The organism is Pseudomonas frederiksbergensis, assembly GCF_001874645.1.
Taxonomy (GTDB): domain Bacteria; phylum Pseudomonadota; class Gammaproteobacteria; order Pseudomonadales; family Pseudomonadaceae; genus Aquipseudomonas; species Aquipseudomonas frederiksbergensis_B.
The window spans coordinates 5,478,378-5,709,063 of record NZ_CP017886.1 but is presented as its reverse complement, the minus strand read 5'-3'; the positions used below and the strand labels follow the sequence as shown (position 1 = coordinate 5,709,063).

Annotated in this window: 187 protein-coding genes, 1 tRNA gene, 8 pseudogenes and 2 riboswitches (2 of these 198 only partly in view); of the genes and pseudogenes, 88 read left to right on the top strand and 108 right to left on the bottom strand. The window is 59.2% G+C overall.

All coding sequences use genetic code 11. The features are described from left to right. Positions 1 to 273, top strand: the 3' portion of a protein-coding gene (locus BLL42_RS27175; RefSeq protein WP_236721944.1) for an oxidoreductase. Its footprint begins 243 nt before the window's first position; only the last 273 of its 516 coding nucleotides appear in the window; its start codon lies off the left edge, out of view; the stop codon is at positions 271 to 273. Between the two features lie 212 nt (positions 274 to 485). Here BLL42_RS27175 and BLL42_RS27170 read toward each other — a convergent pair whose 3' ends face one another. The 7 genes from BLL42_RS27170 to mhpA all read right to left on the bottom strand — a co-directional run bounded on the left by BLL42_RS27170 (position 486) and on the right by mhpA (position 9,456). Continuing rightward, on the bottom strand, positions 486 to 1,805 hold the full coding sequence (locus tag BLL42_RS27170) for an outer membrane protein transport protein (RefSeq protein WP_071555637.1): 1,320 nt from the start codon (positions 1,803 to 1,805) through the stop codon (positions 486 to 488). Positions 1,806 to 1,966: 161 nt separating this feature from the next. Then, positions 1,967 to 3,868 carry an acyl-CoA synthetase gene (locus BLL42_RS27165; RefSeq protein ID WP_071555636.1) on the bottom strand — a complete coding sequence of 634 codons (1,902 nt, stop codon included), beginning with the start codon at positions 3,866 to 3,868 and terminating at the stop codon, positions 1,967 to 1,969. After that, positions 3,868 to 4,824 carry a fumarylacetoacetate hydrolase family protein gene (locus tag BLL42_RS27160; protein WP_071555635.1) on the bottom strand — a complete coding sequence of 319 codons (957 nt, stop codon included), beginning with the start codon at positions 4,822 to 4,824 and terminating at the stop codon, positions 3,868 to 3,870. Before BLL42_RS27160 ends, BLL42_RS27165 begins: the two co-directional genes overlap by 1 nt. 173 nt (positions 4,825 to 4,997) lie before the next feature. After that, on the bottom strand, positions 4,998 to 6,089 hold the full coding sequence (locus tag BLL42_RS27155) for a VOC family protein (RefSeq protein ID WP_071555634.1): 1,092 nt from the start codon (positions 6,087 to 6,089) through the stop codon (positions 4,998 to 5,000). A gap of 87 nt (positions 6,090 to 6,176) precedes the next feature. Beyond that, positions 6,177 to 6,791, bottom strand: a complete 615-nt coding sequence (locus tag BLL42_RS27150) for a TetR/AcrR family transcriptional regulator (protein WP_071555633.1) — start codon at positions 6,789 to 6,791, stop codon at positions 6,177 to 6,179. Between the two features lie 356 nt (positions 6,792 to 7,147). After that, entirely contained in the window at positions 7,148 to 7,795 is a 648-nt protein-coding gene (locus BLL42_RS27145) for a TetR/AcrR family transcriptional regulator (RefSeq protein WP_071555632.1), read from the bottom strand. Between the two features lie 2 nt (positions 7,796 to 7,797). Beyond that, entirely contained in the window at positions 7,798 to 9,456 is a 1,659-nt protein-coding gene (gene mhpA, locus BLL42_RS27140) for a bifunctional 3-(3-hydroxy-phenyl)propionate/3-hydroxycinnamic acid hydroxylase MhpA (RefSeq protein ID WP_071555631.1), read from the bottom strand. Between the two features lie 340 nt (positions 9,457 to 9,796). Here mhpA and BLL42_RS27135 point away from each other — a divergent pair, with 340 nt between their 5' ends. From BLL42_RS27135 to BLL42_RS27115, 5 genes are all read left to right on the top strand, one after another. After that, a complete protein-coding gene (locus tag BLL42_RS27135) occupies positions 9,797 to 12,694 on the top strand; it encodes an ATP-binding protein (RefSeq protein ID WP_071555630.1) in 2,898 nt (965 codons plus the stop codon). Positions 12,695 to 12,817: 123 nt separating this feature from the next. Continuing rightward, positions 12,818 to 13,033: a hypothetical protein gene (locus BLL42_RS27130; protein WP_071555629.1), complete on the top strand. Its 216-nt coding sequence runs from the start codon at positions 12,818 to 12,820 to the stop codon at positions 13,031 to 13,033. A 117-nt stretch (positions 13,034 to 13,150) separates the two neighbouring features. Beyond that, on the top strand, positions 13,151 to 14,677 hold the full coding sequence (locus BLL42_RS27125) for an efflux transporter outer membrane subunit (RefSeq protein ID WP_071555870.1): 1,527 nt from the start codon (positions 13,151 to 13,153) through the stop codon (positions 14,675 to 14,677). Positions 14,678 to 14,707: 30 nt separating this feature from the next. Further along, on the top strand, positions 14,708 to 15,820 hold the full coding sequence (locus BLL42_RS27120) for an efflux RND transporter periplasmic adaptor subunit (protein WP_071555628.1): 1,113 nt from the start codon (positions 14,708 to 14,710) through the stop codon (positions 15,818 to 15,820). Further along, complete coding sequence (locus BLL42_RS27115) at positions 15,817 to 18,915, top strand: efflux RND transporter permease subunit (protein ID WP_071555627.1); 3,099 nt, start codon at positions 15,817 to 15,819, stop codon at positions 18,913 to 18,915. The genes BLL42_RS27120 and BLL42_RS27115 overlap by 4 nt, the downstream gene beginning before the upstream one ends. A gap of 175 nt (positions 18,916 to 19,090) precedes the next feature. Here the strand turns inward: BLL42_RS27115 and BLL42_RS27110 are convergent, their stop codons facing one another. Then, a complete protein-coding gene (locus BLL42_RS27110) occupies positions 19,091 to 20,083 on the bottom strand; it encodes a sodium:calcium antiporter (RefSeq protein WP_236721943.1) in 993 nt (330 codons plus the stop codon). Between the two features lie 97 nt (positions 20,084 to 20,180). Here BLL42_RS27110 and BLL42_RS27105 point away from each other — a divergent pair, with 97 nt between their 5' ends. After that, positions 20,181 to 21,158, top strand: coding sequence for an IS5 family transposase (locus BLL42_RS27105; RefSeq protein ID WP_071550144.1), 978 nt, complete (start codon positions 20,181 to 20,183; stop codon positions 21,156 to 21,158). 145 nt (positions 21,159 to 21,303) lie between these two features. Beyond that, positions 21,304 to 21,473: riboswitch (yybP-ykoY riboswitch) on the bottom strand. Between the two features lie 406 nt (positions 21,474 to 21,879). Next, a riboswitch (M-box (ykoK) riboswitch) is annotated at positions 21,880 to 22,054 on the top strand. A 145-nt stretch (positions 22,055 to 22,199) separates the two neighbouring features. Continuing rightward, positions 22,200 to 23,150 carry a magnesium transporter gene (locus BLL42_RS27100; RefSeq protein WP_201788741.1) on the top strand — a complete coding sequence of 317 codons (951 nt, stop codon included), beginning with the start codon at positions 22,200 to 22,202 and terminating at the stop codon, positions 23,148 to 23,150. Between the two features lie 90 nt (positions 23,151 to 23,240). Here the strand turns inward: BLL42_RS27100 and BLL42_RS27095 are convergent. The 15 genes from BLL42_RS27095 to BLL42_RS27020 all read right to left on the bottom strand — a co-directional run bounded on the left by BLL42_RS27095 (position 23,241) and on the right by BLL42_RS27020 (position 39,019). Beyond that, positions 23,241 to 23,336, bottom strand: a tRNA-Sec gene (locus BLL42_RS27095). A 6-nt stretch (positions 23,337 to 23,342) separates the two neighbouring features. Then, positions 23,343 to 25,262: a selenocysteine-specific translation elongation factor gene (gene selB / locus BLL42_RS27090; RefSeq protein WP_071555624.1), complete on the bottom strand. Its 1,920-nt coding sequence runs from the start codon at positions 25,260 to 25,262 to the stop codon at positions 23,343 to 23,345. Continuing rightward, positions 25,259 to 26,689 (bottom strand): L-seryl-tRNA(Sec) selenium transferase, encoded by a 1,431-nt coding sequence (gene selA / locus BLL42_RS27085; protein ID WP_071555623.1) that lies wholly within the window; start codon positions 26,687 to 26,689, stop codon positions 25,259 to 25,261. Before selA ends, selB begins: the two co-directional genes overlap by 4 nt. 86 nt (positions 26,690 to 26,775) lie before the next feature. Next, entirely contained in the window at positions 26,776 to 27,702 is a 927-nt protein-coding gene (gene fdhE / locus BLL42_RS27080) for a formate dehydrogenase accessory protein FdhE (protein ID WP_071555622.1), read from the bottom strand. A gap of 4 nt (positions 27,703 to 27,706) precedes the next feature. After that, complete coding sequence (locus tag BLL42_RS27075) at positions 27,707 to 28,360, bottom strand: formate dehydrogenase subunit gamma (RefSeq protein ID WP_071555621.1); 654 nt, start codon at positions 28,358 to 28,360, stop codon at positions 27,707 to 27,709. After that, the gene (fdxH, locus tag BLL42_RS27070) at positions 28,357 to 29,307 is read right to left on the bottom strand and encodes a formate dehydrogenase subunit beta (protein WP_071555869.1); all 951 of its coding nucleotides are present in this window, start codon (positions 29,305 to 29,307) and stop codon (positions 28,357 to 28,359) included. Before fdxH ends, BLL42_RS27075 begins: the two co-directional genes overlap by 4 nt. Continuing rightward, complete coding sequence (gene fdnG, locus BLL42_RS27065; RefSeq protein ID WP_150128048.1) at positions 29,307 to 32,372, bottom strand: formate dehydrogenase-N subunit alpha; 3,066 nt, start codon at positions 32,370 to 32,372, stop codon at positions 29,307 to 29,309. Before fdnG ends, fdxH begins: the two co-directional genes overlap by 1 nt. 198 nt (positions 32,373 to 32,570) lie before the next feature. Beyond that, positions 32,571 to 32,918, bottom strand: coding sequence for a carboxymuconolactone decarboxylase family protein (locus BLL42_RS27055; RefSeq protein ID WP_071555618.1), 348 nt, complete (start codon positions 32,916 to 32,918; stop codon positions 32,571 to 32,573). A gap of 24 nt (positions 32,919 to 32,942) precedes the next feature. Then, on the bottom strand, positions 32,943 to 33,356 hold the full coding sequence (locus BLL42_RS27050; protein ID WP_236721942.1) for an iron-sulfur cluster assembly protein: 414 nt from the start codon (positions 33,354 to 33,356) through the stop codon (positions 32,943 to 32,945). A 6-nt stretch (positions 33,357 to 33,362) separates the two neighbouring features. Next, on the bottom strand, positions 33,363 to 33,821 hold the full coding sequence (sufU, locus tag BLL42_RS27045; RefSeq protein ID WP_071555617.1) for a Fe-S cluster assembly sulfur transfer protein SufU: 459 nt from the start codon (positions 33,819 to 33,821) through the stop codon (positions 33,363 to 33,365). Then, a complete protein-coding gene (locus BLL42_RS27040; RefSeq protein WP_071555616.1) occupies positions 33,818 to 35,092 on the bottom strand; it encodes a cysteine desulfurase in 1,275 nt (424 codons plus the stop codon). Before BLL42_RS27040 ends, sufU begins: the two co-directional genes overlap by 4 nt. Next, positions 35,089 to 36,399 (bottom strand): Fe-S cluster assembly protein SufD, encoded by a 1,311-nt coding sequence (gene sufD / locus BLL42_RS27035; RefSeq protein ID WP_071555615.1) that lies wholly within the window; start codon positions 36,397 to 36,399, stop codon positions 35,089 to 35,091. Before sufD ends, BLL42_RS27040 begins: the two co-directional genes overlap by 4 nt. Beyond that, on the bottom strand, positions 36,396 to 37,160 hold the full coding sequence (sufC, locus tag BLL42_RS27030; RefSeq protein ID WP_071555614.1) for a Fe-S cluster assembly ATPase SufC: 765 nt from the start codon (positions 37,158 to 37,160) through the stop codon (positions 36,396 to 36,398). Before sufC ends, sufD begins: the two co-directional genes overlap by 4 nt. A gap of 15 nt (positions 37,161 to 37,175) precedes the next feature. Beyond that, the gene (gene sufB, locus BLL42_RS27025; RefSeq protein ID WP_071555613.1) at positions 37,176 to 38,624 is read right to left on the bottom strand and encodes a Fe-S cluster assembly protein SufB; all 1,449 of its coding nucleotides are present in this window, start codon (positions 38,622 to 38,624) and stop codon (positions 37,176 to 37,178) included. A 77-nt stretch (positions 38,625 to 38,701) separates the two neighbouring features. Further along, the gene (locus BLL42_RS27020) at positions 38,702 to 39,019 is read right to left on the bottom strand and encodes a Rieske (2Fe-2S) protein (protein ID WP_071555612.1); all 318 of its coding nucleotides are present in this window, start codon (positions 39,017 to 39,019) and stop codon (positions 38,702 to 38,704) included. 274 nt (positions 39,020 to 39,293) lie between these two features. On the opposite strand from BLL42_RS27020, the gene BLL42_RS27015 reads away from it, so the two are divergent. The 5 genes from BLL42_RS27015 to BLL42_RS26995 all read left to right on the top strand — a co-directional run bounded on the left by BLL42_RS27015 (position 39,294) and on the right by BLL42_RS26995 (position 44,943). Beyond that, on the top strand, positions 39,294 to 40,667 hold the full coding sequence (locus BLL42_RS27015; protein ID WP_071555611.1) for a glutamine synthetase family protein: 1,374 nt from the start codon (positions 39,294 to 39,296) through the stop codon (positions 40,665 to 40,667). Positions 40,668 to 40,689: 22 nt separating this feature from the next. Beyond that, positions 40,690 to 42,081 carry an aldehyde dehydrogenase family protein gene (locus BLL42_RS27010; protein ID WP_071555610.1) on the top strand — a complete coding sequence of 464 codons (1,392 nt, stop codon included), beginning with the start codon at positions 40,690 to 40,692 and terminating at the stop codon, positions 42,079 to 42,081. Between the two features lie 3 nt (positions 42,082 to 42,084). Beyond that, positions 42,085 to 43,245 carry an iron-containing alcohol dehydrogenase gene (locus BLL42_RS27005; RefSeq protein WP_071555609.1) on the top strand — a complete coding sequence of 387 codons (1,161 nt, stop codon included), beginning with the start codon at positions 42,085 to 42,087 and terminating at the stop codon, positions 43,243 to 43,245. A gap of 144 nt (positions 43,246 to 43,389) precedes the next feature. Beyond that, on the top strand, positions 43,390 to 44,118 hold the full coding sequence (locus BLL42_RS27000; protein WP_071555608.1) for a Crp/Fnr family transcriptional regulator: 729 nt from the start codon (positions 43,390 to 43,392) through the stop codon (positions 44,116 to 44,118). Positions 44,119 to 44,247: 129 nt separating this feature from the next. Next, positions 44,248 to 44,943, top strand: coding sequence for a Crp/Fnr family transcriptional regulator (locus BLL42_RS26995; RefSeq protein WP_071555607.1), 696 nt, complete (start codon positions 44,248 to 44,250; stop codon positions 44,941 to 44,943). A 5-nt stretch (positions 44,944 to 44,948) separates the two neighbouring features. On the opposite strand, the gene BLL42_RS26990 is transcribed toward BLL42_RS26995, so the two are convergent. From BLL42_RS26990 to BLL42_RS26980, 3 genes are all read right to left on the bottom strand, one after another. After that, positions 44,949 to 45,800, bottom strand: a complete 852-nt coding sequence (locus BLL42_RS26990) for a sensor histidine kinase (RefSeq protein WP_236721941.1) — start codon at positions 45,798 to 45,800, stop codon at positions 44,949 to 44,951. A 1-nt stretch (position 45,801) separates the two neighbouring features. After that, on the bottom strand, positions 45,802 to 46,263 hold the full coding sequence (locus tag BLL42_RS26985; RefSeq protein ID WP_081427343.1) for a hypothetical protein: 462 nt from the start codon (positions 46,261 to 46,263) through the stop codon (positions 45,802 to 45,804). Positions 46,264 to 46,502: 239 nt separating this feature from the next. Next, positions 46,503 to 46,661, bottom strand: coding sequence for a DUF3309 family protein (locus BLL42_RS26980; protein WP_071555606.1), 159 nt, complete (start codon positions 46,659 to 46,661; stop codon positions 46,503 to 46,505). 276 nt (positions 46,662 to 46,937) lie between these two features. On the opposite strand from BLL42_RS26980, the gene BLL42_RS26975 reads away from it, so the two are divergent. Beyond that, entirely contained in the window at positions 46,938 to 47,147 is a 210-nt protein-coding gene (locus tag BLL42_RS26975; RefSeq protein ID WP_236721940.1) for a hypothetical protein, read from the top strand. Positions 47,148 to 47,156: 9 nt separating this feature from the next. Here BLL42_RS26975 and BLL42_RS26970 read toward each other — a convergent pair whose 3' ends face one another. From BLL42_RS26970 to BLL42_RS26890, 16 genes are all read right to left on the bottom strand, one after another. Next, a complete protein-coding gene (locus BLL42_RS26970) occupies positions 47,157 to 47,501 on the bottom strand; it encodes a hypothetical protein (RefSeq protein ID WP_071555604.1) in 345 nt (114 codons plus the stop codon). A gap of 59 nt (positions 47,502 to 47,560) precedes the next feature. Continuing rightward, on the bottom strand, positions 47,561 to 48,121 hold the full coding sequence (locus tag BLL42_RS26965; RefSeq protein ID WP_071555603.1) for a lipid-binding SYLF domain-containing protein: 561 nt from the start codon (positions 48,119 to 48,121) through the stop codon (positions 47,561 to 47,563). 562 nt (positions 48,122 to 48,683) lie between these two features. Further along, on the bottom strand, positions 48,684 to 49,406 hold the full coding sequence (locus BLL42_RS26955) for an NAD(P)H-dependent oxidoreductase (protein WP_071555601.1): 723 nt from the start codon (positions 49,404 to 49,406) through the stop codon (positions 48,684 to 48,686). Between the two features lie 69 nt (positions 49,407 to 49,475). Continuing rightward, positions 49,476 to 50,891 carry an aldehyde dehydrogenase family protein gene (locus BLL42_RS26950; protein WP_071555600.1) on the bottom strand — a complete coding sequence of 472 codons (1,416 nt, stop codon included), beginning with the start codon at positions 50,889 to 50,891 and terminating at the stop codon, positions 49,476 to 49,478. Then, positions 50,884 to 52,074 carry a pyridoxal phosphate-dependent aminotransferase gene (locus BLL42_RS26945; RefSeq protein WP_071555599.1) on the bottom strand — a complete coding sequence of 397 codons (1,191 nt, stop codon included), beginning with the start codon at positions 52,072 to 52,074 and terminating at the stop codon, positions 50,884 to 50,886. Before BLL42_RS26945 ends, BLL42_RS26950 begins: the two co-directional genes overlap by 8 nt. 54 nt (positions 52,075 to 52,128) lie before the next feature. Beyond that, positions 52,129 to 53,736 carry a 5-guanidino-2-oxopentanoate decarboxylase gene (locus BLL42_RS26940; protein WP_071555598.1) on the bottom strand — a complete coding sequence of 536 codons (1,608 nt, stop codon included), beginning with the start codon at positions 53,734 to 53,736 and terminating at the stop codon, positions 52,129 to 52,131. A 10-nt stretch (positions 53,737 to 53,746) separates the two neighbouring features. Beyond that, on the bottom strand, positions 53,747 to 55,846 hold the full coding sequence (locus BLL42_RS26935; protein WP_071555597.1) for an acetate--CoA ligase family protein: 2,100 nt from the start codon (positions 55,844 to 55,846) through the stop codon (positions 53,747 to 53,749). 18 nt (positions 55,847 to 55,864) lie between these two features. Further along, the gene (locus BLL42_RS26930; protein WP_071555596.1) at positions 55,865 to 57,028 is read right to left on the bottom strand and encodes an acyl-CoA dehydrogenase family protein; all 1,164 of its coding nucleotides are present in this window, start codon (positions 57,026 to 57,028) and stop codon (positions 55,865 to 55,867) included. A gap of 45 nt (positions 57,029 to 57,073) precedes the next feature. Beyond that, the gene (locus BLL42_RS26925; RefSeq protein ID WP_071555595.1) at positions 57,074 to 57,865 is read right to left on the bottom strand and encodes an enoyl-CoA hydratase/isomerase family protein; all 792 of its coding nucleotides are present in this window, start codon (positions 57,863 to 57,865) and stop codon (positions 57,074 to 57,076) included. A gap of 346 nt (positions 57,866 to 58,211) precedes the next feature. Continuing rightward, entirely contained in the window at positions 58,212 to 59,624 is a 1,413-nt protein-coding gene (locus BLL42_RS26920) for an amino acid permease (protein WP_071555594.1), read from the bottom strand. 209 nt (positions 59,625 to 59,833) lie between these two features. Next, positions 59,834 to 62,098 (bottom strand): ATP-binding protein, encoded by a 2,265-nt coding sequence (locus tag BLL42_RS26915; protein WP_071555593.1) that lies wholly within the window; start codon positions 62,096 to 62,098, stop codon positions 59,834 to 59,836. Further along, positions 62,095 to 62,868 carry a substrate-binding periplasmic protein gene (locus BLL42_RS26910; RefSeq protein ID WP_071555592.1) on the bottom strand — a complete coding sequence of 258 codons (774 nt, stop codon included), beginning with the start codon at positions 62,866 to 62,868 and terminating at the stop codon, positions 62,095 to 62,097. The genes BLL42_RS26915 and BLL42_RS26910 overlap by 4 nt, the downstream gene beginning before the upstream one ends. Before the next feature lie 5 nt (positions 62,869 to 62,873). Next, positions 62,874 to 63,590 (bottom strand): response regulator, encoded by a 717-nt coding sequence (locus BLL42_RS26905; protein WP_071555591.1) that lies wholly within the window; start codon positions 63,588 to 63,590, stop codon positions 62,874 to 62,876. A 92-nt stretch (positions 63,591 to 63,682) separates the two neighbouring features. Next, entirely contained in the window at positions 63,683 to 64,330 is a 648-nt protein-coding gene (locus tag BLL42_RS26900) for a TetR family transcriptional regulator C-terminal domain-containing protein (protein WP_071555590.1), read from the bottom strand. A gap of 125 nt (positions 64,331 to 64,455) precedes the next feature. Beyond that, entirely contained in the window at positions 64,456 to 65,256 is an 801-nt protein-coding gene (locus tag BLL42_RS26895; RefSeq protein ID WP_071555589.1) for a class II aldolase/adducin family protein, read from the bottom strand. Between the two features lie 74 nt (positions 65,257 to 65,330). Then, positions 65,331 to 66,380: an ABC transporter substrate-binding protein gene (locus tag BLL42_RS26890; RefSeq protein WP_071555588.1), complete on the bottom strand. Its 1,050-nt coding sequence runs from the start codon at positions 66,378 to 66,380 to the stop codon at positions 65,331 to 65,333. A 453-nt stretch (positions 66,381 to 66,833) separates the two neighbouring features. On the opposite strand from BLL42_RS26890, the gene BLL42_RS26885 reads away from it, so the two are divergent. Both BLL42_RS26885 and BLL42_RS26880 read left to right on the top strand, forming a co-directional pair. Beyond that, on the top strand, positions 66,834 to 68,795 hold the full coding sequence (locus tag BLL42_RS26885) for an oxidoreductase (RefSeq protein ID WP_071555587.1): 1,962 nt from the start codon (positions 66,834 to 66,836) through the stop codon (positions 68,793 to 68,795). A 157-nt stretch (positions 68,796 to 68,952) separates the two neighbouring features. Next, complete coding sequence (locus BLL42_RS26880) at positions 68,953 to 69,549, top strand: cupin domain-containing protein (RefSeq protein WP_071555586.1); 597 nt, start codon at positions 68,953 to 68,955, stop codon at positions 69,547 to 69,549. Positions 69,550 to 69,688: 139 nt separating this feature from the next. Here the strand turns inward: BLL42_RS26880 and BLL42_RS26875 are convergent, their stop codons facing one another. After that, entirely contained in the window at positions 69,689 to 70,621 is a 933-nt protein-coding gene (locus BLL42_RS26875; protein ID WP_071555585.1) for a helix-turn-helix domain-containing protein, read from the bottom strand. Positions 70,622 to 70,794: 173 nt separating this feature from the next. On the opposite strand from BLL42_RS26875, the gene BLL42_RS26870 reads away from it, so the two are divergent. The 5 genes from BLL42_RS26870 to BLL42_RS26850 all read left to right on the top strand — a co-directional run bounded on the left by BLL42_RS26870 (position 70,795) and on the right by BLL42_RS26850 (position 76,079). After that, positions 70,795 to 72,153, top strand: coding sequence for a glutamine synthetase family protein (locus BLL42_RS26870; protein WP_071555584.1), 1,359 nt, complete (start codon positions 70,795 to 70,797; stop codon positions 72,151 to 72,153). An 87-nt stretch (positions 72,154 to 72,240) separates the two neighbouring features. After that, entirely contained in the window at positions 72,241 to 73,329 is a 1,089-nt protein-coding gene (locus tag BLL42_RS26865) for a polyamine ABC transporter substrate-binding protein (RefSeq protein WP_071555583.1), read from the top strand. After that, the gene (locus BLL42_RS26860; protein ID WP_071555582.1) at positions 73,326 to 74,639 is read left to right on the top strand and encodes an NAD(P)/FAD-dependent oxidoreductase; all 1,314 of its coding nucleotides are present in this window, start codon (positions 73,326 to 73,328) and stop codon (positions 74,637 to 74,639) included. The genes BLL42_RS26865 and BLL42_RS26860 overlap by 4 nt, the downstream gene beginning before the upstream one ends. Positions 74,640 to 74,675: 36 nt before the next feature. Then, a complete protein-coding gene (locus BLL42_RS26855; RefSeq protein ID WP_071555581.1) occupies positions 74,676 to 75,173 on the top strand; it encodes a GNAT family N-acetyltransferase in 498 nt (165 codons plus the stop codon). Positions 75,174 to 75,281: 108 nt separating this feature from the next. Then, on the top strand, positions 75,282 to 76,079 hold the full coding sequence (locus tag BLL42_RS26850; RefSeq protein WP_071555580.1) for a DJ-1/PfpI family protein: 798 nt from the start codon (positions 75,282 to 75,284) through the stop codon (positions 76,077 to 76,079). A 15-nt stretch (positions 76,080 to 76,094) separates the two neighbouring features. Here BLL42_RS26850 and BLL42_RS26845 read toward each other — a convergent pair whose 3' ends face one another. Further along, positions 76,095 to 78,359 carry an ATP-dependent DNA helicase gene (locus BLL42_RS26845; RefSeq protein ID WP_071555867.1) on the bottom strand — a complete coding sequence of 755 codons (2,265 nt, stop codon included), beginning with the start codon at positions 78,357 to 78,359 and terminating at the stop codon, positions 76,095 to 76,097. Continuing rightward, positions 78,356 to 80,008, bottom strand: a complete 1,653-nt coding sequence (locus BLL42_RS26840) for a VRR-NUC domain-containing protein (protein WP_071555579.1) — start codon at positions 80,006 to 80,008, stop codon at positions 78,356 to 78,358. The genes BLL42_RS26845 and BLL42_RS26840 overlap by 4 nt, the downstream gene beginning before the upstream one ends. 319 nt (positions 80,009 to 80,327) lie before the next feature. Here BLL42_RS26840 and BLL42_RS26835 point away from each other — a divergent pair, with 319 nt between their 5' ends. Then, complete coding sequence (locus BLL42_RS26835; protein WP_071555578.1) at positions 80,328 to 80,552, top strand: YgdI/YgdR family lipoprotein; 225 nt, start codon at positions 80,328 to 80,330, stop codon at positions 80,550 to 80,552. 3 nt (positions 80,553 to 80,555) lie between these two features. On the opposite strand, the gene BLL42_RS26830 is transcribed toward BLL42_RS26835, so the two are convergent. The 15 genes and pseudogenes from BLL42_RS26830 to BLL42_RS26760 form a co-directional block, all read right to left on the bottom strand. Continuing rightward, a complete protein-coding gene (locus BLL42_RS26830; RefSeq protein WP_071555577.1) occupies positions 80,556 to 80,942 on the bottom strand; it encodes a hypothetical protein in 387 nt (128 codons plus the stop codon). A gap of 183 nt (positions 80,943 to 81,125) precedes the next feature. After that, positions 81,126 to 82,979 carry a polyurethane esterase gene (locus BLL42_RS26825; protein WP_071555576.1) on the bottom strand — a complete coding sequence of 618 codons (1,854 nt, stop codon included), beginning with the start codon at positions 82,977 to 82,979 and terminating at the stop codon, positions 81,126 to 81,128. A 106-nt stretch (positions 82,980 to 83,085) separates the two neighbouring features. Next, positions 83,086 to 84,780, bottom strand: a complete 1,695-nt coding sequence (locus BLL42_RS26820; RefSeq protein WP_071555575.1) for a polyurethane esterase — start codon at positions 84,778 to 84,780, stop codon at positions 83,086 to 83,088. A 46-nt stretch (positions 84,781 to 84,826) separates the two neighbouring features. Then, a complete protein-coding gene (locus BLL42_RS26815) occupies positions 84,827 to 87,922 on the bottom strand; it encodes an autotransporter serine protease (protein WP_081427342.1) in 3,096 nt (1,031 codons plus the stop codon). 208 nt (positions 87,923 to 88,130) lie between these two features. Continuing rightward, on the bottom strand, positions 88,131 to 91,097 hold the full coding sequence (gene eprS, locus BLL42_RS26810) for an autotransporter serine peptidase EprS (protein WP_071555574.1): 2,967 nt from the start codon (positions 91,095 to 91,097) through the stop codon (positions 88,131 to 88,133). Between the two features lie 68 nt (positions 91,098 to 91,165). Continuing rightward, positions 91,166 to 92,530 (bottom strand): TolC family outer membrane protein, encoded by a 1,365-nt coding sequence (locus tag BLL42_RS26805; RefSeq protein WP_071555573.1) that lies wholly within the window; start codon positions 92,528 to 92,530, stop codon positions 91,166 to 91,168. Between the two features lie 2 nt (positions 92,531 to 92,532). Then, positions 92,533 to 93,849: an HlyD family type I secretion periplasmic adaptor subunit gene (locus BLL42_RS26800; RefSeq protein WP_129586986.1), complete on the bottom strand. Its 1,317-nt coding sequence runs from the start codon at positions 93,847 to 93,849 to the stop codon at positions 92,533 to 92,535. 14 nt (positions 93,850 to 93,863) lie between these two features. Further along, positions 93,864 to 95,639, bottom strand: a complete 1,776-nt coding sequence (locus BLL42_RS26795) for a type I secretion system permease/ATPase (protein ID WP_071555571.1) — start codon at positions 95,637 to 95,639, stop codon at positions 93,864 to 93,866. A 217-nt stretch (positions 95,640 to 95,856) separates the two neighbouring features. Beyond that, positions 95,857 to 96,243, bottom strand: a complete 387-nt coding sequence (locus tag BLL42_RS26790; RefSeq protein WP_071555570.1) for an AprI/Inh family metalloprotease inhibitor — start codon at positions 96,241 to 96,243, stop codon at positions 95,857 to 95,859. Between the two features lie 103 nt (positions 96,244 to 96,346). Beyond that, positions 96,347 to 97,774: a serralysin family metalloprotease gene (locus BLL42_RS26785; RefSeq protein ID WP_071555569.1), complete on the bottom strand. Its 1,428-nt coding sequence runs from the start codon at positions 97,772 to 97,774 to the stop codon at positions 96,347 to 96,349. 335 nt (positions 97,775 to 98,109) lie between these two features. Beyond that, positions 98,110 to 98,283, bottom strand: a pseudogene (locus BLL42_RS26780) (P1 family peptidase); the annotation flags it as partial. Positions 98,284 to 99,451: 1,168 nt separating this feature from the next. Then, the gene (locus BLL42_RS26775; RefSeq protein WP_071555568.1) at positions 99,452 to 99,910 is read right to left on the bottom strand and encodes an REP-associated tyrosine transposase; all 459 of its coding nucleotides are present in this window, start codon (positions 99,908 to 99,910) and stop codon (positions 99,452 to 99,454) included. A 195-nt stretch (positions 99,911 to 100,105) separates the two neighbouring features. Continuing rightward, on the bottom strand, positions 100,106 to 101,512 hold the full coding sequence (locus BLL42_RS26770; protein WP_071555567.1) for an NAD(P)/FAD-dependent oxidoreductase: 1,407 nt from the start codon (positions 101,510 to 101,512) through the stop codon (positions 100,106 to 100,108). A 50-nt stretch (positions 101,513 to 101,562) separates the two neighbouring features. Then, positions 101,563 to 102,378 (bottom strand): helix-turn-helix domain-containing protein, encoded by an 816-nt coding sequence (locus BLL42_RS26765; protein WP_071555566.1) that lies wholly within the window; start codon positions 102,376 to 102,378, stop codon positions 101,563 to 101,565. Between the two features lie 29 nt (positions 102,379 to 102,407). Then, positions 102,408 to 104,882 (bottom strand): UvrD-helicase domain-containing protein, encoded by a 2,475-nt coding sequence (locus BLL42_RS26760; protein ID WP_071555565.1) that lies wholly within the window; start codon positions 104,880 to 104,882, stop codon positions 102,408 to 102,410. 276 nt (positions 104,883 to 105,158) lie between these two features. Between BLL42_RS26760 and BLL42_RS26755 the strand changes: the two genes are divergently transcribed. Then, complete coding sequence (locus BLL42_RS26755; protein ID WP_071555564.1) at positions 105,159 to 105,854, top strand: pirin family protein; 696 nt, start codon at positions 105,159 to 105,161, stop codon at positions 105,852 to 105,854. 184 nt (positions 105,855 to 106,038) lie between these two features. Here BLL42_RS26755 and pgm read toward each other — a convergent pair whose 3' ends face one another. The 4 genes from pgm to BLL42_RS26735 all read right to left on the bottom strand — a co-directional run bounded on the left by pgm (position 106,039) and on the right by BLL42_RS26735 (position 112,363). Next, entirely contained in the window at positions 106,039 to 107,685 is a 1,647-nt protein-coding gene (gene pgm / locus BLL42_RS26750; RefSeq protein WP_071555563.1) for a phosphoglucomutase (alpha-D-glucose-1,6-bisphosphate-dependent), read from the bottom strand. Between the two features lie 125 nt (positions 107,686 to 107,810). Next, complete coding sequence (locus BLL42_RS26745; protein WP_071555865.1) at positions 107,811 to 109,211, bottom strand: aminotransferase-like domain-containing protein; 1,401 nt, start codon at positions 109,209 to 109,211, stop codon at positions 107,811 to 107,813. 55 nt (positions 109,212 to 109,266) lie between these two features. Further along, entirely contained in the window at positions 109,267 to 110,742 is a 1,476-nt protein-coding gene (locus tag BLL42_RS26740; protein ID WP_071555562.1) for a hypothetical protein, read from the bottom strand. A gap of 598 nt (positions 110,743 to 111,340) precedes the next feature. Next, on the bottom strand, positions 111,341 to 112,363 hold the full coding sequence (locus tag BLL42_RS26735; protein ID WP_071555561.1) for a zinc-dependent alcohol dehydrogenase family protein: 1,023 nt from the start codon (positions 112,361 to 112,363) through the stop codon (positions 111,341 to 111,343). Between the two features lie 267 nt (positions 112,364 to 112,630). Here BLL42_RS26735 and BLL42_RS26730 point away from each other — a divergent pair, with 267 nt between their 5' ends. Continuing rightward, positions 112,631 to 113,545, top strand: coding sequence for a LysR family transcriptional regulator (locus BLL42_RS26730; RefSeq protein ID WP_071555560.1), 915 nt, complete (start codon positions 112,631 to 112,633; stop codon positions 113,543 to 113,545). A 172-nt stretch (positions 113,546 to 113,717) separates the two neighbouring features. Here the strand turns inward: BLL42_RS26730 and BLL42_RS26725 are convergent, their stop codons facing one another. The 8 genes from BLL42_RS26725 to BLL42_RS26690 all read right to left on the bottom strand — a co-directional run bounded on the left by BLL42_RS26725 (position 113,718) and on the right by BLL42_RS26690 (position 124,166). Then, on the bottom strand, positions 113,718 to 115,757 hold the full coding sequence (locus tag BLL42_RS26725; protein ID WP_330220779.1) for a TonB-dependent receptor: 2,040 nt from the start codon (positions 115,755 to 115,757) through the stop codon (positions 113,718 to 113,720). A 529-nt stretch (positions 115,758 to 116,286) separates the two neighbouring features. Then, positions 116,287 to 117,270: a siderophore ABC transporter substrate-binding protein gene (locus tag BLL42_RS26720; protein WP_071555558.1), complete on the bottom strand. Its 984-nt coding sequence runs from the start codon at positions 117,268 to 117,270 to the stop codon at positions 116,287 to 116,289. After that, positions 117,267 to 118,049, bottom strand: a complete 783-nt coding sequence (locus BLL42_RS26715) for an iron ABC transporter ATP-binding protein (RefSeq protein ID WP_071555557.1) — start codon at positions 118,047 to 118,049, stop codon at positions 117,267 to 117,269. Before BLL42_RS26715 ends, BLL42_RS26720 begins: the two co-directional genes overlap by 4 nt. Then, complete coding sequence (locus tag BLL42_RS26710) at positions 118,046 to 118,996, bottom strand: iron chelate uptake ABC transporter family permease subunit (RefSeq protein ID WP_071555556.1); 951 nt, start codon at positions 118,994 to 118,996, stop codon at positions 118,046 to 118,048. Before BLL42_RS26710 ends, BLL42_RS26715 begins: the two co-directional genes overlap by 4 nt. After that, positions 118,993 to 119,937: an ABC transporter permease gene (locus BLL42_RS26705; protein ID WP_071555555.1), complete on the bottom strand. Its 945-nt coding sequence runs from the start codon at positions 119,935 to 119,937 to the stop codon at positions 118,993 to 118,995. Before BLL42_RS26705 ends, BLL42_RS26710 begins: the two co-directional genes overlap by 4 nt. After that, positions 119,934 to 121,703 (bottom strand): ABC transporter ATP-binding protein, encoded by a 1,770-nt coding sequence (locus BLL42_RS26700; protein WP_071555554.1) that lies wholly within the window; start codon positions 121,701 to 121,703, stop codon positions 119,934 to 119,936. Before BLL42_RS26700 ends, BLL42_RS26705 begins: the two co-directional genes overlap by 4 nt. Further along, on the bottom strand, positions 121,697 to 123,487 hold the full coding sequence (locus tag BLL42_RS26695) for an ABC transporter ATP-binding protein (protein ID WP_071555553.1): 1,791 nt from the start codon (positions 123,485 to 123,487) through the stop codon (positions 121,697 to 121,699). Before BLL42_RS26695 ends, BLL42_RS26700 begins: the two co-directional genes overlap by 7 nt. Before the next feature lie 160 nt (positions 123,488 to 123,647). Next, positions 123,648 to 124,166 carry a sigma-70 family RNA polymerase sigma factor gene (locus BLL42_RS26690; protein ID WP_071555552.1) on the bottom strand — a complete coding sequence of 173 codons (519 nt, stop codon included), beginning with the start codon at positions 124,164 to 124,166 and terminating at the stop codon, positions 123,648 to 123,650. Positions 124,167 to 124,396: 230 nt separating this feature from the next. Here BLL42_RS26690 and BLL42_RS26685 point away from each other — a divergent pair, with 230 nt between their 5' ends. Continuing rightward, on the top strand, positions 124,397 to 126,565 hold the full coding sequence (locus BLL42_RS26685) for a condensation domain-containing protein (protein ID WP_081427339.1): 2,169 nt from the start codon (positions 124,397 to 124,399) through the stop codon (positions 126,563 to 126,565). A 58-nt stretch (positions 126,566 to 126,623) separates the two neighbouring features. On the opposite strand, the gene basC is transcribed toward BLL42_RS26685, so the two are convergent. Further along, positions 126,624 to 127,943, bottom strand: coding sequence for a putative histamine N-monooxygenase (basC, locus tag BLL42_RS26680; protein ID WP_071555551.1), 1,320 nt, complete (start codon positions 127,941 to 127,943; stop codon positions 126,624 to 126,626). A 92-nt stretch (positions 127,944 to 128,035) separates the two neighbouring features. Continuing rightward, the gene (locus BLL42_RS26675) at positions 128,036 to 132,370 is read right to left on the bottom strand and encodes an amino acid adenylation domain-containing protein (protein ID WP_236721939.1); all 4,335 of its coding nucleotides are present in this window, start codon (positions 132,368 to 132,370) and stop codon (positions 128,036 to 128,038) included. Positions 132,371 to 132,501: 131 nt separating this feature from the next. Here BLL42_RS26675 and BLL42_RS26670 point away from each other — a divergent pair, with 131 nt between their 5' ends. The 8 genes from BLL42_RS26670 (at position 132,502) to BLL42_RS26635 (ending at position 144,746) form a co-directional block, all read left to right on the top strand. Next, the gene (locus tag BLL42_RS26670; RefSeq protein ID WP_071555549.1) at positions 132,502 to 133,677 is read left to right on the top strand and encodes an isochorismate synthase; all 1,176 of its coding nucleotides are present in this window, start codon (positions 132,502 to 132,504) and stop codon (positions 133,675 to 133,677) included. 26 nt (positions 133,678 to 133,703) lie between these two features. Then, positions 133,704 to 135,539, top strand: a complete 1,836-nt coding sequence (locus tag BLL42_RS26665; RefSeq protein ID WP_071555548.1) for a (2,3-dihydroxybenzoyl)adenylate synthase — start codon at positions 133,704 to 133,706, stop codon at positions 135,537 to 135,539. 27 nt (positions 135,540 to 135,566) lie between these two features. Then, positions 135,567 to 136,793, top strand: coding sequence for a histidine decarboxylase (locus BLL42_RS26660; RefSeq protein ID WP_071555547.1), 1,227 nt, complete (start codon positions 135,567 to 135,569; stop codon positions 136,791 to 136,793). A 36-nt stretch (positions 136,794 to 136,829) separates the two neighbouring features. Then, positions 136,830 to 137,153, top strand: coding sequence for an isochorismate lyase (locus BLL42_RS26655; protein WP_071555546.1), 324 nt, complete (start codon positions 136,830 to 136,832; stop codon positions 137,151 to 137,153). 421 nt (positions 137,154 to 137,574) lie between these two features. Continuing rightward, a complete protein-coding gene (mexE, locus tag BLL42_RS26650) occupies positions 137,575 to 138,828 on the top strand; it encodes a multidrug efflux RND transporter periplasmic adaptor subunit MexE (protein ID WP_071555545.1) in 1,254 nt (417 codons plus the stop codon). A 15-nt stretch (positions 138,829 to 138,843) separates the two neighbouring features. Next, positions 138,844 to 142,023 (top strand): efflux RND transporter permease subunit, encoded by a 3,180-nt coding sequence (locus BLL42_RS26645; RefSeq protein ID WP_071555544.1) that lies wholly within the window; start codon positions 138,844 to 138,846, stop codon positions 142,021 to 142,023. Continuing rightward, complete coding sequence (locus BLL42_RS26640; RefSeq protein ID WP_071555543.1) at positions 142,020 to 143,441, top strand: efflux transporter outer membrane subunit; 1,422 nt, start codon at positions 142,020 to 142,022, stop codon at positions 143,439 to 143,441. Before BLL42_RS26645 ends, BLL42_RS26640 begins: the two co-directional genes overlap by 4 nt. Positions 143,442 to 143,690: 249 nt before the next feature. Next, positions 143,691 to 144,746, top strand: a complete 1,056-nt coding sequence (locus BLL42_RS26635) for a tetratricopeptide repeat protein (RefSeq protein ID WP_071555542.1) — start codon at positions 143,691 to 143,693, stop codon at positions 144,744 to 144,746. A gap of 29 nt (positions 144,747 to 144,775) precedes the next feature. Here BLL42_RS26635 and BLL42_RS26630 read toward each other — a convergent pair whose 3' ends face one another. The 4 genes and pseudogenes from BLL42_RS26630 to BLL42_RS26615 all read right to left on the bottom strand — a co-directional run bounded on the left by BLL42_RS26630 (position 144,776) and on the right by BLL42_RS26615 (position 150,702). After that, positions 144,776 to 145,153, bottom strand: a complete 378-nt coding sequence (locus tag BLL42_RS26630) for a response regulator (protein WP_071555863.1) — start codon at positions 145,151 to 145,153, stop codon at positions 144,776 to 144,778. A 77-nt stretch (positions 145,154 to 145,230) separates the two neighbouring features. After that, a pseudogene (locus BLL42_RS26625) lies at positions 145,231 to 146,402 on the bottom strand (hybrid sensor histidine kinase/response regulator). After that, on the bottom strand, positions 146,392 to 147,213 hold the full coding sequence (locus BLL42_RS26620) for a CheR family methyltransferase (protein ID WP_071555541.1): 822 nt from the start codon (positions 147,211 to 147,213) through the stop codon (positions 146,392 to 146,394). The pseudogene BLL42_RS26625 and the gene BLL42_RS26620 overlap by 11 nt, the downstream one beginning before the upstream one ends. Further along, positions 147,214 to 150,702 carry a response regulator gene (locus tag BLL42_RS26615; protein ID WP_071555540.1) on the bottom strand — a complete coding sequence of 1,163 codons (3,489 nt, stop codon included), beginning with the start codon at positions 150,700 to 150,702 and terminating at the stop codon, positions 147,214 to 147,216. It lies immediately after the preceding gene. A gap of 194 nt (positions 150,703 to 150,896) precedes the next feature. Here BLL42_RS26615 and BLL42_RS26610 point away from each other — a divergent pair, with 194 nt between their 5' ends. Further along, positions 150,897 to 151,259 (top strand): response regulator, encoded by a 363-nt coding sequence (locus tag BLL42_RS26610; protein WP_071555539.1) that lies wholly within the window; start codon positions 150,897 to 150,899, stop codon positions 151,257 to 151,259. Between the two features lie 2 nt (positions 151,260 to 151,261). Here BLL42_RS26610 and BLL42_RS26605 read toward each other — a convergent pair whose 3' ends face one another. Further along, positions 151,262 to 152,140 carry a GntR family transcriptional regulator gene (locus BLL42_RS26605; RefSeq protein WP_071555538.1) on the bottom strand — a complete coding sequence of 293 codons (879 nt, stop codon included), beginning with the start codon at positions 152,138 to 152,140 and terminating at the stop codon, positions 151,262 to 151,264. 17 nt (positions 152,141 to 152,157) lie between these two features. Further along, positions 152,158 to 152,322 carry a hypothetical protein gene (locus tag BLL42_RS30100; protein WP_161492360.1) on the bottom strand — a complete coding sequence of 55 codons (165 nt, stop codon included), beginning with the start codon at positions 152,320 to 152,322 and terminating at the stop codon, positions 152,158 to 152,160. Between BLL42_RS30100 and BLL42_RS26600 the strand changes: the two genes are divergently transcribed. The 10 genes and pseudogenes from BLL42_RS26600 to BLL42_RS26560 all read left to right on the top strand — a co-directional run bounded on the left by BLL42_RS26600 (position 152,321) and on the right by BLL42_RS26560 (position 161,563). Continuing rightward, positions 152,321 to 153,616: a glycosyltransferase gene (locus BLL42_RS26600; RefSeq protein ID WP_071555537.1), complete on the top strand. Its 1,296-nt coding sequence runs from the start codon at positions 152,321 to 152,323 to the stop codon at positions 153,614 to 153,616. The two genes, BLL42_RS30100 and BLL42_RS26600, sit on opposite strands and share 2 nt — an antisense overlap. Positions 153,617 to 153,848: 232 nt before the next feature. Then, positions 153,849 to 154,709 (top strand): phosphatidylinositol-specific phospholipase C domain-containing protein, encoded by an 861-nt coding sequence (locus BLL42_RS26595; RefSeq protein WP_071555536.1) that lies wholly within the window; start codon positions 153,849 to 153,851, stop codon positions 154,707 to 154,709. Between the two features lie 257 nt (positions 154,710 to 154,966). Then, positions 154,967 to 155,301 (top strand): annotated as a pseudogene (locus BLL42_RS31175) (cupin domain-containing protein); the annotation flags it as partial. Then, positions 155,300 to 155,446: pseudogene (locus tag BLL42_RS29880) on the top strand (sugar ABC transporter substrate-binding protein); the annotation flags it as partial. The pseudogenes BLL42_RS31175 and BLL42_RS29880, both read left to right, overlap by 2 nt. A 71-nt stretch (positions 155,447 to 155,517) precedes the next feature. Beyond that, positions 155,518 to 155,745 (top strand): annotated as a pseudogene (locus BLL42_RS26585) (xylulokinase); the annotation flags it as partial. Positions 155,746 to 155,758: 13 nt separating this feature from the next. Next, positions 155,759 to 156,697 carry a carbohydrate kinase family protein gene (locus BLL42_RS26580; RefSeq protein ID WP_071555533.1) on the top strand — a complete coding sequence of 313 codons (939 nt, stop codon included), beginning with the start codon at positions 155,759 to 155,761 and terminating at the stop codon, positions 156,695 to 156,697. Positions 156,698 to 156,806: 109 nt separating this feature from the next. Next, a complete protein-coding gene (locus BLL42_RS26575; protein WP_071555532.1) occupies positions 156,807 to 159,020 on the top strand; it encodes a type VI secretion system Vgr family protein in 2,214 nt (737 codons plus the stop codon). After that, positions 159,017 to 160,024 carry a DUF2515 family protein gene (locus BLL42_RS26570; protein ID WP_071555531.1) on the top strand — a complete coding sequence of 336 codons (1,008 nt, stop codon included), beginning with the start codon at positions 159,017 to 159,019 and terminating at the stop codon, positions 160,022 to 160,024. The genes BLL42_RS26575 and BLL42_RS26570 overlap by 4 nt, the downstream gene beginning before the upstream one ends. A gap of 70 nt (positions 160,025 to 160,094) precedes the next feature. Continuing rightward, complete coding sequence (locus tag BLL42_RS26565) at positions 160,095 to 160,898, top strand: hypothetical protein (RefSeq protein WP_236721938.1); 804 nt, start codon at positions 160,095 to 160,097, stop codon at positions 160,896 to 160,898. A 71-nt stretch (positions 160,899 to 160,969) separates the two neighbouring features. Next, positions 160,970 to 161,563 (top strand): hypothetical protein, encoded by a 594-nt coding sequence (locus BLL42_RS26560; protein WP_071555529.1) that lies wholly within the window; start codon positions 160,970 to 160,972, stop codon positions 161,561 to 161,563. A 121-nt stretch (positions 161,564 to 161,684) separates the two neighbouring features. Here the strand turns inward: BLL42_RS26560 and BLL42_RS26555 are convergent, their stop codons facing one another. Continuing rightward, complete coding sequence (locus BLL42_RS26555; RefSeq protein WP_071555528.1) at positions 161,685 to 161,981, bottom strand: hypothetical protein; 297 nt, start codon at positions 161,979 to 161,981, stop codon at positions 161,685 to 161,687. Positions 161,982 to 162,636: 655 nt separating this feature from the next. On the opposite strand from BLL42_RS26555, the gene BLL42_RS26550 reads away from it, so the two are divergent. Both BLL42_RS26550 and BLL42_RS26545 read left to right on the top strand, forming a co-directional pair. Continuing rightward, positions 162,637 to 162,900 (top strand): DUF2790 domain-containing protein, encoded by a 264-nt coding sequence (locus tag BLL42_RS26550; RefSeq protein ID WP_071555527.1) that lies wholly within the window; start codon positions 162,637 to 162,639, stop codon positions 162,898 to 162,900. A 91-nt stretch (positions 162,901 to 162,991) separates the two neighbouring features. Next, on the top strand, positions 162,992 to 163,390 hold the full coding sequence (locus tag BLL42_RS26545) for a hypothetical protein (protein ID WP_071555526.1): 399 nt from the start codon (positions 162,992 to 162,994) through the stop codon (positions 163,388 to 163,390). On the opposite strand, the gene BLL42_RS26540 is transcribed toward BLL42_RS26545, so the two are convergent. Next, positions 163,387 to 163,659, bottom strand: coding sequence for a DUF1652 domain-containing protein (locus BLL42_RS26540; RefSeq protein WP_071555525.1), 273 nt, complete (start codon positions 163,657 to 163,659; stop codon positions 163,387 to 163,389). The two genes, BLL42_RS26545 and BLL42_RS26540, sit on opposite strands and share 4 nt — an antisense overlap. 320 nt (positions 163,660 to 163,979) lie before the next feature. Here BLL42_RS26540 and eco point away from each other — a divergent pair, with 320 nt between their 5' ends. Further along, positions 163,980 to 164,459 carry a serine protease inhibitor ecotin gene (gene eco, locus BLL42_RS26535; protein WP_071555524.1) on the top strand — a complete coding sequence of 160 codons (480 nt, stop codon included), beginning with the start codon at positions 163,980 to 163,982 and terminating at the stop codon, positions 164,457 to 164,459. A gap of 14 nt (positions 164,460 to 164,473) precedes the next feature. Further along, positions 164,474 to 164,779 (top strand): NIPSNAP family protein, encoded by a 306-nt coding sequence (locus tag BLL42_RS26530; RefSeq protein WP_071555523.1) that lies wholly within the window; start codon positions 164,474 to 164,476, stop codon positions 164,777 to 164,779. 15 nt (positions 164,780 to 164,794) lie between these two features. On the opposite strand, the pseudogene ilvA reads toward BLL42_RS26530, so the two are convergent. Next, a pseudogene (gene ilvA, locus BLL42_RS26525) lies at positions 164,795 to 165,813 on the bottom strand (threonine ammonia-lyase, biosynthetic). A gap of 271 nt (positions 165,814 to 166,084) precedes the next feature. Beyond that, a complete protein-coding gene (locus tag BLL42_RS26520; RefSeq protein ID WP_071555522.1) occupies positions 166,085 to 167,671 on the bottom strand; it encodes a RimK family ATP-grasp domain-containing protein in 1,587 nt (528 codons plus the stop codon). A 92-nt stretch (positions 167,672 to 167,763) separates the two neighbouring features. On the opposite strand from BLL42_RS26520, the gene BLL42_RS26515 reads away from it, so the two are divergent. Beyond that, on the top strand, positions 167,764 to 168,861 hold the full coding sequence (locus BLL42_RS26515) for a GNAT family N-acetyltransferase/peptidase C39 family protein (protein ID WP_071555521.1): 1,098 nt from the start codon (positions 167,764 to 167,766) through the stop codon (positions 168,859 to 168,861). A gap of 88 nt (positions 168,862 to 168,949) precedes the next feature. On the opposite strand, the gene BLL42_RS26510 is transcribed toward BLL42_RS26515, so the two are convergent. Both BLL42_RS26510 and lpxO read right to left on the bottom strand, forming a co-directional pair. Beyond that, positions 168,950 to 169,327, bottom strand: a complete 378-nt coding sequence (locus tag BLL42_RS26510; protein WP_071555520.1) for a hypothetical protein — start codon at positions 169,325 to 169,327, stop codon at positions 168,950 to 168,952. A gap of 177 nt (positions 169,328 to 169,504) precedes the next feature. Then, positions 169,505 to 170,404 (bottom strand): lipid A hydroxylase LpxO, encoded by a 900-nt coding sequence (gene lpxO / locus BLL42_RS26505; RefSeq protein ID WP_071555519.1) that lies wholly within the window; start codon positions 170,402 to 170,404, stop codon positions 169,505 to 169,507. A gap of 439 nt (positions 170,405 to 170,843) precedes the next feature. Here lpxO and BLL42_RS26495 point away from each other — a divergent pair. The 3 genes and pseudogenes from BLL42_RS26495 to BLL42_RS26490 all read left to right on the top strand — a co-directional run. Continuing rightward, positions 170,844 to 171,491, top strand: a pseudogene (locus tag BLL42_RS26495) (serine hydrolase domain-containing protein); the annotation flags it as partial. A gap of 91 nt (positions 171,492 to 171,582) precedes the next feature. Next, positions 171,583 to 171,759: a single stranded DNA-binding domain-containing protein gene (locus BLL42_RS30095; protein WP_161492359.1), complete on the top strand. Its 177-nt coding sequence runs from the start codon at positions 171,583 to 171,585 to the stop codon at positions 171,757 to 171,759. Positions 171,760 to 171,801: 42 nt separating this feature from the next. Next, positions 171,802 to 173,637, top strand: coding sequence for a hypothetical protein (locus tag BLL42_RS26490; protein WP_071555517.1), 1,836 nt, complete (start codon positions 171,802 to 171,804; stop codon positions 173,635 to 173,637). Positions 173,638 to 173,688: 51 nt separating this feature from the next. On the opposite strand, the gene BLL42_RS26485 is transcribed toward BLL42_RS26490, so the two are convergent. Next, complete coding sequence (locus BLL42_RS26485; protein WP_071555516.1) at positions 173,689 to 173,904, bottom strand: hypothetical protein; 216 nt, start codon at positions 173,902 to 173,904, stop codon at positions 173,689 to 173,691. A gap of 445 nt (positions 173,905 to 174,349) precedes the next feature. Here BLL42_RS26485 and BLL42_RS26480 point away from each other — a divergent pair, with 445 nt between their 5' ends. From BLL42_RS26480 to dsdC, 4 genes are all read left to right on the top strand, one after another. Continuing rightward, on the top strand, positions 174,350 to 175,780 hold the full coding sequence (locus BLL42_RS26480) for a GGDEF domain-containing protein (protein WP_071555515.1): 1,431 nt from the start codon (positions 174,350 to 174,352) through the stop codon (positions 175,778 to 175,780). A 269-nt stretch (positions 175,781 to 176,049) separates the two neighbouring features. Beyond that, complete coding sequence (locus BLL42_RS26475; protein ID WP_071555514.1) at positions 176,050 to 177,390, top strand: GntT/GntP/DsdX family permease; 1,341 nt, start codon at positions 176,050 to 176,052, stop codon at positions 177,388 to 177,390. A 40-nt stretch (positions 177,391 to 177,430) separates the two neighbouring features. Continuing rightward, positions 177,431 to 178,780 carry a D-serine ammonia-lyase gene (gene dsdA, locus BLL42_RS26470; RefSeq protein ID WP_071555513.1) on the top strand — a complete coding sequence of 450 codons (1,350 nt, stop codon included), beginning with the start codon at positions 177,431 to 177,433 and terminating at the stop codon, positions 178,778 to 178,780. An 81-nt stretch (positions 178,781 to 178,861) separates the two neighbouring features. Continuing rightward, positions 178,862 to 179,809 carry a DNA-binding transcriptional regulator DsdC gene (gene dsdC / locus BLL42_RS26465; protein WP_071555512.1) on the top strand — a complete coding sequence of 316 codons (948 nt, stop codon included), beginning with the start codon at positions 178,862 to 178,864 and terminating at the stop codon, positions 179,807 to 179,809. Between the two features lie 278 nt (positions 179,810 to 180,087). On the opposite strand, the gene BLL42_RS26460 is transcribed toward dsdC, so the two are convergent. Then, positions 180,088 to 180,321, bottom strand: coding sequence for a hypothetical protein (locus BLL42_RS26460; RefSeq protein WP_071555862.1), 234 nt, complete (start codon positions 180,319 to 180,321; stop codon positions 180,088 to 180,090). Positions 180,322 to 180,451: 130 nt separating this feature from the next. On the opposite strand from BLL42_RS26460, the gene BLL42_RS26455 reads away from it, so the two are divergent. The 7 genes from BLL42_RS26455 to BLL42_RS26420 all read left to right on the top strand — a co-directional run bounded on the left by BLL42_RS26455 (position 180,452) and on the right by BLL42_RS26420 (position 184,937). Continuing rightward, positions 180,452 to 180,715 carry a hypothetical protein gene (locus BLL42_RS26455; protein ID WP_071555511.1) on the top strand — a complete coding sequence of 88 codons (264 nt, stop codon included), beginning with the start codon at positions 180,452 to 180,454 and terminating at the stop codon, positions 180,713 to 180,715. 28 nt (positions 180,716 to 180,743) lie between these two features. After that, on the top strand, positions 180,744 to 181,421 hold the full coding sequence (locus BLL42_RS26450) for an SOS response-associated peptidase family protein (RefSeq protein WP_071555510.1): 678 nt from the start codon (positions 180,744 to 180,746) through the stop codon (positions 181,419 to 181,421). A 500-nt stretch (positions 181,422 to 181,921) separates the two neighbouring features. Beyond that, positions 181,922 to 182,098: a DUF3606 domain-containing protein gene (locus tag BLL42_RS26440; RefSeq protein ID WP_071555508.1), complete on the top strand. Its 177-nt coding sequence runs from the start codon at positions 181,922 to 181,924 to the stop codon at positions 182,096 to 182,098. Positions 182,099 to 182,475: 377 nt separating this feature from the next. After that, complete coding sequence (locus tag BLL42_RS26435) at positions 182,476 to 183,162, top strand: hypothetical protein (protein WP_129586984.1); 687 nt, start codon at positions 182,476 to 182,478, stop codon at positions 183,160 to 183,162. Positions 183,163 to 183,183: 21 nt separating this feature from the next. Continuing rightward, positions 183,184 to 183,681, top strand: a complete 498-nt coding sequence (locus BLL42_RS26430; protein WP_071555506.1) for a PAAR domain-containing protein — start codon at positions 183,184 to 183,186, stop codon at positions 183,679 to 183,681. 3 nt (positions 183,682 to 183,684) lie between these two features. Next, complete coding sequence (locus BLL42_RS26425) at positions 183,685 to 184,425, top strand: alpha/beta hydrolase (RefSeq protein WP_071555505.1); 741 nt, start codon at positions 183,685 to 183,687, stop codon at positions 184,423 to 184,425. Further along, positions 184,422 to 184,937, top strand: coding sequence for a hypothetical protein (locus tag BLL42_RS26420; protein WP_071555504.1), 516 nt, complete (start codon positions 184,422 to 184,424; stop codon positions 184,935 to 184,937). The genes BLL42_RS26425 and BLL42_RS26420 overlap by 4 nt, the downstream gene beginning before the upstream one ends. Positions 184,938 to 185,454: 517 nt before the next feature. Here the strand turns inward: BLL42_RS26420 and tnpB are convergent. Beyond that, positions 185,455 to 185,649: an IS66 family insertion sequence element accessory protein TnpB gene (gene tnpB, locus BLL42_RS30600; RefSeq protein ID WP_071555503.1), complete on the bottom strand. Its 195-nt coding sequence runs from the start codon at positions 185,647 to 185,649 to the stop codon at positions 185,455 to 185,457. On the opposite strand from tnpB, the gene BLL42_RS30280 reads away from it, so the two are divergent. The 4 genes and pseudogenes from BLL42_RS30280 (at position 185,648) to BLL42_RS26390 (ending at position 189,292) form a co-directional block, all read left to right on the top strand. Continuing rightward, the gene (locus BLL42_RS30280) at positions 185,648 to 185,971 is read left to right on the top strand and encodes a hypothetical protein (RefSeq protein WP_201788740.1); all 324 of its coding nucleotides are present in this window, start codon (positions 185,648 to 185,650) and stop codon (positions 185,969 to 185,971) included. The two genes, tnpB and BLL42_RS30280, sit on opposite strands and share 2 nt — an antisense overlap. An 87-nt stretch (positions 185,972 to 186,058) precedes the next feature. Next, on the top strand, positions 186,059 to 186,397 hold the full coding sequence (locus tag BLL42_RS26405) for a hypothetical protein (RefSeq protein ID WP_071555502.1): 339 nt from the start codon (positions 186,059 to 186,061) through the stop codon (positions 186,395 to 186,397). A gap of 407 nt (positions 186,398 to 186,804) precedes the next feature. Beyond that, positions 186,805 to 187,682: pseudogene (locus tag BLL42_RS26395) on the top strand (tyrosine-type recombinase/integrase); the annotation flags it as partial. A gap of 20 nt (positions 187,683 to 187,702) precedes the next feature. Then, a complete protein-coding gene (locus BLL42_RS26390) occupies positions 187,703 to 189,292 on the top strand; it encodes an ABC-F family ATPase (RefSeq protein ID WP_071555500.1) in 1,590 nt (529 codons plus the stop codon). A 73-nt stretch (positions 189,293 to 189,365) separates the two neighbouring features. Here the strand turns inward: BLL42_RS26390 and pssA are convergent, their stop codons facing one another. After that, a complete protein-coding gene (pssA, locus tag BLL42_RS26385; protein ID WP_071555499.1) occupies positions 189,366 to 190,709 on the bottom strand; it encodes a CDP-diacylglycerol--serine O-phosphatidyltransferase in 1,344 nt (447 codons plus the stop codon). 169 nt (positions 190,710 to 190,878) lie between these two features. Between pssA and BLL42_RS26380 the strand changes: the two genes are divergently transcribed. The 3 genes from BLL42_RS26380 to BLL42_RS26370 all read left to right on the top strand — a co-directional run bounded on the left by BLL42_RS26380 (position 190,879) and on the right by BLL42_RS26370 (position 192,973). After that, entirely contained in the window at positions 190,879 to 191,472 is a 594-nt protein-coding gene (locus BLL42_RS26380; RefSeq protein ID WP_071555498.1) for a TetR/AcrR family transcriptional regulator, read from the top strand. 26 nt (positions 191,473 to 191,498) lie between these two features. Next, complete coding sequence (locus BLL42_RS26375) at positions 191,499 to 191,978, top strand: nuclear transport factor 2 family protein (RefSeq protein ID WP_071555497.1); 480 nt, start codon at positions 191,499 to 191,501, stop codon at positions 191,976 to 191,978. 215 nt (positions 191,979 to 192,193) lie between these two features. Continuing rightward, positions 192,194 to 192,973: a TSUP family transporter gene (locus BLL42_RS26370; protein ID WP_071555496.1), complete on the top strand. Its 780-nt coding sequence runs from the start codon at positions 192,194 to 192,196 to the stop codon at positions 192,971 to 192,973. On the opposite strand, the gene nudC is transcribed toward BLL42_RS26370, so the two are convergent. The 4 genes from nudC to BLL42_RS26350 all read right to left on the bottom strand — a co-directional run bounded on the left by nudC (position 192,941) and on the right by BLL42_RS26350 (position 197,754). Then, on the bottom strand, positions 192,941 to 193,771 hold the full coding sequence (gene nudC, locus BLL42_RS26365) for an NAD(+) diphosphatase (protein ID WP_071555495.1): 831 nt from the start codon (positions 193,769 to 193,771) through the stop codon (positions 192,941 to 192,943). The two genes, BLL42_RS26370 and nudC, sit on opposite strands and share 33 nt — an antisense overlap. Before the next feature lie 6 nt (positions 193,772 to 193,777). Then, positions 193,778 to 194,590, bottom strand: a complete 813-nt coding sequence (locus BLL42_RS26360; RefSeq protein WP_071555494.1) for a crotonase/enoyl-CoA hydratase family protein — start codon at positions 194,588 to 194,590, stop codon at positions 193,778 to 193,780. A 328-nt stretch (positions 194,591 to 194,918) separates the two neighbouring features. Further along, positions 194,919 to 196,202, bottom strand: a complete 1,284-nt coding sequence (locus tag BLL42_RS26355) for a Zn-dependent hydrolase (protein ID WP_071555493.1) — start codon at positions 196,200 to 196,202, stop codon at positions 194,919 to 194,921. Between the two features lie 67 nt (positions 196,203 to 196,269). After that, a complete protein-coding gene (locus BLL42_RS26350) occupies positions 196,270 to 197,754 on the bottom strand; it encodes an NCS1 family nucleobase:cation symporter-1 (RefSeq protein ID WP_071555492.1) in 1,485 nt (494 codons plus the stop codon). 623 nt (positions 197,755 to 198,377) lie between these two features. Between BLL42_RS26350 and hydA the strand changes: the two genes are divergently transcribed. From hydA to preA, 3 genes are all read left to right on the top strand, one after another. Next, positions 198,378 to 199,817, top strand: coding sequence for a dihydropyrimidinase (hydA, locus tag BLL42_RS26345; RefSeq protein ID WP_071555491.1), 1,440 nt, complete (start codon positions 198,378 to 198,380; stop codon positions 199,815 to 199,817). Between the two features lie 170 nt (positions 199,818 to 199,987). After that, positions 199,988 to 201,355, top strand: coding sequence for an NAD(P)-dependent oxidoreductase (locus BLL42_RS26340; RefSeq protein ID WP_071555490.1), 1,368 nt, complete (start codon positions 199,988 to 199,990; stop codon positions 201,353 to 201,355). Beyond that, on the top strand, positions 201,356 to 202,630 hold the full coding sequence (gene preA, locus BLL42_RS26335) for an NAD-dependent dihydropyrimidine dehydrogenase subunit PreA (protein WP_071555489.1): 1,275 nt from the start codon (positions 201,356 to 201,358) through the stop codon (positions 202,628 to 202,630). It abuts the gene before it with no gap. Between the two features lie 86 nt (positions 202,631 to 202,716). Here preA and BLL42_RS26330 read toward each other — a convergent pair whose 3' ends face one another. Next, complete coding sequence (locus tag BLL42_RS26330; protein WP_019690107.1) at positions 202,717 to 203,337, bottom strand: TetR/AcrR family transcriptional regulator; 621 nt, start codon at positions 203,335 to 203,337, stop codon at positions 202,717 to 202,719. 126 nt (positions 203,338 to 203,463) lie between these two features. On the opposite strand from BLL42_RS26330, the gene copC reads away from it, so the two are divergent. After that, the gene (gene copC / locus BLL42_RS26325; RefSeq protein WP_071555488.1) at positions 203,464 to 203,829 is read left to right on the top strand and encodes a copper homeostasis periplasmic binding protein CopC; all 366 of its coding nucleotides are present in this window, start codon (positions 203,464 to 203,466) and stop codon (positions 203,827 to 203,829) included. Between the two features lie 3 nt (positions 203,830 to 203,832). Beyond that, positions 203,833 to 204,711: a copper homeostasis membrane protein CopD gene (gene copD / locus BLL42_RS26320; RefSeq protein ID WP_071555487.1), complete on the top strand. Its 879-nt coding sequence runs from the start codon at positions 203,833 to 203,835 to the stop codon at positions 204,709 to 204,711. Positions 204,712 to 204,723: 12 nt separating this feature from the next. On the opposite strand, the gene BLL42_RS26315 is transcribed toward copD, so the two are convergent. The 4 genes from BLL42_RS26315 to BLL42_RS26300 form a co-directional block, all read right to left on the bottom strand. Continuing rightward, positions 204,724 to 205,875, bottom strand: coding sequence for an HlyD family secretion protein (locus BLL42_RS26315; RefSeq protein WP_071555486.1), 1,152 nt, complete (start codon positions 205,873 to 205,875; stop codon positions 204,724 to 204,726). Continuing rightward, positions 205,872 to 207,539 carry an MFS transporter gene (locus BLL42_RS26310; protein WP_071555485.1) on the bottom strand — a complete coding sequence of 556 codons (1,668 nt, stop codon included), beginning with the start codon at positions 207,537 to 207,539 and terminating at the stop codon, positions 205,872 to 205,874. The genes BLL42_RS26315 and BLL42_RS26310 overlap by 4 nt, the downstream gene beginning before the upstream one ends. An 83-nt stretch (positions 207,540 to 207,622) precedes the next feature. Next, the gene (locus BLL42_RS26305; protein WP_071555484.1) at positions 207,623 to 208,423 is read right to left on the bottom strand and encodes a sulfite exporter TauE/SafE family protein; all 801 of its coding nucleotides are present in this window, start codon (positions 208,421 to 208,423) and stop codon (positions 207,623 to 207,625) included. Between the two features lie 122 nt (positions 208,424 to 208,545). Next, entirely contained in the window at positions 208,546 to 208,881 is a 336-nt protein-coding gene (locus BLL42_RS26300) for an ArsR/SmtB family transcription factor (protein WP_071555483.1), read from the bottom strand. Between the two features lie 103 nt (positions 208,882 to 208,984). Between BLL42_RS26300 and BLL42_RS26295 the strand changes: the two genes are divergently transcribed. Continuing rightward, complete coding sequence (locus tag BLL42_RS26295) at positions 208,985 to 209,848, top strand: MBL fold metallo-hydrolase (RefSeq protein ID WP_071555482.1); 864 nt, start codon at positions 208,985 to 208,987, stop codon at positions 209,846 to 209,848. Between the two features lie 113 nt (positions 209,849 to 209,961). On the opposite strand, the gene bkdR is transcribed toward BLL42_RS26295, so the two are convergent. Further along, positions 209,962 to 210,450: a Bkd operon transcriptional regulator BkdR gene (gene bkdR, locus BLL42_RS26290; RefSeq protein WP_071555481.1), complete on the bottom strand. Its 489-nt coding sequence runs from the start codon at positions 210,448 to 210,450 to the stop codon at positions 209,962 to 209,964. A gap of 185 nt (positions 210,451 to 210,635) precedes the next feature. On the opposite strand from bkdR, the gene BLL42_RS26285 reads away from it, so the two are divergent. The 5 genes from BLL42_RS26285 to BLL42_RS26265 all read left to right on the top strand — a co-directional run bounded on the left by BLL42_RS26285 (position 210,636) and on the right by BLL42_RS26265 (position 216,836). Beyond that, positions 210,636 to 211,871, top strand: a complete 1,236-nt coding sequence (locus tag BLL42_RS26285) for a 3-methyl-2-oxobutanoate dehydrogenase (2-methylpropanoyl-transferring) subunit alpha (RefSeq protein WP_071555480.1) — start codon at positions 210,636 to 210,638, stop codon at positions 211,869 to 211,871. Between the two features lies 1 nt (position 211,872). Beyond that, positions 211,873 to 212,931, top strand: coding sequence for an alpha-ketoacid dehydrogenase subunit beta (locus BLL42_RS26280; RefSeq protein WP_071555479.1), 1,059 nt, complete (start codon positions 211,873 to 211,875; stop codon positions 212,929 to 212,931). Further along, positions 212,932 to 214,209: a dihydrolipoamide acetyltransferase family protein gene (locus BLL42_RS26275; RefSeq protein WP_071555478.1), complete on the top strand. Its 1,278-nt coding sequence runs from the start codon at positions 212,932 to 212,934 to the stop codon at positions 214,207 to 214,209. Between the two features lie 17 nt (positions 214,210 to 214,226). After that, positions 214,227 to 215,612, top strand: coding sequence for a dihydrolipoyl dehydrogenase (lpdA, locus tag BLL42_RS26270; protein ID WP_071555477.1), 1,386 nt, complete (start codon positions 214,227 to 214,229; stop codon positions 215,610 to 215,612). 204 nt (positions 215,613 to 215,816) lie between these two features. Further along, a complete protein-coding gene (locus BLL42_RS26265; protein ID WP_071555476.1) occupies positions 215,817 to 216,836 on the top strand; it encodes a branched-chain amino acid aminotransferase in 1,020 nt (339 codons plus the stop codon). Positions 216,837 to 216,992: 156 nt separating this feature from the next. On the opposite strand, the gene BLL42_RS26260 is transcribed toward BLL42_RS26265, so the two are convergent. After that, positions 216,993 to 217,907, bottom strand: a complete 915-nt coding sequence (locus BLL42_RS26260) for a LysR substrate-binding domain-containing protein (protein ID WP_071555475.1) — start codon at positions 217,905 to 217,907, stop codon at positions 216,993 to 216,995. Positions 217,908 to 218,000: 93 nt separating this feature from the next. Between BLL42_RS26260 and BLL42_RS26255 the strand changes: the two genes are divergently transcribed. Next, complete coding sequence (locus tag BLL42_RS26255) at positions 218,001 to 218,609, top strand: LysE family translocator (protein ID WP_071555474.1); 609 nt, start codon at positions 218,001 to 218,003, stop codon at positions 218,607 to 218,609. Here the strand turns inward: BLL42_RS26255 and BLL42_RS26250 are convergent. After that, positions 218,606 to 219,376, bottom strand: coding sequence for an ArsR/SmtB family transcription factor (locus tag BLL42_RS26250; protein WP_071555473.1), 771 nt, complete (start codon positions 219,374 to 219,376; stop codon positions 218,606 to 218,608). The two genes, BLL42_RS26255 and BLL42_RS26250, sit on opposite strands and share 4 nt — an antisense overlap. A gap of 81 nt (positions 219,377 to 219,457) precedes the next feature. On the opposite strand from BLL42_RS26250, the gene BLL42_RS26245 reads away from it, so the two are divergent. After that, positions 219,458 to 220,591 carry a cytochrome P450 gene (locus BLL42_RS26245; protein WP_071555472.1) on the top strand — a complete coding sequence of 378 codons (1,134 nt, stop codon included), beginning with the start codon at positions 219,458 to 219,460 and terminating at the stop codon, positions 220,589 to 220,591. A gap of 14 nt (positions 220,592 to 220,605) precedes the next feature. Here the strand turns inward: BLL42_RS26245 and dmeF are convergent, their stop codons facing one another. From dmeF to BLL42_RS29865, 3 genes are read right to left on the bottom strand one after another with little or no spacing between them, the layout of a single operon-like run. Next, on the bottom strand, positions 220,606 to 221,544 hold the full coding sequence (dmeF, locus tag BLL42_RS26240; protein ID WP_071555861.1) for a CDF family Co(II)/Ni(II) efflux transporter DmeF: 939 nt from the start codon (positions 221,542 to 221,544) through the stop codon (positions 220,606 to 220,608). A 14-nt stretch (positions 221,545 to 221,558) separates the two neighbouring features. Further along, a complete protein-coding gene (locus tag BLL42_RS26235; protein WP_054598351.1) occupies positions 221,559 to 221,834 on the bottom strand; it encodes a metal/formaldehyde-sensitive transcriptional repressor in 276 nt (91 codons plus the stop codon). A gap of 43 nt (positions 221,835 to 221,877) precedes the next feature. Then, on the bottom strand, positions 221,878 to 222,090 hold the full coding sequence (locus BLL42_RS29865; RefSeq protein ID WP_129586983.1) for a hypothetical protein: 213 nt from the start codon (positions 222,088 to 222,090) through the stop codon (positions 221,878 to 221,880). 35 nt (positions 222,091 to 222,125) lie between these two features. On the opposite strand from BLL42_RS29865, the gene BLL42_RS26230 reads away from it, so the two are divergent. Continuing rightward, the gene (locus BLL42_RS26230) at positions 222,126 to 223,430 is read left to right on the top strand and encodes an MFS transporter (RefSeq protein ID WP_071555471.1); all 1,305 of its coding nucleotides are present in this window, start codon (positions 222,126 to 222,128) and stop codon (positions 223,428 to 223,430) included. Positions 223,431 to 223,480: 50 nt separating this feature from the next. Here BLL42_RS26230 and BLL42_RS26225 read toward each other — a convergent pair whose 3' ends face one another. Together BLL42_RS26225 and BLL42_RS26220 are read right to left on the bottom strand one after the other, a co-directional pair. Further along, positions 223,481 to 223,819: an FKBP-type peptidyl-prolyl cis-trans isomerase gene (locus BLL42_RS26225; RefSeq protein ID WP_071555470.1), complete on the bottom strand. Its 339-nt coding sequence runs from the start codon at positions 223,817 to 223,819 to the stop codon at positions 223,481 to 223,483. Between the two features lie 100 nt (positions 223,820 to 223,919). Further along, on the bottom strand, positions 223,920 to 224,228 hold the full coding sequence (locus tag BLL42_RS26220; protein WP_071555469.1) for an RcnB family protein: 309 nt from the start codon (positions 224,226 to 224,228) through the stop codon (positions 223,920 to 223,922). A gap of 242 nt (positions 224,229 to 224,470) precedes the next feature. On the opposite strand from BLL42_RS26220, the gene BLL42_RS26215 reads away from it, so the two are divergent. Both BLL42_RS26215 and BLL42_RS26210 read left to right on the top strand, forming a co-directional pair. Beyond that, on the top strand, positions 224,471 to 225,775 hold the full coding sequence (locus BLL42_RS26215; RefSeq protein ID WP_071555468.1) for an MFS transporter: 1,305 nt from the start codon (positions 224,471 to 224,473) through the stop codon (positions 225,773 to 225,775). A 25-nt stretch (positions 225,776 to 225,800) separates the two neighbouring features. Then, entirely contained in the window at positions 225,801 to 226,577 is a 777-nt protein-coding gene (locus tag BLL42_RS26210; RefSeq protein WP_071555467.1) for a substrate-binding domain-containing protein, read from the top strand. Positions 226,578 to 226,600: 23 nt separating this feature from the next. Here the strand turns inward: BLL42_RS26210 and BLL42_RS26205 are convergent, their stop codons facing one another. Continuing rightward, positions 226,601 to 227,521 carry a LysR family transcriptional regulator gene (locus BLL42_RS26205; protein ID WP_071555466.1) on the bottom strand — a complete coding sequence of 307 codons (921 nt, stop codon included), beginning with the start codon at positions 227,519 to 227,521 and terminating at the stop codon, positions 226,601 to 226,603. Positions 227,522 to 227,716: 195 nt separating this feature from the next. Here BLL42_RS26205 and BLL42_RS26200 point away from each other — a divergent pair, with 195 nt between their 5' ends. Both BLL42_RS26200 and BLL42_RS26195 read left to right on the top strand, forming a co-directional pair. Then, a complete protein-coding gene (locus BLL42_RS26200) occupies positions 227,717 to 229,525 on the top strand; it encodes a monovalent cation:proton antiporter-2 (CPA2) family protein (protein WP_071555465.1) in 1,809 nt (602 codons plus the stop codon). 79 nt (positions 229,526 to 229,604) lie between these two features. Beyond that, positions 229,605 to 230,686, top strand: the 5' portion of a protein-coding gene (locus BLL42_RS26195) for a DNA alkylation repair protein (protein ID WP_071555464.1). 22 nt of this gene lie beyond the right edge of the window; only the first 1,082 of its 1,104 coding nucleotides appear in the window; the start codon lies at positions 229,605 to 229,607; its stop codon lies off the right edge, out of view.

Here is a 230,686-nt window from a genome sequence, read left to right as displayed (position 1 = left end):
TTCGGTGCAGGGCCATTCGATTTCAGAGAACTAAAGCGTCGTTTCGGTGGCACCTACATTGCCAATGGTGGCTATGACGCAGAGCGAGCTGGAACAGCGCTCAGCTTAGGTGATGCTGATCTGGTGTCGTTTGGCACCGCGTTCCTGGCCAACCCGGATTTGGTAGAGCGATTCAAACACGGCGAAGCCCTGAACGACGCAGACCCAACGACGTTCTACCAAGGTGAAGAGCGCGGTTACACGGACTATCCGACCATGGCAGAATCCCGATAGACACTATGAGCAAAATATTGGATTAGAAGTTTGCCTTGTCTTACCTTCGCTCGCTACGTTTCCACACAGCCTGTCGCAGGGCCCTTTTGCACTCAAGACTAAATCACTTTGACTGCATCACGACCCTGTTGGGATAGTTGCCTTTCGATCAAAGGTGAACCTTCAGGAAGGCTTGCGAATATAGGCTCCCTTAAAAAGGGGGAGCGTGTCGATTAATAGCGATAGGTTGCCTGCACTGAAAAGCCATTCGCGCTGTTTTCGTAATTGGCACTGTATTCAGGTTGAAGGCCGGAGTTGTTCGACTGCTTTACGGAGACTTTGGAATCCCAGAGATAACCATAAGCAAAGTCTATTGTCAGATCGGGAGTCGGCAAATAAGCGCCACCCAAGGTCACGGCTTGGCGGTTACCCACGGGAATGCGCACGCTGCGATCGGCATTTCCTACTGGCGACGGATCATAGGCGTAGCCTGCGCGCATCAGCCATTGCGGGGTCAATTGATAGGATGCGCCAACCGCGGTGGACCACGTGTCGTGCCAGTTCAAGGGTTCGCCCACACTCCCCAGGCCGACACTCTGGCCAGCGGCGGAAACATCACTGTTGATTGCCTCGAACTTGTCGAGCCTGCTCCAACGTTTCCAGGTGGTCCCCAGGTATCCGGTCCAGCGACTATCGAAATGATGGGTGATGGACGTATCCACTGATTCGGGCATATCAATAGCTATCTTGGCGGGATAACTTCCGTCCACCGGGAGAACCGCCGGGGAGCCGGAAACCGTAGTATGCCCTTTGAGTTGATAGCTCACCTTCGAGTGATAGTTAATCCCCCAACTCGTTGCCTCACTCAAGTCAATCAAGAGGCCGAGGTTGTAGCCCACTGCCGTGTCATCGCCCTTGATGGTGACCCGTGTGTCCTGGCCGTTGTTCAGGGCGCCGGTGGCCAAGTAATTCTGAAGCTTTGCATCGAAACGGTTTAGGGTCGGTCCGCCGCCAATGGACACGTAATCATTGATCCGATAGGCAATGGTGGGCTGCAGGGTTATCTCCTTGGTCGTGCTATAGGAACCATGGTAGCGGCCTTGAAAAGTGCTCTCGTAGTCATTGATCAGACCACTCGGAGCATAGAGGCCCAGCCCCATCGAAAGACGATCATCAAGCGGCGTCGACATATAGACGAAGGGCACGACCCCCAAAGGTACCGAGTTCCCCTTATTCGTTCCTGCGACACTGCTCTGCGCATCACTAATGTCGTCGCTCACCGAGACGACCGCGGCCCCGCCGGAAATTTCACTGCGCTTCAACTTGGTCAAGCCTGCAGGGTTTCCATAAATGGTGCTGGCGTCCAGCGCGGATGATGACCTTCCCGCATAAGCCGTTCCCGCACTGCTGGCACTTTGTTCGTTAAGGGCAATGCCGTTGGCGCCCGCGGTTGTTGAAGCACCGAGTATTACCACGGCGCCGATGAACGTAATCCAGGTAGCACACTTTCGCTGAGCAAAGAGACACGGGGTCGCATGGCTATTGCGTTTCATTTTCCACCTCTTATTTATTATTTTTGTTGATTGCACGCAGGCAAGGCTTCGCCTTCCTGTGCACCTGTCAGTGCCGGTTGGTGTTGATCGAAGTTGTGTAAAAGGCCCTGGCTGATGAGTGCCAGGGCATGTTTGCTGGATTTACGGAAGCGAATTCGGGCTCATTTAAGCCACTCGACCTGAAAGCTATAGTGTCCCAGGACGGGAGCGAGGACTTCTTGGCCAGTTCCGGCCCTGATGCAGGCGACATGCCCACGGCGATTATCCTGCACGACCTCCACCGCAATATCCGAAAGCCCCAGACGCTCCACTGCCTGATGGACCACTCTGGCAATCTCCCGCTGCTGCAAGGCAGGCTTGAATATCTTGCCCACGGCAGTCAGCGGTAGTGCTTCGAGGATTTCAATGCGCTTGGGAACGGCTGCCCGCTCGCTGATGTTGAGATGAGCGAACGCCTCAAGCTCTTTGGCGTTGCAGGCTTGCCCGGGGCGCAGTTGAACGTAGGCGACCGGCACCTCGCCCGAGTAGACGTCGGGGCTGCCGATTGCAGCGGCTAAGGCGACGGCGGGATGTGCCTGCAGAGCCTCTTCAATTTGCTTGGGATCGATGTTGTGGCCGCCGCGGATGATCAACTCCTTTTTGCGTCCGGTCAGCCAGAAGTAACCCTGCGCATCCTGGCGGCCCAAATCGCCCGTATTCAGCCAGCGCTGACCGTCGATATCGATCCAGAGGCCCCGGTTATGACGCGCCTCCAGATAGCCATCGAAGACGTTCGGACCACTGATCGTAATGAGGCCGATCTCATCCACATTGGCATCGCGCAGGTACTCTCCAGAATCATTGAGCAAGACCGCGCGCATATCCTGGTAGGCGATCCGTATCCCAATGGAGCCGATACGGCGCTCGCCATGAGGCGGATTGATTGAGGAAACGCAGGCGCCCTCAGTAAGGCCATAACCTTCAAGGATCTTTAGCCCGGTCCGGCGCTCGAACTCTCGGAAAAGCTCAGCCGGCATTGGGGCGGCGCCACACATTGCATAGCGAAGACTGGATAGGTCGCGGCCCTGCCATTCATTTTGCAAAAGTGCAGCATAGACAGTGGGTACGCCGGAAAAGAAGTTGATACCGAAGTGCTCGACCATCTCCCAGAATCGTGGGATTACCCCTTCGCCACGATACCCATGAGGCGTTCCAAGGATCACATGGTCGCCTTGAGTCCAAGGCATCAACCCAGTCACCAGTTGTCCATTGACATGAAATAGCGGCAGACCACAAAAGATTACCTGGCCACTGCTGCGTGGCTGCAAGTGAGCAGCCATGGCCCATGCATTGAATACTTCCGAGCCATGGGTACGCGCGGCGATCTTGGGGAGCCCGGTGGTGCCGCCAGTACAGATGTAGGAAGAGCACTCATCCTGGCGGATTTGCCGACCGCTCTTCAGGTGTGTGTGCGGCTGAGTATTCATCAGCGATAGCCAATCGTGGATCGCGATACCCCTGTGTAAGTCTCGTTCCTTCAGTGCTGCGGCCTTCAGGGCATCACGCACAGGTTCGGCGACATAGGGCTCCATGCTGACCCAAATGACAGACCTGATCGCGGGTAACTGATCCAGCTGCGAAGCCAGTTTGGGCCACAGATCGCTGCCCGCAGTCGGCGCGAGCGTCACCACCACGGATGCCTTCGCGGCATTCAGCAAGCCAGCCATCTGCTTGGCCTCGAGCAGAGGATTGATCGCCATGACGATGCCCGCCGCCTCCCCGCCCCATACAGTGAAATGGGTTTCCGGCAGGTTGGGCAGGATGAAGGCCAGCACCTCGCCCGGTTTTATGCCCAGGTCATGGAAGGCATTCGCCGCGCGGGTGATGTCCGCGAAGAGCTCGCAATAGCTCCAGTCGTGGGTGCTCTGAAAGTCTGTGGCGTCGGCGAAGAAACTCAACGCAGGCGCGTCGGGAATGCGCCCGGCCGTACGTCTCAGCGCTTCATAAGTGCTGGAAGCCAGGCCACGCTCCGACAAGGGGACTCGTTCAAGATTTTCGATGTCGCTCAGGGTCTGTACCGTCATCAGGCTTCCCCCACGACTCGGTTGCGTTGCACGCCGAGGTCGATCACGCCATCGGCGCTGCGAATGCGCGCCTCGACCACGTCACCTGGCTTCAGATACTGCGACCGGCTCTCCTGCGCCTTGAGGAAAAGCTTCCACTTGGTGGCTTCGGGCATCAGGGCCGCAATGCGCTGTTTGGCTGGCGAAGGTACCGTTAGCGCACAGCCGGCTGGAGTGCCGGTGGCGATCAGGTCTCCAGCGGCGAGATCTTGCACGGAGGAGAGTTCGGTAAGGGTTTCAGCGGGGCCGTAAACCAGGTTGGCCGTGCTGTCGCTCTGTCGCACCTGGTTGTTGACCGTCAGGCGCAGCTGCAGTGCTTTCAGGTAATGCATGTCCTTGGCATCCAGAAGGCAGAGGTAGGGGCCGACCGGGCCAAAAGTGCGGAAGCTCTTGCCCTTGTAGAACTGCATCTGGGGAATCTGAATGTCACGAGCCGAGTAGTCATTGACGATGACGACGCCTGCGATGAACTCATGCAGATTGGCGTCAGTGACAGCAACAGCGCCGGTAATCGCGCGTTTCATCACCAGCCCCAGTTCGATCTCGTAGTCAAGGAAGCGCACGGTGCGCGGCTTGATCAGGTCGCTGTCAGCCGCCACCAGGCAACTCGTCGCCTTGGTGAAGATCATGTTGAATTTCTTCACGTCCGGGTCCATTCCCGACTCGATCATGTGCTGACGGTAGTTGGCGCCCTGACAGACGAACTGCTGGTTACGAGTCACCGGCGACAGCAGCTTTACTTCGGGCTCATCCAGCTCCGAACCTTTCAGATGCGCGAGGTCATCGATACTGTTCTGGCGAATGAAGTCACCCGTGGTTTCAAAAACACCGGGCACAACCGTGATACGGCCCTGGCGAAGCACGCCCCAGTGGATACCGTTCTGAAATTCAAAGCGGACTACGTGTACAGCAGACATTGAAGGTACTCCTGGAGCGGCGTTTGTCCCGCGCTCGGTGGCGCGAGAGCTGTGGTGTTGTTCTGAGGGGGCTGGCAACGCTGTAGACCAAAAAGCCGCCGGCGATCAACGCGTCGGCTTCGAGCACATCCTGACGGCCATGCCTGGTTGAATGGCCCGACATGGTGGCCGCTCTACCCGAACATCCGCATGAGCGTTATCAACTTGCGAATTGTCAGGTCCGGGCTGCGTCGCAGGTTACGGATCAGCGCACGCAGATTGGTCAAGCTCATCTTGGGTTTTGTAAAACTCTTGGGCATGCGCTGCCCCCACTGCGCCATTGCCTCGGGGCTGACCGGATGAATGCCCGTAGTCTGTGCGGCCGTGAAAATATCCCCGTCGCAGTAATGCTCGTGTTTATCGCCCCAAGGGTCTTGCCAGTAATCGAAGATCTGACTGCCCAGAATGTGCCGGCCGATGCCCCATGAGTGCTCCCAACCCCGTTCCCGCAGGACGCGCTGGCCCATTCCCACGGCGTCTGCATCGACGACCTCATAGGCGCTATGGCTGTAGGTAGCCATGAACCCTTGCGCTATCGCGAGCGTATGGTGAGCCGCGGGAATGTCTCCGAGGTCAAGGCGCATGAAGGCGACGATAGGTGTGCCGTCGGGGAGTACCTGCACATCGCTGGGAATAAACCCGAAATGCTGCGTGTACCAGGCACAGGTCGCCTGGTAGTCGGCCACTTCAATGACGATGTGGCCAAGCTTGAGTACTTCAGGCGGAGCAATCGGCGGGCGCTGCGTGGCGTTGATTCGCGGTTGGTCCTGCGCCAGATTCCAGTGAAGTGGCGCCCGGTGTGCCAGCGTCTTGCCTGGCGTCTGGTCGCAAACGGCTTCCACAATGAAACCGGAAGGATCGGTCAGTCTGACGTAATGCCCGCTGCCAGGATGTTCCGATTTCTCTACCGATGACGCGCCTGGGATTCGAGCCAGCTTTTCCAGGTCCTCAAGAGACTGCACTGCCAGTCCGAACCCGATAAAACGTGCATGTTCTGCACGATGGACACGGTAACAGTATGACGTGGCTTCGGTGGCGCGTAGATAGAGCGTATCGGCGTCCTGCCGACTGACCGTCAGGCCGAAGTCGGTCAGGAAACGCGCCGCGTCGTTCAAGTCCGGCCGTTGAAAGATCAGGTGAGTCAGTTCCTGGGCCTTCACCGTCGGTTGCGGATGCCGGGCAGGTTGTGGTGTCGCCAGCCGGTACAATTCATTTCTGCTGTTCATTGTTGTTGTTTTCCGGGTTTTTAGGGCAAAGCTGTCCCGAACCCCTGAAAAATCCAGAGGTTTTGTTTAGTTGAATCAGTTACGGGTTCAGTCGAGAGACGGAAGCGCCGGCAACTCCGTGGTCGCCAGCGCACGCGCCTCCTCTGGCGGCACACCCAATGCCCGCAGTACCAGCTCGGCGGTGTCAGAGCCCGATTCACGCCACGTTTTGTGCCCTTCCAGTACCAGGAAAATCGAGCCGAGGACGCTGCTCGATATCAGCGTCAGTACTGAGAGCAACTGCGCCTGCGCAAACCTGTAGCGCCCACTGGAAAGCCCGCTCAGAAGATCCACAGTCGCCTGGCTGCTGAACATTTCGCGTAGCGAAGAATTGCTCATGGCGAATTTATGTATGAATGCCCCCCACTGGGAGTCCTCATGCGCTCGACGAATGAAGAATCGAATGCCATTGGCCAGGCGCTGAGCCGGATCGGAGAGGGAATTGAAGCTTTTGTTGACGCGCTCATGCATCTCCCTCGCGAGATGGCCGGCGACCGCCTCGAACAGGCTTTCCATGCTGTCGATGTTGCTATAGACCGTTCCGCGCGCCACGCCTGCCTCTTGCGCGAGGTCGAGGATGTTCACTTGTGAGGTGCCTCTTTCAGCGAACAGGCGAAAAGCGGCTTGATGAATGCGGCGCTGTGTTGGGTTTAGGGATTCCACGGGTTCTCTCTCCAGGATTACCTTGCAATCGCATTGAACACTCGTGTTCATTTTTCGTCAAGAAGGTTTTTTGAGTTGAGTGCGCATTTTGTAATTGATATTGTCATGCACCCCAAAGAACCTTATGTTCAAGGTGCTACGCCAGAATCGGTAAGGGGGTGTTTCGAATTATGCGTGCCGACTTAAATGAACATGCGTGTTCATTTAGTCGTGCTTCCGGCCCTTCCTCTCGGTAGGGCCATCAAAAACGTCGCCACTCATGGCATTGATCGGCATTCAGCTGACGTTTCGTCGCCAGACGAAGAGCTATCGGCAATGGAATGGCCGCGCCTAGCGGGTCGAGGATGACATCAGGACTAAACCGGGAGCGGCTTGCTGGCGATTCTCTTGGCTTTGGCAGGTGTTACGCCCAGAGCCTTGAGAATTATTTCGGCGACCCGCAAATCGTGCTCCGCCACCGCACGCCCCTCGACAACCGAGCGCATGGCTCCGGTTGTGCACGATACGACCATGTCCAGGGCGATCCCTTCGTCCTCGTAAGCGAAAGTGCCCGTGCGCAGACCTTCACGCAGGTCGCCAAGCACATGGGCAGCTAATCGCGAGCGCATGGCCTGATCGAAATGGATGATGCGCAGCAGTGCGCAGGCCCACTGGTGGTCGGCGGCGGCCCGGCATACGAACATGCGCACGCCAATCGAAAGCCGCTGTGCGCCGCAGTGCACGTCCGAGCTCAGGACGGAAATGGCATCGGAGAACTCAGCCGCCATGGCGATGCCAACCGCCTCGAGTACTTCGTCGCGCGTTCGAAAGTAGTTGTAGATGGTGCCGTTGGATACCGCGGCCTCTGCGGCTACCTCGAGCAGTGCAATCTCCCCCACCTCCTTGCGTGCGACAAGACGCAATGCCGCGTCCACCAGGCCGCGACGGGTGCGTTCACGCTTCTTGTGCCCTCGAGTGAGAGGCTCATGCGCAGTTGCTTCTGAAGGAACAGTGGGGGAAGGCATCTTCAGGCTCTTAGTCGAGGGGGCTCGTTAATGGTAATGGAATCGCTGTCGGCAGGGGCGTCGGCGCTAGCCAGCAGTCCCATGCAGTCTCGAACGATACTGCCTGCCTCTGCGCCGGGGGCGTGGTGCATGATGATACGGTCAGGGCGAACCACGACCAGCGTGCCTTTAGCAGCCAGCGGCAGGATGTCATGGTTCAGGTCTTCGATGAAGTCGCAACTGCCGTCGGAGCGCTGGCCACGTGTTCTGATTTCCAAGAAGTGGCCCCCCATTTTTTCCCAGGAAACGACCTGAGCAGTAGTCAGCAGTGACAATGGGTCTACGCCGAATCCAACCAGGGTCAGGTTGTCTCCAAGAGCATCGTCGCTGAGTTTGACCTGCTTTTGCATGTTACGAACCCACGCTTGGGGAAACAGACTGCCACGAACCAGCTTATCGCCACGCCGATGCTGCAGGAACAGACCGTGTTTGAAAATGTTCTTCGGTTTGATATCCAACTGCTCGAAATACCTTCTGGTAGCGGGAGTCAACGCCAGCGTGCGCATCAGGCCGTGGATGAAAAAAGCCGCGATTTTGTTTCTGGGCATCACCAAACGGCCCATGAGTTTCGCTAGATTGATCATCGCCTGGGCATGGGGGCGGCGCTCTACGTCATAGGTATCGAGTACTGAAGGCGCGGCATGGCCACGAACGACCCATGCCAGCTTCCAGGCAAGGTTGGCGCCATCTCGAAGACCCGCTACGAGACCTTGCCCGACAAAGGGCGGGGTAATGTGTGCTGCATCCCCGGCGAGGAAAATTCGTCCCCTGCTGAATTTGTTGCAGCAGCGCGCGTGGAATCGATACACCGCTTTGCGCTCGATTTCCAGCTCCTGCGGGTTGATCCAAGGAGCGATCAGCCGGGCTATGCTTTCCGGGCTTTCCAGCTCTTCCCGAGATTCACCTGGCTGTAGCATGAACTCCCAACGCTCCCTTCCGCCGGGAGCGGGCATGTGCGGCGTTGGACGCCGTGGATCACAGATAAACTCAATGTGATCGATTGCTGACTTATGCCGGTTCTTGGCATCGACAATCAGCCAATCCTCTGCGTAGGTTTGTCCTTCGAACTCCTGGTCAATCAGTGCCCTGACCCTGGAGCTTGCGCCATCCGCACCTACCACGTACTGGGCGCGAACGGAATGCGTGTGGTCATTCTGATCCCGTACAGTGGCGATCACACAATCCGCCTCCTCGACCAGATTCTTGAGCTCGAAGCCACCCAGGCTGGTCACTGACTTCAGCCGGGAGACCTGGCTGCGCATCGCGTGTTCGAGGTCGGGTTGATAGAAAGTCACAAGCTTGGGATGGCCATCGATGCACCCCGCGGTATTGGCCCGACCGAACTGCCCGAGGACCGGGGAGTGCATCCTCACTTCAGGGATAGCGATCTTCTCGAAAGCGTCTTCCGACAATCCGGCGAGTTGCAGGATGCGAAGCGCCTCGTTGTCCAGGGCAATGGCGCGGGGCATTAGTGCGACCTCATGGGTCTTGTCCAATACCAGTGTCTTTACTCCATAGCGGCCGAGCAGCGCCGCGATTGTCGCCCCTACCGGACCGTTACCGACGACCAGCACATCGACGACGGTGGGAGGCAGTTCGGATACTTTTTTGTTGTTGTTCATATCGAGCCCTTGTTGTGATTGAAGTCGTGAGACGCGCAGGTCTCATCGTCAGGCAATGTGAAGGTATGCAAAAATGAGGAATATTTCAATATTGATGTTTTTGTCATTAATTTTTGGGATCATTACCGCACCACGATGAGGCCACGTGGGCTGTGCTGAGGGTGTCAGGGGGCTTGCGAATCGAGTCCGGTCCAAAGAGATGAATCCCGGATGCCTGAGGAGTGACGTCACGCTTGCGTCAGTTTCCGACCGGTGAGACTTGGCTTCTGAGCCGATCAGCGCTGTTATTGAAGCCATGCTTCACAGCGCACAACTATTTTTTAGTCTTTAGGAATCAAACGTGGCGCGTCCGCAGCCTCATCCGAACCCAGTCCAGCTCTGCTTTGTCGAGTTTGAGCTCGACGAAGCCAACGCCTGCTTGTTACGTAACGGAGAAGCCGTCGCGTTGGCGCCAACGCCCTTCACACTGCTGTGCGTACTTGCACGCCAGCCGGGATCGCTGGTGACCAAGGATGCCTTGCTTGATGCCGTGTGGGGGCATCGGTTTGTCAGCGATTCGGTGCTGAAGACGGCCATCAGCGATCTCCGCAAGGTGCTGGGCGACGACCCTAGGCGTCCCCGCTTCATCGAGACTGTGTCGCGGCGCGGCTATCGCTTCATCGCCGCGCCGTCCCCTGCCCCTTCGATGCCGCCTGCATCCGTGACGGTCCCGGCGGCCGGCACGCATCCGTCGCCGTCATTCATCGGTCGCACCGACGAGGTCTCAAAGCTGCAACGGGCGTGGGAGCGAGCTGACGGCGGCCAACGTGCAGTGGTCTGGCTCGCCGGAGAACCGGGGATTGGCAAGACCACGTTGATCGAGTATTTCCTCGCCAGCCTTGGCGGCATCGCCTGCGCACGCGGCCATTGCGTGGAACACTACGGTGCCGGTGAGCCGTACTTGCCGGTGCTGGAGGCGTTGGCCGATCTGTGCCGCAGCGACCCCACCCTGCCGGCGCTGCTGCGCGCCGTGGCGCCGACCTGGCTGCTGCAACTGCCGTGGCTGAGCACTACCGAGGAGCGAGATGCATTGCGGCGCGAGCTTGCTGGCATCGGCCCGGATCGCATGTTGCGGGAAATGGGCGAACTGCTGGACCGCTACACGGAGCAGCGCCCGCTGTTGCTGGTGACCGAAGACCTGCACTGGAGCGATCGGGCGACGGTCCAGCTCATCGACTATGTGGCGCGGCGACGTGGCCGCACACGGCTTATGTGGCTGTCGAGCTTTCGCCTCGCCGAGGTGGTAGCGCTCGATCATCCGCTCAGCTCGTTGCGCCACGAACTGCGCCTGCAACGTCTGTGCGAGGAAGTGGTGCTCGATCCGTTCTCGGAAACCGAGGTCGCTGACTATGTTGCGCTGCATTCCATCTCGTTGGCGCGAGATGAAACCTTCGTGCGTGCCCTGCACGAGCGCACTGACGGTGTGCCGTTGTTCGTATCGTCAGTCATCAGTGAAGTGATGGGCCCAACAGACGACGACGCCACCATCGAGGCTCGGCTGGCGGGATTGACGGTCCCCGAGAACCTCGCGGCCATCATTGAACACTACATCACCAAGCTCGGACAGGAGCAGCGTGCGCTGCTCTCGGCGGCAGCGGTGTGCGGGGTCGAATTCCGGGTCGAGACGGTTTCACTGGCCCTCGAGCGCGACCTCGCTTCTGTGGCCGACACCTGCGAGGAACTGGTGCGCGAGCAGGTATGGCTCACACGGTCGCGGGCCACCGAAGTTGAAGAGACGGTAGAGCTGCCCTACTCGTTCCGGCATGCGCTCTTCCGCCAGGTGCTGTACGACCGCACGCCGCGCTCATTGCGCACCCACCTCCATCGCCAGGTTGGCGCTGCCCTCGAACGCGAGCGCACGGCCGGCGTGCCGGTTGCGGCCTCGGAGCTGGCAATGCACTTCGACCGGGCTCGGCAGCCGATGATCGCGCTGCGCTACTACGCCGAGGCCGCAGAAGCCGCGCTGCTGCACTTCAGCCCGGCCTTGTGCATCGGCCTCACTGAGCGCGCGTTGGTCCTGCTGACGCAAGCACCAGAAGGGACGGAGCGCGACGCGCTCGAAATTACCTTGGCCACGCTGCAGGGGGTGTCGGCTTTCCATACGTTCGGTGTCGGCAGCGAAGCCAGGAACGCGTTCGAACGCGCATACACGCTGCTCGCGGATGTACCCGAGCATCCAATGCGCGGTCGCCTGCTGCACGGATTCGGCTATCTGCTCGGTCTGCGCGGCGACTATGCGCTGGCGTTGGAGGTGGCGGAACGCGCCGAAACCCTCTCGTCCGAGGCGAACGATCCAGCGCTCATGCTGGCGGCGTGCATCGTGCAGGGCGAGGTGCATCACCTCCAGGGTCGCACGCAGACGACCCGCTGTTGGCTAGAGCGCGCCCTCGCGATCGCCGAGCCGCTGGGCATCGGGGCGAACGAGATCTTTGCGGCCGATCCCCAGGTCATGCTGCACGGTATGCTGGCCATAGAACTCGTGCGTTCTGGCCTGGTTGAGCAAGGCCGAGCCCACATGCAACGGGCGCGGACCCGTGCGCAGGCGCTTCGCCAACCTATGACCTGGCTGGTCGCCACCTGGCAGGAGGTGTTGATCGAGGTGCGGATGGGGGACCCTGTGCGTGTGGCAGCGCTGGCTGACGACATGCAGACGCTGGTCGATGAGTATTCGCTCGCACTGGGGCGTACGGCTTGCCGCTGGTGGCGCGGCTGGGCCGACGCGCGCAACGGCGCGCCGCGCGACGGCTACCGTCGCATCCGCGAGGCCTACGAAGAACACACCAGACTCGGCATGCGCTCCGGTGCCAGCGAGGTGCTCGGCTACGCCGCCGAGGCGTTGCTGCTGGCGGGTGATTGCGACGCCGCGCAAGTAGAACTACAGGAAGCACTACGGGTGGGGGAGGAACTGGGCGAGCGCGTATACCTGCCGCAACTGTTGCTGCTGGAGGCATCGATTGCGCGGATGCAGGGCCGGCTCGACGCCAGCAGCACTGCGGTGCGGCGTGCGGTTGAGGAGGCTCGCGCCCAGGAAGCACCGTGGCTGGAGCTGCTCGCGCTGGTCGAGCTGTGCGAGCACCACAACGCCGCAGCCGAGGACCACCAGGCATTGGCGACGCTGGTTGACCAGTCACCCGAAACTGACGGAACCGAGCTGGTGAAACGTGCGCGCTTGCTGCTTCAGGCTGCCAAGTCGGCTTGAAGCGACAAGGGCGCGCCGTTCATTGACGGGCGCTGTCCCGACCGAAGTCTGACCTTTCGCTTACGACTCGACCCAGGGGGCGGCCTACGCTGTCGTCGAACTTTCTTGATCCCCTGGTCTGCGATGAACCTGAACCCTGAATCCAAGTACCCGAGCCGCCGCTCGTACGTAGTGAAGCTGCGTGGCGATGCCGCGCCGGGGGCCCTAGTGGGCCGCCTCGAAAACCTGGTCACCGGACGTCAGCGCGAGTTCTCGTCCGCCGAAGAGCTGCTGGAGTCGATTGCCTCGGACCTCGTGTCGGCGGCCGACGAGCACACGGCAGATGCCGACGGCGAGTGACGTCTCCAACCTGAATGAGCGCTCGATATGGCGACCGAACGGCGACGCTTCGCTGACGACTTCGCGCACACCGGGCCCTACGCTGATGCCATCTCGAATCCACACGAGTCCAATGCGATGCCGCGACTTCCAGTTTCCTTTCCACTGCCCCTCCACACCGGCCGGACCGCCTTGCAACGGGCCGAGCGCCCGGCCGGGCTCGCCGTTGCGGCCGCCCTTGCCACCTCAATCGCCCTCACCCTGGCCGGTTGCTCCACGCCAGTGGTCAAGCCGTCGGTCGACCTGCCGAGCAACTTCGCCGCGAGCACAGCCTCCGAGATGGAACCCGAGGCGGCGTGGTGGGAGGTCTACCACGACCCGGTGCTGACGGATCTGGTGCGCCGAGCAGCGCGCGAGAACCGCGACGTCAAGATCGCCGCCGAGCGCCTGCGCGCCGCGCGTGCCGGCGAAACGGTCAGCCGTTCCTGGCTGCTCCCGAGCGTCGGCGCATCCGCCTCCGGCAGCGATCGCAGCAGCGGCTACAACTCGGCCACGAAACAGGGTTATCCGGATACCAAGACCGCCGGCGTGGGCCTGGACGTCTCGTGGGAGCTCGACCTGAGCGGCCGCCTGCGCGCCGGCGCAGCGGCGGCCAACGCCGATGCGCTGGCCGCGAAGGACAGCATGCGCGGCGTACGCCTGCTGGTGATGAGCGACGTCGTCAGCAACTACTTCACCCTGGTCGGCGCGCAGCGCCAGGTCGCGACGCTGCGCGCCATCTCGGCGATGCAGGACGAGACGCTGCGTCTGGTCACCGCGCGCCAGCAGGTGGGGCTGGCATCCGCCTTCGACGTCGAGCGCGCGCAGACCGACGCCTTGTCGGCGCGGGCGCAGATTCCACCGCTGGAAACGCAGGCGGCTGTGTCGCGTCATCGTATCGCGGTGCTGATCGCCGACCCGTCCTTCAATACCGCGAACATCCAGCCCTCGGGTGGCGATGTGGCGGCGGTGCCCGAGGCCAAGCCGGGCCAGCCCGCCGCGCTGCTGCAACGCCGACCAGACGTGCTGGCGCTGATGGCGCAGGTCGACGCAGCCAATGCGCGCCGCCAACAGGCCGCAGCCGAGTGGTTTCCGCGGCTTTTCCTCGGCGCGTCCTTCGGCCGCCAAGACCTGAACCTGAACGGTGCCGATCTCGGCGCTGCGCGCTTTACCAACGTGGCGGGCCTGCTGGCGATGCCGATCTTCAACGCCGGGCGCACGCAAGCGATCAACGAGGCTGCAGAAAGTGCTCAACAGGAGGCACTGCTGCGCGCCGAAGACGGCATCGTCCGGGCGCTTGAGGATGTGGAGAACGCCCTCGTCACGCTGGCGCAGGAACGCCGCCGCGCCGGGTCGCTGCAATTGGCCGCCGCGTCCGCGGAGTCTGCGCAAAACCGCGCCCAGTCGCTCTATAACCGCGGGCAGATCGACCTGTTGCCGCTGCTGGATTCGCAGCGGGCGCGCCTGGCGGCACGCCTGAATGCCAACGAAAGCAACACTCGCCTGCTGCTCGATAGCGTGCAGCTCTACAAAGCACTGGGCGGGGGCTGGCAGGTATTCGAACAACCCGCCACCCCCACCGCAGCCACCGAAGCCACCGAAGCCGACCGGCCACCACTTTCCTAAGAACCTGTCGTTTTTCAAAGAGGAACCGCCTTGAAGAATTCCCTTACTGCGGCCGGCGCGTTGGCCGTAGCCGTCATGCTGTCCGCGTGTAGCCCGGACCAGCCCACTGTGCAGGCACCACGGCCGGTACGCACCGTTGAAATTAACTACGACAATGCCCGCGACGTCAGTCGCTACGTGGGCACCGTACAGTCGCGGCATGAAGTCGACCAGGCTTTCCGCGTGGGCGGCAAGGTTGCCCAGCGCAAGGTCGATGTAGGCCAGTTTGTGCGCGAAGGCGACATATTGGCTGTGCTGGATGACAGCGACTACCGCCTCGCTGAGCAAGCGTCGCAACAGCAGTGGACGGTTGCCGTCGAGCAGACGCACCAGGCCGACTCGGACCGCCAGCGCCTGACCGCGCTGAAGGCTGACGGTTCGGTCAGTGCGGCCGATGAAGAGCGTGCCCATACAAATGCCCAGACCGCGCATGCGACCGCCGAGGCCGAGGCGCGAAAGCTTGAACTCGCGCGCAACCGGATCAAGTACACCGTGCTGCGCGCCTCGCGTAGCGGTGTCGTCACGGCTGTGCGCTTTGAAGCGGGACAGGTCGTGGCGGAGGGCCAACCGGTTGTCGCGGTGGCGAATCCGGATGAATCCGAGATCGTCGTCGATGTGCCCGAGGATCAGCTGTCCGTTTTCAAAGAGGCGCGTTTCAAGGCCTTGCTGGCCAGTGCGCCGAACGAGACCTTCGATGTCACGCTGCGCGAACTGTCGCCGCAGGCTGCGGCGCAGACGCGCACCTATCGCGCGCGGCTTAAGCCGTTGAAGGCGCTGCCGCTGGGCGCCACCGCCACGGTAATGGCCGAGCGCAGGCTGACAACTATCTCGGTGGCGGCGGTGCCGGCCACGGCACTGACGCAAAGCGGCGGCCAGCCGGCGCTGTGGGTGGTCACGCCCGCGGGCAAGGACCCGGTAGGCATCGTCGAGCTGGAGCGTGTGGCGGTGTGGGGCTACCGCAACGACGAGGTGCTCGTCTCCGGGCCGCAGGCCGGCGTATTGGTCGTCACCGCCGGGGTGCAGAAGATGGCGTCCGGACTGAAGGTCGCCCTCCCCGGCGCGGCGATTGTTGACGCGAATACCACGCAGCAGGCCACCCGATGAACACCTTCAACCTCACAGACTGGGCGCTGCGCCATCGCGCCATCGTCCTGTTCATGCTCCTCATTGTCGCGGCGGCCGGCGCCTTCAGCTTCACCCGGCTCGGTCAGCTCGAGGATCCGAACTTTTCCGTGCCCTCCATGACCGCGATTGTCATCTGGCCGGGCGCAACCGCCCAGCAGATGCAAGACCAGGTCCTCAATCGCATGGAGAAGAAATTCGAGCAGATCGACAACTTCGAGAAGGTGGTCACCTACGCGCGACAAGGCTATGCCGGCATGACGCTTACTGTGCGCGGCGGCACCTCCAAGGCCGACCAGCGCGAGGCCTGGTACCAGGCGCGCAAGAAACTCAACGACCTGAAGCTTGAGCTGCCTGACGGCGTGATCGGCCCGATCGTAAACGACGAGTACGGCGACGTGTATGGCCTGATGTACGCGGTCAAGGGCGACGGCGTCGGCCACGCCGAGCTGTCGGACGCGGCCGAGGACATTAAGCGGCGCATGCTGAAGGTACCGATGGTCAAAAAGATCGATGTCATCGGCAAGCAGGCCAAGCGTGTCTACGTCGAGTTCTCGCATGAGCGCCTGGCAGCACTGGGCATTACACCATTGGCCATCGCCGAAAGCCTCAAGAGCCAGAACGCCATGTTGCCCGCAGGCCAGATCGACACCCATGGCGACCGCGTCATGGTGCGCGTAAGCGGCCAGTTCACCAGCGAAGACGCTATCCGCAACGTGCCCATCACGGCGGGCGGCCGGCTGATCAAGCTCGGCGACATTGCGACCGTCACGCGTGGCTTTGAGGATCCGCCAACCTACACGGTCCGTCACAATGGCCAGCCGGTGCTGATGCTTGGCATCACGATGACCAACGACGGCAATATCGTAGACCTCGGCAAGGCGATGGAGACGGCGGTCGACAAGATCCAGTCCGAGCTGCCGCACGGCGTGGAACTGGAGCGCGTAGCCGACCAGCCCTCCACTGTGAAAGACGCGATCTGGGACTTCGAGCGGTCGCTGATGGAAGCGCTGATCATTGTGATCGCGGTGAGCCTGGCCAGTCTGGGCTGGCGCACAGGCCTTGTGGTCGCGACCTCGGTGCCGCTGGTGTTGGGGGGCGTGGCGCTGGTGATGCTGGCGATGGGCTGGAATCTCGAGCGCATCTCGCTCGGCTCGCTGATCATTGCGCTCGGCCTGCTGGTCGATGACGCGATCATCGCTATCGAAATGATGGTGGTGAAGATGGAGGCCGGCATGGACCGCGTGAAGGCCGCCGCCTTCTCCTATCAGTCCACCGCCATGCCGCGCCTGACCGGCGCACTCATCACCGTCGTGGGCTTCTTGCCCATCGGCCTCTCGAAGTCCACCACGGGCGAGTACGCGGGTGGCATTTTCTGGATCGTCGGCGCCGCGGTGCTGTTCTCGTGGATCTGCTCGGGTGTCTTCACACCCTACCTGGCAGTCAAGATGCTGCCCAAGGACTTTGGCAAGCACCAGCATGCCGGTGATCCGTATGGCACGAAGTTCTACCGCAGGCTGCGCGGCCTGATCGACACTGCCATCGAGCGCCGCTGGGTTGTCATCGGAGCAACCTTTGGCGCCCTGGCGCTTGCTCTGGCCGGCATGAAGTGTGTGCCGCAGCAGTTCTTCCCCAACAGTTCGCGCCCTGAGCTGGTCGTTGACCTGCGCATGAAAGAGGGTTCGTCCATCATGGCGACCACCGAACAGGTGAAGCGGATGGAGGCGGAGCTGTCGAAGGACGAAGAGGTCAAGTACTTCACTGCCTACACCGGCGCCGGCGCACCGCGCTTCTATCTCTCGCTCAACCCCGAACTGCCGAATCCGGGCTTTGCCCAGTTTGTCGTAATGACCAAGGATCTGAACGCGCGCGAGCGAGTGCGTGCGCGGCTGATGGCCGCGGCCGACCCGCAATTCCCCCAGGCGTGGATACGCGTAACCCGGCTTGAACTGGGGCCGCCCGTCGGCTACCCGGTGCAGTTCCGCGTCGTCGGCCCCGATACCCAGGTGGTGCGCAAAATCGCCCGCGAGGTAGAGAAGGTGGTCGGGGCCAGCCCGAAGGTACGCGACCTCCAGCTCGACTGGAACGACCCGGTTCGCACGCTGAAAGTGGAGCTTGATCAGGACAAGGCGAGCGCGCTGGGCCTCACGCCGGCCGACGTGTCGCTGGCGACCCAGACCGTGATGAACGGCGCAACCTTGTCGCAGCTGCGTGAGCACGAGGACCTGATCGACATCGTGGCCCGTGCCGTGCCTGAGGAACGCTTGAACCTCGATACACTGAAAGACATCAACCTATACACCCGCCAGGGCACGGTGGTGCCGCTGTCGCAAGTTGCACAGGTGCACTCTGAACTGGATGAACCGGTGCTGTGGCGCCGCAACCGTGACATGGCGATCACGGTGCGTGCCGACGTGAAAGATGGCGAGCAGGGTGTATCGGTAACGCAGGAGATCCAGCCGTTGCTTAAGGACATCGAAGCCAAGCTGCCGACGGGCTACCGCATAGACGTGGGCGGCGCGGTGGAGGAAAGTGACAAGGCCAACAAGGCGCTGCTCGCGGTGGCCCCGCTGATGCTGGTCACCATCCTGCTGCTGCTTATGCTGCAACTGCAGAACTTTTCCCGCATGTGGATGGTGATACTGACTGCACCGCTGGGCCTGATCGGCGTGGTGCCGGCGTTGTTGGTGTTTCAGTCGCCGCTGGGCTTCGTCGCGATCCTGGGCATCATCGCACTGGGTGGCATGATCATGCGCAACTCGGTGATCCTGATCGACCAGGTGCAAACCGAGATCGCTGAAGGGCGCGACCCGTGGAATGCCGTGCTGGATGCCGCCATTCACCGGGCCCGTCCGGTGATGCTGACGGCGCTGGCCACCGTGCTCGCAATGATCCCGCTAACGCGCAGTGTGTTCTGGGGGCCGATGGCAATTGCGATCATGGGCGGCCTTACCGTGGCGACGCTACTGACGATCTTCTTCGTCCCGGCGTTGTACGCCGCATGGTTCAAGGTGGGTCGCCAGGCGGCCGCTGGCACCCAACAGGTAAGAGGGGACGCCGCGCTCGCTTCTGAGTGATCAGTGCTGAATACACTGGCAAGGATTATCAGGGGAACTACAGCTTCTGGCAAAACGGCAACGTGGTCCTTTTCCAGAAGCCAGGCTCAGGGGAAATGAGTTGCACAGTCGAGCCGGCCGGCTGAGCAGTTCCCCTGCCCCGTCACCGATCATTGTGGTCCTGCTCCAGATTCAGCTAGGCCAGATCAAGAACCTTCAGCAGGACTGCAAAGAGGATGTACAGCAAAACCATCGATGCCAATAGCCAGCGCGAGATGATGCCCTTTCGGAAAGCGAAGAACATGATGCCCACACCTGTCAATGTGATGATTGCCGCCAGAACCAGCGACTGGTCCAGCGCCCAAGGCGTAAAGAACAGTCCGAATGCAGTGGGCACTGTGGCTTGAATCATCATGGCACCACTGATGTTGGCCAAGGCCAGTCGGTGTTTACCCTGCCGAACCCAAATGATGGCATTCAGCGTTTCGGGTAGTTCGGTCGCAATTGGGCTGAGCAACAGGGCCAGCAGTTGAGGGTGAATACCCAGCATTGGACCCAGGGCATCGAGTTGTCCAACAAAGAAGTGCGAGGCAGCAAAGATAACCGCCAATGCAACAAGCGTTTGAGTCACGGCAGCCGACGTCGATGGAGTCGGCTGGCTTGGCGAAAGTTTCAGGGGCTCAAGTTCATGCTCTTCTTCATCCGGCTCACCCCGCATTTCCTTCCAGAAATACGCAGCATAGGCAGCGAGGAAAAGAATACCCAGCCAAGGTTTGTAGGCGAACACGACAAGACCGAGTGCAATCTTTGCCACAAAGATCGCGAGGAACCATCCTTGATCACGGCTGAGTCGTTTGAAGTCCTGACGGATGGCCTCGGTATTGGCCAAGCGCTGACGACACGCCAGGAGCGTCACACCCACCACCGCATAGGCGATTGTAGCCAGGACCAGAGGGCCGCCGAGTGCAGCACCGACACCGAGGGACTTCTGCTCTGGCGTGTCGCCAAACACAACGGCAATGAACGTGATGACGCTTTCAGGTAACGCCGTACCAAAGGCCGCCAGAATCGAGCCCGTGGCCTGCTGCCCGACCGCAAGCTTGCGGCCGACCCACTCGACGCCATTGACGAAATATTCACAAGCCAGGTAGATGACAATCGCGGAGCCCAACAGCAACGCAAACGTCATGGGCATTGAATGCATGAGGAAACCTAAGGAAACTCTGAAAAAGACTTTCAGATTTGGTGAAATAGCCGCCTGATCCGAACACGACGGTTGAGCCCCGATGAAACAGATGTCCTTCGCCGATGCCGAGTACGCCGGCAAACGTAAGCAGACCCGCCGCGAGCGTTTCCTGATCGAGATGGATCAGGTCGTGCCCTGGAAGGGTCTGATTGCCTTGATCGAGCCGAATTATCCGAAAGGCGAAGGTGGTCGTCCGGCGTATCCATTGATGGCGATGTTGCGGGTTCATCTGATGCAGAACTGGTTCGGCTACAGCGATCCGGCGATGGAAGAAGCGCTGTACGAGACCACTATCCTGCGCCAGTTTTCGGGGCTGCATCTGGATCGGATTCCCGATGAAACCACGATCCTCAACTTCCGACGTCTGTTGGAAAAACATGAGTTGGCCGGCGGGATTTTGCAGGTCATCAACGGTTATCTGGGCGACCGTGGCCTGATGTTGCGCCAAGGTACGGTGGTCGATGCGACGATCATTCATGCGCCGAGTTCGACCAAGAATAAAGAGGGTAAACGCGACCCCGAAATGCATCAGACGAAGAAGGGGAACATGTATTTCTTCGGGATGAAAGCGCATATCGGCGTCGATGCCGAGTCGGGTTTGGTGCATAGCCTGGTGGGCACGGCGGCCAATGTGGCGGACGTGACGCAGGTCGATCAGTTGCTGCATGGCGAGGAATCATACGTGTCTGGCGATGCCGGTTACACCGGTGTGGACAAGCGTCCTGAGCATCAGAATCGCAAGATGATCTGGTCGATTGCCGCACGGCCCAGCAGCTATAAAAAACACGCGAAAAAGAGTTTGATCGGGCGCCTGCGGCGCAAAATCGAATATGCGAAAGCACAAGTCCGGGCGAAGGTTGAGCATCCATTCCGAGTGATCAAGCGTCAGTTTGGCTATACGAAAGTGCGCTTTCGCGGCCTGATGAAAAACACCGCGCAACAGGCCACGCTATTTGCCCTGTCGAACCTGTGGATGATGCGAAAACGGCTGCTGGTCGCGGGAGAGATGCGCCTGTAATGCGGGAAAAGCGCCTTGAAAAGGCGTCGCTCAAGGGTGAAACGATGAGTTAAGAATAGGAAAGGTCTGATTTCTGACCAGCCAGCGTTTTTTGAACCTCTACCAACGAGGGCATCAAAAATCGCTGACTACTTCAGACCTTCCCTAAGGGGTCGGACACAAGAGCCAATGGTTCAGACACCCGCGTCCGACCCACAGACAGGTATCTTCACCAATGGTCTTGCCAAGTCATACGACCGGTCACGCCATGGCTTGCGAGCCAAGTATGTTGACGTGACCCCTTCCGGAAACGAAGGCGGCTACTCCCCAAGGGAGCGGCGATCCTAAAGAGGCAGCACACATGCGTCAACGGCTTAGTTGCAGGCACAGCCATTTAAAATGACCACAAGTAGATTCAACGTTTCAAACTTTTGACCCCATTACTGTGTCGCAGGCTATATATAACTAGCGTGGCGGCAGTTTAAACTACCGACACAAACATTTGTAACATCCTGTGTCGCGAAAAACCTTCAGCATCAATTTCTGAATGAATGCTGAACATTATCCATCGAGAGGGTTACAGCAATAGCAATCCCTCTTACTCTTGTTCCGGACATAACCCCTAAGGGGGTGTCGAACATTCTTGAGTGACCATTATTATTTAGGAGGTGATGAGACAGCCGTGTACTCACACCGGCGCTTCCCGATTCCAGATCGGTACCGCCCTGGTGTATTTAATGTTGCAGTATCTCGTTCGGCGAGGCTCCTATACAAACACAGGTCACTGATCTGACGACGTCGAGAGACGCCCAAGGTTAAGACAGGCTCTATCGGATTAAGGTTTAGCCCAAGTGACTTCCGGCCGGATTGGCCCGGATACGTTGTACAGTGCCAAAACTTAGACGTGGAGATCGCTTTCTGCACTCTCTTCTCTGGTTTACGCCCCTATGTGAGAACTGTTTGTGGTCAAAACAGCTACGGGGACTACCTCAAATGTCAATTGCAAGCGCTACCCCTTCCACCTTCAAGGATATCCGCCTCAAAGACACAGTGGTGTCTTACATGAGCCCTCTGCTCATCACCGTGACCGGCAACATGACGGTCAACCAGGCCAGGGAACATCTGCTCAAGCAGCTGCCGGATGATGATATCCCGGCGCACATCTTTGTCACCGACCCGCGCAGCGCTTTGCATGGCCAACTGTCGGTCAAAACACTGCTCACCGAGAAAAACACGGACCTATGCGTCCGCGATCTGATGATCCCCATCCGCTTTTCGGTTTCGCCGAATCAATTCCGGCACGATGTCGCCCCGGAGCTGATAGAGAAAGCCGTGGACATTGTTCCCGTGGTCAGCGAAGGCCGACTGCTGGGCGTGCTGTATGAAAAAGAAATCGCGGCGCTGATTCAGGACGAAGGCACCGACGACGCCCAACGCCAGGGTGCCAGTCTGCCGCTGGAAACGCCCTACCTCAGCACCAGCCCATGGAGCTTGTGGAAAAAGCGCTTGCCTTGGCTATTGCTGTTGTTTCTCGCCGAAGCCTACACCAGCACCATCTTGAAAGTATTTGAAGAGCAGCTCGAAGCCGCCATCGCCCTGGCTTTCTTCATTCCCTTGCTGATTGGCACTGGCGGCAACAGCGGCACTCAGATCACCTCCACCCTGGTGCGGGCCATGGCCCTGGGCGAAGTCAGCCTGCGAAATGTCGGCACGGTGCTGCGCAAGGAAGTGACCACCTCCTTCATGATCGCGCTGGCCATCGGTATCGTGGCCTGGATCCGCGCGTGGATGCTGGGAGTGGGATCGGATATCGCCATGGTGGTCTGTCTGACGCTGGTCGCCATCACCATCTGGAGCGCTGTCGTCTCATCCATCATCCCGATGCTGTTAAGAAAAATGCGCATTGATCCGGCAGTGGTCTCTGCCCCCTTCATTGCCACCTTCATCGACGGTACCGGCCTGGTCATCTATTTCAACATCGCCATGCTGGTGATGACCGACCTGCCGGCTTAAGCCACCCGCCAGGCAGCCCCGAATCGCCAGATGCCGGGGCCGCCTTGATGCGACGGCCGCACCTGCACGGCATTCGGCGCGCCTGAAAAATGGCGGAAGGCAGCAGGAGTCGAACCTGCCCGGGAACGGCTGCCGTCCCCAACCGGGTTTGAAGCCCGGCCGCGCCACCGGACGCGATTGCCTTCCTTGAAGTCAACTCTCGGGGCGCTGTGCCAGGGCATTGTCCGCACGGATGCGACGCTGGTCGCCAAGCCGCCGGGTCAAACCAATCCGGTCGAAGAACTCGAGTATCTGAATGCTGCGCTTGCGGCCGATCCCTACCTTGTCGCGAAACGCCGCCGCCTGAATCAGCGGATTGTCGGCGACCAGTTGCAACAGCATAGCCGCCAGTTGGCGCACCGTAGCGTCGGCGTAAAACAGGTCACGGACGACTTGGTGAACCCGTCCTGATCTCGCCAGCTTGCGCAGCAGCAAGCGCACGGCAGCCTCATCACATCCAACGGCGCTGGCCAGGTTGCGCACCCAGGGTGGATCGTAGCCAGCCTGTTCGAACAGTGGCTGCAAACGTTGCCACAGGGCCTCGTCTTCTTCACTCAGTCGCACCTGGTGTTCGGGTAAGTGCAGCCACGGCCCACTGGCGACAATGGCGCCGCTGGACAGCAGTTCGTCGAGCTGACTGATGAAAGTCGGTCGGTCCAGCGACGTAGCCGAAAACCGGCGCAAGCGATCTCGGTCTGGCCCCAGTTCATCCGGTTCAAGTTGATGAAAGTGCGTCAGGTGCTCCAGCAACGAAACTTTCAGCGCCTCCCAACGTACAGCGTTGAACAATAACGGACCTTGGCGCGTGGCAATGACACGGACATCCGCCGGCAAATTCCAGGTGCTGCGCAGACGATTGAACTGGCGCTCCAGACGCAGCGGGTCGAGCCCGCTGTCACTATTGGCAAGCATCACCGGCAGTATGTGCTCGAGACTTTCGCTGGTGGCCAAGGCTTGCAACTGCATCAGCCGGGTCGGGCTACGGCGCTGGCGGGCCGGTGCAAACGGATCAAGCACCCGGCCGCCGCCGAGGGTGCGCCGCGCGCTCTGGTCGCGCAGGACCAGGCGGTCGCCATGCACCGCCTGCAACGGCGTGTTAAGCAACAGTTGCGCGAACATCCGCTCACCCGGTGGCAGGCATGTGTTCTCCAGCAATGCGACCCGGGCGGTGACGTCCTGAGTGCCCAGGTGCACATGCACCGGGCTGAAATGTTCGAAGGCGCGTGGCTCACTGGCCAGCAACTGCATCTCGATGTCCAGGCGCTGCGTGGGCGCGAACAGCCACTCGGCCAGCAACCAGTCACCGCGGTGGATCTGTTCCAGCGCCAGGCGCTCTGCACTCAGGTTCAACGCCACCCGCTGCCCGGCCCACGCCTCGACGACGACGTGGTTCTGCGCATGCAGACTCCGCACTCGCACAGGCTTGCCTGTCTGACCCAATAGTAGCGTGTCGCCCACCCTCACCTGCCCGGCCAGTGCTGTTCCGGTGACCACAATACCGGCGCCGGCGACGCTGAAAGCGCGGTCGATTGCCAGACGAAATCCTCCACTGGCGCTGCGCTGCCGGACCTCACACTGGGCGGCCAGCAATGCCTGGCGCAGGGCGTCAATGCCCTCCCCGGTCAGGCTCGACACGGCGAACTGTGGCGCGCCGTTATAGGCCCCCGGCGCCAGCAATGCGGTGACCTGAGCATGCACCGACTGCACTCGGGCGGGCTCGACCCGGTCACATTTGCTGATCACGACCAGCGCCTGTGGGATGCCCAGTAGTTCGACGATTGCCAAATGCTCGCGGGTCTGGGGCATGACCCCGTCATCGGCAGCCACCACCAGCAGCACCAGATCAATGCCCTGGGCGCCAGCGAGCATGTTGTGGATGAAGCGCTCGTGACCGGGCACGTCGATAAAGCCGGTCATCTCCGCCCCAGGTTCCAATGGCGCATAAAGGAAACCCAGGTCGATGGTGATGCCACGTTCGCGTTCTTCCCGACGACGGTCGCCGACTTGCCCCGTCAGGGCCTTGAGCAAGGCTGTTTTTCCGTGGTCGATGTGTCCCGCAGTGCCGACAATCACCTTGCCGCCCCCACTCCTTGCAGCAGGTCCAGTTGCGCGAGCCAGGCCGCCTCGTCGTCCAGTTGGCGCAGGTCCAGCCACAGGGCATCGTCGTCGATACGACCGAGCACCGGAATGGGCAAAGCTCGCAAAGCGGCTTCCAGGCCATGCAATTGCCGTCCGCGCAACCGTTTGGACACATGCGGACGCAGGCACAGGGCGGCGCTTGGCAAGCGGGCCACCGGTTGGCTGCCGCTGCCGATCATGCTCAGCGCCGGCAGCGCGGCCACCCCCCAGCCATCGCCCAGTACGCGCGCCAACAGCGGACGCAGGCGTTCGGCCTGAGCGAGGATATCGGCTTGCGGGCGGGTGAGCAGGCGCAAGCTGGGCAAGCGTTCGGCCAATCGGTCGGGGTCGCGGTACAACCCCAGCACTGCCTCAAGGGCGGCCAGGGTCAGCTTGTCCACCCGCAAGGCCCGTTTGAGCGGGTTCTTCTTGATCCGGGCGATCAGGTCCTTGCGCCCGACGATCAACCCTGCCTGAGGACCACCGAGCAACTTGTCACCGCTAAAGGTGACGATATCGGCCCCGTCGGCCAGCGCCTGGCGCACCGTCGGTTCGGCGGGCAGGCCCCAGCGGGTCAGGTCCAGCAGACTGCCGCTACCCAAATCTTCAAGCAATGGCAGTCCGTACCGATGGGCCAATTGCGCCAGTTCGGCGGTTGGTACGTGGGCAGTAAAGCCTTGAATGCTGTAATTGCTGGTGTGTACACGCATCAACAAGCCACTGCGCGGGCCGATGGCGGCTTCGTAGTCGCGGGGATGGGTGCGGTTGGTGGTGCCGACTTCATGCAGTCTGACCCCGGCCCGAGCCATGATGTCGGGGATGCGGAATGCACCGCCGATTTCGATCAGTTCGCCACGGGAGATGATGCCCTCTTTGCGCGCCCCCAGGCTGTTGAGTGCGAGCAACACGGCGGCTGCGTTGTTGTTGACCACCGTCACCGCCTCGGCACCGGTCAGTTCGCGTATCAGATCTTCAATCAGGTCGTCGCGGTCACCGCGCTTGCCACTTGCCAGGTCGAATTCCAGATTCAGCGGATAACGGGCAGCCTGTTGCACCGCCTCGATCGCTTCCTCCGGCAACAGTGCCCGACCGAGGTTGGTATGCAGTACCGTGCCGGTGAGGTTGAACACTCGCCGTACCCGACTGCGGTGCTGGTTCGCCAGACGTTCGCCTGCCCTCCCCGCCAATACCTGAGCCGTGAGTTCAACGGCGTCAAGCTGGCCCAGTTGAACCGGCTCACGTACATCGTCGAGCAACTGCCGCAGGGTGGCGAGCAAGGCATCGCGACCATAACGTTCAGCCAGCGGCTGGCAGGCGACGCTGCGCAGCAGGCTATCGATGGACGGTAAACGCGCGGGGACGGTGGCGAGTCTTGCGGGCATCAAGGGGGCTCCCTGAAACGGTTGACCGTCGCGCGAATGCAATTGAACAGGCGCAGGTCCCGGAAACCTGAGTGTAGCCGCTGTGATCAATCGCCCCCAGGCGTCAGCATCAGGTTCGGTGCCAGACGCTGGTAGCCTTCCAGGTCCAGGCGCATGTCCAGCGTCAAGCTCGCGAGGTCCGCTGAGAGAGCTTCGGCGTCAGCGTCATTTTCCAGGTAGAGCAGCTTCAGGTAGCGGTTGCAGCCGGGGCAGATTTCAGCCCGCAGTGGCGCCTGGCTGGCCGTATGGCGATCATCCTCGAAACTGACGTAATTGAGCCCCTTGCTCTGCTCGCAGTAGACACATTTGACCCGCACCACATGCCATTCGCAGGCACACAGCGAACACACCAGGTAACGCAACCCGTTGTACTTTCCCCGCTGGTGAATCACCCCGGCCATGGCCGGCGAACCGCAGGCCGGGCATTGACCAAGGCTGGCGCAAGGCTTCAGTTCGCACGCCGGCAGGCCGAGCAACCAGTGGCTCCAGGCAGCCTGCAGGGCCGCGCCGAGAAACGGCACCAGCGCCGCCGGCAGCCCCACATACTGGCCGCTGAGCAAAGCAATTGCCCAGACCTTGCGCTGCCCGCCGCTGGCGCTGTGCAAGGCTGCCACGGCATTTTTTACTGCAGATCGTGGCGGTGCCTGGTAACGCCGCAACAAGGTTTCCAGGTACGGCAGCCAGCCGTCCTCGCGCACCAGGCTGTCGGCCGCCAGCGGTGGCAAGCCATGTTCCTGGCACAACAACAGGCGTTCGGGGGCTGGGGCCGGAGCCAGCGGCGGTTCGTCCAACAGGCTTTGCTGGACGTAACACAGTTCGGCGACCAGCCGCAGGAAGTCGGCCAGTGGATGCCCATTGGCCAATCGCTCCAGGCGCACAGCACGCAAGGTGAACAGGTTGTGCGGCGGCAGGCGCAGGAACGGTGGTGTGCTCGCCGCCGCCTCGATTTGTCCGGGCTCGAGTATTGTGCTCAAGGCATCATCCTTTCTTGCTTATCTGGTTGTCCGGGCGCTCGTCGCGTGTCACCTCGCGGTACCAGAGCGCATGATGTTTCTTCGCCCAGGCACGGCTGACCCAGCCATGCAGCATCGCGCTGACCGAGCCCTTGATCCAGATACCGGCGTAGATGTGCACGATGATGCTCATCACCAGTACGAAAGCCGCCAAGGCATGCAACAGCATCGCCAGGCGAATCGCAGTGATACCGAAGTATTGGCTGAAATAGACCCGCCAGATCACCACCCCGCTCAGCAGTAGCACCAGCATGCAGGCCAGCAGGGTCCAGAACAGCAACTTCTGCCCGGGGTTGTATTTGCCAATAGGCGGTACGCCCTCCTCTTCGTTGCGCATCACCCGGTTGATCCGTTTGAGCCACAGACGGTCGTTGGCGATGAAAAAATTGGCCCGCCAGAAGCGGATCACCAGCCCCAGGAAAAACACGAACATCAGTACGCCCATGAAAGGGTGCAGGATGCGCGTCCAGGGCCCGCCGCCGAACAACTGGCTGAGCCAGAACAGCGACGGGTGGAACAGCGCCAGACCCGACAGGGCCGCCATGAAGAACAGAATCGCCACCAGCCAGTGGTTGGTGCGTTCGTTGGCGTTATAGCGCAGGATCGCTTTGTCTTTCATGGTCGTTTTCCCTCCTGCGATCCAGGCGTGTTCGGGTCATAGACATGCACGGTCGGGTCGACCTCGTGCACGCTGAGGTCCTTGCCCGGCAGGTGTTCGTCTTCCTCGACGCGCTGCGGGCCGATGCGTACGTAATGAAAGAATCCCGCCAGCACCGCGGCCCCCATGGCCAACAACGCCAGGGGTTTGCTCACGCCTTTCCACAGCCCTACCAATGGACTGATGACCGGCTGGTTCGGCAAGCCGGCGTACAACGATGGCTGGTCGGCGTGGTGCAGGACGTACATCACATGCGTACCGCCGACTCCGGCTGGATCGTACAGACCGGCGTTGTCGAAGCCCCGTGACTTGAGGTCAACGATGCGTTCGGCGGCATGCTCTTTCATGTCCTCTTTGCTGCCAAACACAATGGCGCCGGTCGGGCAGGTCTTGACGCACGCCGGTTCCAGCCCGACCGCCACCCGGTCCGAGCACAGCGTGCACTTGTAGGCCTTGTGGTCCTTGCGCGAAATACGCGGAATGTTGAAGGGGCAGCCGGTGATGCAATAGCCGCAGCCGATGCAATGGTCCTGGTCGAAATCGACAATGCCGTTGGCGTGCTTGATGATCGCCCCGGGACTTGGGCACGCCGCGAGGCAGCCAGGTTCGGCGCAATGCATGCAGCCATCCTTGCGGATCAGCCATTCGAGGTTGCCGGCGTCGGTTTCGTGCTCGGTGAAGCGCATCAACGTCCAGGTCTCGGCGCTGAGGTCCTGAGGGTTGTCGTAGGTTCCATGGATATGACCGACCTCGTCGCGCAATTCATTCCATTCCGAACAGGCCACCTGGCACGCCTTGCAACCGATGCATTTGGTGGTGTCGATCAGCTTGGCGACTTCCTCCTGTTGACGTACCGAGGGCGGCAAGGTGGTAGTGGCCGAACGGGCAATGATGTCTTGGTTGGCCATCATATTTTCTCCACGTTGACCAGGAATGACTTGGATTCCGGGGTCTGTGTATTACCGTCACCGAGGAATGGCACCAGGGTGTTTGTCAGGTAGCCATGCCGGGTAGCTCCGGTGAAACCCCAGTGCAGGGGGATGCCAATCTGGTGCACCGTCTGGTTATTGACCTGCAGCGGACGGATCCGCTTGGTGACCACTGCCACTGCCTCGATATGCCCGCGCTTGGAGCTGACCCGCACCCGGTCGCCAGCGGCAATCCCCTTCTCCTTGGCGAGGACTTCGCCAATTTCGACGAACTGCTCAGGCTGGGTGATGGCATTGATGGGGCAATGCTTGGTCCAGAAGTGGAAGTGCTCGGTCAGCCGGTAGCTCGTGGCGGCATAGGGAAAGTCCTTCGCCGTCCCGAGCGACTCCCAGACCGAATCGAAGATGCGCCCGGCCGGGTTGCTGGTCGCCTTCTTGTTGTTGGGGTGCAGCGGGTTGATGCCGATAGGCGTTTCGAACGGTTCGTAATGCTCCGGGAATGGCCCTTCGTTCATCTTGTCGAGGGCGAAGAAACGCGCCACCCCTTCAGGGTTCATGATGAACGGGTTCATGCCCGCTTCCGGCGCCACGTCGGCCTTGTAGTCAGGCACGTCGGTGCCGCCCCAGACTTTGCCGTTCCACCACACCAGGCGCTTTTTCGGATCCCAGGGTTGTCCCTTCGTATCGGCCGAGGCGCGGTTGTAGAGAATGCGCCGGTTCATCGGCCAGGCCCAGGCCCACCCGAGGTTCTGCTTCATCCCGAAAGGGTCGCTGTTGTCACGGCGGGCCATCTGGTTGCCCTGCTCGGTCCAGCTGCCGCAGAAGATCCAGCAGCCCGACGCCGTGCTGCCGTCGTCCTTGAGCTGGGCGAAACCGGACAATTGTTGCCCGGCCTTGAGCGTCGCGCCCGTGGCGTCGGTGACGTCGGCAATCGCGTAGCCGTTGAACTCCTTGGCAATCTCTTCCGGTGTCGGATCGTCAGGCACCTTGTAGGGCCAACTGAGCTTGAGAATCGGCTCGGCGAAGGCACCGCCGTTGGCCTGGTAGCGCTGACGCAAGCGGATGAACAGCTCGCTCATGATCTTGATGTCGGTGCGCGCTTGCCCCGGGCCATCGGCGCCCTTCCAGTGCCATTGCAGCCAGCGGCCGCTATTGACCAGTGAGCCGTCCTCTTCGGCGAAGCAGGTGGTGGGCAGGCGGATGACTTCGGTCTGGATGCCAGCCGTTTCGACATCGTTGTAAGGCCCGACATTGCGCCAGAATTCCGAGGTCTCGGTGGCTAGCGGGTCCATCACCACCAGCCACTTGAGTTTGGCCAGCGCGGCCATCACACGGTTCTTGTCGGGCAAGGCGGCGATGGGATTGAAGCCCTGGCAGACATAACCGTTGACCTGCCCGCTGGACATCATGTCGAACACTTTCAAAATGTCGTAGCCGGGGATGTCGAGCTTCGGCAACCAGTCGTAACCCCAGTGATTGTCGGCGGTGGCGTTGGCGCCGTACCAGGCCTTCATCAGGCTGACGTGGAACTTGCCGTAGTTCTGCCAGTAAGACAGCTGCCCGGGCCGAAGTGGCTTGAGCGCACGCTTGGCAATGTAGGTGTCGTAGTCCTGTTCGGCATCGCCCGGCAAGGTGAGATAGCCGGGCAGCAGGTTCGACAGCAGCCCGAGGTCGGTCAGCCCCTGGATGTTGGAGTGCCCGCGCAGGGCATTGACGCCCCCGCCCGGCATGCCGACGTTGCCCAGCAGCAGCTGCACCATGGCCGCGCTGCGAATCATCTGCGAGCCGGTCGAATGCTGGGTCCAGCCCAGGGCATAGAGGATCGTCATGGTCTTGCCCGGTTGCGAGCAGGTGGCGATCTCTTCCCAGATCTTCTGCATGGCGTCTTGCGGCATGCCACAGATCTGGCTGGTCAGCTCCAGAGTGTAGCGGCTGTAGTGCTGCTTCATCAGCTGGTAGACGCAACGCGGGTGTAGCAGGGACGGGTCGACTTTGGCGAAACCGTCCTCGCCGATTTCATAGCCCCAACTGGACTTGTCGCTGTAGGTGCGCTTGGTCGCGTCGTAGCCGGTAAACAGCCCGTCCTCGAAGCCAAAGTCGGCCTTGACGATGAACGACACGTCCGTATAGGCGTGCACGTACTCATGCTGGATTTTGTTTTCAGTGAGCAAATAGTTGATCAAACCGCCCATGAAGGCGATGTCGGTGCCCGTGCGAATCGGTGCGTAATAGTCGGCCACCGAGGCGGTACGGGTGAAGCGTGGGTCGATCACAATCAGTCGCGCCTGATTGTGCGCTTTGGCTTCGGTCACCCATTTAAAGCCACAAGGGTGGGCTTCGGCGGCATTACCGCCCATGACCAGGACCAGATTCGCGTTGGCGATATCGGTCCAGTGGTTGGTCATCGCGCCACGGCCATACGTTGGGGCAAGACTTGCCACCGTCGGGCCATGTCAGACACGTGCCTGGTTATCGAACCCCAGCATGCCCAGACTGCGAACGACCTTGTGGGTCATGTAACCGGCCTCGTTGGAGGACGCCGAGGCCGCAAGAAAACCGACCGAAAGCCAGCGGTTGACCGTCTGGCCCTGGGCGTTCTTCTCGATGAAGTGGGCATCGCGATCGGCCTTCATCAGGTCGGCGATGCGATCCAGCGCTTCATCCCAGGACACCCGCGTCCACTCCGTGCTGCCCGGCTTGCGCACCTGCGGGTATTGCAACCGGCTGGGGCTATGGACGAAGTCCAGCAAGCCTGCACCTTTGGGGCACAGCGTGCCGCGATTGACCGGGTGGTCGGCGTCACCTTCGATGTGGATGATGCTCTGGGTGACGTTCTTGGCCGCATCGCCCTGGCTGTACATGATCAAGCCGCAACCCACCGAACAGTAGGGGCAGGTATTACGGGTTTCATGGGTATGGGCCAGCTTGAAGTGGCGGACTTGTTCGGCGAAGGCTGGCGCTGGTGCCATGCCCAGCGCGGCCAGGCTGGAGCCTCCAAGGCCGATAGCGGCGACCTTGAAGAACTGACGACGGTTGAGGTCCATCGTGCACTCCTGATCAGGTGAAGTTACCCGGAACGTGGCCGGGAAATCCTGGACGATCACGGCGGCGGCGATACAGCCGCCGACAGGTGAAATTTTAGTCAAGATTGCACGGAATGTAACGAAACCCGATCGTCGGCGGTGTACTCGCAGTGGTGGATATCCGCTTGAGGCTGTCAGCGCTAATCCGGGACTCAGGACTCAGGACTCAGGCACAGCATTGCCTCCTTTCCCGATCACATCGTCCGCCCAACTCATGGCCGCAATGACCGTCGGAAAACCGATCGTGCTCGTCAGTGATATCAGTGCGTGATGGATCTGTTCCATCGTCGCACCGGCTGCCAGTGCCCGCCTGGTATGACTGTGCACTGCGCCTTCCGAGCGGATGGCCGCCGCGGCACCGAGTTGAATCAGCTGGATGATTTTCTCGTCCAGCGGGCCGGCATGACGCACCGCTGCACCCAAGGCATCCATCGCCTCAAAATAATCAGGGTATTGATGTTTCAGGCGTTGGTACGTGTACGGGTTGTGATCGCTCTTGCTGTCCATCTTTGTCTCCTCTCACCGGGCTCCTCAGAGCAGCCCTAATTGCAAACGCGCCGCCTCGGACATACGACTTTGATCCCAGGGCGGTTCCCAGACGATCTCGATCTCGACCTGGCTGACCCCCGGAAGGGTCTGGACCTTGGCACGTGCCTCTTCTTTGAGCACGTCGCCCATTCCGCACCCGGGTGCGGTCATGGACATTTTGATCGCGACTCGCTGACCGCCATCGGCAATCGGCCGGGCTTCGCATTGGTAGATTAGCCCGAGATCGACCACGTTGACCGGAATCTCCGGGTCGTAGACGGTGCGCAACAGGTCGAGCACCTGCTGGATGTCGAAGGCGCCGCTGATCGCCGGTTGGCCGCCCGCCGGGGCATCGAGCAAGCCTTTTCGCGCCGAGTCGCTGAGGTGAATACCGGGGATGGGGAATTGGGCTGCCATGGCTGATTACTCCGTCGAGACCTGTGAGCGATCGCCTTCGAGGGCACTGCGCAATGTGTACCAGGCCAGGGTGGCGCACTTGATCCGTACCGGAAACTCCCAGACACCCGAAAGCACCGCGAGTTTACCGAGCTCAACGGGCGTCACCTGGGCGTTTGGCCCTTCGGTGAGCAACGTATGCACACGGACAAAGAGTGCCTGCGCTTCCTCCGGCTTTTTCCCCTTCACCGCCAGGGTCATCAGGGAAGCCGAGGCTTGGGAGATGGCGCAGCCGGCCCCCTGAAAGCTGATGTCCTCGATCACGCCGTCCGCAAGCTTGAGGTAAATCCTGAGCTGATCGCCGCACAGCGGATTGAAGCCTTCCGCCATACAGGTAGCGTCCTCGATCTGGCGGAAGTTACGCGGCCGCTTGCCGTGGTCGATGACGACGTCCTGGTAAAGATCGCGCAGCTCATCGTGGCTCATCGGAACACCTCCTGAACCTTGGCCAGACCTGCCACCAGCGCATCGATATCGCGCTCGGTGCTGTAGCAGCCGAGCGAGGCGCGCGCCGTGGCGGCCACACCAAAACGGTTCATCAAGGGCTGTGCGCAGTGGTGCCCGGTGCGAATCGCGATCCCTTCGCGGTCGAGAATGGTACCGATATCATGCGGGTGGATGCCCTCGAGGACAAACGAGAGGACGCCGACTTTCTCCGCTGCCGTACCGATCAGCCTGAGGTCGGGCACCGTCATCAGCGCCTTCGTTGCGTAGGTCAGCACGCCCTGCTCGTGGGCAGCAACGGCCTCTGGCCCCAGTTCAGCGAGAAAGTCGATCGCCGCGCCGAGGCCGATAGCGCCGGCCATGTTCGGCGTCCCCGCTTCAAACTTGTACGGTGGCTTGTTGTAGACGGTCTTCTCGAAGCTGACCGAGAGGATCATGTCGCCGCCGCCCTGATAGGGCGGCATGCTTTCGAGCAGTTCGTGCCGACCGTAGAGCACGCCGATGCCGGTGGGGCCGTACATCTTGTGGCCCGACAGCGCATAAAAGTCACAGCCTAGTGCTCGCACGTCGACCTTGAGGTGAGGCGCCGCCTGGGCACCGTCGACCAACACGCGTACGCCTTGGGCGTGGGCCAGTTCGACAATGCGCCGGATCGGATTGAGGGTGCCCAGCACATTTGAGACATGAGTGACCGCCACCAGCCGGGTCCTGGGTCCGATCAGCCGTTTCAGCTCATCGAGCAGCAGTTCGCCAGCGTCGTTGATAGGCGCCACCCGCAGCCGGGCACCGGTCTGCTCGCAGAGCATCTGCCAAGGCACGATATTCGAATGGTGCTCCATCGCAGTGATCAGCACCTCGTCACCGGCATGAACCTGAGTCTTGCCGTAGGTTTGCGCCACGAGATTGACCGCTTCGGTCGTGCCGCGGACGAAGACGATCTCTTCGACATGCTCGGCATTGAGGAAGCCCTGGACCTTGGCCCGAGCCTTCTCATACTCCTCGGTGGCGCGCACCGAGAGGTAGTGCACGCCACGATGCACGTTGGCGTTCTCCTTCAAAAAGAAGTGCGACATGGCATCGATGACCGCCTGCGGCTTCTGGCTGGTCGCGGCACTGTCGAGGTAAATCAGCGGCTTGCCGTAGATCATCTCCGCGAGGATCGGAAACGCCTGACGCACACGTTCGACATCGTAGCCTGGCGCAAGGTCGAGCGGTTTTGACAGCCCTTGAAGGCGGTTTTCGAGGTCACTCATGCCGACACCTCCCGCCCCCGCAATTGCGCGGCGACCCGTCGCTCCACCTGCTCACGCAGCGGCTCCAGCCGGATGAGCTCAAGCATTTCGCTGACAAACGCAAAGATCAGCACCGATCGCGCCGCCGCCAGCGCAATTCCCCGTGAGCGCAGATAGAAAATAGCCTGCTCATCCAGTTGGCCAACGGCGGCACCGTGAGCGCACTTGACGTCATCGGCGAAGATCTCCAGCCGTGGCTGGGTGTTGACCTGGGCCGACGTCGCCAACAACAGATTCTTGTTGGTCTGGCTGGCATCGGTCTTCATCGCACCCGGTCGCACGATGATCCGCCCGTCAAAGACCGCATGCCCACGATCATCGATCACGCCCTTATAGAGTTCGCGGCTGGTGCAACGCGGTGCCAGATGCTCGATGGTCGTCTGGTTGTCCAGGTGCTGCTGGCCTTGTGGCAGGTACAGACCGTTCAGCGCGACCTCCGCGCCGGGGCCTTCGAGTACAACGCGCACCTCCTGCCGCGCCAGCGTCGCGCCCAGTGCAAAAGAGTGCGAAGCGAAGTGACTGCCCTGAGCCTGGCGCACGCTGAGCAGCGCGACATGGAACGCCGCCGTGCTCTCGTTCTGCACCGTGTAATATTCAAGTACAGCGTCCGCGTCGAGCACCACCTCGCTGACAGCGTTACTCAGGTAGACCTCATCCCCACTGCCGACGTGGCTTTCCACCACGATCGCCCGGCTCCCTGCCCCCACCCGCACCAGGACGCGCGGATGTGCCACCTGCGGCGTGACGCCCGGCGCCGAGAGGAACACCAGATGGATCGGTGCTTCGACCGTCGTGTGGGCAGGTATCTGCACCCACGCCCCGTCCTCGGCGAGCGCCGCATTCAGCGCCGGAAAGGCTTGCGGCTGTGAGCGAAACGCATGTGCGAACAGGCTTTCGAGCACCCCGTTGTCGGCGCTCAGCAGTGTCGCAAAAGGGCACACCTGGGTGCCTGGAGGCAGCCCTTCAAGAACCGACAGTTCAGCGGCGAAATAACCGTTGACGAAGACCAGTCGCACGCTGCCGTAGTCGCCGGCAAGTCGTTCGACGCTGGTCGCGGACAGGTCCCGACTCGCGCCCGGCCTGGCTGGCTGGAAAGGGACTTCCAGGATCGGCGCGACTCGCGTGTGCTTCCAGGCTTCGTCCTTGGCCGTGGGAAAGCCTTGGTCGGTCACCCACTGCAACGCTGCGCGACGCAACGCGTGCAGCCAGGCAGGATGCCGAACGTCAGCGCTGGGGGTGAGCTGCGCGAGGAACGCCGCGGTGTTCATGGCCTGGCTCCGGGCGCGGCAGAGTCCTGCTCATAGCTCGCATAGCCGTGTTTTTCCAGCTCGACAGCCAGCGCCTTGCCGCCGGACTGGACGATCCGGCCGTTGGCCATGACGTGCACGCGATCCGGGACGATGTAATCGAGCAATCGTTGATAGTGGGTGATCACCAGCAGTGCGCGGTCCTTGCTCCGCAGCGCGTTGACGCCGGCCGCAACGATTCGCAGCGCGTCGATGTCGAGGCCCGAGTCGGTCTCATCGAGGATCGCCAGCCTGGGTTCGAGAATCGCCATCTGGAAAATTTCGTTGCGCTTCTTCTCGCCACCCGAGAAGTCCACGTTCACCGAGCGGTTCATGAAGCGCTGATCCATCTCGACCAGCGCCATGCGCTCCTTGGCGAGCGCCAGGAAATCCAGCGCATCGAGCTCCTCCAGCCCGCGCTGCTTGCGCACGGCGTTGAGGGCCGTGCGCAGAAAGTAGAGGTTGCCGACGCCGGGGATTTCAACCGGGTACTGAAACGCCAGGAAAATCCCCGCGACCGCCCGCGCTTCCGGCGTCATGGCGAGCAGGTTCTGGCCGTCATAGAGCACCTCGCCGCTGACCTCGTAAGTCTCAAGGCCCGCGAGGACCTGGGCCAGCGTGCTTTTGCCGGAGCCATTCGGCCCCATGATCGCGTGCACCTCGCCCGCTTCAACCCGCAGCGTGATGCCCCGCAGGATTTCACGGCCTTCGACACTGGCGTGCAGATTGTTGATCTCAAGCATGCTCCACCCCGGGCCTCAGCCCACGCAGCCCTCCAGGCTCACACCCAGCAGTTTCTGGGCTTCTACCGCGAACTCCATCGGCAGTTCTTTCAGCACCTCGCGACAGAAGCCGTTGACGATCATCGGCACCGCGTCCTCCGCGCTGATGCCGCGCTGTCGGCAGTAAAAGAGCTGCTCGTCGCTGATCTTCGAGGTCGAGGCCTCATGCTCGACCTGGGCGCTGGGGTTCTTCACGTCGATATAAGGAAACGTGTGCGCGCCACACTGGCTGCCCAGCAGCAGCGAGTCACACTGCGTATGGTTGCGCGCACCGGTCGCGGCTTTCTGGATTTTCACCAGGCCGCGGTAGGTGTTCTGGCCATGACCGGTAGAAATTCCCTTGGAGAGGATGGTGCTGCGCGTGTGCCGGCCGATGTGGATCATCTTGGTGCCGGTGTCCGCCTGCTGGTAATTGGCCGTCATCGCGACCGAATAGAACTCGCCGACCGAATAATCACCCTGGAGAATCACCCCCGGATACTTCCAGGTGATCGCGGAGCCGGTTTCGACCTGAGTCCAGGAAATCTTTGAGTGCGCACCTGCGCACTTGCCGCGTTTGGTGACGAAATTGAAGATACCGCCGCGTCCTTGCGCATCGCCCGGGTACCAGTTCTGCACCGTGGCGTACTTGATCTGGGCGTTATCCAGCGCGACCAGCTCGACCACCGCCGCATGCAGCTGATTATTGTCGCGCATCGGTGCGGTGCAGCCTTCGAGGTAGCTCACGTAGGCGCCCTCCTCAGCGACGATCAGCGTGCGCTCGAACTGGCCGGTGTCCGCGGCATTGATGCGAAAATACGTCGACAGTTCCATCGGGCAGCGCACGCCCTTGGGCACGTAGCAGAAAGAGCCATCGGAAAACACCGCCGAGTTCAGTGTGGCGAAGAAGTTGTCGCTGTAGGGCACGACCGAACCAAGGTATTTGCGCACCAGTTCCGGATGGTTCTGCACGGCCTCGGAGAAGGAGCAGAAAATCACGCCAACCTCAGCGAGTTTGTGCTTGAAGGTGGTCGCCACCGAGACCGAATCGACCACCGCATCCACCGCCACACCAGTCAGGCGCTCCTGCTCGGCGAGCGAGATGCCGAGTTTGCCAAACATCTCGCGCAGCTCGGGATCGACCTCGTCAAGACTATTGGGCCCCGGCGTTTTCGGCTTGGGCGCCGAGTAATAGATGATGTCCTGGTAGTCGATGGGATCGAAGTGGACGTTCTGCCAGGTGGGCTCGCGCATCAATAGCCAGTGGCGATACGCCTTCAGGCGCCAGTCCAGCAGCCATTGCGGCTCGTTCTTTTTCGCCGAGATCAGGCGGATGACATCTTCGTTGAGCCCGCGCGGGGCCGCGTCGCTCTCAAAATCAGAGACAAAGCCATACTTGTAGGCCCGGTTGCTGAGTTCGCGGATCCTGGCATTGTCGGTGCTCATCGCTGATGCCTCCTGCTTTGGGCAGGACGATGTGATCGTTTAACTATACTCCTTCCCTATTCCTTGCGACCCGACGTTCAAACATCCGACGATTGCCGTAACAGGATGTCGTTGCCGTCCACCCGGACCTCAAATTGCTCGACTCGATAAGCCGGTTCTGTGAGGCACTCGCCGCTGGTCACGTCGAACTCGTAGGCGTGAACCGGGCAGATCACCACGTTGTCGCACAGTATTCCCTCCCCCAGCGAGCCGTCTTCGTGTGGGCAGGTGTTGTGGATGGCGAAATACCGGCCATCGACATTGAACAGTGCGACAGGCGTGCCCTCAAGGTTAACGGTTATGCCGTTACCCGGTTCGATATCACCCACGCAGGCGACCTTGACGAACTCACTCATGGCGCGATCCCTCTTGAGTGTCATTTTAGGTGCTGGATCTGCTGCCGATTCGTCAGGATCCGATCGAGCAGCAGTAGGCTAAGCTTTCACGGGTGTATGCGTTCGCCGTAGGAGCTGCCGCAGGCTGCGATCTTTTGATTTTCTGTCTGGACGGACGCCAAGATCAACAGATCGCAGCCTGCGGCAGCTCCTACGGGTATTTACAGGTATTTACAGGTATTGCGTACAGCCGCTATTTCAGACAGGCCCAACCCTTTCACGCAGGACTGACGTGATGACCGAGCCCCTCCTCAGTTTCGAAGCACTCAAGCGCGCCGCCGCCTCCGGTGAGATCGATACCGTATTGGTCTGCATGGTCGATATGCAGGGACGACTGGTGGGCAAGCGATTCCAGGTCGAGTTTTTCATCGACAGCGGCCATGAAGAAACCCACTGCTGCAATTACCTGCTGGCCGACGATATCGACATGGAGCCGGTGCCGGGTTACGCGGCGGCCAGCTGGAGCAAAGGCTATGGCGACTTTGTGCTAAAGCCCGACATGGCCACGTTGCGTCGTGTGCCGTGGCTGGAATGCACAGCGCTGGTACTCTGCGATGTGCTCGACCATCACCATCGGCGGGACCTGCCGCACAGTCCGCGAGCCATCCTGAAAAAGCAGATCGAGCGGCTGCGCGAGCGCGGCTACAGCGGCATGTTCGCCTCTGAGCTGGAGTTCTATCTGTTCGACGAGAGTTATGAGGCCATCCACGCGCGCAACTACCACAAGCCGAAAACCGCTGGCCACTACATCGAGGATTACAACATCCTGCAAACCACTCGCGAGGAGCCGGTGCTGCGGGCGATTCGCAAGTATTTGCAGGCATCCGGCATTCCCGTGGAAAACTCCAAGGGTGAATGGGGCCCGGGCCAGGAAGAAATCAACATCCGTTATGCCGATGCCCTGACCATGGCCGACCACCACGTCATCATCAAGCATGCCTGCAAAGAGATCGCGCAATTGCAGGGCAAGGCGATCACGTTCATGGCCAAGTGGCGCTATGACGCCGCCGGGTCCAGCAGCCATATCCACAACTCGTTGTGGGACAAGAATGCCAAAAAGCCGCTGTTCTTTGATCCCAAGGCCGAGTTTGGCATGTCGAAGCTGATGCGTTCCTGGGTGGCCGGGCAGCTCAAATACGCCAATGACATCACCTGTTTTCTCGCGCCTTACATCAACTCGTACAAGCGCTTCCAGGCCGGCACCTTCGCGCCGACCCGGGCGGTCTGGAGTCGGGACAATCGCACCGCAGGCTTTCGTCTGTGCGCCGAAGGCAGCAAAGCCATCCGTATCGAATGTCGCATCGGCGGCGCCGACCTCAACCCTTATCTGGCCTTCGCCGCCTTGATCGCCGCGGGTCTGGCCGGTATCGACGAGACGCTCAGCCTGGCGCCGCCCTTCGAGGGCGATGCCTACCTCGACGAGCACTTGCCGCAAGTGTCGAAGACCCTGCGCGATGCCTGCGCCGCGCTCAAGACTTCGAGCATGTTGCGCGAGGCGTTCGGTGATGAAGTGGTCGACCACTACGTGCACACCGCCGAATGGGAGCAGAAAGAGTACGACCGGCGGATCACCGACTGGGAACTGCAACGCGGTTTTGAGCGCTATTGAGCAATCCATTATTGAGGCAGCCATGACTTCAATGATTCAACTCATCTCCCCGATCGATGGCCGGGTCTACGCCGAACGCCGCTGCGCCGATACAACGCAGATCGAGCAGGCTCTGACGGCTGCCGCAGCCGCCCAGGCGTTATGGACGCGCCGGCCACTGAGCGAACGCGCCGCCTTATGCAGCGCCGCCGTGGACGCGATGCTGGCCATGCAGGCCGACATCGTGCCGGAACTGGCCTGGCAGATGGGCCGCCCGGTGCGTTTTGGCGCCGGTGAGCTGCGCGGTTTCGAAGAGCGTGCCCGCCATATGATCGCCATTGCACCAGAAGCGTTGGCAGCGGTAGAACCCATGCCTGTCGCAGGTTTTCGACGGTATATCAAACGTGAACCGCTGGGCACGGTGCTGGTAGTCGCTCCCTGGAATTACCCCTACCTGACGGCGGTCAATACGATTATTCCGGCGCTGATGGCCGGTAACAGCGTCATCCTCAAGCACGCTTCGCAATCACTGCTGGTCGGCGAACGGTTTGCCGAGGCCTTTCGCCACGCCAACCTGCCCGAAGGACTGTTCTATAACCTGCTGCTCGATCATCAGCAGACCGCCGGGATCATTGCCTCTGGACGGGTGCAGCAGGTGAACTTCACCGGCTCGGTCGGCGCCGGTAAAGCCATGGAACGCGCCGCCATGGGACATTTTCTCGGCTTGGGCCTGGAACTCGGCGGCAAAGACCCGGCCTACGTCCGCGCAGACGCCAACCTTGAGCATGCGGTGGAAAACCTGGTGGACGGCAGCTTCTTCAATTCCGGGCAAAGCTGTTGCGCCGTTGAACGTATCTATGTCGATCAAAAAATTTACCCGACGTTTGTCGAGCGCTTCGTCGCCCTGACCCGCCAATACGTGCTGGGCAACCCGCTGGACGAAACCACCACCCTCGGCCCGCTGGTCACACCGAGCGCCGCTGAATTCGTTCGCGGGCAGATCGCCGATGCACTGTCGAAGGGCGCCACAGCACTGATCGATCCACAGACCTTCCCCGCGGACGCGCCGGGTAGCGCCTACCTCGCGCCGCAGGTGTTAGTCGATGTCACCCATCACATGTCGGTGATGCGTGAGGAAAGCTTCGGTCCGGTGGTCGGCATCATGCCGGTTGCCAGCGACGAAGAGGCCATCGCCTTGATGAACGACAGCGAGTTCGGGCTCAGCGCGTCCATTTGGACCGAGGATCTCGCCGCCGCCGAACGCATAGGCAACGAGATCGCCACCGGTACCGTATTCATGAACCGTTGCGATTACCTGGACCCGGCCTTGGCCTGGACCGGGGTGAAGAACAGCGGGCGCGGCGTATCGCTGTCTCGCATCGGTTACGAACACCTGACCCGAGCAAAATCCTTCCATCTGCGCCATGAGATCTGAGCCATGAGCCTGACCGCGAACTGGAACTACCCCACGAGCATCCACTTCGGTGTGGGCCGCATCGCCGAACTGGCCGACACCTGCCGCAGTCAAGGCATCCAGCGACCGTTGCTGGTCACCGACAGTGGCCTGGCGCGTGCCCCGATCACCACGGCGGCGCTCGAATCCTTACGTGCCGCCGGTCTCGGCGTAGCGCTGTTTTGCGACCTCAAGCCCAATCCGGTCGAGGCCAACCTGGCGGGTGGGCTCGACGCCTGGCGTGACGGAAAACACGATGGCGTGGTCGCCTTCGGCGGTGGCAGCGGGCTGGATATGGGCAAACTCATCGCCTTCATGAGTGGCCAGACCCGACCGGTTTGGGATTTCGAAGACATCGGCGACTACTGGACACGCGCCGACGAAGGCAGCATCGCCCCGATCATTGCGGTACCCACCACTGCCGGTACCGGGTCCGAGGTGGGGCGTGCGGCGGTGATCATCGACGAGCGTACGCACACCAAACGCATCATCTTCCATCCGAAGATGATGCCGCGTGTGGTCATCAGCGACCCGGCCCTCACCGTCGGCATGCCGGCAAAGGTCACCGCCGGCACGGGCATGGATGCGTTTGCGCACTGCCTGGAGTCGTACTGCGCCCCCGGTTTTCACCCCATGGCCGAAGGCATCGCGGTAGAAGGCATGCGCCTGGTGGCCAATGCCCTGGTGCGGGCAGTCCGCACACCCTCGGACCTTGAGGCGCGCGCGGAAATGCTCGCAGCGGCTGCGATGGGCGCCACCGCCTTCCAGAAAGGTCTGGGCGGGATGCATGCACTCTCACATCCGGTGGGCGCCCTGTACGACACCCATCACGGCATGACCAACGCCACCTTCATGCCCTATGTCCTGAAGTTCAATCGCCCGGCCATCGAGGAACGCATCACCCGCCTGGCGGCTTATCTGCGCCTGCCCTCCCCTGGCTTCGACAGCTTCCTGGCCTTCGTCCTCAAGTTGCGCAAGGACATCGGTGTGCCGCATACGCTGTTTGAGCTGGGGGTGGATGATCGACAGGCCGACCTGATCGCGGACATGGCGATTGTCGACCCCTGTGCTTGCGGCAACCCATTGCCATTGACACGAAGTGGCGCGGCTGAGATTTTCGACGCGGCTTACCACGGCCGGCTCTAGAGCCGTCGTCTGTTCAGGCCCAGGTTTGAGCGCGTAGCATGGATGCACAGCAAAACCGACGGACGGTTTCGAGCAGCGATGTACACAGCGCCCCATGGATTAATCTGTAGGTATTGGGTCTCTCACCTTCGGACGGTGACGGATATGCGTGATGCTCCAAAACCACAACAGAACCATCTGCTGGCGGCCCTTCCCACGCAATCGCGGGAGCGCTTGCTGCCCTACCTCGAACTGATCACCCTGCCGCTCGGCAAGGTGCTTTACGAGTCTGGCGATGCTCTGCGGTATGTCTACTTCCCTACCGACGCCATCGTATCCCTGCTGTACGTAATGGAAAACGGCGCATCGGCGGAAATTTCAGTCGTCGGCAATGAAGGCTTGATCGGCATCGCTGTCTTCATGGGCGGTGAAAGCACGCCCAGCCGGGCGATTGTCCAGAGCGCCGGGCATGCCTTCCGGTTGCCCGGCCAGCGACTCAAGGACGAGTTCAACCGCCACGGGGAGATGCTCCTGTTGATGTTGCGCTACACCCAGGCGTTGATCACGCAGATGGCCCAGACCGCCGTGTGCAACCGCCACCACTCGATTGATCAGCAATTGTGCCGCTGGTTGCTGCTGTCCCTCGATCGCCTGCAAGACAATCAACTGATCATGACCCAGGAACTGATCGCCAACATGCTCGGTGTCCGCCGCGAAGGCGTGACCGATGCCGCCGGCAAGCTGCAACGCCTGGGCGTTATCGAGTACAGCCGTGGCCACATCAAGGTGCTGGACAGGGACTCGCTCGAGAAACTCAGCTGCGAGTGCTACGCCGTGGTCAGAAAGGAAACCGAGCGCCTGCTGCCCTACGTTCCGTTAAAGCCCGCTTGCTGACTGTCACCGACCGGCGCTTGCGTGTTCTAGCGAACAGACCGCCCTGTCGGCGTCGCCCACACTTAAAGCATGAGACGGCTCGGCACCTGTCCCGCCCAATCCGGGCCCACTGTGCTGCAGGACGTTCGTGTGCCACATACACCAGGGCAGCCAGTAGAAAACCGACTACTTCAGGGGCTGTCGAAAATTGACTACGGCCGGCTGGAGGCGCAGTGCGATAACGTTGAACTGACCTTTGGCACCGTCCTGTGTGAGCCGGGTCATCCGATCCTGCATGTGTACTTCCCGCAAACAGCGTTCATTTCTCAAGTGGTGACGCTGTACAGCCACCCGCCTCTTCAACTGAGCCTGATCGGTAACGAAGGGATGCTCGGGGCGACGCTTGCTCTGGGGGTTAATACCGCACCCATGCGCGCCGTGGTGCAAGGTGCCGGCACCTGTCTGAGGATGAATGGCTTACAGCTGCAGGTCGCACTGCGCGAGAGCCCTTTGTTGTTGCGCCGGCTCAATCAGTACCTGTATGTGCAGATGATGCAGCTCGCTCAAACCGCCGCCTGTACCCATTTTCATGAGATCGGGCCACGCCTGGCGCGCTGGTTGCTGATGACCCACGATCGTGCGCACGCCAACCACTTTCATCTGACCCATGTGTCCCTGGCGAACATGCTCGGTGTTCAGCGCAGTGGCGTGACGCTGGCCGCCGGCGCGCTGCAACAGCGTGGATTGATCCGCTACGCCCGTGGTGAAATCACGATTCTTGACCGCAAGGGATTGGAGGCAGCGTCATGCGAGTGCTATAGCGACACCCACTCGAGCCCTCTATGACGCGGCTATCGAGGCAAGGGGAACGTCGCGGTGAACGTGGTACCGCCTTCTATCGAGGAGGTCACCCCGACATCGCCGTGATGCGCCCTGACGATCTCTCTCACAATAAACAAACCGAGCCCGACACTGCGCAGCTGCGCGTTATTGTGACTGCCGCGAATCATCGGTTCGAACAGGTCGTCGAGCAACTCTGAGGGGATCGGCGTACCACTGTTGTGTACGGCAATGATCACCTGGTCCTCAAACCGCGAAGACACTGTAATCCCACCCTCGGCAGTGCCATAGGCCATCGCATTGGCAACCAGATTGCCAATCAGCTGGTAGAGCCGATCACTGTCGGCGCTGAAACGACCTTGGCCGACACAGAGATGGGTCAGCGTGTGTCCAGGGGACACCAGACTCAGCTCGTCCAGGCATTCGCCCACCAGTGTGTGCAAATCAACCGGTTTGAGGGAAACCGCGATGCCTCGCCCGACTTGCCTCAGAGTGAAGTCCAACAGGTCCGCCACCAGACGCTGCGCGCGCTCTGCAGCGTGCGTGATGTGGCCGAGTATTTGTGCTTGTTTAGGAGGCAAGTCACGGCGTCCGAGCAATTGCGAAGCCATTGTTATCGCCGCCAACGGATTGCGCAGATCGTGACTGACAATCCCGATCAATTGCTCGGCGAACAGCGCCCGGCCTTCTGCCGCAGCGTACTGGCTACGCAACGTGTCCTGCGCAACGTCCAGCGTGTATTGGGCCTTGAGGTTCATCGCCAGAGGCTGTCCGACAAGCATGCGTGCAGCGAGAGGCCGCTCGTCTGTCTTGAACAGCCTCATGGCATGAAACGTGCCGTTATACGCAATGCCGGGTTGCACGCTATTCACTCCAATGTAAGTTCAACGTTCCGATGGATTTACCATCGAGTGCAATGGTGTGGCGCTCTTCATGGCCATTAAAACTGGCAATGACCAGGTATTTGTTTGCCGGTAACTGAACGTAGACGATGGGGCCGACCTGACTCAGCGACAACAGAGGGCTACCTTTTTCGCTCTGGATCACCACGTCGACATTGCTTTGGTACTGATTACCCTTACCCGTTGAAAAGGTCATGTGAAGGTTGTAGCCCTGGGTCTGGAGCAAGGCCTTCGACTCGTCCAGGCCAATACCGCCTGATACATAGTGGATTCCATTCTGCTCCTGCGGATCCAGCCGTACGACCGACAGGTCGGCCGATTCTTCGGTGGCGGCATACAGCACCACGGGAGACAAGCCCAACAACATGGCCAATGCGAGTCTTGGAAGCGTCAGTGAAGGACTGAACATCTTGATGGTTTTCATATGTTCTCCAGTAAATGACCAGCAACAATCTGCGTGTCATTCAGATTGCGCGTAGTGGCCGGATCGGGTCTGTGCGCTAGTACACGGAGAGCGGATTGTTTTATTGACAGGTCGAGGACGGAAAATAGCGGTAGGCGAAGTTGATGCTGTCGGGCTCTCCCACGGTGAATCTCTCCCCCCCTATTCACCGCAACCACTTGAGCGCTGGGCCCCCGGTGTCAGGACATTGTCGATCGGCGTCATATTCTCCCTAATAACAGCAACACAATCAGGACGATAACGACTACGCCTAATAATCCGCTCGGCGCATAGCCCCAGCTTCGACTGTGCGGCCATGTCGGAATGGCGCCAAATAGCAGCACAATCAGCAAGATCAACAGTATGGTTCCCAAGCTCATGGCGTTTCTCCTTGAGTCTGCAAGTCAATGATTAAGTGCAGGCAGTGAGACCCTGATCTGCGCGCTGCATGCCACCAAATTGGCGCAAGTACCCGATACGGTCTGTACGGCAACACACATATCGTCATTGATTAGTTGATCAGAGGCGCAGGCGTTGTTATTTCGCTTTTAGCTCTATTTAAGCTGCACAGTGTGTGATGGCGTACAGAACGTTGTGACGATCAGGAACAGAATATAAATAACAACGGAGCAGCCTTCGCTGCAGCAGGCAAAACCATGAACACAATGACCGATTCCGCCCTGGTAATGCGCATCAACGCACAATGCCATCCATTGTTACGCTACCTTCACAAGCTGAGTGGCGTACGCTACTTGGCCGCCTATGAAGCCGCTGGCAGTTATGAGCTGAGCCCTATAAACGGCCACGCAAAACACGCGACCGACAGCGAGTTAGCCAATACGGAAGTCTGGGAGAGACTGCCTTAGGCAGCCTCTCTAACCCAGTTGATCGATCATCACCGCATTGCTGTAGACCAGGCTGCCATCACTCTCCCGATGCCCGACCAAATGAAATTGCCCGCGCTGATCACCACGTTTACTCAAATAAACACGGAACTGACAGTCGGATAAGGGGCCGCACTCCGGCGGCATTTCCAACGTCATCAGGCTCATGTCGACATCCACCAGGACTTCAGTTTCCTGGGTCGTGTTCAGACGCTCCTCCGCCGCCTCCAGACGCACATGATCGGCTACGCTGACGTGGAAATGGATGTCCCCCAACGCCAAGGGTTTACTGTCGTCGCCGGTTTTGCACCAGCCTTCGATGGTAAAGGTATTCATGACAACTCCTGCTGAAGCGCACGCCTGGGCTCTGGCTCTGAATCGGTAGTTTTGGGGACTTACCGTTTGATCAGCGAAATCTTGGTGCCTTCAATGCTGACGCCCGCCATCAGGCCTTGCTGGTCAAAGACAAACGCGTAAGCATCGTCCTTCAAGGTAGAACTCGACAGGTTTTTCGCCAGCCCTTGGTCAACCAGCACGACGGTCGGGCCCACGCCAACTTCCCAGCCCTTGGTCTCACGTACATACTTAACCGCCTTGTCAGTCATCAGGAACACGGCATATGCATAGGACTGGGCACCCGCCTGCAAGCCCCATGAACCGGTCACTGTGTTGTAGTAACTGTCTACTTTTGAGCCGCTGAACATGACCCCTTCACCATAACTGCCACCAAACACCAGGCCCGCCTTGATAACTTTAGGGAACACCAGCACAGCCTTGGCAGTGCGCGACATGGTCTCGGCCACCGGATTGGCTTTGTAGAGGATTTGCAAGGCATGCCGGGAATCCTGGTCCAGGTCTGCGGCCGTCGCGGCGCTTGCAGTATTGAGCAAACCTGTTGAAGCCAGCGACAGGGTTGTGAGAGCGATAAACAGAAGCGAACGTAGTGAGGTTGTCATGGTTGTACTCCGATATCAGCGATGTACATGATGCGGCGAGCCGATAATCCGCAGGATTGGCAGCCGCCGACTTTTCACTAGAGTGGAGTAGCCACCGGCCCATGTCTGTTCGGTGGCGCACACTGCCAGCGTCTGAAACGGCGCCATACCCCGAATGGGGGTGAACGGCTGAGGAAGGATCAACGCAGTCCGTAGCAGCTGCCGAGCAGCGCGAGGCTGCGTTCGGCGGCGCAGCCGTCGCAAAACCAGGCAGCGCGATCTTCCAGGCATACCGCGTCGGTTGGCTTTGCGAGGACTACGTCCTCGAACGCAGCCTCGCAGGCTCGGTAGCTGCTACAACGGTTTCCGCCAGCCGTCATCTGTGTTCGTCAGGGGCTACGCGTCCTTGCGTTGTGACCTACACCTGCATAGAAAGGAATTGCGTCGAGCCCATCAGTGAGATCCACGCATAACCTAATGTGGGAGCGAGCTTGCTCGCGATAGCGGACTGTCGGTCAGCATTGATGTTGAATGAAACACCGTATCGCGAGCAGGCTCGCTCCCACAAGGTGTGGGTTCCTGATCAGGCGTCAGCGGCTGCCGGTTGGCGCAACGGATACAGCTGCTCGTCGAACTGCGACAACCGCGGGAACTCAAGCGGTTGCTCGTCGCCAAGGTGCTCCAGGCGCAGGCGGTAATCTTCCAGGAACGCCTGACGCGCCTCATCGCTGATGTAAGGCACATGCCAGGCCACGAACGGTTCCAGAACGTCGAACCCGACGTAGGACAAGGTGCCGCGCAAGATCGGCCGCAGCATATCCTGCAACGGGCCGTGAATCGCGCCGTCACCGAACATGTGCTCGCGTCCGCCCAGGGTTACGCTTACCAGGGCTTTCTTGCCGCTTAACCCGCCCTGATCGTAAAAGCGCTTGCCGCCATAACAAACGCCGGACACCAGCACCCGGTCGATCCAGCCCTTGAGCATGGCCGGGGCGGAGAACCAAAAAATCGGGAAGTTGAGGATCAACAAATCCGCCCACAACAGCTTGTCGAGTTCAGACTGGATATCCGCCGCCAGCGACTGGTTCTTCACGCCCAGGCGTTGCTCCAGCGCGTAGACCAGATACTCCGGATTTTCCCGCGAAGAAAAGTCATTGCTACTGGCCACCGGGTTCCAGTTCATGGCGTACAGGTCGCTGACCTGGACCTCATGCCCCTGGGCTTCAAGGGTGGCAACCGCCTGGTCACGCAGTGCGGCGGTAAAGGATTTTGGCTCTGGATGGGCGTGGACGATCAGTACTTTCATGGCAATTCCTTAGACGTTTGCAAACGTTGTGATTGAAGACGGTATTGCGTACGTGGACTCATCTCGCCCTCACACCTGGATCGCCTTCACTTCGACAAACTCGTTGAGCCCTTCTTCCCCCCATTCGCGGCCGTTGCCCGACTGTTTGTAACCACCAAACGGCGCCTGGTAATTGAATGCCGCGCCATTCAGGAAACACTGGCCCGCACGCAATTGACGACCGAGTTGCAAGGCCCGGTCAGCGCTGCCGGCCCAGACACCGCTGGACAGGCCAAACGGTGAATCGTTGGCGATCTGAATCGCCTGTGCTTCATCGGCGTAAGGAATCAGGCACAGCACCGGACCGAAGATTTCTTCCTGAGCGATGCGCATCCGGTTGTCGACATCAGCAAACACGGTCGGGCTGACGTAGTAACCACGCTCGAACGCCTGCGCCGTGTCGCCGCCACACACCAGCCGTGCACCTTCTTGCTGACCGACCTGAATGTAGTCACGCACAGTGCGGCGCTGGGCCGCCGAGCACATCGGCCCGAGGAAGCTTTGCGGGTCGAGCGGATCGCCCATCCGTAAATTCAAGGTTTCTGCCAGCGCCAGCTCCACCGCCTCGGCGTAACGACTGGCCGGTAGCAACATGCGGGTCAACGCGGTGCAGGTCTGCCCGGAGTTGATCATCACGTCCTGCACGCCGTAGCGCACCGCGGCGGCCAGATCCGCGTCCTCGGCAATCAGCAGCGGCGACTTGCCGCCCAGTTCCAGGCAGACGCGCTTCACCGAAGGCGCCGCCGCTTGCGCCACCCGCACACCGGCGCCGGTGGAGCCGGTGAACGACACCATGTCCACGTCCGGGTGTTTGGCCAGCGCTTCGCCGACCTTCGAACCCGGCCCACTGACCAGGTTGAACACGCCCGCCGGCAAGCCGATGGCGTCGATCATCTGCGCCAGCAAAAAAGCGTGCAGCGGGGTCTCCTGACTTGGCTTGACCACCACGGTGCAACCGGCGGCCAGTGCCGGTGCGAGCTTGCCGATCAGTTGATGCAGCGGGTAGTTCCACGGATTGATAAAGGCGCAGACGCCCACCGCCTCGCGAATAACCAGCGAATTGCCGACCTCGCGCACTTCATCCATCAAGCCGGCGAGTTCGACGTACTGCTCCAGTCCGATAATCGGCCCATCCACCTGAACCGAACGGCACCATTGCACCGGCATCCCCAGTTCGGCGGTGATCACCGCGGCCATCTCATCGGCCCGCATACGCAACTGCTCGGCAAGGGCCCGGATGTAACCAGCGCGTACGCTGGACGGCGTCCGTGACCAGGGTCCGAAGGCTCGACGTGCTGCGGCCACCGCGTGCTCGACATCGCGCTCGTCACCCAGCGGCACCGAACCTGCCACTTCTTCAGTCGCCGGGTTGATCACCTCGGCGATGCCTTGCCCTGAGGGCGTTTGCCAGCGTCCATCAATAAACAGCGCCGTGTGCTTACGCATGGAGCTGGGCCTCCATCAGTTCACTGGCACAACGGGCGATCCGCTGGCAGGCATCGCGCAACGGTTGCGCCCCCACCACCAGCCCCAAACGAATATGCCCGGCGGCACTCGGGCCAAACGCTTCACCGGCCAGCACCGACACGCCATGCCGGTCGAGCAAGCGATCGGCAAACGCCTGGGCGCTGAGCCCGGCTTCACGGATGTCGACCATCACGAACATTCCACCGTCCGGCTTCAACGGGCGTACACCGGGGCAATCAGCGAGGCTTTCGCAGACCAGATCGCGGCGCTGGCGATAGGCCTCGCGCATGGCTGCCAGCTCCGGCAAGTTGCTTTCCAGCGCCACGACAGCGGCGTCCTGAACAAAGTCTGGCGAGCCGTAAAGCATGCACAGCGCGAGGTTTTCCAGATGCGCCGCCAATGATTGCGGCGCCACCACCCAGCCGACTCGCCAGCCAGTCATGGCGTGGGATTTCGACAGGCTATTCAGCGTCGCGGTGCGCTCGGCCATGCCCGGCAAACTGGCCGGGCTGACGTGTTCGCCCTCGAATAACAATTCGCTGTAGACCTCATCGGAAATCAGCCACAGGTCATGGGCGATGCACAGTTCGGCCAGCGCCTGCCAGGTGGTTCGCGGCAGACTGGCGCCCGACGGGTTGTGCGGGCTGTTCAGCGCCAGCGCCCGAGTGCGCGGCGTGATACGGGCGGCGATGTCTTCGGGCCGTACCCGAAAGCCGTTTTCGGAACGCACCGGCACCGGAATCACCACCGCACCGCAAGCACCGAACACCGCTTCATACGTGACATACATCGGCTCGGCGACGATCACTTCATCGCCCGGGTTGAGCACACACTGAGCGACGCTGAACAGCGCACATTGCGCCCCGGCGAGCACGGTGACCTGATCGGCCGAAACCTGCTGGCCGCTGCGCAGTTGATGACGCTTGGCGATGCTTTCACGCAGAGCGCGCTTGCCACGCACTTCGGCGTAGTGGGTGTTGCCGGACAACAGGCTGTCGATGGCAGCCTGCACAATCGGCACCGGCGTATCGAAATCCGGGTCGCCCACCGACAGCAGCAGAATGTCTTCGCCCTGTTCTTGCAACGCCAGTGCACGGTAATGAATGTCCCAGGCGGCGGCGCCGTCACCGGCGATACGTTGAGTCAGATCGGAAAAGCGCATGGCCCCATCCCCTTAAAAAAGTCCTGCAACAATGGTTGGAAGTCAGGTTGAAAGTCAGTGCGCGCACGCATGCTTGAGTTCGATCAGGGTCACGCCGTTGCGTTTGAAGCCGTGGCGCAAATCGGTTTGCAGCTCAGCCAGACTTTGCGGCTGGCTCACGCTGCAACCGAATGCACGACCAAGGGCGGCGAAATCCGGGTTGCGCGGCAGTACGCCAATCGGCTCGATATCCAGCCCCAACATGTCGTCGCGAATCTGCCCCAGTGCGTCGTTGTTCCACAGCAACACCACCAGCGGGCTGTCCAGTTCCTCTACGGCAGTCGCCAGTTCCTGCGCGGTGTAGAGAAAACCGCCGTCGCCGACCAGCACCAGCCCCGGTCGCTGCGGTGCACCGAACTTGGCGCCGATGCCCGCCGGCAAACCGTAACCCAACGTGCCGTAGCCGGTCGGATGCAGCCAACTGCGCGGCGCCAGACTGTTGAAGGCGTAGTTGCCGGTGTAGGCCAGCTGGGTCATGTCGGTGCTGATAAACGCGTTGTCCGGCAGCTCGGCGGCGATGCGCTCAAGAATCGCCTGATGAATCGACTGCAACGGGCCGTGACCGGCCTTCACCGCTTCTCGCAATGCAGCGACAGCCGCAATCGCCGCGCTGGCATCCCGGGTGGCAGGCGACAGGCGTTCCAGCAACGCGGCGAGGGTTTGTTGTGCATCGCCGTGCAACGCCACTGCACACGGATAAAAGTCGTTGAACTTGCGCGGGTCGATGTCCACGCGCAGCAGTTCGGCGTTCAGGGGCAGGCGCTCGCGCCAGAAATCGGTGTCGGCCATTTCGGTGCCGACCGCCAGCACCACGTCGGCCTCGGCGATCAGTTGCCAGCCAGGTGTCACGCACAAGGTCGAGCCGGCATTCAGTGGTGCTCCCGGCGGCAACAAGCCTTTACCGGCGACGCTGGTGAAAACCGGCGCTGCCAATCGGGTGCTGAGGCTCTGAAGTTCCTGCGCCGCGTTCAAGGCTCCGCCACCGGCAATAATCATCGGCCGCTTGGCCGACTGCAGCCTGGCCACGGCATGGTCCAGCGCAGTGGCTGCCGGTACGCCGCGGCCAGGGCGACGCACCACTTCATGGCTCCAGTCGCGGGTCACTTGCGCCGATAACACGTCCAGCGGCACCGAGATGTGCACCGGGCGTGGCCGTTCGCTATCAAATACCGCGTAAGCACGGGCGATCAGCTCGGGCAGGTCCTCGGTGCTCAACGCCACCGCCGAGAACGCGGTGATCGGCGCGGTCATGGCGCGCTGGTCCTGGGTTTCGTGCAGGCAACCCCAACCCTTGCCGAGGCTGGCGGTGTGGTTGACGCTGGAAATCACCAGCATCGGAATCGAGTCGGCATAGGCCTGACCGATACCGGTCGCGGCATTGGTCACGCCAGGTCCGGTGATGATGAAACACACGCCCGGTTTGCCGCTGACCCGCGCATAGCCGTCGGCCATGAAACTGGCGCCTTGCTCGTGGCGGGTCAACACGTGGCGAATGCCGCTGCCGGGCAGACCGCGATACAGCTCCAGGGTGTGCACCCCGGGAATACCGAACACGGTGTCGACGCCGTAGTTGGCCAGCAGGCGTACCAGAGCCTGGCCGCCGGTCAATGTCGTGGTTTGCATGTTTATATCCTCACTTGTGGCCAAGGCGAATCAACGCATCGACCGCCGTCGTGCCGTGGGCACCGACCAACAATGGGTTCACATCGAGTTCCAGCAATTGCCCGGCGTTCTCGCAGGCGTAATCGGCAACTGCGCGGATCGCCGCCACCAGCGCGTCCAGATCCGCCGCTTGACGACCGCGAAAACCTTGCAACAAAGCGGCACTGCGCAGGCCCAACAACGCCCCGCGAATCGCGCCATCGGTGGTCGGCAGCAGCAGACTGCGACTGTCCTTGAGCAACTCCACCAGAATCCCGCCAGCACCGATCACCAAGGCCAGGCCAAAGTCGTTTTCGCGTTTGATGCCAACAATCAGTTCGGCCAATGGCGGTGTGGCCATGGGCTCCAGCAGCAGTTGATCGAACGGTACATCCGGCGCGTAATCGGCAATGCTCGCGCGCATGGTTTCCAATGCGGCGCTCAGGGCGGCGCCATCCTTCAGGTTCAGCGCCACGGCGCCGGCTTCGGTTTTGTGCGGCAGTTGCGCGCTGACGGCCTTCAGCACCAAGGGATAACCCAGCGCATTGGCATCATTCAGCGCCTTATTCGGGGTGCTCAACACACCGTTCGGCGTTGGCAGACCAAACGCACGCAATGCCTGTTTGGAGTCCCACTCATTGAGCAACTGGCCAACGCCTGCCAACGCTTGCGGACACAGCGGCACCAGTGCCGATTCGCCTAGGGCCAGCAACGCCCGGCGATTGCGCTGATAACCGGCGATGCGGCCCCACGCGGCCAGTCCATCTTCCACACCTTGCAACGCGGCCACGCCCTGAGCATGCAGACGCTCACGCGCACTGGCCGGCAGCAGTTCGGGAAAAGCCGAGGTGACGAAACCGGTCTTGCCGTGCCGAACCAGCGCTGCGCAGTACAACTCCAGCAGCAGGTCGCATTCCTTGCGTTCGCCGGTGAACTCTGCCGGATAGTCCAGCACCAGCATCGCCGCATCGGCGTCGGTGCGCAGGGCACTGTCGAGCATGCGATTCAAGGCGTCGCCATCACCCCATATCGCGGTGGTGAAATCCAGTGGATTGACCAGGTTGGCGTAGCTCGGCAGGACCTGTGCCAGCTCATCAGTTTGACGCTCATCAAGCGTGGGCAAGCTCAGGTCGTTGCGTTCGGCATAGTCGGCAATCAACCCGGCATCACCGCCAGAACAGGCCAGTGCGATCAGGCTGTTGCCGGCCGGCAGCTTGCCGCACGCCGCAGCCTTGAGGGTTTCGACGAAGCTTACCGGCCCACTGACGCGGATCACCCCAAGGCGCGCGAACAGGCTGTCGTACAGCGCATCGGAGCCCGACAGCGAGCTGGTGTGACTGAGAGCCAGTTCCGCGCCGATCTGCGACACGCCGGTTTTCAAGGCGATGATCGGAATGCCCTTCTCCAGCGCCTTGTGCGCCGCCCGGGCAAACCCTGGAACGTTTTTCAAACCTTCCAGATGCAAGCCGATGGCGGTGACCCGAGGCTCGTCGAGCAACACGTCCATCAATTCGGCAATGCCGAGTTGCGCCTGATTGCCGACCGAGGCCATGTAGGCCACCGGCAGCGAGCGGTCGCTCATCGACAGGTTGTAGGCAAAGTTGCCGCTCTGGGTCAGCACCGCAACGCCCTTCTCCACCGGTTTACCGCCGTGGGCCACCGGCCACAGCGCCGAGCTGTGCAGGTAATCCAGCAGGCCGTAGCAGTTGGGGCCAAGCAAGGCCATGTTGCCGGCGACCTTGAGCAACTGTTGTTGCAGTGCCTGACCTTCGGCGCCGGTCTCGGCAAAACCGGAGGCATAACAGATCACCCCGCCCGCCCCCCTGGCGGCCAACTCGGCCACGCAGGTCAGGGTCAACTCACGGTTGGTCGCGACGAACACCGCGTCCGGGGCGCACGGCAGCTCGGCGATGCTGCGCACACAGGGCACGCCTTCAAGGCTTTCGTGCTGCGGGTTAACCAGCCACATCTGCCCAAGGTAGCCACCATCAACGCAGCGCTTGAGGGCCCGGGCCATGCTGCGACCACCAACGAACGCCAGATGGCGCGGCGCGAGCAGGCGTTTGAGGTTGTCACGAATCGTCTGGGACATGGGTATTCTCCGGGGCGATCAGCGCAGCAGCAGCGGCCGCAGCAGCTCGCGGGAAATGATGTGGCGCTGGATTTCCGAAGTGCCCTCCCAGATCCGCTCGATCCGCGCGTTACGCCAGATACGCTCCACCGGCCCTTCATCCATCAGGCCCATGCCGCCAAAGATTTGCACCGCCTCATCAGCGGCCCGACCGAGCACTTCACTGGCGAACAGCTTGGCCATCCCGGCCTCGCCATCGGTCATCGTGCCCTGGTCCATTTTCCAGGCGGTGTGCAAGGTCAGCAGTTCGGCAGCACGGATCTGCGTCGCCATGTCCGCCAACTTGAACGACACACCCTGATAGGTGCCGATCGGCTGGCCAAATTGTTTACGATCCGCCGCCCATTGCAGCGACACGTCGAGTGCGCGCTGGGCCTGGCCGACGCAATTGGCCGCGACCATCACTCGCCCGGCAGTCAGCCAGGCGTTGGCGACGTCCCAGCCCTTGCCGACTTCGCCCAACACTTTCGAGGCCGGTACGCGGCAATCGTCGAAGAACATTTCGAAGGTGTGATAACCACGGTTGCTCACGCACTTCGATCCACGGCGAATGGTCATGCCCGGGGTATTGCGATCCACCAGGAATGAGGTCACGGCGTTGCGCTTGCGGCCGTTGTGTTCGTAGGTGTCGGTGACCGCGAAAACGATGGCGAAATCGGCGTGCCCGGCGTGGCTGATGAAGTGCTTGCTGCCGTTCAGGACGAAGTCATCACCGTCACGCACGGCGCGGGTCTTGATCGCGTTGGCATCGGAGCCGGCACCTGGCTCGGTCAACGCGAAGCAGTCGATCTTCTCGCCCTGAATGCACGGCAGCAGGTAATCGTTGATCTGTTGGCCGGTGCAAGCCATGAGGATTTTCGATGGCCGCGCGACAAACACATGCAGCGCCCAGGAAACCTTGGACAGCTCACGCTCGATCAGCGCCTGGGACAAGTAATCTAGACCGCCACCGCCGACTTCTTCAGGCATGTTGAAGGCATAAAAGCCCGCCGCAATCGCCTTGCCGCGAATCTGTGCCGCCAGCTCCGGGGAGACTTCGTCGGCGCGATCGACCGCTTCCTCGTGGGGCAGCAATTCCTTGGCGACAAAACTGCGTACCGCGTCCACCAACATTTCTTGTTCTTGGGTCAGTTGGAAATTCATGGTGTTACCTGTTGTTCGTTTACTGAATAGATGAACGGCGTGGGCCTATTGGCCGACAAACTGTGCCGGGCGCTTTTCCATGGCGGCGCGCAACGCTTCGGCGCCGTCTTCGCTGCGACCGCAGAGCAAACCGGCTGCCAGTTCAGCTTGCAGCTGTTCTGGCAGGCTGCGCTGGGCGCCTTCGCGCATGAGTTTTTTTGTCTGGGCAAACGCAAAGGTCGGACCGTTGGCCAAGCGTGCAGCCAATTCACTCGCCGCATCCAGCAACTGTTCGTCGGCGCACACTTCGCTGACCAGCCCGGCCGCCAAGGCGCGATCGGCGCCCCACAACTCGTCGAGAAACAGCAGGCGTTTGGCTTGTTCGGTGCCGATCAGCCGTGGCAGATGCCAACTGGCACCGGCGTCTGGCGAGTAAGCCATGCTGGTGTAGCCGGCCTTGAAGCGTGCCGATTGCCCGGCGATGCGCAGGTCGCAGCACAGCGTCAGGTCCATCCCGGCGCCGACGGCAGTGCCGTTGATGGCGGCGATGGTTGGTTTGTCCAGGCTGTACAACCGGCTCATCAGCGCGTGAGCAGTTTCGGTCCAGCCGTAACTTTCCAGCGCGCCACGGGCTTCGGCTTCGGCCCACTCGGCAAGGTCGGCGCCGGCGCAGAAACTGCGGCCGCTGCCGGTCAGCACGACAACCCGAACCGCAGGATCGGCGTTGAAGCCATCGAGCAAGGCGTGAAGGTTTTTCAGGGTTGGAATGTCCAGCGCATTGCGCTGAGCGGTGCGATTGAGGGTGATCCAGGCAACGCCTGCTTCGACCTGACTGAGCAGAGAAGATTGAATAGTCATGCGAGTCCTCGAATTATTGTGTTTGGCATGAGGTGATGCGACTTGCGGTCATACTAAACGAGTGTTCAGCAAGACAGCAATCTGCGAGGGAATTGGCTGTAACAGCATCAAAAACTTAATAACCAATTGATTTCAATTGATTATTTTTTTAGCCAGATGCTGCCACGATGGATTTGTTACAACTTTGAACAACTGGGAACATGACTCCGCCAAGATCGCAGCCTTCGGCAGCTTCTACAGGGAGTACGCCTTCCAAATGTAGGAGCTGCCGAAGGCTGCGATCTTTTGATCTCCAGAAATAAAAAACGCGACGGTCGCCCGTCGCGTTTTTTCTTGCTGCCTGCGGTTACACAGTCGGCAAGCTCGGCGCCAAAACCGTTTGGCGTTTGCGATGAATCAGGAAATACGCGCCGTAACACAACGCCATGAACCCAAAGCCCCAATACAGCGAAGGACGCTGGGTTTCATCCATGGCCAGGAACACGAACAGCGAGCAGCACAAGGCGATGCACATCAGCGGCAGTACCGGGAACCACGGCGCACGGTATTTCAGGTCGCTGAGCTTGCCGCCATCGCGCAGGTAAGCGCGGCGGAAGTTGTACTGCGCCAGTGCGATGACGATCCAGGTCACGGTGCCGGCCATGCCACTCACCGCCATCAGCACCATGAACAGCGTGTCAGCGGCGATGAAACTGGTCATCAGCGACACCAGCGCGAAACACAAGGTGATGCTCAGCGCCCGCAATGGCACGCCGCGCTTGCTCAACGGAGACAGACTCTTCGGCGCCATGCCGGTTTTCGACATGGCCCACAGAATGCGGGTCGAAGCGTACAGACCGGAGTTACCGACTGACAAAATCGCCGTAAGGATCACAAAGTTCATCAAGTCGGCGGCGTACGGAATGCCGACCATGTCGAACACCTGCACGAACGGGCTTTCCATCAACCCGGCCTGCTGCCATGGCACGATGGCCGACAGCACCACAATCGCCAGCACGTAGAAGATCAGCACACGGAACACCACGTTGCGCACGGCACGCGGGATGCTTTTTTCCGGTTGATCGGTTTCGCCGGCGGCCACGCCCATGATTTCGCAACCCTGGAAGGCGTAGACCACGGTCATCATCACCGCGAACACTGCCGACAGACCATTGGGGAACAGCGAGTCGCCGATCAGGTTGGTCATCATCGGTGCCGGTGCTCCGCTGGTCAGCGGGATCGCGCCGAAGATCACCAGGATGCCGACAATGATGAAACCGAGAATCGCCGCGACCTTGATCCCGGAGAACCAGTATTCCGCTTCACCGAAAGCGCGGGTCGCCAGGGCATTCAGGCCGAACAGCACCACCACGAACAGTGCCGACCAATACCAGATCGGCACGCTGGGAAACCAGCGCACCATCAACATCCCTGCCGCAGTGAATTCCAGGCCGACGGTAGAGGCCCAGCTCATCCAGTACACCCAGCCGATCATGAAGCCGGTGGCCGGCCCGATGAACTGGGTGGCGTGGGTCTGGAACGAACCGGATACCGGCATCTGTACCGACAGCTCGCCGAGGCAAACCATCACCAGGTACATCAGGAAACCGGCAACCAGATAGGCCAGAATCGCCCCCACCGGGCCGCCCTGGTTGATGGTCACGCCGGAACCCATGAACAGCCCGGTGCCGATCACGCCGCCCAGCGAGAGCATGAAAATGTGCCGGCTTTTCAGGGCACGGGTCAGGTGTATGCCTTTGCGTTCGATAGTTTCGTTCATGTCGGCACCTCAATAGTCGGCGAGGTGCGCGGCGGATGACAGGAGGTCATTGCGCTGGGAAGGATCAGCTTTACGGCAGTTCATTATTATTATCTCCAATAAGCTTCGAAGACCGCGCAGACGGCGGTTGAGTCGATTATTGGAAACCCGTGTAAGTTCGCGTTGAACGTAAAGATCAAAGATGTAAAAAGTCGTAACGATCTTGTACGTCAGGCGTGCAACAGCTCCGCCAGCGTCTGTTGCGAACGCTGCAATTGTTCATGAACGTGCGGTGCCAGCGCTCGCAGCGCCAACTCATCGCTGACCAGCGCCGCCTCTTCCAGTGCTCGCAGCACGTTGGCCAATGCGCGAAAGCCCAGTGAGTCGCTGCTGCCGGCCAAGCGGTGGGCCAGATGGGCGACCTCGGTGCAATCATCGGCCTCGATGGCCTCGGTCAGCGCCTCCCGATGCTGGGTGATCGAACTGCGCAACACTGCGAGCAAGCCCTGAACCTTCTGTTCGCCAAGCAAGGTGCGGTGAGTGTGTAACAACGGCCAATCCATCGCCTCGTCATCGGGTTGCGGCTCAGGGCTCGGCGATTGCCCGGCCAGCGCCTGTCGCAGGTTCTCAAGCTTCAAGGGTTTGGTGAGAATGCCGTCCATGCCGGCATCCAGATAACCGCGCACCAGCGACGGCTGCACACTGGCGGTCAGGGCGAAAATCCGGCTGTGACCGTTCGGGCCGTTGCTACTGCGGATCAGTTTGCACAACTCGACACCACTGATACCCGGCAGGTGCACATCGAGCAGGATCAAATCGAAGGTCTGACCGGCGCACTGCGTCCACGCCTGTTCGGCCTCTTCGGCGAGCCAGACCTGATGCCCGTCGCGTTGCAGCAAACCGCTGACCACTTCACGGTTCAGCGGCACGTCCTCGACCACCAGAATGTTCAACGCGTGACCCGCTGCGCGGCTCATCATCACCTCATCGGCCATGCCGGTGGCCGGCTGCAACGTCAGCTCAAACCAGAAACAACTGCCCCGCCCCACTTCACTTTCAACGCCGATCCGTCCGCCGAGTTGCTCCACCAGATGTTTGCTGATGGCAAGTCCCAGCCCGGTGCCGCCAAAGCGTTGCGCGACCTCTTCGCTGGCCTGGGTGAAGCGTTCGAAAATCTTTCCCTGCATCGCCGGCGCAATGCCGATGCCGTTATCGGTCACGTTCAGGCGCAGCCGTTGACCGACTTGCCGCACATCGTGCGCCAGCAACGTGACCTCGACGCTGACCTGCCCGCCTTCGGTGAACTTGATCGCGTTGGCCAGCAGGTTGCTTAACACCTGACGCAAGAACTGCTCGGCACCGTGATGCCTGTCCGCGACCTGCGGATCGATCCGGCAGTGCAGTGTCGTATCGTTGCTCTGCGCGCGCGGCTCCAGCAACGTCAGCACCTCGTCGAGCAAGTGCCGAACCGAGAAGTTGACCGGTTCCGGGTGGCTTTCGCCCTCTTCCAGCCGGGCGAAATACAGCACTTCGTTGAGAATCGTCAGCAGCCCTTCGCCGGCCTTGTACAGCGCATCCAGACGTTTACCGTCGCGTTCGTCGAGACGGGCGCCACGCAGTAACTCAGCCATGCCGAGGATGCCATTGAGCGGTGTCCGCAGTTCGTGGCTCATGGTCGCCAGAAACCGCGACTTGGCGAGGTTGGCCGCTTCAGCTTCATCCTTGGCACGCATCAGGCTGGCGGTGCGGCGCTCGACCCTTCTCAGCAGTTCATCGCGGTTATTCTGCAACGCCAGGCGGTCGGTTTCCCGTCGGTCAATGTCACTGAGGATCGTCCGGCGTAAATCGTCCAGCGCATGGGCCACCGTGTCGATTTCGTCTTCGTTGGCGCTGCGGCGCTTGTCCAGGTGCAAGGGCTCGTGCCAGTCACCGGCGGCAATGCGCCGGGCAAACCCGGCCATGACTTGCAGGTGCCGCGTGACCAGGCGGTAAAACAACCCCGACAGCGCCACCGCCAACCCGCAGAGAAACACGCTCATCCACAACAGACTGGTCAAACCGGTGGCGAACAGCCGGTGATGGACCGCCCCCAGATCGGTGCTGACTTCCAATTGCCCTAGATGCCGCACGGGACCTGCCGGCGGTTGATAGTCCAGCTCAAAACGCTCGACACGTAATGGCCCGATCGGGTCCGGGCTGCCTTGCAGCAGATCGAAGTCCGGGCTGCTCAGATGAACCCGAGTCACGTCGGAGAAATCCACCAGGCCGCGCAGCTGCACATTCAACTGTTCCTGGTTCAGGTCCCAGAGGCTGCGTTCCAGACTGGCCAGATAACCGGCGCGTATCAGCTCCATGCGCGAGTCGATGTCACGCATCTCGCGGCGGTATTCGAAATACAGTTGCACGGTGCTCGCCAGAACGGTGAAACACAGGCTGAACAACAGGATAAACAGCAGCAGACGCCGTAGCAGACCACCGGGCCGTGCACGAATCATTGCGCATCCGTCGGCAGGTTGATCATGTCGCGATAGGTGACTTCACTTTCGTTCAGCCAACGGTCGATTTCCCCGGCATCGACCATGCGCTTCAACTGCGCATCGATCTCCGGCATGCGGCTGGCCAGCGGAGAACGGCGTGACACCGCCACCCGCAGATAATCCACACTCAAGGCGTTAGGCAAGGCCACGATGTCTTGCGCCCCGGGCAGGTTTTCGACGTAAAGCTGCCCGGTGCGCCGCTCCGACGTGATGAAATCGATGCGCCCGCGAATCAGTTTGCCGAAGTTCTGGCTGCTGTCGGACACCCATTCGATGTTCTGGTATTGGGCGACCAAGCGGTCGAAATCCACGCCGTAACTTTCACCGAACAACAGCCCGCCACGGTAATTGGCCAGGTCCTCCAGGCGTTCGAACTTCACCGGATGCTGGCGATTGGTGAACAGCGCGACCTCTTCGCGCAACACCGGTACGGTTGAAAAAACCATGCTCTGCTCACGTTGCGCGGTGCTGTAGGCCAGCACCACATCGACGCGGCCTTCGGCGGCGTCCAGCAGGCAGCGTTTCCAGTTGCCCAGCACGACAATCTCGACCTCGTAACCCAGTTGCCCGAAGAGGTTTTTCACCACGCTGGGGGCCAGGCCGCGCACCTGTTTGCCGTCGCTCCAGGAGATCGGCGGGTACACCGGATAGTCGCAGTAGCGAAGCTTCTGCGCCGCCATCACGTTGTTGGCCGCCAGCGCCAACATTAGCCAAAACAGCCGCAACATACGGCTCAGGCCGCCACACTGGCGGTGAACAGATAACCCGCGCCGTGGATGGTGATGATCAATTGCGGCTCGGCCGGATCGTCGTGCAACTTACGCCGCAAGCGCCCGACCAGCACGTCGATGGAGCGATCGTTGGGCACCCACTCGCGGTTGCGGATCTGGTCCATCAACTGGTCGCGACTCAAGGTGTGACCGCTGTTGCGCAGGAACACGCTGAGCAACTGGTACTCGCCGTGGGTCAACAAGGTTTCGCTGCCGGCGTGGTCGATCAGCCGTCGGCGGTCGGTGTCCAGCGCCCACGCAGCGAACTGCTTGACCGGCCGAGGGATCGCCGCCACCGGTTGCGGCGTCTGCGCATGACGCACCCGACGCACCAGGTTTTTCGCCCGGGACACCAGCTCTCGTGGATTGAGGGGTTTGATCACGTAGTCATCGGCGCCGCATTCAAGGCCGACGATGCGGTCGATTTCATCATTGCGGCCGGTGATCAGAATGATCCCGACTTCCGAACGGACCCGCAGCTCCCGGGTCAGGGTCAAGCCGTCCTTGCCCGGCAGGCGAATATCGAGCATTACCAGATCGACCGTCTGGCTCGCCAGAAAGGTTTCGGCCAGTTCCGCCGTGGCGGCGCAATATACGTCGTAACCTTCCTGGGACAGGTAGGCGTGCAGCAGTTCGCGAATCAGCGGATCGTCATCGACGATCAGTACCCGAGGAGACATCGCTTGGAGTCCTGCGTATGCCCGAAGGCGTGTTTCTTATTAGAGTTTTTTCCTGCACCGGCGCCTGAGAGTATCCATTGCTGAACGGGCGATCAACAGCCCGTCGTCTGCAAACAAAAACGCTGGCGTCCACCGGCCTGTAAACCGTCGACCCAGGCTTCGCAAATCTGCATGCCCTGCGCCGGGGTAAACGTGCCGGGGTTGAGGCCCGACTCTAGCCACAAGCCGTCGAGCAGGGCGCTGAGGCTGATGGCCGCGAGATCGGCGTCGAACTGTTCCCAGCCCTCCTCCTCGGCTAACTCGGTCAGGACCTTGCGCAAAATGTTGCGGTACTCGCCATAGGAATGCTCGTGCGCCTGGTTGATCGCTTCCGCCGTCTTGACCGCGCCCCAGAACGCCAGCCAGGCGTCCAGCAGTTGTGGGTCCAACAGTTCGGCGGAAAACGACCCCCGGAAGAACGCCGACAAACGCTCACGCGCATTCGGTGCAGCCTGTTCCATGGCCTCACGTAGCAGGCTCATGACCCGGCCGGTAATCGACATGTAGGCCTCGGCCACCAGTTCGTCCTTGCCCGAATAGTGATGGCTGATCAGCCCGACCGACACCCCCGCCTCGGCGGAAATCTTGCGGATCGATGCACCCTGAAAGCCGTGGCGCTTGAGGCACACCAGCGTTGCCTCGATCAGGTTGGCCTTGCGCAACTCCGGCTCCATGCGGGAAAAACGGGCTTCCTGACTCATGCGCGACACTCTCCGTGGATCAATCGTTAGGGGCCGCGGCCGGGAAGACCGCGAGCTAAACGACTGTACAGCAAGAGCGACAACAGTCTCCAGAGTCAGAGGTGAGGATTTCCCGCACAGCACGGTCAGTCGCGATAACCCGGTGCGACACGCTCAAGCAATCGCAGCAATGCGGGCCAGACCAATTGCATCCCATCCGGGTCGCTGAGCTCACCCTCATCCAGTGGTCGACCGGGGTCGTTGAACTGGCGTTCGGTGTATTCGCAAACGTCGGCCGGCGGCAATACCAGTTCGCCGCAGGCTTGCGCGGCCAGCTGAATTTCGCAGGCTTTATCCAGGTAATACATACGCAAAAAGGCCTGACTCACGGTTTCACCGACGGTCAACAAACCATGGTTACGCAGTATCAATACGGGCTTGTCGCCGAGGTCATGCACCAGGCGCTGCTGCTCGCTCAGATCCAGCGCCACGCCTTCATAGTCGTGATAGGCGACCCGGCCATAGAACTCCATGGAAATCTGGTTCACCGGCAACAGTCCGCATTTCAGTGCAGCCACCGCGCAGCCGGATCGGGTGTGGGTATGCAACACACACTGTGCGTCTGCCCGGGCACCGTGAATGGCGCTGTGAATCACGAAACCCGCTGGATTGACCGGATACGGCGACGGCTCCACGGCCCGACCATCGAGACCGATCTTCACCAGATTGGAGGCGGTGATTTCATCGAACATCAACCCATAAGGATTGATCAGGAAATGATGCTCAGGCCCCGGCAGACGCACCGAGATGTGGGTGAAGATCAGATCGGTCATGCGAAAGTGCGCGATCAATCGATAACACGCCGCCAGCTCCTCACGCAGGCGCTGTTCGGTGGCGCTGCGTTGAGGGATGGCGACTGTCGTCAGGGGCGATGCGATCTCGTTCATTGTTGTCGTTCTCCAGGCTGATCGGCTGCGCAAACAGTAAGGCTGGACGCTTTGACGCGTCCAGCCCATTGCAATTACTTACTGGCCCAGGCGTTGAAGCGCTCTTCGAGTTCTTCGCCGTGATCGACCCAGAACGCGACGTTCATCGACAGCGCACCCGCAAGATTCTGCGGTGAGGTGGGTACCCATTGCGCCAGTTTACTGTCCAGTCGCGCTGCGGCCTGGGTATTGGTCGGACCGTAAGGAATCTGCTCGACATACTTGACCTGGGCGTCCGGCTGATTGGCAAAGGCAATAAAGCGCTTGGCCTGATCGACGTGTTTGGAGCCCTTGATGATCGCCCAATAGTCCATGCCGTACAGGCTGCCCGGCCAGACCTGCCCGAGGTGACTACCGCTTTGCGCGGCAGCGGCCACCCGCCCGCTGTAGGTCGAGGTCATCACCACATCGCCTGCGGTCAGCCATTGCGCCGGTTGCGCACCGGCTTCCCACCACTGGATATGCGGTTTGAGTTCGGTGAGCTTGGCGAACGCCCGGTCCACGCCCTGCGGGGTGCTCAGCACTTTATACACGTCCTCGACTTTCACCCCGTCGGCCAGCAAGGCGAACTCCAGGTTGTACACCGCACGTTTGCGCAGCCCGCGCTTGCCGGGAATTTTTTGCACATCCCAGAAGTCGGCCCATGAGGTCGGCGCCTGCGCAAGCTTCTGGGTGTCGTAGGCAATCGCCACGCTCCACACCAGCGCAGCCGAACCGCATTCCAGCGCGGCCTCGGGGATCAACTGCTCGGCGCGGCCCAGAGTCTTCCAGTCCAGTCGTTCGTACATGCCTTCGTCGCAGCCGCGCATCAGGTCCGGGCCTTCGATCTGCACCACGTCCCAATCGACGTTGCCGGTGTCGACCATCACTTTGATCCGGGCCATTTCGCCGTTGTATTCGCTTTGGATCAGTTTGCTCTGATCCGCCTGACTGAAAGGTTGGAAAAACGCCACATCCTGGGCTTTTTGTCCGGCTCCGCCGTAACCTACCACCACCATCTCCGGTGCTGCCTGAGCGTTGCCAAGGCCGATGGCCAAGGTCAACAACAAGGGATAAAAACCGTGCTTGAGCGTGTTCGATTTCATCAGTGGTTCCTCGTGCAGGTGTCACTCAGGCAAACGCCGGCGTGACCCTTTTTTTATTGTGGTGAGGTTCGCCCCAGGAGTGCATCAGTATCTACACATCGTTCTACTCCAACTCCCGTAGCAGCTGCCGAGCCTGCGAGGCTGCGTTCGAGGACGAAGCCCTCGCAAATCCTGCATACGCGGTTTACCTGGAAGAACGCGCTGCCTGATTCAACGACTGCTTCGCAGCCGAACGCAGCCTCGCAGGCTCGGCAGCTGCTACGGGAGCCGTCCGGCACCGCATTTCAATGCTGTGTAGATACCTATGCTCAGGAGTGGGCGCCAAAACAAGCTACTGCAAGCCATAGTAAAAAAACAAGTTGATTTTTTACTTAGGGTAAATTTCTATAGGCACATAATAACAACGCCGAAACCCCGGCCTTTCGGCTTCAGCCCGCCTGGAGTACCCGTACCATGCCGACCTCGACCCCAGCCTTTGCCCATCTGTTCGAACCGTTGCAGATCCGTGGCAAACGCCTGAAAAACCGCATCATGTCCAGCGGTCACGACACCTCGATGCCCACCGACAACCTGGTCAACGAGCCACTGATCGCCTACCACAAGGCGCGCGCCGAAGGGGGTGTCGGGCTGATCGTGCTGCAAGTGGCCGGCGTGCATGACAGCGCGCGCTACACCTCGCATGTGCTGATGGCGACCGACGACGCTTGTATCGAGGGTTATCGGAAACTGGCGCAAAGCTGCCACGCCCACGGCACCGTGGTGCTCTCGCAGATCTTCCACCCGGGGCGCGAGATCATGGAGTCCAGCGATGGTCTGCTGGCGGTCGCCTATTCGCCTTCGGCAGTGCCCAACGAGCGTTTTCGGGTGATGCCGCGTGCCCTTGATCAGGCGATGATCGACGAGATCGTCGAAGGTTATGGTGCCGCTGCAAGGCGCCTGTATCAGGCCGGGATTGACGGCGTCGAAGTGGTCGCCAGCCATGGTTACCTGCCGGCGCAATTCATCAACCCACGGGTCAACCGCCGCACCGATGACTACAACGGCGACCTGCAACAGCGTCTGCGCTTTTTGCGCGAAGTGATCGCCGCCGTGCGAGCCAATACCGATGAACAGTTCATCATCGGCTTGCGTATTTCCGCCGATGAGCGCGACCCCGAAGGGCTCACCGAAGACGAGTCATTGGAGGCGGTCAAGTCACTGCAAGCACAGCTGGATTACGTGCACATCGTCGCCGGGACCTCGGCGTCATTGGGCGGCGCGGTGCATATCGTGCCGCCGATGGCGATCGAAGCGGCTTACCTGGCCAAGGAAGCCGGAACCTTCAAGGCCAGCCTGAGCATTCCGCTGTTCGTCACCGGACGCATCAACCAGCCGCAGGAAGCCGAACTGATTCTGGCGCGTGGTCAGGCCGATGTGTGCGGCATGACCCGCGCACTGATTTGCGACCCGCAAATGCCCAACAAGACCGACGCCGGGCGCGCCGAAGATGTGCGGGCCTGCATCGCCTGCAATCAGGCGTGCATCGGGCATTTCCACAAAGGTCTGCCGATTTCCTGCATCCAGCACCCGGAAACCGGTCGCGAGCTGCTGTTCGGCCAGCGGCAACCGACCACCCAGCGCAAACGCATCATGATTGCCGGCGGTGGCCCGGCCGGGATGAAAGCCGCGGCAGTGGCCGCGCAACGCGGGCATGAGGTGACCCTCTACGAGGCCAGCTCGCAACTCGGCGGGCAAGTGCTGCTGGCGCAACTGTTGCCACGGCGCAGTGAGTTCGGCGGTGCCAGCACCAACCTGCAACGCGAGATGGAACTGGCCGGCGTGCGCGTGGTGCGCAACACCCGGGTCGATCGTGCGCTGGTCGAACGCGAACGGCCTGACATGGTGATCGTTGCTACTGGTGCCGAGCCCTACTGGCCGGCGTTCGAACGCGGCGGTGAGTTGCAGGTGGTGGACGCTTGGCAGGTGCTGCGCGAGGAGGTACAGATTGGCCGTTCGGTGGTGGTGGTCGACTGGCGCTGCGACTGGATCGGCCCCGGCATTGCCGAACGTCTGGTGCGCGCCGGGCATCAGGTGCAACTGGCGGTCAACGGCACCCATTGCGGTGAAAACCTGCCGCTGTACGTGCGCGATCAACTGGCCGGCGAGTTGCATAAGCTGGGCATCCCGATCACGCCCTACGCCCGGCTTTACGGTTGCGACGACAACACCGTTTACTTGCAACACACCGCCAGCGGCGAACCGATGCTCTTCGAAAACGTCGATACGCTGGTGCTCTGTCAGGGCCATCAGCCGGTAGACACCTTGGGCTTCGAGCTGCAAGGTCTGGTGGAATTTCGGCGGATCGGCGACTGTCTGGCGCCGCGCACCGCCGAAGAAGCGATTTATGAGGGTTTGAAAGTCGCCTGGGAGCTTTGAGGCTGTTTATACTCCGGGGCTTTACACGCTAATTAACACCCCCTGTAGGAGCTGCCGCAGGCTGCGATCTTTTGATTTTCAAAAACAAGATCAAAAGATCGCAGCCTGCGGCAGCTCCTACAGGGTTCGTAGCGCAGCCCTCGGTTCGGAACTCACCATGAGCAACAACAGCACGACACAGCCCGCAACCGGCAGCGCCGAACCGCACTTTCTCGGCACACGGATTCGCGGGCTGCGCAAACGTCGGGGCATGACCCTGGCGGAACTGGCGCAAATGAGTGAGCTGACGGCAGGCTACATCAGCCAGCTCGAACGCAACCTCGCCTATCCATCAATCCCCGCGCTGTTCAACATCGCCCGCAGTCTGGGTGTGACCATCCAGTGGTTCTTCGCCAGCGAAGCCAACACCGCGCCCGAAGATCACGGTTACGTGGTACGCAAAAACAGCCGCATGAGCGTGCATTACGAAGACGGTATCGTCGACCAACTGCTGACCCCGCAACCCAACCGTCAGCTGGAAATGCTCCATTCACGCTTCCCGCCAGGCACCTATAGCCAGCACAGCTACAGCCACGAAGGCGAGGAAGCCGGCTTTCTGCTGTCGGGCAGTTTCGAGTTGTGGGTTGGGGAGCGTTATTTCCAGCTCAACGAAGGCGACAGCTTCAGTTTTTCCAGCCAGGAGCCCCACCGTTATGGCAACCCCGGCGACGTCGATGCGGTGGTGGTATGGGTGATTACCCCACCGACGTTCTAGGCTCTGTACGAAAACTCGCCGAGCGGCGATCAGGCAAGGCAAAAACAGGCGAGGAAGCGGAGTTTAGGCCCCTAAATGAGCATTCCGAGCCTGTTTTTAACGCAGCATGGTCGACGCGCAGGCAGTTTCCGTACAGAGCCTAACGATGCACGCGCCCGTTCGGCTGAGTGACGCATGCGCGCTTGAGCGTGTCACTCGGCAATTCCTTGAACAGCGCCCGGTAGCTGCTGGAAAAGCGCCCAAGGTGCCAGAACGACCAGTTCATCGCCACTTCGGCCACCGTGGTGTCCGTCACTGTGCGGCTGAGCAATTCACGGCGGGCGCTGTTGAGCCGGCGCAAGCGCAGCCACTGGGTCGGCGCCATGCCGGTGTAAGTCTTGAACGCGTGTTGCAGCTGACGCAGTGACACTTCGGCGACGTGGGAAAGCTCCAGCAAATTCAAGTTCTCTTCCGGGGTATCCGCCGCCCATTCACCGACCCGCTTCATGATCGTTCGCTCCCCTGCCCGGCGCTGCAACGCGCCTCGGTCCAGGCAAACGCAGGCGTTGTCGAGAATAAACAGACAGTCGTCCAGCAGCTGTTGGGTCAGCGCGTCCTTGCTCGGTGGGTCGAGGGTGTGCGACAGCCGGGTCAGGGTGCCGCTCAGCCAGCGACTGAACAGCGCGTTCTGCTGCGAATTGAGCGGCGCCATGAACAGACCTTCGAGCCGTTCGACGCTCAGGCCATGACGCTGAACGAACTCCGGACCGAACACCACGGCCACTTCCTGGTAGTTCTCCGGCGTAATCCAGATGTTGTGGCTTTCGCCATTCAGCACATAAAGCGCGTTGTCACTGCGATCGAAACAGAACGCCAGCGAGCCCGGTGGCGCGCTGAAATTCTGCTCGACGCGGGTGTTCATGCACTCCTCGTAAATCTCCACGCCTTGCAGGTCCAGATAGCGCACTTGGCCTGCGAAATGCCCGGGCGACATCTGCTGATAGTGCTGCACCCACCCTGGGGTCGCCCGGATCTGTTCGGCGACATCCAAGGTGTTGAAAGCCTGCACGTGCAAGGGGTTTGACGCTGTCATGGAATGACCTGTGCGCACTTTTTTGGTGCGTTCTGGTTCTGCTTAAAGTGGATAGATGGAACGAAACGCGTCGCCCAAGATAGTCGTCAACGCGCTACAGGGGAAGTCTCTTGCCGCTTGTACGAGATGCACAGACCCGCCCTGACGCTGATAAAACCAACTACGAGGTCTTTATGAATGCCCCTTTCGATCAGCTGTCCTCATGGCTGAAAGAACACAAGATTACCGAAGTCGAATGCGTGGTCAGTGACCTGACCGGTATCGCTCGTGGCAAGATAGCGCCCACCAATAAGTTCCTGCATGAGCGAGGCATGCGCCTGCCGGAAAGTGTGCTGTTGCAAACGGTAACCGGGGACTTTGTCGACGACGACATTTACTACGACCTGCTCGACCCTGCCGATATCGACATGGTTTGCCGGCCGGATTCTTCGGCGATTTACGTGGTGCCATGGGCGATCGAACCGACCGCCATCGTGATTCACGACACCTTCGACAAGCTCGGCAACCCGATCGAGCTGTCGCCGCGCAACGTCTTGAAGAAAGTTCTGAAGCTCTACGCCGACAAGGGCTGGCAGCCCATCGTTGCACCGGAAATGGAGTTCTACCTGACCCAGCGCTGTGAAGACCCGGACCTGCCGCTCAAGGCACCGCTGGGCCGTTCGGGCCGTGCCGAAAGCGGTCGTCAGTCGTTTTCCATTGATGCGGCCAACGAATTCGATCCGCTGTTCGAAGACGTCTACGACTGGTGCGAACTGCAAGGTCTGGACCTCGACACGCTGATCCACGAAGACGGCCCGGCACAGATGGAAATCAACTTCCGTCACGGCGATGCACTGGACCTGGCCGACCAGATCACCGTGTTCAAGCGCACCCTGCGCGAAGCGGCGCTCAAGCACAACGTCACCGCGACCTTCATGGCCAAGCCGATCGGTGACGAACCGGGCAGCGCCATGCACTTGCACCAGAGCGTGGTCGACATCGCCACCGGCAAGCCGATCTTCGCTGATAGCGACGGGCAGATGAGCGAACTGTTCCTGCACCACATCGGCGGTCTGCAGAAGTACATTCCGAAACTGCTGCCGATGTTTGCACCCAACGTCAACTCGTTCCGCCGCTTCCTGCCGGACACCTCGGCACCGGTCAACGTCGAATGGGGCGAAGAAAACCGCACCGTCGGGCTGCGTGTACCGACCTCTGGTCCCGAGGCCATGCGCGTGGAAAACCGCCTGCCGGGCGCCGATGCCAACCCGTACCTGGCCATCGCCGCGAGCCTGTTGTGCGGTTACCTCGGCATGATCGAACGCATCGAACCGAGCGCCCCGGTACAGGGCCGTGCCTACGAGCGACGCAACCTGCGCCTGCCGATCACCATCGAAGATGCACTGGCGCACATGGAAAACTGCCCGACCATCGAGCGCTATCTGGGGACCAAATTCGTGCGCGGCTACGTCGCGGTCAAGCGCGCCGAGCACGAAAACTTCAAACGGGTGATCAGCTCCTGGGAGCGCGAGTTCCTGTTGCTGAGTGTTTAATCTGCAACGCTGATGATCGTTCCCACGCTCTGCGCGGGGACGATCAGTACCAACACATCGAAAACAATCATTCAAAGGGGTGTCGAAATGCGTCTATTGAAATCAGTCGTTCCCGCAGCGCTTGCGCTGTTCTGCAGCCTTGGCGCGCAAGCGCAGCCAAGCGTCAGTGTGTACAACTGGACCGACTATATCGGTACGACCACCCTCGCCGACTTCCAGGCGAAAACCGGTATCAAGGTCATCTACGACGTGTTCGACTCCAATGAAACCCTGGAAGGCAAACTGCTTGCCGGGCGTACCGGGTACGACGTGGTGGTGCCTTCCAACCATTTCCTGGCCCGTCAGGTCAAAGCCGGCGCGTTCCTCAAACTGGACCGTTCGCAGCTGCCGAACTGGAAAAACCTCGACCCTAAATTGCTGACGCTGCTGGAGAAGAACGACCCGGGTAACGCGCACTCGGTGCCGTACCTGTGGGGCACCAACGGCATCGGCTACAACGTCGACAAGATCAAGCAAGTGCTGGGTGTCGATCACATCGACTCATGGGCAGTGATGTTCGAACCGGAAAACCTGAAAAAGCTCAGCCAGTGCGGCGTGTCGATGATGGACTCGGCGGATGAAGTGTTCCCGGCAATCCTCAACTACATGGGCATGGATCCACGCAGTTCGAATGTCGAAGACTACAAAAAAGCCGAAGCCAAGTTGCTGACCATCCGCCCGTACATCACCTACTTCCACTCCTCCAAGTACGTGTCGGACCTGGCCAACGGCGACATCTGCATCGCCTTCGGTTACTCGGGGGACGTGTTCCAGGCGGCGAACCGCGCCAAGGAAGCGAAGAACGGCGTGAACATCGCCTATGCGATTCCCAAGGAAGGCAGCAACCTGTGGTTCGACTTGCTGGCCGTGCCCGCAGACGCCAGCAACGCCAAACAAGCCCACGAATTCATCAACTACCTGCTGGAGCCAGAGGTCATCGCCAAGGTCAGCGCCACCGTCGGTTACGCCAACCCCAACCCTGCGGCCAAGCAGTTCATGGACACAGAGCTGGTGAACAACCCAGAGGTTTATCCCTCCCAGGCGGTGCTGGACAAGCTGTACATCTCGACCACACCGACACCGGAAATCATGCGTCTGATGACCCGTTCCTGGAGCAAAGTGAAGTCCAACAAATGAATCAGGCAACCGCTATAAACCCGTCGGCGGAACACGCCCGCTCCTATTACAACGCCTCTGCCAACGCGATGGTGCAACACCCGACGCTGACCTCTGATCTGGAAGCTGACGTCTGCGTGATCGGCGGCGGTTTTACCGGCGTCAACACCGCCATTGAACTGGCCCAACGCGGGCTCTCGGTGATTCTGCTGGAAGGCCGAAGGATCGGCTGGGGCGCCAGCGGCCGTAACGGCGGGCAGTTGATCCGTGGCATCGGGCACGACGTTTCGGGCTTTGCCCGTTACGTCGGTGATGAAGGCGTGCGCTATCTGGAGCGCGCCGGCATCGAATCGGTCGAGGTGGTGGGCAATCGCATCCGCGAGCACGGCATTGAGTGCGACCTGCGTTGGGGCTTCTGCGAACTGGCCAATACCCCCGCGCAATTTGCGGCATTTCAGACGGAGCAAGAAACCCTGAACGCCCAGGGTTATGCCCATGCAACCCGCCTCGTCAGGCCCGAAGACATGCGGCAAGTGGTGAACTCCGGTGTTTACGCAGGCGGACTGGTGGACATGGGCTCCGGCCATCTGCACCCGCTCAATCTGGTCCTCGGCGAGGCTCGGGTAGCCGAGTCGCTGGGGGTGCGGATTTTCGAGCAAAGCCCGGTGCTGGAGATCATCCATGGCAACACCGTGCAGGTTCGCTGCGCGGGCGGATCGGTGCGCGCCGGGAGTCTGGTGCTGGCCTGCAACGCGCACCTGGAGGATCTGGAACCACGGCTAAGCGGCAAGGTACTGCCGGCAGGCAGTTACATCATCGCGACCGAGCCGTTGTCAGCGCAGGCTGCCGCCGAGTTGATCCCGCAGAATCTGGCGCTGTGCGACCAGAAAGTCGGACTCGACTACTACCGGCTTTCCGCGGATCGGCGCCTGTTGTTCGGCGGCGCCTGCCACTATTCCGGGCGCGATCCGGCGGACATCGCCGCCTACATGTGCCCGAAAATGCTCAAGGTGTTCCCGCAACTGGCCAACCTGCGGATCGACTATCAATGGGGCGGCAGGATCGGTATCACCGCCAATCGCTTCCCCCAGGTCGGGCGGTTGTCGCAGTACCCGAACGTGTTTTACGCCCAAGGCTATTCCGGTCATGGTCTTAACGTCACGCACTGGACCGCCCGCCTGCTGGCCGAGGCGATTCATGCCGGACACAGCCAGGGCCTGGACGTCTTCAGCGCGGTGCCGCACATGACCTTTCCAGGCGGGCGCGCATTGCGCACACCACTCCTGGCGCTGGGCATGTTGTGGCATCGTTTGCGTGAGGTGCTAGGTTAATGGCGATAGCCATCGAATCGTCTGGAGCTGTAGGCAATGGCCACGATCGAACTGCACCGCGCACAACGGGACGAACTGGACTGCATCGAGAACCTGATGCAGTTCTATATGTACGACTTCAGCGAATGGCTGCCGCTGAAATTTGGCGCCCATGGTTTTTTCGATATTCAGCCAACACTCGACTACTGGAGAAAGCCTGCAACGCAGCCGTTCCTGATCAAGGTTGATGGGGACGTTGCCGGGTTCGTCACGGTTGACGACGATGTTCGTTTTGACGACGTGCAGTACAACATCGGTTATCTCTTCGTCAGTCGCCACTATCGTGGTCGTGGCGTCGGGAAGTGCGCGGTGTCTGCCCTGCTCAAACAGCTTCCCGGCCAGTGGCAGATTTTTCATATCGACGCCAATCAGCCGGCGCAGGCGTTCTGGGCCCACATCATCCCTGAGCTGACCCATGGCAAGTTCACTCGCCATCAGCTCCCCGTCGACGGCTACCCGTGCACACTGTTCAAGTTTCAGTTCCTTGAAGCTTAAGCCCTTGCCTGCATCGAATGAACAGGCAATGGCTGGCGAAGTCCAGCCGCTGCGTCCAGACTCAGTGCAATAGCCAATCCCCAGCGCTGACGATTCGAGGCTTTGTGCATGCTGCTTTTCCTGTTACCTCAGGCTGACTACGACCCCACTGAAAGCAGTGTGCCCTGGCAGGCGTTGCACGACGCCGGGATCGAGGTGCGCTTTGCAACGCCAAAAGGTTTGCCGGCTTATGCCGACGCGCGCCTCGTGGAGATCGGTTTCGGGCCTTTGAATTCGCTGCTGATGACCCGCAAAGAGGATCTTCAACATTACGCGGCCATGACCGCCGACGAGCGTTTCAAGTCGCCCATGGCCTACGCCGAGGTCGATCCCAAGCAGTTCGAGGGGCTGGTGATCCCGGGCGGCCATGCCAAGGGCATGCGCAGTTTGCTGGAGTCCGAACACGCCCGGCGGATCGTCCGGCACTTCTTTGATGCGCAAAAACCGGTGGCGGCGGTCTGTCACGGCGTATTGCTACTGGCCCGCACGCTGGATGCCGACAACGTTCTTTCGGTATTGCACGGACGCAAGGTGACCGCGTTGCTGGCCAACACCATGGAGCTGCCAGCCTGGTGGGTCACCGCGCCGTGGCTCGGCCGCTACTACCGCACGTACCCGCAAACCGTGCAGGCCGAAGTCACCGCGGCGTTGGCCAGCGCCCATGACTTCTTGTCGGGGCCGCGATTCGCGCAACGTGATTCAACAGAAAACCCGCAACGCGGGTTTATCGTCCGCGACGGAAACTTGCTGACCGCACGCTGGCCGGGCGACTGCCACCGTTTTGCGGCAGAGCTGGTCAGCATGGTGCGTCAGGCACACGGTGTTCAGCCCCCGCGCCGGGCCGACTGGACAGTCGGCATGCATTGACGGCTGCGGGGCGTCTCAAACGCGCCCGCTGACCGACCACCAACGCGGCAGCAACTGCTGGACCTTGGTTTCGCCAAAGCGGTCATCGATCAGCATCACGACGCCTTGATCCTGCTGGGTACGAATCACCCGTCCGGCGGCTTGCACCACCTTCTGTACGCCGGGAAACAGGTAGGTGTAGTCATAACCTGCGCCGAAGATCGCTGCCATGCGCTGTTTCAGTTGCTCGTTGACCGGGTTCAGTTGCGCCAGCCCTAACGTCGCGATGAACGCTCCGATCAACCGTGAGCCCGGCAAGTCGATGCCTTCACCAAACGCTCCGCCCAGTACCGCAAAGCCGATGCCCTGACTGGTGGCCGTGAACTGCTCAAGAAAGGCCTGACGCCGGGCTTCGTCCATGCCGCGTGACTGTGACCACAGATTGATCTGCGGCCAGCGCTCGGCGAACAACTGCGCCACTTGTTGCAGATAATCAAAGCTGCTGAAAAACGCCAGGTAATTGCCGGGACGCTCCATGAACTGACGGGCCATCAGCTCGACAATCGGCGCAAGCGAAGCCTGCCGGTGCACGAACCGGGTGGATATCTGGCTGACGATGTGCACCTTGAGCTGTTCGGCGTTGAACGGCGACTCGACGTCGATCCACACCGTGCTCGCCGGCAGCCCGAGCAAGTCGGTGTAGTAACGCTGCGGGCTCAAGGTCGCGGAAAACATCACGCTGCTGCGCGCCGCCGTCAGACGCGGGCGGATGAAACCGGCCGGCACTACGTTGCGCAGGCATAGCTGCGAAAGGCTGCGCGTGTTGCCGAGATCGCGCTTGCTGATGTCGAACAGGAAATGTTCATCGAACAGTTCGGCGACCCGAGCAAATTGCAGCGCATCGAAATAGAAACTCTGCAACGCAGCCTCCAACCCTTGCGGATGATCGTTGAGGTAATCGCCGATCGCCGTCGTGCAGAGCGACAGCGCCTGCAACAATTTGTCCGGAGCCTTGGGGTAGGCCTGATAAGGGCTGACCTGTGCCTTGTGCAGCGCGTTCCATTCACGGCTGACCCGCTGCAAACTCTTTTTCAGCACCTCGGGAGCGCTTTTGCGCAGCGTATTCAGCATGAATTGATCGAGGCTCGCGCTGTACATCTGCCGACCGCGCTCCACCAGGTTGTGGGCCTCATCCACCAGCACGGCGACCTTCCACTGGTTGGCCTGGGCCAAACCGAATAGCAACGCGCTGAAGTCAAAATAGTAGTTGTAGTCGGCAACCACCACGTCAGCCCAGCGAGCCATTTCCTGGCTCAGGTAATACGGACAGACCTGATGCTCCAGGGCAATCTGCCGCAGCGTTGCCTGATTAAGCAGCGTCATCTGGCTCGCCGCCTCACGGGCCGCCGGCAAACGATCGTAAAAGCCTTTGGCCAACGGACAGGATTCGCCATGGCAGGCTTTGTCCGGGTGCTCGCAGGCTTTGTCGCGAGCAATCATCTCAAGCACTCGCAACGGTAAACCGTTGCTGCTGTCGACGATCACCCGGGCCGCATCCAGCGCCAATTGGCGTCCGGGCGTCTTGGCGGTGAGAAAGAACACCTTGTCCAGTTGCTGCGGCGCCAATGCCTTGAGCATCGGGAACAGCGTACCGACCGTCTTGCCGATGCCGGTCGGTGCCTGGGCCATCAGGCAACGGCCAGTGCTGACGGCTTTGAACACCGATTCGGCGAGGTGACGTTGCCCCGGACGGAAGTCCAGATGCGGGAAGCGCAATACCTGAGCAGCCTGATTGCGCGCTTCACGGTGGGCCATTTCCTGCTCGGCCCAGTGCAGAAACAGCCCGCACTGCTGGGTGAAGAAACGCTCCAGCTCAAGCGCGCTCCAGGTTTCGACCAGGCTGATTTCCTTTTCGCTGACGATATCGAAATACACCAGCGCCAGACTGATCTCGGCCAACTGCAATTTCTGGCACATCAACCCGCCGTAGATTTTCGCCTGCGCCCAATGCAACTGTCGGTGGTTGGCCGGCATCCGCTCCAGCTCGCCACGGTAGGTTTTGATTTCCTCAAGACGATTCTGGCCGGGGTCATAACCATCCGCCCTGCCCCTGACCTTCAACTGCCGATACTCACCTTCGAGGACCACTTCGTTTTGATAAGTCTCGCTGCGCCGCGAAGCGACGGTGCGATGACCCATGATGCCTTCCAGGGCTGTCGGCGACGGGGTGAAGCGCAGGTCGAGATCCCCGACCTTGGCAGTAAACTCACACAACGCGCGCACCGCAACGCTGTAGCTCACGCCGCAGGCTCCGCCCATTGCACGTAGCAGACCGCGACGGGCATCTGGTGTTCGTGGCAGAACTCCAGCCACCGCAGTTGGTTGTCTTGGAGGCGATCGCCCGGGCCTTTGACCTCGATCATCCGATAGGTCTTGTGTTGCGGCCAGAACTGGATCAAGTCCGGCATCCCGGCGCGATTGGCCTTGATGTCCAGCAACAGGCGATTGAACCAGCGCTTGAGGTGTTCGGCCGGCAGACAGTCCAGCGCCTGCTCAAGCAGCGCCTCGGTCAGCACGCCCCAAAACACAAAAGGCGACTGCACACCCGACTTGGCGCGAAAGCGCTGGCGGATGGTCTGCGCATAACGCCCATCGTCCAGCTCTGCCAGGCACGCTTGGAACAGATCGGCACGCCGGGAATGAAAGTCTTCGCTGAGCAGGTCCACCGGCCCGCGCTGGAACGGGTGAAAAAATGCTCCCGGCAGCGGTGCAAAGATTGCCGGCCAGCAGAGCAAACCGAACAACGAGTTGACCAGGCTGTTCTCGACGTAGTGCACCGGCGCCGAAGGCTCATCCAGATGCGCCTGAACGTAGAATTCGACCGACAGCGCCGGGTCGATTCGCGACAGGCTCAGGTCCAGACGTTCAACTTCGCGCGCCTTGACCCGTGGCGTCGGCGGCCCGCCGAGTTTGCGCCGCAAACGGGGCAGCACCCGCAACAGTTGTTGCTGCTCGGCGGCGCTCTCCGGTGCGTGTTCGGCGTGGGTCGCCAACTCCAGCGCCAATTGAAACTCGGCGCAACGTTCCAGCACCCGGATCAAGCGCAACCTGGCGCCGGGGTACGCACATTCGCGATAGATCGTCAGTGCTGCCGACCAGTCGGCAACCCGCTCGCAATGCTGCCCGATCTGAAACAGCAGCTTGGCGCGCCGCCGCTCCAGCCAGGGGTTGACGGTTTGCAGTGCCTGGATCTGTTCGACGACTTGCGCCAGCGCCTCCCCGGCTTCAAAACGCAGCTGACAATCGTGCAAATAGAGAAACGCCTCGACGTCTTCACGGCTGCGCAAGCCTCGGGACTCGGCGCAAAACTCGACTTTCTCGTAGGTAAAAATCCCGAGATCCGCCAGGACGAACTCCGACCAGTCCTGATACAGGTTGCCGAAGAACATCAGCCGCAGCCGATCGCACAGGCCCATGATGGTCAGGCTCAACAACCGGTCATCCAGCGTCGGGCACCAGCTCTTGAAGGCCTGCGGTTGGCTGAACTGTTCGCTCAGTGCGGCCAGCCACTCGGACTTTTTCGCTTTGGGTTGTTCGATAGCCGCGCTGAAGCACTGCAGGATTTCCGGTTTGAGCAGTACTTCAAACAGTTGCTCGATCGACAGTGGCGCCTGTTCGTTTACCCAGCCAAGGTTCAGCAAGGGTTCTGCCGCGCGGGCGGTTTCGCCTATTTCGGCGTAATGCAACTTGCCGAGGCGAAAATGCTCGCCCTTGCGCATGACCATTCTGACCAGCAGTGCCTGAGACGCGCGCGGCAACTGGCCAAAATCAACGATGAATTGCTGCTCCTCCACGCTAAGCACATCGGCATAGCGCTGCTCAAGCCAGGCGAGCACGTGTTGAAAGTTGTTCAGGTAATAGAACGGATCTTCGAGCGGATTGACTGTCACAAATAGAAAGCGCCATGGCGAGCGGATACTGGTTATGCGTACAGATATCAGCTGAGACGGGGGCTGGCAAACGGAAAATGATCAGCGGCGGTTCTGCCAGGATCGCAGCCTTCGGCAGCTCCTACGCCGAATCCACCCGCAACTCCGTAGGAGCTGCCGCAGGCTGCGATCTTTTGGGGACAACCAACGCTTAACTAACCGGTTTTTCCCGCCATGAACCGAACTTTCCCGGGATGAGTGACACCAAGAACGGTCAGTATCGAAATGACGCACCTGTGTGTCGAAACGATCCAGAGCGTTCTGAAAGAGAGGTTTGTCTATGAATATCCGCACTCTGAGCGTGCCCCTGGCCATCGTGGGCTTGCTGGCATTAGGCGGTTGCGCGTCTCCAACGGTGGTGACGTTGCAGAACGGCACCCAATATTTGACCAAGGACATGCCGAAAACCAAGGGCACGGAAGGTTTCGTTGAGTTCGAGGACATTTCCGGAGCCAAAATCAAGGTCAAGGCGGACGACGTCGCCACCATCCGCCAAGAAAAATGATCCTTAAGGCATCTGCAATCCAGGGTCTTGCCCCGGAATACTGTTATCGCAGGAAATGACCTGCCCGCCACGTCGCAACATTTGCCCTCTGATGGTTTGGCAGCGCTCGTATTCCCGGGCATTCGCGTTGTCGATGCTGATGTTTCCGGTCACTGGCGGCTGCTTGCCGTCACCCAGGCTTAACTTCACCCAGGGTTGTTCCGGCTGAATCTGAAAATGGCTTTTCTCGGGTTCAGGCTCGGTCTGTTCGACCTGTGCGGGTGTGGGCAGTTGATCGGCAGTTACGCCATATCGGTTCAAAATCGAGCCATGAGGCAACTCCTCGGCCATCGCGCGCGCCGATAAAATCATCAGCGCTACTGCGACGGCCTGCCTCTTGCTGTTACTCACTGTGTTCACTCTCCTGTTTCGGTTCACCGCGCCTGACGTCTGTGTCGCGCGAAGGTCGTGCCATCTGGAAACGTATGGCGTGGCCGATGGTTTAATGCCGTTGCAGAAAAAACTCTGCTTTACGCCTGGCTCGCCGGAACAAAGCCCGGCACGAACCAACGTTCGCGCCGGGCTTTTTTAACCTCAGGCGATCACCACGCCTGAACTGGCCAGATGATCGAGCCCAACCCCGACCAGCGTCACCGAGTCATGACCGAAGCTCAGCACGGTATCGGCGCCTACGGCTTTGGCGTGATCGCGTACGTCGTAGCTTTGCCCCACGCCTTCGACCCCGAGGAAGACCAGCTTGTCGCTGGTCTGGTAACCGAGGATCCGGTCGTTGCCGAAGTGGCCGCTGAACAGGAAGGTATTGCTCCCCCCGCCCGACTCCATCAGATCATCACCGGCACCGCCCACCAGCACGTTATTGCCTTTACCGCCGATCAAATGGTCGTTGCCGTCCAGGCCAAACAACCACTCGCCACTCGCATCGGCCTTGAGGACATTGTCGCCCGCACCACCTTTGAGCGATGCCGCATATTGAGTCAGGTGGTTCCCTGCGAGCAGGCCTTTATCGGTGACGCTGTGGGTCACGTCATCCTTGAGTAAACCCCAGAGGAATCCCGGTTCTTTACTGATGATGCTGCCAATGTCACGGGTGATACTGATCCCGCCGTTGGCATCGCGAACATACAGGGTGCCAGCGCCGTCGTTGGCAAAATCGAAGTTCTTCACCGACTGCTGCACGTCCAGCGTGTTGCTGCCCTTGCCGCCCAGGATGATGTTGTAACCGCCCGCATCCCTGAAGGTGTCGTTGCCATCTCCACCCTCCAGGTAGTCGTTGCCTTTGCCGCCCTGGATCAGATCGTCACCGTTACTGCCAATGATAAAGGTGCTGCCCTTGTGGGCTTCGGCGTTGCGATTGAGGTCCTGAACCCAGGTGTTACTGCGCGCCGGGTCCGACAGATTGGCGACGATGATCGTCGAATCCTTGCTGGTCAGGTCGTAGAACTTCGACTCCAGCACCCGGGTCATGCCATCGCCGTAACCGGTGGGCAGGTGGGAAATCCAGGTCGGGACGTTGAGGATCGAAAACGGCAGCAGGTTCCAGGCAGCCGAGGCGTAATGGTCGTTGAAGCTGACGATGTTGTTGGTTGCCGAGTCCTGAGGGGCATCGTGTACGCCCACCGATGCCAGGTTGAACGTTGAGCCGTCCAGCGCGCGGAATACCGGATCGTTTTCGTAACCGATGTTGAGCACTTTGTCGGTGCTGCTTTGGGTCGGTGACGCGTAGGCGATGTAGTTGGCATCCTTGTAGAAACCGTTCCAGTGATCGCCGCTCAGATCCGCCAGGCTATTGACCGCCAGCCCGCCAAGGCTGTGGCCGCTGACCAGTACGTCCTTGCCGCTCAGGCCATTGGCTGTGGCAAACGCGGCGACATTTTTGAGCAATGAACCAAAGGCTTCACCGGTGTAATGCTTGGCGTAGTCCTTGGGGCCTAACGCCGCCATCAGGTCGTTGATCACATCGCCGATGGAATCCGAAATCTGAATTTCACGCGGGCCGCTGGTGCCGCGAAAGGCAACGCCGATTTCCGTGAGATGCCCCTGAGCGTCGTACTTGCCGAGGATCTCGACTTGGGCCGTGGTGTAACCGGCTTTTTCGCCGAAGTAGGTTCCCCGCGCATCGACCTTGCCACCATAGCCTAACTGGCTGGCAGTGATCGGTGTCCAGCCGGCCTTTTGCACCGCGTCCAGCGCGGCTTTTTCCGAGTCGGGGTTCCAGGGAACACCGGGAATCACCCCTTGCGAATCAGTGCCACCGATCAGCGCAGTGACCAGCGTCGCCGGCAGTCCAAGGCCGAAACCATTGTGCTGATAGCCCGTGGCAAAGCCATTGTCGAGGTTGTGATAGGAGTACAGCGTGATCGCCAGCGCATCGGAAAACAGCGCTTTTGATTCGGCTGAGTTGTGGTTTTTGTAGTCATAAACACCCATGGTATTGCCTCTCTCTTTGATGAAATTGTCAGAGATAGCTCACGCAGCTGGAACGCCCCGAAGCGCGGGGCGTTCCAGTTAGTGCAATGCCTTCTTGTACTGCGGTTTAAACAAATACGATCCCCGCGCCAGACAGGTTGTCCAGGCCGACACCGACCAGCGTCACCGCGTAGTCGCCGACCTTGAGCAGCGTGTCGTTACCCGATTGCGAAACATGCTGGCTGTAGTCATAGCCCAGCCCCGCGCCTTGAACGCCCATGAACACCAGCTTGTCGCTGCCCTGATAACCGTTGATGGCGTCGAAGCCGAACGCGCCGCTGAACAGGAAGGTGTTGTGGCCGCCGGAGGCATACAGGACGTCATTGCCCTCGCCGCCGACGAACGTCACCTGGCTCTTGTCGCTGCGCAGCACGTCGTTGCCCGACAACCCGAACAGCCAGTCACCGTCAGCGGTGGCCACCAGCGAATTGCCGTAGGCATCGCCATTAAGCGAGTGGTTGTAGTGAGTCAGCTCGGTGCCGGCCAACAAGCCTTTGGCGGTGACGTTATAGGTAACGTCCTTGTTGAGCAGACCCCACATCGCCCCCGACTCCTTGCTGACCAGCGCGCCGATGTCGCGGGTCATGCTGATGCCGCCGTAGCTGTCGCGCACATACAGCGTGCCGTCACCGTCGTTGGCAAAGGTGAAGTTCTTCAACGGCTGTTGCAGGTCGAACACATTCTGCCCTTTGCCGCCGAGCAGGATGTTGTAGCCGCCGGCATCCCTGAAGGTGTCATTGCCGTCGCGACCTTCCAGGAAGTCGTTGCCCTTGCCACCCCGCAGCAAATCGTTGCTGTCGGTGCCGATGATGAAGGTGCTGCCAGTGTGCGTTTCACCGCTGCGATCCAGGTCTTCGATCCAGGTGCTGGCACGCAACGACTCCGACAAGGTCGAGACGAGGATCGTCGAGTCCTTGCTGGTGAGGTCGTAGAAGCTTGAACCGATCACCCGGTTCAGGCCGTCGGCATAACCGAGGGAGCTGTGGGCCGCCCAGTGTTGCGGGTTAGCAATGCTGAACGGGGTCATCTGGGTGGATACGTAGTGGTCGTTGACGTTGACGATGTTGTTGGTCGCCGACTCTTGGGGTTTATCGTGCTTGTACAGCGATGAACGGGTGAAGGTCGTGCCGTCGAGCACACGAAACACCGGGTCGTTTTCGTAACCGATGTTCAGCACGTGAGTGCTCGCCGAACTTTGCGTCGGCGAGGCGAAGGTCATGTAGTTGGCGTCCTTGAAGTAACCGCCCCAGTGGTCGGCACTCAATTCGGCCACGCTGTTGGCGCCCAGACCGCCCAGACTGTGGCCCGTGATCAGCACGTCCTTGGCGTACAGGCCCTGGCTGCTGGCGAACGCCGCAACGTCCTTGAGCAAGGTGTCGAAGGCGTTTTTGGCGTAGTTCTTCGCATAATCCTTCGGGCCGATAGCGGCCAGCAGATTGTTCTTCATGTCGCCGTAGGTATCGCTGTAACCCAGGCCACCGGTCCCGCGAAAAGCGATACCGAGGGAGATCAGCTTGCCCGCAGCATCGTACTTGGCCAGCACCTCGGCTTCGGCGCTGGTAAAGCCGTCCTGCTCGCCGAAGAACGTGCCTTGGGCACCGACCTTGCCCTGATAACCCAATTGTCCGGCGGTGATCGGCGTCCAGCCGGTGGCCAATGGCTTGCCGGTCGGCGTGTAGGCGTACAGCGTCAGTGCAATCGCATCGCTGTACAACGCCTTGCTGGCCTCGCTGCCGAACGTCCTGTAATCAAAAACACCCATTTTCTTGCCTCTTGGTTATTGCTGTTGCGTGTTGCGGTTTTTCAAATCAGAACTGCCAGTCGAGGGTCAGCCCGACGCCGTGGGTCTTGTCCTTCGAGCCCAGCAGTCCGTTGTAATCCAGGTTCAGCGTGATATCGCGCGCCAGCGCCAGGCCTGCGCGAACGCCGACCACCGCCGCGTTGCGGTCCATGGAAACGCTCTGCACGGCAAACGGCGTACTGCCGGATGCAAACGCGAGGTTTTCCTCGGCGTGGATGTTGCTCAGGTTGTGCTGCCAGCCCAGGGTCCCGGACAGGTCGAGTTGCTGATGCTCGGTCAGCGCCAGGCGCTTGTTCGCCCGCAGGCCCAGCGTGGAGAGCACGGCGTCACGGTTGTCGTCACCGCCCTTGAGCGCCGCCGCACCACCTTTCTCGGTGAAACTGTCACTGCCCAGGTGCACGTAGGCCAGATTCGCGAAAGGTTCCAGTGCCAACGGTTGCAGGTCCAGGCGATAAGCCGCCTCAGTGAACACTTGTGTGGTGTGCGCATCGCGCTTGGATTTCTGCTTGGCGCTGACATCGCCGAACTGCAGATCGCGTTGAGTGTCGATGCGGTGCCAGCTGTAAGCACCACCGACGCTCAGACGCAGCGCATCCATTTCATGCCCGGCGTACAGGCCCAGGTGGTAGCTGTCGACCGAGGCAGAAGAATGAGTGCCATCGCCCATGTTCAACGAGCTGTTGCTGTAGCCGGTGACGAAACCCAGTCGAGTGTGGTCGGCAATCAATCCGTCGCCCCCGGCCAACAGACCGCTGATGGAGCGGGTGTAGTTGGCGTTGTCGTGACCACTGTCGGTCTTGCCCCAGGCGCCCAGCACTTTGACCCAGGCGTTGTTCTCGTTGCTGTTCGGCGTTGCGGCGTCATAGAGGCCGCCATCACGCAGGCGCTCACCGACGGCATCACGCACATAGCGCGAGTCGTTGACCAACAAGGTGCCGATCGCCGGATGAATCTCCCCGGACAGTTGCTGGAAGGCTTGTTGGGCAGACGTCACGCTCGGAGACAGCAGCAGGCTTTCATACACGGCGTTGCCCACGCCCAGTTGCTCGGCGGCGGCAGCGACGGAGCGCTGATTCGGGGTTTGCCCGACGCTGGCGAAGGAGTTGCCATTGCGTTCGACCGCCAATTGCACGCCGGTCGCCGAGTAATCGAGGTTGCCACCGATAAACGCGTAGTTCGGCAACACCGCACCGAACTGGCCCTGGATACCGCCGGCCGCTTGCAGGATGTTGTACTGATGGCCGATCAGGCTGCGGACGTCGCCGGGGCTCAACAGCGTCGGGCTGTTTTCCAGCGAAAGGCTCACGGTCGCGCCCTGGATCGTCGCCGTGCCGCCGGCAACGATGCTGTCGCTGCTGGTGGGAGACAGCTCGACGGCATAGGTCGAACCGGGCTCGAAGGTCACGTCGCCGGCAACGTGCAAGGTGCCGATCGAGTTACCCGGCGCGACGGTGCCGCCGCTTTTCGCGGTCAATGCGCCGACCTGCCCGGAGCCACCGAGGATGCCGCTGTCGTTGACCGTGACCGCTGACAGCAGCGAACCGTTGACTGCCAGTCGCCCCTGATTCACCAGGGTTGGCCCGGCATACGTGTTGCTTCCGGTCATCACCAGCGTACCGATACCCTGCTTGGTCAAACCGCCGTGGCCGGAAATATCGTTGCGCCAGACGTCGAGCCCGCAACCGATATCGTTACAGATCCGCTGCGTGGGCTTGCCGGCATCGATGACCGCCCCCATGCCTGGCAGGTCGGCGACAAACTGGCCTGAGCCATACGATCCGGCCACGCGGAATTCCTGCGGAATGTCGGCGTCGGCGACAAACATGCCGGGACCGTCGAGGCCCTTGCGCAGGTTGATCATGCCCCAGCCGTACAGCGAATCGATGCCCGGCGCACCCATGTCGGTGGCGGTGGTTTTCAGCACCGTGGCGACCTGCGCGCCGGTCATGTACGGGAAGCGTTCCATCAACACTGCCGTGGCACCGGCAACGTGTGGCGCAGCCATTGAGGTGCCGTTCTTGTTGGCATAGCCCACGGTCAGGTTGTCGAGGTTAGTACCGCCGATCACTGCGCTGTAGATCTTGGTACCCGGTGCCGACACACAAAAGCCTGCGGTATAACCGCAACGCGACGAGAAGGTGCTGATGAGGTAGGGATTGGGACTGTTGGTGTCCGGGTTCATTTGCAGAGCCGCGACGGTGACCCAGTTCGTGGCAATGTCCGGCACGAAGTAACCCAGGCCGGCAATCGCGTCCGGGTTATTGAGGTTGTAGTCGTTACCGGCGGCAAAGATGGTCACGATGCCGCTGCGTGCCGCGTCGATGGCGCCTCGGTATGCGCCGCCCTGCTTGGTATTGAGCAGCGGCTGGATCTGATCGAACTGTGCCTGGCCGTCCTGCACGGTGAAGTGTGGGAACGCCGGGTCCTTGCCACCCTTTTTGAAGCGATCGGTGATGCCGATGCCCCAGCTGTTGTTGATAATCCGTGCACCGCTCTCTCGCAGCGCGTCCCAGCCAGCTTTGTAGACCGCGCCGTCGTTGCCGAGAATGATCCCGTCTTCAGGTCCCGGGTCGCCGTTGTCGGCACTGATGATTTGCGCGTTGAACGCCACGCCGTGCATCGGACTGCCATCGCGGCTGCCGGCGGCAATCCCGCCAACGTGGGTGCCATGAGACCCCAGTTTGCCGTCGTAACCCACCGACGGTGTGCCGTCATACCGAAAGGCGTCTCCGGCCTTGACCGGAATGTAGGGGTCGGTGTATTCGCGGATACCGCTGGTGACCAGGGTCAGCACTTTGTTCGCTCCGGAAAACTCCGGGTGCGGGGCGTAGACCGGTTGATCGAAGATGCCCAGTTTGATGCCTTTACCGGTGTACCCGGCCGCATAGGCATCCTGGGCGTTGATCGCCCCCAGCCCCCACTCGGCGTTGAATTCAGGACTGCGCCAGCTGTTGGGATCGCCGTGCACGCCGGTTTCTACATAGGGCGTGGCCTGGGCGACACCGATCGCCGCCAGATAAGCGATAAAGGCCCCATTGAGGGCTGTTGCCTTGCGGCTGATGCCGATTTGCACAGGCGTGTTGTTGCGAGACTTGCCTTCCATCCAGCTACCTTCCTTAGTGGTCTTTCTTCTTTTATTACTCACGCACTTTCGGCGTATTCAAAATGGCCGAAAGGATCGCAGGCTTCGCCAACGCCTACGCCAACCGGGCTCCACCTGTAGGAGCTGCCGAAGGCTGCGATCTTTTGAACTTGCGGACGGAGTCATCCATGGAAAAGATCGCAGGCTCCTACGTCGTAATACGTTGTGATCAGAACTGCCAATTCAGGCTCAGCCCTACTCCATGGCTGTTTTCGCCGCTGGCCAGACGGCCGTTGTAATCGAGGTTCAAGCGAACGTCCTTGGCCAACGCCAGCCCTGCCTGAACACCGATCAGCGCCGCGTTGCGGGCCAGTGGTGCGCTTTCGACGGCGAACCCAGGGCCGCCGCCGGCAAACGCCAGATGATCTTCCGAGGGGGTGGCACTCAGGTTGTGCTGCCAGCCGAGGGTGCCGGCCAGATCAAGCTGTTGCTGACGGGAAAGGTTGATGGTTTTCAGCACACGTACGCCCAACGTGCCGAGCACCGCATCACGCGTGTCGCGGCCACTTTTCAGCGCTGCGGCATCGCCTTTTTCGGTGAAACCGTCAGTGTCCAGGTGCACATAGGCGAGGTGGGCGAACGGCTCCAGCGCCACGGGTTGCCGGTCTATCCGGTAGGCGGCTTCGGTGAATACTTGCGTGGTGTTGGCGTCGACCTTGGCGGTCAGTTTGGCGCTGACATCGCCGTACTGCAGGTCGCGCTTGATGTCTGCCCGGTGCCAGCTGTAAGACCCGCCGAGACTCAGACGCAGTGCGCCCAGTTCGCGTCCGGCGTAAGCGCCCAGGTGGTAGCTGTCGACCTGCGCCCGCGAATGGGTGCCACTGCCCATGTTCAGCGAGCTGTTGCTGTAGCCAGTGACAAATCCCAGACGCGTGTCTTCGTCGAGCGAACCGTCGACCCCGGCCAGCAAGCCGTCAATCGAGGTGGTCGAGCCCGCCGTGTCATTGCGCTCATCGGTCTTGCCCCAGGCGCCCAGCGCCTTGACCCAACCGCTACCGCCAGTGGCAGGATCTGCCTGCAAACGTTCCGTCACCGCCTCACGCAGGTAGCGGCTGTCGTTGACCAGCAGGGAGCCAAGCGCCGGATAGATTTCCCCGGACAACTGCTGGAACGCCTGTTGGGCAGACGCTGCCGACGGCGACAGCAAGAGGCTTTCGTAAACCGGATTGCCCGTACCCAATTGCTCGGCGGCAACGGCCACGGAACGTTGATTCGGGGTTTGCCCGGCACTGGCAAACGACGTGTCGTTGCGTTGAATCGCCAGCTGCACGCCGGTCGCCGAGTAATCGAGACTGCCGCCGATGAACAGGTAATTCGGCAGCACCGCACCGAATTGCCCCTGAATGCCGCCCGCCGCTTGCAGGATGTTGTACTGGCGACCCAGCAGACTGTCGACCTGACGGGCACTTAACAATGTCGGACTGTTTTCCAGCGCGAGGCTGACAGTGGCGCCCGCGACGGTCGCCGTACCGCTGGCGACAATGCGGTCGCTGCGGGTCGACGACAGCTCCACCGCATAGGTCGAACCGGGCGCCAGCGTCACATCGCCGTTGACCTGCAAGGTGCCGATCGAATTACCCGGCGCAACGGTTGCGCCGCTGTTGGCGATAACTCCACCGACTCGCCCGGAACCGCCCAGGGTGCCGCTGTCATTGACCGTCACCGCCGAGTCCAGCGAACCATTGACCGTCAACAGGCCGCCATTGACTGTGGTCGCACCGCGATAGCTGTTGTTCCCGGCCAGAATCAACTGGCCCGCACCGGATTTGATCAGGCTGCCGTCATAATGTCGTGTGGCGGCGGCCGCATCGCGCGCCGTGCCCACCGCGTAATCGGTCTTGTCCTGCTGACTGGCGTTGGTCGCGATGCCGTTTTCCCAGCCTTTGTCTTTCAAGGTCTGTTGCCAGGCGTTGTGCTCGGCGGCGTCTTCGCGCTGACGCTGAATCAGCGCCTTGTCCGAGATGTCGTTGCTCCACACATCACGTTGACCGGCTGCAAGACTGGCGTCGAATGGACCGAGCAATTGCCCCGGCCCTCTCATCGCCCGCGCCAGGTCGGGCACACCCCAACCGACCCGAGTGGTCGGCGCGTCGGTGATCGAACCGTCAAGCTGGGTCGCGGTCGTCAGCAACACCTGCAAGGCTTGCTGGTTGTTCATGTACGGGTAGCGTTCCATCACCAGCGCCAAGGCACCGGTTGCATGTGGCGCCGCCATCGACGTGCCGTTGTAACTGGCATAACCGCCACCGACGATGGTGCTGTAGATCTGCGCGCCCGGCGTGCTGATGCACCAGTACTTGGCGATCCCGCACTGGTTGTATTTTTGCTGGTTGTTTTTATCCAGCCCCGACACCGCCATCCAGTGGCCTTCCAGGTCTGGCTCGAAATACGGCAGGGCCGCACGCACGCTGGCGTTGGCGTACCCACTGTTGCCGGCGCTGAATACGTTGATCACGCCCCGGCGCGAGACATCGGCAGCCGCATCAATCCAGGTGTTCTGGTTCCAGTGCTGGGCATAGGCCGCGTGCAGGCTGTCGAGCGTCTTGTAGTCGACATCCTTGGGCTGGCTGCCCCAACTGTTGTTGATCACCCGCACGCCGGCATCGGCCAAGGCGTTATAAGCCGCTTTGAAATAGCGCGGATCGGGGCCCGGGCCAAAAAGGAAACTGTCGTTCTGATTGGTGTTGGCGACGTACACATCCGCGTTGAACGCCACGCCGTGCATGCCGACACCGTCACGCGCGGCGCCCATGGTGCCGGTGACGTGGGTGCCGTGGGAGTCGTTGTTGGCGTTGAGGTTACCGCTGACACTGAACGGCGTGCCGTTGAGGTAGTTGCCACTGGCTGTGACCGCATGAAAGCGCGCAGCTTCGGGATGATTCGGATCAAAACCTGAGTCCAGCGCGCCGATTTTCACCCCGTTGCCGGTGAATCCTGCGGCATAGGCTTCATTCGCCTTCAGGCGATCCAGCCCCCAGTCGCGCTGGTACTCAGCGGTGCGCCAACTGGCGGGATCACCCACTTGCCCCGGATCAAGGTAGGCCGCGTGAACGGCAGCGGGCAGCGCGGCGACGAGCAACAGCAATGGGCCGGTGGTGATCGGCCGGGAACGATAACGACGTACGTCCGTGTTCATAAATACTCGCTTTCCTGGCGTTATTAGACGGGTAGCCCCCATCCAGGGGCGGTCCAGCGGTGAGGCGTTTATCGGGTTGTCTTACGCCGGCCGAAGGCTTCATCGACCTTGGCCAGGTCCTCTTCACGCAAGTTGCCGGCGTAGTAATGCAACTTGGTCCAGGCCATCAAATAGTCATAACGGGTCTGGGCCAGGTCACGGCGTGTGGTGTAGAGCTGCTGTTCGGCGTTCAGCGCATCAAGGTTGACCCGCTCGCCGCCGAGGATGCTTTGCTTGGTCGAGACCACCAGCGCTTCGGCCGACGTCAGGGCCTTTTGATAGGCGCGCAGCTTGCTGACACCCGACAGGCAGGCGCTGAACTGGCGACGCAGTTCGATCAGGGTTTCGCGGGTTTTCGAGTCCAGATCGTATTCGGCTTGCTCCATCGAGCGACTGGCCTGACGAGTCGATGCCGACACCCCACCACCGGCATACAGCGGCACGCTGACCTGAATGCCTATGGTGTTGGTGTCGTAGCGCTGGTTGTAGGTGTTGCCGCTTTCCGACTCGTTCTGCCGCGCTGTCGCGTAGGCGCTGACCCTGGGCAGGTGCCCGGCGCGATTGCGCTCTACTTCGAACCGCGCCACTTCAACCGCCTGACGCTGGGACGCCAGGTTCGGGTTGTTGCTCAGTGCGAGTTCATGCCAAGTGTCGAAATTGGCCGGTTGCAAGGTGAATGACTCAAAGGACTCGCCCAAGGGCTCGAGGTCCTTGATATCAATATCCCGCGTGCCGATCAGCGCTCCCAGCTCGCGCAAGGCAGCATCTTGCTCGTCGCGGGCCTCGATCTCTTCAGCGGTGGCCAGTTCGTAACGCGATTCCGCTTCGAGAATATCGGTGCGGGTGCCCTCGCCCTGACGGAACATCTGCTCGTTCTGCTGGAACTGTTCTTCGAAGGCTTTTTTCTTCGCTTGCGCGATGTCGATCTGATCCTGGGCAAACAGCGCCTGGGTGTAATAGGTCAGCACCCGCACCAGCAGTTCCTGGCTCTTGCCGCGAAAATTTTCATCGGCGAACAGCGATTGCGCGACGCCCTTGCGATAGGCCGCGTACGCCTCATAGTCGAACAGCGGCTGTTGCAGGGTGAAGGTCGAGCCGTAGCTGTTGTAGTTGCGGTCTTCGGTCTGATTGCGACGGTGTTCGTCCAGGGAAGTGGCCTTGGAGTTGTTGCGGCCCTTGTTGTAGTCGTACGACAGTTTCGGCAGCAAACCGGCACGGCCAATCGCGCGGTTTTCCAGGCCAGCGTCACGCTCCTTGATGGCACCCAGGAATACCGGATCGTTGCGCAGTGCCTGTTCGTAAACCTCAAATGGCCCCATGGCGTGAACGTGGGTGCAGACCAGCCATGCAATAGCGGTCCCGAGAATGGAAAGCTTGCTCATACGACGGGACATCCTTATTCCTCGGTCAATGCGGAGCCTGCCCGGTCGAGCAGAGGTTTGAACAGATAGTTGAGGAGTGAGCGTTCACCGGTGCGTACGAACATTTCCGCCGGCATGCCCGGCTTGATCACCAGCCCGTTGAGTTTCCCCATGGCCACATCGCTGACGCTGCTGCGCAGCACGTAGTACGGCACGCCGGTTTTTTCATCGACCATCTGGTCGGCTGAAATCAGACTGACTTCGCCCGGCACCCGCGGGGTTTTGCTCTGGTTGAACGCGGTGAACAGGATGTCTACCGGCAAGTGACTGCCGACCTTGTCGATCAGGTTCACCGGCAGGTGACCTTCGACCTCAAGGCGTGTGCCTTGGGGCACGATCTCCAGCAAGGTTTCACCCGGACGAACCACCGCGCCTTCGGTGTGCACGCCGAGGTTGACCGCGATGCCATCGGCCGGCGCAGTGATTTCGCTGTGTTGCAGATTAAAATCGGCCGAGGTCAGCTGCTGCTCCAGGGTCAGGCTCTTGAGCTGTGCGTCTGCCAACTGGCTGCGCACCTCTTTCTGGTACTCCTCGCTGTGCTGTTGCAGCTTCAAGCGCGTTTCAAGAATGCCCTGCTCCACTCGCCCGCTTTCGCCGGTGTTCTGCGCCAGCTGCTGTTGCACCTGCGAGAGCTGACGCTGGTAGTCCATCAGCCGGTTGCGCGGGATGTAACCGTTGTCGGCCAAGGGTTGCAGGTTGGTCAGTTGCTGGCGCAGCGATTCAGCCTGCGCGGTCAAGTCGGTGCGCGCCCGACGCATCCCGGCCAATTGCGCGGTGGCACCTTCGATGTTGGCGCGCAACCCGGCCTGCTCACGATCGAACGCTTCGCGACGGCTGCTGAACAGTTGCCGCTGGCCCTCCAGCACCAACGCCAGACGCGGGTCGGGGTCGTTGCTCAGTTCGGCCGGGAAACTCACCTGTTTGAGGTTGTCACGCTCACTCTGCCAACGCGCCAGACTGGCCCAGGCCATACGGTATTGGGCTTGCAAGGATTGCACGTCCGCTTCGACCTGAGTCTGGTCGAGGCGAAACAACGGCTGACCTTGTTTCACGGCCTCACCTTCACGCACCAGAATCCGGCTGACCACCCCGCCACTCATCGACTGCACAGCCTTGCGCTTGCCGGACACCACCACCGTGCCCTGCACCGCCATCCCCTGATCGAGAGGCGCCAGACTGGCCCAGAGAAAAAAGCTGCCGGCGCCGACCACGGCGAGGATCCAGCCCATGCGGGCAAAAAAGCCGGCGTCGCGCTCAGGGCGCTCCGGTGCGTAACCTTGTTCGATTGTCATGCCGCTGTCCTTGCTCATACACCGCTGCTCTTGGTCGGGGCCTGATACTGGCGGCTCATGCTGAGCCCGGCCGGTGCGGCGGGTTTTTCCCGTGGTTGTTCCTGTTGCGCACCCGACAGCGCCTTGAGCACTTCCTGGCTCGGCCCGAAGGCTTGCAAACAGCCTTCGTTGAGCACCAGCAACTTGTCGGCCTGGGCCAACGCAGAGGAACGGTGGGTCACCAGAATCACGCTGGTGCCCTGGGCTTTCATCTGTGCAATGGCGCTGGCCAATGCGGCCTCGCCAACGGTATCGAGGTTCGAGTTCGGTTCATCGAGCACCACCAGGCTAGGCCCGCCATACAGTGCTCGGGCCAGGGCCACGCGCTGTTTCTGGCCGCCGGATAAACCGCTGCCGTCCTCGCCGAGCAACGTGTCGTAGCCTTGCGGCAAGCGCAGAATCATCTCGTGCACGCCGGCTTGTTGAGCCGCTTCGACCACCTTCTGCGCGTCTGCCTCGCGAAAGCGTGCAATGTTCTCGGCGACGCTGCCGCTGAACAGTTCGATGTCTTGTGGCAGATAGCCGATGTAGGGGCCAAGGTCGTCGCGGTTCCAGCGGTGGATGTCCGCACCGTCCAGCCGCACAGTGCCGGCCAGGGTCGGCCAGACACCCACCAGCACCCGCGCCAGAGTCGATTTGCCGGAGCCGGACGCACCAAGCACCCCCAGCACTTCGCCAGCCCCGAGGTTGAAATTGACCCTGTGCAAGGTCGCCGTACGTTGGCCCGGTGGACCAGCGCTGACCTGTTCGAAGGTCATCTGGCCCTTGGGCGCAGGCAACTCCATGGCGTCGTCACTCGACGGGAACTCTTGCAGCAAGGCGTCCAGGCGCCGATACGCCAGCTTTGCCCCGCTCCATTGTTTCCAGACAGCAATCAACTGATCGATCGGGCTCAGTACCCGGCCCATCAGGATCGAGCCTGCGATCATCATCCCGGCGGTCATCTCGCCCTTGATCACCAGCAACGCGCCCAGCCCCAGCACCAGCGATTGCAGGCACAGACGCAGGGTTTTACTCAGGGAACTGATGACCGCGCCGGTATCGCTGGCCTGATTCTGCAAGCCCAGAAAACGCGAATGCACCTGGAACCAGCGTTTGCGCAACGCCCCGAGCATGCCCATCGCCTGGATGGTCTCGGCGTTGTGCAGGTGACTGGTGGCCAGTTGCGAGGATCGTTGCGAGTAACCGCCGGCCTCACCCAAGGGCTTTTTGGTCATCGCCTCGTTGAGGAACGCCAGACCGATCAGCAGCACCGCACCGACGGTCGCGAACACCCCAAGCCAGACGTTGAACAGATAGATCACGAACAGGTAAACCGGAAACCACGGTGCATCGAAGAACGCAAACAGCGCAGGCCCGGTGACGAACTGACGAATGTGGGTCAGGTCGCCCAACGACTGGCCGGCATTGCCTTCGCCCTTGAACAGGTTGCGCTCGAACGCGGCCTGATAGACCCGCAGATTGAAGCGTCGCTCAAGCTGGCTGCCGATGCGAATCACGATGAAGCTGCGCACAGTCTCCAGCAAACCGATAAACACGAAAAAGCCCACCACCATCAGCGACAACATGGCCAGGGTGGTTTCATTCTGCGACGAGAGTACCCGGTCATAGACCTGGAGCATGTAAATCGACGGCACTAACATCAGTACGTTAATCAATGCGGTGAAACAACCGACGCTGATCAGAATACGTTTATAGTCGCCCAGCGCCTTCAATAGCGGTGCAGTGGGAGTGGTCTTCGCCATTCTCATTGATCTTCCCTGAGCTGATAGCCCGCGCGGTAGTTCGACACGGTTCCAATAAACTGCCCCCTTCTCGTTGGGGGCATACTTTTTAATAGTGCAACTGACAGGCGAACGAACTCTATTCCATGACGACATAGAGTTCAGGTTATTTACCCGTCAGCAAAAAACTGTGGATGAGTCGTTAGTTCCACTACTGGAAAAGACTCGGCTTACCGTTGTGTTCTTAGTCTGGAACGCGTTGCAGAACAATCTGCGGGTCAGATGGTTTGGTACTTTGGTAACGCCCTTCTTGCTGTCGGCCAAGATGAATAATTCTTGAACCTTCTTTACCGGTCAGCGATAGACCGTCGGGTTCCGGGAACCAACCGATGGGTGTTTCGCTGAGCCAGCCAGCGAGGCATTCAATATCGCCAGCCACTATTTGATTCTGTTCAAGTTTCAGTGCACAGATGTTTTGTGGGGCAGACTTCAGGTAAACCTGCCACTCCCCGGCCAGTTCCGACGGGTCCGCTAATCTCAGGCTGCTTGCCATGACTACCTCTCCAGAAAACATTATCAGCGTGGCGATCAGCCAAGCCATTGCCCTATAGGTAAAGGCGTTATGGGTCATAAGGTGTTTCGTCCCAGGTTGTAGCCTGTGCAGCCTCGCCTACCGCAGCGGTACTGGCAAGGGCAAAGGGCAGCGCAGATGCGCTGCCCCCATAGTCATCGACTCAGGCCACGATGTCCGTGGTCGCTGCCTGGCCAACGGTGCTGACCAGGAAGTCAGCCACGCCATGCCCGGAGAAGTCGATGGCAAGGCTGCTGCCACCGGAAATCGTGCTCAATACCGCGTCGCCTGCCGCACCGGTGAACGCGTTCACGAAGTGCAGGCCCGCGCCTTGGGTGATGGCACTCAGGTCGATTTTGTCCAGACCACTGGTGAAGTCCATGATCTGATCGGCCGCACCTGGCTTGGAGTCCGAGCTTGCGGCATACACGAAGGTATCCGAGCCCGATCCACCCCAGAGTTTGTCCGCGCCACCCGCGCCGTAGATGATGTCGTTACCGGCACCGCCTTTGAGCACGTTGTTCGCGCTGTTACCAATCAGCAAGTCATTCCCCGAACCGCCGATGGCATTCTCGACGGTCACACCCTTGGCAATGGAAACGTTGCCTACCAAGCCGCCAACGTCGGAGAACGAGGCCTCATTGAGGTTGATTTTCTGATTCTGGGTGAAACCAGAGAAGTCCAGGGTATCGTTGCCGCCGCCGTCCCACACCGAGAACACCAGCTTGTCCGACGAAGACGTCGCGCTGAGGTAATCACGACCGGTATTGGAGTTGAAACCGTAGGTGGTGTCATCGGCACGGGTGCTCATGTTGGCACCGTAGAGCTTCTGCACCGCCGCAATATCGTCCATCAACGGGCCGGAGGAATACGCCTCGACACCACCCTTGCTGAAGTTCTGGTTGGTGTTGCTCTCACTCCAGTAACTCATGAGGCTGTAGCCACGAGTGTCCTGGCCATAGGACGCGTCGTTGTAGGTCGGATTGCCTTCGCCGGCGTTGTAGTCGCCAGGGTGAGACAGACCGAGGGTATGCCCGATTTCGTGAGTCAGGGTCTGGCGACCATAGTTGTTCACGCCCGGGGTCTTGTTGACGTTGTAGCCACTGCCGGTCAGGTACCAGGACTCGCCGTCATGGCCAGGTTCAGTACCGGGCAGGAAAGCGAATGCTGCTGCACCTTCCTGGCCGCCACTGTAGTTGCCGAAACTCATGTGACCATCGCCCCCCTTTGCCGCTTGGGTAAAGCTGACATTGGCTACGTCCGCCCAGGATTGCATGGCGAGCACGGCCTGGGCCTTCTGCACAGAACTGAACTGGCTAAAGCCAGTAACACCCAGGTCGCTGAAGTTCGACGTTGGAGCGGTCAGAAACGAATAGGTGAGATCGATCTTGCCGTTGCCGTTGAGATCGTGCCAGGAGGCACCGTCACGCAGCAGTTGCGTCGCGGCTTGATCTACCGAGAAGGAGGGTTTGCCATTGACCGTCAGATTGCCGCCACGGTCATACTGATGGCTGAAACTATCGATTTGCGACCACGCGGAACTTGGTGCTGCGTCGGCCGATTCAATAGCTTTAACTTTTACTTTCGACATAAACACACTTCCTTGTTTAGCAATGGAACAGTTTTTTGTCAGACAGCGACAATCTCTGGCGAGATCGTCCTATCACTCGCCCAATGAAGGCGAAGGAAAACTGACACAATTTGAAATCAAACGTCCACTACTTTTTTGGCGTCAAATTGAACAACTCCACAAAATGGCCGAAAACAATGACCGGCGAGTCGAAATAATCTTTGTCGTTCAATCTCCACTGCGGATTGTCGGACAGTGGTCTATTTAAATATTAAATAACAGTACAGGTGTATTTGATGAATACGTCGCAGTTTTTACCTGGCCTTACGCCATCCAGTTGCACTCCAAGCGTGCCGTCAATGTTCGGGTTTAAGTGCATCCACCTGACGACCATCGTCGTTGCGCATATCCTCACCCGCCGACAGCACATTGATGATTGCCTCTTCCACCGTTTCAGCCGCGGTACTGTACAACGGCGAGATGTGATCGTTATTGAGCATTTCCAGTGACGTGCTCAAAGGCAGGCTGCGCCAGCTGCTACAAAAACCACGCCCCCCCATAGCAGCGGTCGCAGGCCGCGTTCGGCCGCGCAGCGGTCGTAAAACCATGCGCTGCGGTGCGTCAGATTCATCAAGCCGTCAGCATTGACGAGCGCTGCGCACTCGAACGCAGGCTGCGCCAGCTGCTACAAAAACCACTGCGCCCCCCCCATAGCAGCGGTCGCAGGCCGCGTTCGGCCGCGCTGCGGTCGTAAAACCAGGCGCTGCGGTGCGTCAGATTCACCAAGCCGTCAGCATTGACGAGCGCTGCGCACTCGAACGCAGGCTGCGCCAGCTGCTACAAAAACCACGGCGCACACCCCCCGTAGCAGCGGTCGCAGGCCGCGTTCGGCCGCGCTGCGGTCGTAAAACCAGGCGCTGCGGTGCGTCAGATTCACCAAGCCGTCAGCATTGACGAGCGCTGCGCACTCGAACGCAGGCTGCGCCAGCTGCTACAAAAACCACGGCGCACACCCCCCGTAGCAGCGGTCGCAGGCCGCGTTCGGCCGCGCAGCGGTCGTAAAACCAGGCGCTGCGGTGCGTCAGATTCACCAAGCCGTCAGCATTGACGAGCGCTGCGCACTCGAACGCAGGCTACGCCAGCTGCTACAAAAAACCACGGCGCACACAACCTCCGTAGCAGCGGTCGCAGGCCGCGTTCGGCCGCGCAGCGGTCGTAAAACCATGCGCTGCGGTGCATCAGATTCACCGAGTCGTCAGCATTGACGAGCGCTGCGCACTCGAACGCAGGCTGCGCCAGCTGCTACAAAAACCACGGCGCACACCCCCCGTAGCAGCGGTCGCAGGCCGCGTTCGGCCGCGCAGCGGTCGTAAAACCAGGCGCTGCGGTGCGTCAGATTCACCAAGCCGTCAGCATTGACGAGCGCTGCGCACTCGAACGCAGGCTGCGCCAGCTGCTACAAAAACCACGGCGCACACCCCCCGTAGCAGCGGTCGCAGGCCGCGTTCGGCCGCGCAGCGGTCGTAAAACCAGGCGCTGCGGTGCGTCAGATTCACCAAGCCGTCAGCATTGACGAGCGCTGCGCACTCGAACGCAGGCTGCGCCAGCTGCTACAAAAACCACGGCGCACACCCCCCGTAGCAGCGGTCGCAGGCCGCGTTCGGCCGCGCTGCGGTCGTAAAACCGGACGCCTCGGTATCAGAGCCAGCACGCATCCCATAACGGATAATCATGAACCCGCTGAACCAACCCGGCACGAATCGGGTTTTGAATGACGTATCGCGCAAGGGTTTTCACGTCTTCTTCCCCGCGAACAGCGCGATCGTGATACCCCTTCTGCCACAAACGCCCTTTACGCCCTAATGCCTGATTCACTGCCAAACTACTGCGAGACTTGATACGACACATCACTTGCGCCAACGTCTTTTCTCGCAGTTCAAGCAAGCAATGAAAATGATCTGGCATCACGATCCAGGTCAAGAAGTCTGCCCAGCCATCTTCCTGAACAAGCCTAAGCTGCTCCACCACCAACCGCCCCAATCGCCAATCCAAAAAAACCGACTGGCGCTGATGAACGACCGCAGTCAGTAAGTAAATTCGCCCAGCCTCCGACACCCGTCCTTTGCGCAATCGTCCAGCATTCGTTGAAACAGGCATTCCTTGCCCCCATATCCATTCAAAGGAGGCTCAGAACTTACAGTGTTGACGGCATTCAGGCCGGTGCAATGCTCAACCAGATGTAACCACTCAACTCTCGGTCCGAATCGTGTTCCACAGCCGTGCGCGGACCGGGTCGATATTCAGTGGGTCGGGTGATCAGAGGATCAAAAAATCAAGACGCAGGTAACACGTTTACCGCATGAAACCTTCCATGAAACCCGCTACCTGACTGGCCAGTTTGCGGCGCCATGGCGCGCTGGTCGGGTCGGCCAGGGCCTGGTCCTCATGGATGAAACTTCGAATGATCGCGTTGTAGCCCAACCAGCGCAGTGGCTCGGGCTCCCAGGCTTTGAGCGCGTCGAGACCACCCTGCGCAATGACCCACGGCTGACGGACCCGCTCGGTGTCGCGTCCAAGAATCAGGTCCGCCAGGGTCCTGCCGCCGAGATGGCTCGCGCCGACACCCTCGCCACCATAACCGCCAGACAAGGCGATGCCACTACGCTGATCGCAGAGCATGTGCGGCTTGAAGCGTCGGGACATGCCGAGGTTGCCGCCCCAGGAATGGGTGATGTTGACGCTCTTCAGCTGCGGGAAAAGCTCGCCAAACAGGTAGCGACGCAACTCGACTTCATTCCGGGTCAGGTCAAAGTCGTGGCGCAGCTTGCCGGCAAACTGGTAGCCGCCACGGGCACCGAACACCAGTCGATTGTCAGCGGTGCGTTGGCCGTAAGTGACCTGGCGACTGCTTTCACTGAACGCCTGGCCACGGCTGAGACCGATCTCGTCCCAGGTCGAGGCGGACAAAGGTTCGGTCGCCACCAACAAGCTCTGCACCGGTAACTGATAACGCCCCAACGGCGCCAGCGTCACGGCGTAGCCTTCCACAGCCGGCACGATCCAGCGGCTGCGCACTGAAGCCTTGGCGGTGCGCAAGCGGCCGGATTGCCAGTGACTGACCGGACTGTTTTCATAGATGCTGACGCCCATGCGCTCCACCGCACGCGCCAGGCCACTCACCAGCTTCGCCGGCTGGATCGTCGCGCAGTGCGGCGCAAAAATTGCGCCATAGGGTTTGGCGACACGGATCTGTTGAGCGAGTTGCTCGGGGCTGAGCCAGCAGTAATCGGCTTCGTTCAGGCCCTGGCGGTAGAGCGAGTCCAGATAACGACGCAGGCTGCTTTCCTGCTCGGGATAACGGGCCGCGCAGTAAAGCACCCCGCCCTTGCGAAAGTCGCAGTCGATGCCTTCACGTTCGAGGACGACTTCCACTTCATCAGGAATACGATGCAGCAAATCAAAAGACGCGCGGCGCTGTTCCGCCGGCAAATCGGCAAGCAAACGATCCTCACCCAGCAGATTGCCCATCAACCAGCCGCCGTTGCGACCAGATGCACCGAAGCCCGCAGTCTGGGCTTCAATGATGGCGATCTTCAGGTCGGGTGCCAGACGCTTGAGGTAGTAAGCGGTCCAGAGGCCGGTGTAGCCGGCACCGATGATTGCGACATCGACATCCAGATCCTTCTCAAGCGACGGCCGTGCCCGTAACGGCTCCTCAAGCTGGTCCATCCACAAACTGATAGTGCGCCACGCCGGCATGCAAGACTCCGCCACTCAAACTTCGATGGCGCCGATCCTAGTGCCTCGGTTCAGTGGCTGTCTTGCGCGCGTGCACGCAAAGAAATTTGTTTGGCGTAGGCCTTGGGTGACAGGCCGGTGTGCTGGCGAAAGCAGTTGTAGAACGCCGAGAGCGAATTGAAACCGGCGGCGAACGCCAGCTCATCGATGCGCAGCGGCGGCGCTGTCGTGTCCAGCGCCGCCAGCAAGTGCCGCAGGCGTGCCTGGTTCACGTAACGGTAAAAGCTCTGGCCGAGCACCTGATTCAACAGATAGGAAATCTGATTACGGCTATAACCGCACTCCTTCGCCACCCGTTGCAAATCGAGCTCCGGGTCGAGATAGGGTTGCTGACGCTCGAAGTATTGCTGCAAATCCTCGGCCATGAAGCTCAGCTGGCGCGGCGAAAGCCCCAGCCGACTGACTGCCGGGCGCGAACTGGCGGCCGATTTGCTGGGCGCCTGTTCGTGGACCAGGGATGCGTACTCATTGACGCGCCAGATCAGCCCGTCGCGCACGGTGATCGCCTCACTGGAGCGAAACGACACCAGCCCTTCGCCGCCGCGCAAGGTCACGCAGTACTGAATGAACGCGGTGTTGCCGTCCAGGCGAATCCGGTCCGAATGCTCCAGCGCCTCATCCGGATCGCGCGGCATGCTGCTGCGCACGTACTCGCGTAACTCACTCAAGCCGAGAACGCGGTTCTGAAAAAAGTCGTTGTACTGGATGTCCGGGTGATACAGCGCCATGACGCCGTCCAGGTCCCGGTGCTTCCAGCACACGTGATAACGCAGCACGGTCTCGCCGGTGGCCTGGGTTTGCAACGGGCCATCATCATGGGCTGACATAAGTTTTCCTGACTCCTGCAGCATCCTGTTCAGACTGACAGCTTGCCAGCGCGACGATCGGCGAAGAAGGGCTTGCCCTGCGCGATCCTGTCGGATGCCTTGGGCATATTGACCGATTGATTGTCCTGGCCATCGACGTACCAATAGCAATGCTTCACTGCCCGGGTGATACCAACGTAAGCCAACCGCAGAATCTCGTCTTTCTGCGCACTGTCATAAGGCTCCGCGTCGCCGTCCTTGCCCAATCCGGCCATGCGATAGACCTGATTCTTGTACGGTGAACGGGTCAGGTGCTGGCAATCGCCGAGCAGGAATACCGCGTCAGCCTGAAGCCCCTTGGCACTGTGATAGGTCAGCTGTTTGAGCCGTCTGGCCTCGAAAGGCAAACTCGAATCAGCATTAACTACAGAAGATATATGCTCTTCAATCAATGACTTATCGCTACCTTTTCGATACAGCATCAAGATTGAATCACCGTTTCGGTAGTGCTCCGCCAGGCGCTTGGCCATGGCCGCATCATCCCGATCATGGACGTTGACCGGCAACAACTCTCCGGGCTCGCCACTGGCCTTGGCTTTTTTGCCGGGAATCGCCGGTGCTGCGCGCACGATATGCTCGGCAGCGTCGATGATGTGCTGATGGCTGCGGTAGTTTTCGCTGAGCATTACCCGCGTGGTACTGGGCGACGCAAATTCCTTGTTGAATTCCATGAAGTACTTCGGCGAACTGCCGCGCCAGCCATAGATCGACTGCCAGTCATCGCCGACGCACAGCAGCGACGAGCGTTGCGCACCGCGACCGACGTGCATGGCCGGACCACGGCTGCGGATTTCCATCAGGGTCGCACGAATCCAGGAGACAATTTGCGGGGAAACGTCTTGAAATTCGTCGATCATCAAGTGCGACATCGGCCGCAGCAACTCATCACTCAGGAGTTTAAGGTTTTCCGGAGAATGTTCGCTGAACAAGGCGAACATCCGGTTGTAGGTCATCACCGGCGGCGACTGATCCAGCAGGTGATCCTCCAGGGCTCGCCAGTACAGACTCAGGGCCTGAAAGAAGAAGCGATCCGGATCGTCCTTGGCGAAACTCATCTGACCCACGGCGGCAGGAACATCCAGCCCGAGGTTTTCGATAAAGCTCGCCGCCGCGACAAAACAATCAAGCAACGGCGCGGAAGCCAGTTCGCCCTTAACCTTGTAATCGAACCCCGGCCCGGCGCTGGCATCCCCTGCCAGCGTGGCCAAAACGCGCTTTGCAGACTCATAACTGTCTAGCCAAATCAAAGGCTTACGGCAGAAAGCTTGAAACAGGGTGCGTTTGACTGCCCATTCGGCGCGAACCGTCAGCTTGGCGTTCGGACGGCTGACTTGCGGGTTTTCACGAGGGTCGAAGCCTAGAACCACCCAGGCGTCGAGCGTCGGGATGTAACCGTGACAGTGGAAGGTCGAACCGTTGATCTCGAATGCCTGGCGGCTGGGCTCAATGCCCTTGATCGGCCAGGCGCCCGCGCGAATCCACAGATCCTCGACGGCATCGCAGAGTTCTTCATCGCGCTTGGCCGCCAACTCGGTCACCGCCATGCGCTTTTGCACATCCGGGTGATCGCGCTCCAGCTCCTTGAGCTGCAAGGCATGACGGGACAACGGCGTGATCAGTTCACGAAAGCGCTCGCTTTGAGTAAACAGCCGGTGAAAACAGGCATTGAGTTGCTGGCGCTGGGTGTCGTTGATCCGCAGATCGAACGGGTTGCTGTCGACCTCTGCATCATCGAGCAGCGAACGTGCATTGAGGTTTTCGAAGGCTTGCAGCCGTTCGAATCCCGGCAGGCTGCGGACCATCGGCAGAATGCGTGAGTGGAAGGTTCGCACCAGGTCGCGGGCGTCTTTCTGAGAAAGCGTGTGCCCCCACACGGCAAACAGTCCTGTCAGCTTGTTGATGAAGTCCTTGCGCGATTCTCGAGTGAACGTCACCACAGTCAACGAATCGAGCTCAAACCCCAGATAATGGGTCAGCAGCAAAATGCGCAGCACCAGGGTTGTCGACTTTCCGGCACCCGCCCCGGCGATCACCGAAGTCGAGGGTGTGTCACTGAAGATCATCTTCCACTGTGCGGCACCAGGCTGCGCCGACTCCGGCAACAAACGGGCGACATCGGTCTTCATGCGTTTCTTGATGTCGGCACTCAGGGGCAGCCGCCAGTCGTCGAACAGGTTTTCATCAATACGCGGCGCCGGATGCTCGGTGGATCGGCTGTCGCGAATCAGCAGCACCTGGCGGCCTTCTTCTATTCCTTCAAGCCTGCCTTCCTGGTAGCCGTAGTCCACGCCCGCGCTATGACCGCTGCGAAAACCGTCGGCCTGGCCGTGCAGCCAGGACGCCCGGTGTTGAGCGCGCAAGCGATTGAGGCCGTGACCAAAAAAACGCGCGGCCAGGCGCTTGAGCAGCGGCATTTCGGCCAGGGGCAAAAGCTCGGAAGGAAGATCGGGAATGTGACGCGGCACGCTGACTCCAGGGTGTGAGGCTGTTGCAGGCTATGGTGTCTTCATTTGCCGGCGAGTTCTAGTCAAATGCTTATCCATCATTGGTTTAAGCGATGAAGTGAATGCTGAAACGCAGAATATAGACTTCAATTAACATCTAATAAACTGATCATTTTTACGCAGTTTTTACGCTTTTTATCGATTATTAACTGATAGATGATGCTCGCCATCAACCACCGGTTCTCGTTTTGCGGCTCAAGCGTTCCGCCCCATGACGAACCTTTTCAGGAGACGATCATGCTTGAACTCAGACCCTTCAACTCCCTGGGCGGCGCCCATCATGGCTGGCTGGATGCCCATCATCACTTTTCGTTCGCCGAGTACCATGACCCAAAACGCATGAACTGGGGCAACCTGCGAGTGTGGAACGACGATGTGATTGCGCCGGGTACCGGATTCCCGAAACACCCGCATCGGGACATGGAAATCATCACCTACGTTCGCGAAGGTGCCATCAGCCATGAAGACAACCTGGGTAACAAGGGCCGCACCGAGGCCGGTGATGTACAGGTCATGAGCGCCGGCACCGGGATTGCTCACAGCGAGTACAACCTGGAGTCGACGGCGACGAAGATTTTCCAGATATGGATCATCCCGAATGAAACCGGGCTGGCACCGTCCTGGGGCGCCAAACCGTTTCCCAAAGGTCAGCGCGAAGGTTTCGTGACCTTGGCCAGCGGCAAGGCCGGCGACGACCAAAGCCTGCGGATCCGCGCCGATGCGCGGTTGGTCGCGGCAAACCTGAAGGCCGGCGAAACCGCCGAGTATCGACTCGATAACGGTCGCCGAGCGTACCTGGTGCCTGCCACTGGAGTCATTGAAGTCAATGGCTTGCGTGCACAAGCTCGAGACGGTGTAGCAGTTGCCGAGGAGCAAGTGCTGCGGGTGACCGCCATCGAGGACAGCGAAATCGTCCTGGTGGACCTGGCTTGATGTGCTGAAAGCCAGATGCAAAAAAGGGGTGACCGTTTTGGTCACCCCTTTTTGTTTGCCACCGGCTACTGGCGCACGCCACACCCCGTAGGAGCTGCCGCAGGCTGCGATCATGACGATCAAGATCAACAGATCGCAGCCTGCGGCAGCTCCTACAAGGTCCAGGCAGGTTGGCGTTACGCCCTTATTTCGCGCTGATTGCGCCATCCACCAGCGTTTGCGCCTCTTGCACCAACTGCTTGAGGTGATCGTTGCCAATGAAGCTTTCGGCGTAGATCTTGTAGATATCCTCGGTGCCCGAAGGACGGGCTGCGAACCAGCCATTTTCGGTCATGACTTTCAGGCCGCCGATCGCCTGGTCGTTACCCGGCGCCTTACTGAGAATGCTCTGGATCGCTTCGCCAGCCAGTTGTGTCGACTTGACCTGGTCCGGTGACAACTTGCCGAGCAAGGCTTTTTGTTCAGGGTTGGCCTTGGCGTCGACGCGTACCGAGAACGGCTCACCCAGCTCATCGGTCAGTGCGCGATAAGCCTGGCTTGGATCACGCCCTGTGCGAGCGGTCATTTCAGCCGCCAGCAAGGCTGGAATCAGGCCGTCCTTGTCGGTGCTCCAGACGCCGCCATCCTTACGCAGGAATGACGCACCCGCACTTTCTTCGCCGCCAAAACCCAGCGAGCCGTCGAACAGGCCATCGGCAAACCATTTGAAACCGACTGGCACCTCAAACAGACGACGATTCAAACGCTTGGCAACGCGGTCAATCAAGCCACTGCTGACCACGGTTTTACCCACCGCCGCATCGGCGCGCCATTGCGGGCGGTTCTGGAACAGATAGTCGATGGACACGGCCAGATAGTTGTTCGGTGCCAGCAAGCCACCGGACGGGGTAACGATGCCGTGACGGTCGTGGTCCGGGTCGCAGGCAAACGCCACGTCGAAACGCTCTTTCAGACCGATCAGGCCTTGCATGGCATAGCTCGACGATGGATCCATGCGAATCTGCCCGTCCCAGTCGACGGACATGAATCGGAACGTTGGATCGACCTGGGTGTTCACCACGTCAAGGTTCAGACGGTAATGCTCGGCAATGGCCGACCAGTAGCGCACCCCTGCTCCGCCCAGCGGATCCACGCCCAGGCGCAGGTTGGCGCCGCGGATGGCGTCGAAGTCGATCACGTTGACCAGATCGGCGACGTAGGTATTGAGGTAATCATGGCGATGGGTGGTGCTGGCCTTGAGTGCCTGCTCATAGCTGATGCGTTTGACGCCGGCGAGCTTGTTGGCCAGCAACTCGTTGGCCTTGGCCTCGATCCACTTGGTGATGTGGGTATCGGCCGGGCCACCGTTGGTAGGGTTGTACTTGTAACCGCCGCTTTGCGGTGGGTTATGGGACGGCGTGATGACGATGCCGTCCGCCAGCCCCGACGTGCGGCCGCGGTTGTAGCAAAGAATCGCATGGGAAATAGCCGGCGTCGGCGTGTACTCGTCGCCTTCAGCAATCATCACGGTCACGCCATTGGCGGCCAGGACTTCCAGCGCACTGGCGCCGGCCGGCGTCGATAGCGCGTGGGTGTCGATACCGACAAACAACGGACCGTCGATGCCCTGGGCTTCGCGATACAGGCAGATGGCCTGGCTGATGGCCAGAACGTGCCATTCGTTGAAACTCAGCTCGAACGAGCTGCCACGGTGGCCCGAAGTACCGAACGCAACGCGCTGGGTCGAAACGGAAGCATCGGGCTGGCCGGTGTAATAGGCCGTTACCAGTCGCGGGATGTCGACCAACAACTCTGTTGGTGCCGGTTTGCCCGCAAAAGGACTGAGTGTCATGCAAAACCTCTGAAAAAGAGTGGTTCAGGAATTGGAGCGCAGTTTACTGGCAGTTTGACCAGAGAGCGACGATATCTATCCAGACAAAATCTATCCAGACATCAGCAGGCTATATTGACGCCCGATCAATCGATGAGTTCAAGCCTCAACGCATCCGCCAGCATCATCAACGCAGCCTCCAGGTCATGCTGCCCACTGAATGTGTGGCTGAGCCTGACGTTCTGCGAGTGCAGCCCCTGCAGGCTGAACAGTTCGCCCGGCGCAATCACCACCTGTTGCTTGAGCATACGCTGGAAGACCCGCCGCATATCGACCGGCCGTAAGGAGCGCGCCCAAATGGTTGCCCCGCCCGCCGGCTCGACAAACTCCAGCGAGTCGCTCAGACGCTCCAGAAGCACTTGGGTCATTCGGGTTTTGCGCTCTTTCAACAGTCTGCGCAGTACCAGCAAGTGCTGATCGACACGACCACTGCTGTACAACCGTGCGATGGCTTTCTGACGAATCGGCGACAGGCGAAACGAGCGCAGCAAAAAATGTCGTTGCAACTCCACGCTCAAATGCCGTGAAAGCAGATACCCGTAAGGCGCCTCAGGCCCCATGAGCTTTTCGAAGGTGGAGAACACGATCAGGCGATCAGGATCGAGCACATCGCGAAAACGACTTTCATTCGGCTCATGAGCGAGTTCGCCGTACACATCGTTCTCCAGCACCCAACTGCCGTGTTGCTCCAACAACTCGGCGGTGGACTGCCGGTTGTCTGACGGCATCAGGCTACCACGCGGCATGCTCACGCCTGACGACAGCACTACCAGACGAACCGCCTCGGTCTTGAGCAAATGCCCAAGCAACTCAAGGTCAAGGCAGCCGTCGCTGTCGATCGGTAGCTCGATCACCCGTACACCGGCGGTCTGGAACAGACGCAGAATGGCCCAGTCACAGGGCGATTCGACCAGCACGGTCGCGTCCTTGAGTTCGAGTACCGCGATCAGTATTTCCAGCACACCCCGCCAGTCGGCACCGATGTAAACATCATCGGCGTGCCAGCAGCGGGCCGGTGACGTGGTGTAGCGTGCGGCCAGCGCAGTGCGTAATTCCAGCTCGCCACACGGCTGCGAGTGAAGCTGTGGTTGGCGCGGATACTGGCGCACCAATTCCCGCTCCAGCAGTAATAACGGACTGTCCAGCGATTGCAGCAACGCGGGCTCGTCGATGCTCAAGACCAGCATCCCCGGGCGCCTCGCGCTGACATAGACCGTTTCAAGCAGGTCGTTGCCGCTGGTGAACGAAGTGTTCAAGGAAACCGGCAACGCGTAGTAGCCGGACTTTGCCACCGAATACACCCGCCCTTCTTTCTCCAGCAGCGAATAGGCGTACTGGATGGTTGAAATCGACACGTTCAACCGGTCTGCCAACTGCCTTAGCGAAGGCAGTTTGATCGGTGTTTCAGCTGCCATTTCATTGATCAGGCTGGTCAAGTATCGGTACACGGCCTGGTAGGCAAAATCGGTCTCTCTTTGCCCTTTCATGGACGGCAGCCAATCGCTGTACAGCTGATGTTTGAATCGGTCAAACCAGGCTCCTTCAACGTCTCGCTGACCGTTCACCCAGCGCATCACCCTCCACGAACGCTCCCTCGTCTTCAGCACTCAAACCTGGATCACCCGCTTCAAGTCCGATTACGGGCACCGAGCGCATGCCGTAGAGCTTGCAGATCAGGCTGACAGACAAACCGCTGACGTCGATCATCCATTGCATGACTTGCTCGGGGGCGGCATTGCCCTGCATCGCTTTGTGCAGTTCGGGCATCGCCACCAACATGCCGGGATGGCAGCGGCGCAAAAAACGCTCAAGCCCGGCACCTGCATCGACAAAGGGGGTGAAAAGCAGGCACAGCTGCTGTGCTTCATTGAGCCCCAGTGCTTGCTGAGCCTCGGCCGACGCCAGGGTCCGAAGCTCAGCCATTGCGTGCGGATTACCGTAAACCTCCAGCACCTGATCACACAACCGCTCGGGCAGACGTCGTTTGCGCATCATCAACAACGCCCGTTGTATGTACTCGCTGAATCCGCTTTCGTAGGCCTGGCCTTTCACGAAGCAGGCCTGCAAGCCCCGCAAATGGGCCGAGAGCAAAGGACTGGCGTAGTCGTTTTCGCGCAGGTGCGCGTCAATTTCATCCGGTTGCAGCCCGAGAAAGTCGGTCAGCAATGGCCAGCGCTCTTCCATGTTGCCGGTCACCAGGTCCTGGATATCGATGTAGTCTGCGCCGCGTCGCGTCTCAAAACTCTCGCGCGGCCGCCACTCGACCGTTTCATGGCCCGCATAAAGTTCGCGATAACAATCGCCGCCCAACGGATCGAGCATTGAAAACAATCCTTCGAAACTGAAGGCCGGATGAGTGATCGTCGACAGGCAGGCCTTTTGCGCCTCGCGCATCAGGCCAGCCAGAAACTGCTTCTGCTGACGCACTGTTTTACCGCTGATCAACGCATCGACACCCCCCTCCCATCGAGCTATCTGCGAGTAGAACTCGCCTGTCGCCAGGTAGCAGTCGTCACACGCTTCAAATACCCCGTCAGTCCCTCGCAGGTGGCCGAGCATCAGCATGTTGGTGCGATTCAAATCGCGGCCAGCCTCAGACATGGGTGTCAAATGACTGAAGGGCAACACCTCGCGGTTATCGACCATCACCACCTCGACCCGAGGATCGTCGTAGACAAACAGGGCACCGTAGCTTCTATGAATGTTCTCCATGATCGTCGGCGTCGTCCCGCCCAGACGTAGCGTGGCAACACGCAGCTGGAAGGTCGCTGGCGCTCTGCCCGCGATACTCAACTGCGCAGCACGCAGGAATGCCAGTGTGTAGCAACTGTTGCGCGTTCCCGAGTGCGTCATCAGCACCTTGTAAGTACCGACTCTCTCCACGCCCCCGGCCGCCACCACCAGTCGCTGGATCAAAAGCTGCAATGCAGTACGTTCCGCACGAGAAAAGAAACTCAGCAACCGCTGCAAAACTTGCTGATAGACATAGTTCATTGCTTGATCATGAGTGGTGCTCATCGTCATTTACCTGATATTCAAAAAGTCGGCATCGAACAAACAAACATTTGCGTGTACGACCTGCGATCGGTGATGGCTGATTACGGCTTATCGTGAGTATCTGCTGTCAAATGCTAACACTTTGATTGTGGTAACCATTTGAAACGATTGTTATAGAAATAACATTCACGAGTGGGTCAATCGCCTACAACCCCCGAGACAAAGAGCTCCGACGGCCCGAGCGGACGGCCTAGGACTATTCCGACAACGTCCCACAGACAATGAGCACGGAAAATAAAGAAACCAGAACAGGGCAATACTTCTGTGATTAACAAGCGAACCGCTTACTTGCCGTGTTTTAACATGAGGTGCAGGTGAGCAATGGTCCGTATGCATAGCACCCAAACCCGTGCCCGTTAAAAAAATAGGCCCAGCCATGACTCATTCCTTGAGATGAAATTAATCATTCAATTATCAGGGCTTACATGCTGATTAGAAGATACAGATCAGGAGCAAAAACCAGTTCAGTTGCTGAACCAGCAGATGACGAAGAGGGATAAGAGGTTTGCACGTCCAACAAAAACGCAAGAGCCCGTAATCACGGACTCTTGCGCAAGCGTCATGCCGGTTCGACTTGAAGCGCCACACGTTCGCGACACGGGCACTCATCCATGTAACGGTGCGCCTGGACAAACTCGGTAAACGGGAAGACCCGGGTCTTGAGTGGCAGCAGAACGCGGTCAGCCGTCAACTGGTTGATATCGCGCAAGGCCCGTTGCAGCGCGACCTGATCCTGAACGATGCCAAGTTCCGGTTTGCCCGTGAAGTTGCCGATGCAGTGCACGAAGAACTGAATGTTTTTCTGGAACGCTGCACACGCCGGGAACGGAGTCTGGTTGCCGCCTTGCAGGCCATACAGCACCAGGCTGCCACGAGGCGCCAGCACGTCACCGAGCATCGACATCTGTGGGCCGCCGAGGCCATCGAAGACCACATCGACCCCGCGGTTGTCGGTGAGCTTGTTGATCTGCATGAGCAGATCCTGCTCTTCAGTGACGATCACCTTCTCGGCACCGAGGGATAACAGGTACTCGCGCTCTTCAGCCGATTTGGTCGCGGCAATGACCCGCACACCCAAGGCCTTGCCCAGTTGCACGAAGGACGGGCCGGCACAGTGGCTCGCATCGGTTACCAATGCAAACTGGCCGGGCTTGACCCGTGCCAGATCGGCGTAAGCAAAGTAGGCAACCAACAGCGGCGTGTAATGCACGGCGGCTTCGATCGGGCTGAGCACATCCGGATAGCGCGTCAGCGCCGAACGCGGCAGAACGATTTGCTCGCCGTAGACGGGATAGTCATTGGGGCTTTCTGCCGGGAAGCTGGCGACCTTGTCACCTACGGCCAGATCATCGACACCTTCGCCGATGGCCGTGACCACGCCGGCCATTTCATGACCAAGGCCCGACGGTAACCGGGCATGGGAAGACGCCAGGTTCTGACGCCAGAGGATGTCATACCAACTGATGCCGATTGCTTCGACACGCACCTGCACTTCGCCCGGCGCTGGCAGAGCGGGCGCATGCTCTTCGCATTTGAGCACCTCGGCAGGACCAAACTTGTGAAAACGGATCGTGCGGGACATCGCAAACCTCGTCAAAGTAACCTCTAATGCCCTGAACTCTATCTGGGCTTTCTGGCCAAGACCATCAGTGGCTATTAATAGTCGACATGCCTGTCATTGATTCCGCAGCTCCGGCAATACGCCAATCAACGTAGAAAACCGAACCAGCATTGTGGGAAAAATGAATTACTCGGTGCAGAGTAACAGCCTTTCCCCGTAAGATTCATGCCGGCCATTGTTCTCAAATGGCCGCTCTCGTCAAGTTTGCTGACTCTGCCAGGACTCCAGATGAATCGTAATGACCTGCGTCGTGTCGACCTGAACCTGTTGATCGTGTTCGAAACCCTCATGCATGAACGCAGCGTGACCCGCGCGGCAGAGAAGCTGTTTCTCGGCCAGCCGGCCATCAGTGCAGCGTTATCTCGCCTGCGCAGCCTGTTCGACGACCCGCTGTTTGTGCGTACCGGCCGCAGCATGGAACCTTCGGCCCGGGCGGTGGAAATCTTCGCCCTGCTCTCTCCGGCTCTGGATTCGATTTCTACCGCAGTCAGTCGCGCCGCTGAATTCGACCCGGCCACCAGCACCGCGGTGTTTCGCATCGGCCTCTCGGACGATGTCGAGTTTGCGCTGCTGCCGCTGCTGTTGAAGCGCCTGCGTGCCGAGGCCCCAGGCATTGTGCTGGTGGTGCGACGCGTCAATTACCTGTTAATGCCGGGACTGTTGGCTTCGGGTGAAATCTCGATTGGCGTCAGCTACACCACGGATCTGCCGGCCAACGCCAAACGTAAAGTCCTACGACGCAGCATGCCGAAACTGCTACGCGCCGATTCGGTACCCGGCGCCTTGAGCCTGGACGATTTCTGCGCTCGCCCCCATGCTCTGGTGTCCTTCGCCGGCGACCTCAGCGGCTTCATCGATGAAGAACTGGAGAAACTCGGGCGCAAGCGTCACGTGGTGCTCGCGGTTCCGCAGTTCAATGGTTTGGGTACGCTGTTGGCCGGCACCGATATTCTCGCCACCGTGCCAGACTACACCGCCGATGCACTGACCGCCGCCGGTGGCGTACGCGCCGAAGACCCGCCGCTGCCGATGCGTACCTTCGAGTTGCACATGGCCTGGCGCGGCTCGCAGGACAACGATCCGGGTGAGCGCTGGCTGCGTTCGCGGATTCAGATGTTTTTCGGCGACCCTGAGAGTCTTTGACGGCACAGAGATCAGCGATTACGCCGTCTGATTTCTCACCCACAGACACGATAAAGCCCCGATGAATCGAGGCTTTATCGTTAAATCCAGCGAGAGTTCCAGCGTGCCGTGTCGTACCGCCAAGACCGGAGAAAGTCGTAGAACTCTCCCCTGCCTCTTGGCTGGCCGACGGTCAGAAATCAACCGATGCTGACAGCTGAAGGGTACGTGGAGTGCCCAGGCCGCCGGACAGGCCACTGCCGTCGCCGCCGCTGTAGGAACCGATCCAGTATGCCCGGTTGGCGATGTTCTCCACGTTAGCCCGTAAGGTCACAGGTTTGGACATGACCTTGGTGGTGTACCGACCGCCCACATCGAAAACGGTGTAAGACGGCAACTCCATCCGATGGTCGTCCGTAACATAGCGGCTGCCTACGTGGTTCGTGCCCGCGGTCAGGGTCAGCCCAGGGACCCTCTCCAGATCGTACTCGACCCCAAGCTTGGCGATGATTTTCGGAACGCCAGTCACCTGATTGCCTTCGTTGGCCTTCACCAGCGCCTTGCTCAACACTGCCTGTGTATAGGAAACACCACCCATCAAACGCAGATCTGGTTGGGCCTCACCGAAGAAGCTCCATTCCACGCCACGGTTGCGCTGCTCGCCGTTTAGGCCAAAAGTGTTGGTGATTGGGTCGGTAAAGGCGCTGGGCTTTTCAATCTGAAACACAGCCAACGTAGTGGCGAACGAACCCAGGTCAAGCTTGGCACCGACCTCATATTGCTTTGTCTGGTACGGGCTCAAGATCTGGCCCGAGTTGGCTGCCGTCATCGGAGCCGTATCCCCCTTAGACAGACCTTCGATGTAGTTCGCGTAGACCGATACATCGTCGGTCACCTTGACCAGCAACGCGGTAGCCGGCGAAACACGGCTCTCGTTGTAGTGAGAAGTCTTGACCCGAGCAGGAGTCAGGGATGAGCTTTCCACAGTTTGCCGCCGCAACCCCACAGTCCATTGGATACGATCGTCAAGGAACGAAAGGGTATCGAGAAAAGCAACACTGCCCAGCTTGGCTTCGGTCCGAGAGGTGACAGCACCGAATGTGTCCAAGGGCGGCGTTGGGCCGAAGTCAAGGTTGTCGTAGTTGGTGGTCACGTAGTTGGCTTTCTGAAGATCCTTGTAGCTCATCTCCGACTTGTACTGAGTGGCCGCCAGCGACCATTGGTGGCCTACGGGACCGGTGTTGAAGTTGCCCTTCAGGCCGGCCTCGCCCGATTTCTGGGTGCCCTGCCCATCCGAGCGATAAGCCAGGACGTTGATATCACCGGCGTTGTTGACCAGCGTGTCACGCGTCATCAGGGCATTACGGCCACCGTCCCTCTGACCATAGGCCGCAAAGGCCGTGAGCGAGTCATTCAAATCAGCCTCGCCCCTGAGCAGGAAGGTTTCAGTGTCGTTGATGGTGTACGCCCAGTCAGGTGCCAGGGCGTAATCGCCTTTCTTCGGGCTGGGTACTTTGTTGACATTAGGGTTGATCGAGGCAATACCGAAATAATTGGAGCCATCCAGGCGCTCACGCTGCTTATAGGCGTCCAGCGACAGGCGCACGCGCTCGGTACGCCAGTCCAGGCCCAGCGCATTGAGCTGCATGTTTTGTTTCTGATCGTCCACGGCGGTGTCGCCGTCGCGGTAGACCCCGTTGTAGCGGATACCAAACTGATTCTGCTCGCCAAAGCGCCGACCCACGTCGGCATGCGCACCGTATAAACCATTGGATTCAAAAGATGTCGTCAGGCGCGTCAGGGGTTCGTCGCTTGCGCGCTTGGGCACCATATTGATGCTGCCTGCGACGCTGCCATCTGGCGGCATGCCGTTCAGCAGAGCAGACGGGCCCTTGAGCACTTCGATGCGCTCGGCCAGCTCGGTCGAGCCGCGCAGGTTCGGCGCCATACCGATCAGGCCGTTGTAGGTGATGTCGTTGGCGCTGGTATTGAAGCCACGAATGAAGAAGGTTTCGATGATGGCCCGTTTGGAGGGGACGTTCACCGATGGATCGGTTGCACCGATGACCGAACCGATGTCCTTCGCCTGGTGGTTGCGCACGAAGTCATCGGTGTAGCTGATGGCGCTGAAGGGCGTCTCCATAAAGTCCTTGGTGCCCAGCAGCCCGACTCGACTGCCAGTGGCAACCTGGCCGCCCGCATACGCGGGCGGCAGGTCGGCAGGTGCGCCCATTGTGCCCTCCACCGTCGTTTCAGACAGGACAAGGCTGCCTTCGCCAGTGCCCGTCGGAGACTGCGTTGACGGCTCAGGAGCAGGCGCAGCGGCTACAGCCATCGACCCCCCGGTCAGCCCTAGCAACAGGGCCATCTGTACGGCAGAGAAAGTGCGATTCAAGGTAAACGAAACAGCGCGTAGCGTAGCCTGTAATGAATCAGGGTTGGCGCTATGTGGGCAGCCGTGTTCCGACATGCTGGATTCCTTTCGATGCGAAGAATTGAAGTGCATTCATTAGGTTTCCGTACCAGAACGCCAAATCCTCAATCTAAATGATAAATATTTACATCCACTGCGCTGAGGACATTCCAAGGGGCTGGATCCGTGGGGAGTGGGGGCGTCCGCATCGGCCGCAGGCCAGCACCAAAGGCAGGTGGCAAGCCGCCTGAAGAAATGTTCGCCGCGCACTATTCGCACTGCACCCTCCACAAAAAGGGCCGGCGCCTGAACAGGACCAGCCCTTTGTGCTGCAGATACACGTCGCGAATCAGCCCTTGTAGCCCTGAACCACCTCGTCAGCCATTCGATTGAGACAGGTCACGCTAGCGGTACACAGATACCAGGTCTGAGCATCGACAAAGATTACACGGCCGTTGTTCCAGGCCTTGGTCTTGCGCAGCAGCGGGTTATCCAGGCTCTTGATGTCCAGTGCCGGACGATGCTCCATCACCGCGGTACGGTCGATTACATAGAGAATGTCGGGATCGGCCTGCTGGATAAACTCATTGGAAATCGGCTGCCCATGCAAACCGGCTTCGATGTCAGTGCTGGCCGGTTTCACGCCCAAGGTGTCGAAGATAAAGCCGTAGCGCGACTTCACGCCGTAGGAGGTGAAGGCGCCGTTGTTATGCAGCACGATCAACGCTTTCTCTGGACGTCCTTCGGTGACACGGCGGGTCTGTTCCACCTTGGCTTCCATTTCCGCGACTTTCTGGCGGGCCAGTTCCTCTTTGCCGAGGATGCGTCCCATGAGGGTCAAATGCTCCTTGGCTGTGCCGATGAGATTGCCTTGCTTGTTGGTCAGGTCCACGTCGTCGTAGACGGTCGGGGCGATCTGGCTGAGTTCCTTATAGCTTTGTGCCTGGAGCGGAGAGATCAGAATCAGGTCGGGCTTGAGCGCATGCAACCGTTCGAGATTGGGCTGAACAGTCGACCCTACATCCATCACATTCGAGTCGTCACGGTATTGGGTGAGAAAGCTGGTGACGTAGTCCTTGGCGATACCCACCACCGGTGCCCCCAACTGATCGAGTGTATCGAGCTCGCTCATATCGAAAGCCACTACGCGCTCGGGTAGTTTGGTCACCACGGTTGTGCCCAGAGGATGCTCGATCTTGACCGGCTCGTAGTGCGCCTGCGCACTCACTGGCGGCGTGGCCTCTGCCGCCGGCTTGTCACATCCCTGCAGCCCGGCCGCTACGGCCATTGCCAGTAGCACTCCACAGAATTTTTTCGCGTGATCAGTGCTCATATCAGTTCCCTTGAAGGTGATGGGTTGAAGTAGTTGCAGACAAACCCTTGTTCGCTCTGCAGGATTTCGAAATCCAGATCAAAAAGTTCGCGCAGGTGCGCCTCGGTAACCACCTCCGCGACCGGGCCGTGGCAGTGAATTCCCCCGCCTTTCATGGCAACGATATGATCGGAATAGTTGGCCGCGAAGTTGATGTCATGGACCACCAGGATCACTGTGCGGCCTTGCTCATCACACAAGCGACGCAGGGCACGCATGATGTGTACGCCATGCTTCATGTCGAGGTTGTTGAGCGGCTCGTCCAGCAACAGGTAATCCGTTTGCTGGGCAATGGTCATCGCCAGGAACACCATCTGCCGTTGTCCGCCGCTGAGCTCGTCAATGTAGGAGAGGCGCAGGGACTGCAAAGACAAGAACTCGATGGCCTCATCGATAGCCTCGCGATCCTGGGCGGTAAGCGCTCCACGACTGTAGGGGAAGCGCCCGAAGGCGACCAGTTCCTCGACGGTCAGGCGCAGGTTGAAATCCGGGGACTGGCGCAAGGTGGCCACGCGCTTGGCATAGTCGCGAACGGGCACATCCAAAATGCTGCGCCCGCCAATCAGAACGTCGCCCCGGGTCGGCGCCAGCAGGCGTGCGATCAACATCAGCAACGTGGTCTTGCCCGCCCCGTTTGGGCCGATCAGCGACGTGACCTGCCCCGGTGGAAACTGGACGCTGACGTCACTAAGGACATGCTTGGTGCCGTAGGCCTTGTAAACGTGATTGAGGGAGATCATGGGGTGCCTCGGGTTCGAATCATCAGCGCGAGGAAATACACACCACACACCAGGTTGATGAGAATGCTGACGGAGGTGTTGTAGTTGAATAGCTGCTCGACCAGGTATTGGGCGACAATGAAAATGCCAATGGCGATGGCGCAACTCATGGGCAACGTGACCCGGTGCCGAGCGGTTCGGGCAAGCGCATAGGAGATGTTCGCAACGAACACGCCCATGAATGCCGTCGGCCCGACGAGGCTCGTCGAGATCGCCACCAGAATTGCAATAAGTGCCAGTTGAAGTCGCACGCTGCGCGGGTAATCGACCCCCAGGGAAATGGCTTGGTCACGTCCCAGGGAAAGCACATCAAGCACCGGCAGGGTTCGTTGGGCGATGCAGCACACCGCCGCGACCAGCACGCCCGAATAGATCACTTGCCCAGGTTGCGCCTTGTTGAAGGAGGCGTAGTTGAACCCTTGGAAAATCGAGAATTCTCCGGGGCTGATCTTCAACTGGATAAATTGGGTAAACGTCCCCATCACCATGCTCAGTACCAGTCCCAACAGGAGCAGCAGGTACACGTTGTTGCTCCCGTCACGGAACAGCCAACGGTGAATAAGCCATGAATAGCCGAGCATCAGCAGGACCGACAACAGGACGTTACCGTCACGCCCCAGCAACACCAGGCTCTGGGTGCCCAGCACCAGAATCAGCAGTGCCTGGAACAGCAGATAGATCGCCTCATACCCCATGATCGCCGGCGTCAGTATTCGGTTGCCGGCGATGGTCTGGAAAATCACCGACGAATAGGCAATGCACACCCCGGCAATGCACATCGCCGCCAAACGGGTGAGTCGCTTGGGAATGACGTAGTCGAAGTCGAAGCCAGACCCCAACAACAGGAACGCAATCGCCAGCGCCAGAACCAGCAGCCAGAGACCATAACGGTTAGCCACGCGCCTCATGTGTACTTCCTGATCAGCAGCACGAGAAATAATAGGCCGCCCACACTGCCGGCGGTGAGGCCGATAGGCACTTCGAAGGGGTAGATCAGCAGGCGGCCGAGGATATCGCAGGCCAATAACAACGACGCGCCACACAAGGCGACGATGGGCAATGTTCGCTCCAGGTTTTCGCCGTAGTGCAGCGCCACCAGGTTGGGAATCACCAGCCCGACAAAGGGGATCGCCCCCACGGTGATGACCGTGGCGGAAACGGTGACCGCCACGAGCATCAGACCTAGCGCCGCATTGGCGGCGTAGTTCAAGCCCAGGCTGCTGGCCATGCCCTCACCCATTCCCAGTACGGTAAACCGGTGCGCATAAAGGTAGGTGAGCACGACGATCGGCAGGATCAGATAGATGATCTCGTAATTGCCCTGCACGATTTTGGAGAAGTCACCGAGCATCCAACCCTGCATGCTCTGCAAGATGTTGTGGCGGTAGGCGTAGAACTCGGCGACGGCACTCAATACGCTGCCATACATCAGACCTATGACCGGAACCATCACCGTGTTCTTGAACTTGATACGACGGATGATCGCGACATAGATCAGGCCCGCAGCAAAACAGAACGCCAGGGCAAACAGCATCCTGCCGGCAGCACCCGCGGCGGGGGCTACCGTCAGTGAAATCAGAATGCCCAGCTTTGCAGCATCCAGTCCACCGGACGTGGCGGGCTCGACGAACCGGTTACGCACAATCTGCTGCAGGATCACGCCGCAGACGGCCAGCCCTACCCCGGTGAGTATCAGGGCCGCGAGACGCGGAAGGCGGCTGGCGGTCAGTGTCAGCCAGGCATCATCGGAAAATGTGAAAAGTGCTGTCCAGGAGACCTGTTTGACTCCCACCATCAGCGAAAGGCAACAGAGCACAACAAACAGGATCAGTAAGGCTGCACGACTCAAGAATCGTCCTCACTGCCAAACGCCCCGGCAATGCGCCAGCCCTTTGCAGCCCGGCGCTGGGCGAGAAAGTGCGCGTAGAGCCCTGGCTTGGCACTTAATTGCGCGTGGGAACCTTGCTCACTGATCTGGCCATTATCGAGCACCAGAATCTGGTCGGCCATGGCCACCGTCGAGAGCTGGTGCGCGATGACGATCAGCGTACGCGTACCACGCAAGCGTGCCAGTGCCTCAGCAATAGCGGCCTGGTTCTCGGCATCGAGCGCAGCAGTGGCCTCATCGACCAACAGAATCGGTGCATCCTTGATCAGCGCACGGGCGATGGAAATCCGCTGACGCTCGCCGCCGGACAGTCGGGCGCCGCCCTCGCCCACGGGTGTATCCAGGCCTTGAGGCAGTCGTTCGATGATCTCCACGACGCCGGCTTGTCTTGCCGCTTCCATCACCTGGGTATCACTGGCATCGGGTTTGCCGATGCGGATGTTATCGGCGATGCTGCCCTGGAACAGGTAAGCATCCTGGAAGATCTGACTGATCTGGCCGGCCAGTTGCTCGCCGGACATCTGGCGCACATCCACACCGCCCACGATCACACAGCCTTGAGTCACGTCGAAGAAACGCGCGATCAGCCTCACCAGCGTGGTCTTGCCCGAGCCGGAAGCACCGACCAGAGCGGTCATGCTGCCCGGCTCGATACGCAGGCTGACATCCTGTAATACATCAGCCTGGTCCTCGGCATAACGAAAGCTCACGTTGCGCAGTTCGACGGCCCCATCGACGGGTGCCTGTGGCGTCTGCGGTTCAGGCAGCGGCTTGACCGCAAAGATCTCACGCACGGCTCCCAACTGGCCACGCGCGCCACGCAGCACCTCGCTATAGCCAGCCACTTCCAGCAACGGATCGATAAAGCGGCTGACCAGTAGCAGTGAAACTATGACCGCGATGACCGTTCCCGCCTCCAGGCTTGCGCCCAACAACTCACCCAGCCATAGCGTGGCGGCCACCAGCAAGGCTGCGAAGCTCGCCTGTACAGCCCAGGCATTGAACACCACCGACATCGCCGAGACGTGAATCAACCGTCTCGCGGAGTGCTGCTGGCGCCCGATGGCCTGTTCGAGAAACTGAGTACCACCGTCCTCGCCATTAAACGCCCGCAGCACCGATTGCGCCTGGGCGAACTCGACCATGCGCTGGCTGGTGTGGGCAGCGTTGTGCTGGAAGTCTTGGTCTGCACGCTGCCCCAAGCGAGCGGTGAACACAAAGACACCCAACAGGATCGGCAGCGTCACCAGCGCGATCAGACCCATCTGCCAGTGCAAGGCGAACAGTGCAATCAGGATCACTACGGGTGTGACCACGCCTGTCATCAGCGGCGTGAAAACGTGGGCGGGAAGCTGAGCCATTTCCATCATGCCCTGGGACGCGACATGGCTTAGCCGTGCGGTGTTTTGTGCGGTGAACCAACCCACCGGCAAACGCGCCACATGGTCGCCGAGCCGATGGCGGCCCCGCTGGAGAACGGCGATGCCTACACGGATACCGGCTTTCTCCACTGTGCGTCGTAGCGCCCAGCAAATCACCACGCCGATCACCAGCGCGATCAACCATTGCCCCGCTGCGCGCGTTTCATTGCCCAGCAGGCTGGTGAGTATCGGCACCAAGGTGACAATCGTCAGCCCGCAGAGCAGGCCGTAGACCAGAGTCATGTAGAGATAGCGCCGCAGCACCGGGGCATCTTCACCCAACAGTTGAATAAAGGTTCTCAGCATGACGACACCGCCTGTTCCTTGGCCTGTTCGTAGCCGCCCAGTGCCCACAGTCGGGCGTAGCGGCCTTTGCGGGCGAGCAGCTCGTGGTGACGTCCCTGCTCACAAATCGTACCGTTGTCGATCAGAATGATCTGGTCGGCGTGCATCACCGTATCGAGCCGGTGAGCGATCACCATCAAGGTGCGGCCTTGGGCGAATCGCGATAGCGCTTGCTGGAGCTTCACCTCGTTCTCGGCATCGGCTGCCGCCGTGGCTTCATCAAGCACCAGCACCGGCGGGTCCAGCAACACGGCGCGGGCGATACTCACGCGCTGTAACTCGCCGCCGGAGAGCTGCACATCCTCACCGATCACCGAGTCATAACCCCGCGGCAAGGCGAGGATGCGCTGGTGAATATTCGCGGTGCGCGCCGCGTCTTCGATTTCCTGCTGGCTGGCCGATGGCCTGCCCAAGGCAATGTTGTCGCGCAGGCTGGCATGGATAAGACGCACTTCCTGCAACACAAAACCGATGCGCCGGTACAACTGCGCGCTCTCGATCTGCCTGATGTCGACGCCGCCCAGAGTAATGCGTCCTTCAGTCGGATCGAAGAAGCGCAGCAACAGGCGCGCCAATGTCGACTTGCCGGAGCCGGAAGCACCGACAATCGCCGTCACGGTGCCGGGCTTGAGGGTGAAGCCAATGTTCTTGAGCACCGGGTTCTGGCCGTCGTAGCTATAGCCGAGTTGTTCGACGCGAATTTCGGCATTTTCGGGCAACTGCTGTGATTCGCCCGCCAGGGTTTCCAGTACCGGCGTTTCCAGCAGTGTATGCACACGCTGGGCAGCGGCGGTCGCATTGTTCAGGTCGTGGGTGATATAGCTCAACAGCAGCAGTGGCGCACAGATGCCCGGCGCCACCAAGGCGAAGGGCAAGACCTCTACCGGCGTGATCCAGCCCAGGCTCACCAACAACGTGCCAAAGGCCAGCACCACCCCGAGTACCGCAACCGGGGTAATCATTGCATGGGCGTTGGCCATCGCACTGACCAGCGGCCGTGTGAAGTCGGTGAACGCCTCGGCGAAAGCATCCACCGCCCCACGGTAGCTGCCATGGGCCTTGCCCTCGACACCGAAGGCCTTGACCACGGGAATGCCGTTGACGAACTCAACCACTGCGTTGTTGATACGCGCCATACCGGCGCCGAACGATTGCATGTTCGCCCCACTGGCCTTGGTCGCCCTGGAGAAAAACAGGAAAAACAGCGGGAATGGCAGCAGGGAGACAATCGCCATGCGCCAGTCCATGGCAAACAGGTACAGGATGGCGATGAGGATCGCTCCCATGGTACGGCCCAGCGTGGTAAAGAAATGCGCAGTCAGGCTGTGCAGCGTACCGATGTCATCCTGCATTGCCTGTTTGACTTCACCCGAAGCCCGACTGGTAAACCAACCCAGCGGCACCTTGGCCAGTCGACGAGTAATCGCCAAACGCAAATGGCCGGTGATGTGATTGTCGGCCAGGTGCGCGACCATCTCGCCCACCGAAATCAACGTCATGCCGAGGAACAGGCACACCAGGCTGACGCTGACAACCCGCCAGACCTGATTCTGCATCTGGACCCACCCGGTAGCGACCTCGGCCTGCCCCATCGAGAACTGTGCGATATGGGCGATGCCAGCCAGTGGCACCATCGTCAGCATGGTCCCGATGGCGGCCAGTACCGCGGCGACAATCAACCGGCCGCGTACGGGTCTCAGTATCCGGGATACCGGGCCGGCGGCGGGTTTGTCTTTAACACTCATGAGCTCTCCTGAATAACCACTGCTGGCAGCCTGAAGGCATGCCTGACTTCCTTTTTGCTGGAGCGTTTTGCGCGTTGCGTACCTTGTATTCCGAACGGCGACGCAAAATCCTCAATCGAATACCGATTAATCCGTTCGCCGCCGTGAACCGAACGACCAATCACGGGCCCACCCCCGATGCGAATGGGTGACAGGCCCGAAGGCCCGCAGCGATGTATTTCTCGACGGAGGACACCGACACCTTCAACTCGGCCGCGATATCCCGGTGACCCATGCCATGCAACTTGCACAGCAGCAACGCTTCGCGGGCCTTGAGTGGCTTGTTATGCAAGGCAACATCAATCTGAGACAGGGTCTCAGAGGCCAGCGCGCGAACCTCTTCTGATGGCACCAGAGGCTCGGCTTGCTGCATCAGCCCTTCCAGATGGCTGGCTTCAAGATGCCGGCGGCGATACAGATCTATCAGCATTCCTTTGGCGATTTGAGTCAGATGACTGCGTGAGTTCTCGGTCGAGGGAACCCGGCCCTTCCTGATGAGGTTGAGATAGACATCATGGGCAAGATCCGCGGCATCCACCGAATTGCCCAGCTTGCGACGCAACAAACTGCACAACCAGCGGTGATGGTCGACATACAGCTTTTCAAATTGCTCCTTGGACGCGAACGCTCCGTTGTCCACAACACCTCTCCTGAGACGATGACTTCCGCGATCAGATTTTGACTAATGCGAATAGGTATGATTATTATTTAACATCATACGGCGTTCATAGAGCCTCTGCAATGCGACCTCAATTGCAACGCCTTTGACGCCCGGGATCCTGGGCGTTACACCAGACCGAGGATCGGTTTGTCGGCACTCGGTGACACCTCTACTTCTTACTGTTCAGTTTGATAAGGCGGGAAATTTCCATGATGGAACTCAGTCCAGCTTCGTTACCGAAGCTATCTGTTAACGGTTACGAGGAGCACATCTGGCTCTTGCAGCAGCAATACCCCGAACGCATCCTCAAACACCTCAGCGCCTGGCGGCTCGACGCTGATGTCGATCTTTCAAGGCTCGAGTTGGCGATCAAGGCCGTCATCGAGACACTGCCCGATCTGAATGCACGCTACCAATTCAACGACGACGGCGAAGTGGACAAAGTCCACGCCAGTGACTGGAAATCCTGCGTCGAACTCATTCGCTCACACTCCGACGCCGAAGCCACCGAGCTATTGCTCTCGCGGCAAGCGGCATCGTGGGACGCGCAAAGCCAGCCGCCGTTCAAGGCGCTGATGATTCAAACCAGGCAGAACGTTATCCTGGCGTTCGTGATCCATCAGATCCTCGACCAGACCTGCCAGGAGATCGACCTGTATCGCGGAGTCCTGAACGCCTATGTCGGTCACTCGACCAGCGACACCCCCTGGTTGCGCCGCCAGGCAGATGGCAAGGTTGCAGCGCCAGCAGCCAGTGCACCCAACACCCGGCCAGTGGCCAACAGCAGTGAAGTGGCGACGATTATCCTTGGCGAATTCCGTGGTGCCCTGGCCGAGCCCGACATGCAACTTACGGATGACTTCTTTGATTTCGGCGGCCACTCCCTACTGGCCACCCGCATCATTGGCAAGCTATTGAGCAACCACGGCATTGAAGTCCAGTTCAATGACTTTTTCAGCGCCCCTACGGCCGAGGCCCTGGCATCACGGGTCCACGTCATCGCGCAAGACAATCCGGCAGCGTCTACGGCAGGCCTGCCGCAAGACGTGCAGCGGGCGCCTTTCGCGCTGGCCCAGGCCTCCCTCGGGCGGGCCTATGTCGCCTATGAGTTCGGGACGATTTTCAACCTGCCCTTTGCCTTGGATTTCCTCGATAACGTGGATGAAGCGCTGTTCGAGCAAGCCTTCTGCGACCTGCTTATACGCCATGCCAGCCTGCGTACTACCTTCCACTTCCAGGACGATGAGGCGTACCAGCGAATCGTGCCGATCGCGCAACTGTCCCACTACAAATGGTTTTGGCCTAGCCATGAGAGCCAAGGGGCAACGCTGGAAAGCGAAGCCTCTTATCAGTTCGACCTGGCCCGCGAACTGCCCCTCAGGGTTCGCTTCATTTACGACTCGCAGCGCAAGCGCCAAACCCTGTCTTTGCTGATCCATCACATGGCCATTGATGAATGGTCGCTCAATGTCATGATGGAAGAACTGGCCCGGGCCTACCTCGCCCGTGCCGCCGACAAAGCGCCGACCTGGGAAGCGCCTGCACGCTCATTCCACGAATTCGCCGTGCAAGAACAAAGCACCGGCGTCAATCAGAAGCATCTCGACTATTGGACGAGCATGTTGCGTGATGCAACCCGCGGCTTGACACTGCCCTCCCCTGATCATCAGACGAGCGCGCCTGCCAAAGCCGTTTCAACGAAGGCTCAATGGTTCGAAATCAAACCCGACCAGGACCTCACCGATAACCTGTATGCCTTCGCCAGACAGAACAACTCGTCGCTGTTCGGCGTGGTCTATACGGCCATTGCGCTGTCCCTGCATAAACTCGGTGACTTGCAGGATCTGGTGATCGGCACATCGGCTTCCGGGCGAACCGACCCCGGGTTTTACGAGACGGTCGGCTACTTCACCACCATGGTGGCGCACCGGGTGCAGTTCGATCCTCAGCAGGCAGTGGGCACTCTGATCGAAAACGTCACCCACTTGATCAATGACTCCATGGCCTATGCCGATGTACCGATGGAGTCGATTCAACAGGCCTTGGGCATGACGCCTGCGGACGGCCTGCTGTTCGACGTCTATATCCAGATTCATGCCAACAACGCACTGAACGGCACCCTGAGCACGCCAGACGCAGGAACGATCCGCTACCGACAGATTGACCCGGACAAGAACCAATCAATGTTCGGCATTCAGTTCGAGATCATGGAAAACCTGATCGACGGCAAACGCTCACTGCGCCTGGTGATTACCTACCGTTCGGATCGTTACAGCGCCGAGCAGATGACACGTCTCAGCGCAATGATCGATCACGTGTTCGCACTCTTCACAACGCCAGATGCAGCCGGCATCGCCCTGAATCATATCCGCGTATAACCCTCAATCAGGGTCTTGGTAACGCCAAACGTGTTAACAAGACCCCGCACATCAAGCTCTACGCCTCATGCATCCCGTAGCGCTGGAACGATGAGCGCTTGGGCAAGCGGTAGTGCGTTCGACCGAGTAACTGATTGGCAATCGTCGCATTGCGAATGGCCGCTATCCCGAGATCCGGCGAACCCACACCATGCTGGAAGATCTCCGCGTTCTGCACGAAAATACGGCCCGTGCCTTCGTCGCAGCGGCGCGCCGTAAAATCTTCCTGGACGATACAGTCGCCGTATTCATCGGTTTCAAGCACGGCGCCTTTGAGCCTTTCAAACCACTGCGGCCAGGCATGCCCGTATCCCGTCGCCGCAACAATGGCATCTGCCTCGAGGGTGCTGATCTGATCCAGTTCGCGATGCCGGTAGGCAATTCGCAGCGTGCCGTCGACATCCTCCACGGTCTCGACCTCGCAGTTGGAAAGCAACGTCAGACCTGTATCAGTGCCGCCAATCGAGCGTTCGTAGATCAAGTCGTAGATCTCGGCAATGGTCGAAAAACTGATGCCCTTGTACAGCAACCCCTGCCCCGCAACGATGTTTCGGCGACGCTCCCGTGGAATACTGTGGAAGTACTCCATATAGGATGGCGTAAAGCACTCCTGCCCAAGTTTTGAATACTCCATGGGATGGAAGCCCGGCGAACGCGTGATCCAGCGAATCGAAGCACCGGCCGCGATCCGCTCGGGGGTCAACTCGTTGAACAATGCCAGCACGCACTCCGCCGCACTCTGCCCGGAGCCAATGACCGTGACCCGCCGGCACTGCGCCAACTGCTCCTGCCTTTTGCCGAACTCCGCCGAATGCATGACCGGCGCCGTGCTCTTGAACTGGGCCCATTTCGGCAACAGCGGCACGGTGCCGACGCCAATCGCCAGGTCCCGGCTGTAGTAATGGCGTTTGAAGCCGGACACGGACTGGCTTTCAATCAGGAATCGGTCGACGCTCGCGTCATAGCTCACATCACAGATGTCTTCGCCGAAGTGGCAGGCGGGCAACTGCTGCGACGCCCATCGGCAGTAATGGTCGTACTCGCGCCGCGGCACCTGGAAGTTCTCGTAGTAATAGAACGGGTACAGGCGATCGTGCTGATGCAGGTAGTTCAGATAACTCAGTGGATGCGTGGGGTCCGCCATCGTCACCAGGTCCGCCAGGAAGGGAACCTGAAGCGTCGTGCCTGGCAAGAGAAGCCCTTCATGCCAGCGAAATTCCGCTTTGCGATCGAGGAAAATACCCGTCACGCCCGGGTGCTTAGACAGTAATGCAGCCAACCCGAGGTTAAAGGGCCCAATGCCAACACCGGCAATATCTACAGTGGGTATATCCGTCATCCGATCCATCTCCATAGAGGCTGCTGTTTGGGTAGAAGGGAGCACGCTCTGTGGTGCCCCACTCCATTCATTTCAATAGTATTCAGAGGCGCTCACGAACCTTCAGCTACGAGCAGCCGTTCGACGTCTTGTGCAGTGCGGCAACGCAGCAATTGCCCGGGTGAAAGCACCACCGAAAAGTCTTCCTGAAACCGCGCCGAAATGGCTTTCAAATGCTGGGGACGCAACCCCAGGCTGATGAAATCCACCGCGTCATTTACCCCGTCTTCCAACGGGCGGCCCAGTACACTCAGGTAGATGTCCAGCACCTTGTTTCTCTGGGTCGGCACGATCCTGGCGACAGGCTCGGCCACTTCATTCGCCGGCGCAGTGAGCAGGCTCCGGGCACGCTGGCGATCAGGCTTGCCGTTTTGCGACAGCGGCAACTCATCCACGCTCAAGAACCGCGTGGGTACATGGGAATGCGGCAGATGCTGGCGGGCATAGTTGCGCAACTCGGTTGCCGTCAGCTCTGCGGCACCCTGCTGGCCGACATACAGCGCACCGATGCAAACCTCACCTCGACGCTGTTCGCCATAATCCACGACCAGCACGTGCCTGACCGATGGGTGATTGATCAGTTCGATCTCGATATCCGGGAGCGACACCCGTACACCGCGGACTTTCACATAGCCGTTGACCCGACTGTCGAAGATCAAGGTGCCATCGCGACGGTAGCGACCACAATCACCGGTGCGGAAAGCCCGAACGGCCTGGCCATGTTCATCGCTGACGGTCACGAACTCGCTCTGTGTCAGCTCGCCGTTTTCCAGGTACCCCAGTGCGAGATTGACACCGGCCGTGTGAATTCGGCCGACGACGCCCGCCGGGCAATGCTCACCCTGTGAATCAAGGGTGAAGTAACGGTTACCGGGCAAGGGCCTTCCGTAGGGGATCAGCGCTCGGTCATCGGCAGTGATTTCGTGCCAGATACTCCAGATGGTTGTCTCCGTCGGGCCCCCAAGGGAGATCAACCGAGAAACCGGCAGCAGCGCGCGCAGCTCGGCAATGACGGCGGGCTTGATGTAGTCACCGCCCTGCGCAATCAGGCGTAGGCTCTTCAAGTCATGAGTGGCGCGGCAAGAAAGGAGCATCTCCAGGATGGCGGGCACCGAACACCACAACGTCACCTGATGCCGGGCAATCAACTGATTCCAGCGCACCGCATCCTTTTCCTCGCCCTGGCCAGGAAGTACCAGCGTCGCCCCCGCGGTCAGGCAGCCCAACACGTCGAAAATCGACATGTCATGGTGAAGCGGGGTGACGGACATGAACACATCGCGCTCGGTCACTGCCCAGCGCTCAAGAGTACTGCCAATGACATTGGCTGTGGCTCGGTTGCTCAGCACCACACATTTTGGCTTTCCGGTGGTGCCCGAGGTATAGAGGTAATAGGCCGGCGCTTCGCTTAACGACAGGTCATCCATCACCGGTGGAACCTGGGCTTGCGCTGCCAGCAGCTCATCGGGTGTCGCGTAAGGATGCTCGACAGGCTCACCTTGGGTGATCACCACCAGATCAGGTCGACAGTTTTCCAGCAGGAAAAGCCGTCGCTCCTCAGGTGCTGAAGCATCGATGGGGACCCAGATCAAGCCCGTCAGTGCACAGGCCAACGTCACCATCGTGTGCTCCGGGCTGCGGGGCAGGCATATGGCAACCACATTGCGCCGAGAAAGCCCGCGCGCTTTCAACGCAGCGATCACCCGGCATACGCCGTCGCCAAGTTCGGCATAGCTGATTTGCCGGTCGCCGCTGATAAGGGCGATTCTGGCGTTGGTACGATCAAAGATATGGCTCGCGATCTGCCCGAGAAACGCTGCGTGGCACGCATCAGTAACCGGGCTATTCAGCCGGTAGTGGCGCCTGTCAATAATCGCCGGGGCATCAATGGCAAAAACACCGTTTGCCGTGATCTGACTGATCGCCCTTTCGAAGGCACTCAAGATATCGCTGACCACGGCCGGATCAAGTACTTCGCGTGCATAGTCGATGTCGAACACCAAGGCACCCTCGGCGTTGGCCGAGAAGCGAATATCCATCGCCACCTGTGGTGTCTGGGTCAGTCCGCCCCACAGGCTCATGGGACTGTCCACCGGCGAGACCGGCCAGGAAAAACCGTTGGTGATCACCACAGGCAGGACGGGGCCTGGACCGTGGGATTCGAACAGCAACCGGGCAAGGTCAACCCCTGAAAAGACCAGATGCTGCAAACCTTCCAGCACATCGACTTGCAGCTGGGTAGCCCGCTGCGCAAAACCGTCTGAATCGGAGTTCCAATTGACCGCGATAAAGCTTGAGCGATTGGCAAAGGCACCACTCGTTTGCGGGGCAACAGGCACCGCGACACACAATCCCCCCTCATCGACCCAGTGGGAAAGCACTTCCAGCACCAGCGCCATCAGGGTGGAGTTCTTGAACAGCCGTTGCCGCGCTCCCAGTTTGCAGAACGCGCTGAACGCCGCTTTGGGCACCAACAAGCTCTGTCGCTCATAGCGAGAAGCGCCCACCTGGTCCAGCGCGGTGATCCACGGCAAACGTGGAGCACCGCTCACGGAGGCGAGTTTGGCTTTCCAATAAGCGGCATCCGCCTTGCGTTGGCGGGCGAGGTCTTCTGGCTCAGGGGTAACCTCTGTGAACGGTTCCTCGCCGACTACACCGTCGAACAGTTCAACCATGAGGGTTGCAATCGATCGCCCATCGAGGATCAATGCATCAAGGCGCACAAAAACGCACAGATGACCTTCCGGGAGCCGGAAGACCGTGACATTCCAGGGCGAGCGATCCAGCTCGAACAGCGCGTGTGCATAATCCTCACGACGCTCCTCAACGTAGCCAAGCGCATCTTCTGGCGACAGAGCAGTGAGGTCGACTTCCTGCAGGTTTATCTGCACCTCATCACTGACAAGCTGCACGAGTTTTTGCGCATCGATCCGTGTTCTCAGGCTTTCGTGGCGCTGGACCATCCCGGCCAACCGGCTTCGCAGCAGAGCAGGATCCAAAGAGCCGCGGTACTCGCGAAACTCCTGCATGGCCACGCCGCCCAGCGGCATCTGCGCGCTGCGCCCAAGCAAATAGGCCTGTTGAAGAGCGGTCAGCGGCAGCGTGCGCTGAGAAAACGGTTGATCCAGGACCGCGGAGCAGACAGACACCTCACGCACGACCGCCACGAAGCGATCGAACAGATCCGACACCCAGGCTCCCGGCAGAGCATCAAGACGAATGTCCCAATTGATCAATATGCCGCCGTCGGCGCAGGCAATCTGCGCGTCGAGTGCAACCTGGGGCCCTTGGGAGATCACCCAGTTCATCGACCCGAAGACACGCCGGACGCGCTCCGAGAGAAGATCGCCACCCGGCATGTCCAGCGCTGCGGTAAACACCACCGGCGCCAGTTGCGGCGAACCATGATGGCGAGAAAGATCGCGCATCAGATTCACCCCTGGATAGGCGCAATGTTCGAGCAAATCGACCATCTTTTTCGCCATCTGCGTGCAAAGGGCTGCGGGGCTCCGGGCCGACTCGATATCCACATCGAGAATCAGCACGTTGGCAAAATCGCCGACTACCCGCTCGACTTCATCCACCAGTGGCGGACGCCAGAACGTGGGCACGTTGAGGCGAAATTTCCGGTCCCCTGTCTGCGCCCCGAGTACAGCCGCGAAAAGCCCCATCATCAAGGTCGACAGGGTCATTCTTCGCTCACGGGCCAGACGCTGTAACGCCTGACGCTCATCGGGGCCAAGCCATGTGCTTAATCGATGGCTCCGGGCTTGATCAGGCTGAACCTCGAGAAACGGCAATGTGGGCGCAGGAGCGACTTCAGCCAGGCGCTCACGCCACCAAATGCGGTCTCGTTCTCGGGCGACTTTGAGCGAGGTATCGGTACGCGCCTTGTCGTACCAATCGAAGAAAGAAGGCGTGTGTGGAACCGGTCCGTCGGGGTCATCATAAAACCGTGCCAGGTCTTCGATTAATATGCGGAAACTCGACGGGTCGATGGCGATCATGTCCGTATCGACGTGCAAGCGGAACTCATCGCCCGCCAGCAGGCTGACCGAGAAACGGACGCCCGGGCAATGGCCGAGATCAAGCTGCTGATGAGTCCATTCCTCACGTTTGCAGAGCAGATGCCGCGCCACTTCCAGCTCGGTCATCACGCGTAGATCTTCGACTTCCAACGGCGGTGACTGGTCCATCGAAGCAATGGATTGCAGGCCCTCTGCATTCAGCCGAACCCGCAGCATGGGATGCAGCAGACATACCCGTTCAAGCGCCTTGCGAAGCCGTTCCAGGTCAATGGAACGACCATCAAACTCGGCATAAAGATGAGCCGAAACTCTCCCTAAAGACGCATGAGCAGCGCGCCCGATCCAACAGGCGGCTTGCATTGAAGTTAACTCTCTCATGGCTCACTCATGTGATTGACAAATCTAAATGATTAGCGTCCCATATTAGAAACGATAATGATTACATTTCAAGACTTAATTTTTTCCCCATAGGCCACGGAGGCTTTCCCCAAATGAGATCGGGCACCCTAAGAGCGAATGACACGGATGAGGTGCAAGCCATTGATGAAAAAGAGCGTTTTTCATTCACCTCCGGCGATCGAGAACTAACAGTCGCCGGGATGCTTCAGCGAATCGAAACACCTGCCATTGGCGGCGATAACGCCAATAGCCTGTTCCAGAAAACCGTTATGCAAGCCCTCGACCGGGCGCGCAAGGCCGGCCAGAGCAACCCGATAATCGTCGGCGCCATCCCCTTCGATCCTGCTGAAGCCTCTTGCCTCTACATCCCCGAACACGCCGAGTGGCGAGCACGAAGCACCACCGCGCGGACAGGCGTCGCAACACTGCCTGAACTGATCGAGCAAAAAAACATACCGGACGAGCAAGGCTTCAAACGCGCGGTAGAGCACGCGATCGTCAACTTCCGCCACAGTGACGTGCGCAAGGCCGTGCTCTCGGTGCAACGTGAGCTGGTGTTTGCGCAGGATGTGGATGTGGGCGCCATGCAGAACAATCTGCGAGCCCAGAATCAAAGCGGCTATCACTTCCGTGTACCCATGCTGGACGGCGCTACGCTGATCGGCGTCAGCCCCGAGCTGCTCGTCCACAAGGACGGTCTGAACTTCGTGTCCAACCCGCTGGCGGGTTCGGCCAAACGCATGACCGATCCACAAGCGGACCGGCGCAACGCAGATTGGCTGTCCGCTTCGGAAAAGGATCACTACGAGCACCGCCTCGTGACCGAGGACATTGCCACTCAACTTGGGGAGCTGTGCACACAGCTGAATGTGCCCCAGCGCCCCACCCTTATCAGCACGCCCGCACTTTGGCATCTCTCCACGCGTATCGAAGGCACATTGGCGGATCCGACAGTCTCGGCCTTGCAGCTTGCCTGCCGCCTGCATCCAACCCCTGCCGTCTGTGGGTTCCCCACCGAGCGCGCCCGGCGCCTGATCCGCTTCGTCGAACCCTTCGAGCGTGGCCTGTTCACCGGCATGGTTGGCTGGTGCGACGCCCAAGGCAATGGCGAGTGGGTGGTGACCATTCGCTGCGGCACCGTCAAGCGCAACAGGGTCCGCCTGTTCGCCGGCGCTGGCATCGTCGAAGCCTCGAGCCCCGACTCCGAATGGACAGAAGTCCAGACCAAACTCGGCACCATGCTGCGCGCCTGCGGTTTGGCCCACTAATACGAACTTTTTCAGTAGTGACAATCATGACTATAGAATTCCATCACTGGCCCCTCGACAGAGCGCAGAGCTATCGGGAAAAAGGCTACTGGATCGACAAACCACTCACACAAATTCTTCAGGCACGCAGCCAGTCGCAACCTCACGCATCGGCGATTATTTGCGGTGATCGTCGTTTCAGCTATGCCGAGCTGGAGCAGCTGTCGTCCAACCTGGCTTCGCGTCTGGCGGCCAGCGGGCTTGGCAAAGGCGACACCGCCTTGGTGCAACTGCCCAATATTGCGGAGTTTTACATTGTCTTGTTCGCGCTGCTCAAGACCGGGATTGCGCCCCTCAACGCGCTCTACAGCCATCGAAAACTGGAACTCAAGAGCTACGCCAAGCAAATCACGCCTAGGCTGCTGATCGCTTCTCGTGAGCATGAAGTCTTTCGCGACGACAGCTACATCGCAGACCTCAAGGAAGTGGGCTCCAGCCCTGAAATCACCCTGCTGCTGGGCGAACTGCGTCCCGAAAACAACCTCGCCGCCTGGATCAAAACCCCAAGTGAGCGCCACGTGGACTTCTCCCCCAGCGAACCGGGTGAAGTGGCGCTATTCCAATTGTCCGGCGGCAGCACAGGCACCCCCAAACTCATCCCGCGCACCCATAACGACTATCACTACAACGCTCGGGCGAGTGCGCACGTATGCGAGCTCACACCACAAACGCGCTTTCTGTGCGCCCTGCCTGCGGCGCACAACTTCTTGCTCAGCTCGCCCGGCGCCTTGGGTGTCCTGTATGCCGGCGGCACTATCGTCATGGCTCCCAGCCCGGAGCCATTGACTTGCTTTTCGATCATTCAGCGCCATGAAGTGAATACCGTGGCCTTGGTTCCAAGTGCGGTCGCCTTGTGGTTGCAGGCCGCACCGGAGCACAAAGAGCAACTGCAATCGCTGGAATTCCTCCAGGTCGGCGGCGCCTGTTTCGCCGACTCGCTGGCACGCCAGGTTCCCGGAGTGCTCGGCTGCACGTTGCAGCAGGTGTTCGGCATGGCCGAGGGGCTGATCAACTACACCCGCCTGGACGACTCAAACGAACAGATCTTCACCACTCAAGGCCGTCCAATCAGTCCGGATGACGAAATCAAAATCGTCGACGAACACGGCATTCCCGTCCCGCACGGCGAGCCTGGCATGCTCGCCACTCGCGGTCCTTACACGTTCTGCGGGTATTACCGAAGCCCTGAACAGAATGCCCAGGCGTTTGACAATGAGGGTTACTACTATTCCGGCGACCTCGTTCAGCTCACACCGACAGGCGATTTGCGGGTCGTCGGCAGGGTCAAGGATCAGATCAACCGCGGTGGCGAAAAAGTGGCCTCGGAGGAAATCGAAAACCTCATCGTCCTCCACCCGGACGTGACCCACGCCGGCCTGGTGGCCATGCCCGACGACAGACTAGGGGAAAAGAGCTGCGCCTTCGTCGTCTCCCGCAACCCCACTCTCAAACCACCCGCCTTGAGACGCCACTTGATGGAACTCGGCATCGCCGAATACAAACTGCCCGATCGCATCCGGCTCATCGAGACCATGCCGCTGACGGCCGTGGGCAAGATCGACAAAAAGCAACTACGCCAGTTCCTGGCGGCGGAAACCACCCGCGCCTGGTTACACACCCGCGTACTGCAACTTGTCGAGGACTGTGAAGACCTGGACCCAGAGGAAAACCTGATTTTCTACGGCCTCGATTCCTTGCAGGTGATGAAGCTCGCTGCGGAGCTCAAAGAACGCGGTATCGCTGTCAGCTTCGAAGAGCTGGCGGCCTCGCCCACGCTCGCCAGTTGGTGGTCGCTGGTAGACACGAAGCAAAAAGCCGCCTGACCGGGCGGCCTCTAAAAGGAGTTAGAAATGACTTTATCCACTGCCGACCAAAGCAGGCTTGAGCGCTTCTGGCAGCACTGCGTGACGAATCAGTACTTCAATATCGGGTACCCCGAATCAGCGGACTTCGATTACTCCCAGTTGCATCGCTTCCTGCGTTTTTCGATCAACAACTGCGGGGATTGGAACGAGTACAGCAACTACCTGTTGAACTCATTCGACTTTGAAAAGGACGTCATGACGTACTTCTCCGAGCTGTTCAACATTGCGCTTGAAGACAGCTGGGGCTACGTCACCAACGGGGGGACCGAAGGCAACATGTTTGGCTGCTACCTGGGTCGCGAACTGTTCCCGGACGGCACCCTGTACTACTCGAAAGACACCCATTACTCCGTTGCGAAAATCGTCAAGTTGCTACGGATCAAATGTCGTGCAGTCGAGTCATTGGCCAATGGCGAAATCGACTACGACGACCTGATGGCAAAAATAACCGCCGACCAGGAACGCCACCCCATCATCTTCGCTAACATCGGCACCACCCTGCGCGGAGCGGTCGACAATATCGCCACCATTCAACAGCGTCTGCAGCAGGCGGGCATTGCCCGTCATGACTACTACTTGCACGCAGACGCAGCGCTGAGCGGGATGATCCTGCCCTTCGTCGATCACCCACAGCCCTTCTCGTTCGCCGATGGCATCGACTCGATCTGCGTCTCCGGCCACAAGATGATCGGTTCGCCCATTCCTTGCGGGATCGTCGTGGCCAAACGCAAGAACGTTGCGCGCATCTCGGTGGAAGTGGACTACATCCTGGCCCATGACAAGACCATCAGTGGCTCGCGCAATGGCCATACACCGTTGATGATGTGGGCGGCACTCCGTAGCCACTCGTTCGCTGACTGGCGCCAGCGTATCCACCACAGCCTGGAAAAAGCACAGTATGCGGTGGATCGATTCCAGGCTGCGGGCATTGATGCCTGGCGCAACGAGAACTCCATCACCGTAGTGTTCCCCTGCCCGTCGCAGTGGATTGCGAAGAAATATTGCCTGGCGATATCTGGCGATACGGCGCACTTGATAACGACACCCCATCATCACGACAACTTAATGATCGACGCATTGATCGATGAGGTCATTACCGAGCTTGAGACCGATGCCTGGCGATTTGGGGGGGCGCATGTCAAACAAGAGGGTCATGAGCGACGACCTTCACACTCCGCCAGGGAGACGTGTCCCCGATTCGACGTCATCTGAAATTGGCTATTTTCATCACACATTGAGACAAGCACTATGTCGCAACTTAAAACGCCTGAAGCCTGCGAAAGCCTCAATGATGTTCGGGCAGGCATCGATTTTTTTGATCGCCAGATCCTTGAGTCCTTGAAACAACGCCTGGGTTATGTGAAAGCCGCTGTGCAATTCAAAGCCAATGAGCAGGCTATCCCCGCACCGGAGCGAGTCGCGGCGATGCTCGAAGACCGCCGCGAGTGGGCAGTCGCCGCTGGGTTCGAAGTGGCCTTCGTCGAGAAGCTCTACGAGCAGATTATTCATTGGAATATCCAACAGCAGATTCTGCACTGGCAAGTCACTTATCCCGACCGAAACAAGGCATAAGCCCATTGATGAGCGTATGACCAAGGACACTGTGTAGACGTTTCTGAGTGTGTGGTTTTGAAAGGGCGCCAGAGAGGGGCGCCCTGCACTTTCAATCGGTTTATCGTCCGAGTGAATGGCCAGGCGTGCCACACCTGCGTGATTGACGTAGTGCCCGCTGTTTCAGCCGGCGCTTCCAAACCAATCCCCGCCACCACTGATGACCTCTTCGCGACGCGGTTTCAAGGCTGTCCTTTGCATTCTGCGCAACACAGAATTGTCATCAGGAACATTGATAGCCACCTAACGAAAGCCCCATGCTAGAGGGCTCACTTGCCGCTTATATCATTCCGAATGATAGTTACCTTTGCCTCATTCGATTCGTTTGATACCGCCCCGCCGAGCATCATCCGCCCATCTCAATACATTGGCGGATGCATCCATGGAACAGTCACTCAAACATTTGCGCTTCCCCTTGGCCCTCTTGGCCTTGCTGGTGATGAGCGCCTGCGGCAAGACGCCGGACGCTGCCGCCACCATGCCCCCGGCCAAAGTCAGCGTGGCCAAGGTGCTGGAACAACCGGTCAACGAGTGGGACGATTTCACTGGCCGCCTCGAAGCACCGGAAACCGTCGAGATTCGTCCTCGGGTGTCTGGCCAGATCGATGAAGTCACTTTCACCGAAGGTGCACTGGTAAAAAAAGGCGATCTGTTGTTCCAGATCGACCCCCGGCCGTTCCAGGCTGAGGTCCGCCGCCTTGAAGCCCTGGTTGCCCAGGGCCGCGCCAATGCTACCCGCAGCGAAAATGAAGCCCAACGCGGTGAACGCCTGCGCACCAGCAACGCGATTTCCGCGGAGCTGGCCGACTCGCGTACCAGCGCCGCCCAAGAAGCCCGAGCCGCTGTCGGCGCGATCCAGGCTCAATTGGACCTGGCCAAACTGAATCTCAGTTTCACCCGCGTCACCGCACCGATCAGCGGCCGTGTCAGCCGTGCAGAAATCACCGCCGGCAACCTGGTCACCGCTGATGTCACCGCGCTGACCAGCGTGGTCTCCACCGACAAGATTTACGCCTACTTCGACGCCGATGAGCGTGTGTACCTCAAGTACACCCAACTCGCCCGCCAGGGCCAACGCGGTCAAACCACTCCGGTTTACCTTGGTCTGTCCAATGAAGAAGGCAACCCACACCTGGGCCAGATGAACTTCGTCGACAACCAGGTCAACCCGAAAACCGGCACCATTCGTGGTCGTGCCGTATTTGATAACAGCAAGGGCGAATACACCCCCGGCCTCTACGCTCGCCTGAAACTGGTGGGCAGCGGGACCTACTCCGCCGTGTTGATCAACGACGAAGCCGTCGGTACCGACCTGGGTAAAAAGTTCGTGCTGGTGATGGACGCCGACAACAAATCGGCTTATCGCGCCGTCGAACTGGGGCCGAAAATCGAAGGTTTACGCATTGTGCGCAGCGGCCTGAACAAGGACGACACGATCATCGTCAAGGGCTTGCAACGGGTACGTCCGGGCTCCCCGGTCACGCCTGAAGTGATTCCGATGGCCAGCCAGGAAACCCTCGCGGCCCTTGCTCAACAACGCCAAGCGCTTGAAGCCAGCAACCTGCCCCAAGTCGCACCTGCCAAGGTTGCGCCGGGTACGGCTGTGAAGCTCGCCGCTGCGACTCCACGTGGTTAAGGGACGACAACTCCGATGAATTTTTCCCAATTCTTCATTTCACGGCCGATCTTCGCAGCGGTGCTCTCGCTGCTGATCCTGATCGCCGGCAGCATCTCGCTGTTCCAGCTACCGATCAGCGAATACCCGGAAGTCGTGCCACCGACTGTGGTGGTCCGCGCCAACTTCCCGGGTGCCAACCCCAAAGTCATCGGTGAAACCGTGGCCGCTCCGCTGGAGCAAGCCATCACCGGCGTCGAGAACATGCTGTACATGTCCTCGCAGTCCACCGCTGACGGCAAGATCACCCTGACCATCACCTTTGCGCTGGGCACCGACCTGGACAACGCTCAGGTGCAGGTGCAGAACCGCGTCACCCGCTCCGAGCCCAAGCTGCCCGCAGAAGTGACCCGGATCGGTATCACGGTGGACAAGGCCTCGCCCGACCTGACCATGGTTGTGCACTTGACCTCGCCGGACAAGCGCTACGACATGCTCTACCTGTCCAACTACGCCCTGCTCAACATCAAGGATGAACTGGCGCGGCTGGGCGGCGTGGGTGACGTGCAGCTGTTCGGCATGGGCGACTACTCGCTGCGAGTCTGGCTCGATCCGAACAAGACCGCTTCGCGCAACCTGACCGCGACCGATGTGGTCAACGCGATTCGCGAACAGAACCGTCAGGTTGCCGCCGGTGCCCTGGGTGCGCCGCCTGCGCCGAACGCCACCGCGTTCCAGCTCTCGGTCAACACCCAAGGTCGCCTGGTTTCCGAGGAAGAGTTCGAGAACATCATTATTCGCTCTGGCGACAACGGTGAAATCACTCGCCTCAAAGACATTGCTCGCGTTGAGCTGGGCTCCAGTCAGTACGCCTTGCGCTCCCTGCTGAACAACCAACCGGCCGTGGCAATCCCGATCTTCCAGCGTCCGGGCTCCAACGCTATCGAGATCTCCAACGAAGTTCGCGCCAAAATGGCCGAGCTGAAGAAGAGCTTCCCCGAAGGCATGGACTTCAGCATCGTGTATGACCCGACGATTTTCGTTCGTGGTTCCATTGAGGCTGTCGTGCACACGCTGTTCGAAGCACTGATTCTGGTGGTGCTGGTGGTGATTCTGTTCCTGCAAACCTGGCGCGCCTCGATCATTCCGTTGGTGGCGGTCCCGGTATCGTTGATCGGTACGTTCGCAGTCATGCACCTGTTTGGCTTCTCGCTTAACGCGTTGTCATTGTTCGGACTGGTATTGGCCATCGGTATCGTGGTCGACGACGCCATCGTGGTGGTTGAAAACGTCGAACGAAACATCGGCCTGGGGCTGACGCCGGTCGAAGCGACCAAGCGCGCCATGCGTGAAGTCACCGGCCCGATCATCGCCACCGCGCTGGTGCTGTGTGCGGTGTTTATCCCGGCCGCGTTCATCTCCGGGTTGACCGGGCAGTTCTACAAACAGTTTGCTTTGACCATTGCGATCTCTACAGTGATCTCGGCCTTCAACTCGCTGACCCTGTCGCCAGCTTTGGCTGCCGTCTTGCTCAAAAGCCATGACGCGCCCAAAGACCGCTTCTCGAAAGTCCTCGACGGGATCTTCGGTGGCTGGTTGTTCCGTCCGTTCAACCGCTTCTTTGATCGTGCCAGCCATAGCTACGTGGGCACCGTGGGTCGTGTGATCCGCAGCAGCGGCATCGCCCTGCTGCTGTACGCCGGCCTGATGGCACTGACGTTCCTCGGTTTCTCCAGCACCCCGACCGGTTTTGTGCCGGGTCAGGACAAGCAATACCTGGTGGCTTTCGCCCAACTGCCGGACGCGGCGAGCCTGGACCGTACCGAGGATGTGATCAAACGCATGTCCGACCTGGCCCTGAAACAGCCCGGCGTGGAAAGCGCAGTGGCCTTCCCGGGCCTGTCGATCAACGGTTTCACCAACAGCCCTAACGCCGGCATCGTGTTCGTCACCCTGAAACCGTTCGACCAGCGCAAAGACCCAAGCCAGTCGGCCGGGGCCATTGCCGGAGCCTTGAACGGCCAGTACGCCGGGATTCAGGAGGCCTACATGGCGATCTTCCCGCCGCCGCCAGTACAGGGCCTGGGCACCATCGGTGGTTTCCGCCTGCAGATCGAAGACCGAGGCAACCTGGGATACGACGAGCTGTACAAAGAAACCATGAACATCATCACCAAGAGCCGCAGCGTGCCGGAACTGGCCGGGCTGTTCACCAGCTATACGGTGAACGTGCCACAGGTCGATGCTGCCATCGACCGCGAAAAAGCCAAGACCCACGGCGTGGCCGTCAGCGACATCTTCGACACCCTGCAGATTTACCTGGGTTCGTTGTATGCCAACGACTTCAACCGCTTCGGTCGCACCTATCAGGTCAACGTTCAGGCCGAGCAACAGTTCCGCCTCGAACCTGATCAGATCGGTCAGTTGAAAGTGCGCAACAACAAAGGCGAGATGATCCCGCTGGCGACCTTCATCAAGGTCAGCGACACCTCGGGGCCGGACCGCGTGATGCACTACAACGGCTTTATCACCGCTGAAATCAACGGTGCCGCGGCCCCTGACTACAGCTCCGGCCAAGCGCAAAAGGCCATCGAAAAACTGCTCAAGGACGAACTGCCTAACGGCATGACCTACGAGTGGACCGACCTGACCTACCAGCAGATTCTGTCTGGCAACACCGCGCTGTTCGTGTTCCCGCTCTGCGTACTGCTGGCGTTCCTGGTACTGGCGGCGCAATACGAGAGCTGGAGCCTGCCACTGGCGGTGATCCTGATCGTACCGATGACCCTGCTGTCGGCGATTACCGGGGTGATTCTCTCCGGTGGCGACAACAACATCTTCACCCAGATCGGCTTGATCGTTCTGGTCGGACTGGCCTGTAAGAACGCGATCCTGATCGTCGAGTTCGCCAAGGACAAGCAAGAGGAAGGCCTGGACCCGCTCAGCGCGGTACTGGAAGCCTGCCGTCTGCGTCTGCGGCCGATCCTGATGACCTCCTTCGCCTTCATCATGGGCGTGGTGCCTCTGGTGTTCTCCAGCGGTGCCGGTGCAGAAATGCGTCACGCCATGGGTGTGGCGGTGTTCTCCGGGATGCTCGGGGTGACCTTCTTCGGTCTGTTGCTGACACCGGTGTTCTACGTATTGATCCGTAACTTTGTCGAGCGCGGTGAAGCGCGCAAAGCGGCCAAGGCCCTGAAACTGGAGGCGCAACAATGAGTCTGAAAGCCTTCCTGCCGAGCTTGCTGGTGCTGGCCCTGAGTGCCTGTGCCGTCGGCCCGGACTACAAAACCCCAGCGACCGAGGCGGCCAACATCACGGCCGCCACCGACGGCGCAAACGGTCAGAAGAATTTCGACCGTGCACGCTTCGAAGGTATCTGGTGGCAGCAGTTCGACGATCCGGTTCTCAATCAATTGGTGACCCAATCCTTGCAGGGCAACCGTGAGCTGCGGGTGGCGTATGCCCGCTTGAAGGCATCTCGGGCGTTCCGTGATGACGCGGCCACCCAGACCACACCCAACGTCACCAGCCGCGCCAGCAGCGATTTGGCCAAGGGCCAGATTCCCGGCCAGACCACCGACCGCGTCAACAGCGAACGCTATGACCTGGGCCTGGACATGGCCTGGGAAGTCGACCTGTTCGGCCGTATCCAGCGCAATCTGGAAGCCGCCGATGCCGATCAGCAAGTCGCCGAAGCCGATCTGTACCAACTGCAAGTCAGCATGATTGCCGAACTGGTGGACGCTTACGGTCAACTGCGCGGTGCGCAACTGCGGGAAAAAATCGCGCTGGCCAACCTGATGAACCAGCAAGAGTCGAGCAAGATCACCGTGAGCCTGCGTGACGCCGGCGTCGGCGATCAGCTCGATGTGGTTCGCGCTGATGCCCGCCTCGCTTCCGTCGAAGCCAGCGTGCCGCAGCTGCAAGAAGTGCAGGCGCGTCAACGCAACCGGATTGCCACCCTGCTGGGTGAGCGGCCGGACAAACTGACCGTCGACCTCAGCCCGGCCAGCTTGCCGGCGATTGCCAAGGCCTTGCCGATTGGTGACCCGGGTGAACTGCTGCAACGCCGTCCGGATATTCGCAGTGCCGAGCGCAAACTGGCCGCCGCCACCGCGCGAATCGGCGTGGCCAAGGCCGATCTGTTCCCACGGGTCAGCCTCAGCGGCTTCCTCGGTTTCACCGCCGGACGTGGTTCACAGATCGGTTCGTCGGCAGCCAGCGCCTGGGCGCTCGGCCCAAGTATTACCTGGGCAGCTTTCGATCTGGGCAGCGTTCGCGCTCGCTTGCGGGCAGCCGATGCTAACGCCGAAGGCGCGCTGGCGACCTACGAGCAGCAAGTGTTGTTAGCGTTGGAAGAGTCGGAGAACGCCTTCTCCGATTACGGTAAACGCCAGCAACGCCTGATCTCGCTGATTCGCCAAAGCGAATCGAGCCGCGCTGCGGCCGACCTGGCAGAAATTCGCTACCGCGAAGGCACCGTGGATTTCCTGGTGCTGCTCGACGCACAACGCGAACGCCTGGCAGCCGAGGACTCCCAGGCCCAGGCCGAGGTTGACCTTTACCGTGGCATCGTCGCCATCTACAAGGCCCTCGGCGGTGGCTGGCAACCCGAGACGGTCGCCAGCAGGTAACCCCTTCAAGAGCTCCTTTGGTTGGCCGCAACCAACCAAAATTTTTTGCCCTGCGCCTCATTCGGTCGCGGGGTTTTTTTTGGTCTTTGGCAGAAGCGGCCGGGCAGCGTTCCTACGGTTGGGTGGTCTCAAGCACTGTCACCGTTGCGGTGGTGCCCGCACGCAGGCGATGAGTTCAGGGTTTGACTCGCAGCGCCGGCTGACCGAAGCTGGCAACTTTGCAAACGCTGTCAGATTCCGGATTCCTGAATGTCCAAGCCTCGCCGCTACCTGTTCATCAGCCTGCTTGTCCTGTTTGCCGTCGGCATTGCCTGGTTTTCTCTGCGCAGTACGACGCCCGAGGTGCCTCCCGCGATCAAGCAGGGCTATCACGACGCCATGGAAAAGGCCCGCAATGGCCAACCGGGTGCCGCGCGAGTGCTCTATCAGCAACTGGCACGTCCGGACTTGTCAGACACACGCCGCGTCCTGTTGCATGCCGAACTGCCGAATTACCCGAGCCCGCAGGCGCTGAAACTGGCAGACGCTGACCTGCAAAGCCCTCTGGTCGAGGTTCGTCAGGCCGCGATCAGAAGCATTGTCGGGCTGGTGCCCAATGGCCAACGCAGCGTGTTGCTCGGGCCATTGCTCGACGACCGTGAGCAAACCGTGCGTTTTGCCACAGCGAACGCATTGCTGGGGCTTTCGCCGGATGATCTGGGGTTGTACTTCGGTCCTTTGCAGCAGGTCATCGATGAGTATGAGCATTTCCTGAAAAGTCAGCCCGAAAGCGCCGAGACCCACTACCAACTGGCTCGCCTGCACCTGCACAACGCTGAATTGAAAGAAGCCCAACAAGCACTCGATCAGACCTTGCGCCTGGACCCGGGCAACCTGCCGGCGCTGGTGATGCAGATCGAGGTGCTGGATAAACAGGGCCAGGTCGATGCCGCCCAACAAATGCTGGCCAGACAGTTGCAGGCCCAACCCGACTCCGCCTATCTACAGCATGCTTTAGGGTTGTGGTTGCTGCATCACGGACAAAACGAGCTGGCCTTGCTCGGACTTTCAAAAGCGGTAGAACTGGCTCCCGACAATAAGGAATACCGCTACGACCTGGCCACCACGTTGCACGGCCAGGAAGAACTTGAAGCGGCGCAAAAGCAGCTTCAAGAGATCGTTCAACGTCACCCGGCCGATCGCAAGGCGCGGGTAACGCTGATCAACTACTGGAAGGAAAGCGGCCAGTTGCAGAACGTTCAGGTGCTGCTGGCACAGCTTGAGCAGATGAATCCGGATGATCCGGCGTTGCAGCAAGGGCTGTAAAAGATGGGCCGTAGGGTATTGAGTGGGGCTTACGAAAGCATTTCCTGCATCAATACCTGCAATTCATCCAGATCGAACGGCTTGGCCAAAATCGGCGCTTTTTGCGCGATCGGGCTGCCAGACTCACGAATTTCCTGCGGGTAACCGCTGATGAAAATCACCTTGAGTTCAGGTCGCAGCTTCACCGCAGGTTCCGCAATCTGTACGCCGGAGATGCCGCCGGGCAGACGGTAATCGGTGATCATCATATCCAGGTGCGGTTTGCTGGCGAGAATTTCGAAGGCCTGCTCGCCATCTTCAGCCTGCAAAACCCGATATCCTTCACCCGACAGGTAGGCGACCAGTACCATCAGGATCGAGGGGTCATCTTCAACGATCAATACGACGTCTTGTGCATCTTCACTCATGGGAAGCCTTTGTTCGGTCAATAGCTGCTGATACGACCCTTCGGTCATGCAGAGGTTGCGTTGCTTTGTCAGTTTTCCTACAGCGGTAGGCAAATACGAAATAACGAACCTTGATTAATCTTGCTCTCAACGGTGATGGATCCGCCATGGGCGGCGACGATTTGCTCGGAAATAAATAGCCCCAGGCCAAGTCCGGCCACCGCGGTTTTTGCCGACACACGCTCGAACTGCTGAAAATACGTTTCTGGTTTTCCTCACTGATGCCAATTCCCTGGTCCCGGACCTCGACCCGCGCTTCGCCATCCTCGCGGTACACGTGCACCTCAATCGGACGCTTGGCACCGTAACGCAGGGCGTTGGTCAGCAAGTTGGACACCACCTGCTCAATACGAAACTCATCCCAATTGCCTTCCACCGGTTGCGGCGCGACAAACGTCACCGACGACTCCACCTGCGGTGCAAAATTCTGCAACAGGTTACGCGCCAACTGCGCCAGATCAAAACGGCTGGGGCGAATCGATAGCTTCCCCGTGCGAATCCGCGATACATCAAGCATGTCCTCGATCAAGCGAATCAGGCTCTTGATCTGCCGCTCATCGCGATCGACCATTGCGTGCATCTTGTCCAGGGCAAACGCAGCAGCATTATCCCGGGCCAGGTGCATCTTGCGCAGCTGGGTTTCGAGGATCAGCCCGTTCAACGGCGTACGGACCTCGTGAGCGACGATCGACATGAAGTCATCGCGCATGCGCACCGCCTGCTCCAGTTCGTTCTGCGTGGCCTGCAATTGTTTGAGTAACGCCTCCTGCTCACGACGGCTTTGTTCCAGGGCTTCGACCTGCAGCTTCATCGCCTTGCGCTGTCGGTACAGCTCGACAAACACATTGACCTTGCTTTTCACCGCGTGGATATCCAGCGGTTTATGCAAAAAGTCCACCGCGCCACTTTCGTAACCCTTGAACGCGTAATTGCGCTCGCGCCCAGCTGCACTGACGAAAATAATCGGAATGCTTCGGGTTTTCTCGGTACCGCGCATCAGTTCGGCCAGTTCGAAGCCATTCATGCCGGGCAACTGCACATCGAGGATGGCGATGGCGAATTCGTGTTGCAGCAGCAATGACAAGGCTTCGTCCGCCGATCGCGCCTTGTACACCATGCGGTCCTCACGCGTGATCAGCGCTTCGAGCGCCAGCAGGTTCTCTGGCAGATCGTCGACGATCAACAATTTGGCCTGGATATTACTCAGCATACTTGCGGTAGATCCGTTCTTGTTTGACCAAAGGTTCAAATTGCTTGCCATAGGTCGAGAAATCCAGGGTTTCCTTACTGCCCAGCACCAGGAAACCACGATGACACAGCGACTCATGAAACAGCCCGAAGGCGCGATCCTGTAATTTTTTATTGAAATAAATCAATACATTGCGACATGAAATTAACTGAGTTTCTGAGAAAACGCTGTCAGTCGCCAGGCTGTGATCGGCGAAGGTCACGTTCTCGCATAGGGTCTTGTCGAAAATCGCGTGGTCATACGCTGCCGTATAGTAGTCGGCGAACGAACACTGACCACCGGCCTGCTGGTAGTTATGGGTGTAGGCACGGATGTTCGCCAGCGAGAAGATCCCTTGTTTGGCCTTTTCCAGCGAGCGTGGGTTGATGTCAGTGGCGTAAATGATGGTGCGCTCCAGCAAGCCTTCTTCGCGCAGCAGAATGGCCATCGAATAGACCTCTTCGCCCGTGCTGCACCCGGCAATCCAGATCTTGATCGAAGGATAGGTCTTGAGCAGCGGCACCACTTCCTGACGAATCGCCTGGAAGTGCGCCGGGTCGCGAAACATCTCGCTGACCGGAATCGTCAACAACTGCAGCAGCTGCATGAACGCCGTCGGATCGTGCAACACCCGCTCCTGTAACGCGGAAATGCTCTTGCACTCGAACTGATGCAAGGCGTGATTGACCCGACGCTGGATCGAAGCCCCGGAGTAGTCACGAAAGTCGTAGCTGTACTTGAGGTAGATTGCCTCGATCAGCAGCCGCAACTCGATTTCGCTATCTCTCTCCACTTAGATACGTTCCATCTTCGGTAACCACACGCGGATCAGCGAGAACAGGCGATCGAGGTCAATGGGTTTGGCCAGGTAATCGTTGGCGCCCGCCTGCAGGCAGCGCTCCTGATCGTCCTTCATGGCCTTGGCCGTCACCGCGATGATCGGCAGCTTGCGCCAGCGCGGGTCCTTGCGGATCTCGAGGGTGGCTTCATAACCGTCCATCTCCGGCATCATCACGTCCATCAGCACCAGGTCGATGTCATCCACCTCATTGAGTTTCTCGATCGCCTCACGACCGTTACGGCCAATCACCACGATAGCGCCCTTGTGCTCCAGTGCGCTGGTGAGAGCAAAGATGTTGCGCACATCATCATCCACCAACAGCACCTTGCGGCCTTCGAAAACCTTGTCGCGGCTGCGGGCAGTCTTGAGCATCGTTTGCCGCTCACGAGACAACCGCGATTCGACTTTGTGCAGAAAGAGTGTCACCTCGTCGAGCAGGCGCTCTGGCGAGCGTGCGCCCTTGATGATGATCGAGCGTGAATACTTGCGCAGATCCGCCTCTTCATCACGGGTCAGGTTACGCCCGGTATAGACGATCACCGGCGGGAACGAGCAAATGTCTTCGGTGGACATGCGCTTGAGCAAGTCATTGCCGAGCATGTCCGGCAGTTTCAGATCGATGATCATGCAGTCATAGAGCGTGTCGCGCAGCAGGTCCAGCGCGTCCTGGGCCAGGCCAACCGCGGTGATCTCAATGTCATCATCGCCGATCAGCCGGGCAATGCTATCGCGTTGCAGGTCATCGTCTTCCACCAGCAGCACGCGTTTGACCTTTTGCGTCAACTTGGCTTCCAGTCGCGCGAATACGTCCTTGAGCTCTTCGCGGGTGGTCGGCTTGAGCGCATAACCGATAGCGCCCATGTGCATGGCGGCCTCGACGCGGTCCTCGACAGAAATCACATGAACCGGGATGTGGCGGGTTTCGGCCTGTTCTTTCAGGCGCTGCAACACCGTCAGCCCGGAATGGTCCGGCAGGCGCATGTCCAGCAGGATCGCATCCGGCATGAATTGTGTCGCCAGCTCAAAACCTTCATCGGCACCGTGAGCCACCAGGCATTGATAGCCCAGTTCGTGGGCCAGGTCGAAGAGGATGTGCGCAAATTTCACTTCATCTTCCACCACCAATATGCAACGGCGGGTGAACGGCGCCTTGCCACGGTCATCAGCAAAACGCGGAATCCTCGGTTCATCGATCAACGGTGCAGGCGCGGCAGTCACCTTGGGAACAGCGACGACCGGTGCGATCTTCAGCAACTCACGCGGCTCATCGCCGGGTTCGACATACTGCATAGGCAACACCAGCGTGAATGCGCTGCCCTGCCCCGGTTCGCTGATGACGCTGATCGAGCCGCCAAGCAACGCCGCCAGGTCACGCGAAATCGACAAGCCCAGCCCCGTGCCACCGTAACGCCGGTTCGTGCTGCCATCGGCCTGACGGAAGGCCTCGAAAATACTTTCCTGCTGATCGCTGGAAATACCGATGCCCGAGTCACGAACGATAAAAGCAATACCCTCGGCCGGCTGCCTGGCGACAGTCAGGCTGACGCTGCCCTTCTCGGTGAATTTGATAGCGTTCGACAACAGGTTCTTGAGCACCTGCTCCAGACGCTGACGATCGGTGAACAGCATCAACGGTGCATCGGCTTGCAGCAGGACGTCGAATGCCAAGTGCTTGTCCGCTGCCAGCGGTTCAAACATGCCCCGCAAGCTACCGACCAGACCCGCGACGCTGGCATTCTCGGGGCGTACTTCAAGCTTGCCGGCCTCGACCTTGGAAATGTCAAGAATGTCGTTGATCAGGTGGAGCAGATCGTTACCGGCCGAGTAGATCGATTCGGCAAACGTCACCTGCTCAGCGCTGAGGTTTTGTTGTGGGTTCTCTGCCAACAACCTGGCGAGAATCAACGAACTGTTCAGCGGCGTGCGCAGTTCGTGGGACATATTGGCGAGGAACTCGGATTTGTACTGGCTGGAGCGCTGCAACTCTTGCGCACGCTCTTCAAGTTGTACCTGGACCTGGCTCAACTCACCGTTCTTGCGATCCATTGCATCGCGCTGCTCGGCCAGGAATTGTGCCTGCTCGGCAAGCTGCTCGTTGCTCTGCTCAAGCTCGACCTGCTGAGTCTCCAGGTGTCCCTGGGACTCTTTGAGCACCCGCGACTGTTCTTCCAGTTCTTCGTTGGCAGTCTTCAGTTCTTCTTGCTGCACCTGCAACTCTTCATTGAGTTGCTGGGTTTGGGCGAGCACTTCCTGCAATCGTTGGCGATAACGCGCCGCTTCGATGGAGGTGCCGATATTCCCGGCAATCAGCTCCAGCAACTCGACATCACGCTCGGTCAGGGTGCGCAGGAAACCCAGTTCGATCACACCGTTGACCCGCTCGTCATCGCGGGTCGGCACCACCAGCACACTGCGCGGCAGGCCCTCCCCCAACCCGGAGCTGACTTTGAAATAGCCGGCGGGCACTTCATCCAGACGAATCAGCCGACCTTGTTGTGCCACCTGTCCGGTAATGCCCTCGCCACTGTCGATCGCCTGCTCGCGCCCTTCCTGCTCGCGGGAGAAACCATAAGAGGCTATGCGCGTGAGGCCTCCGTGCTCTTCTTTCACATACATCGCACCCACAACAGAGTCCAGATACTGCGCGCAAAATTGCAAAATATTGCGGCCCAGCAGATTTAACGACAGTTGCCCAAGCACCTGTTCCGCCAACTCGGCCTGGCCATTACGCAGCCAGGCTTGTTGTTCCAGACGATGTGCGCTGCTCTGTTGCGCCGCGAGGTTGGCACTGTAACTTTTCGACAGACTGAGCAAATCGCGACGGCCGACATAGGCCAGCAAACCACTGATAGCGGCAACAAACAGCAAATAAAGGGAAATGGTCAAAACCGTCGTGCGGCGAACCTCTTCGCTGCGCGTGATACGCAACTGTTGCTCCATGTCGATGACATCTTCGTACTGCTTGCGGATTTCATCGGTCAGACGCTTACCCCGGCCAGACTTCACGGCGGCCCGATAATCACCGCTGCTGTGCTGCAAATCGATCATGGTCTGTGCGTAATCGTTCCACTCGACCTGCAACGCCTCGAGCCTGCGCAAGCGATCGACCTGCGGCGGGTTATCGGCCGTCAGCTCCTGCAAGGTCTTGAGCGCAACAATGATCCTCGGTTTGGCCGTTTCGTAAGGAGCGAGAAAATGCTCGTCACCGGACAACAGAAAACCACGCATCCCGGTTTCCAGGTCGACCGTCAGCGTTAACGCTTCGTTGGCGTTATTAATCACCCGGTCCGTGTGCTCGACCCATTGGATCACCGACAACAGATAGGTGATCAAAGAGACAAAAAACACCGCGCTAAGCACGCCCATCCCCAGCGGCAAGCTGATATTGCGGCTCAGCAGTTTGCGGAAACTTTGCTCATCAACCGAAGACGAAGAGGTCATTGGGTGGCCTTTGTGAACCGTTGTGAGTGAAGGAGTTTGCCCCATAAACGCATCTTGGATCCATTTTTCTGACAGCCTTGTCGGCAATATCCCGCAGCGCTCTGCATGATTCAGAGAGAACGGTTACCCTGTCGACTCAAGCCGGTCACTTCAATCGACCGGTGACCGAACGCCTTCTTCTGAGAGCCACCACCATGTCAGCCATAGCGCCCACCATCCTTGTAGTCGAAGACGACACCATCGTGCGCATGCTGATCGTCGACGTGCTGGAGGAACTGAAATTCAAGGTGCTGGAGGCCGACACAGGCCACGCAGCGCTTGCCCTGCTCAACGATAGCGCGCAAATCATCGATCTGCTGATGACCGATGTGGGATTGCCGGAGATGGATGGCCGGGAGCTGGCCGCTCAAGCGCGTGTGCTGCGTCCGGCGTTGCCGATTCTGTTTGCCAGTGGCTATTCGGAAAGTATTGAAGTGCGGGAAGGTATGTCAGTGATTGGCAAGCCGTTCTCTATCGACCAGTTGCGCGATAAAGTCCTGAGCATGTTCGCGGCTTGAGCTCAGCTTTTCTTGCGCACTTCATTCAACGTACTGGCCACTTTCAAGTGTCGGTACAACAAGGTCGACGCCCATTCCCGATCGCCCTGCTCCAGCGCGTCGATAATTTCCAGGTGTTCACGGCAGGAAATGCGAACCCGCTCCAGGTTCGACACGGTATGAAATTCAGTGAGCCGACGCAGGCGGTTTTGCTGCTGCACGGTTTGCAGAATGAAGCTATTGCCGGACGCAGCAGCGAGCAATTCATGAAATTCGGCGTTGGCTTCGAAAAAGCTCAGGCTGTCGGGAGTGCCTTCGAGCAGTGCCTGCTGCTTTTCACGGCAACGCTGTAGACGTTCACGCGGCAGATTGAAGGTCGGTTCGAGCAAGCCCGCAGGTTCCAGGAGCATGCGGAAGCGATAACTTTCGAAGCGTTTTTCGGCCGAACTCAACGTGGGCAAAAACATCCAGCCGTGCCCATGTTTGCGCTGCATGACACCTTCGTCGGACAAACGCAGCAAACAACGGCGCAATACCGCTTTACTTGCACCGTAACGACGCAACAGATCACTCTCCATCACCTGATCGGGAATCGCCTGAGCCAGTCGGTCATCGATCAGCCGCTGATACAGCGCCTCATCCTCACCGACTGGCAGATTGACCTTGGCCAATTCGTCGCTGAGCGGCGTATCCAGTACGCAGTAGCCCTGATGGGGCAAGCGTCCGATCACTTGTTCTTGCGCCAGATAGACCAACGCCCCTCGAATCGGCGAGCGAGACACGCCAAAGCGCTCGGCCAGTTCGACCTCTTTGAGGTGACTGCCGGGGGTTAACTCGCCAGACCGGATCGCCATGAGAATCTGCGAGGCAACTTTAGTCTGAAGTGCGGTGGGTTGGGTCATTGAAAAACGTCCATGAATCAGCTGCCAGACGCTAACCCATGAATCGAGAAACTTCCAGTCAATACAAGTGCATAACGCACCGTTGAGCGCTTGCCGGGCACAATAAACACCGCCAGCTGTGGTTTAATTGCGCCCCTTGTTTCTCCCCAGTCTTCTGCCTGCATCAAGGAAATCCCGTTCATGAGTCAGCCCCGCGCAACCAAAGTCCTGGTCATTGGTTACGTCTGGCCCGAGCCGCGTTCATCCGCAGCCAGCGGACACGTGATGCAAATTCTTGAAACGTTTTTGCAGCAAGGCTGGGACATCACCTTCAGCAGCCCGGCCGGTATCGGCGAACACAAGGCCGATCTGGCAGAGTTGGGTATTCGGGAAGTCCCCATTGAGCTGAACAACAGCAGTTTCGATGCCTTCGTCAGCGATCTGGCTCCGGATATCGTGCTGTTCGATCAGTTCATGATGGAAGAACAGTTCGGCTGGCGTGTCGAGAAACATTGCCCCACTGCCCTGCGCGTACTTGAGACCTCTGATCTGCAGAGCTTGCGACATGCCCGGCACCAGCGGCTCAAGGACCGCCTGAAGGCCAGTGACGACGCCAATGATTTCAGCGAGTTGTTCGCCCCGGCGTTGGGTGAAGAGTTCGAACTCATGGCCGATACCGATCTGGCCAAGCGTGAAATTGCTGCGCTGTACCGTTGCGACCTGAACCTGATGATCTCGGAGGTGGAAATCGAATTGCTCGTCGAGCAATTCAAGTTACCGCGCCAGTTACTGCACTGGTGTCCGCTGATGCTTGATCCGATCACTCAGCCGTTTACACCGTTCGAAGACCGCGCGCACTTCCTCAGCATCGGCAATTTCCGCCACGCCCCGAACTGGGATGCCGTGCTCTGGATGAAAACCACTCTCTGGCCGCTGATCCGGCAACAATTGCCCGGTGCGCAGCTGCACATTTATGGCGCCTACACGCCGCCCAAGGCGACCGCGTTGCACAACCCGAGCCAGGGTTTTCACGTGATGAACTGGGCCGAAGACGCCTTGCAGGTCATGTCCGCAGCGCGAATCTGCCTGGCTCCGCTGCGTTTCGGCGCGGGCATCAAGGGCAAGATTGTCGACGCCATGCTCTGTGGTACGCCGAATATCACCACGCCGATCGGTGCGGAAGGCATGAGCGCAGGCCAGCCGTGGCCGGGGGCCATCGGAGAAACAGCCGCGGCACTGGCCGATGCCGCCGTAGCGCGTTACAACGACAAGGCGCTGTGGCTGGAGTCTCAGGAACATGGCCGACGGTTGATCAATGAACGTTATCGACAGCAGGTACACGGCCCCGCCTTGATCGAGCGCCTGGCGTACTGCCGCGACAATCTCGATCACATCAGAAGTCATAATTTTATTGGCAGCATGCTGCGCCATCACGCTCACAAAAGTACCCAGTATATGGCGCAGTGGATTGAGGCTAAAAATCGAGTCAGCTCATAAACGCTATCTCTATCGACCCCAAGTAACGCGCATGACTTCTCTTGCCGATAAATCATTTCTTTGTTTGGCCGAAAAGAAACGCCAGGGCATTTAATTACTTGGACACTTTTGTCACCTTGTAATTAAGCACCCAGTGGATTACCTATAACTCACGGGTGCCGCTGAACGCTCGGCGCACGCGACAAGTCATCAGGACTGGTATCTATCTAATACTAAGCAATGGAACTGCATCATGGCGAACTCATACCCCCACAAACAATGGATGTCCGAAACACGTTACATGGACCGTCTGTCCATCGGTGAAATAGTTTGGCCGGGCGCCCACAATTCCGGCGTCGACCGTGACGCCTCTTATCCGCTTCATATCGCCGCCATTTCCAACTGGGTGGTGTGTCAGGATGGCCCGTTCATCCAGCAACTCAATGAAGGCGTGCGAGCGCTCGACCTGAGGTTTCACGCTGATGAACACTGGATGGGCATCAAGAAATTCCATACGTTTCACGGCCCTGCTACAGGTCGCTCGTTAAGTGAGCTGATTAAAAGCCTGAAGTATTTCCTCAATGAAAATCCAGATGAATTTATTATTTTGGACCTGCACGAATTGAAGACATTGAATGGCGACGCCTTCGACTACAAGACGTTTAATACTGTCATCATGAATGAACTAGGGCTGCGACTCATTCCTGAGAAAAATAAAAGCCTTACGCTCGGAGAACTTAAAAAGCTCAGTCGTCAACAACGGATCGTACTGGCAGCCGCATGGCATCCTGACTTCAACAGCCCGCTGTATTGGGGCGGTATCAGCCACCAGTGGAGCGGCACGGACATTACGCCTCCCAATGAGCTGAAGCAGCACATTGCACGGACATTAAAATCCCCGCCATCGGGTGCTATGCCATGGTCATTGTCGGCAACCAGTTATGAGTTGTTGGTGGGTGTGAAAAGAATCACCACAGAACTGAACGAGTGGTTCGGCCCGACGTCTGGCTGGGCACCGAAATGTAGCATTATCAATGTCGATTTTTTTGGAGACTCTTCACTGATCGACTACTGCTGGGAGTCGAATATGATCAAGGGGCGAGCCAAACACTAGGCTCTGTACGAAAACTGCCTGCGCGTCGACCAAGCTGCGTTAAAAACAGGCTCGGAATGCTCATTTAGAGGCCTAAAGTCGCGTGCGACCCCAGCCGTTCCTCGCCTGTTTTTGCCTTGCCTGATCGCCGCTCGGCGAGTTTTCGTACAGACCCGCCCCCCGAACAATCGAAAATCCTCGCCTCGCGGCGCGACAGGTTGGAACTGTCTTCCTGAAAGTGCATCATCAAGTCGCGATAACCATAAAAGCGCCCTGCCATGACCCGAGCCGCCCGAGTCACCGACCCATCCTACGAGCTGATGGATGACCACAACGGGGTGTCCATCATCTATCGCCAGCACGGATTCCCCTGCCCCAATCTGCCCCACAACTGGATCAGTCAGGTGGCCGAAGACGAAGTGGTGCCCAAGCGCGACATGCTGGTGAACTTCACCGATGAACTGTTCGAAAGCGGCCATCAGGTGTTCGCCGAACTGAAAAGCCTGACGCCCCTGCTGGAGCGTGCGCAGTGGATTACATCATCGCCCACTACGCTCGCGAACTGCCGCTGGAGGAGGTCGCCGAACACCTGGGCATGACCCCTACCCACTACCGTCCCTGAGTTCCAGGCCGTCGGCACTCAGGTCGGCAAGCTGTTCTCTGCCGCGCTGATCGGCCAGACCACCATCGACCAGGCCCTGGCCGCCGCCCAGCAAACCACCGAACGTGAAATGAAGCGCGCGGGTTATCCAAAGTAACCCTGCACCCGTAGGAGCTGCCCCCCCAATCGGTTGTGATCGCCATGAATACCTCGACTCTCAAAGCACAAATGAATACCCCGGTGGCTTGCAGCGAAGACAGTGAGGCCGCGGCACTTGGCGCGGCCATTCAGGCGGCGTGGTGCGCGTCGGGGACCGGGATCCAGCAAAGTCTGTTGGCGTTGTGCGAGCGCTGTGTCAGCCTCGACCACCGCTGCGAAACCCAACCTGTCGTGGCGAATGTAACGGCCTACCAACCGGCCTATGAGCCCTATCGCCAGCAGGTCGCAACCCTTTAAAGAGTGAACATCTATGTATCTGGTGTGTGGTGAAGCACTGTTTGATTTCTTCAGCGAAAACGAGGCCAGCGGTCAGGCTTCAACAGTGAATTACAAGGCGATTGCCGGCGGATCACCGTTCAACGTCGCCGTCGGTCTACGCCGTTTGGGTGTGGACGCGGCACTGTTCGCCGGACTGTCCACCGACTACCTCGGCCGGCGCTTGCAGCAGGTGCTGGCAGACGAAGGGGTACGCCCGGATTACCTGCTGGACTTCGACGCGCCCACCACCCTGGCGATGGTCGCGGTCGGTGCCAATGGCTCGCCGCATTACAGCTTTCGCGGTGAAGGCTGCGCTGATCGTCAACTCACGCTGGCCCATCTGCCAGCGTTGAACGAGCAAGTACGCGGCCTGCACATCGGCTCGTTTTCGCTGGTGGTGCAACCGATTGCCGACACGCTGCTGGCGCTGGTGCGCCGGGAAAGCGGTAAACGCCTGATCAGCCTCGACCCGAACGTGCGGCTCAATCCCGAGCCCAACATCGAGTTGTGGCGTTCGCGTATCGCGGAGTTGGTCCACCATGCCGACCTGATCAAGGTCAGCGACGAAGACTTGAGCCTGCTGTATCCGGAACGTGACCCGCAGAGCGTGATCGACGGCTGGCTGGAGCATCGCTGTCAATTGGTGTTCCTGACCCGTGGTGGTCAGGGCGCAACGGTGTTCAGCCGTCGCCACGGCAGTTGGTCCGCGTCGGCAAGTAAGGTGGTCATTGCCGACACCGTCGGCGCCGGTGACACCTTCCAGGCTGCGTTGATTACCTGGCTGACCGAGCAACAGCTCGATTCGGTCGACGGTTTGCAGCGCTTGAGCCGCGAACAGATCGACGCAATGCTCAGGTTCGCCATCAGCGCTGCGGCCCTGACCTGCAGCAAGACCGGGCCGGATTTGCCGTATCGGCATCAACTAATCTGACACGGTCCCCGCATCGAGAAGGTGCAACTCACCGGCCACTTGCACCTTGAACCAGTGGGTTTAATCCTGCACCATCGCGCCCTGGTTATTCAAAGGACGGAATCAAGGCATGCTGGATGCTAACGCTACCCATATTTCTCTTACCCTCGAAGGTGTTTCCACGGACCTTCAGGTGCTCAGTTTCGTAGGCCGCGAAGCGCTCAATCAGCCATACTGCTTTGACATCGAACTGCTCAGTTCCCGTCCCGACCTGAAGCTTGAAGAGCTGCTGCACAAACCTGCCTGCCTGACCTTCGGCGCGACCGGCGAAGGCGTCATTCATGGCCTGGTCTACCGCATCGCTCAAGGCGATTCGGGCAAAAGCCTGACGCGCTACAGCATCAGCCTGACCCCGCAGCTCAACTACCTGCGGCACAACCATGACCAGCAGATATTCCAGCAACTGAGCGTGCCGAAGATCATTGCCCAGGTCCTCGAAGCCCGCGGCATTCTGTCCGACGCCTACCGTTTCCAGCTCAGCGCGATCTACCCCGAGCGCGTGTACTGCGTGCAGTACGACGAATCCGACCTGCATTTCATCCAGCGCCTGTGCGAAGAAGAAGGCATTCACTTCCACTTCCAGCACAGTGCCAGCGGCCACAAACTGGTGTTCGGCGATGACCAGACGGTGTTCCGTAAACTGGCGCCGGTCACCTATCAGCAAGACTCCGGCATGAGCGCCGACAAACCGGTGATCAAGCGCTTCAACCTGCGCCTGGAAACCCGCACCAGCCGCGTCAGTCGCCGTGATTACGACTTCGAAAAACCGCGCATCCTGCCTGAAGGCGCAGCCAGCAGCGCGTTCCTGCCGGACCTGGAAGACTACGACTACCCCGGCCGCTTTACCGACCGCGCACGCGGCAAGCAACTGGCGACCCGCGCCCTCGAACGTCACCGTAGCGACTACCAACTGGCCGAAGGCAAAAGCGATCAACCGATCCTGGTCAGCGGTCACTTCCTGGCCTTGAGCGAGCACCCTAGGCCTGAGTGGAATGACCTCTGGCTGCTGCTGGAAGTCATTCACGAAGGCAAACAGCCGCAAGTGCTGGGCGAGTCCATCACCAGTGACGTCACCCAGAACAAGGATGACTTCCACCAGGGTTACCGCAACCGCTTCCTCGCCACCCCGTGGGACGCGCACTACCGCCCTGCCCTCGAACACCCGAAACCGAAAGTGCTGGGCAGCCAGACCGCTGTGGTCACCGGCCCCAAGGGCGAAGAAATCCACTGCGACGAATACGGCCGCATCAAGGTGCAGTTTTTCTGGGACCGCGACGGCCAGTCCGATGACAAAACCAGTTGCTGGGTCCGCGTAGCCACAGGTTGGGCCGGTAGCGCCTACGGCGGCATCGCCATCCCGCGCATCGGCATGGAAGTGCTGGTGACCTTCCTTGAAGGCGACCCCGACCAACCGCTGGTCACCGGGTGCCTGTACCACAAGGAAAACCTCGTTCCCTACGACCTGCCGGCGAACAAAACCCGCAGCACCTTCAAGACCCTCAGCTCACCGGGCGGCAAGGGCTACAACGAGCTGCGCATCGAAGACAAGAAAGGTGCCGAACAGATCTACCTGCACGCCCAGCGCGACTGGGACGAAAACATCGAGCACGACCAGAAAATCCGCGTCGGCAACGAACGCCACGACACTGTCGAAGCCAACACCCTCACCGAACTCAAGGCCGAAGAACACCGCATCACCCATCTGGATCGCAAGACCGAAGCGCGGGCGGACGATCACCTGACCGTCGGCGTGACTCAGCATGTGAAGGTCGGCACGGCGCAGTTCGTTGAAGCGGGGACGGAGATTCACTACCACGCGGGCGACAAGGTAGTGATGGAAGGTGGCATGGAACTGACGGCCAAAGCTGGCGGGAGTTTCGTCAAGGTTGATGCGGGGGGTGTGACGATTAGTGGGGCTGAGGTGAAGGTGAATTCCGGTGGTTCGCCGGGGAGCGGGACGGGAATCGGGATTTTGGTGCCTGGGTTGCCGTTGATTGCTGATCAGGCTCGGGCGGGGAACACGCTTAAATCCGGTACGGCAAATAGTGAGAAGTTTGACGAGCAAATCCGCTTTGTGACAGGGCTTGGACAGCCTATCAAGTCGGTGAAAGCCGCCATTATTGTTCCTTCCGCAGTGGCTCCGAAGATTTCAAAAAGTAATGCAGACGGCCTTCATCCTCGTGTCGAAACGGACACTGCCGAGACGGCAGAAGTCCATTTGATGTGGGACGAACTGATTGTGCCGCCAGGCTCTGACGATTACGAAGCGAGTAGAAATAAATGAGCGCACCCGTAGCTACTTTTAAGACCAATAGCCAGAGCTGCTCGGTTCAAGACGTTACCTTGAAGTGTGACAAGCTGTGGACGATGGGGCAGCAGGAAGCAATCAATCGCTTGAGTGTGCCGGAAAAGAGTGTTTTCTCTAAATCTACAAAAATGGTTCTGGTTTCAGATTTCGGTGCCCGAGCGGCACGGATCGCTGCTGCTTATGCCGAATTTTATCTGGAGCGCGGCGAAGACGGAAAACCGGATTTAAAGGGTCGATTTTACTGGATGGGGTTGGCTGCCTTTGCCAGTAAGCAGGTTAAATGCGGATTGGATTTTATTCCTGCGGAGCCTTACCTGACGATTGGAGTCCCCCCTATTGGCCAGCCGCCCCTAAGGATTGGTAAGAAAGGGCTTGGCAAGGGGAATTTTTGGTTATTTCAAGATATATTTGTATGGCACTGGTTTTATAAAAAACATCCGCAGCAGTTTGATGAGTGCGCACCTGTTCGCAATGCGAAAAGTTGTGATGCGCAGGTGCAGATGAATATAGATCAATTGCCGTGGGCCGACGAGGCTTTGCCAGTATTAAAGAATCTTGCGTTGACGCCCGATGTAAAAAAAGGTTTTGAGCGAATTAAGGAGTCTGAGAGCACGTCAGATCCAGCAACTAAAAGAAATTTGCAATTAAAGTCACTTCTTGCCATTGCTGATCATGAGCAACGAAGGATTCTTCAGCCACTGATTTACAACGAATTCTTTTTTCAAGCGACATTGAAAGCCCAAGCTGCATTTGAGTGGGCTCCTTTTGTACCGGTACGAGTCGCCGCTTTCAGTACTGCGTGCGATGTAGATGATAAGGAATTAAGGGTTCAAATGGACAAGGGCAACCTCTACAGCGAATCAGATCGTATGGAATTTATTGGAAAAATTGCTGCCCAGTATCATAAGTTGATGGGTTTTAAAAAAGACTATATGGAAGAGCAAATTGAAACCATTGCCACTTGGAATAATGCAGTATGAGGCTCTATTGCTTTGTACTATTTTTTTGCTTAGTGCCTGTGGTGATGCAAGAGACACTGGGAGTGGTTCTATGACGGGCAAGAAGTCGACGATCGAAATTCAGTTGCAGGAAGATATCAACACTTTGTTGACCGCAAGCCCTGTGAAGTTTTCTGAAGAGTGCATGTCACAGGTGAATATGTGCTGGTACAAAATTGATAAGTCCTTTGGTGATGCTGATCTACCTTCTGTAAAGGTCAATGGGGCTTTGATACTTGATGATGTTGCAAGTGTGAGTATTGCGATTGATAAAGATGTAGGGAAAAACATAGGAAGTCTTGACTTATCCGTTAGATCCCTCCCTGATGGCAGTAAGCATGAAGAGTATCAGGCTTTCTTATACGGTCTGTTAGAAAAAATAAAATCAGCAGGCTGGACTCATTATTATGCGCCGTCCGATCCGCGGATATCAGGTTCGCAAATTGATAAGATTAGCTCGCCTGGTAAGGTGCTTGGAGACTATGTCCTGAGTCATCCATGGTTAGATCCTGACTATCGCCTGGATCTAGATCGCTGGTTGAAAGTAGACGATTTTTATGATTGGAATTTTTATAATAATGGGAATTACCTAACCCTGAGGGCACAGCGGCACGACTCTGACGATGCCCCTAATGAACGCGGAACATATTTGGTAACTTTGAACTTTACAACAGAGCGCGAATACTGGGCACCTGCGTTTAGTGAGTCAAAAGACAAGGCACGCTGGAAAGAGTTGTTGCCGGGTCTTCTTAAGAACTACAAAGCTATTCGTGATGCTCGTGAAAAAAAGGCGATTGATGCGGGTATAGAAATTGATAGTGACTATCAAGACCCTCCAATTAAAGCGCTGAAATAAATCACTCTTCGTTGAGAGAGGGGTAGTTAAGTGCCTCCCTCTCTTTTAAAATTTAAGTTTGAGCGAGTTTGATGGCATATTTATGGGCATTAGTATTTTTGGCGTTGACGGGCTGCGATAACGCCAACCAAAGCTTTGTCGCTGTAACAGAGCCTACCAAGGTAGAAGCCCATTCCGGGAATGATGCCACGCTGATTGGTGAAGACATTCCCGACTTTTCTGATCAGACACCCTTTATGTCTATTCGGGCCGGTGGAGACGAATGGGGCTTAGCCGATATCGCTCTGCTCGCGCCAGACCTTCCGGGCATCGTTGATCTTGGGCAAGTTGGCGAACTTTGGATGGCGATGTTTCCTCTCACTTCGCTTGTTCAAGTAAGGTTTCTTGCTGGCCCGGACTCTCCTGTGACGCACGTGAACATGGCGGTGGTGTTTTCAAATAGTCCGCTTCCCGCCTATTTCGAGACGGATGCGCAAGGAGAATCACCCAGGTATTACGTACAAATAGGCGTCGTCGCGAATATCTACTTCGTGTGGGATGAGTTGATTGTTCCGGAGGGTGCCGACGATTACGAAAAAAGTCGGAATAAGGGGTTGCTGCCGACGCTGCGTGATTGGCATCCCACTGAGGTTTTGATGCCCCGTCTCATGCAGTTGGTGCAGTAGAAGGACAGAGGACTTCAGGATCGCCAAACGGCCATCAACCAAGCTGTACGACACAATAAAAAAGATTCGCACAAACAAGCCCGGCTTTTTCGGGAGATGGGCTTGCTGTGCAATGGTTAAGTCAGACTGGCGCTGTCCACCCCAACATCCGCTGCTGAGCCACCTTCAACAGGTCGCAACCATCCTGAGTCAGCAGATAAAGCGCATGGGTAATGTGCGGAATGTCCTGGACATCGCCGTGTTTGAAGCACTGGCAGTGCAGCGTCTCCAGCAGGTCGCTGGAGGCACGGATTCGCTGTAGAGCGGCTTCAAGTATGTCTTGGGGATTGGCCTCGGTATCGATGACCATTGGGTTTGAGTCGGTAACGCTGCTTTTGATGGCACGATAACGATCGGGAAATGGATTTAACGTAGGCATTAGGATTACTCGGTTGTTTGATAAGTAACCGCCGCATCGTGACCAAACGATGGGAGGCGGACTGTGTACAGGCTTGGTCAACCGAAACAACCAATCGGCTCGCCTAAAGGCGTCCCGCACACAGCCGCCATAACAACGCACTACGAGGACATGGATGTCCGCAGCGCGAATGATGGCACATATATGCACGGTTATTATCAGGTGACCAAACCCGTTCGCTGATTTTGCAGCGACGACGAACAGTAAACCCTTGCCGCTGACTGGCGAAAGGCGACGATGCCTATGACGTTGTAGGAAGGAGCCGAAGCTCGCTCAGGTTTTTATCGTGAGGATATTGGTTGGTAAAGCGCCCACCGGCGAGTTCCTCACCCGCGGTGGTTAGGGCGCAACAGTCGACGGCTTGCAGCGCTTGAGCCGCGAACATACGCATGAAATAGTCGGCCTTCCCCTTAAGCCCCGTCACCGCAGGCTATAGAGACCAAAAAACACCCCATCCCTTTCAATCACCTGAACACCCACTGAACTTAACCCTTGGTTAATCCTGTGGTCCAACAGTAACTGGACCGCGTTCGCGCAGAACCTTCTGACGCCCTCCGCGGCAGAGCCGACATCGTCAGGTGTCGCGCTGACTTCACGTCTGCACCGGAGATTTCTCATGAACATGCGTATATTGCTGGTGGCCTCTGCCCTCGCCTGCACCGGGTTTGCCGGGCTGGCGCTAGCCGACTCCGCACCTTCCCAGCCCGTGCCTTATCACTACGGAATGCCGCTGCACGTCAACAAAGTGATTTCGATGACCGAGCCCACCACGCAGGATTGCAAGGTGGTGACGGCGGAGATGAGGTTCATCGACAACGTCGGTAAACAGGAGGACATCAGCTACCTCAAGCTGTCGGATGCCTGTCACTATCAGAACTGAATAATGGCGCTGCACAGCGGCATTTGGCGATGGGCGTGAGCGAGGCCAAAGGTTATGCTTTGGCCTCCCCTTACTGCCGCAAGGATTCGCCATGCAGTTGTCGTTTCGCACACTGTCTACATTTACCGCTGGCCTGTGCTTTGTTCTGGCGCTGATCTGGGGCGTTATGCCCGACGCCATGCTGTCGATCTGGAGTGTCGGCTATTCAGACGCAACAGGGTTGGTAGCCAGACGCAGCGCGGTGTTGTTTGTGGCGCTGGGCGTGATGTTTTACCTGGCTCGAAACGCATCGCCGTCCGTTTCGCGGAGCGCGCTGAGCAGCGGTTTGATGGTCGGAGCGTTTGGGCTGGCGGCGCTGGGTGTCGGCGAATGGCTCAATGGCCATGCCGGCCCCGGTATCTTGCTGGCGGTGGCGGTGGAGATCGCGCTGGGCCTGGCATTTCTCCAGACCCAGCGTATAACCGTCGGACTCGCAGAAACCGTGGATTAATGCGCACGGACCTTTGACGCGAGCACATGGCTGCCGGGGGTGTGATCCTCCAGGTCGTGGCGCAATTCAGCGATCAGGTCGTTGATTTCACGACAGCCGTTAAGAGTGTTCGCGTCGATGCCGGTCACCACCAGATCCAGTTGGTCCGTCTGGTGGTTGTCGTAGACCTTGACGGTCATCGACAGGTCCGGTGACAAGGTGCACTGGCAACGTTTAGGCAAAAAACTGTGTTCAATGATATTGCGAAGTTCCAAGGCAGACAGAAACATTGCAACCCTCCCGTTTTATAGGACCATCGATCAATCGCCGGGTTAACCGCCGTCAGTCTTGCCAATCTTTATCTCGCGGTTTTTCCTGGGGGTGTTTTTCATGAACTGGAAGAAAGCATAAAGCATGCCCGGGAATTCGCACGACGGGCTGTCGGTAAATCAGCGATTTGCGACGAACCGCCGAATGGCCTCATGCAAAACGCATGATTCGCCACTCATTATCCCGCACGTTGCCAGCTCCGCCGTCGTGGTTTGCATTGAGCGGCCAGCGCAGTGAGAATGCTCGCGTTCACTGACTCAACCAAGAGCAAGGAGGCATCATGCGCTCATCTATTCTCACCGCGTCGGCGGTGCTGCTGTCCGGCCTGTCTACTCTGGCCAGCGCTACGAAACTCGAAGACGTTGCCCCCTATCCCAAGGCTGAAAGCGGTTTTACACGCCAGGTGATTCACCTCGCGCCGCAAACCCGGGAAGACAACTACCAGGTCGAAATCCTCGCCGGAAAAACCCTGACAGTAGATTGCAATCACCAGCGTCTGGGTGGCGCGCTGGAGGAAAAAAACCTCGAAGGCTGGGGTTATCCGTTCTATCGACTGGAGAACGTCATCGGCCCGATGAGCACGTTGATGGCGTGCCCGGACGGCAAGAGCAAACAGGACTTCGTACCGGTCGTCGGTGAGGGTTTCCGGCTGCGTTACAACAGCAAGCTGCCGATTGTGGTCTACGTGCCAAAGGACGTCGAAGTACGCTACCGGATCTGGTCGGCGTCGGACACGGTCGAGAAAGCCCGTCAAGAATAACCGGAGCGCAGACAATGATTACCTGCCACGTCAAATACGTGATCGACCCTTACCAACTCGCCGACTTTGAAGCTTACGCCAAGGCCTGGCTCAGCGTTGTCGAACGACTGGGCGGTACCCACCACGGGTACTTTCTACCTTCTGAAGGCGCAAGCAATATCGCTTATTGCCTGTTCAGCTTCCCTTCGCTCGCAGACTACGAAAGCTATCGACATGTTGCTCTGAGCGACACCGAAAGCACTGCGTTGGTGGCGCAAGTGGTGGAGAAGAAATTCATCCTCAGTTACGAGCGGACGTTTCTGCGTCCACTGCTCGCCTGAATCCCTTTCGGCGACTTACACCAGTGCGCCGCTCAATGCGGCGCGCTCGGCCACATGTCGCAAGCTATCAAAATTGATATTGGCCCCCGAGTCGATCGCCACCAGGGTCTGACCCCGGACACCGGTTTGCGCCACGTACTTCTTGATCCCGGCAACAGCCAGCGCGCCGGATGGCTCGGTGATTGAGCGGGTGTCGTCGTAAATGTTCTTGATCGCCGCGCACAGCTCGTCGTTACTAACCGTCAGCACTTCATCGACGTGATGGCGACAGATCTCAAAGCCGTAAGCACCGATCTGCGCGACCGCTACACCATCGGCGAAGGTGCCTACGCTCGGCAGCACCACTCGCTCTCCCGCGAGCATTGCTGCTTGCAGGCACGCGGAATGTTCCGACTCGACGCCAATAATGCGGATGTCCGGTTGCAGGTATTTGACGTACGCGGCGATGCCGGCAATTAAACCGCCACCCCCACCGGGACGAAGATCGCGTCCAATGGGCCTTGATGCTGACGCAGGATTTCCATGGCCACCGTGCCCTGCCCGGCAATGACATCCGGGTCGTCGAAGGGCGCAACAAAGGTGCGTCCGGTTTGCCGGGCCAGGTTCAAGGCGTACTCCAGGGCGAACGGAAAGCTCTCGCCATGCAACAGCGCATTCGCGCCGCGACTGCGCACGCCAATCACCTTCAACTCCGGCGTTGACGTAGGCATGACGATGCTCGCCGCGATCCCCAATTCGCGCGCCGCCAGTGCCACGCCTTGAGCGTGATTTCCGGCCGACGCAGTGACCACGCCACGAGCCTTTTGCGCGTCGCTCAGTTGGGCCAATTTGTTGTAGGCACCACGAATTTTGAAGGAAAAGGTCGGTTGCAGGTCTTCGCGCTTGAGCAAAATCTGATTGCCCAACACCTCGGACAGCGCCGGTGCCACTTGCAAGGGCGTGCGCACCGCCAGTTCATAAACCGGTGCGGCGAGGATTTTTTTCACGTACTGCTCAAGCAGGGCCTGCTTGGCGGTGGCGGTGCTGGTGTCCATCAACGTCTCCTGGCTTTGTTCGGAGCCCCGGAGACAGAAAATGAAAACCCGCCTCTAGGGCGGGTTGGGTGCAGTCGTCAGCTAGCCCGCCAAATAAGGAATGGCGGTAATAATGCTTGGCTGGCGGCGCGATACGGTGGAAGTCATGACTCGAAATTAGCCGCGCGCGAAAGGCAAGTCAATGGCCCATTTTCTATCGAGTGCGATAGTTGATCGCTAAGGGGGCGCCGGTGAAAATGTCAGCGCCACATGCCCGGTCTACAGCACCGGCTCACCAGGCCTGCCCGCGACGCTTGAGTTCGAGCCTGCGGACGAACTCCTCGAGCACCAGCGAGTACAGATCATCCTGCAAATAGGCGTCTTCGATACCGGCGTCGATGTTCGGATTGTCGTTGACCTCGATCACCACCACTTTGTCGCCGGACTGCTTGAGGTCGACGCCGTACAGACCGTCGCCGATGAGATTGGCGGTTTTCACTGCAAGGTCCACCACCGCCTTGGGCGCCTCATGAACCGCCAGGGTCCGGCACTCGCCGTTGATGTCCTGGCCCTTGGCTTTGTGGTTGTAAATCTGCCAATGTCCTTTGGACATGAAGTACTGGCAGGCGAAGATCGGTTTGCGGTTGAGCACGCCAATGCGCCAGTCGTACTCGGTGTAGAAGAACTCCTGCGCCAGCAGCAACACCGAATGCTCGAACAGCTCGGCAGTAGCTTCGAGCAAGGCTTGTTGACTTTCGACCTTGATTACCCCTCGCGAGAAACAGCCGTCAGGAATTTTCAGCACCAATGGAAAACCCAGTCGCTCACCCACCCGCTCAAAATCTTCCGGTCGTTCCTTGTAGAGAATTTCCGTGGCCGGCATGCCCAACTGATGGCTGTTGAGCAAATCCGTCAGGTAGACCTTGTTGGTACAACGCAGAATTGACGCAGGGTCGTCCATCACCACCAAGCCTTCACTTTCGGCTTTTTTCGCGAAACGATACGTATGGTTGTCGACACTGGTCGTCTCGCGGATCAGCAATCCGTCGTATTCGGCGATACGCGCGTAGTCTTTGCGCTCGATCAGCTCGACATCGATGCCCAGCCCCTTGCCCACCCGGACAAAATTCTCCAACGCCCTGGCATTGGATGGCGGCAGCGCTTCCTGCGGATCGTGGAGGATTGCCAGGTCATAACGGGCCAGTCGTCGTGAACGCGGCATGCGCCAGATCTTGCGACTGAAACTGTCCAGCGAGTTGGCGAAGTGATCTTCCTGATCTTCTCGTAACTTATGCAATGCCCCGGACTTTACCCCTTCAATGTGCCAACCGTTACGCCGACGGAACTCCACCAGCAATATCGGACAGGGAAACACTTCAAACAATTGACGCGCCAAATCCTGCAACGGCTCGATATTGGTTTTTCCAAAATAGAGTGTCAGGGTAAATCCTTCAGTGTCGCTATAAAGATGATGACTCAAGGCCTTGTCCAATGTCTTGTCCAGATCATCCAGGGCCAGCCCGTAAAGGGACTTTCGAGTCAGTTCACTGATGGTTCGCACCGAAGGAATCACCTTGTGCCCCCGGGCTTCAGCCAGCAATGAGCAGTAGTAGCCGTGCCCCAGGTACTTGTAGCTGCGACACAGGTTAATCACCTGAACCCGTTTGCCCTGCTCGCTGCCGCGGGTGTGTTCGAGATATTCCTGGGCACTGACGATGTCTTCACTGGGAAAGTAAGACGCCCAGTCTTCCTTGCGCTCGACAATAATAACCAATTGACTGGACGTTCTCGCAGTCTCGGATAAATAAGTAGCTTTAGTTATTGCTGCCGGTAAACTTTGCTCCGATACTTCACGCCAATGACCTTGTAATGCTGACATAGTGATTGATCCGTTGGAGAACAAGACCTTTCCTATTAAGCACGAACTTTTTCGAAAGTCCCGTTTCGTTACGCAACTTTTACGGCGGCCCTATGAATCTTGTCTTTCGCCTTGCAGTACTGGACGACCTGGCGGCACTTCTGGAACTTGAGCAGCAATGTTTCACCACTGACCGGCTCAACAGCCGTAACTTCCAGTGGATGATCAACCGTGCCCACGGGCAGTTGATTGTTGCCGAGGGCGAAGGCCTGTTGCTCGGTTACGCTCTGGTGCTGTTTCACCGCGGCACCTCGCTGGCACGGCTTTACTCGATTGCCATTGCAGTTCAGGCACGCGGCGCCGGTCTGGGAAAAAAACTCCTGGAGAAAATCGAGGCCTGCGCGCTGGAGCACGATTGCGCCTATCTGCGCCTGGAAGTGCGCACCGACAACCCAGCGGCGATTGCGCTGTACGAGCGTAACGGCTACCGGCGTTTTGCGTTGATTCACGACTACTACGAAGATCACGCGGATGCCTTGCGCCTGGAAAAGCGCATCCTCGAACACCGCGATGGCCGCAGCATCAGCGTGCCCTATTACGCGCAAACCACCGACTTCACCTGTGGCCCGGCCTGCCTGTTGATGGCCATGAATGCATTGCAACCGACTCGCGTCATGGAGCGCCGTGAAGAAGTACAACTTTGGCGTGAGGCGACCACCGTCTTCATGACCTCAGGTCACGGCGGCTGTAGCCCTCAGGGGCTGGCGCTGGCAGCCTGGCGGCGGGGTTTTCGGGTACGGTTGCAGGTGAGCATGGCCGGGACATTGTTTCTCGACGGTGTACGCGATGAGCATAAAAAAGACGTCATGCGCCTAGTGCACGATGAGTTCGAAACGCAGCTGAAACAGAGCGATGTCGAGCAAGTGCCTGGCGGCGTGCTCGATCTGCCTCGTCTGCTGGCCGATGGCGGACAGCCGCTGGTGTTGATCAGCAGCTACCGCTTGACCCGCTCCAAGGCTCCGCACTGGGTGATCGTCACCGATTGCGACGAAGAGTTTGTCTACCTGCATGACCCGGACATCGACCACAGCCAGCACCGCCAGCCGATGGACTGCCAGCACCTGCCGGTCAGCCATGGCGAGTTCGACAAAATGTGCAGTTTTGGCCGCGGGAAGCTGCGGGCAGCGGTGGTCGTGTATGGCCGAGGATGATCATCCATTGCCGGGTCTCGAATGTCGCACCGCCATCGCTGGCAAACAGAATGCCACCCGGCAACGCCTGAATTACGGTCAATGCCACTCAATAACCGCTGGTGTCCGAATCACGGGGTGGCGGGTTGGGCGGGATAGATGGTTTGACCGTACCCGGCGCAGTGCCGCTGCGCGGATAGCCATTGCCGATCCCGCCGTTTTCGAGGGTCGGTGGACGGTAAACCGGCACGGTGTTCGGCCCGCGGATGACCGGCGCGCTGGGTTGGGTACCCTGCATGCTGTTGGGATTGACTCGACGAATCGGGTCGTTGTAGGGGTTATCGGGGTTGTCAGGGAGATTCTGGGCAAGCAGCACAGGATGCTCCACCGTCGCCGCCAGCATGCCAATGTCTGCGCCGGCCTGGGTCAGAGTGCCAAGCAAGCCACTCAACGCCAGCGCGCTGGTACCGAGCACAAACCTGTTCATGGTGGAGTTCCTCCAGTGCATGCAGATAGGGTCTTCGATTACACGCTACGCGCAGGATTCGCCCCTGTGAAGACAATACTCCAGCACAGATGTAACACCGATTAACCAACCACACCGCAGAACGGCCGGAAAACCGCAACGCAGCGCCAGCAAAGGCTGCTGACGCGTTGATCGTGCTCAGATCAAAACAATAATGGCCAGCAAGCCGCCGAAAATCGCCCACTTCTCCAGGTAGTAGCGCGTCCGGTTGCGCTTTTTCAGTTCTTTACCGCGCAGACGAACTTTGTAGACTTTGCCGAAAAACCGGTTCAAGCCACCGGTTTTATCGCCTGCATCGTTTGGCGCGCCAGCAGCGGACATCACGTTGCGGCTGAACCAGCGATTGAACGCTGTGGCCCAGCGGTACTTCAGCGGACGCTCGATGTCGCAGAACAGGATGATGCGGTTCTGCTGGGTGGTGTTTTCGGCGTAATGAATGTAAGTCTCGTCGAACATCACCGCCTCGCCATCGCGCCAGTGATAACGCTCGCCGTCGACCTCGATGTAGCACCCCTCGTCGTTAGGCGTATCCAGACCCAGGTGATAACGGTACGAACCGGCATACGGGTCGCGGTGACGAACCAGTTTCGAGCCCGGTGGCAATTCGGCGAACATCGCCGCCTTGATCGAGCCGATGCTTTGCACCAGCTCCGTGGTGCGCGGGCAGAGCTTGGTGGCCGACGGGTGGCTGTCGCCGTACCACTTCAGATAAAAGCGCTTCCAGCCGGTTTTGAAGAACGAGTTGAAGCCCACATCGTCGTATTGGTCCGAGCGCTTGATCTCCCCTGCCCTGAGCAGATTCTGGCCCTCGGCGCGGATTTCCTGCCAATTGGCCTGCAACGGGCTCAGGTCCGGGAAGTCGGCAGGATCCAGATAAGGCTTGTTGGGGATTTTCGAAAACAGGTACAGGAAGCAGTTGATCGGCGCCAGAAAGGTCGAATGATCACTCAACTGACGACTCAGTTTGTGCCGGATACGGCCACGCAGATGCACATACGCAATGGATAAAACGTAGAGGGAGACAATGATGAGTTTCACGGGAATTCGTCACAGTTCAGAAAAATACATGCCACGCGCCACAAGGCTGATTTAAGCGCGGCGTCCGAGATCCAACTATCAAGTGAATCGGTAAAGCACGGGAGCCCGAGCAGAAAGCTAGCTCATGGCCACTGGGGCGTATTCTAGTCATACTTTGTAATTAAAGGTTAACTTACATTTGTGAAAAATGGTGGAGGCGTTGTGCCAGAAAAACGCCTGTTCAGCTCAACGAACACAGGACACCATGGATAGCTGTCGACGCCGGCCAGCCCCCCCTACTCATGGATGAAAGCTTGATGATGTTAGCCGCACTTCCCAGACGCCTCCATAAAAGCACCGCTGCCTTGCTCGCCGCTCTGAGCGCCTCGACAACCTGCGCGACCGAAATTCCCGACGCCGCCGCCAGCGACCCGGCGAAACTGGGCTGGATGGTCGGCTCGCCACCGCCGGCAGCCCGCTGCCCAAGCCAAAGGATTACCAGGGGCCGCGCAGCTACTATGAGTTTTTGCAGACCGTACAGTTGCAAGGCCAACACGGTAACGCATTCGCCTATAAGACCATCAACACCGACGTATTGGGCTGGGTGATCGCCCGGGTAACCGGTCAAAACGTTGCGCAGTTTCTCTCGGAACGTATCTGGAGTCGCCTGGGCGCTGAGCAGGATGCCTATTTCACCGTGGACTCGATCGGAACGCCCTTTGCTGGCGGCGGCCTGAACACCGGCCTACGTGACCTGGCACGGTTTGGCGAGATGCTGCGCAACGACGGTCAATTCAATGGTCAGCAAATCGTGCCCAAAGCCGTGGTCGATGACATCCGCCACGGCGGCGATAAGGCTGCCTTTGCCAAAGCCGGTTATGGGCTGTTGCAAGACTGGAGCTATCGCAACATGTGGTGGGTCAGCCACAACCCGGACGGTGCATTCATGGCCCGCGGAGTTCACGGACAAAGTATCTACATCGATCCGAAAGCAGAAATGCTGATCGTCCACTACGCTTCACATCCGGTGGCAGGCAACGTAGCCAACGATCCGGTCACGTTGCCGGCCTTCGATGCGTTGGCCCGGTACCTGCTTGAGCAGCCTTGAGGCGCTAAAGTCAAACCGTCAAACGTTTCCCAACCGGGGATTGTTGGTGCCCTTGCTGAAATTCCCTTGGGGATGCTTGACGACCCGAGCCATGTCGATGCTGCAGGCGTCCCCGCAGCAATCACGCCCCAAACAACAAGCACCGCGCTCACAGCAGAACCAGCAAGGCGCACCGGGACTTGGCTTCGACAGCTTCGACGACGAAATCTCCGTTCGCGTCCTTGCACCACTTGAATGGAACATGAAGCTGGGTGCTCGTACACACTGAACCACCTCATTAAATTTTCGCACTTAACAACTTGGAGTTTATATGTCTCACGATACGTTGACTCGGGCGGAAGATGCACTATCCGCCGCCAATAAAAACCGTGTGACGGAGGTCGGAACCGCGCAAGTGGCCAATGTGACTACCGAAGATTCTGCTTTAGTTAGTTGGACTCGGGCACCGATGGCGTCTGTGAGTATAGCCACTGTCGCTGCCTCATTAGATACTACCTGGATCAGTGTTTGGGAGTTCACCAATCTGATTACCAATAAGCCTAACCCGTCCGACCCTACGACATGGGACTGGTCTCCGGCCATTGCCGGCGCACAGACTGAGGCACAGTCTATGGCCAAAGTAGCTTATGGAGGTTATGGCGTAAGTTTTACTGCCGGAATTTATCCGGTTACCCGGATCATTCACTACAGTGGCACGCCGCTTCAAGGCATGGGCGCTCGTAATACGTTTCTCACTGCCCTGCCTTTTGATCCTGCCAATGGCAAGCCCTATGGCATGCTGGAACTGGCTCCTGGGGTGGTACAGGGGGCGCACATCAGTGGCATTACATTTTGCGGATCGCCTTCTTATGTATATGGGACACCTGCAGTTAACCCAAATCAATGGGGCTTCTACTGCCATGCACAGTATGACGCCGGCAATGTAGAGGGCGGCTTCTGGCACTCAAATCTGGTCGATGTGTGTTTTTGGAACTTCAAAAAGGGCATTTGGTCTCGTGGCGGTTATACCCAAGCCAACTCAAAGCGACCACACCAATGGATTGACTTTTCTGGAGTTCAAATTGAGGTACAGGATGGTGGTGAGCCCTGGCTGTTTACTGGGCAGCATGGCCAGATCTCAGTACGCAGCGGCCTCGGCAAGAGCATTAGCGCCTCTGTTGTCAAGCGCGCGCTGTACTCGGTCAAAGTGGCTGTTGACCCTGATCCTTCAACCACGGCGTATGAAGGTATCAATGGCGAGAGCACTTCGGATGTTTCTGGTGTAGGTAATGCCACTCGAGCCGGCCACAATATAACTTTTAGTGATGGCTTTTCGTTTCAGGGATCGCAAAAGGGTCTTTGGGTCAATGGTCCTGCGCGTAATATTACATCTGATGGCTGCTGGTATGAGACCTTGGCACAAGCCGTGACCATGGTAGGCGACGGTAATATTAGTCTGTCTAATAACCATTTTGCCAATGCCGGCATTGGTACCACCGCAGGCGGTGCAGCTGGAACAGGTTATATTGTGACGTTAGGCGCTAAAGGCCAGATTGATTGGGGTCAGGGTAACGTCGTAGAAGGGTCTTATGACCACGTGGTTTCCGACACGTCTTCCGGGGCCAACGAATGCAATGGTATCAACTGGTGGGGCTATCTGCGTAATGATGCTACCGGCCCCACCATACTGCCTACCTTGCCACAAAAATCGCCTGCTATGGACGCTAGCGGCAAGATTGATATGGGATCGCATAACTTTGGGACAATAGCACCTAATGCTGATCGCACGGTACGATTGTCCCATATATCCAGCAACGTGTTACCAGGGCAAACGTTAGTGCTGCGAGCAACTACCGGCCCTGTCACTATTAAGAACGCTGCCGGCAGTAACATTCTTACCGGTGCAGGACGGGACATTACTATCCCCGCTGGCGGTCTAGCCACCTTCCTGCGCATACAACCTTACGTGACAGGTTCTGAGTTCTTGCTTCAGTCTGTATCTATTCACTCTGCTTCTGCCGTGCCGACTGATGGGTTCTATTACACTCAAGGGCATGTGATTGAAAACATGGCTACGGGTGCCGGCGTGCCGGATCGATGGAAGTGCACTACTTCAGGACTGGCGGGCACTACCGCAGTATTCAAAGTCGCAGCTCTATTAACTTAACCATCGGTATCGGGGTCAAGCGGGCGGAACTGATCGCCAGAGAGAACGGCATCAGGCCAACTTAATCAATGCTCCAGAGACATCATCTCTGGCTTGCCGCAATTCGCTCGCATCCTGATTCAGGCGATGGACGATACCCAGCAGCCGCTGGCGCAGCAATTCGTCACCCAGCTGATCAATGGCTCGCATGACATCAACTGCTGCGGCCTCGTTATTGGCGGCTGCAGAGTCCAGTGTTTTACGCAGGTTTCGTGCTGATCGGTTCACTTCAGTAGCCCTCATGAATCAGGCCTGCACCCTACAACAGCAATGTTTCTTTTTAATTTAAGTCGCTTAGCTTCGGATGAATGGTCGGGCCCGATGACGGAAAGACGCTGCTCGAAACGATCGCCGCCAAAGCTCTTTCCTGTCTTTGGACCGCAACGGGCGGTAGCTGCGACGCCAATCCCTAGGTTTGGGTCATCACATTCGAGCAGGTAAAGAGTTCGCCCTGACCACTCCACTAAGGGACTGCGATGCCAAACTCAGACGGCTCCCCTGCAGATCAGCCATTGCTCAACTAGGCTATAAATCTCCAGAGGAGCCAAAGCCATGGAAGACAAAAATCCGGTTTATTTCGCTCTGATTATCTAAATCTAACGCAGCACGTATGCGACTTCGGAGCCAATACCGGTCCGGTATTGGCAAAATAGATTCAACATTGGAGGGAGCCATGAGCAATATTATCGCTACCGGCGAGCCACCTGAAGCCGTCCGCCTCATCATCAAGGTTTATGCCAGCTTGCTGCTCGCAGGGTTTGCGCTGATTCCAGCCTATCTGATTGGCTACTTATTCTACTTTCAGGACCCCACCCTTCTATACGAGGACCACGCGTTCCATATAATTGCGATCACGGCAGCTACCTTGGAAGGCTTGTTTGTGACTTACGTGACGTGGCGCTGCTATCAGTCATCGGGAGAGCCGCTGCTGCGATGGATGACGCTTGGCTTTCTCGGCTTTGTACTGATCTACTCGCTTCATGGTGCGTTCACTGGGCTCGCACATCACAATATCTGGCTCTTCCTGCTTTATGGACCCGCCTCTCGACTGGTCATGGCGGTTCTGCTGTTCGTCGGAATGCTGTCGTACCACCGCCCACCCGATGCTGCGGACCAACGAATGAAGCCGCGCCCGTGGTTGACCTGGATAGGACTGTTCCTGCTGGTTGACCTGGCAGTGGCATACGTCGCGAATTCGTCAATCGCCGGCGCTCTCGCGGTGCGCCTCTCGCTGGAAGGTGGCGCCCTCGTTTTTTCCACATTGAACGTGGCAATGCTCCTGCTGCGCCGTGTCCGTTCGCAGTTGATGGTGATTTTTGTCATCTCGGTCACGGCGTTCGCGTTGTCATCTCTTGCATTCATCCTTGCACGTCCCTGGAACCACATGTGGTGGCTCGCCCATGCAATCTTCGCCGCTGGATTCTTCCTGTTGAGCTATGGGGTAGTGCAAGCGTTCCTCACCACGCGGTCTTTCTCGAGAATTTACAGCCAAGAGGAGCTGATGGTACGTCTTGCCGAGGCAATGGAGTACACCGAGAACGCTCTGCAGGAACTCCAGCGCACCAATCAAGAACTCGGACACCTTGCGGCGACCGACCCACTGACAGGAGCTGATAATCGCCGTCGGTTCATGGAGCGGGTCGAAGCCGAAATTGGCCGGACCAAACGCGGTGGTGCGCCGTTCTCCGTGTTGGCACTTGATCTGGACAATTTCAAGTCCATCAATGATCGATTCGGGCACCAGGTTGGCGATGACATCCTGAAGGAGTTCGTGCAGAAATGCCTCGATTCGATCCGGCCGTATGACGGCGTAGCCCGAGTGGGCGGAGAGGAATTCATGATTCTGCTACCTCAGACGTCACTTGAAGGCGCGCATGTAATCGCTGAGCGCCTCCGAACCACCGTTGCAAATACTTCTTTTAATAGCGGCTTTCAGCGGTTAACGGTCGTCACAGTGAGCATCGGCATATCGCAATCTGGCCACGACGGCGACACCATCGAGGCAATTTTGCACGTCGCTGATCAACGCCTGTATCACGCTAAACACCAAGGACGTAACCGTGTGGTCACGACCATCAAAACCAGCCTCCAACCTCTGCCCTGACCATCATTTCGAAGTCGAAAGCCGCGGACACGATCGTCCTAAGCGCTGAGACTAGATACACATTGCCTCTAAGCCTTTCACCCTGTGCCTTTGAATCCGGGTGCCTGGACAGCTCCCCTCCTTTGCTTACTTTCCATGCGGCATGGCTGAACCACCGTCATGGGTCTGATGAGCAATGATCTTTTGTCAGTCGGTAACCCCGGTAGTTAACTCGCGTCTCGCACAATCCCGTGACGAGTCCCGAAACAAAACTATAAGAGGGTGGGCCGATGGTGAGCAGTACTTCGTTGCTATGGGTGTTGTTAGCCGCGATTGTCATGATCGTGGTGCTGATCGTCAGGTTCAGGGTGCACGCATTCCTGACACTGATCGCCGCGTGTGTGGTGGTGGGTGTCGGTTCGGGCATGCCGTTGACCACCCTGCTGACTTCGTTCCAGAAAGGCATGGGCGATACGCTGGGATTTCTGGCCGCTATCATTGGACTGGGCAGCATTCTTGGCAAAATGCTTGAGGAATCCGGTGGCGCAGAGCGCATTGCAAAGACCCTGTTAGCGGCTCTGGGCAAGCAACGGGCCTCATGGGTAATGATGCTGGTCGGCTTCATTGCGGGGATCCCAGTGTTCTTTGAGGTCGGTTATATTTTGCTGATTCCTCTGGTCTATGTCGTGGCCAAAGAAACCAGAATTAACCTGTTGTACCTGGGTGTGCCACTCGCCGTTTCGCTGATGTGCGTACATTGCATGCTCCCTCCCCATCCGGCGGCCATGGCCATCACCAATATGCTGGGTGCCGACGTCGGCAAGGTGATCCTTTACGGCCTGCTGGTGGGCCTGCCGACAGCCATCATAGCGGGACCGTTGTGGATTCGGCTGGTGGCGCGTATCGACGCACCGGCCACGCAAGAGGCCTTCCTGCAGGAGCGTTGTGAGGCAGATAGTACCCGTGTCTTGCCAGGCTTCTGGCTGACATTGCTCACCATACTCCTGCCGCTGATCCTGATGGTCGGCAAAACCTTTGCCGTAACCCTGCCAAAAGACTCGACAGCGTTCGCAGTGATTTCGTTTTTGGGCCATCCACTGGTTGCGCTGGTGATCGCCGTGGTCTTTGCATATTGGTCACTGGGAATTCGTCGGGGTCTATCGATGCAAGATTTGCTGGGGCATACCCAGAAAAGCCTGCCACCGCTGGCCAGTATTCTGCTGATCATCGGTGCAGGGGGGGCCTTCAACGGCATCCTCATCGACAGTGGCATCGGCAACGTGCTGGCCACTTCTCTGACTCAGCTGGACATCAACCCGGTGGTCTTGGCCTGGCTGGTGGCGGGTATCATGCACTTCGCGGTGGGCTCCGCGACCGTGGCTATGATGAGCGCCGCCGCAATTGTGATGCCGACGCTGGCGGCGCATTCGGCCTACAGCAAGGAAATCATCGTGATCGCTATCGGTGCCGGAGCCATCGGCTGGACCCATGTCACTGATTCGGCGTTCTGGGTAGTGAAGGAATACCTGGGCGTCTCGCTGGCCGACGCACTCAAGACCTTCACCTCCGCCACGGTGCTGGCGTCGATAATCGCCCTGCTGCTGACGCTGACCCTTTCTCACTTCGTTTAAGTCTTTCACAGCCCTTCACTGAATGCAGGAGTCACCATAAATGATTGCAGGCAAAATGCTGGATGACTGGAAAACCAGCCACCCGCTGATCAAGGACCTGGTGGAGTTGCGTGAAACCACCTGGTTCACACCGGTGCGCGCACCGACCGCCGAGGCCTTGAAAGACGTTCCGTTGAATGCCCACGATGTGGCGGATGCCAGCGCCCGGTTGAACCGCTTCGCGGCGTACTTTCAATCGGCCTTCCCCGAAACACTGCCAACTCACGGCATCATCGAATCGGACATCCAGCAGCTGCCTTCGTTGCGAGGCGCTTTGGACGCAAGGTATGGCCAGGCACTGCCGGGGGCGCTCTGGATCAAGAAAGACAGCCACTTGCCCATCTCGGGCTCTGTAAAAGCCCGTGGTGGCATCTATGAAGTGCTCAAGCATGCTGAACGTCTCGCCCTTGAGGCCGGACTGCTCACGCTGGATGGCAACTATGAGGTGCTCGACACACCGCAGGCTCGAGAGTTTTTCAGTCAATACCGGATTGCCGTGGGCTCCACGGGCAACCTGGGGTTATCGATCGGGCTTATGGGGGCCCGATTGGGCTTTCAGGTCACGGTGCACATGTCCGCCGATGCACGCCAATGGAAGAAGGACAAACTGCGCGCCCATGGTGTGACTGTCATGGAATATGCCAGTGACTACAGCATTGCGGTGGCACAGGGGCGCCAGCAAGCGAAGGACGATCCAGGCTGTCATTTCGTCGATGACGAAAACTCCACCGACCTGTTCCTTGGCTACGCGGTGGCAGCTGAACGCCTGAATCGACAATTGAGCCTGGCGGGTCTGAAGATCGATGCCGAGCATCCGCTGTTCGTCTACCTGCCCTGCGGTGTCGGTGGGGGCCCCGGCGGAGTGGCGTTTGGCTTGAAGCTGGTCTTCGGTGACGCGGTTCACTGTATATTTGCCGAACCCACTCATTCGCCCTGCATGTTTCTCGGTGTCTACACTGGGCTGCATGACGAGGTGTCGGTACAGGATTTTGGTATCGACAACATCACCGCCGCCGATGGGCTTGCCGTGGGACGGGCCTCGGGGTTTGTCGGCCGGACCATGCAACGTTTGATCGACGGTTATTACACGGTCAGCGATGACGAACTGCATGCCTTGCTCTGGCTGACCGCTGATAGCGAAGGGCTGAATCTGGAGCCGTCAGCCCTGGCTGGCGTCCCCGGCGTCGCCCGGCTCCACGCGCATTACGCCGAGTACTTGCAGCGCAGTGGCCTGAGCGTCGAAGCTTACGCCTGTGCCACCCACCTGATCTGGGCCACGGGTGGCAGCATGGTCCCCGAGCCCGAGATGCAAGCTTACCTGGCGCAAGGCGCGCAAGTGCTTCAGGGCTGAAAGCGAGTGTGCGCCCCGGATGCATGATCGACGTCCGGGTCACGGCAAGTGGCGACGACACATTGAAAAAGAAGTGCCGACATGTTCAACCTACCGCCTCGACTGGATGCAAAGCTCAACAGTAGCCAGTTCTCGAACCTGTTCACCTTTCAGGTCGCTGCGCGTCATCTCAGTTTCACCAAGGCCGCCGACGAGTTGTGCCTGACCGCCAGCGCCGTCAGCCATCGCATCGCCCGGCTGGAAGCGGAGCTGTCGATTCAGCTGTTCAAACGGCTGACTCGCCGGGTGCAGTTGACGGAAGCCGGTGAGCGCATCTTCGAGATTTTGCAGCGAACGCTGGGTGACCTCTCCGAGGTCCTCGCCCAGCCGGTCGACGCCGATTTGGCCGGGCCACTGACGCTCTACGCTCACCCCTCTATCGCACACGCCTGGCTGGTGCCGCGCCTGGCGGAGTTCGGTGCACGATTCCCCGGGGTGACGCTGGACCTTCGCGTGGGCAATGACAGCGTCGACTTTCGGTCTCGAAAGATTGATCTGGCGCTGTATTACGGCAATGGAGAATTCCATGGCCTGATCTCGCACAAGCTGATGCAAGAACGGGTCGCGCCGGTCTGTAGCCCTGAATACGCCGACCGCCATCGGCTGTTCGACTCGGTGCAGCAGCTGGAACATTGCACATTGCTGCATGATTCGCTGGCCTGGGACCATGCGGCCTTTGATTCCGAATGGGCAATGTGGGTCAGATACCATGGCGCCGGTGTCCCCATGCCGAAACGAGGGGTGACCTTTGATCGCTCGGATTTGTGTGTGACAGCCGCAGTCAATCACGCGGGGCTGGCGATCGGGCGGGAACAACTTGTCAGCGGACCGATCCAGCAAGGAAAATTGGTCCTTCCGTTTGGCGGCTTTGCGCGGTGTGGCGAGTACGATTACTACATCGTGCATCCGGCACTTGAGCCGTTACCACGACGAGTGTCTTCATTCATTGAATGGCTCTATGAATGTGCGTCGCAGCCCCCAACAATCTGAAATCTCTACGGCACACATACACCAGACATAGGCTTGTCCGGTCCTGGCTGATTCTGGTCGGTTGCCGTCATTCAACCCCTGTGTGATACCTCCCGCACCTACGCCTGGCATGCAACCAGCGCAATCAGTCCCCGGTCGCCGGTATCGGTGATTCCGATAAATCGTAATCAGCGAAAACGTGTCGCGCACTTTCTTGAATGAAAGCCTGCGCGAATTGCACAAAGACCCAGGCGACGAGCACTTCGCACCAAAATGATGAGCCAGGCAGTTCCTCGATTTCAGGGAACGAGCAGCGCCTCATGGATTTCAATGGCGGGAATATCGACGAGCCCGCGCTTCTCGGCCAGCCAGGTCCTCATCCGATTCACATCGAAAATCTGACCCTGCTCCATGAGCGTTAAAACCAGCGCTTTGGAAATTCGATAGTGGCCGCATGACGGGCAGTGGCGCTCTTCAAAGTCACCACCAATCTCGATGTTTTCAGCGCTTCCAGCGCAAATCAGGCAGCTCATGGCCCCCTCCTTATTATTTTTATGAGGATAAAGCCTGTCAGGCTCCGATTGCCAATCCTCGGATTCGATGGACCTGCATTCTGCTAACTGGTTCACCCTTCCCAACTGAATAACCGCACCGGTCATCCGCATGCTGGAAAATGAAGTCCAGGAGCTGACCCTGCAACTGCGCAAAGCCCGCGAGGACATCTTCGGCCTGGTACAGATGCACGCAGAAACCTCTGAGCAGCGTGACGAAGCAATGAAAAATCTCCGGGAAAGGTCCGGACAGTTGGCTACGGTTCGCAAGCAACTGTACGACCTCGACATCTCAGCGAGTACCAAAAAGCGCGAGGCTGACCAGCTTCGCGGCATACTGGACGGCCTCATAGATCGCCCGAAAACGATCGTCTAAACTCAAGGTTCAGCTTGAGGATTCAGCCATGTGCGGACGACTTTCGCAGTACCGGGGTATCCACGACTTCATGGCGGCGCTGAGCATGCCCAATGCTCTGGTCAACACCGTCGGCGACCAGCCGCTCGAGCAGTACAACGTCGCCCCCACAACAAAGGTCGCCCTCTTTCGCCAGGAAGGCGACACGCTGCGCGCCGACCTGGTCAGGTGGTGTTGGCGACCGCATTGGGCAACCGACCAGCCAGCGAAACCGAACGGCAGAGTCGAAAAGGTAGCGCATAGCCCATTCTACCGGGCGATCTGGCCACACCGCGCCATCACGCCCATCAACAACTGGTTTGAGTGGGTCGATGAGGGCGGGCCGAAAAAGCAGCCCTATTTGATCCGGCATCGGGACGGCTCACCGATCCTGTGCGCTGCTATCGGCCAGTTTCCGACCGCCGACCACACACCCAGCGAGTATGACGGTTTCGTGATCATCACTGCCGATTCGGCAGGCGGCATGGTGGACATCCACGATCGACGCCCAGTAATACTGGCGCCCGAGCTGGCACGGGAATGGCTCGACCCGGCCACACCCAAGGAGCGCGCCGAGCATATGATGATTCAACAGGGAGAGCCATCCGAGGCCTTCGAATGGTTCAAGGTCAGCGCAGCCATTGGCAATGTGCACAACCAAGGCGCGAGCCTGATCAAACCGATCTGAGATGCTATTTGTCCCGCTGAACCCTGCAATTCACGTAGGCATCACTCCCCGGCTTGGCACCATACGATTGGCAAACGGCGTCATCTGTAGCGCTCTTCTCCGCCCTGGCGGCTGACAGATTTTTTAAGCTTCGCTGGCGAACCTCATACCCTTTTGTACCGGGTAGGCAGTCATCCCAGGCAATGATACCAATCGCGCAATCAAGCGGATGATTGGCGCAACCGGCAAGCGCCAGCATTGATGCGGCTACACACAGAGCTTTCATATTGGTGGCCCTCCCCGGCCACCGGGCAGTCTGCCATCCTTTCAAGGACAAAAATATGCTCTGCAATGCTTCATCGATTCACTTCTCGGGCATACGCCTGGCACGCCGCCAGAGCAATCAATCCTTGACCGTCGTCGATGATGCCGACCGTCGGCTTTGCGCGGTTTCACCTCGCGACAATCAACGACACTGCTAGCCTCTTTGCGCAGCACCAACCCATACAAGGAGAAACAAAATGTCGGACGACCTCACCAAACGTCGACCTCAGGACGCATCTAAAATAAACGTGCATGAACCCTACGAGCTGAACTACTGGTCTGAACATTTCAAGGTGTCAAAGGAGAAGATCAAGGACGCAGTTCAGAAAGTTGGTGTAATGGTCGACAAGGTAAAAGCACACTTAGGTAAGTGATTACCTGAGCGGAGGATCGCAAGGTCTTCCGCTTTTTCATCGACAGGCAACCGCGGCGGAAAACAACTCTCGCTCATACCCAATCCGCTGCCGTCGCTCAACCAACAGCGTCCTCACCTTCACCTCACGCGATATCCCCCCAGCGTCCTGCTGACCGAACACAATCACACCTCACCGCACCACCACGTATGAACTTGCGTCGCGAATGGGTCATCCACGCCAGATGCTCCACGCCGGGTTGTAGCTCCAAGGCGGTATGCCCCACGTAATCGGCGTTCATTGACCGAATACCAACCTAAACGCTGTAAAGATTGTTGAACGCAACTTCTGCCTGGGGCATCCTTCGCGACGCAAATTTACATGGACGGTAAAATTTGATGCGCTCTTCACCTATGGACGTGCCTCTCCCCTGCGCCTGCACGCTCGATACCTCGCATCATCCCAGCGGCCTGAATACCTCGTTACGCCTTTATGGACTGGTTCGCATCGTCGGTTTCAGCGACATACCTGCGAGCACGCCGGTTGAAATTCTTTGCGCGGCGTCCGGCGAAGGCAAGGCGATTCGGGCCTTCGTTTCAAGGCTAGACGCTGAGTTGGTCGCCAGGTCAATGCCTGACTCAGGCTATCGTGTCGTACCGCTGGCACAATTCGACCCCACTGGATTTATCCAGCAACACCAGGGCTGGCTGACCGTCCACATCACCTGTGGTTTTTCCTCGCGGCTCGACACGTTACGACTTGCAGAGGGTGACTTGCCAAGCTTGGGCTGGTTTATTTATGCCCAGACAGGCCCCTGGAGTCCGGGGCGCTTTATCCATTGGGGCGAAGAAGTCGCCGAGATATTGCTCAGTGCCTACCGCAGCGTTGGTATGCCCAATTACAACGCCTGGCTCAACCAGCTTGATGACTATTCCACGCAGGCCATGGACAACTGCGTCGAAATCGCCTGGCAGACGTTACTGGCCTGCCGTCCCATGCGCGAAAACCACCGAGCACTGTTCAACCCTATGGATGAGTGCTGGCGCTTTTCCGACTCGCCCATCGACCACTATTACCCCATTTGAAACCTTGAAAAGGAACTTCCCATGAGCGGCAAGCCGGCTGCCCGAGTAACAGACCCCACCAATTGCCCGCTTCCGGGACATGGCACAAATCCGATTATCAGCGGTTCTCCCAATGTGAACTTCGATGGCCTTGCCGCCGCTCGAATGACCGATAAATCCGCATGTGGTAGCCCAATCACGAGTGGTGTCAGCGCTACGGTTTTCATCAATGGGCTGAATGCTGCTACTCAAGGCAGTACCGGTGACCACGGCAACGTGGTTATGGGTGGATCCGGCACGGTCATTATTGGCGACACCTTCGTACCGGCGCCCTTCAGCGGCCTGCTGCCGATGCCAGTGCACTTCAGCGACAAGCTCAAACTGGTCGACGAAGCCACCGGCGAACCGATGCCCAATCATGGCTACGCCATCCAGCGCGCCGACGGCAGCGTGGAACATGGTGTCAGCGATGCGATGGGGCATACCCATGTGGTGAGCTCGCACCTACCTGAAAGCATCAAACTGTTTTTGGAGGACTGAGGGATGGCAGCAGAAGCAGAACAGGTTGTTCTCCCAAGCGGCAAGACAGCGAGCCTGGCGACAACGCATACGTTGACGGCGGCAAATGATCCGACGGTCAAGTCGGTGCCTGTCGCAGAGAAGAAGGCAATTGTATTTTTTATTGGCGGGGCTGCAGACCAAGAGAAATATTATTTTCAAGGTGCCTTTCATAACATCGACGACGCCAGAAACATTCTCGACAAAAGAATCAGTGCCATGAAGCCTTTGTCGAAGAAATATACAAGCTGGCCAAAAAGCTATAACGATGCGAGAGGATCTGGCGACATCCAAACTAATTTCATTGCCAACATACCCAGTAAATCATGCCCGGTTTACATAGTTGGGCACAGCCTTGGCGGGTGGAATGGAGCACACCTATCTAGAATATTGTCAGAGGCCGGCTACACCGTTAAATTCTTGGTCACACTGGACCCCGTAGGAGAAGGGTTTTGGGTGTGGATGGGATCAGACATCTACAAGTCTGAAGCCTCCCCTATTGCCGAAACCTGGATCAATATTCGGGCAAATTCAAGCAAGCCAGACGCCTCCGATGGTGTAGCGGAATTTGGAGGGCGCTGGATAATTACCGATGGCCCAACCATGAACAAAACAATGGACATTCATCACGCCTCGGCAGGCTGGATGTTCATAGAACCCGTTCAAGGAACAAAGTCCGCTTGCGACCTGATATTTGACTCCATCAATGGTATTTTTGGCCAATGACCCTACTTCGAAGTCTCATTTACGCATCGATACTTCTATGCACTGCTTGCGCAAAAACAGCAAGCATCCCGCCAGCCGATCTGACGCTGTCGTCTTTTGGGCTCGGACCAAATAATCTTTATACAATTATTTTCACCTCAAACATCGACCTGCTGAACGCCTTCAACACCTACGAAAATGCCAACCAGCTAACCCCAATGCTGACCTGCTCTCTAGATCGTGACTTGGACTTTTCGGTGGATCACTCCATCAACGTAAAAGCAGAGGGACGAATAACCGCAAAGAGCAAAAGTAAAACTAACTATATCTTTCTTGCAGACCTTGTCTTTTATCATACCAACCTGGACGGAACCCAACTCGATCAAAATAGCTACGACGTGATCAAGCCGCTGATTGCAGCCCAAACATCAATACCTTGCAAGGTTCGCATAACGGCATATGGATACAAAGCCTATTACACCAACACCTTACTCATCCCATCTGCACTCATGATGGATCAGATGAGTAAATAAGCCCACCCACCGTTCTACTGCGCAAGCATCGACAGACATAAGCGAGCTGGGCAACGCCATCCCTTCGCTCCACTCTCATTACAAGAACTTCATCACTACTACGAATGGCTCCGCCCCTCGGCCTTTGCATCGGTATTCTTCCTTGCGGTGTTAGCCGCTTGTCATTTCCCTTGGCATCAAAGGCGAGGTTCTCACGTTCCCTATCAAAGCCTGTATTGAGCTCATGCCGCCTATACACCGGCTGCCATCTGGACAGTAGACAGGTATCTTCCAGACTGATCCCGAGGCTACTGGGCGACCTCGGTTTTGACAGCGCTTGAATCCTTAACGATGCGTCTTCGGACGGTTTGCTTTCGCTCATCTTCTCAATACGTACCTGACGCCGTTATCGGCGCCTTTTCCAACGGTCGCTCACCACCACGCCTTTTGAACGCAGCAGCACCGGGTGGTTTGAAGCCAGCTCCTTGCAAGCAGACTCCGGGAGGCCTACTCCCATCTTTGATAGAGCATCGCGGGCTTACGCCAGCGTTCGTGACACACCCCAGTACAAAATCTTCACGCGGTTGCGCGGTTTGTTGAGGAAGACGAAGAGCACCGGGTCGAACACGGCGACCTTGATGTCCAGCTCGACCAGTGCAGCCAGGCCATCAATGGACTTTCGGAAGTCTACTGGTTTGGGGTAGAGATAGACTTTTGCGTCGGGTCGCATCATGGCAAACGGGCTCCTGAAGGAATCGGGAGCACAGCATCCGGTATCGGCTAAGCGCTTTGAATGTGGGGTTCATGGAGCGCTTACTGAAGAACTGCCGACTGTTGCTGGTGAAGATCCTGGACACTCTGGCGGCAACCCTCGGGCGCCCGGTAAGTGGGTGGGAGAGCTTGGGGAAATTTCAGAAGATGCTCGAATCCCTACGGTGATTGGCTTCGGCAAACACAAGGGCATGGCCGTCGCGGATTTACCTGCGGACTACAAGCGCTGGCTGCTGAATCAGAGTGATCTCGACTCATACATGCGCAAAGCGTTGAGTCGCTGAGAGTGCGCCGATTCGCATGTCGCCCCCAGCGACGCAAACGTCAAACCTGGCTGGACCTGCCGGCCAGCGGAATCGAAGAGGTAGGCCATGGCGATGGATGGAAAGGCGCGTTCAGCCAAGGCGGCCCAGAAGCGGATCGAGTTCGACGAGAAGGAATTGCGACACCGGTGCCGACTCGGCACCCGGCAGATGCTTGACGAGTTGATGGCTTGGAACGATATCAAGGAAATCAGCGAGGCGGTGCAGAACCTGATTCGGAACGCTCATGCGCTCGGACCTACCCTGTCATACCAGGCGATGGAAAGTCCGCGACACAAAGTGAAGATAAGCGAAACCGTGGCGCGGATGTTTCGAAATGAGAGCTTAGCGGAGCTGCGACGCGATCCTGGTGATCAGTCCTTTTTTCCAGAAACGAGAAAGGGCTGACAAGTCAGCCCTTTCTGAAATTGGTGCGGGGCCGGGAGTTACCCCCAGGTGCCATCTATCAAGCGCAACGTTTAGTCCCAATACTTTCTCTGTTTTTTGCATGGACCCGCAGCACTGCCCCAGCACAGATAAACATTGGTATTGCTGCCATAACATACCCCCAGTAAGCATTGTCGTTGATGAAAACAAACAAGGTTACGAGACCAGACATAACAGACAAGATATCGATGGACTTCACATTGTACATCGCCTGAATCATCGACTCAGTTGAACCAAAAATCGGTTACGTCCAATCAAATTAGCGCAGACCGTGCGATGATGTCAATCAGCCATGCAAATCAACTCTTACCATAGCGCCCTCCCTCTGTCGCATCCGATCACGGAGGGCGGCGCCTACCCGAGGTATTCGCAATGCCCGTAACCTCTACTGGATGCCTTACCTGGCACTGACTCGGCTCGATATGATTACAACCATGAGCTTGCGCCGGATAATCGGCGATATCGAATGGTTTTCGCCGGACGTGAAGCGCAATGCGCTGGTGCGACTGCGGACGATTCTGGAGGCTGCAGTAAAAGAGGGGTTGATCGCCAAAAACCCGGCTGAGCTGCTGGACGTACCAAAACGTAAGAAAAAGGAGCCTGATCCCTTCACTCTTGCCGAAGCCAACCTGATCATTGATCACCTTTACCGGGCCGAGCATTGGCCAAGCAGCATTTTTGCGGCGTTTCCGAGTTTGCTTTCTTCACCGGCTTGCGGTTACAGGAGGTTATTGCTCTTCGCTGGGATGCTGTCGACATCCCGAACCGCCAGGTCCATATCTGCAGGGCCAGCGCTGAGCGGGAGATCAAAGAGCGCACTAAAACGAAGAAGGGTCGTTTCGTTTTGCTCAATGAGCGAGCGTTACACGCGCTCGACTTCGCTCAAAAATATGCGGATCGCCGGCTAAAAGGTGCAGGTGCACTGAAAGAGCTGCCTTATGTCTTTCCGCCGTCCAAGATGAGCGAGCACATCAAGCAAACCTCAGACCTGCACCATCAGTGGCGCCCTGCCCTGGAAAAGCTGGGTATCCGCTACCGCCCGCCATATAACTGTCGTCACACGTATGCGACAATATGCATAATGTCTGGCATGAACCCCGCATTCATATCACAGCAGCTCGGCCATAGCGTGCAGATGTTGCTGTCGACCTATGCCCGCTGGATAAACTCAAGCTCCGATTGGGGCGAGCTGGAAAAACTGAAAATTGGTATCAAATCGGTATCAGCAGAACCCAGCCTCAGCTAAGTTATTGATAGGTAAGCTCTTTGATCTCCACAGCAAATATCACGATGCAGTTCGGCGCCAAGCCGTTGTTCGAGAACGTTTCGGTCAAATTTGGTGCGGGTAACCGCTATGGCCTGATCGGCGCCAACGGTTGCGGCAAGTCGACCTTCATGAAAATCCTCGGTGACGACCTCGATCCGTCCGGCGGCCAGGTCATGCTTGAGCCGAATGTGCGTCTGGGTAAGTTGCGCCAAGACCAGTTCGCCTACGAAGAATTCACCGTTATCGACACCGTGATCATGGGTCACGAAGAGCTGTGGAAGGTCAAGGCCGAGCGCGACCGCATCTACTCGCTGCCGGAAATGACCGAAGAAGACGGCATGGCCGTCGCTGAGCTGGAAACCGAATTCGCCGAGATGGACGGTTACACCGCCGAATCGCGCGCCGGTGAACTGCTGCTGGGCCTGGGTATCGGTATCGAGCAACACTTCGGCCCGATGAGCGAAGTTTCGCCAGGCTGGAAACTCCGTGTTCTGCTGGCTCAAGCACTGTTCTCCGATCCGGAAGTGCTGCTGCTCGACGAACCTACCAACCACCTGGACATCAACACCATCCGCTGGCTGGAAAACATTCTGACCCAGCGCAGCAGCCTGATGATCATCATCTCCCACGATAGACACTTCCTGAACAGTGTCTGCACCCACATGGCCGACCTGGACTACGGCGAGCTGCGCTTGTTCCCGGGCAACTATGACGAGTACATGACCGTGGCGACCCAGTCCCGCGAGCAACTGCTCTCGGACAACGCCAAGAAGAAAGCGCAAATCTCGGAACTGCAATCGTTCGTCAGCCGCTTCTCGGCCAACGCCTCGAAAGCCAAGCAGGCCACTTCCCGCGCCAAACAGATCGACAAGATCCAGCTGGCCGAAGTCAAGCCTTCGAGCCGCGTGAGCCCGTTCATCCGTTTCGAGCAGAACAAGAAGCTCCATCGTCAAGCGGTCATCGTCGAGCGCATGGCCAAGGGCTTTGACGGCAAGAATCTGTTCAAGGACTTCAGCTTCACCGTTGAAGCCGGCGAGCGTGTGGCAATCATTGGTCCGAACGGTATTGGTAAAACCACTCTGCTGCGTACCCTGGTCAACGAGTTGAGCCCGGATGCCGGTAGCGTGAAATGGACCGACGCCGCAGAAATCGGCTACTACGCACAGGACCACGCTTCGGATTTCGAAGATGAATCCAACCTGTTCGACTGGATGGGTCGCTGGACTCAAGGTGGCGAACAACTGGTTCGTGGCACCTTGGGCCGGATGCTGTTCTCCAACGACGAGATCCTCAAGTCAGTCAAGGTCATCTCCGGCGGTGAGCAAGGTCGCATGCTGTTCGGCAAGCTGATTCTGCAAAAGCCGAACGTGCTGGTGATGGATGAACCAACCAACCACCTGGACATGGAATCCATCGAAGCGCTGAACCTGGCGCTGGAAAACTACCCGGGCACGCTGATTTTCGTCAGCCACGACCGTGAGTTCGTATCGTCGCTGGCCACTCGAATCATCGAACTGAGCCCAAGCGGCGTGATCGACTTCAGCGGCACCTACGATGACTACCTGCGTAGCCAGGGCGTAGTGTTCTAAGCCACCTTAAGCTTCAAGCTACGCGCCTCAAGCAAAAGCCCCGTCCCATGTGACGGGGCTTTTGTGTTTTTGGCTACAAGATGCGATAGAGCAAGCGCTCGATCCGTACCCGGCTGACCCGACGCAGAAACTTGCTCACCGCCGGCGGGTATTCCAGCAACGTCTCCAACTGCTGATAACGTTCGATACGGCAGGTATTGCGGAAAATCTCCGCCAGCTCACCGCGACGGGGTTCCTGCAACTCACCTTTCGGGTCGTCGATCAGCAAAGCGTTTTCGAGGTCCAGGCGGAAAGCTCGCGGGTTGAGGTTGTTGCCGGTCAACAAGGTGTAACGTTCGTCGACCCACATGCCTTTGAGGTGATAAGTGTTGTCACCTTCACGCCACAGATGCAGGTTCAACTGACTGCTGTCGATTACCCGCTGGTGGCGCTTGGCGAAGCGCCGCAGGCTGATTTCGTAGAGATACGGTAACGCGGCGATGACCTTGAACGGCTCGCTCGGCGGAATGTAGAAGTCGTTGGCGGTCTTGTCACCGACAATGATGTCGATCTTCACCCCGCGTGCCAGAGCCCGGTTGATTTCACGGGTTACTGGCAACGGCAGGTTGAAATACGGTGTGCAGATGGTCAGCTGATGCTGGGCGCCGGCGATCAGCTCACAGATCACCCGGCTCAATGGATTGTTTTTACCCACCCCGAGCAGCGGGCTCACGGACAGACCGCCCCTGGCCAGCGTACCCGCCGTGGTGTCGTACACCGCGTGCTTGAAGCGGCTGCGTAAGTCGCCGATGTCGTTGCGCAGGCTGCGGGTGGTTGGCAGGTTCGGCAGATCGAGACGGTGCACGGCCTTGGAAGCGATCAGCCCATGCTGCACCAGGTGCTGCATGGAGTCGGCCAGTGCGCGGTTGTGCAACAGGTGATAACGGTCGAAACGGTATTTGTCGAATTTGTGCAGATAGACGTTGTTCAGGCTAGCGCCGCTATAAATCACGCAGTCATCGATCACGAAGCCTTTAAGGTGCAACACACCGAACAGTTCGCGGGTTTGCACCGGCACGCCATACACCGGCACTTCGCTGGCGTGTTCGCGAGTCTGCTGCTGATACCACGCCGCGTTGCCAGGTTGCTTGCCGGCACCGATCAAACCGCGCTGCGCCCGTAGCCAGTCAACCACCACGACCACGTCCAGTTCCGGGCGCGCAGCTTTGGCGGCGTGCAAGGCATCGAGGATTTCCTGGCCAGCTTCGTCGTGTTGCAGGTAGAGCGCGACGATGTAGATACGTTGGGTCGCCTGGGCAATTTTCTCCAACAGGCAACGACGGAACTCGGCAGCGCCAGAAAGGATGGAGACCGCATCGGCGGTCAGCGGAAAACTGCGCAGTTTGGGCAGTAGAGAGCGTTTGAAAAGCGACGGCATAGGGCTCGCAAATGGGTCGAATCCGAAGAACGCACGAGCTTACACCATGTGTTCGCTCGGGTCTTCACAGCCTTCGGCATTTATCCCCCACAGCGGCCGCCGAAGGCGGCGACCTTTTAATCTTTAAAAATATTTGACCAAGGAGAACGACCGTTCTACTCTTTGCCACATGAACGAAATCACTAGCAACGACACACGCGACATTATTCTGGATGTCACCGAAAAGTTGATCTATAAAAGTGGCATTGCTGCCACTGGCATGGATCTTCTGGTGAAAACCGCCGGCGTCTCCAGAAAAAGTATTTACCGCTACTTCACCAGCAAGGAGGCGCTGACCGTCGCGGCCTTGCAGCGCCGCGACGTACGCTGGATGCACTGGTTCCAGACCGAAGTGAACAAGGCCCCAAGCCCGGTCGAACGGCTGCTCAACCTGTTCACCGTGCTCAAGGACTGGTTCGCCAGCGAAGGCTTTCGCGGCTGTGCCTTTATCAACACCAGCGGCGAAACCGGCGACCCGCAAGACCCGGTGCGCCTGGTAGCGAAGGAACATAAACAGAAGCTGCTCGACTACGTGTGCGAGCTCTGTACCGAACATGGCGTACACGACCCGGAGGCACTGGCCAAACAACTGCTGATCCTGATCGATGGCGCCATTACCGTTGCTCTTGTCATGGGCGATCACAGTGCCGCCGATAATGCGCAATGCATAGCGCGAACGTTATTGGACCTTTCACTGTTTAAACAAGATCAACTCGCGGTTTGAACGCTCACTTTCCTTGGGGACTTTTAATGTCATCTAATGCCGAAGCTCGTCTGCCACTTCCGCCGTTCACTCGTGAGTCGGCCATCGAAAAGATTCGCCTGGCCGAAGACGGCTGGAACTCCCGCGATCCACAGCGGGTATCCCTGGCCTACACCGTGGACACAAAATGGCGTAACCGCGCCGAGTTCGCCAACAACCGCGAGGAAGCCAAGGGGTTTCTGACCCGCAAATGGGCCAAGGAACTGGATTACCGGCTGATCAAGGAGCTCTGGGCTTTCACCGGAAACCGTATCGCCGTGCGTTATGCCTATGAATGGCATGACGATTCGGGCAATTGGTATCGATCGTACGGCAATGAAAACTGGGAGTTCGATGAGTACGGGTTGATGTCCAACCGTCACGCCTGCATCAATGACCTGCCGATCAAGGAAAGCGAACGCAAGTTCCACTGGCCGCTGGGCCGTCGCCCGAATGATCATCCTGGCTTGTCTGACCTGGACTTGTAACCACCCCCGCTCGCGTAGGAGCTGCCGCAGGCTGCGATCTTTTCAAGATCAAGGGATCGTCCGAACGCGGCCCGAACCTGCGGCAGCTCCTACGCGCCCCTTGACGTTCGCTGGCTTGCGATGAGGCCAGATCAGTCGCTGCAAACGTTGGATATAGGTAAGATATCGGCCCTTCCCCGCAGCCCGCTCCTGCCCCCGCCGAATAAGTCGACCTCATGCCTTTCGAACTCAGCGTAGACCTCACCACTCTGGCCATTTTGGCCATCGTCGCGTTCATTGCCGGCTTCATCGATGCCATTGCTGGAGGCGGCGGTCTGCTGACCACCCCGGCGCTGCTCACCGCCGGCCTGCCCCCGCACCTGGTACTGGGCACCAATAAACTGAGCTCGACCTTCGGCTCGGCCACCGCCAGTTTCACCTTCTACCGACGCAAGCTGTTCCACCCGCGGCAGTGGATGCACGCGATTATCGGAACCCTGGTGGGCGCACTGACCGGCGCAATCGTTGCGCACTACTTGCCGGCTGAGTGGCTGAACAAAATGCTCCCGGTGATCGTCTTCGCCTGTGGTGTCTATCTGCTGTTTGGCGGCACGCCGAAAGCACCGCTGGACAGCGACGCACCGATAAAGAAGAAGTGGCAGTCGAGCCAGGGTTTCAGCCTCGGCTTCTACGACGGCGTGGCCGGTCCCGGCACTGGCGCCTTCTGGACCGTCAGCAGCCTGCTGCTGTACCCCATCGATCTGGTCAAGGCCAGCGGCGTGGCGCGCAGCATGAACTTCGTCAGCAACATCGCGGCGCTGTCGGTGTTCATCTTTTCCGGGCAAGTGGACTGGATCATCGGCCTGAGCATGGGCCTGTCGGTGATGGTTGGCGCGTTCTTTGGTGCACGCACCGCCATCAGCGGTGGGGCGAAGTTCATTCGCCCGGTCTTCATCACCGTGGTGCTGGGTTTGACTGTGCGTCTAGCCTGGCAGCACTGGTTCAGCGTGGCCTAAGCGCCGCGCTACATAAACGTCGATCAAATAACGGGCAATCGAGCGCGACGCCGGCAATGGCGGCAGCGCGTGAATGTTGAACCACTGGGCATCTTCGATCTCATCGGCTTGCGGTACGATCTCGCCACCGGCGTACTCGGCATGAAAACCGAGCATCATCGAATGCGGGAACGGCCAGCACTGGCTGCCCAGGTACTGGATGTTCCTGACCTCGATCTGCACCTCTTCGCGCACTTCACGAACCAGGCAATCCTCGGCCGACTCACCTGGCTCGGCAAAACCCGCCAGGGTGCTGTAGACCCCGGTGACAAAACGTGGCGAGCGCGCCAGCAGGACTTCGTCACCACGGGTGATCAACACGATCATGCTCGGTGAAATCCGCGGATAAAAGCGCAGATCACAGGGTTCGCAATACATCGCCCGTTCACGCGGCACCTGCGTCATGCGCAGGCCACAGTTGCCACAAAACCGATGCTCCCGCGCCCAGGTGCCAACTTGCGCGGCATAACCCAGCACTTTGTAAACCGTGTGATCGCCATCGAGCATGAACGCTCGCAAGCCTTTCCAGTTGCAGCCTGACACCTCGCTGTGAGCCTTGAGCTCCAACAAATACACCGGCTCACCGTCGAGATGACCAATGCCGTGTTCGGCGAGAATCGACAGGTCCTGACGTTTCAGCCATTCCCGCGGAAACAGCGCGCCATTGTCGTCGAACAAGAAACCTTCGGGGCTGCGGGCCACGGCCCAGCCGCCCGGCAAGTCGGTGTCGATTACTGCTGTGGTCCAGCGTGAAGTCATGTTTGCTCAGTCCAGAAATTCGGGTTTCTGCTTGCTCATCGACGCCGCCATGGCGACCCGCAGGTCTGTGGATTGCAGCATCGCGGCGTTCCAGGTAGCGATGTATTCCAGGCCATCGTTGATGCTGTGATCGCGCATGTAGCTGATCATCTCTTTGGTTCCGGCAATCGCAATCGGCGATTTGGCAGCAATGTCACGGGCAATGCCCATCACCCCATCCAGCAAGCTGGCCGTGTCCGGGTAGACCCGGTTGACCAGGCCAATGCTGCGTGCCTCTTCCGCGCCAAAGGTGCGACCAGTGTATGCCAGTTCTCGCAGCATGCCGTCACCGATGATCCGCGGCAAGCGTTGCAAAGTGCCAACGTCGGCGGCCATGCCCATGTCGATTTCCTTGATCGAGAATTGTGCGTCTTCTGCCGCATAACGCATGTCGCAAGCAGAAATCAGATCGATGGCGCCGCCCAGGCAATAGCCCTGAATGGCGGCCAATACCGGTTTACGGCAGTTGTCGACGGCGTTGAACGACGCTTGCAACGCCAGGATCTTGCGCCGCAACAGGCGCGCGTTGCGACCCGCGTCCTTGCCCATTTCATTGGCCACCGAAGCCAGCATCATCAGGTCGATGCCCGAAGAGAAATGCTTGCCAGCACCACTGATGACTACCGCACGAACCTCATCGGTGTCGTCGATCCACTGGAAGATCTCGATGATTTCAGTCCAGAACACCGCGTTCATCGCGTTGATCTTTTCCGGGCGGTTGATCTGCACATGGGCGATGTTGTCGCTCAGTTCGACGCGAAAGGCTTGGTATTCGGACATGGCAGTGATCCTTGCTGGCGCTGAAAATAAGGTCCGAACTATAACAAGCCAGCGCGTGTGGCTGTAGGCAGTGCATCCGCCAAAAGCGGGACTGAACGTCCACAGACCACGCCGGCGTCTACACAGGCATCGTCAGGCCTTTACTCAGTCAACGTTGAAGATCAAAAAAAGGTTGTCGTCATGACACTGCCCTGATCAGGATCAGCCGCTGGGCGAACGGTATTACAACGCCCATTACAAGACACCGCCAGGTAACGGCAATGTCATGAACCGGCGCCTGGCTGCCCATGCGCCGCTCAATTATGTCCGGGCGTTCTGGTGAGGCGGTTCAGGCCGCCAACTCACCACTGGCAATCGCCGCCGAGGCTGCCAGCATCGCCCGCAACAACACCGCACAACCGGCCGCCAGGTCATCCGGTGCGGCGTTTTCGATTTCGTTGTGGCTGATGCCACCCTCGCACGGCACGAAGATCATCCCGGCCGGCCCCAGCTCGGCGAGGAAGATTGCGTCGTGCCCTGCCCCGCTGACGATGTCCATGTGCGACAACCCAAGACCTTGTGCCGCGCCACGCACTGCCTCGACACAGCCCTTGTCGAAATACAGCGGCGGGAAGTCGGCAGTTGGAGTCAGTTCGAACGTCAGACCGTGCTCATCGCAGATACTGTCGATCACCTGCCGCACTTCAGCGATCATCGAATCGAGCCGCGTCGGCTCAAGATGACGGAAATCCAGGGTCATGCGCACTTCACCGGGGATGACGTTACGCGAGCCCGGATAAGCTTGCAGGCATCCGACGGTGCCACAGGCGTGAGGTTGGTGACCGAGGGCGGTACGGTTCACGGCGGCAACGATTGCTGCGGCGCCGACCAATGCATCCTTGCGCAAATGCATCGGCGTTGGCCCCGCGTGGGCCTCGACGCCGTGCAGTTTCAGGTCGAACCACTTCTGTCCCAACGCGCCCATCACCACGCCAATGGTTTTACGCTCGTCTTCCAGAATCGGACCTTGCTCGATGTGCGCTTCAAAGTAGGCACCGACTGCGTGACCACTGACTTTGCGCGGACCGGCGTAACCGATGGCATTCAGCGCCTCACCCACGGTCACGCCATCGGCGTCGATCTTGGCCAGTGTTTCTTCGAGGGTGAATTTTTCGGCAAACACCCCGGAACCCATCATGCACGGGGCGAAGCGCGAGCCCTCTTCGTTGGTCCAGACCACCACTTCCAGCGGCGCCTCGGTTTCCACGCCCAGGTCGTTGAGGGTGCGTAGCACTTCGACGCCGGCCAGCACGCCAAAGCAGCCATCGAACTTGCCGCCGGTGGGTTGCGTGTCGATGTGGCTGCCGGTCATCACCGGTGGCAGTTGCGGATTGCGTCCGGCGCGGCGGGCGAAGATGTTGCCGACCGCATCGATCGTCACACTGCAACCGGCCTCCTTGCACCACTGCACGAACAGGTCGCGGGCCTGGCGGTCGAGGTCGGTCAGGGCCAGGCGACAGACACCGCCCTTGACCGTGGCACCGAGTTTGGCCAGCTCCATGAGCGACTGCCAGAGCCGGTCACGGTCGATGTGCTGATGGCTGGACTGCAGAACGTCTACGGCAGCGTTCATGGTGATCTCCTCAGACAGTTGTTATAGGTTTTCTCAGGCAAATCTTTTGTGCAGTTGAGGCCATCCGTCACACCGGAGACTTCACAACAGACGGGCTAGTACGCATCGTGCACAACCCGTAATACATCAGGCCGCCAAGGGCCGAGCCGGTGAACCAGCCGTAGCTGTAGAACCAGCTGAACACATCACTGCCCAGCGACAGCAAGGTCAACGCCACTGGCACGCCGAAGGCGATGAAGCCGTTCCAGTTCCACGCCGGGTACACGTCATCGCGGTACAGGCCTGCCAGGTCCAGTTGTTGTTTCTTGATCAGGAAATAGTCCACTACCATGATCCCGGCAATCGGCCCGAGCAGGCTCGAATAACCGAGCAACCAGTTGGAATAGACCGTTTCCAGGCTGACATTGGAGACGATCAGCCCAAGCTTCTTCAGCAGTTCGTGGCCCATCAGCACCAATCCGACCAGACCGGTCAACATCACCGCTTTGGTGCGGTTGATGAGTTTAGGCGCGAGGTTCTGAAAGTCGTTGGTCGGCGAAACGATATTGGCTGCGGTGTTGGTCGACAGCGTAGCGATAATGATCAGTGCCATGGCGACCGCCACCCACACTGGGCTCTGGATATGCCCGATCAGGCTGACCGGATCAGAGACGGTCACGCCCACCAGTTTCACCGACGCGGCAGTCATCACCACACCGAGCGAGGCAAACAGGAACATGGTCAGCGGCAAGCCGAAAATCTGCCCGAGGATCTGGTCTTTCTGGCTTTTGGCGTAGCGGCTGAAGTCCGGGATGTTCAGCGACAAGGTCGCCCAGAACCCGACCATCGCGGTCAGCCCGGCAAAGAAGTAACTGGTCACGCTGGCGCCTTCGGGACGTTTGGCCGGGATTGCCAGCAACTCGGTCAGCGACACGTTCGGCATGGCCCAGACCAGCAGGCCCAGCCCCACCGTCACCAACAGCGGTGCAGAAAGCGTTTCCAGCCATTTGATCGACTCGGCACCACGCAGCACCACCCACAGGTTCAGCGTCCAGAACATCATGAAGCCGATCACTTCGCCGGTGCCCCCGAGGGATTTCCAGCCCTCGAAAATCGAGCCGAGAAACAGGTGAATCGCCAGCCCGCCAAACATCGTCTGGATGCCAAACCAGCCGCAGGCCACCAGCGCGCGGATCAGGCACGGCACGTTGGAACCGATCACCCCGAACGAGGAACGCAGCAACACCGGAAACGGAATCCCGTACTTGGTACCCGCGAAGGCATTGAGGGTCAGCGGAATCAGCACAATGACGTTGGCCAGCAGAATCGCCAGCAACGCCTCGCCAACCGTCAGGCCGAAGTACGCGGTGAGCACCCCGCCGAGGGTGTAGGTCGGTACGCAAACCGACATGCCGATCCACAGTGCGGTGATGTGCCATTTGTTCCAGGTTCGTTCGTGCACCTTGGTCGGAGCAATGTCGTGGTTGTACCGGGGACTGTCGAGGACGTCGCTGCCGGCGTCCAGTTCGTACAAGCCTTCGCGTTCGGTGACGCGCGATCTGTTCTGTTGCATGGCCGCTCCATTGTTCTTTTGATTATTTTGCTCATCGGGCTGGCCTGCGGTTGGACCGCGAGCCGGACGATGGCCGGAGAACTGACGACTTTTACCGACCGGCCAAGGTGTCAGCGGCGACAATCAATAAGCATGCCGGACACTCTGCTGACAACCTTGGCGCGTCGGTAAAATCCATGTAAACAACTGATGTTCATCAGTTTTGTTTAAACAACAATCGAGCCCGCGGATACTTGCTTGAGCACTCAGGCAAAATGCCAGGCACGTTGTCCGAACTCTCGGGACTCAATCTGGTGAGTTACATTTATTTTGTATTTTTTCTATCAGCCACAGGCACACCTCAAATAGCTGATTTCACATAGGAAATCTTGACCATATTTCGATCCTGTCAAGTGCGTCAAAATGGTGAGAGGCCTCACCACTTTGGTGATTTGTGATTTTTTATGTTTAATATCAAATAGTTAATATTGATATAAGCTTATAAAAAATATTCTTGCTCAATCTGATATCTCCAGCTAGCGTTTATTCCTGACAGCGCTGACAGGAATACAACTTCCTTAGCCTGCACCCTATAAAAACACTTAGAGCCGGCACAAACCGGTCAAGCCTGCGAGGAACTCGGAATGTCTCTGTTGATCCGTGGCGCCACCGTTATTACCCATGATGAAAGTTATCGCGCCGATGTCTTGTGCGCCGACGGCGTGATCAAAACCATCGGTCATAACCTTGATGTTCCCGCAGGCTGCGAAGTGCTCGACGGCAGCGGCCAATACCTGATGCCCGGCGGCATCGACCCGCACACGCACATGCAGCTGCCCTTCATGGGCACCGTGGCCAGCGAAGACTTTTTCAGCGGCACGGCGGCAGGTTTGGCCGGCGGCACCACCTCGATCATCGATTTCGTCATTCCCAATCCGCAGCAATCGCTGCTGGAGGCCTTCCATCAATGGCGCGGATGGGCTGAAAAATCCGCGTCTGACTATGGCTTTCACGTCGCCATTACCTGGTGGAGCGAACAGGTTCGCGAGGAAATGGCCGAGTTGGTACGCCTGCACGGGGTCAACAGTTTCAAGCATTTCATGGCGTACAAGAACGCGATCATGGCGGCCGACGACACGCTGGTCGCGAGTTTCGAACGCTGCCTGGAACTCGGCGCAGTACCGACCGTGCACGCGGAAAACGGCGAGCTGGTCTATCACCTGCAACGCAAGCTGATGGCCCAAGGCATCACCGGCCCTGAAGCGCACCCGCTGTCGCGGCCGTCCCAGGTTGAAGGTGAAGCCGCGAGCCGGGCGATCCGTATCGCTGAAACCCTCGGCACGCCGCTGTACCTGGTCCACGTCTCGACCAAGGAGGCGCTGGATGAAATCACCTACGCCCGCAGCAAGGGCCAACCGGTCTATGGCGAAGTGTTGGCCGGGCATTTGCTGCTGGATGACAGTGTCTACCAGCACCCGGACTGGCAAACCGCTGCCGGTTACGTGATGAGCCCGCCTTTCCGTCCTCGCGGCCATCAGGAAGCACTTTGGCATGGCCTGCAATCGGGCAACCTGCACACCACCGCCACCGATCACTGCTGTTTCTGTGCCGAACAGAAAGCTGCTGGCCGTGACGACTTCAGCAAGATCCCCAACGGTACCGCCGGTATTGAAGATCGCATGGCGGTGCTGTGGGATGAAGGGGTCAACACCGGGCGCTTGTCGATGCAGGACTTTGTCGCGCTGACCTCCACCAACACCGCAAAGATCTTCAACCTCTACCCGCGCAAAGGCTCGATCCGCGTCGGCGCCGATGCTGACCTGGTGCTGTGGGACCCGCAAGGTACGCGCACCATTTCTGCCAGGACCCATCACCAAAACGTCGATTTCAACATCTTCGAAGGCAAGACCGTGCACGGCGTGCCCAGCCACACCATCAGCCAGGGTCGACTGGTCTGGGCCGACGGCGACCTGCGCGCCGAACGGGGGGCCGGACGCTACATCGAACGCCCGGCCTACCCGGCGGTGTTCGACCTGCTGAGCAAGCGCGCTGAGTTGCACAAGCCGACTGCTGTGAAACGCTAAGCGACCGATCACCCGTAGGAGCTGCCGAAGGCTGCGATCTTATCCGCAAATAGCGACGATCCTTCTTCATTGCAAAATCAAGATCAAAAGATCGCAGCCTTCGGCAGCTCCTACGGGGCAGCATTACTGCCCACAGAGGCAGACCATCACAAAAACGTGAGGCCAACACCGTGATCAAGACGCTGAACCACTTGCCCCATCCCGCCGAGGATGCGGCCGCTCTCGCCAGCCATTTCACCGATCTGGCGCCGCCGCTCAACGACCGTCAGGCGCATCTGGAAGCCTCGCGCTGTTTGTATTGCTACGACGCGCCATGCGTCAACGCGTGCCCGAGCGAAATCGATATCCCGTCGTTCATTCGCAATATCCATCAAGAGAACGTCCAGGGCGCGGCGCAAACAATCCTCTCGGCGAACATCCTCGGCGGAAGTTGCGCCCGAGTCTGTCCGACAGAAATCCTTTGCCAGCACGCCTGCGTGCGCAACAACGCTGAAGAATGCGCGCCAGTGTTAATCGGTCTGTTGCAACGCTACGCCATCGACAACGCGCATTTCACGGAGCACCCGTTCAAACGCGCGGCGGCCACCGGTAAACGGATTGCCGTGGTCGGTGCCGGGCCTGCCGGTTTGTCCTGTGCGCACCGCAGCGCCATGCATGGCCACGAGGTGGTGATTTTCGAAGCTCGGGAAAAGGCCGGCGGCCTTAACGAATACGGGATCGCCAAATACAAACTGGTGGATGACTTTGCTCAGCACGAGCTGGATTTCCTGCTGGAAATCGGCGGCATCGAAATCCGCCATGGGCAAAAACTCGGCGAGAACCTGAGCCTCGGCGAGCTGCATCAGCAATTCGACGCGGTGTTCCTCGGTCTTGGCCTGGCCGCCAGTAAACAGTTGGGGCTGGCCGACGAAGACGCCCCTGGGCTGTTGGCCGCCACCGATTACATCCGCGAACTGCGCCAGGCCGATGACCTGAGCCAACTGCCGCTGGCCGACCACTGCATCGTCCTCGGCGCCGGCAACACCGCGATCGACATGGCCGTGCAAATGGCCCGCCTCGGTGCGCACGACGTGAATTTGGTGTACCGCCGAGGTCTTGAGGACATGGGCGCGACCGATCATGAGCAGGACATCGCCAAGGCCAATCAGGTGCGGCTGATGACCTGGGCACAACCGCAGGAAGTCTTGCTCGACGACCAAGGTCAGGTGCGCGGCATGCGTTTCGCCCGCACACGCATGGAAAACGGCCGGCTGATCAACACAGGGGAAACCTTCGAACTGGCCGCCGATGCAATCTTTAAAGCCATCGGCCAACGCTTCGACGACAACACGCTGAGTGATCCGCTGGCCCGCGAACTGAAACGCCAGGGCGAGCGGATTCAGGTAGACGAGCAAATGCGTACCAGCATCCCCGGCGTGTATGCCGGTGGCGATTGCACCAGCCTCGATCAGTACCTCACCGTGCAAGCCGTGCAGCACGGCAAACTCGCGGCGCAAGCGATCCATGCCCAACTCATGCTCAACGTGGAGGCTGCGTAAATGGCCGATCTCTCGATTGTCTTTGCCGGTATCAAAGCCCCCAATCCATTTTGGCTGGCTTCCGCGCCGCCCACCGACAAGGCCTACAACGTGGTCCGTGCGTTCGAGGCCGGCTGGGGTGGCGTGGTCTGGAAAACCCTGGGCGAAGACCCGGCGGCGGTCAACGTCTCGTCGCGTTACTCCGCGCATTTTGGCGCCAACCGTGAAGTCATGGGCATCAACAACATTGAGCTGATCACTGACCGCTCGCTGGAAATCAATCTGCGTGAAATCACCCAAGTCAAAAAAGACTGGCCGGACCGCGCATTGATCGTGTCGTTGATGGTGCCCTGCGTCGAAGAGTCCTGGAAGAACATCCTGCCACTGGTAGAAGCCACTGGCGCCGATGGTATCGAGCTGAACTTCGGTTGCCCCCATGGCATGCCGGAGCGTGGCATGGGCGCGGCAGTGGGTCAGGTGCCGGAATACGTCGAGCAGGTCACCCGCTGGTGCAAGACCTATTGCAAGCTGCCGGTGATCGTCAAGCTCACGCCGAACATTACCGACATCCGTGTCGCCGCCCGAGCGGCCCACCGTGGCGGCGCCGATGCGGTGTCGCTGATCAACACCATCAACTCGATCACCAGCATCGACCTGGATCGCATGGTCGCGCATCCGATGGTTGGCAGCCAAAGCACCCACGGCGGTTACTGCGGTTCAGCGGTGAAACCGATTGCGTTGAACATGGTCGCCGAAATCGCCCGCGACCCGCAGACCCAGGGCCTGCCAATCTGTGGCATCGGGGGTATTGGCAGTTGGCGTGACGCGGCGGAATTCATGGCGCTGGGCAGTGGCGCGGTGCAGGTGTGCACGGCGGCGATGCTGCATGGTTTTCGGATCGTTGAGGCGATGAAAGACGGATTGTCCCGCTGGATGGACAGCCAAGGCTACTCAAGCGTGCAGGATTTTTCCGGGCGTGCAGTGGGCAATACCACGGACTGGAAATACCTGGACATCAACTATCAGGTGATCGCCAAGATCGACCAGCAGGCCTGCATCGGTTGCGGCCGTTGTCACATCGCCTGCGAAGACACTTCGCACCAGGCCATCGCCAGCCTGAAGCAACCGGACGGCACCCATAAATATGCCGTGATCGACGACGAATGCGTGGGCTGCAACCTGTGCCAGATCACCTGCCCGGTGCAGGACTGCATCGAAATGGTCCCGGTCGATAACGGGAAACCGTTTCTGGACTGGAACCATGATCCGAGGAACCCGTATCACGTGGTGGGTTGATTTTTCAGAGTCAAAAGATCGCAGCCTGCGGCAGCTCCTACGGATATACATGTCCCCCTGTAGGAGCTGCCGCAGGCTGCGATCTTTTAAGGTTCCAACCCGATCCCCCGCAAAATCACGCTGGTCACGGTCTGCACTGCGCGTTCGAACTGCATGTCCGACAGCGCTTGATGGTCGTTGAGGATGTTGATCTGATGATCGAAGTCGGCGTAATGCTGGGTCGAGGCCCAGATCATGTAGAGCAGGCTTGAAGGCTCCACCGGCAGAATGCGTTTGTCCTCCACCCATTGACGAATTTTCGCTTCCTTCATCTTGGCCCAGTCGTACAGGCTGACGTCCAGCGCCTCACCCAATGTCGGCGCACCGTGGATGATTTCATTGGCCCAGACTTTCGAGCCGTAAGGCCGGCTGCGGGAATGGTTCATCTTGGCGCGGATGTAACTGCTGAGCACCACCCGTGGGTCATCGAACATCTCGAAACACAGCGCGTCCTGCTTCCAGACTTCCAGCAAATCGAACAGCACCGCGCTGTACAGCTCAGCTTTGGTGCTGAAGTAGTAATGCAGATTGGAGCGCGGCAGTTGCACTTCTTTAGCGATGTCAGCCATCGCGGTGCTGCCAAAACCTTTCTCGGCGAAGACCTTCTCGGCGGCCAGCAGGATTTTCTCGACGTTACTGCGACGAATCTCGATCTTGTGATTGCCCATAAGGGCTCCCTGACAGCGGCATGGGCCAAGACTAGCATTCGCCACCTGCGAAACGAAACGTCGTACAGCGCGCACGGCAAAGGTAAACTGGCGCCTCTTTATAATCTGCCTGAAAGGTGCTGACCGATGTTGCTCAAAAAAGCCCTGACTGTGACTGCCCTGCTCGGCTCACTGCTCGCCGCCTCTTCGGTGTTTGCTCACGCCCACCTGAAAAGCTCGACGCCGGCCGCCGACAGCAGCGTTGCCGCACCTGCCGAATTGCATCTGGTGTTCTCCGAAGGGGTTGAAGCCAGTTTCACCAAAGTCGATATCAGCAAGGATGGTGTGGCCGTTGCCGTGAAAAGCATCGCCACCGAAAGCGCCGACAAAAAGACCCTGGTCGTCACACCAGCAGCACCTCTGACTGCCGGTAACTACAAGGTCGAATGGCATGCAGTGTCGGTCGACACCCATAAAAGCGATGGCAACTACAGCTTCAAGGTGAGTCAGTAATCGATGTCGAGCGCGATGGTCCTGTGCCGCTTCCTGCATTTCACCGTCGTGTTGATGCTGTTTGGGGCCTGCATGTTCAGGCCCCTGCTGTTACGCCATGTACCGCTGACCCTAGCGCTCGCGACACTCGATCAACGCTTGGCCGGGCTGAGTCGGCTGCTCGCCGGGTTCGCCTTGTTCACCGGGGTTTGCTGGCTGCTGTTGATCACCGCCAGCATGGCCGACTCGCTGTCGGCGGCGTTTGATTGGCCCACCGTGCAACGGGTGTTGAGCAATACCTTCTTCGGACAGGTCTGGAGTTGGCATCTGCTGTTCAACGGGCTGTTTGTCGCCTGTCTGCTGAGCCCGCTGAAAAACTCGTTTGCGCTGCGTATGCTCCTGAGCAGCCTGCTGCTGATGACCCTCGCCCCGGTCGGCCACGGCGCTATGCTCGATGGCCTGAGTGGCCAGTTGCTGATCCTCAATCAAGTGATTCACCTGATCTGCGTCGGTGCCTGGCTGGGCGGGCTGATGCTGCTGGTGATGATTTTTCTGCGACCGACGGCCCACGCTGTCGGGCCGATACTGCAACGCTTCAGCGGGATCGGTTATGGGTTGGTGGCGGGTTTGCTGGTGACCGGCCTGATCAATGTCCGGGTGTTGACTGGGGCCTTCTGGCCGACACCGCTGCTGTCCGGGTTCGCGCTGATTCTGTTGATCAAGGTGCTGTTGGTCAGCGCAATGCTTGGCCTGGCGCTGTTCAATCGCTTGAGAATCAAGGACTGCGAGCAACGCCTGTCGGCGCTGCGCACCAGCGTGATACTGGAGTGGTTGCTGGGGGTAGCGGCCGTGGCGGCGGTTTCCCTGTTGGGTACATTGCCGCCGATGGTAGCCGGCTCGTAGGCGCTCGGGGATCTACGGATTGTCAGCGACGGCATCGCCTTGCCCGGAGGTATCGATACTCACCACCACCGACATCCCCGGTCGCAGGCGTTCACTCTGCGCCTGGCCCGCATCGACGGTGATACGCACTGGCACGCGTTGGGCGATTTTAACGAAGTTGCCGGTGGCGTTGTCGGCTTGCAGCAGACTGAACTCAGAACCGGTAGCCGGTGAAATGCGCTGCACCCGACCGTGAAATTTCTGGTGGTTCAGGGCGTCGACGGTGAAAGTCACCGGCTGGCCGATGTGAATGTTGTTCATCTGGGTTTCTTTCATATTGGCGATCACCCACAGCTGACTCGGCACCAATGCCATCAACTGCGCGCCAGAGTTGACGTAGGCGCCAAGGCGCACGCCAATCTGCCCGAGCTGACCATCCTGCGGGGCGACCACGCGGGTGTTGGACAGATCGATCCGCGCCAGCTCAACCGCCGCTTCGGCGCTGGCCACCGCCGCCTCCAGCGAGCCGCGATTGACGATCACCGTTTGCAGGTCCTGCCGGGCGATTTCCAGACTCGCCTGGGCCTGAGCCACCGCTGCAATGGTTTGCGCATTAGCGGCACGAGTAACGTCCAGCTCACGCTTTGAGACCGATCCGTCGCTGATCAGCTCTTCGTTTCGCCGCAGATCCGCCGCACTTTTTTGTGCCTGGGCCTGGCTGTCGGTCAGCGCCGCCTGACGCAGTTTGATGGTCGCCTCGGCGCTGTTGCGTTGCTGCACCGCATTGGCCAGCGCGGCTTTCTGCACCGCCAGTTGCGCCAGCGACTGATCCAGACGCTGCTTGTAGATCCGGTCATCCAGCCGCACCAGCAGGTCACCGGTCTTGACGAACTGGAAGTCCTGCACCGGTACTTCAAACACGTAGCCGCTGAGTTGCGGACCAATGATCGTCACCTGACCACGAACCAGCGCATTTTCGGTGCTTTCAATGGTGCTGCCGAACGGTGGCAACTGCCAGGCATACAGCACGATCAATACCCCGACGATGGCAATCGCAGCAAAGCCCAGGGACGAAATGATCCGCACCGGCAGCGAACGCGGTTCGGCACCAGAAGTTTTAGGCGGTGCCACGCCCTCGGGGGTCGAGGCGATGGCGTTGGTGGTTGTGGTGATCGGGTCGGTCATGAAGAAGAGGCACCGCTGGAGGGAACGGAAGTCGGACTGGCCGGCGCGGGAGCGACAGTTTTGGTCGTGCTCAACAGCCACAGGCTGCGAATGAAGATCCAGAGCATGGTCAGCATCGCAATCACCGCGATCAGCATGAACACGTCGTTGTAGGCCATGACATTCGCCTCCCGGGTCGCAGCCGCTGCCAGGGAGCGTATCCCCTGTGTCATGCGGGCCGACGGGTCGGCGATGCTCGACGCGTAACTGGCGCTGCTGCCTTGCACACGGCTGAGCACTTGCGGGTCGGTCAGGGTCAGACGTTCGACGATATGACTGGAGTGAAATTTTTCCCGGGCGATCTGGAACGTCCCCAACAGCGCCGCGCCAATCAAGCCACCAAGGTTCTGGCAAATCCCGAACAGCACTGAAAAACTCACCAGATTGCGCGGATTGGTCAACACATTGCGGGTACCGAGCACCATCGTCGGCCCCAGGAAAAACGTCCCGCCAAAGGCCAGCAGGAACTGGCTGAGGTACATGTTTTCCGGGCGTGTCAGGTTGGTCGAGAAACTGTCCATCACGGAACCGGTGGCCATTAACGCCAGAGAAATGATCAACGGCATCAACAGGTGCGAGGGATTAATAGTCAGCGCGCTGGTGGCCAGGCCGGCGACGCTGCCCAATAGCATCACCACGTAAAGGCTGTGCATCTGCTGGCTGCTCAGGTTCAGGATTTGCAGCAAACCCACGGCCCCGGTGGACTGCTCGGTGAGCACCATACGGATGAGGATCACCGCCAATGCCAGTCGAATCATCACCCCGCTGCCCAACCAGCGTGTCATCAGCATCGGGTTACTGCGGTTATGTTCGATGGCCAGGCCAGCCATGATCAACACGATCGAGCCGGCCGAGGCGACGCCGATCCACGGTGCTTCGAGCCACCAATCGATACGGCCCAACGACAACACCGCACAGAGCAGTGCCACACCACCCGCCAACAAGGCGAAGGTCAGGAAGTCGAGTTTTTCGAAGGTTTTGAACCGGTCGCCCGGCGGCAACTTGAGCATGAACACACAGCCCAATGAAGCCAGCGCCATGCCCAGTTCAAACAGATAGAGCCCGCGCCATTCGGCGATCTGCAACAAATCTTCGGAAAACAGCCGGGCCAGTGGCAACGCCAGTTGCGAAGTACCCAGGCCCAGCACCAGCGCCTTCATCCGCCACTTCGCCGGGAAAGCTTGAATCATGTAATACAAACCCAGCGAACTCAGCGCCGCGCCGACCATACCGTGGGCGGCGCGCACTGCAATCGCCGAGCCCAGGTCGTTGACGAACAAATGACCGAAGGTCACCAACGCATACAGCACCAGGAACACTTCGGTGAACGCCCGCAGGCCGTACTGCTGACGAAACTTCACCAGCAGCAGGTTCATCGAGACGTTGGTCATCACGTAGGCCGCTGGCAGCCAGGCCATCTCGGCGGTCGTCGCCCCCAGCGCCCCTTGCAGGTAAGGCAGATTGGCGACCACCAGTGCGTTACCCAACCCACCCGTCAACGCCACCAGCAACCCGACCAACGCATAGGCCAGCCGCTTTGGCGTGGGGTGCAAAGGGGTCGAGGGGGAACCGGGCAGGCTTGGCCGTTCGTGGGGCAGCCAGTTGCGCGGGGCATGGTGATCCATTCGGTGACCTTGTCATCGGTATTGAAGGCAGTAAACATGAGCCAGAGATTTCTTGCCAGTTCGCTGCACAGCAACCACTGATTTCAGGCCTTGAGTAACATATAACCGGCGACCACCAGGCACACGCTGGCAAACCCCACTTGAAGTGCCCGGGCCGGAACCCGGGCGCACAGTCGCCGCCCCATTACCATCCCGACGATGCTGGCGGCGATAAAAGCCGCGCCCAGAGCATCAATGGTCACCCCGGCATGAAAGGCGCCGATCACCCCGATCGCCGAGATCAAACTGATGACCATCAAGGAGGTGGCGACGATGCCACGCATCTGCACGTCAGTCAGTTGCTTGAATGCCGGCACGATCAGGAAACCGCCACCGACCCCGAGCAAGCCTGAAACCACCCCGGTCACCGCCCCCAGCGCAGCCAGCGTTGCGGTGCATTTGGCGGTCCAGGAAAAGCGCCCGGTCTGTTGATCGAGCATGCAATTCTTCTGACCCCAGTTGGCGTGGCCATGATCGCTCGGCCCCGGCTCCTGTTTTTCTCGCCGCAGCATCCGCCAGGCCACCATGACCATCAGCAGACTGAACAGGATCATCAGGACTTTTTCCGGCAACTGATGGGCAAAGTAGATCCCCACCGGAGAAAACACCGCGCCCAATAAGGCAATCAACAACGCCGCACGGTAACGCACCAATCCATGGCGCAAGCCGTCGATGGCGCCGACCGCCGCTGCACTGCCCACCGCAAACAACGCCACCGGCGCCGCGTGGGTCATGGTCCAGCCCAACCCGAGCACCAAGGCCGGCACCGCAAGAATGCCACCGCCGGCCCCGGTCAACCCCAGGACCAGACCCATCACCACACCAAACAATGTCGCCAGCAGCATAGGGTTCTCTCAATCGACTTTGGACGTGACACCGTGCTGCCCGAGGTCGGCACTGATGGTCTGGCCCCAGTGTTGATCGTTCATAGGTTGTTGCCTCTACAAGGGGGGTTGCCCGAAAAGGCTCACGCCCAGCTTTTTATCACCGCGCCGCAATACAGGCCGGAGAGTGTTTTCATCACCTGAATCACTTCGTGGCTGGCCAGGCCGTAGAAAATGTATTTGCCTTCACGCCGAGTACTCACCAGTCCTTCGTCGCGTAAAATACCCAACTGTTGGGACAGCGTTGGTTGACGCACATCGGTCATGGTTTCCAATTCGCCGACGTTGCGCTCGCCCTGGGTCAACTGGCAGAGGATCAGCAGGCGGTCCTCATTGGCCAAGGCCTTGAGCAGCGCGCAGGCCTTGGAGGCCGAGGCACGCAGTTGCGCCACTTCACCTTCGCTTAGACTGGATTGCATTTGCAGATAACCTTAGTCGTCACTTAAGCTGCGGACATTATGTTTAAACATAAAGTGTTGCAACCCCTTGTGTCTTTCTGTCATCCAGCCAGGGCCCGCCACCATGCCAGCGTTGATCCAAGCCTTCCTTGACGACGCCTCGTCGACCTATACGTATGTGATCTACGAACACGACGGCAGCCGCTGCGCGATTGTCGATTCAGTACTCGATTACCACCCGGCGTCCGGCAGAACCGCTACCACTCAGGCTGACCGGGTGATTGCTTTCGTCCGCGAGCACCAATTGCAAACCCAATGGCTGCTGGAAACCCACGCCCACGCCGATCACCTGTCCGCCGCGCCCTATCTGCGCCGAGAACTGGGCGGCAAGATCGCCATCGGCCAGGCCATCAGCCAGGTGCAGGACGTCTTCAAAAGTCTGTTCAACCTCGAGCCGGCGTTCCGCAGCGACGGTTCGCAGTTCGACCACTTGTTTGCGCCGGACGAGGTGTTTGCCATCGGCAACCTCAAGGCCAAGGCGCTGCATGTCCCAGGGCACACCCCGGCGGACATGGCCTATCTGATTGACGATGAATTGATTCTGGTGGGCGACACGCTGTTCATGCCTGACGTCGGCACCGCCCGTTGCGACTTTCCCGGCGGCAACGCCAATCAGCTATTCGCCTCGATGCACACATTGCTGGCTTTCCCCGCCGACACCCGTCTCTATGTCTGCCATGACTACCCGCCAGCCGGCCGCACTTCTCAGTGCATGACCACCGTCGGCGAGCAACGCAACAGCAATATTCATGTGCATGACGGTATCGACGAAGCGGCGTTCGTCGAGATGCGCACCCAGCGCGATGAGGGCTTATGCATGCCGACGTTGATGCTGCCGGCAATTCAAGTGAATGTGCGGGCGGGGAACCTGCCGCCAGCGGAAAACAACGACGTGGTGTACCTGAAGATCCCGCTGAACCAATTCTGAACCCAAGATCAAAAGATCGCAGCCTGCGGCAGCTCCTACGCCGACCACGAGCCACCCCATGTAGGAGCTGCCGCAGGTTCGGGCCGCGTTCGGACGATCTTTTGACGGTGATCTTAGTTGGCCAAGGTCAAGCCATTGGCCGGCAACGGCAACGCCGTCTTATAGCGCACCTGCTTCAGCGCAAAGCTTGAGCGGATGTTGGCGACGCCCGGAACTTTGGTCAGAAAGTCCATCATGAAGCGCTCCAGCGACTGAATGGTCGGCACCAGGACACGGATCAAATAGTCCGGGTCGCCGGCCATCAGGTAGCACTCCATCACCTCCGGACGATTGGCGATGGCTGCCTCGAACTGCGCCAGCGCCTCCTCCACCTGTTTCTCCAGGCTGACGTGAATGAACACGTTGACGTGCAGCCCCAGCAGTTCGGCGTCCAGCAGCGTGACCTGCTCGCGAATCAGCCCCAATTCCTCCATCGCCTTGACCCGGTTGAAACACGGTGTCGGTGACAGATTCACTGAGCGTGCGAGGTCGGCGTTGGTGATGCGGGCGTTCTCCTGAAGGCTGTTGAGAATGCCGATGTCGGTACGGTCAAGTTTGCGCATGAGATAAAAAACCTGTTTTTTTATGTTTATGCAGATTTTTTATCCTCAAATGACCTTAAGCGCAACGAAACAGAGATAAATATTCTTCTTGGCCCGGCCTATGATTGTTGTAGGACAAGATTTCTTTTATCGAAGAATGACGGTCAGCTCACTACAAGAAATTCACAAGATCGAGCGTAGAAGCCATGAACCAAGCGTACGAACCGCTGCGCCTGCACGTTCCCGAACCTTCGGGCCGTCCCGGCTGCAAAACCGACTTCTCCTACCTGCGTCTGACCGATGCCGGCACGGTGCGCAAACCCCCAATCGACGTAGAACCTGCCGATACCGCTGATCTGGCCAAGGGCCTGATTCGCGTGCTCGACGATCAGGGCAATGCCCTGGGTCCGTGGGCGGAAGGCGTGCCCGTGGAGATTCTGCGTAAAGGCATGCGCGCCATGCTCAAAACGCGGATTTTCGACAACCGCATGGTGGTCGCCCAGCGTCAGAAAAAGATGTCGTTCTACATGCAGAGCCTTGGCGAAGAAGCCATCGGCAGCGCCCAGGCCCTGGCCCTGAACATCGACGACATGTGCTTCCCCACCTACCGTCAGCAAAGCATTCTGATGGCCCGCGAAGTGCCGCTGGTGGACCTGATCTGCCAACTGCTGTCCAACGAGCGCGATCCGCTCAAGGGCCGCCAGTTGCCGATCATGTACTCGGTGCGCGATCACGGCTTCTTCACTATTTCCGGCAACCTCGCCACCCAGTTCGTGCAAGGCGTGGGCTGGGGCATGGCGTCGGCGATCAAGGGCGATACCAAGATCGCCTCGGCCTGGATCGGCGACGGCGCCACCGCTGAATCCGACTTCCACACCGCCCTCACCTTCGCTCACGTTTACCGTGCGCCAGTGATCCTCAACGTGGTCAACAACCAGTGGGCGATTTCCACGTTCCAGGCGATTGCTGGCGGTGAAGCCACCACGTTCGCCGGTCGTGGCGTCGGCTGCGGCATCGCCTCGCTGCGGGTCGATGGCAACGATTTTGTCGCGGTCTACGCGGCCTCTGCCTGGGCCGCCGAACGCGCCCGCCGCAACCTCGGTCCGACCATGATCGAATGGGTCACCTACCGTGCCGGCCCGCACTCGACTTCTGACGATCCGTCCAAGTACCGCCCTGCCGACGACTGGAGCCACTTCCCGCTCGGCGATCCGATCATGCGCCTCAAGCAACACCTGATCCGCATCGGCCAGTGGTCCGAAGAGGAGCACGTCAGTGTCAGCGCTGAACTGGAAGCCGAAATCATCGCCGCGCAGAAAGAAGCCGAGCAGTACGGCACCCTTGCCGGCGGCCAGATTCCGAGCGCAGCGACGATGTTCGAAGACGTCTATAAAGAGATGCCGGAGCACTTGAAGCGCCAGCGTCAAGAGTTGGGGATCTGACATGAACGATCACAACAATAATATCGAGCTGGAAACCGCCATGACCACGACCACCATGACCATGATCCAGGCCCTGCGCTCGGCCATGGACGTGATGCTTGAGCGCGACGACAATGTCGTGGTGTTCGGCCAGGACGTCGGCTACTTCGGCGGCGTGTTCCGTTGCACCGAAGGCCTGCAGAGCAAATACGGCACCTCGCGGGTGTTCGATGCACCGATCTCCGAAAGCGGCATCGTCGGCGTCGCTGTCGGCATGGGTGCCTACGGTTTGCGTCCGGTGGCAGAGATCCAGTTCGCCGATTACGTCTACCCGGCGTCGGACCAGATCATTTCCGAAGCAGCCCGCCTGCGCTATCGCTCGGCCGGCGAGTTCACTGCACCAATGACCCTGCGCATGCCTTGCGGCGGCGGTATCTACGGTGGCCAGACCCACAGCCAGAGCATTGAAGCGATGTTCACCCAGGTCTGCGGTTTGCGCACGGTCATGCCGTCCAACCCCTACGACGCCAAAGGCCTGCTGATCGCCTCCATCGAAAACGATGACCCGGTGATCTTCCTTGAGCCAAAACGCCTGTACAACGGCCCGTTCGACGGCCATCACGACCGCCCGGTAACCCCGTGGTCGAAACACCCGGCCGCGCAAGTACCGGACGGTTACTACACCGTGCCGCTGGACGTCGCCGCCATCACCCGTCCGGGCAAGGACGTGACCATCCTGACCTACGGTACCACCGTGTATGTCTCGCAAGTGGCCGCCGAAGAATCCGGCATCGACGCCGAAGTCATCGACCTGCGCAGCCTGTGGCCGCTGGACCTGGAGACCATCGTCAAGTCGGTGAAGAAAACCGGCCGTTGCGTGGTTGTCCACGAAGCGACCCGCACCTGCGGCTTTGGCGCCGAACTGGTGTCGCTGGTGCAAGAACATTGCTTCCACTACCTGGAAGCGCCGATCGAACGTGTGACCGGTTGGGATACTCCCTACCCGCATGCGCAAGAGTGGGCGTATTTCCCTGGTCCGTCCCGTGTGGGCGCGGCTTTGAAACGGGTCATGGAGGTCTGAATGGGCACGCACGTTATTAAAATGCCGGACATTGGCGAAGGCATTGCAGAAGTTGAACTGTCGGTATGGCACGTCAAGGTCGGCGACATGGTCGTCGAAGATCAGGTGCTGGCCGATGTGATGACCGACAAGGCGATGGTCGACATCCCGTCCCCGGTGCATGGCAAGGTTATTGCCTTGGGCGGTGTGCCTGGCGAAGTCATGGCCGTCGGCAGTATCTTGATCAGCATCGAAGTGGAAGGCGCGGGCAACGTCAAAGAGTCTTCTCAGCCAGCGGTAGTCGCAGCAACACCGAAGCCTGCGCCGGTTGCCGCACCGAAAGTCGAAGCCGTGGTTGAAAGCAAACCCGCCGCACCGGTTCGTCCTGTCGTGCCGCAAGGCCCGCTGGTCGCTCGCGAGGCCGATGAGCGCCCGCTGGCCTCCCCGGCCGTGCGCAAACATGCGCTGGAGGCCGGCATCCAATTGCGCCTGGTCCGTGGCACCGGCCCGGCCGGGCGGATTCTTCACGAGGACCTCGACGCCTATCTGGCGCAAGGTCAACAGCCGCAGTCGGGCACCGTGGCCGCTTACGCCGAACGCAACGACGAACAGCAGATCCCGGTGATCGGCATGCGTCGCAAGATCGCCCAGCGGATGCAGGACGCGACTCAGCGTGCGGCACACTTCAGCTACGTCGAAGAGATCGACGTCACTGCAGTGGAAGAACTGCGTGCGAATCTGAATGAGAAACACGGCGCCACCCGCGGCAAGCTGACGTTGCTGCCGTTCCTGGTGCGTGCCATGGTCGTCGCCCTGCGCGACTTCCCGCAGATCAACGCCCGTTACGACGACGAAGCCCAGGTCATCACCCGCCTCGGTGCGGTGCATGTGGGCGTCGCGACCCAAAGCGACATCGGTTTGATGGTGCCTGTGGTGCGTCACGCCGAGGCTCGCAGCCTGTGGGACAGCGCCGCAGAAATCTCCCGTCTGGCCACTGCTGCGCGCAATGGCAAGGCCAGCCGCGATGAACTGTCCGGCTCGACCATCACCCTGACCAGCCTCGGCGCGTTGGGCGGCATCGTCAGCACCCCGGTGCTGAACCTGCCGGAAGTGGCCATCGTCGGCGTCAACAAGATCGTCGAGCGGCCGATGGTGATCAAAGGCCAGATCGTGATTCGCAAGATGATGAACCTCTCCAGCTCCTTCGATCACCGGGTGGTCGATGGCATGGACGCGGCGCAATTCATCCAGGCCATTCGCGGCTTGCTCGAACAACCCGCAACCCTGTTTGTGGACTGATTATTAGTGGGGCATGCATGCAACAGACTTTGAACACTACGCTGCTGATTATCGGCGGCGGCCCTGGCGGTTATGTGGCGGCGATTCGTGCAGGTCAGCTGGGCATCAGCACCATTCTGGTCGAAGGCCAGTCGCTCGGCGGTACCTGCCTGAACATCGGCTGCATTCCGTCGAAAGCGCTGATTCATGTGGCTGAGCAGTTTCATCAGACTCAGCATCACAGCCAGCACTCGGCCCTCGGGATCAACGTCTCGGCGCCAACCCTGGACATCGGCAAAAGCGTCGAGTGGAAGGACGGCATTGTTGATCGCCTGACCACCGGCGTTGCGGCACTGCTGAAGAAGCACAAGGTCCAGGTCATTCACGGCTGGGCCAAGGTCATCGACGGCAAAACCGTCGAAGTCGGCGACACCCGCATCCAGTGCGAACACCTGCTGCTGGCCACTGGTTCGAAAAGCGTCAACCTGCCAATGCTGCCGATTGGCGGGCCGATCATCTCCTCCACCGAAGCCCTGACGCCGAAAAGCGTGCCAAAACAGCTGATCGTGGTCGGTGGCGGCTACATCGGGCTTGAGCTGGGCATTGCCTACCGCAAGCTCGGCGCTGAAGTCAGCGTGGTCGAAGCGCAGGATCGCATTCTGCCGGCCTACGACGCCGAACTGACCCAACCGGTGAACGAAGCCCTCAAACAACTCGGCGTGAAGCTTTACTTGAAGCACAGCGTTGAAGGCTTTGATTCACAAGCCAATACCTTACAAGTTCGCGACCCGAACGGTGAAACCCTGAACCTGGCCACCGATCAGGTGCTGGTGGCGGTCGGACGCAAACCCAACACCCAGGGCTGGAACCTTGAAGCCTTGAACCTGGACATGAACGGTTCGGCGATCAAGATCGACAACCGCTGTGCGACCAGCATGCGCAACGTCTGGGCCATCGGCGACTTGAGCGGCGAGCCAATGCTCGCCCACCGCGCCATGGCGCAGGGTGAAATGGTCGCCGAGCTGATTTCGGGCAAACACCGCGAGTTCAACCCGACAGCCATCGCCGCCGTGTGCTTTACCGACCCGGAACTGGTGGTGGTCGGCAAGACCCCGGACGAAGCCAAGGCCGCAGGCCTGGATTGCATCGTGTCGAGCTTCCCGTTCGCTGCCAATGGCCGGGCGATGACCCTGGAATCGAAAAGTGGCTTCGTGCGGGTGGTCGCACGGCGTGACAATCACCTGATTGTCGGCTGGCAAGCGGTCGGTGCCGGCGTGTCCGAGTTGTCGACAGCGTTCGGCCAATCCCTGGAAATGGGCGCTCGCCTGGAAGACATCGCCGGCACCATCCACGCCCACCCGACGCTGGGTGAAGCGGTGCAGGAAGCGGCGTTGCGAGCACTGGGGCATGCGTTGCATTTGTGAAGATCAAAAGATCGTCCGAACGCGGCCCGAACCTTCGGCAGCTCCTACAGGGGTTCGCGGATATTGTAGGAGCCGCCGCAGGCTGCGATCTTTTAGGTTTTTTGCACTGCGATTTAGCTTTGGAATGAAGTATTGTTGTCCCCATCCAGAAAAACGTCAGAAGCCTTGAACCGTTCAGGCGATTGTTAAGTGATAGAGGGTGTCATGGGTAACGAAAGCATCAATTGGGACAAGCTGGGTTTTGACTACATCAAGACAGACAAGCGTTATCTGTCGTACTGGCGCAACGGTTCCTGGGATAAAGGCACCTTAACCTCCGACAACGTGCTGCATATCAGCGAGGGCTCGACCGCCCTGCACTACGGCCAGCAATGCTTCGAAGGCATGAAGGCCTATCGTTGCAAGGACGGTTCGATCAACCTGTTCCGCCCGGACCAGAACGCCCTGCGCATGCAGCGCAGCTGCGCTCGCCTGCTGATGGCGCAGGTGGAAACCGAAGACTTCATCGAAGCCTGCAAGGCCGTGGTACGTGCCAACGAGCGTTTCATTCCGCCGTACGGCACTGGCGGCGCGCTGTACCTGCGTCCGTTCGTGATCGGCGTGGGTGACAACATCGGCGTGCGCACCGCCCCCGAATTCCTCTTCTCGATCTTCGCCATCCCGGTCGGCGCCTACTTCAAGGGCGGCCTGACCCCGCACAACTTCCTGATTTCCAGCTACGACCGCGCCGCGCCACAAGGCACCGGTGCTGCCAAGGTCGGTGGCAACTACGCCGCCAGCCTGATGCCCGGTTCCGAGGCCAAGAAGGCGCACTTCGCCGACTGCATTTATCTGGACCCGATGACCCACACGAAGATCGAAGAAGTCGGCTCGGCCAACTTCTTTGGTATCACCCACGACAACACATTCGTCACGCCGAAATCCCCTTCGGTGTTGCCGGGCATCACCCGTCTGTCGTTGATCGAGCTGGCAAAATCGCGTCTGGGTATGGAAGTCATTGAAGGCGACGTGTTCATCGACAAGATCGGCGACTTCAAGGAAGCCGGCGCCTGCGGTACTGCTGCGGTGATCACGCCAATCGGCGGCATCGAGTACAACGGCAAACTGCACGTGTTCCACAGCGAAACCGAAGTCGGCCCGGTCACCCAGAAGCTCTACAAAGAGCTGACCGGTGTGCAGACCGGCGACATCGAAGCGCCAGAGGGCTGGATCGTCAAGGTCTGATCCAGCGCTTGCCGCACTGAAAAGCCCACCCATTGCTAACGCGGTGTGTGGGCTTTTGGTTTTCAGCGCGCCAAGATCGCAGCCTTCGGCAGCTCCTACAGAGAGCGGTGTAAACCCGTAGGAGCTGCCGCAGGCTGCGATCTTTTGATCTTCAAATCACCCTGCAATCAACCGCCCCACCTGACCGGCATCTACTTCGACCTGGGCAAACAGCCACTCCAGAAACACCTGAGTCTGCGCCGTCACGTCCGGCGCAACTCCATAGTAATAACGCGGCAACGGCATGCGCAGTTCGGGCAACGGACAGATCAGACGACCGCTCGACAGGTCATCGCCCAGCAACGAGGCCGGACACAGGGCAATGCCCTCGCCCTCCACCGCAGCCTGAAGCACCGGTTGCATGTGATCGAACTGCAGCGTCGTCTGAGTCGCTGACTGCGTTTCGCCAAACTGCAGGGCCCAGTTGTGCCAGTCCTCACGACGTGTCTTGGCGGTCAGCAGGGTATGTCGGCTCAGGGCGTTCAAGTCGTCGAGCGGTAGTCGCTGGATCAGCGATGGCGCCGCGACCAGCAACAAATCGTCTTCAAACAGTACCTGAGCGTGAATGTCTGACGCCCAGCCATCGCGGCCACGTCGGATGACAATGTCGAACCCGTCTCGTGCGTGATCGGGCGCCAGAGTGGAAGTGACCACCACAGGTTTTATGTCCGGATGCAGCGCCATGAAATCCGCCAGCCTGGGCGTCAGCCAGCGCAGGGCAAAGGTCGGGCGGACGTTGATCTTCACGGTGCGCAGCGAGGCCTGTTGCTTGAGTGCCGCTGCGGCGTTGGCAATCTGTGACAGTCCAGCGCTGACCTGTTCATAGAAACGCTGTCCTGCCGGGGTCAGAACCGATTGCCGGATACGCCGCTCGAACAACTGCACGGCCAGGTGCTCCTCAAGCCGTTTGATGTGACGACTGACGGCACTGTGGCTGACATGCAGCTCCTCGGCCGCGAGGCTGAAGCTCTGATGACGAGCGGCGGCCACGAAAGCGCGAACAGCGTTCAAGGGGGGGAGTTGATTGATCATGCGTCTAATTTAGTCACATATGCGCTGCAATTAAAGCGTTTGTCACGCCCTCCTCGTCACGCCAATCTGCGGCATCACCTGATGGAGTGCGAGATGAATAGCTACGGATTATTTTTACTGTTTGCCACCTTGACCATTCTCAGCCCCGGACCGGGTGTGCTGCTGACGCTGACCAACGCGCTGCGCCATGGCTGGACGGGCGCACTGCCAGGGATTCTGGGGATCGCATCAGGGGCGTTTGTCGTCGCCGCCATCAGCGCCACCAGCGTTGGCCTGATTCTAGCCACTTCGGCAAACGCCTTTACCGCGTTGAAATACGCCGGGGCCGCCTACTTGTTGTACCTGGGCTACAAAAGCTGGCATTCGGATCGTTTCAGTACGTTGCTTGAAACACGCCCCACCAGCCCTGGCTATCGTTTCATCGAAGCGGCTTCGATCCAGTTTTTGAACCCCAAGGCGGTGTTCTTCTTTCTGGCGGTATTTCCACAGTTCATCGACCCCTCGGCGCACTTCTACAGCCAATTCTTCAAACTGGTCAGCTCCTACGGCGTGGTGGTGATCGTGGTGCATAGCAGCTATGCCTTGCTCGCCAATGCCGCCAAAGGCTGGTTGTCGAGTCCGAAGGGTGCCTGGCTGGCCGCGAAAATCTCGGGCGTGACCTTCACCGGTTTCGGCCTGCTCATGGCCTCGGCCAGCCGTTAAAGCGAAGGGCTGGCGATCGCCCGGCGCCTTTTCTCGATAGAACCGGGTTGGACTGTCATGACCTGAACCGGCAACTCAAGCGCAAATCGGCTGCTGAGTTCCTTGCGCCCGGTTACCGTCAATGCCAGCGCCCGGCTGTCCAGATCCTGCGTCAGCCATGTGCGCTTGATCGCCGTTTGCAGCAACGCCGCGCCCAATGAGCCGCCGAGATGCGGACGACGCATGCTCCAGTCGAGGCAGGAACAGGCAAAGCGTCGGCGCAGACTGCTCAAGGATTTCACTTCGATGCCCAACCCTCCGAAAAAGCGCTCTCCGGTTTCGCTCAACACGTACTGCTGATCGCCCTGCTCCGACATCACCAACCAACCCGCCTCCAGCATTCGGTCATGCAGCAGCACCGCCAGCGTACCGGCCATGTGGTCGTAGCAGGTGCGGGCGAATTGCAGGCGATCGGGTGTGCGCGGGCTGAACGTCGGCGCAGCGTTCTGGCCGATCACCATCAGCGCTTCCAGCGCCTGGGCGACCCGCTGGTCCGCGAGGCTGTAGTAACGATGACGGCCCTGGACGTGCAGGCGCACCAACGCGAGGTCCTTGAGTTTCGCCAGATGGGCGCTGGCCGTAGAGGCGCTGACGTCGGCGATCACTGCCAGCTCGGTGCTGGTGCGCGCGTGGCCGTCCATCAGCGAGCAGAGGATTTTCGTCCGGGCCGGCTCGGCAATCGCCGCCGCCACGTGCGAGACGCCGATGTCGTGTTGTTCAACATTCATATTTCGCTCCCGGGCGAATCGTCGCCCTGTCGAACTGGAGATAGTAGCAACACTTTCCACCGACGAATAAGGCAGCGCCTCATGGACCCGATCATCGCCGCGACCCATATCGACCCCTACCCTTACTACGCCAGCCTGCGGGCTGTCGCTGGCCTTTCGTTTCATCAAGGTCTGAGCCTGTGGGTGGCCAGCAGCGCCGCTGCGGTCGCCGCCGTCCTCGCTCATCCCGACTGCAAAGTCCGGCCGGCCCACGAACCGGTGCCCAAGGCCATTGCACACGGCGCAGCCGGCAAGGTGTTTGGCCAGTTGATGCGAATGAACGACGGCGAGCGCCAGCGCTGCCCGAGGTCAGCCATACAACCGGGGCTGGAAATGCTCAACACCAAGGCAGTCAGCGCGCTGGTCCGCGCCCGGTTGATCAGCCCATCCGCCGACGGGCTGCACAAGGCAATGTTCATGGGCCCGGTTTGCGTGGTCGCTTCGCTGCTCGGCTTCACTCCGGCAGAAGGTCGAACCCTCAGCGAACTGACGGCTGATTTCGTCGGGTGCCTGTCGCCCCTGAGCAGCCCGGCCCAACTGGACGCGGCCCATGCAGCGGCGGAACACTTGAACGGTTACTTCGTGGAACGCCTCAGCGCGCAGGATCACCAAAGCCCGTTACTTGAAGGGATTCGCCAACGCCTGTCAGCCCCTGACACCCTGCTCGCCAACCTGATTGGCCTGCTTTCCCAGACCTATGAGGCCACCGCCGGGTTAATCGGCAACGCCGTGCTGGCATTGATCCGCAACCCGCAGCTCAAGAGTGAAATGCGGCGCGACCTGACGCGAGTCGGCGACCTGCTGGCGGAAGTCCAGCGCCATGACCCTTCGGTTCAAAACACCCGCCGCTTCGTCAGCGCACCCTGTGAAATCGCCGGTGTCAGCCTCAAGCCCGGCGATGTCATTCTGGTACTGTTGGCCTCGGCCAACCGCGACCCACAGCTCAACGACAACCCAGACGCCTTCATCCTCGACCGCCCGGCCCGCCGCAGCTTCACCTTCGGCGCCGATCGCCATCAATGCCCCGGCCAGACACTGGCCATGAGCATCGCCAGCGCCACACTCAGTGAAATCCTGACGCACAACGGCGCGCTGGATCAGCTTGCCTGGGATTACCGCCCGTCCCTGAACGGGCGCATTCCGGTGTTTAGAGAACTGACAGGGGCTCAGCCATGATCGCCAGCGATCGCTCAAGCGTTGCGATACTCAACCGTCAAGTGTGACAGCTCATGGACCGGGGCCAGTCGTTCGCGGATGGCATCGGCCGTGACGGCGGCCGAGGTCACGACGCTGACAATCGCTGCACGGGCCTGTGGGCCTACGCGCCAGACATGCAAGTCGGTGATACTGACATCGCCTGTCGACTCAAGCAGTTCACGAACCTCGGCGGCAACGTGCTCATCGGTTGTATCCAGCAGCACCGCAGCGCTGTTTCGCATCAAGCCATAGGCCCAATTGGCGATCACGATTGCGCCGACGATACCCATCACCGGGTCCAGCCAGACCCAACCCAGATAGCGACCGGCCAACAACGCAGCGATAGCCAGCACGGAGGTCATTGCATCGGCCAGTACATGGACATAGGCCGAACGCAGATTGTTGTCGTGATGATGCTCATGACCGTGACCGTGACCGTGACCGTGACCGTGACCGTGGTCATGATGCGCAGAGTTACCGGCCAGTAAAAGCGCGCTGACGATGTTTACGGCCAGGCCCACCACGGCAATCAGCGTCGCTTCGGTGAAGGCCACGGTAGTCGGTTGAAACAGCCGCATGATGGACTCTGCGCCAATGGCGATCGAGACCAGCCCCAGCACCATCGCCGAGGCGAAGCCCGCCAGATCCCCCACCTTACCCGTACCAAAACTGTAGCGCGCATTACCGGCGTTGCGTCTGGCAAACCCGTAAGCGATCGCGGTAATGCCGAGCGCACCGACGTGGGTTGCCATATGAAAACCATCCGCCAATAGCGCCATGGAACCGGTGATGTAACCCGCGGCAATCTCGCCAACCATCATGACGAACGTCAGCGCAACGACCCACAGCGTGCGTCTGGCATTGTCATCGTGGGTGGCGCCCAGAAACATATGATCGTGGGAAAAACGTGAAACCTGAGGTGAACTGTTCATGGGTTGCATGACCTTCAATTTGAATAACGACGAATGGCTTGCAGCAACTCTTCAAGACCTTCGGCGCGTTCTTGATCGCTGAGTTCGGGGCTGGCCACGTGTTCGCGGGCGTGGGCTTCGATGAACTGATCCATCAGACCATTGACCGCGCCACGAATCGCCGCGACCAAGTGCAGGGTTTTCGCGCAGTCGGCCTCCGACTCCAATGCCCGCTCGACGGCTTGAACCTGACCGGCGATACGACGAACCCGCTTCAGCAAATCGTCTTTGTGCTCGTGAATGTGCGACATACCCATACCCCCTATACCTATCTACAGGAGGGATAGTCGCCGATTACGTCAACATTGGCAACCCTGCCTTCACCCAATGGTCATGGGACACATCGCGAAACGGCGCTGATAACCGGCGATCAGCGCCTGCAGCGTTGGCAGCGTTGGCAGCGTTGGCAGCGGCGTATTCGGCACGAAGGTGCTGCCCGGCCAGCTGATATGGTGTGATGGTCAACATCGTCAGCCAGGCCAATCCAGCCGAGTTGGCTAAGGCCAAAACGAAAGCGCCCTATCCGGATCAAAGGAATGTCAATGAGTGCAAGTTTTTCAGGCATTACGTGGGGCTTTCCCGGCATCGACCGGCGTCTGCTGAAAGTGCAATTCAGCTTTTTACTGATGGTTATGGGGGGACGGTGCAATCAACTGGCGGTGGCCTGGTGGGCCTTGCAGGAAACAGGCTCTGCGCTCTATTTCGCCAACATGATTGCCTGTTCCATCGCGGCTGAGGTGTTAGCCAAACCCCTGCTGGGGTGGTTGGGGGACAAGTACAACAAAATCCTGATCATCAAGCTGGCCTCATGGATCAGTCTGCTGACAGCGCTGTTGATGGTAGTGCTGTCCGCCACAGGCTTGTTCAACCCTTGGACGGTGGGCGCGCTAATGATGATCAGCAGTGCGATCGTCGGCGTGCGCGACCCTCTCCAGGCGTCGATCATTCCTTTGTTTGCCGACGACGATAAAGTCTCCCTGGCCTTTCGGACCAAAAGCGTGATGTCGTCCTTTTCCATTCTGCTGGGGCCGGTACTGGCCAGCGGGTTGATTTACGGGTTCGGTATCACGTTCGCCTTTGCCGCCGATTTTTTTGCGATTCTCATCGCCGGGGCGTTGATCGCGACCATCCCGAACCACATTGGCGCCACTGGCCAAGGCGGAAAAACTTCAGGTGCCAGCGGCTTCAGCATGATCTATTCCGGCTTCAAAGTGGTTTACGGAGTGAAAGTCGAGTTTTACCTGGCCATCATCGCAATGCTGATCAACTTTGCCCTGTTTCCGTTCTTCACCATCCTGATCCCACTGTACGTAAAGGACGTCATCCAGTACCCGGTCACTTACATCGGGCTTCTGGACTCGTGCTTCGGGCTGGGCATTCTGGCGGGTAGTTACAAAATCATCGGCTGGTTAACCGAGCGGATCCCCCGTGACATGTGTGTGTCCGCAGGTTTTGCATTACTGGGGTGCAACTTGGTGGTAGTCGGCACCGTTTCATCGTCGTTCATCGTACCCGCGGCCTTTTTCTGCGGCGGCGTCGGCCTGATGTTGATCAACATCCCCACCTCCGCCGTGAGGTTGCTGGCGACGCCCAAGCTCCATCGCAACCGGATTTTTGCCACGGTTTCATTTCTGTCTGCGGCTGCCAGCCCCTTGGGCAGTTTCGCGATGAACACCCTGATCGCCTTTCTGGGGGTCGCACTGACAATCACGCTGCTGGGCGTCATGGTGCTGCTGTTGTCTCTGCTGGTCTTTCTGGTACCCGATTTCAAAACTTTCATGCGTTCCCAGGATACGCAGCTCAATGATGCTTACCTGGACAAATACCCTGAAGCGTTTGCGCACTGACGTGCCTCGCCGTACCCCCGCCTCTTACAACGGTCGAGGCGTAACAGCAGTCAGTCGTCGCGCGTCAGCACTTCAAGCAATTCAATCTCGAAAATCAGGTTGGAATTGGGCGTGATGGCGCCCATCGAGCGCTCGCCATAGGCCAGATGCGCCGGCACCAGCAACTTGCGCTTGCCGCCGACCCTCATGCCCATCAGACCCTGATCCCAACCTTTGATCACTCGGCCAGTGCCGATCACGCATTGAAAGGGTTTGCCGCGATCCCAGGAAGAATCGAACGGTGTGCCGTCCTCCAGAAAGCCGCGGTACTGAGTGGTAATCAAGGCGCCTTTAACGGCGGCTTTGCCGTCACCCAATTCAAGGTCGATGACCTGCAATTCTTCGTTCATGACTGCTCTCTCGTTAGCGATGACCCTAAACACGGACCGCGTTTTCTCAGATTTCGCCTTGCAGGGCAATCCTGTTGGAGCCCCTGGTGCAGTCAGCGGCTCAACGCTCGATCGGCATAATCGCCAAAATCTGCCCGTTGCCAGTATGCACCAGCATGTACTTGTCGTTGACCTGCACCCACTGGCTCTGGCTTTGCGGGGTTTTCAAACCGCGGTTCTTCCAGTCGGCCAGGGCCTTGTCGCTACGTTTGTAGACGTCCGGCGCAGGGTCGCCGACTTGCAGGTTACGGGCGTTGATTGGCGCAGCCTGGACGATGGTTTGCAGAGGGTCGGCGGCCAGGACCATCGGGCAGACAACGGCAAGACTCGCAAGCACTGCCATGGCAGCCAGTTTTTTTTGATGCAGCATCGGTGTACCTCCAGTGAATTCATGGCACCCGTTCCGGGACCGCGATTGCGTTCAGTCATTCGAAACGCTCACACCTCACTGTAGCGATAATTCTGCGATTGACCTTGGTGCAGTGATAATCCGCACGCATCAATAGATGCTAAATATGCACTTATCATATTGATCGACCTGCCCCAGTATCCCGCCCTAATAAGATCCATGCGCCACGTTGCGCATGTCATAAAAAGCGCGGGAGAAAAAACATGCAGGCTACAACCCATCCGCCAGCGGCATCCGCTCGCCGCAAGGCCAGTGCGATTTTCCGGGTCACCTCGGGCAACTTCCTGGAACAGTTCGACTTCTTCCTCTTCGGTTTCTACGCCACCTATATTGCGGCGGCGTTCTTCCCTGCCAGCAGCGAATTCGCCTCGCTGATGATGACCTTCGCGGTGTTTGGCGCAGGCTTTCTGATGCGCCCGTTGGGTGCGGTGATTCTCGGTGCCTACATCGATGACGTCGGCCGCCGCAAAGGCTTGATCGTCACCCTGTCGATCATGGCCAGCGGCACAATCCTGATTGTGCTGGTGCCCGGCTACGAGACGATCGGCCTGTTTGCCCCGGCGCTGGTGTTGATCGGCCGTCTGCTTCAAGGCTTTTCCGCAGGCGCGGAACTGGGCGGCGTGTCGGTGTACCTGGCGGAAATCGCCACACCGGGCCGCAAGGGCTTCTTCACCAGTTGGCAGTCGGCCAGTCAGCAAGTGGCAATCGTCATTGCCGCCGCGCTGGGTTATGCGCTGAATCAGTGGATGCCGGCGGCGGTGATTGCCGACTGGGGCTGGCGCATTCCGTTTTTCGTCGGTTGCATGATCGTGCCGTTCATCTTCCTGCTACGTCGCAACCTTGAAGAAACCGCAGAGTTCACTGCCCGCCGTCACCGCCCAAGCATGCGTCAGGTGTTCGGCACCTTGTTGCAGAACTGGCAGATCGTAATCGCCGGAATGCTGATGGTCGCGCTGACCACCACCGCGTTTTACCTGATCACCGTTTACGCGCCGACCTTCGGCAAAACCGTGCTGCACCTGAGCACCGCCGATGCGTTGCTGGTGACCTTGCTGGTCGGTGTGTCGAACTTCTGCTGGCTGCCGCTGGGTGGCGCACTCTCGGACCGCATCGGCCGACGCCCGGTGTTGCTGGCCATGACCCTGTTGACCCTGGCCACGGCCTATCCAGCGTTGTCATATCTGGTCCAGGCGCCGAGCTTCATCAACATGCTGCTGGTGCTGCTGTGGTTGTCGTTCATCTACGGTTTGTACAACGGCGCAATGGTTGCAGCGCTGACTGAAATCATGCCGGTGGAAGTCCGCGTGGCCGGTTTCTCCCTGGCCTACAGCCTGGCGACCGCAGTATTCGGCGGTTTCACCCCGGCGATTTCGACCTTCTTGATTCAGTACTCCGGCGACAAGGCCGCCCCCGGTTACTGGATGAGTTTCGCCGCGCTGTGTGCGTTGTGCGCAACGCTTTACCTGTACCGGCGCTCGACCGGACGTTTACAAGCCGCCGCGCAATAAGCCACTCCCTGACAGAGAAGTGTCGATGAAAAAATTACTGAACCTCGTGGCGCTGACCCTGATCGGCGCCATGGGGCTGAGCACCGTTGCCCAGGCTGAAGAGCTGCGCGTGATGACCTCCGGCGGTTTCACCGCTGCCTATAAAGTGCTCGGCCCGAAATTCGCCGCCGCCACCGGCAACACGCTCGATACGGCGCTCGGCCCGTCGATGGGCAAGGCGCCTGAGGCGATCCCCAATCGGCTGGCCCGTGGCGAACGCGCCGATGTGCTGATCATGGTCGGCTACGCCCTGGATGAGTTGATCAAGCAAGGCAAGGTCTTGCCCGAGTCGCGGGTTGAACTGGCCGATTCAAGGATTGGTCTGGTGGTGCGCGAGGGTGCGGCGACGCCGGACATCAGCTCGGTCGAGGCGCTGAAGGCGACATTGCTCAATGCCAAATCCGTGGCCTATTCCGACAGCGCCAGCGGCGTGTACATCCAGGACCAGATGTTCAAGCGCCTGGGCATCGAGCCGCAGCTCAAAGCCAAATCGACCATGGTGCCTAAAATCCCGGTGGGCACTGTGGTTGCCAGCGGCAAGTACCAACTGGGTTTCCAGCAGGTCAGTGAATTGCTCCCGGTACCCGGCGTGACCTTCGTCGGCAAGATTCCGGAATCCGTGCAGTCAGTCACACGCTTCGCCGCTGGCATTCCCGTGGGCGCGCAACACCCGGCGCAAGCCAAGGCATTGCTCGACTACCTCGCCTCCCCGGCCGCCCAACCGGATGTCACGGCAACCGGACTGGACTCGATCAACCGCTAAGCCCGGCGCCGGCCTCAGCCGATCTACGCTGAGGCCGGTTCTGGCGGTTGGCTGAACTTCATTTCGACGATCAATCGCTCCAGCTCCAAAGCGGCTGGCGTCAACGTCCGCCCCCGGCGTTTGAGCAGGCCGACGCTGCGCATCACTTGCGGGTCGGTCAGCGGCACATGGGTCAGAATCGGGTGGTCACTGCCGGGCATCGCCATCAACGGCACCGCTGCAATGCCGAGACCGGCTTCGACCAGCCCGATCATCGTAGTGACATGACGGGTTTCACAGATGCTCTGACGCGCCGGCACGATCCCGCTCAGCGCCTGATCCAGCAGAAAACGATTGCCCGAGGTCTTGTCGAGGGAGATGTAATCCTGCTGATACAGCTCGCTCCAACTCACGCTTGCGCGACTGGCCAAGGCGTGATCGCGCCGGCAAGCAACCACATAACGCTCCTGCACCAGCGGTTCGAACTCGACCTCGGCCTCCAGCGTGCCCATGAAACTCAAGCCGAAATCCGCCTCGCCATTGACCACCGCGCTCAAGACGTCGTGGGCGCTGGAGTCGAGGACCTTGACCTTGATTCGCGGAAATCGCTGATGGTATTGGGCGACCACCCGCGGCATGAAGTAGTAGGCCGCCGAAGGTACACAGGCCACGGTGACGTAGCCCGAACGGGTCGACGCCACGTCACTGATCCCCAGCAGCGCCACATCCAGGTCATCCAGCAAACGCTCGACACTGGGGGAAAACGCGCGCCCCGCTTGCGTGAGGCTGACCCTGCGGGTGGTGCGTTCGAACAGTTTGACCCCAAGCGCATCTTCGAGCTTCTCAATCCGTCGGCTCAGCGCTGGCTGGGAGATCCGCACCGTGTCGGCGGCCTTGCGGAAGCTGCCCTGCTCGACCACCGCGCGAAAAGCCTGCAAGTCATTCAGATCGAAATTGATGGCCATGACGCCCACTCACCGGCAAACGAATTGATCAGCTTATCCTATGGATGTAACAAATTGATGCAAATTGTAACGCGGTAATCCGCGATAGCCGGCACTCATGACTGACTGATGCCGGCCCAGCCTTTATCCTGTCCGCCTTTGTGACCCATGATTGCCCGCAATGTGTGTCGTTCGACGTATTCCCAGGAGTCAGCCATGCCCCATGAAGGCAACCTGTTGCAAGCCGCTGTGGTCTTTCTGTTCGCGGCGGTGCTCACCGTACCCTTAGCCAAACGCCTGCAACTGGGTGCGGTGTTGGGCTATCTGCTGGCTGGGGTCATCATTGGGCCGTCGGTGCTGGGGTTGATCGGTAACCCGCAAAGCGTCAGCCATATTTCCGAGCTCGGCGTGGTCTTGCTGCTGTTCATCATTGGCCTTGAGCTGTCGCCACGACGGCTGTGGGTGATGCGCAAAGCGGTGTTCGGCGTCGGTCTGGCACAGGTGCTGCTGACCGGTTCGGTGATCGGCGTGCTGGCGTTCTACGTGTTTGGCCAGGCGCTTAACAGCGCGATCGTGCTTGGCCTGGGCCTGGCGTTGTCGTCCACCGCCTTCGGCCTGCAAAGCCTGGCTGAACGCAAGGAACTGACCAGCCCTCACGGGCGGCTGGCGTTTGCCATTTTGCTGTTTCAGGACATCGCCGCAATCCCGCTGATTGCCATGGTGCCGCTGCTCGCCGGCGGTGATCACACCACCACGGCAGCCGAGGACCTGAACCATGTCCTTCGGGTGCTGGGCAGCATCGCGGTGGTGGTGATCGGCGGGCGTTACCTGTTGCGACCGGTATTTCGTGTCGTCGCCAAAACCGGTCTGCCGGAAGTCTCGACCGCGACTGCGTTGCTGGTAGTGATCGGCACCGCGTGGCTGATGGACCTGGTCGGCGTATCCATGGCCCTCGGTGCGTTCCTCGCCGGTCTGCTGCTGGCGGACTCGGAATACCGCCATGAACTGGAAGCGCAGATCGAACCGTTCAAGGGCCTGCTGCTGGGGCTGTTTTTCATCAGTGTCGGCATGGGCGCCAACATCAGCCTGTTGTTCAGCGCCCCGGCGACAGTGCTGGGCCTGACCCTGCTGCTGATCATGCTCAAGCTGCCCATGCTGTTTGTCGTCGGGCGGCTGGCCGGAGGCCTGAGTCGGCTGAGTGCGCTGCGCCTGGGCATCGTGCTGGCGGCGGGCGGTGAGTTTGCGTTCGTGGTGTTCAAGATCGGCCGCGATCAAGGCCTGTTCGACCCACGGATGTACGACCTTCAGGTGCTGACCATCACCCTGTCCATGGCCGTGACACCGCTGTTGCTTTTGATGTGTGGCCGACTGGTTAAATCGAAAGTCCAGCCCGTCACCGTGCCGCCCCACTTGCGCGAAATCGACACCGACGCACCCCGCGTGGTCATCGCCGGCATGGGCCGCATGGGTCAGATCGTGGCGCGGATTCTGCGAGCGCAAAATGTCCAGTTCGTCGCCCTCGATACGTCGGTGGAAACCATCGAACTGTCCCGCAGTTTTGGCGGTGTACCGGTGTTCTACGGTGACCCGATGCGCCCGGAGATTCTCAGCGCGGCCAAGGTCGGGCAGGCGGAATTCTTTGTGATTGCCACCGATGACCCGGACACCAACATCAAGACCGCCGAACTGGTGCGCAAGCTCTACCCGCACATGAAAATCATCGCCCGTGCCCGTAACCGTCAGCACGTCCACCGCTTGGTCGACCTCGGTGCCGAGGCGGTCCGGGAAACCTATTATTCAAGCCTGGAAATGAGCCGCCGAACCCTGCTCGGTCTGGGCCTGAGCCAGACCCAGGCCGATGCCCGCATCGAACGTTTCAAGCATCACGACGAACAGGTGCTCGAAGCCCAGCACGCAATCTACGACGATGCCGCGAAAGTCATGCAGAGCGCCCAGGAAGCCCGAGCCGAACTGGCACGGCTGTTCGAGGCGGATCAGCTTGAGGAAGAGACGGGCAAACCTTGAAACCCGAAAAGATCGCGTTCCCCGTAGGAGCTGCCGCAGGCTGCGATCTTTTGATCTGAAATGCTGAAAGGAATCCATGATGAGCAACGCAGACCAGTCCTCCCCCGCCCTGAAGGAAATCTTCAACGCCGAACGCTTGCAACACATCGCTACCGAAATGCATGCGGTGTACCCGGCGTTCAACGCCAAGGCGTTCCTGAAACTGGCCAATGCTGGCCTCGCCGAGTTGTCAGTGATGCAACGCATGGCGCGGGTCGGGGAATGTCTGCACGCGGTCTTGCCGCTGAGCTATGAGCAGACACTGGAGATCCTGCGTCCGCTCGCGCCGCGCCTGAACAGCGGCTTTGTCAGCATGTTCCTGCCCCACTATGTCGCCACCTACGGCGCCCATGCGTTCGAGCTGTCGATGGACGCGCTCAAGTACTTCACCACGTTCGGATCATCGGAATTCGCGATCCGGCATTTCCTGCGCAGCGACTTGGAGCGCTCGCTGGCGTTGATGCACGATTGGTCGCGGGACAACAACGAACACGTCCGCCGTCTGGCCAGCGAAGGCAGTCGACCGCGCCTGCCGTGGTCGTTTCGTCTGGAACCGGTACAAGCCGACCCGACGCTGGCAGCAGCGATCCTCGAAAACCTCAAGGCCGACAGCAGCCTTTACGTACGCAAGTCAGTGGCCAATCACCTCAACGACATCACCAAGGACCACCCCGAGTGGGTGCTGAGTCTGATCGAAGGCTGGTCACTGGAAGACCCGCGCACCGCGTGGATTGCCAAACACGCGCTGCGTAGCTTGATCAAACAGGGCAATCAGCGGGCACTGGCGATTATCGGCGCTGGCGGTAAACCCGAGGTCCAGATCCATAACCTAAAGGTTGAACCGGCGGTGATCCGCCTCGGCGAGACCATAAAGCTCTCGTTCGATCTTCATTCAACCGCCAGTGACAACCAGCGACTGGTCATCGATTACGCCATCGACTACGTCAAAGCCTCAGGCGCAACCTCGGCGAAAGTCTTCAAACTCAAAGGCCTCACCCTACCCGCCCACGCCCGGCAAACCCTCAGCCGCGCCCAGCAAATCCGCGAGCTAACCACCCGCAAGCATTACGCGGGCACGCATGAGGTACACATCATGGTCAATGGTGAGCGACTGGGAAGCAC

What these genes read in the sequence shown, in the direction of transcription:
- BLL42_RS26635 (WP_071555542.1), top strand. Translation starts at nt 143,691, where the DNA reads ATGTCCAAGCCTCGCCGCTACCTGTTCATCAGCCTGCTTGTCCTGTTT.
- BLL42_RS26610 (WP_071555539.1), top strand. Translation starts at nt 150,897, where the DNA reads ATGTCAGCCATAGCGCCCACCATCCTTGTAGTCGAAGACGACACCATC.
- BLL42_RS26890 (WP_071555588.1), bottom strand. Translation starts at nt 66,380, where the DNA reads ATGAAATCGAACACGCTCAAGCACGGTTTTTATCCCTTGTTGTTGACC.
- BLL42_RS27145 (WP_071555632.1), bottom strand. Translation starts at nt 7,795, where the DNA reads ATGCCTTCCCCCACTGTTCCTTCAGAAGCAACTGCGCATGAGCCTCTC.
- BLL42_RS26905 (WP_071555591.1), bottom strand. Translation starts at nt 63,590, where the DNA reads ATGTCTCCTCGGGTACTGATCGTCGATGACGATCCGCTGATTCGCGAA.
- BLL42_RS26700 (WP_071555554.1), bottom strand. Translation starts at nt 121,703, where the DNA reads ATGCTGAGAACCTTTATTCAACTGTTGGGTGAAGATGCCCCGGTGCTG.
- BLL42_RS26280 (WP_071555479.1), top strand. Translation starts at nt 211,873, where the DNA reads ATGAACGATCACAACAATAATATCGAGCTGGAAACCGCCATGACCACG.
- BLL42_RS26855 (WP_071555581.1), top strand. Translation starts at nt 74,676, where the DNA reads ATGGCCACGATCGAACTGCACCGCGCACAACGGGACGAACTGGACTGC.
- BLL42_RS26295 (WP_071555482.1), top strand. Translation starts at nt 208,985, where the DNA reads ATGCCAGCGTTGATCCAAGCCTTCCTTGACGACGCCTCGTCGACCTAT.
- BLL42_RS26560 (WP_071555529.1), top strand. Translation starts at nt 160,970, where the DNA reads ATGGCATATTTATGGGCATTAGTATTTTTGGCGTTGACGGGCTGCGAT.
- BLL42_RS27130 (WP_071555629.1), top strand. Translation starts at nt 12,818, where the DNA reads ATGAACCTGAACCCTGAATCCAAGTACCCGAGCCGCCGCTCGTACGTA.
- BLL42_RS26955 (WP_071555601.1), bottom strand. Translation starts at nt 49,406, where the DNA reads ATGAAAGTACTGATCGTCCACGCCCATCCAGAGCCAAAATCCTTTACC.
- BLL42_RS26220 (WP_071555469.1), bottom strand. Translation starts at nt 224,228, where the DNA reads ATGCTGCATCAAAAAAAACTGGCTGCCATGGCAGTGCTTGCGAGTCTT.
- BLL42_RS26250 (WP_071555473.1), bottom strand. Translation starts at nt 219,376, where the DNA reads ATGAATGTTGAACAACACGACATCGGCGTCTCGCACGTGGCGGCGGCG.
- BLL42_RS26475 (WP_071555514.1), top strand. Translation starts at nt 176,050, where the DNA reads ATGGTGAGCAGTACTTCGTTGCTATGGGTGTTGTTAGCCGCGATTGTC.
- BLL42_RS26235 (WP_054598351.1), bottom strand. Translation starts at nt 221,834, where the DNA reads ATGTCGCACATTCACGAGCACAAAGACGATTTGCTGAAGCGGGTTCGT.
- dsdA (WP_071555513.1), top strand. Translation starts at nt 177,431, where the DNA reads ATGATTGCAGGCAAAATGCTGGATGACTGGAAAACCAGCCACCCGCTG.
- BLL42_RS26775 (WP_071555568.1), bottom strand. Translation starts at nt 99,910, where the DNA reads ATGCCTGTTTCAACGAATGCTGGACGATTGCGCAAAGGACGGGTGTCG.
- copC (WP_071555488.1), top strand. Translation starts at nt 203,464, where the DNA reads ATGTTGCTCAAAAAAGCCCTGACTGTGACTGCCCTGCTCGGCTCACTG.
- BLL42_RS27155 (WP_071555634.1), bottom strand. Translation starts at nt 6,089, where the DNA reads ATGAACAGCAGAAATGAATTGTACCGGCTGGCGACACCACAACCTGCC.
- BLL42_RS27165 (WP_071555636.1), bottom strand. Translation starts at nt 3,868, where the DNA reads ATGACGGTACAGACCCTGAGCGACATCGAAAATCTTGAACGAGTCCCC.
- BLL42_RS26975 (WP_236721940.1), top strand. Translation starts at nt 46,938, where the DNA reads ATGAACACAATGACCGATTCCGCCCTGGTAATGCGCATCAACGCACAA.
- BLL42_RS26970 (WP_071555604.1), bottom strand. Translation starts at nt 47,501, where the DNA reads ATGAATACCTTTACCATCGAAGGCTGGTGCAAAACCGGCGACGACAGT.
- BLL42_RS26965 (WP_071555603.1), bottom strand. Translation starts at nt 48,121, where the DNA reads ATGACAACCTCACTACGTTCGCTTCTGTTTATCGCTCTCACAACCCTG.
- BLL42_RS26215 (WP_071555468.1), top strand. Translation starts at nt 224,471, where the DNA reads ATGCAGGCTACAACCCATCCGCCAGCGGCATCCGCTCGCCGCAAGGCC.
- mhpA (WP_071555631.1), bottom strand. Translation starts at nt 9,456, where the DNA reads ATGAACAACAACAAAAAAGTATCCGAACTGCCTCCCACCGTCGTCGAT.
- BLL42_RS26900 (WP_071555590.1), bottom strand. Translation starts at nt 64,330, where the DNA reads ATGAGTCAGGAAGCCCGTTTTTCCCGCATGGAGCCGGAGTTGCGCAAG.
- BLL42_RS26570 (WP_071555531.1), top strand. Translation starts at nt 159,017, where the DNA reads ATGAGCGCACCCGTAGCTACTTTTAAGACCAATAGCCAGAGCTGCTCG.
- BLL42_RS26795 (WP_071555571.1), bottom strand. Translation starts at nt 95,639, where the DNA reads ATGAGAATGGCGAAGACCACTCCCACTGCACCGCTATTGAAGGCGCTG.
- BLL42_RS26580 (WP_071555533.1), top strand. Translation starts at nt 155,759, where the DNA reads ATGTATCTGGTGTGTGGTGAAGCACTGTTTGATTTCTTCAGCGAAAAC.
- BLL42_RS26555 (WP_071555528.1), bottom strand. Translation starts at nt 161,981, where the DNA reads ATGCCTACGTTAAATCCATTTCCCGATCGTTATCGTGCCATCAAAAGC.
- BLL42_RS26865 (WP_071555583.1), top strand. Translation starts at nt 72,241, where the DNA reads ATGCGTCTATTGAAATCAGTCGTTCCCGCAGCGCTTGCGCTGTTCTGC.
- BLL42_RS26915 (WP_071555593.1), bottom strand. Translation starts at nt 62,098, where the DNA reads ATGATTCGTGCACGGCCCGGTGGTCTGCTACGGCGTCTGCTGCTGTTT.
- BLL42_RS26435 (WP_129586984.1), top strand. Translation starts at nt 182,476, where the DNA reads ATGCGCTCTTCACCTATGGACGTGCCTCTCCCCTGCGCCTGCACGCTC.
- BLL42_RS26575 (WP_071555532.1), top strand. Translation starts at nt 156,807, where the DNA reads ATGCTGGATGCTAACGCTACCCATATTTCTCTTACCCTCGAAGGTGTT.
- BLL42_RS26380 (WP_071555498.1), top strand. Translation starts at nt 190,879, where the DNA reads ATGAACGAAATCACTAGCAACGACACACGCGACATTATTCTGGATGTC.
- BLL42_RS26685 (WP_081427339.1), top strand. Translation starts at nt 124,397, where the DNA reads ATGATGGAACTCAGTCCAGCTTCGTTACCGAAGCTATCTGTTAACGGT.
- BLL42_RS27105 (WP_071550144.1), top strand. Translation starts at nt 20,181, where the DNA reads ATGAAACAGATGTCCTTCGCCGATGCCGAGTACGCCGGCAAACGTAAG.
- BLL42_RS27020 (WP_071555612.1), bottom strand. Translation starts at nt 39,019, where the DNA reads ATGAGTGAGTTCGTCAAGGTCGCCTGCGTGGGTGATATCGAACCGGGT.
- BLL42_RS26665 (WP_071555548.1), top strand. Translation starts at nt 133,704, where the DNA reads ATGACTATAGAATTCCATCACTGGCCCCTCGACAGAGCGCAGAGCTAT.
- BLL42_RS26315 (WP_071555486.1), bottom strand. Translation starts at nt 205,875, where the DNA reads ATGACCGACCCGATCACCACAACCACCAACGCCATCGCCTCGACCCCC.
- BLL42_RS30280 (WP_201788740.1), top strand. Translation starts at nt 185,648, where the DNA reads ATGGCAAACGGGCTCCTGAAGGAATCGGGAGCACAGCATCCGGTATCG.
- BLL42_RS26980 (WP_071555606.1), bottom strand. Translation starts at nt 46,661, where the DNA reads ATGAGCTTGGGAACCATACTGTTGATCTTGCTGATTGTGCTGCTATTT.
- BLL42_RS26815 (WP_081427342.1), bottom strand. Translation starts at nt 87,922, where the DNA reads ATGGAAGGCAAGTCTCGCAACAACACGCCTGTGCAAATCGGCATCAGC.
- BLL42_RS26355 (WP_071555493.1), bottom strand. Translation starts at nt 196,202, where the DNA reads ATGAACGCTGCCGTAGACGTTCTGCAGTCCAGCCATCAGCACATCGAC.
- basC (WP_071555551.1), bottom strand. Translation starts at nt 127,943, where the DNA reads ATGACGGATATACCCACTGTAGATATTGCCGGTGTTGGCATTGGGCCC.
- BLL42_RS26735 (WP_071555561.1), bottom strand. Translation starts at nt 112,363, where the DNA reads ATGTCCCGCACGATCCGTTTTCACAAGTTTGGTCCTGCCGAGGTGCTC.
- BLL42_RS26375 (WP_071555497.1), top strand. Translation starts at nt 191,499, where the DNA reads ATGTCATCTAATGCCGAAGCTCGTCTGCCACTTCCGCCGTTCACTCGT.
- BLL42_RS26660 (WP_071555547.1), top strand. Translation starts at nt 135,567, where the DNA reads ATGACTTTATCCACTGCCGACCAAAGCAGGCTTGAGCGCTTCTGGCAG.
- BLL42_RS26695 (WP_071555553.1), bottom strand. Translation starts at nt 123,487, where the DNA reads ATGAGTGTTAAAGACAAACCCGCCGCCGGCCCGGTATCCCGGATACTG.
- BLL42_RS26370 (WP_071555496.1), top strand. Translation starts at nt 192,194, where the DNA reads ATGCCTTTCGAACTCAGCGTAGACCTCACCACTCTGGCCATTTTGGCC.
- BLL42_RS26210 (WP_071555467.1), top strand. Translation starts at nt 225,801, where the DNA reads ATGAAAAAATTACTGAACCTCGTGGCGCTGACCCTGATCGGCGCCATG.
- BLL42_RS26615 (WP_071555540.1), bottom strand. Translation starts at nt 150,702, where the DNA reads ATGACCTCTTCGTCTTCGGTTGATGAGCAAAGTTTCCGCAAACTGCTG.
- BLL42_RS27050 (WP_236721942.1), bottom strand. Translation starts at nt 33,356, where the DNA reads ATGGCAGCCCAATTCCCCATCCCCGGTATTCACCTCAGCGACTCGGCG.
- BLL42_RS26300 (WP_071555483.1), bottom strand. Translation starts at nt 208,881, where the DNA reads ATGCAATCCAGTCTAAGCGAAGGTGAAGTGGCGCAACTGCGTGCCTCG.
- BLL42_RS26350 (WP_071555492.1), bottom strand. Translation starts at nt 197,754, where the DNA reads ATGCAACAGAACAGATCGCGCGTCACCGAACGCGAAGGCTTGTACGAA.
- BLL42_RS26730 (WP_071555560.1), top strand. Translation starts at nt 112,631, where the DNA reads ATGAATCGTAATGACCTGCGTCGTGTCGACCTGAACCTGTTGATCGTG.
- BLL42_RS26595 (WP_071555536.1), top strand. Translation starts at nt 153,849, where the DNA reads ATGGCGAACTCATACCCCCACAAACAATGGATGTCCGAAACACGTTAC.
- BLL42_RS26875 (WP_071555585.1), bottom strand. Translation starts at nt 70,621, where the DNA reads ATGACAGCGTCAAACCCCTTGCACGTGCAGGCTTTCAACACCTTGGAT.
- nudC (WP_071555495.1), bottom strand. Translation starts at nt 193,771, where the DNA reads ATGACTTCACGCTGGACCACAGCAGTAATCGACACCGACTTGCCGGGC.
- BLL42_RS26755 (WP_071555564.1), top strand. Translation starts at nt 105,159, where the DNA reads ATGCTTGAACTCAGACCCTTCAACTCCCTGGGCGGCGCCCATCATGGC.
- BLL42_RS26825 (WP_071555576.1), bottom strand. Translation starts at nt 82,979, where the DNA reads ATGGGTGTTTATGACTACAAAAACCACAACTCAGCCGAATCAAAAGCG.
- BLL42_RS27125 (WP_071555870.1), top strand. Translation starts at nt 13,151, where the DNA reads ATGCCGCGACTTCCAGTTTCCTTTCCACTGCCCCTCCACACCGGCCGG.
- BLL42_RS26920 (WP_071555594.1), bottom strand. Translation starts at nt 59,624, where the DNA reads ATGAACGAAACTATCGAACGCAAAGGCATACACCTGACCCGTGCCCTG.
- BLL42_RS26450 (WP_071555510.1), top strand. Translation starts at nt 180,744, where the DNA reads ATGTGCGGACGACTTTCGCAGTACCGGGGTATCCACGACTTCATGGCG.
- BLL42_RS26715 (WP_071555557.1), bottom strand. Translation starts at nt 118,049, where the DNA reads ATGATCTCCCTCAATCACGTTTACAAGGCCTACGGCACCAAGCATGTC.
- BLL42_RS26940 (WP_071555598.1), bottom strand. Translation starts at nt 53,736, where the DNA reads ATGCAAACCACGACATTGACCGGCGGCCAGGCTCTGGTACGCCTGCTG.
- BLL42_RS26200 (WP_071555465.1), top strand. Translation starts at nt 227,717, where the DNA reads ATGCCCCATGAAGGCAACCTGTTGCAAGCCGCTGTGGTCTTTCTGTTC.
- BLL42_RS26480 (WP_071555515.1), top strand. Translation starts at nt 174,350, where the DNA reads ATGAGCAATATTATCGCTACCGGCGAGCCACCTGAAGCCGTCCGCCTC.
- BLL42_RS26545 (WP_071555526.1), top strand. Translation starts at nt 162,992, where the DNA reads ATGCAGTTGTCGTTTCGCACACTGTCTACATTTACCGCTGGCCTGTGC.
- BLL42_RS26360 (WP_071555494.1), bottom strand. Translation starts at nt 194,590, where the DNA reads ATGTCCGAATACCAAGCCTTTCGCGTCGAACTGAGCGACAACATCGCC.
- BLL42_RS26265 (WP_071555476.1), top strand. Translation starts at nt 215,817, where the DNA reads ATGGGTAACGAAAGCATCAATTGGGACAAGCTGGGTTTTGACTACATC.
- pssA (WP_071555499.1), bottom strand. Translation starts at nt 190,709, where the DNA reads ATGCCGTCGCTTTTCAAACGCTCTCTACTGCCCAAACTGCGCAGTTTT.
- BLL42_RS26765 (WP_071555566.1), bottom strand. Translation starts at nt 102,378, where the DNA reads ATGTCAGCCCATGATGATGGCCCGTTGCAAACCCAGGCCACCGGCGAG.
- BLL42_RS27015 (WP_071555611.1), top strand. Translation starts at nt 39,294, where the DNA reads ATGACCGAGCCCCTCCTCAGTTTCGAAGCACTCAAGCGCGCCGCCGCC.
- BLL42_RS26935 (WP_071555597.1), bottom strand. Translation starts at nt 55,846, where the DNA reads ATGTCCCAGACGATTCGTGACAACCTCAAACGCCTGCTCGCGCCGCGC.
- BLL42_RS26645 (WP_071555544.1), top strand. Translation starts at nt 138,844, where the DNA reads ATGAATTTTTCCCAATTCTTCATTTCACGGCCGATCTTCGCAGCGGTG.
- BLL42_RS26455 (WP_071555511.1), top strand. Translation starts at nt 180,452, where the DNA reads ATGCTGGAAAATGAAGTCCAGGAGCTGACCCTGCAACTGCGCAAAGCC.
- BLL42_RS30095 (WP_161492359.1), top strand. Translation starts at nt 171,583, where the DNA reads ATGTCGATGCTGCAGGCGTCCCCGCAGCAATCACGCCCCAAACAACAA.
- BLL42_RS26405 (WP_071555502.1), top strand. Translation starts at nt 186,059, where the DNA reads ATGGCGATGGATGGAAAGGCGCGTTCAGCCAAGGCGGCCCAGAAGCGG.
- BLL42_RS26305 (WP_071555484.1), bottom strand. Translation starts at nt 208,423, where the DNA reads ATGCTGCTGGCGACATTGTTTGGTGTGGTGATGGGTCTGGTCCTGGGG.
- bkdR (WP_071555481.1), bottom strand. Translation starts at nt 210,450, where the DNA reads ATGCGCAAACTTGACCGTACCGACATCGGCATTCTCAACAGCCTTCAG.
- eco (WP_071555524.1), top strand. Translation starts at nt 163,980, where the DNA reads ATGCGCTCATCTATTCTCACCGCGTCGGCGGTGCTGCTGTCCGGCCTG.
- BLL42_RS27040 (WP_071555616.1), bottom strand. Translation starts at nt 35,092, where the DNA reads ATGAGTGACCTCGAAAACCGCCTTCAAGGGCTGTCAAAACCGCTCGAC.
- BLL42_RS27100 (WP_201788741.1), top strand. Translation starts at nt 22,200, where the DNA reads ATGAGCCCTCTGCTCATCACCGTGACCGGCAACATGACGGTCAACCAG.
- BLL42_RS26655 (WP_071555546.1), top strand. Translation starts at nt 136,830, where the DNA reads ATGTCGCAACTTAAAACGCCTGAAGCCTGCGAAAGCCTCAATGATGTT.
- dsdC (WP_071555512.1), top strand. Translation starts at nt 178,862, where the DNA reads ATGTTCAACCTACCGCCTCGACTGGATGCAAAGCTCAACAGTAGCCAG.
- BLL42_RS26330 (WP_019690107.1), bottom strand. Translation starts at nt 203,337, where the DNA reads ATGGGCAATCACAAGATCGAGATTCGTCGCAGTAACGTCGAGAAAATC.
- BLL42_RS26600 (WP_071555537.1), top strand. Translation starts at nt 152,321, where the DNA reads ATGAGTCAGCCCCGCGCAACCAAAGTCCTGGTCATTGGTTACGTCTGG.
- BLL42_RS26945 (WP_071555599.1), bottom strand. Translation starts at nt 52,074, where the DNA reads ATGCGCTTTTCCGATCTGACTCAACGTATCGCCGGTGACGGCGCCGCC.
- BLL42_RS26860 (WP_071555582.1), top strand. Translation starts at nt 73,326, where the DNA reads ATGAATCAGGCAACCGCTATAAACCCGTCGGCGGAACACGCCCGCTCC.
- BLL42_RS26835 (WP_071555578.1), top strand. Translation starts at nt 80,328, where the DNA reads ATGAATATCCGCACTCTGAGCGTGCCCCTGGCCATCGTGGGCTTGCTG.
- BLL42_RS26490 (WP_071555517.1), top strand. Translation starts at nt 171,802, where the DNA reads ATGTCTCACGATACGTTGACTCGGGCGGAAGATGCACTATCCGCCGCC.
- BLL42_RS26950 (WP_071555600.1), bottom strand. Translation starts at nt 50,891, where the DNA reads ATGCGTAAGCACACGGCGCTGTTTATTGATGGACGCTGGCAAACGCCC.
- BLL42_RS26515 (WP_071555521.1), top strand. Translation starts at nt 167,764, where the DNA reads ATGAATCTTGTCTTTCGCCTTGCAGTACTGGACGACCTGGCGGCACTT.
- BLL42_RS26425 (WP_071555505.1), top strand. Translation starts at nt 183,685, where the DNA reads ATGGCAGCAGAAGCAGAACAGGTTGTTCTCCCAAGCGGCAAGACAGCG.
- BLL42_RS26255 (WP_071555474.1), top strand. Translation starts at nt 218,001, where the DNA reads ATGAATAGCTACGGATTATTTTTACTGTTTGCCACCTTGACCATTCTC.
- BLL42_RS27010 (WP_071555610.1), top strand. Translation starts at nt 40,690, where the DNA reads ATGACTTCAATGATTCAACTCATCTCCCCGATCGATGGCCGGGTCTAC.
- fdxH (WP_071555869.1), bottom strand. Translation starts at nt 29,307, where the DNA reads ATGGCCAACCAAGACATCATTGCCCGTTCGGCCACTACCACCTTGCCG.
- selA (WP_071555623.1), bottom strand. Translation starts at nt 26,689, where the DNA reads ATGCCCGCAAGACTCGCCACCGTCCCCGCGCGTTTACCGTCCATCGAT.
- BLL42_RS26225 (WP_071555470.1), bottom strand. Translation starts at nt 223,819, where the DNA reads ATGAACGAAGAATTGCAGGTCATCGACCTTGAATTGGGTGACGGCAAA.
- BLL42_RS26460 (WP_071555862.1), bottom strand. Translation starts at nt 180,321, where the DNA reads ATGAGCTGCCTGATTTGCGCTGGAAGCGCTGAAAACATCGAGATTGGT.
- BLL42_RS26820 (WP_071555575.1), bottom strand. Translation starts at nt 84,780, where the DNA reads ATGGGTGTTTTTGATTACAGGACGTTCGGCAGCGAGGCCAGCAAGGCG.
- BLL42_RS26430 (WP_071555506.1), top strand. Translation starts at nt 183,184, where the DNA reads ATGAGCGGCAAGCCGGCTGCCCGAGTAACAGACCCCACCAATTGCCCG.
- BLL42_RS27000 (WP_071555608.1), top strand. Translation starts at nt 43,390, where the DNA reads ATGCGTGATGCTCCAAAACCACAACAGAACCATCTGCTGGCGGCCCTT.
- pgm (WP_071555563.1), bottom strand. Translation starts at nt 107,685, where the DNA reads ATGACACTCAGTCCTTTTGCGGGCAAACCGGCACCAACAGAGTTGTTG.
- BLL42_RS30100 (WP_161492360.1), bottom strand. Translation starts at nt 152,322, where the DNA reads ATGAACGGGATTTCCTTGATGCAGGCAGAAGACTGGGGAGAAACAAGG.
- mexE (WP_071555545.1), top strand. Translation starts at nt 137,575, where the DNA reads ATGGAACAGTCACTCAAACATTTGCGCTTCCCCTTGGCCCTCTTGGCC.
- sufD (WP_071555615.1), bottom strand. Translation starts at nt 36,399, where the DNA reads ATGAACACCGCGGCGTTCCTCGCGCAGCTCACCCCCAGCGCTGACGTT.
- BLL42_RS26745 (WP_071555865.1), bottom strand. Translation starts at nt 109,211, where the DNA reads ATGAAAGGGCAAAGAGAGACCGATTTTGCCTACCAGGCCGTGTACCGA.
- hydA (WP_071555491.1), top strand. Translation starts at nt 198,378, where the DNA reads ATGTCTCTGTTGATCCGTGGCGCCACCGTTATTACCCATGATGAAAGT.
- BLL42_RS26520 (WP_071555522.1), bottom strand. Translation starts at nt 167,671, where the DNA reads ATGTCAGCATTACAAGGTCATTGGCGTGAAGTATCGGAGCAAAGTTTA.
- BLL42_RS26530 (WP_071555523.1), top strand. Translation starts at nt 164,474, where the DNA reads ATGATTACCTGCCACGTCAAATACGTGATCGACCCTTACCAACTCGCC.
- tnpB (WP_071555503.1), bottom strand. Translation starts at nt 185,649, where the DNA reads ATGATGCGACCCGACGCAAAAGTCTATCTCTACCCCAAACCAGTAGAC.
- BLL42_RS27115 (WP_071555627.1), top strand. Translation starts at nt 15,817, where the DNA reads ATGAACACCTTCAACCTCACAGACTGGGCGCTGCGCCATCGCGCCATC.
- sufU (WP_071555617.1), bottom strand. Translation starts at nt 33,821, where the DNA reads ATGAGCCACGATGAGCTGCGCGATCTTTACCAGGACGTCGTCATCGAC.
- BLL42_RS26440 (WP_071555508.1), top strand. Translation starts at nt 181,922, where the DNA reads ATGTCGGACGACCTCACCAAACGTCGACCTCAGGACGCATCTAAAATA.
- BLL42_RS26285 (WP_071555480.1), top strand. Translation starts at nt 210,636, where the DNA reads ATGAACCAAGCGTACGAACCGCTGCGCCTGCACGTTCCCGAACCTTCG.
- BLL42_RS26770 (WP_071555567.1), bottom strand. Translation starts at nt 101,512, where the DNA reads ATGCCGGCGTGGCGCACTATCAGTTTGTGGATGGACCAGCTTGAGGAG.
- eprS (WP_071555574.1), bottom strand. Translation starts at nt 91,097, where the DNA reads ATGAACACGGACGTACGTCGTTATCGTTCCCGGCCGATCACCACCGGC.
- BLL42_RS26895 (WP_071555589.1), bottom strand. Translation starts at nt 65,256, where the DNA reads ATGAACGAGATCGCATCGCCCCTGACGACAGTCGCCATCCCTCAACGC.
- sufC (WP_071555614.1), bottom strand. Translation starts at nt 37,160, where the DNA reads ATGCTTGAGATCAACAATCTGCACGCCAGTGTCGAAGGCCGTGAAATC.
- BLL42_RS26245 (WP_071555472.1), top strand. Translation starts at nt 219,458, where the DNA reads ATGGACCCGATCATCGCCGCGACCCATATCGACCCCTACCCTTACTAC.
- BLL42_RS26885 (WP_071555587.1), top strand. Translation starts at nt 66,834, where the DNA reads ATGCCGACCTCGACCCCAGCCTTTGCCCATCTGTTCGAACCGTTGCAG.
- sufB (WP_071555613.1), bottom strand. Translation starts at nt 38,624, where the DNA reads ATGAGCACCGACAATGCCAGGATCCGCGAACTCAGCAACCGGGCCTAC.
- BLL42_RS27160 (WP_071555635.1), bottom strand. Translation starts at nt 4,824, where the DNA reads ATGTCTGCTGTACACGTAGTCCGCTTTGAATTTCAGAACGGTATCCAC.
- BLL42_RS26420 (WP_071555504.1), top strand. Translation starts at nt 184,422, where the DNA reads ATGACCCTACTTCGAAGTCTCATTTACGCATCGATACTTCTATGCACT.
- BLL42_RS26565 (WP_236721938.1), top strand. Translation starts at nt 160,095, where the DNA reads ATGACGGGCAAGAAGTCGACGATCGAAATTCAGTTGCAGGAAGATATC.
- BLL42_RS26925 (WP_071555595.1), bottom strand. Translation starts at nt 57,865, where the DNA reads ATGACTATTCAATCTTCTCTGCTCAGTCAGGTCGAAGCAGGCGTTGCC.
- BLL42_RS26630 (WP_071555863.1), bottom strand. Translation starts at nt 145,153, where the DNA reads ATGAGTGAAGATGCACAAGACGTCGTATTGATCGTTGAAGATGACCCC.
- BLL42_RS26205 (WP_071555466.1), bottom strand. Translation starts at nt 227,521, where the DNA reads ATGGCCATCAATTTCGATCTGAATGACTTGCAGGCTTTTCGCGCGGTG.
- lpdA (WP_071555477.1), top strand. Translation starts at nt 214,227, where the DNA reads ATGCAACAGACTTTGAACACTACGCTGCTGATTATCGGCGGCGGCCCT.
- BLL42_RS26800 (WP_129586986.1), bottom strand. Translation starts at nt 93,849, where the DNA reads ATGACAATCGAACAAGGTTACGCACCGGAGCGCCCTGAGCGCGACGCC.
- BLL42_RS26605 (WP_071555538.1), bottom strand. Translation starts at nt 152,140, where the DNA reads ATGACCCAACCCACCGCACTTCAGACTAAAGTTGCCTCGCAGATTCTC.
- copD (WP_071555487.1), top strand. Translation starts at nt 203,833, where the DNA reads ATGTCGAGCGCGATGGTCCTGTGCCGCTTCCTGCATTTCACCGTCGTG.
- BLL42_RS26675 (WP_236721939.1), bottom strand. Translation starts at nt 132,370, where the DNA reads ATGCAAGCCGCCTGTTGGATCGGGCGCGCTGCTCATGCGTCTTTAGGG.
- preA (WP_071555489.1), top strand. Translation starts at nt 201,356, where the DNA reads ATGGCCGATCTCTCGATTGTCTTTGCCGGTATCAAAGCCCCCAATCCA.
- BLL42_RS26540 (WP_071555525.1), bottom strand. Translation starts at nt 163,659, where the DNA reads ATGTTTCTGTCTGCCTTGGAACTTCGCAATATCATTGAACACAGTTTT.
- BLL42_RS26510 (WP_071555520.1), bottom strand. Translation starts at nt 169,327, where the DNA reads ATGAACAGGTTTGTGCTCGGTACCAGCGCGCTGGCGTTGAGTGGCTTG.
- BLL42_RS26725 (WP_330220779.1), bottom strand. Translation starts at nt 115,757, where the DNA reads ATGGGCGCACCTGCCGACCTGCCGCCCGCGTATGCGGGCGGCCAGGTT.
- BLL42_RS27170 (WP_071555637.1), bottom strand. Translation starts at nt 1,805, where the DNA reads ATGAAACGCAATAGCCATGCGACCCCGTGTCTCTTTGCTCAGCGAAAG.
- BLL42_RS27005 (WP_071555609.1), top strand. Translation starts at nt 42,085, where the DNA reads ATGAGCCTGACCGCGAACTGGAACTACCCCACGAGCATCCACTTCGGT.
- BLL42_RS26785 (WP_071555569.1), bottom strand. Translation starts at nt 97,774, where the DNA reads ATGTCGAAAGTAAAAGTTAAAGCTATTGAATCGGCCGACGCAGCACCA.
- BLL42_RS26850 (WP_071555580.1), top strand. Translation starts at nt 75,282, where the DNA reads ATGCTGCTTTTCCTGTTACCTCAGGCTGACTACGACCCCACTGAAAGC.
- BLL42_RS26710 (WP_071555556.1), bottom strand. Translation starts at nt 118,996, where the DNA reads ATGAGGCGCGTGGCTAACCGTTATGGTCTCTGGCTGCTGGTTCTGGCG.
- BLL42_RS27055 (WP_071555618.1), bottom strand. Translation starts at nt 32,918, where the DNA reads ATGGACAGCAAGAGCGATCACAACCCGTACACGTACCAACGCCTGAAA.
- BLL42_RS27075 (WP_071555621.1), bottom strand. Translation starts at nt 28,360, where the DNA reads ATGAAAGACAAAGCGATCCTGCGCTATAACGCCAACGAACGCACCAAC.
- BLL42_RS26805 (WP_071555573.1), bottom strand. Translation starts at nt 92,530, where the DNA reads ATGTCCCGTCGTATGAGCAAGCTTTCCATTCTCGGGACCGCTATTGCA.
- BLL42_RS26740 (WP_071555562.1), bottom strand. Translation starts at nt 110,742, where the DNA reads ATGAGCACCACTCATGATCAAGCAATGAACTATGTCTATCAGCAAGTT.
- BLL42_RS26230 (WP_071555471.1), top strand. Translation starts at nt 222,126, where the DNA reads ATGAGTGCAAGTTTTTCAGGCATTACGTGGGGCTTTCCCGGCATCGAC.
- BLL42_RS26910 (WP_071555592.1), bottom strand. Translation starts at nt 62,868, where the DNA reads ATGTTGCGGCTGTTTTGGCTAATGTTGGCGCTGGCGGCCAACAACGTG.
- BLL42_RS26880 (WP_071555586.1), top strand. Translation starts at nt 68,953, where the DNA reads ATGAGCAACAACAGCACGACACAGCCCGCAACCGGCAGCGCCGAACCG.
- BLL42_RS26550 (WP_071555527.1), top strand. Translation starts at nt 162,637, where the DNA reads ATGAACATGCGTATATTGCTGGTGGCCTCTGCCCTCGCCTGCACCGGG.
- dmeF (WP_071555861.1), bottom strand. Translation starts at nt 221,544, where the DNA reads ATGAACAGTTCACCTCAGGTTTCACGTTTTTCCCACGATCATATGTTT.
- BLL42_RS26310 (WP_071555485.1), bottom strand. Translation starts at nt 207,539, where the DNA reads ATGGATCACCATGCCCCGCGCAACTGGCTGCCCCACGAACGGCCAAGC.
- BLL42_RS26670 (WP_071555549.1), top strand. Translation starts at nt 132,502, where the DNA reads ATGAGATCGGGCACCCTAAGAGCGAATGACACGGATGAGGTGCAAGCC.
- BLL42_RS26260 (WP_071555475.1), bottom strand. Translation starts at nt 217,907, where the DNA reads ATGATCAATCAACTCCCCCCCTTGAACGCTGTTCGCGCTTTCGTGGCC.
- BLL42_RS26790 (WP_071555570.1), bottom strand. Translation starts at nt 96,243, where the DNA reads ATGACCCATAACGCCTTTACCTATAGGGCAATGGCTTGGCTGATCGCC.
- BLL42_RS26640 (WP_071555543.1), top strand. Translation starts at nt 142,020, where the DNA reads ATGAGTCTGAAAGCCTTCCTGCCGAGCTTGCTGGTGCTGGCCCTGAGT.
- BLL42_RS26275 (WP_071555478.1), top strand. Translation starts at nt 212,932, where the DNA reads ATGGGCACGCACGTTATTAAAATGCCGGACATTGGCGAAGGCATTGCA.
- BLL42_RS26870 (WP_071555584.1), top strand. Translation starts at nt 70,795, where the DNA reads ATGAATGCCCCTTTCGATCAGCTGTCCTCATGGCTGAAAGAACACAAG.
- BLL42_RS26985 (WP_081427343.1), bottom strand. Translation starts at nt 46,263, where the DNA reads ATGAAAACCATCAAGATGTTCAGTCCTTCACTGACGCTTCCAAGACTC.
- BLL42_RS26930 (WP_071555596.1), bottom strand. Translation starts at nt 57,028, where the DNA reads ATGAATTTCCAACTGACCCAAGAACAAGAAATGTTGGTGGACGCGGTA.
- BLL42_RS26720 (WP_071555558.1), bottom strand. Translation starts at nt 117,270, where the DNA reads ATGAGCACTGATCACGCGAAAAAATTCTGTGGAGTGCTACTGGCAATG.
- BLL42_RS27110 (WP_236721943.1), bottom strand. Translation starts at nt 20,083, where the DNA reads ATGACGTTTGCGTTGCTGTTGGGCTCCGCGATTGTCATCTACCTGGCT.